Source organism: Bacillus sp. FJAT-47783, assembly GCF_022808615.1.
Lineage (GTDB): Bacteria > Bacillota > Bacilli > Bacillales > Aeribacillaceae > Bacillus_BZ.
This window is the reverse complement of record NZ_JAKZKS010000002.1, coordinates 1-230,686: the sequence shown is the minus strand read 5'-3', so window position 1 is coordinate 230,686 and position 230,686 is coordinate 1. Positions and strand designations below refer to the sequence as shown.

The following is a 230,686-nucleotide window of genomic DNA, read 5'->3' as shown; positions in this document are numbered from 1 at the left end:
GGATTCTATACGTTAACGGGGCTGTTCGAAAAATAGTATTTACGTCCTGAAATCTAAAAAGATAGACCCAAAGAATATTGATTTTACAGCATTCTCTGGGTCTTAATTTTGGACTACTTTATCCTAATATGGACTTTTTAGACAGACTCTTCTTCATTATTTTTTGTAATACACAAGAACCTCATACGGCCTTAACGTAGGGAATTGAACATCTTCATAGTTTTGTAACAACAGTGACGCTTCGCAAGTCGGCATTCCTTCAACAGATACAGTTTCACCTGTAAAATTACAAAGCACTGTTAATGTTTCATTTTCGTACGTTCTCTCATAACAAAAAACATCTTCACGCTCTTCCAATAATAATGTAAAATCACCGTATGTCATAATCGGCATTTCTTTCCGAAGCTTAATTAATCGCTGGTAAAAATAAAAGATGGAATTTTCATCTTGAAGAGCGTTTTCAACGTTAATGATTGGGAAATTTGGATTCACTTTTAACCACGGGGTTCCCGTTGTAAAACCAGCATGATCCGCATTCGACCATTGCATTGGCGTACGCGCATTATCACGTCCCTTTGTAAAAATAGCGTTCATAATACGGTCATGTGGCCAGCCCATTTCCTCTAAATCTTTATAAATATTTAGCGTCTCAATGTCACGGTAATCGTCTAAATTCGAAAAGGCAACATTTGTCATACCGATTTCTTCCCCTTGATAAATATAAGGGGTTCCTTGCATAAAGTGAAGGCACGCACCTAACATTTTCGCTGACTGAACTCGGTAAGTCGAATCATCTCCAAACCTTGATACGATACGCGGCTGATCATGGTTATTCCAATATAAACTATTCCAGCCTTGCTGATGCAAGCCTCGTTGCCATTTGGCAAAGTTCTTTTTTAAGTCGGTGAGTTTTAACGGCTTTAAATTCCACTTCATACCGTCACTGTCTAAATCCATATGTTCAAACGTAAAAATCATATTAAGTTCATTTCGCAATGGACTTGTAAACAGATTGGCATCCTCGACAGTTGCTCCCGGCATCTCTCCTACTGTCATCACATCATAGTGAGCTAGCACTTCACGGTGCATTTCTTGTAAAAATTCATGAATTTTTGGCCCATTCATAAAGTAAGGGGTACCGTCTCCGTATCCGTTTTGTGTCATCGTTCCGTCTGGAAATGCTTGATCCTTTGAAATAAAGTTGATGACGTCCATTCGGAACCCATCGACACCTTTATCAAGCCAAAATCGCATAATTTTATACACTTCTTGGCGAACTTTTTCATTTTCCCAGTTTAAATCCGGCTGTTTTTTTGAAAACAAATGTAAATAATATTCATTCGTTCTTTCGTCATATTCCCAAGCAGAACCACTAAAAAAGGAGCCCCAATTGTTTGGAGGATTTCCATTTTCACCTTTACGCCATATGTAATAATCACGATATCGGTTTGTTATATCCTTTTTGGATTGTACAAACCATTCGTGTTCATCCGATGTATGGTTGACAACGAGATCCATCATTAATTTCAAATCGCGTTTGTGCATTTCTTCAATCATGACATCAAAATCTTCCATCGTTCCGAATTCTTCCATAATTTTCGTATAATCTCGAATATCATACCCGTTGTCATCATTTGGTGAATCGTAAATCGGGCTTAACCAAATCACATCAACGCCGAGTGATTTTAAATAATCAAGCTTTTGTACAATTCCTTGTAAATCCCCGATACCGTCTCCATTATAATCCATAAAGCTCCGAGGATAAATTTGATAAACAACAGCCTTTTGCCACCACATAGCATTGCCTTTGACACATGTAACCATTTCTCATCCTCCTACTCACTTACTTAGACATAGTCGTTGACAAGTTTTACGAATAACAATATTTGTTGGAATACATACGTTTTTGTTTAGTAAGTGAGGAAATTTAATTCGTTCTAATAAACATTTCGCTGCCTCAAACCCTAACTCATACGTGTTCACATCCACTGTTGTAAGCGGTGGGCTTGCTAGTTCTGAAATAAGCGTATTGTTAAAACTTACAACACTCACCTGATTCGGAACAGATATCCCCTTTTCTCTTAATGCACTTAATACACCTAAAGCGACAAGGTCGTCTGCTACTATAATAGCAGTAGGGGGTTTTGCTAAACTCATTAATTCCTCAACAGCTTTCTTTCCTTCTTCACGATTAAAAGCAAAATGCTTTTTATATTCTCCTGGGATTGTCAAGTTCGCTTCTTGTACTGCAGAACAAAACCCTTCTAACCGATCTTTTGTTACTGCATATTTCATAAATCCCCCGATGAAAGCAATTCTCATATGACCTAAGTTGATAACATAGCGAGTGATCTCTTTTGATGCCTTCACATTGTCATTATCAACATAGGTAATGTCGATATGTTCAAAAGAAGGCTTACCAATTAATACGCAAGGAATCTTTTTTTCACACAAATAAGGAACAACACGGTCGTCCTCACGTGAATACGGAACAATAATCCCATCAACACGTCTGCCTTGAACCATTTTCACTACATCTTGAAAGATTTCATCGTCTGACTCTCCTGTCGTCATCGTGATACTATACCCTTCTTGATGACAATAAGAGCTAATCCCTTGAATCACTTCTGGGAAAAATGGATTATTTAAAGACTTCGTAGCTGAACTAGGCATGACAAGCCCGATGGCTTCTGTTGTGTTAACTGCTAAACTTCGGGCATTTAAGTTCGGGTGGTAGCCCATTTCCTTCATCACTTTCCGAACTTTACGTTTCGTTTTCTCACTAATCCTCGGACTATTCGCAATAACACGGGAAACAGTCGAAGGAGCAACTTGCGCCATCTTTGCAACATCTTTAATTGTGACCATTGTTTATATACTCCTTTATAGCCGACTTTGTTTCTTTATAACTAGTTCATCATTTTCAATATTTTTCAAAAGTACTGCATAATCATCACATGAGATTTTCTCCTATTTAACGGCACCATCGGAAATCCCTTTAATAATTTGCTTTTGCGCAAAGAAGTAACCGATAATAACAGGGATAATGGCGATTGTTAATCCTGCTAATGCTAAATGCCATTGTTTCGTATACTCTCCAAAGAAGAAGAACATCTTTAAAGGAATTGTGTGCATGCCCTCTTTATTAATCACGAGGGATGGCAATAAATAGTCATTCCAAATCCAAATCGTATTTAATATCGCCACTGTTACTGTAATCGGTTTAAGCATGGGAAAAATGACGTACCAAAAGACTTGGAACCGGTTTGCTCCATCAATGGTTGCTGCTTCATCTAATGATTTTGGAATTCCGTTTAATGTTCCATGGTAAAGGAAGATGGAAAGGCTACTTCCAAATCCTAAATACATAAAGATGAGGCCAATTCGATTTAACATCTCCATTTTCCCAAAGATCGATACGAGCGGAATCATGACGGATTGAAATGGAATAAGCATAGCTGCAACAAATATAAAGAATAATAGAGAGCTCATTTTTGATTTTCGACGTGATAATGCATACGCAGCCATCGAAGAAAAGATAACGATAATTCCAACACTTACAACCGTAATGACGAGAGAATTAAAAAATGTATGCACGAAATCGAGTCGTTCGAATGCTTCTACGTAGTTTTCAAATGTAAAAACTTCAGGTAAGCGTAACGTATCCGTAAAGATTTCTCTTTTCGTTTTAAATGAGTTCACAATCATTAAATAAAACGGTGCAATCCATACGAGTCCTAATACAATACCGATGATACTGACAATCCACTTCTGACTGTTACGCATTACATCTCCACCTCCCGCTTTTTGTTTATATACACTTGTGTTAAGGAAATGGCTGCAACAATCAGGAAGAATACAACTGCTTTTGCTTGAGCATAAGCCATTTGATTCTCGCCAAAAGCTGTTTTAAAAATATCCATCGCCACCATTTGCGTTGAATTGTACGGCCCTCCACCTGTTAATGATAAGTTTTGGTCATACAATTTAAACGAGTTCGATAACGTCAAAAACATACTAACGGTAAAAGCTGGTGCAACGAGCGGAAATGTAATATGACGGAATCGTTGGAACGTGTTTGCCCCGTCAATTTCTGCTGCTTCTAATAACTCTTGTGGGATGTTTTCCAAGTAAGCAATGTAAATGACCATAATATAACCAGCCATTTGCCAGCTCATTAAAATGACAAGCCCCCAAAAACCTGTCTCCGTTGTCGATAACCAACCTTTTAAGCCTTCAGCTCCAATCATATCTCCAACGCTTCCAAAAACTTTAATAAAAATAAACTGCCAAATAAATCCTAAAATTAATCCACCTATTAAGTTTGGCATAAAAAAGACTGTGCGCAAAATTTTACTCGTTTTCAGCTTTTGTGTCACAATAAGAGCTAACGAAAGCCCAAAAAAGTTAATAAAGAATACAGACGCAATGGAAAAAAGTGTTGTAAATTTAAGAGAATATAAAAACTCTTCATCTTTAAAAAGCTTTATATAATGATCAAAGCCGACAAACTGAGAGCTTTGAATTCCGTTCCAGTTCGTAAAGGAATAAAACAAACCGTAAACGAGCGGAATGATAACGACAACTGTTAATGCAACAAGAACGGGTGCTAGAAACAGCCAATACCAAACATTACGTTTTTGCATATAAAGACGCCTCCAATATTACATACGTACAATCTAATAAACCACGGATAAGGATGCTTATTTTTACTAAAGTTTATTATTTTTGTTTAAATCTAAAACTTGAACTGAAAATGGGAGACAACAAAGCGGCACACTATGCCATGCCACTTTGTTGCCTAGGAACTTATTGATTACGCGCTTCTTCCCAAGACTTACGAGACTCATCAATTAATTCGTCCCAAGTCATTTCATCACTTACGTACTTTTGAATGTTAACGCCTAATTTATCCATTCCCCACCCTGATGGATAACCCATGAATACCCATCCGATTGTTTTACCTTCTTGAGCATATTGATAGATTTCTTTTGATAGTGGGTCAGAGATTTTATCTGCGTCGTATCCATCATATGCAGGGATAAATTTAAAGTCGTTTAATACTGTCTCTTTTCCTTCGTCAGAAGTATATAACCAGTCTAGAAACTTTTTCGCTTCTTCTATTACTTTTTCGTCTTTATTTTTGTTCACAGTCCAGTACATTGGAATACCAACCGGGATCGAATCCTCTTTAAATCCTTCAATTGGAAGAGGTAAAATTCCAATTCCATCTTCAGCTAATTCAGGATCAATGTCAGCAACCGAGTTGTAAACCCAGTTACCTTGTTGAATGATGGCTACACGACCTGTTGAGAATAACTCTTCAACTTGTTGAGAATAGTCTAAACTTACTGTTGGTTGTACGGAGTAAGCATTTTGTAAATCTACTATTTTTTTGAATGCGTCGCCGTACTTAAACTCAACGGTAGAGGCATTAAATGCATCAATCACGTTAGAATTAAATTCTGGTGCAATGAACGCGTTTGATAAATGTAACCCAGTTACCCATGTTTCTTTTGCAGGGAAAGCAAATACTGCATCAAGTCCTAAATCACCTTTTTGCTTGTCCAAACTTTTCACAGCTGCTTCTAAATCTGCAAATGTTTGAATCTCTTCTGGATTAATTCCAGCTTTTTTAAAAATTGATTTATTATAAATGAATCCATACCCTTCTTGGTTATAAGGAACACCTAATACTTGTCCATCTTTTGTAACGCCATCTAACGTTCCTTCAAGCGCTTTTGCTGAAGCTTCTGTATCAGATAAGTCTACTAGCTTATCTTCCCAATCAGCCACGTCTTGAGGCCCGCCAACATTAAATATTGCAGGCTCATCACCCGATGCGAACTTAGACTTTAATGCAACGCCGTAATCTTCACCGCCGCCTACTGTCGTAATATTAATATCGACGCCAGGATTTTTCTCTTCATACACTTTGGCGACATCCTCAAACTGCTCTTTAAATTCCACTTTAAACTGGAAAATATCAAGAGTTACTTGATCTTTAGTGCTTTCTTTCTCTGAATCGACTGAAGAACAACCGAATAGTGCAGTGCTTGCTAACACCAAAGACGACATGGCTGTAACAAGAAATTTTTTCGATTTCATTGAATGATTCCCCCATATGATTTTTTAAGAAACCGTTTGCACAAAAGCGTAAAAAAATAAATATAGGTAGAAAATAGTTCCAAAAAAATTAAAACGTTTACATTTGGAAGAAAAATGACGCCACCCTACCAACTATTTATTTTATCAACAAGTTATGCTTAATTAGTGCAATCGGTTGCATTGGATGTTGTCCTCATGGTAGCATATTTATTCTTGCTGTGCAATACTTAATTTTCGAATTTTCGATCAAGTAAGGACACTCCTTGAACCATCTTTTGATATGACATATTGCAAATATGCAATAAAGTTGTATACAGGTAATAACTGTGTAAAATTCTTGAATTTTTGTTCAAAAAAAATACGCTTTTCAAGCGCATTTTTTTTATTTGTCTTCTTCTTTTTCCACTTCATTCTTGTCTTTTCGTTTCGCCTCATCTTCTGTGATTTCACCACATGCAATTCGTTTTCCTGAGTCTCCAGATGGTTGAGACATGCCGTCATCTTTTCCTTCCGTCACAATAATAGCTGTTCCATCCTTTTGTAACAGAGAATTTTTTTCTCCTTTTTTTAAGGTAAGATTAGGTGCTTTTAATTCATGGTCAACCATCCCATTTTCATCTGCCGTAATATTTTGTAAGTCACCTGCATGAGCACCTTCTGGATGTAATAACCCGTGTTTCTTCTCGTCAGGATTAAAATGGTTGCCAGCCGACGAAAAATCAGGTGGTGTGCATTCACCTTTTTCATGAATGTGAAAACCGTGTTCTCCTGGTGGCAATCCTTCTAATAAAACTGTTAAGCCAAGACCATCTGCTTCTTCCATTATTTCAATCGTTCCTAGAGAGTCACCTTCAGGATTAAACATTTCAACAGATAATTTAGTTAAATCGTCCGCAGTACAACCTGTCAACATCATTACACTAATGAATAAAATCCATTTTTTTATCCGCATAAAAACCTCCGTATAACCAAGTTGTTACATGTCCATTTTTTACTGAACAGAGCGTTTTTATGCGGGCATACATCATTTAATCTTTCTCTTTACGTTCCTTGATTTTTTTCATTAATTCATCAGCTTCCTGCTGCTCCCTTTTCGAAACTCGTTTAAAAAACCATACTGCAACGAATGCTAAGACGATAAACGGAATCATTTGCAAAAATGCCCCAAAATATTCACTTTTGTCTTGTGGAAAATAGACAATAAAAGGCAATATCATCATAACCAACCCTTTCTTTCCATCTCTTTTTTTACTATAACAGATATTAGTAGATATTAGCTAAAATGTCGTGAACACTCCATGAAGAAATATACGTCAACAAGATGATTCATAAGACCATTTATCTGTATGGTAAAATGAAGAAAACTCATTTACTCGAAAGGAATGAAGAAAATGAATTTGCAAAAGGGAGATATTGTTACAGGTATATACAAAACGGGTAAATATATCGGAGAAATAACAGATATTCGTCCACAACATTATTTAGTAAAAGTTCTCGCTGTTATCAAACATCCGGTACAAGGGGACTTGCATCATCCAAAGCAAGTTGACGTACCATTATTCCATGAACGAAAAGCGTTAAGCTTCCAAGAACAAACAAACATCCCTAAACAAATGGTACGAATATATGATGGAGAAATCCCAAATTATGAGAAATCATTACAGCAAGCGTTAATGACTTTAAAACAAGATCTTCATGACGATGGTAGTGAATGGGCAAATAGGTCTCTTCAATGTTTAAAAAAGCTTGAACAAGCATACTATTGAACTTCATTTAGTGGTTTTTTCACCCCCACTGAATGTCCCCCGCCTAACTTCTTTTCTTTACTACAGAATCTTGAGGTGGGGTCTTACTGCCCGTTAAGAGTGGGATCAATAATTTAGGCCAACCTACAAAGAATGTAGTTGGCCTTTAAGTTGCTAATTTTCCTAATAGTTTTGATAAATCGATACGGTCACCAATTGTCGTCGGTTTTGGCTTTGATAAATACTCTTTATCTTTTTCTACTAGTTGAAAAATTTTATACGTTGTTAACGCATCATCTAACGCACGGTGATGCTTCCCGGTCCCTTTTTTCCCATACTCTTCAACAGCTTTCCATAATCCAGTTTGATTACGATCACCGAAAAATTTTTTATACTCCATTGATAAGTCAAGTTCTTTTTGGTGAAATGGAAATACGAGTCGATGTTTTTGGCAATTATGGCGCAAAACTTTCATATCCATATTGCCCCATGTAACAACAGTCGTTTCTTTCGTTTGGACGGATTTCTGCAGATGATGAATAAGTTCAGAAAATGAAATACCATCATCGACTTGTTCCTGCGTAATTTGTAAAAATTTTTTACAACGATTTGTTAATGAAGGAAAGAATGTCGGTTTTACGAAAGATGAATAAGTTTGAGTAACAGTACCTGACGAAACAATTACGAAGCCCGCCTCAATAATTTCCGGAAAAAAACCTTTAGGAGATGACTTACTTTCTGGCATCGTAAACTCAAAATCAATAAAAATTTGCTGGTGTTTAGCCACCAAAAGAATGGCCCCTCCTTCCTGTTTAAATGGATATCAGGTAAATTTAGTTTTTATTACCATTATATCATTTCAAGTGAATAATTATCTTATATTTCCAAAAATTAAACAGTTTTTTTATTAGTGTTTTTCAACCCTTATTAATTGTCCACCAAATATTGATAAGATAAAAATGAGAGAGCAGATTAATTGAAATGAGGGACGAGTGAAGATGAAAGAGCGAAACCCAATTATTTTGTTCGATGGAGATTGTCTTCTTTGTAATCAATCCGTTCAATATATTCTATCTCACGATGTGAACAAACAATTCCATTTTGCTTCATTACAGTCAAATATAGGAAAAGATTTATTGAAGCAATTCCATTTTCCCGAAAATTATATAAACTCCATTGTTCTTATTGAAAATCAAAACGTCTATACAAAGTCCACGGCTGTTCTGCGTATTGCAAAGCATTTAAATGGATTTGTGAAGTTATCAGTCGTCTTTACAATCATCCCGAAACCAATTCGAGATTGTATTTATAGCTTTATAGCAAAAAATCGTAAAAAATGGTTCAAACAACAAGAAATGTGTCTTTTGCTAACACCTCAGCTTCGGAGGCGCTTTTTAGACGAGAATGAGAGTGGATAACTTGTTCTAACTTTTTACGTTGCAACATAAAGATATAGCGGAGGGATTCAAATGAAGCGTTATATCTTTATTGTTGTTACGGTTCTTTTACTCGTGGTACTACCAATGAGTACCACAGCTTCATCTTCGGTGTCGACAAACTTCGTACAAGCGCTAGAAAACCATCTACAACTGAATAATTCTTATTATGATGAAGGATCGTTTACCGTCCTTGATTCCTTAACAATGAATGGAACCATTTCCAAAACATCCGGAGAAGAAGTTACAGAGTATGAGGGGAATTTTACAGTCGCATTTGTGGAATTTCAAGAAAAACGTGACGGTTTTATTTATTTTACGAAGACCGAACTTCATATTTGGGATAATGAAAATGAAGAGTTTCTCTCACTTTCGAATATTTCCAAAAACGAGCATGCGAAAAACTTTTTTGCAAGTTACGCTACCGCACTTCAAAAAGAAATGCAACCAGGTTCATTACTCCTTTTTATGATTATGCTCGCAATCGTAATCTTAACACCTGTTTCTCTTATGTTATTCGTAACACCATCTTGGTCAACGTACACCACATCTTTTTATAGGAGAATATAACGAAAAGAGCCGATTCATTGAATCTGCTCTTTTTCTCTTTCTAAGTTGCTAAAGTGTTATCAACACCGGCTCTCGTTTAAAAAGCAGGGTCGACATTTCTCAACTAAGTAATGAGTATATCGATATAATTGGAGCGTTGTGCATTAATGAGACATAACACGAATATATTCCCGTGGAGAAAAACGTTCAAAGATATCTGTTTCGATTATTTGTTGTGTTAATGTTGGATTTGAGGTTTTTGTATCCGTTTTGATCATATTTGAAATAATCGGCGTATCGACGTTGTCAACATACGTACGTTTCGTATTTTCATGCATATACCAAGCAGAGCCAAACATGATACCAAATATTGAACATGCCGTTATGACTTTTCTTGTCATGTAACCACCTCATTACTATCATGTAGTTCTGACAAAAAAAATATACATTTGAACGAAAATTTGATACGATATTTATGGTCATGTGAACTCGAAATGAAAAGTAAGTAGGATCTTTTCTTCCAAATTAAAAACATAGTCACGAATGTAATCGTAAATACTAAAGTAGCTGCTATGTTATACATGGAGAAAAATATCGGTTATAATGAATTTTGTGGAATTTTGTCGGAAAGGGATGTTAGGAGGTTAAATTCATGACGCTTTTACATTGGGCTATACTAGCGCCTTTTTTATTTGCCACTTTTATACCGCTAGTTTATAAAAAAATCCCCAAAATACATACAGGCTGGTTTGTATTGGTACTACCTGTTGTTCTCTTTCTTTACTTTTTACAGCTTTTATTAAGTCAGAAACATCAAGAAACGATGATAAGTACAGTCGAATGGATTCCTTCACTTGGAATTAATTTTACTGCATATGTCGACGGACTCGGTTTATTATTCGCTTTACTCATTACCGGAATCGGCTCGCTTGTCGTTTTATACTCTATTTATTATTTATCGAAAGAAAAAGAACAGTTACATACGTTTTATGTATATCTCTTGATGTTTATGGGAGCGATGCTAGGTGTTGTCCTCTCAGATAATACAATCGTTCTTTATACGTTTTGGGAATTAACAAGTTTTTCTTCTTTCCTATTAATTGGTTATTGGTACCATCGTGAAAAATCAATATACGGGGCTCAAAAATCGATGCTGATTACCGTATTTGGTGGCTTATCGATGTTAGGAGGTTTTATTCTCCTTTATTTAATGACAGGAACATTTAGCATTCGCGAGACAATTGCAAATGTTGATACCATTTTGTCACATGATCTTTTCTTATTTGCTATGATTTTAATTTTGCTTGGTGCATTTACAAAATCTGCACAGTTTCCTTTCTACATTTGGTTACCTGATGCGATGGAAGCACCAACTCCAGTAAGTGCTTACTTACACTCCGCTACAATGGTTAAGGCAGGTATTTATTTAGTTGCTCGTTTTAGTCCGATCTTCGCTTTTAGTGCTGAATGGTTTTGGACAGTATCTCTTTTTGGAATTTTCACACTATTCTGGGGAAGCTTTAACGCTGTAAAACAAACCGATTTAAAAGCAATTTTAGCGTTCTCCACTGTCAGCCAGTTAGGGATGATTATGTCGTTACTAGGTGTAGGGGCTGCGTCTTTACATTTTGAAAACGTACAATTTTACACCGTTGCAACATTAGCAGCTATCTTCCATTTAATTAACCATGCAACTTTTAAAGGAAGTTTATTTATGGTCGTCGGCATCATCGATCATGAAACCGGTACGCGTGACATTCGAAAACTTGGTGGATTAATGAGTTTAATGCCGATTACGTTTACGATTGCCATCATTGGCGCTTTCTCAATGGCGGGGTTACCCCCATTTAACGGATTTTTAAGTAAAGAAATGTTCTTTACAAGTATGATTCGAGTGTTAGAGATGGATTTATTCAGAGCAGATACGTGGGGAATATTATTACCGATCCTTGCTTGGACCGGCAGTGTGTTTACGTTTTTATATAGCATGGTTCTCGTGTTCAAAACGTTTACTGGAAAGCTTCAAAAGGAAAAGTTACCAAAAGTTCCACACGAAGCACCGATTGGAATGCTTATTCCACCCATTATATTAGCATCACTTGTTGTGATTTTTGGCTTTTTCCCAGATTTATTAGCCTATACGCTTATTGAACCGGCTATGGCATCTGTTCTTCCGAGCTTATTAACAGATAAAGACCACTTCCATGTTCATATTGAAATGTGGCATGGGTTTACTCCTGAGTTATTTATGACAATAGGAGTCATTTTATTAGGGACAGTTCTGTTTTTAACCTTACCTAAATGGAAGAAAATTTACAACTTACAACCAGAAAAACTTACATTAAATAAGATGTATGATAGGTTTTTATCAACTCTTGATGATACATCGAGTCGCTTCACACGTTTTTACATGACAGGGTTTATTCGCGACTATTTAGTGTATATTTTTGCTTTCATGATTGTACTAGTCGGGACAAGCATGGCTATTCAAGAAGCTTTTTCGTTTAATCCCGACCATAGTGCTTCCATTGGTATATATGAGGTTATATTAGCACTTGTCATGATTGCAGGAACTTTAACAACGGTATTTTCAAAATCTCGGTTAACTGCGATTATCGCGTTAGGTTCTGTTGGCTATTCTTTATCGCTCTTTTTCGTATTATTTCGGGCACCTGACTTAGCTTTGACACAATTGATTATTGAAACGGTATCTGTTGCCCTATTTTTATTAGCATTCTACCATTTACCTGAATTAAAACGTAAAGAAAAGAGGCTTCGTTTCCGCATCGTCAATTTCATTATTTCACTTGGCGTCGGTACGATTGTGACGTTAGTCGCAATTTCTTCGCATAGTGAACGTGTGTCAGAAACGATTGCTTCATATTTCATCGAAAACAGCTACGAACTTGGTGGCGGTAAAAACATGGTAAACGTCATCTTAGTTGACTTCCGCGGTTTTGATACGATGTTTGAAATTACCGTACTTGGAATTGCAGCATTAGCCATTTACAGCATGATTAAGCTCCGCCTTTCAAGGAGGGAAGAAGGGTGAAAAAACATAGAAGAAAGACAAATGATATCATTTTACAAACGATTACGAAAATCGTTGTATTCATTATCATGACTTTTTCCTTATATTTATTTTTTGCCGGACATAATGCGCCAGGAGGAGGATTTATCGGAGGGCTTATGACCTCCGCCGCCATCGTCCTTCTTCTAATCGCATACGATGTGAAAACGGTCAAAAACATACTACCTGTCAATTATCTTAAAATGACAGCTGTAGGATTACTAATTGCTGTTATGACAGGTGTTGGCTCCTTTTTATTCGGTGTTCCATTTTTAACACATACATTTGGTCATTTCCATTTACCCGTGTTAGGAGAGACGGAACTCGCAACCGCTGTGTTATTTGACCTTGGTGTTTACTTAGTTGTCATTGGAGTTACGATGACCATTATTCAAACGATTGGAGAGACGGAATAATGGAAATTTTAATGTCAATCGTTGCTGGTATTTTGTTCATGGCTGCAACCTATTTAATGCTTTCGAAAAGCTTATTACGAATCATTATTGGCACAGGTCTTTTAAGCCATGGAGCTCACCTGCTCATTTTAACGATGGGTGGATTAAAGCAAGGAACGGTTCCGCTATTAAGTGAAAAAGCCGCTTCATATGTCGATCCACTGCCTCAGGCACTTATTTTAACAGCCATTGTCATTAGCTTTGGTGTAACATCGTTTTTCTTAGTACTAGCTTATCGCTCTTATCAAGAACTTGGAACAGATGATATGGAACAATTGAGGGGAAATGATCAGCAATGAATAACTTTATCATTTTACCAGTAATTTTGCCGCTAATTACCGGGATTTTGCTCGTTTTTTTCACTAAACAAATAAAAGTACAAAAATGGATAAGCAGTTTAGCATCTTTAGTAACGATCGTGATCGCTATAGCACTTGTCCAGCGTGTTTATGAAAATGGAATTCAAACATTAGAGCTTGGAAGTTGGAAAGCTCCTTTTGGTATCGTATTAGTTGCAGATATGTACTCAAGCCTTCTCGTGTTAACGACAAATATCATCGTTTTTGCTTGTTTACTATTTGCTTTTCGTTCCATTGAGTTAGAACGAGAAAGGTATTTCTTTTATCCAGGGGTCATGTTTTTATTAACAGGTGTCTCTGGTGCATTTTTAACAGGCGATATTTTCAACCTATTTGTTTTCTTTGAAGTAATGCTGATGGCTTCTTATTTCTTAATCGTTCATGGGAATACGAAAATTCAACTGCGTGAATCGATCAAGTACATTTTAGTGAATGTTATTTCATCGGCTCTATTCGTTATTTCTGTAGCGTTCTTATATGCCGTTACAGGTACATTAAATATGGCTGACTTAAGTGCTCGTGTTTCGGAGTTTGGTCAATCAGGGATTTTAAGTGTCATTTCAATATTATTCTTAATCGTATTTGGTTTAAAGGGAGCGATTTTCCCCTTATACTTCTGGTTGCCTGGTTCTTATCAAGCTCCGCCATCTGCGATTACCGCATTGTTCGGAGCTCTATTAACAAAGGTTGGTGTGTATTCCATTACGAGAATATTTACGCTAATCTTTGTTCATGACCCAACATTTACACATGGAATCATTGCATGGCTTTCGGCACTAACCATTATAGCAGGTGTTATCGGGGCCATTGCGTATTCAGATATTCGTAAAATTATTATTTACAACATCATTACAGCTGTTGGCGTCATTTTGTTCGGTGTTGCATCGTTTAATGAAGCAGGGATTGAGGGTTCCGTATATTATTTAATTCATGACATGCTTATTAAAGGAACGTTATTCTTGATTGTCGGGGCCATTATCGTCATCACTGGAACGAGTGACTTACGTAAAATGGGCGGACTCATCAAAAACCATCCTTCTTTAGGTTGGATGCTCTTTATTTCAGCAGCAGCTTTAGCAGGAGTTCCACCGTTAAGTGGGTTTGTAGGAAAATTAAAGATAATTCAAGGTGGGTTCCAAAACGGAGAATACGTCATTGCCATGGTTGTGTTACTTTCTAGTCTTCTCGTTTTATATTCAGTCATGAAAATCTTCATGAACGGCTTCTGGAGAGAGCAAGTATTATCGAAAGAAGAAGAAAAAGGGTCAACAAAAGGATTATTATTTCCCATCGCCTTTTTGCTTTCTCTTTCTATCCTTTACGGATTTGGAATTGAAATGGTCTCTCCTTATGTATCCCAAGCAGCTGAGACGTTGCTTGACCCATCAATTTATATTGAAGCCGTATTAAAGGAGTAGGTCATATGGCATTTCAAATTTTGTTAAACAGTTTTATCGCGTTTATATGGATGTTTTTGCATAATAGTTATTCAACATCAAGCTTTTTAGTTGGATACATGATTGGGCTATTAATCATTTTTGGCTTAAGACGGTTCTTTCCAAGGCGTTTTTACTTATGTAATGTATTGGCCGTGATAAATCTTGTGCTCATCTTTTTTAAAGAGCTTATTTTATCCAATATTTCTGTATTAAAGGTCATTCTATCGCCTAAATTAAATATGCAGCCTGGTATTTTCGCTTTAGAAACATCCCTTAAAAAAGATTGGGAAATTACGTTATTAGCCAATTTGATTACATTAACACCTGGTACACTTGTTGTCGATATTTCGGATGATAATAAAACATTATATATTCACGCAATGGATATTGATGATGTCGAACAAGCGCGGAATGATATTAAAAATAGCTTTGAAAGGGCAATCAAGGAGGTGAGCCGCTAATGTTTGAAACCGTCTTAGTGATTTCACTCGGATTGATTGCGATTTCTTCATTCCTTTTGATAATTCGGCTCATTAAAGGACCCTCGATTCCAGATCGAGCGATTTCGTTAGATGCGATAGGAATTAATTTAATTGGAATTACAGCGATTATATCCGTCGTATTAAAAACGAACGCCTTTTTAGACGTTATTTTACTAATCGGTATTTTAGCTTTTATTGGAACGGTTGCTATTGCCAAATTCCTGGAGAAAGGAGAGATAATCGAAAATGATCGTGATAAGTAAATTGATTATTGGCTTTTTAATTCTCCTTGGATCCATTTTAAGCTTAATTTCATCAATCGGTATTTTACGCTTACCTGATGTGTATACACGTAACCATGCTGCTTCAAAAGCAGCTACTCTCGGTATTATTTCCATTATGCTTGGTGTTTTTCTATACTTCAGCATACACGAAGAACATATAAACACAAGGGTCATACTCGGGATTATCTTTGTTTTGCTGACATCCCCAGTTGCAGGACATTTAATTAATCGTGCAGCCTATTATACGAAAACGCCATTGTGGAAAAATACCGTTGTAGATGATTTAAAAAATAAAGAAGAAGGATGAGACAATGATCTCATCCTTCTTCTTTATGTATGAACAGGCTTTTTTGGCATAATAGCCATTGTGCAGCGGGATAAACAAATTAAATCGTTTTGTTCATCAACAATTTGAATTTCCCACACCATCGTTGAGCGTCCACGATGTACAGGCTTTGCAATCGCTGTTACAACCCCGTCTTTCTTCGCTTTTATATGATTGGCATTAATCTCAAGCCCGACAGCTATTTCCTTCTCAGCATTAATGGAAGTATATGCTCCTATACTAGCAACCGTTTCAGCTAATGCAACAGAAGCACCTCCATGTAAAATTCCAAACGGTTGCCGAGTTCGTTCATCCACTGGCATCGTTGCCACGACACTTTCCTCATCGATTTTTCGAATTTCAATTCCTAACGTTTTGATCAATGTTCCCTCTACATTTACGTTCATTCTATACTAAAACCTCCTCGTCTCACTTGTCACCTTCTTAATACTGCCACAACAAAAATAAAATATATACACATAAATATAATAATAGGCAAGACGTTCAAAATGTCCATTACGTTTCTCCCCTTCCTAGTAAGGCTTACGTTCTTAAAAATCTATTACGTAACATTTTAAAGGAGAAACATAATATTTATATTGAGATAACATTTATTTTTTGTAAATTTTAAATTATACAAAAATGTTGTCTGGAAATCAAGAAAAAACGGGTAATGAAAAGGAAAATTACCCGTACACGAAAGCCTTTTTTATGAGAACTTTCGCTTCATATAAAGCATACTCTAGTACTTCTTCTCTTTTCTGTACTGGTCCGTTATACTCAATGGTGTAGTCTAAAATCTCTTCATGTTTAAATAAACATTCTACTTTTGCGTTACAACCTTCCATTTGCACTGAAAACACAACAACATACTGGTCATCTAACACATAAATTGATTGATTTTTAACCAATGAGTACCTGACCCTCCTATCATTTCATTACCTTTCTTATTTCTATACAAACATGTTTTTTCCTTTTTAATAAAAAAATAAAATCCTTAACCGCTAATCAACTATATAGGAGTTTATAAAAATACATTAACAATTATAAAAATTCAAAAAATACGAAAATATCTATTGCTTAAAAGCGCTAAAGTTGTTACAATATTTTTTAAATTCGAACGTCAATGTTAGGGGTAAAGGGATGAAAAGGATGGAGAAACAATATGAAGTAAACATTAAGTTAGACAACATATTAAAAAAGCGCCGTATGACAAAACGAGAGCTTGCACGAAAAGCCGATATTCGCCATACACTTGTTTGGGAAATGTGCCATAATAAAACAAAGCGTTTACCACTTGATAAACTAGCTAAAATTTGTTCCGTATTAGATATCGAAATTACCGACATTATCGAACTTGTGGAATTAAATGAACATCGTGTAAATCGAACCACAACGGAAGTTCACCGGTAAAGCCTCTCTCACGTGGAGAGGTTTTTTGTTTTTTCTAAAACGAACAACGAATCTGTGAGCATATCCAAAACCATTCTAAAAAACCGTGTTCACCTACTTGGCTTGTTTCTCATATAGTAAGTAAAGCGATATGCTTAAAGAGGTGAATAGAATTGCCCGCCATTTCTGGAAATGAATATATACAACGAATTGATGAATTACAATCGCAAATTTGGGTTGAAGGAGAGAGGATTGTCGGGAGAGTTTCTGAACATCAAGCATATAAAGGAGCCATGAAAACGAAGGCATCCTTGTATGACTTTCAAGTAAACGCTAATCATATTTATAAAATGACCTTTACATCCCCATTAACTGGGAACCGTGTTGGGATGTCTTTTTTAGAACCGAAGTCAAAAAAAGACTTAGAAAAACGTCGGACAATGATTCAATTATGGGCTACTCAAACGGCTGGTATGATGGGAAGAACTCCAGACTATATGAATACTGCCCTAATGGCTTTTACAGCGGCCTCTTCTATCTTAAAGGAACATGACTCATTTTTTATGAGAAACCTCATCCAATTTTTCGAGACGGCCCGTGAACATGATTTGTCCTTTACACACAGCTTTATTAACCCTCAAGTTAATCGCTCATCAACATATCGAGAAAATAAACGTGAGCCAATTGCCGCAAAAGTTATAGAAGAAACGAGTGATGGCTTAATCATTAAAGGTGCACGCCTGGTCGCAACAGAAGGTGGAATGACTGACGAAGTCATTGTCCTACCATCCAAAAATATTCCGACTGGAGAAGATGAATACGCTTTTTCTTTTAGTATTCCTAGTAATACAAAAGGATTAAAGTTTATCGGACGCCCATCCTTTTGCGGTGGTGAATCAACATTTGATCACCCGTTATCGTCTCAATTTGAAGAAATGGATACGATGGTCGTCTTTGATAACGTATTAGTGCCGTGGGAGCGTGTCTTTATATACAACCGTTCTGGCATTGCGCAAAAATTCTTTGTATTGAGCAGTTTTATCCCTCATGCTTTACACCAAGTGATATGTCGACAAATCGTAAAAACAGAATTCATGCTTGGAACTGCGCAGCTATTAACAAACACACTAGATGTTTCAGAATATAAGCATATTCAAGAAAAGATTAGTGATATGATTATGGGCCTTGAAACATTAAAGTCACTGTTGTATCGTGCCGAACAAGAGGCTGCGATTGATCAATGGGGGACAATGACTCCGAACCGTGATCCTCTATATGTTGCGGTTCAATTATTTGCAAAACTTTATCCGAAATGGACGGAAACGCTTCAAAAAATTGGTGCTAGTGGAATGATTATGTTGCCATGTGAGGAAGATTTTAAATGTAGCGACATAAAGCAAGATTTATATCATTATTTACAAACAGATACACTTAATGCGAAAGAACGGACAAAGCTGTTCCGCTTTGCATGGGATTTAACGATGAGCTCCTTTGGATCAAGACAAACCTTGTATGAACAATATTTTTTTGGAGATCCAGAACGACTTTACTCAAACCTTTATTATGGATACAATCGTGTTCATTGTGTAGAACGTGTAAGAAATTTTTTAGATATCCAAGATTTATAATACTAGCAGAGCCTTTTGCTCTGCTAGTTACATTTCTCGAACCCATTGTATGATCTTTTTTTGATAATTGGCTATAAGCTTCTTCAGAAATACGATGTTTTAATGAAACCCCTAATCTTTCTAATAATGACGGAGTATCCTCATCATAAGTAATAACAGTAGACCACTCGATATCAGGAACGGATACAAGTGTATACTCTTCTTTTTTATTTTCATATAGATAGACGTTTGAAATAACTTGTCCCTCATGTTGAATATTTGCTTTACGAATTTTCACGTTATTTCTCCTTTCATCAATCATATTCATCACTATTATAAAACATTGTCCATACAAAACGAATGGAGAAACAACGAAGATGTATCTATTACCGAACATTTATGCATAAAAAAAGCGGGTAAATACCCGATTGGATTGAAAATGTTTTTTTTAAAAGAATCGTTAGTTGTTGAAAGCTTGAGTTTGATCACTAACGTTTGGATTAAATTCGTTTGATACGTTTCGGATGTTTACCGTTCTCATACGATCTCCTGTATTCAATGCTCCTGAACCTAGAGCTGATTTCAAACTAGATTTCGGTGAAATTGAAAACGTATCTCCTACTTTAAACGCACCATCTCCTACACTTTCTAATTCAATAGCACCAACAAAAGCTGGCATCATATCACCTCTCGTCATGTTATCAATTCATTGTATGCCTTTAAATCGTCCAACGTTATTGAATCTTTATTTTTCAGCTTAGCAGGATTCGTCAACAAATATCACGAATTCTTTTTCTATTATTCTAATAATTGTTAAAGGAGTTTTTATATGTTTATTCTTCCAGTTGACGAAAACATTTCTATTCAACTATTACAATTACAACACGCAGACGAATTATTTCATCTTGTAGACGACAATCGGAATCATTTGCGAAAGTGGTTGCCTTGGGTAGATAGCATGCAATCCCCGGTGGATTATCATACGATTATCCCACTATGGCTAGAGCAATTGGCAAAAAATAACGGGTTCAACGGTGGGATTCGATACAAAGGACAATTAGTTGGGATGATTGGTCTCCATTATATCGACTGGTCAAATTTAAAAACGAGCATCGGTTACTATATCGGGAAACATTATGAAGGAAAAGGGATTATAACAAGAAGTGTTCAAGCTGTCTTATATTACATTTTTCAGGAATTACAACTAAATCGGGTTGAAATTCGTTGTGGAGTGAACAATTTGAAAAGTCGTGCCATACCAGAAAGGCTCGGCTTCAAGCAAGAAGGGATCATTCGAGAGGATGAATGGCTCTATGACCATGCTCATGATTTAGTTGTTTACGGTTTATTAAAAAAAGAGTTTGTCCTTCTTACATCATCGAAAAGCTAAAGGTATAACCATGTAAAACTTTATTTATTTCGACCAAACTCCCTATTATATATAAGTAGGACAATAGGAAATCCACCTCATCCTTTTAGGTGGATTTTTAAACGGTCTTTTTTAACGGCTTTTGAAACCGCTCAACCATTTCATCTAGTTCCTTTACTTTCTTTTTTGCTACTTTTATTTCGATAGTTTTATAATGATGTTTTCCGCCCGGCTCTTCATCCATTTCATCTGCCATCTTCACAACCTTTTGAAGAGCATTTTGCTTTAATTGACCTTCTGGCAAGTAGGAATCTGTATGCAGTAATATCGCTAATGCAATTTGCTTAGCCGCTTTTGGATCTTCACCTAGACGAATTAATAATTTATGAGCCCGTTCGGCTCCTTTAATCGCGTGAATATCATTTTTCTTGTATTTTTCATAATCCCATTTTCCGTTTGTATACCATTCATAATGTCCGATATCATGAAGTAATGCCGCTTTTGTCGCTAAATCTAGGTCTACTTTGTATCGAATAGCTAAATGATAAGCATGATAAGCCGTTTCAATTGCATGGGCAATACCAGATCGTGTTAAATATTTTTGGGCAATTGGATGGGTGAAAACATCCATCAACGTCACCTTTCTCACATCCATCCCTCCTAAGTTTTTCTGTTTAGAATATCATATGAAGCAAGAAGTTGCAACGGTCACTTATGTTTCATTATTGTATGAGTATCTCTTCATAAGAGAACCTATTTTACGAAAGATTAACATGAAAAGGTAACAAGATTAATAACTATTGTTACCTTTTTCCCAAATGACCGTAAATTGAACTCCATGCGGAACATTTTCAGCTGTTATCGATGCTTGATGGAGCGATGCAATGCGCTTCATAATGGCTAGTCCCAATCCAAAATGTCCTTTTTTTCCTTTCACGTATGGCTTAAACAAATCTTCGATAATTTCTTCATCAATCGGATCTCCATCATTTAAAAAAGTACCAATCATTTCGGACTCCGTTTCCTTTAAAGTGAGTAAAATGTTCGATTTTGCGTATTTAAAGAAGTTATCAAGTAAATTCTCAAAAAATGTAATCCACTGCTCTTTGTCACCGACAATCGTTACTTCTTCCAATTCCATAGAAACGTGAACATCTTGCCTTTTTCCTTTTAAACGGTGCACGACCTGTTTTACTACAAGATGTAAAGGAACTTCTTCCTTAACAGACCCTTTCACACTTAAATAATCGAGCTTTGTTAAATACAATAAATCCTTTATTTTCTTTTCAAGCTTTACGGCTTCTTGCTCAATAATATCTGCTGTTCCTTCTAATGTCCCTGTTGGATAGACGCCCTCTTTTAAGCAATCGGCATAGCTTCTGATAACCATTACTGGTGTCTTTAAATCGTGCGAAATATGTTGAAGCATATTTTGTTGGGTTTCGTCTTGTGCTTTTAATTGCTTACGCATTGATTCAATGGATGCTGCTAATGTCCCGATTTCATCCTTCCGGTTAATTTGAACTGTACGGTCCCACTTTCTCCGGGATAACTGCCTTACATGTTCATTAATTGTAATAAGTGGTCTTACAAACCAATTGGACAAGAAGAAAGATAAAACGATCCCGACAATTAAAATAATAAATAAGATATAGTATATTTGTTTTAATAATGTATGGACGACTTCTTTTCGGTAAGCATCCCATAAATAAGATACTTGATAAATCGGAACACCATTAAATTCACGCTTTGAAATAACATAAAGCATTTCCTGTCCATTGACGTTTAGCACATACCGCTTTGAAACTTCCTCCTGATTCAGCGCTTGATGATACAAAACACGTAAATCTTTACTCGAAAGCTCAGATCCTTGATAAATTGTCCCATCCCATTGAATAAACAAATGCTGCACAGATCGTAAAGTTTGTCTTTTCGGCTCACTTGAAAGCTCTGAAATCTCGCTTTCAGAAGAAATGAGTCCTTGCGACTCTTCAATAGACTTAAACATCTCACTTGTAAAAAAGGAGTTGAGCGTTGACGGAATGATTAATACAAACGCTATACCAATAAACAAAATAAAACTAATAAAAATAATTAATAGCTGCTTTTTGATTGGACGGTTTTTAAATTGATTCAACCATTCGATAACCATAACCATACACCGTTTCAAGTTTTATCATGGGCATTTTCTTTCGTAACCTGCGAACGAGATCGTCGACAACACGATCAGAACCAAAAAAATCCTCTCCCCAAACGATCGTTAAGATTTCCTCACGCGAAAATGCTCGGCCGATATTTTTAACGAGTAAATAAAACAAGTCAAATTCTTTTGACGTTAAAGTGATCGGTTCGTCTTCTTTAAAAACAAGCCGCTTTTCTTCATCTATTGAGTAAAATCCATATGTGACCTTATTCTGGACATCCGGGTAAACACGTTCCAATAGTTTTCGACATCTGATGACTAATTCTTTTGGTAAAAACGGCTTGGCTAAGTAGTCATCACTACCTAATTCTAACCCTAATATTTTATCTAAATCCGCATCTCGAGCACTAATAAAAATGACAGGTGTTGATGGATCGTACTTCTTAATTTTTTTAATTAATTGATAGCCGTCCACATCCGGTAGCATAATGTCTAAAATCCACAAATGTGGTTTTTCAGGGATTGATTTTATTGCTGAATTCCCATCAAAAAATGAAGAAACTTCCCACCCTTCCTTTTTTAAGTAGCTCGATAACACAGCATTTAAATGGTGTTCGTCTTCAACTAAATGAATGCGAAAGCTCAAGTTTTTTCCCTCACTCTCATCATTTATCTTCCTTTTTTCAATTCATCTCTTCATTTTATTGTAAATAACAATTTCAAAAAAGAAAAAGGATAAGCCCTTGGCCTACCCCTTTTCTACACGATTAGCTCGCTTTCTTCAATTCAGTTTTACGGTAATGATTTTCAAAATAATCATTTGTTTCATTGACGACGACTTTCCATAATAATAGGAGTGCTACTAAGTTTGGAATCATCATGAGCGCATTAGCCATATCCGCAAACGCCCATACGAGAGAAAGATTTGCCACTGCTCCTAAACCACATGCGATAATGTATACAAAGCGGTAGCCTAAAATCCCTTTTGTTCCTACGAGATACTCAAAGCATTTTTCCCCGTAAACATACCAACCGACGATGGTAGAAAAGCCAAAGAAAATAACGGAGAAAGCAACAATATATTCTCCTACTTTTCCTAAGGAAGCTGCGAACGCTGCAGAAGTTAGTGCTCCCCCATCTAAGCTTGGGTCATGAGCAACACCGGAAATAAGTCCGCCTGAAGAATCCCAAAAACCAGTAATAACAAGAACTAAGCCTGTCATCGTACAAACGATAATCGTTACGATAAATGTACCTGTCATCGCCACTAATGCCTGTTTTACAGGGTGCTCTGCTTTAGCATTCCCTGCAATTAATGCTGCTGTACCTAAACCGGCTTCGTTTGAGAAAATACCACGTGATACACCGCTTCGAACAGCCTCCATTACAACGATACCTGCAAATCCACCAGTTGCCGCAACTGGGTTAAATGCATAATGAAAAATTGTACCAAAAGCTGGAATGATTTGATCATAGTTAACAGCTAATATCGTGATCGCTCCACCCATATATAGCACAGCCATAATAGGTACGAAAAATCCGGCTACTGTACTAATACGCTGAATTCCACCGAAAACAATAAGGCCTGTTAATACAGCTAAAACAATTCCCGTTACCCAACCATTAATACCAAAACTATCATTCACAACTTCGGCAATTGTATTTGATTGCACACTATTTCCGATTCCTAGTGCAGCGAAAGCTCCAAACGCCGCAAACGCAATTGCTAAAAATTTGAATTTTTTTCCTAGTCCACGTTCTACATAATACATTGGACCACTTGAAAACTCACCATTATCATTTTTAACACGATATTTCATTGCAAGCAGTGCTTCCGCATATTTCGTTGCCATTCCTAGTAAACCTACAATCCACATCCAAAAGATGGCACCTGGTCCACCTAACGTAATAGCCGTTGCAACCCCTGCAATATTACCATTTCCAATCGTTGCTGCAAGCGCTGTCATCAATGCTTTAAAATTACTAACATCGCCTTCTGCCTCTTTTGATTCATGCTTCTTTGTGAAACCGATTTCGAACGCATATTTTAATCTTCTAAATTGTAACCCTTTTAATACAACGGTTAAAAATAGGCCTGTCCCAAATAATAAGATTAAACTCGGAGTTCCCCATAATAAACTATTGATTTTACCAAGTATATCCATCATAAAAAATAACCCCTCACTTTAATTTGGTACCGCTTTCACACATATAAATATAATAAAATTTTTGACAACTTTTTGAACTGTTAATTTAAACAAAAGGGATTGATACGTTTTGTTAAACTTAACAACATATATTATAATATTATTATAAGGATAAGGATGTCAAAGAAATTTTTCTTCCATATATTTTACAATTGCAAGAAATGAAAATTCTAAGGCAAGACATTTACAACACTTTCATGAGGTTAGACTTAGATTAAACTTGAAAACACCTCGCTAAAGCCTTCAAAAGTCAGAATTCTAAGTATATAGATAGATCTTTCGTGTAAGTAGTTTGCTAAACGTTAATCTAATTATCAACATATGTTGTCCATAGTTTTCCAGATGATCATTTCCTAATTACGCGATGAAAGGGTTGAAGCCATTGAAGGACCCATTTAAATATAGTTTTGATCGCCTAGAGGATATCGCAGAACACATTAGCGAAGTACTCAATTGTCCAATTACAATTGAAGATGTTAACCATCGACTGCTTGCCTATAGCACACATGATGATTGCACTGATCCTGCACGTATTTCAACGATTATCGGCCGGCGTGTTCCGGAGAAAGTCATTAACAATTTGTGGAAAGACGGAATTATTCCAAAACTATTAGAAAAAGATGAGCCTATCCGTGTTAAACAAATTGATGAAGTAGGACTTGGAAACCGTGTTGCTATTTCTATTTGGCGTAATGACGAAGTTTTAGGCTTTATATGGGCGCTTGAAATAAACAAGACATTATCCGAAGAAGAGCTTGAACTATTAAAGATGGCAGCACAAGCGGTGAAAAATAAATTATTAAACCTTCATGCAAGAAAAACAAAAAGAGAAGAACGAAATCAAGAATTTTTCTGGAAGCTCCTTACTGGACATATTTCATCTCATCATGAAATTGAAGAAGGGTTCCATAAAGTACATGTCTCCATTCCATCTGTTTATTCGGTTTTAATTTTCAAGCTACAGTCGGAAATAACCGATTCAATCGAAAAACAGCTTCAATATTTACTGGAAACAACTCAAAAGGTGCAAACATTGTTATGGACAATCGACTTTGATCAAGTCATTATTCTCATTGCACCAAATGAAAAACAGCCATTACAAGATTTAAAGCTCTTTTTGCAATGGGCTGTTACACAACTAAAGGAACGTTTTATGATTCAAAAAGTGAAGACTAGTATCGGTGGGATTTATACAGATTTAACGAATATAGAAAAGAGTTACCGAGAAGCACTTTCTGTTCTTTCTATTAAAGAGAGGTTTCCAAATGAAACGGAGGAATTAGATTCCTATTCTGAGTTAGGGATCTATCAATATTTAGATATTTTTTACGAAAAGCGAAGAAAAGATGGTTTTGTGAATTATTCACTAAACAAATTAAAAGAATACGATATGAAACATCATACCAATTTAGTCGAAACATTAGAAGTATTTTTAGACAATGATAGCAATGTAAATATCGCTGCTCAAAACTTAAATGTTCACATAAATACGCTTAGCTACAGGCTTAAACGCATTAAGCAAATCGCAGAAATCGATTTAGAAAATCCGAATCATAAAATGACGATGTATTTAGATATAAAGATAGACAAAATGCATTTGTGAAAAATCACAAATGCATTTTCTTTAATTCTCTTTTTTTCACGAAGTAAAAATTCGAAAGAATAACTATACTGAAAATATACAAAATGTAATCACTTACAAAACAAGGAGGAAGGTTTCCAAATGATTATTGGTGTACCTCGTGAAATAAAAAATAATGAAAATCGTGTTGCATTAACTCCTGCAGGTGTTATTTCGTTTGTTAATGCAGGACATAAAGTATTAATTGAAAAAGATGCCGGTATTGGAAGCGGTTTCACAAATGAAGATTACGCCCAAGCTGGTGCTGAAATTATTGATGATGTAAAGGCTGTATGGGCAGCAGACATGGTGATGAAAGTAAAAGAGCCATTACAAGAAGAATACATTCATTTCCGTGAAGGTTTAGTATTATTCACATACTTACATTTAGCAGCTGAACCAGAGCTTACAAAAGCGTTAAAAGAAAAAGGTGTAACGGCGATTGCTTATGAAACGGTAACTGCAGACGGCCGTACATTACCACTATTAACGCCAATGAGTGAAGTTGCAGGTCGCATGGCTTCACAAATCGGTTCACAATTTTTACAAAAAACAAACGGCGGAAAAGGTATTTTACTTTCTGGCGTTCCGGGTGTAAATCGCGGCAAAGTAACAATCATCGGCGGTGGTGTTGTAGGTACAAACGCTGCAAAAATTGCGATTGGTTTAGGTGCAGATGTCACTATTATTGACTTAAGTGCAGATCGTTTACGTCAACTTGACGATATCTTCGGAAACAGCATTAAAACATTAATGTCTAACCCATTCAATATTGCTCAAGCAGTAGCTGAAGCTGACCTATTAATCGGTGCTGTATTAATTCCTGGAGCAAAAGCACCAAAACTTGTAACAGAAGAAATGGTGAAAGCAATGAAACCTGGTTCTGTTATCATAGACGTTGCCATCGACCAAGGCGGTATCGTTGAAACTATTGATCATGTAACAACACATGACAACCCAACTTACGAAAAACATGGTGTTGTTCACTACGCAGTTGCGAACATGCCAGGTGCGGTTCCACGTACATCTACAATTGCACTAACGAACGTAACGGTTCCTTATGCGTTACAAATTGCGAATAAAGGTGCATACAAAGCGATTGCAGAAAATGCTGCACTTAAAGCAGGAGTAAACGTAGCAAACGGAGAAATCACATACGAAGCAGTTGCTCGTGATCTTGGCTATGAATTTGTATCGGTTGAAGCAGCTCTTGAAAAAGAATTAGCGAACGCATAATCAAAAAGTGCTCGGTTGCGACCGAGCACTTTTTTTCTATAGATAGACAACTTTTCTTCATCTCAAATGGAAGCATCCTTTCCATCCACTATATGTTCTTGAACAGTTACTACGATATGATGTTTTTCAAATATGCTGACCATTTCGTTTAATTCCTCTTCCTCTGTTACCACGATATATTGAGGTTGAAATAATTTTCTTTTTACTCGCACCGTCAATTTAAATCCATCATTAATAGCATCGTCTAATCCATATAATTCGTGCCATTTCACAATCTTTTCCACACGAACTAATTGAACGGCATCCCATGAATAAAACATGCTGTTTATAACAAGACCATCTGGTAATAAATAAAAGTTCCCACGTTGCAAAACTGAAGAAATATGTAAACTGAGGACAAAGCTTAACATTAATAAACTGATTTCGTCTAGACTTTTAAACTTTATTACCAAAAAAAGAATCGTGGTCATGATGGAAATAAGTCCGATCGTCAACCAATGGGCTAAACGATAACCTTTTGCTCGTTTCTCTAACTGTTCCATCTCTTTCCAATCAACCGGGATACGAATGGACTGAAAATGAGGAATTTTATTTGTGTCAAGCGCATTCCTAATCTTTTCTACACTCACTTTTAGCTGATAACGATAGAATATTATATAGCCGATTCCGAGTAAATAGAGAGTTAAAAACAAATACGTTTCCCATTCCATGCTAGAAACCCCTTTCCCGAACAACCTTCTATTCATTTATACGAAAAAAATTGGAAAAGGTTTCATAAATAAAGGACGCAATTTTCATTCCCTTCTAAAATGCACATAATTATAGATTAGTAAAAATTTGTTTTTGTTCCTTGATGAAAAACCATTCGCCATTTTCCATTTATAGATTTCCAAATTGAACTACGCAATGTATGTTGCTTGTTTACTTCGTTGAAGATTCGATACGTTGTTAACACGATTTCATCAGACAATGGATGTATTTCGAAATCACTTAATGTCATCTTAACTACACCTATTCCTTCTTCACGAATATCCTCATTTTTATACAAAACTCTACCTGAACTTCCAAATTCAAAAAAATTGTCTGCAAGCAATTGTTTTAATTCATTTCGAGAAGCACGAATTTCTGGTTTTAACAATTTCTCTTCAAGTTCAAGTAATTTTTCTTTTAACTCATTTTCACTTTTCATCTTATTTCCCCTCCATGAACACCTTACTATTTCAATTAGATACATTGAATTTCCTTCATTACTCTGTAAAATGACTCGATAACTGAATAAGCAAATCCCCCTTCTTTTACCTAGTATTATTGAATCGTAAAACGGTTTTCTATCATAATGGTCATGAGAACTTTTTTTAGAAGGAGACGTATATGAAAAGGCGATTCCGTGTTGGAGAAGTATCAAAAATGTTTTCGATTCCACAGTCAACGTTAAGGTATTATGATGAGATTGGATTATTTAAGCCAAAATATACCGATCAGGAAAATCATTATCGTTACTATACAGCTGACCAGTTTATACATCTAGATACAATCATTTTTTTACGAAAAATCGGCTTCAAGATTCGTGATATTCAAAAACATATGAAAGAGAGGACTGCAGAGAATACACATAAGTTATTTCAAAAAAAGCTCAGAGATGTCAAGCAAGAAATTCGAATATTGGAATTGGCTGCTCAAAAAATTGAACATAAAATGAACACGTTAGAAAATGGGATGTGGCTAGCTAAACATCAAACCATCACCTTTAAGACATACCCCAAAAGACCGATATCATTTTTATATCATAGCGAGCCCATCGACTTAAAATATCATTTTGAAGACATATATGTTCAGGAACTGAAAAAGGGAAATTCTGAACCGTTAAATGGTGGTGTATTTACAGGCGATATCGGCGCTGTTGTTGATTCAAAAAGCCTTTATCATAACGGACCAATCATGTATAAAAGCATCTTTAAACTATTATGGCATCAACAGGTTACAAGTGAAGAAGCTCACTTACCAGAAGGACTTTACGCGTGTTATCCACATAGAGGGCCATATGAAAATGTTGATAATAGCTATAAACTTTTGTTGAATGAACTAAATACATTAGGTTATGAACGAGTAGGTGAACCGATTGAAATCGGCATTATTGATGAGTCTGTTGTGAAAAATGAACAACACTTTATAACGGTGATTGAAATTCCTGTTAAGAAAAAACACTATTGACCTTCAAGTTACTTGAAGGTATAAACTCTCTCTTGTAAGGAACAACAGGAGGGATTTTGGTGGAGACAACCATTCAAAAAAATTTGATCAATCAATCTGTTATAAACGTCTTTTTCCAATACTTAATTCCATCATTAATTGGCATGATGCTTATGTCTATCAATATTTTAGTTGATGGAATTTTTGTTGGAAATGGTGTTGGATCGATTGCATTAGCAAGTGTGAATATCGCCGTTCCAGTCTTTTCAATCATCATTTCCATTTCACTATGGATTGGGATCGGTGGGGGTGCCCTTTATTCAATGGCACTCGGCGAAAACAATCTTCAAAAGGCAAGAAAAATATTTTCCTTTTCAATTACGGTTGTCACTCTTATCGTATTGACTATAGGTTTTATCGGTTATTTTAACGTTGAGCAACTTGCAGACCTATTAGGTGCTAACCAAGATACAAAATTTTTTGTAATGGAGTACCTTTCTATACTATTGCTTTTTGGTGTGTTCATGGCTCTTGAAAATGCACTAAGCATTTTTATACGCAATGATGGGAACCCTCAATTAGCCATGATTAGCTTAATCGTAGCGGCGATAACAAATATTTTATTGAACTTCTACATGATTTTTATTCTTGAGTTAGGTGTCAAAGGTGCGGCATTAGCCACGGTGCTATCAGGTTTAATAGGTTTTCTCGTATTACTAACCCATTTTTTCAAGAAAGATATTACATTGAGGTTTGTTTCATTTAAATGGACGTTAAATCCGCTGAAACGAATTTTTTCAATTGGTTTCCCAAGCTTTTTAGCGGAGATGGGTACATTAGTATTCGTCATTGGCTATAACCTGATGATGGTAAAGCTTGTTGGGACGAGTGGTGTAGCGGCATTTTCAGTTGTCAACTATTTGCATGCTTTTATGTTTCTCGCCTTTTTCGGAATCGGTTCAGCGATTCAGCCTATGATTAGCTACTACTATGGAGCCAATCGAATGGATCGTATTAAGGAAACAGTGAAAATTGCAGAAAAATCAGTCTTATTATTAGGAGCGCTATTTTTAGTTGTTGGCTTTACGGGGGCTCATGTTCTTGTTTCGTTATTCGGTGTTTCTTCTGATGAAATTAAAACATTAGCTATTCAAGGCATTAAACTTTTTTTCACAGGTTATTTATTCATGGGTATCAATTTCATTTACATGACGTATTTTCAGTCTATCGGACAAATCCGACCAGCGATTTTAATCATTGTCATGCGTGGATTTATCCTTCTGTTTGTAGCATTATGGATTTTACCACAATGGATTGGTGTAGAAGGAGTCTGGCTCGCCTTACCTGTTTCAGAATTACTTGTGGCTGTATTCCTAGTAACTTTCACAAGAAAAAACGTGTTTCAAAGTCATTATAAAGAGAAGGGAAACTTCTTAAGTAGCAATGGATAGTCTAAACCGCTCATGATCACAGGTGGCTGCCGTAACGGCAGCTTTTTATTTTATTTGATATGACCTCTGTAAAGATAGAACTATTAATAAACTTAATTCATCACTAAGAGTAACTTCCCTTAAGAAGTGAATACATTTTGAACAAGCTTTCAAATTAGGTTCTTTATTTTGGGGTGCCGAAAAATACTGATTAACATCAGGCACCTACCGAAAAAATGTAAACGACTTATTATTTTCAATAATTCTTCACATTGTAAACGTTCTCTATTATTGAAAGGTGTGAAGAATGATTGTATTATATACATGTGAAAACATTCACAAACAAAATCAAATCAGTTTATTTTTTTAGAAATGTTTGTGAAGTGTTTCACAAAAGGACTACATTCTATTTTTTTAAAGGAGTCTACTATCATGGAAAAACATATTAGAAAAGTAGCAATCATCGGTACTGGATTAGTTGGATCAAGTGCAGCCTATTCGATCGTAAATCAAGGAATCTGTGATGAATTATTAATGGTCGATATAAACAAAGAACGAGCAATTGGTGAATCATTAGATTTATCACATTGCATCGATTTTACAAGTTCTAGAACAACGGTTCATGCCGCAACATATAAAGACCTAGGAGATGTGGATGTCGTAATCATTACAGCCGGTCCACCTCCAAAACCAGGACAAACTCGTTTAGATACTCTCGGAATTGGCGCGAAAATTATGGAAGATATGATTCCAAAAATTATGGCGAGTGGTTTTAACGGCATTTTCTTAATCGCTTCAAATCCGGTTGATATTATAACATATCATGTTTGGAAGCTATCCGGTTTACCAAGAACGAGAGTGATTGGAACAGGTACTTCATTAGATTCTTCTCGATTAAAAACAATCTTATCTAATATGTTAAATGTTGATCCAAGAAGTATTTACGGTTACACAATGGGGGAACATGGCGATTCACAATTTGCTGTTTGGTCTCACATTACAGTAGGTGGAAAGCCGTTTCTGCAAATCTTAGAAGAACGAAAAGAAGAACTTGGACATATTGACTTAGATCAAATTGTTGAGGATGTAAAAAAGGTTGGATTCGAGATTTTAAAGAGAAAAGGTACAACTTACTACGGCATCGGTAATGCATTAGCCTTTATTTTGAAATCCATCTTCAATGATGACCATAAAATTATTGCCTTATCTTGCGTATTAGATGGCGAGTACGGCGAGAGTGATATTTGTACAGGAGTTCCAGCGATTATTACGCGTGAAGGAATCAAGGATATTGTGGAGCTTCGACTTACTGAAGAAGAACAAGAAAAGTTCAGAAAATCAAATGCTGTATTAAGAGACTATATGGCGAGCATCGGTTACGGGCAAAAGATAGCAACCGTCGTCTAATTCTACTTCGTAATTATACTATTATCATCTTTTAGGAAGAAGGCGCTATAAATGAAAGAGTATGTTATGCCAAGAATCTTTAAGGCTTCTACAGGGATCGCACAAGGAATTTTCGTAACGCTCGGGATCGGCCTGCTCATTAAAAATATTGGAACAAGTTTAGGAATTGATGCTCTCGTACAAATTGGTACAATATCGATCAGTCTTATGGCACCTGCAATCGGTGCAGGTATTGCCCTAATGATGAATGCGAACGCGCTCGTCATATTCTCAGCCATCATCGCAGCGGCAGTCGGGGCCGGGGCTTTAAGTATTACCGAAGCAGGTGTATTAATTAAATCTGGGGAACCTATCGGAGGTTTGATAACTGCTATCTTGGCAACTTATGTAGGTAAGCGGATTAGTGGGAAAACACCTCTTGACATGATGCTTGTTCCATTAGGAACGATTTTAATTTCTGGATTTGTTGGTTTATGGCTATCAAATGTTATTGCTCCTTTTTTAACAACAGTAGGTGGAGTTATTAAAGCATCAACTGCTGGTAATCCATTAATATCTTCAATGATTTTAGCCGTTGTTTGGGGACTGTTTTTAATTTCCCCTGCATCATCTGTGGCATTAGCGATGGCCTTAGATTTAAGTGGAATTGCTGGAGGAGCAGCGTTAGCAGGGTGTGTTGCACACTTTATAGGATTCTCAATCATATCTTGGAAAGAAAATCAGATGGGTGGAATATTAGCTCAAGGTATATGTACTCCGAAAGTACAACTTCCTAATATTACAAAAAACCCTTACATTTTATTGCCAACAGTGATTGCAAGTGCAATCGTTGGACCAATCTCTGCCTTAGTGTTCAAAATCGAAGCAGGTAAAGAAATTGCAGGTATGGGATTAAGCTCATTTGTTGCACCATTACAGTTATTAACTACCTATGATTTTAAATTTATCGTTCCTGCTATGTTAATCACTTATATTCTCGTGCCAGCAGCCATTTCTTACGGTATCTACTTAATGCTTAAAAAGGTTGGCAAGATTAATGAAAACGACCTGAGATTACCAAACTAAATAGATGAAAAACTGAGAAAGGAATAACGTGTATCCTTTGTAAAGGCTAGAAGAAAAAGCACAAGGCGTCCCATTTGCGACTAACTACAGCCCGCACTGCAAAGCAACGTCGCCATCCTAAATCCACGGGCGCCTTGAGCTTGACTTTGAAAACCTCGCCACTTTTTCGATTTGTAATATAGAAAGGGGCTGATTATAACAATTCAGCCCTTTTTTGTTTTTACGCAACTTTAATTGCTTTCCCAAAAGGAACCTTTGGCACAAAATCGTCTGGGATAAGCCAAAAAACTTCATAGTTTACTTTTAATTCATCGTAAAAGTAACCTGTTACATCGGTAATATAAAATAGAGAATCGATTTTTTCTTCTTCTGCCCACTCTAACACCTCTGTATAAGACGATTTTCCATGAGTGAAATACTTTATAGATACTTGATCGGTGATTGGTGTAATCCCTCTTACTTTAAAATCTGCCTGTACTAGTTCCGCATCTGGCTTCATTTCTGAAAAGAATTTAACGATATTATTGATTAGCATCGTTCTCGTTTGATTTGTAGACGTATCAACTACAAGAGCTATTTTTTTATTTTGGCGTTCCTTTAATATATTCATTAACACTCTTTGCCATCTCAATCCATACCATCTCCCCATATTAATTTAAGCAATTTTATTTTGCTCGAACATCGGAAAACAAATAAAAGTATATATTACCAAAGGTTGTTTATGTAACAACTTTAAAGTTGTGTTCATAATAAGAAAGTACTATGAACTTTTAGCTAGAAGTTTAACGAAATAATGAGTTAGGAGGGTGATCCATTGAATATTTCAAAGACTGACTTAATCAAGCAGCTAAAACAAAACAATGGTCACGGAATCATTACATATGAAGGAAAGCCTTGTGAAATTGAACTCCTGACAAACGGTGAGATTTCTTTTACTGGAATGTATTGGGATTGGAAAACTGTCACCGTCACTTCCTCCCATCAAGATTACTCTGTTGAAACAGATCAGTTCTTGCGAAAACGGTTCACAGAAGTTCCAAACTTTCCTGATATGAGTCGGTTTGATTTTTATTTTGACGTAAATGATTATTTGCAGGCTTAATGATTATATTCTAAAAACAAAAAAATGCCAAGCTAAATCTTACTTGGCACCTTTTAAAGTCCATGAAAATAGGGACATATTTTTTTATCTTCTCAAAAAAAAGCTATCGACAGTCAGGTGGTTAATAACTAAACATTCCCTTTCTGATTAAAAATAGCCTTTCCGTGGAAAACTCTTCGGGTTTTTCTTTTCCACTTTCGATTAACAACTAATATACCGGATGAAACGAATAAAAGGGCTATCAATAGCATAAAAGTGACTTGTTCACTCGGTAGAAAGAGAGCCGACAGCATAGCACCCGAAACTGGGACAACAAATTTAAACATCGACACTTCTCCGGCTTTATTATGCTTTAAAAGGGCAAACCATAAGGCGAAGGCCGTTGCTGATAAAAAGGCCGCATACAATAATAAACTTATTGCCAGTGGTGTAAACATCATGGATCCTTCTTTTACATTTGGAGCACCGATAATGAGAAGTACGAGTGAACCAAACAGCATTTGCCATCCTGTTAAAGCGAACGGGTGAATATCCATTGATAACCGTTTTGCTAAAAAGGTTCCAAACGCACTAACAAGACCGGATAACAATAAAAAACCTTCTCCAAAAAAGGAGAATTGCAATGTAAAATCGGCTCCCCAATTTGCTAAAATAATACCGGTAAAACCTAGCACTAATCCGATCCATTTCCGCTCATCTAATTTGTCATTATGATAAATAGCATGAGCAAATAGCACAACAAAAAAAATACCGCTCGAACTTAAGATTGCTGCTTTCATACCAGAAGTATGCGCTAATCCATTATAAAAGAAGAAATATTGTAGACTTGTTGATAAAATGCCTAAGATCATAACATATAAAATATGGCTTCTATTTAACTTTAATGCCTGTCGCTTAAATAAAAGCATTCCGCCTAAAAGCATAACAGCCGAAAGAAAAAAGCGCATCCCGGCAAATGTGATTTTTGCCATTAAATCATCGCTTGTCATCCCCATTTCTTCGTAACTTATTTTCAGCACCGGAAAGGCGCTTCCCCATAAAATAGAACAGAACACGGCGATTATCGCGACAGATATTTTATTTGTCAACATCTGCTCAACCTTACGAAAACTCATGAAGATATCCCCAATCTAATTTTGCATTTACTAACAAGCCATTATACACGAAATAGGATTAAGCGCAAGTTTCTTTACCTCTACTTAAAAGTGTCTTTATGCTCTTGAACATACATGTCTTCTTCTTCTTCGGTAAACACATCTGTTGCCTTCCCAATTGTACCACCTTGTAATTGCCAAATGGCATTATGATCTTGATCAGCTTTAGAAAAATCTCCCTCTGCCCTTCTTGTTAAAATGTCTAAATATAATGGTTTATGCTCATAGTCACCTTTTTCCACAACTTGAAGAAGAAATTGAATGCGCTCTTCTGTAATAAAGTAATGCGTCCATTTTTCTTCTGCTTTTACCTTTTGATGTGACATCCCATGTAAATAGTCTTGAATGTCTGTCTCTGTTAAAGACGTCTTTCCGTCTCCAAAAGGAGAAGCAGTCATCTCAAGCGGCTGAGACACTTCTTCCACTCCTTCTAATGCAGAAATATTTTTATTAGATTTCGTATGACTTTCATTAAGAAACATATCTAAAAAAATGAATGTAAAAACAACACCACATCCAAAAAGAAGAACAAGAATGACTGAGAGCCATTTATTATTTTTCAACCATGTCATTTTAATAACTCCTTCCAACAATAAACTCCATTAATACCCATAGTTTATAACAGAGTTGAAAGAGGATATTGTCAAAATTTGTAGAATAGTAGTAAACTAGTTTAAAGAAGAGACAACGAAGAGAATACTTCTTAAATAAATATAGAGATAAACGGATGAAGGAGGGACTCATATGCTCGCATATAAAAAGTATTTCTTATCGGAACAAGAACGTGAAAAGTATGAAGAACCTTTAATTCAAGCAAATCCTAGACAAGCTGAAAACATTTATCAACTAGATGATGAACAGTTACTCGAAATGTATAAAAAGTATATAGCTGGAGAAAAAGATGTTGCTTTAAAATAAGGCTTGATCAATGGATGCTAATCAATATTAGAATAAAGAGAAAAGGCGTGTTTTGAAATCAAGTTGATCAAAACACGCTTTCTAATACAGATAGATAGTTAAATGAAGTTATCGACCCTTTTCCTCGAAAAAATATTGATTAAGGATGTGCGGTACTCTCCCATTCAGACTTCAGAATTGAATATTGATACTCATCAATCCACTGTCCTTTTGACATATAGTTTTGTAATAAATGTCCTTCCCGCCTCATACCTACACGCTCTAGTACAGCGATAGACTTGTTATTTCGAACATCCGAAAAAGCAATTACTTTGTGTTTTTCTAATGAATTAAATATATAATGCAATAACGCACAAACTGCTTCACTTGCATACCCCTTTCCCTGGTATTTTGGAGAAAGAGTAAATCCGATTTCTACGATACGGGGTTCATCTAAAAGCGTATGAAGTGCACAATCTCCAATTAGTTGGTTCGTTTCAGCTAAAGCAATTGCGAACTGAAACCATGTACCTGGTTGATTAGGGTTGTTTTTCATTTGTTCATTAACAAACGATTTTGCTTCGTGATATTGATAATTCTCCCATGATTGAAATTTAGCAACTTTTGGGTTAGAACGATATAAATGAAAAGATTTAATGTCTTTAACACTAAATCTCCTTAAAACAAGACGATCTGTTTTTGCGAAAACATGATTGTATTTTCCCATTGTATTCACCCCAATCCCTTACATTTGTTGTAAGAAAATTTTTGTTGCTACATAGATTTTTTGGATCAAAATGCACAATAAAAGTTTTCTCTTAAACTTAAAAAAATCACTTCTTATGATAACGATATTTGACGAGGTAATTATTATCAAACTTTTTTTAAAATTATTTAACTTCACATTCATTAACAAACTTTTGATAAAGGGGAATTAAAACACAAGCTTGCGATGAGCATGCACTACCTGTTAATTCAGCGTGGAGTATATCGTTTTTTAGATTGCCAAAACCAAATGATAAAAGCGTTAGTTTTTCTTAAATATTAATAGATAAAACGACCGGGGCATAACCCGGTCGTTTTATAACATAATCGCAGCTAACCATCCAAAAATAATGAATGGAATATTGTAATGTAAAAAAGTTGGTACACATGTGTCCCATATATGATTATGTCGCCCATCAGCATTTAACCCTGATGTTGGTCCTAGCGTACTATCAGAGGCTGGTGAACCTGCATCTCCTAACGCTCCTGCAGTTCCAACGATCGCAATTGTCGCCATCGGACTAAAACCAATTTCTAAACATAATGGAACAAATATCGTCGCGATGATCGGGATCGTTGAGAAAGAAGAACCAATCCCCATCGTAATAAGTAGCCCAACGATTAGCATTAATAATGCGGCAAGTGACTTGTTATCACCGATTAAGTCAGCGGAAACATGGACTAATGATTCGATTTGTCCTGTTTCCTTTAGCACGTTCGCAAAACCTGAAGCCGTAATCATGACAAACCCGATAAACGCCATCATTTTCATCCCATTTGTTAATAACTCGTCTGCTTCCTTCCATTTAAGTACACCACTGACATAAATGACGATAATCCCTACTAATGCACCGACAATCATTCCATTTACTTCTAATACTTGTGATAAGTACAATTGTACAGCTAACGAGATGACAATAGAGATAACGGCAAAAATGACTCCTTTTTGGCTGTAGCTTTGTCTTTGTGATACGTCAACGTTTTCAGAAGCGTACGATCTTGGCTTACGATAACTAAAGAATACGGCAACGAATAAACCGATAACCATTCCCGCTACAGGAATCAACATCGCTTGTGGAATGTCACTAAGCTGAATTTCCAATCCACTCACACGTAAATTATCTTGAATAACTTGATGATAAATCGCTCCAAAACCGACTGGTAATAAAATATACGGGGTTGTTAAACCGAATGTAATGATCGCAGCAACAACACGCCGGTCAATTTGTAGTTCATTAAATACTTTTAACAACGGTGGAATTAATACTGGAATAAATGCAATATGAACCGGTATGACGTTTTGGGAAAAAATCGAAATGATTAATATAACGAATAAGATAAGTACTTTTGAAAGAGCTTTTTTTCGACTATCTCCTTCTCGTCCAACTCGTTTAATCGCCCATTCAACCATCGCATCCGGTAAACCAGTTCTTGATATCGCAACTGCATAAGCTCCTAATGCTGCATAGCTTAAAGCAACAGTCGCATTTCCACCTAATCCATCTGTAAAAGAAGAAATCGTTGTACCAAGCGTTAACCCGCCTGATACACCACCGATTAAGGCACCAATAACGAGAGAAAACACAACATTCACACGCACTAAACTTAAAATAAGCATGATGAATACGGCAATGATGACTGCGTTCATTACTAAAACCTCCAAGTTGACACTTTAGTTTGCTAATATGTTAGAGAATTAAAATGATAAAAATAAAGTATCATATTTGAATTATCGCTGTCAATAAGAAATTTTAATTCGCTATTGAGTTAAAGTGTAGTCAAAATACAAATGCTAGTAGTGAGGATGTTAATTTTTCAGCTCCTTTTCCGCAAAAATCTATATTTTTATGAAGCATGGAGTCAAACAAAACGAAGTATCTATTACTTACTCCTTGTAATTGTACTGCACCACTTTAAGAGTTTTTTGCACAAGTTTTATGAATGAATTGCACGATGAATCCCTTATTTGCATTTGAAAAGTCTCTTTGTCCCTCGAATTGCATATTATCTATCATTGCCAAAATTGGACTGATACATTTGCACCGTATAGGTTTTTTATGAACGTAATGCACCTCTATTCTTTACCACCCAAGTGAAAAAACACCCAACAACCGACTTCGGTTGTTGGGTGAAAAGACGTTAGTTCACAGGTTCATATTGATCAACAAATAATGCTAATGTCCGGGTCATCACACCTGTTGCTCCTTTTGGCCCCAATGCACCGGCACTTGACGTTGTAGCTGTTCCTGCAATGTCTAAGTGTACCCATGGCGTTTGATCAGCAAATGCTTCTAAGAAGGCACCCGCCATAATGGCATGGCCTTCTCGACCTGGTGAGTTATTTAAGTCTGCCATATGACTGTTTCGAACCTTCTTTCGATCTTTATCAATAATTGGCAATCGCCATATTCTCTCTCCACATGCATACGAGGCTTCTATCACTTGTTCAAATAGGTCTTCATGATTTGTCATGGCACCCGACGTATGTGTTCCTAATGCAACAACAACTCCACCTGTTAATGTCGCTACATCAATAATGCATGATGCTTGATGTTGCTTCGCATAAAAAATGGCATCGGCAAGTGCTAACCGTCCTTCTGCATCTGTATTTAAAATTTCAACGGTTTTACCGCTCATCGTTGTAATAACGTGATCCGGTGTCATCGCGCTTCCACTAATCATATTATCGGTAGCCGGAATCACGGCCACGACATTTTGTTTCGGTTTCATTTCTCCGATAATTTCCATCGCTCCTAATACCGCTGCAGCTCCAGCCATATCCGTTTTCATATTCATTAAACTATTTTTCGGTTTAATAGAATAGCCACCCGAATCATATGTAATCCCTTTTCCAACTAGACCAATGACATCTTTCCATTCATCTTTTCCTTTATATTTAAGAACAATCATTTTGGGCGGAAGAGCAGAACCTTGGTTAACCGCTAAAAGTCCTCCCATCCCGAGCTCTTCCATTGTGTCCTTTTCTAAAATTTCAATTTCAAATCCATATGTTGTCGCTAGCTGTTCTGCATAGTGAGCTAATTCAGATGCTGTTAATAAATTACTTGGCATGTTCACTAATGTCCGGGCTGAATTTGTTCCTTTCCCATACACATACCCTTCTTTTACTTGCAACTCAATTTTTTCAACATCCTCACTCGTTACAATTGTTATAGATGAAATATGCTTTTCCGGTTCATTCGATTTATGCTTATAGTCCTTTATTTTGTACGTAGATAATGGGAAGGCTTCACCGAGTAAGTATGCGTTTTCAGCTGAGCCAATGTTTTCATGTGCAAATGTATCTAGCAAAAAGACGACTTCTTCTTTTTTATCGGCTTGAACCGTTTGAAATACTTTCCCAAATACTTCTTTCGCTACTTCTTGATCGTAATCACTTTGTTTACCGAGACCGACAATTATTAATCGCTTCATCGGCAGTTTTCCAAATGTGAAAATAGTCGTCATTTTCAACAATTTTGTAGAAATATCTCCTGATTTTATCAATGCCGACAATTCACCATTTAATTGATCATTCAATTCCTTTATAGTTCCTGATAATCCTTGAGCGTGATGAAAGAGTCCCATAACAACTGTATCCATTTTTGCATGTTGAGGTAACGCTTGTTCAATATGAAACATAAAATAATCCCCCTAAATATCATTGTACTCCTTTATCATAACAAATCATTCGTCTCATCATGTTCTTCTAAATTCAAATAAAGAGTTGGCAGTGCAGGTAAATGATTTAACTGGTCATATGAGACACGGTCTAATTCATTTGGTATAATAAATAAGCAATTTTCTATAAATTGATAAATTTCTTCTACATTTAACGACCAATAATACGGTCGATATGGATGTAAGTAACGCTGAGCCGCTTGCAGCATGAGTTTCGTCCCTCGGATATTCCCATAGCTGTAATGATATAAGGCAACCGACATTTGTAAAAGTCCTTTAATAAACAAATTCTCTTTATCACGTAACCAAATGTCTTCTAATAAATCGTGACACGTGTAATAGTCACATTTATTAAAGGATATAAAAAATTCGTAATATTCCATTGGGATAATGGCTAATGATAAACACTCCTTTATTGATTAATTTGAAGGAATTATACCATGAATCGTCAAATTACTTATACATAGCCCAATGATTAAAAATGAATATTCGACTAGCTCTAAATTGTAATTTACGATACAAACATTGAAAGGATGCTTAACAACAACATGGAACTACTATATAATTTTCCTCTTTTAGCAGCATTAAGTTCAATTTTTTTCGCACAATTTGTAAAAGTCCCGATTCAATTTATCGCTACGAAAAAGCTTGATTGGTCACTCTTAACAAGTACAGGTGGTATGCCAAGTTCACATTCTGCGGCTGTCACAGCGCTGTCGACCGGTGTCGCGATCGAACACGGGTTGGGTTCATCTATATTTGCAGTAGCGACTGTTTTTGCCATCATTACGATGTTTGATGCAACGGGTGTGCGCAGACATGCTGGAGAACAAGCAACCGTTTTAAATCAACTCGTAACAGATTTCAACCGATTTGTTGAAGAAGCAAAAGTTTGGCCAAAAACAGAAAAGCAAGAAAAAGAAAAGAAACTAAAGGAGCTCCTTGGACATCAACCGATTGAAGTCTTTTTCGGGGGATTAACAGGTATTTTATTAACATTGATCTTATATTATCTTTTTATCATGTAGGTGATATCGTGAAAATTATTTCCATTTGCCCAAGCAATACAGAGATTGTTGAATGGTTAGGACTTACAGACAAATTGATTGCTGTAGATGACGATTCAGATTGGCCGTCACAAATAAATACACTTCCAAGACTAGGCCCCGATTTATCGATTGATATCGATTTGCTCGAACAGTTTAAGCCAGACCTTGTTCTTTCTTCATTAAGTGTTCCCGGCATGGAGAAAAATGTTGAAGAGTTGGACCGGCGAGGAATTCCACAGCTTGTACTAAATCCGCAATCTCTTAATGAAATTGCAGAAGATATTTTTAAAGTCGGAAAGGCATTAAAATTAGAGGATGTAGCGAACGAAAAAGCGGATTTGTTTAAACGAAAGATTGAAGAATACGATGTTCTAGCGAAGAAAAATGTAGAACGTCCTTCTATTTATTTTGAATGGTGGCCAAAACCAATCTTTACACCAGGAAAGCAAAATTGGTTAACGGAAATAAGTGAATTAGCTGGCGGCGTAAACTGCTTTCGTGACGTGAATTTAGCAAGTGTGCAAACAGATTGGGACGATGTTTGCAGTCGAAATCCCGACTACATATGCTTAGTGTGGGTCGGTGTAAAGCAAGAAAAAATGAAAATCTCTCATGTTTTAAAACGACCCAATGCAGAGATTTTAACAGCTGTAAAAAATGAACAGATTCATCTTCTTGAGGAAGCTCTCTTTTGTCGCCCTTCCCCAAGACTTCTTGAAGGATTAAAGCAACTTGCCAACATCATCACAGATTAAGAACAAAAGCGAAGGGAGTTCGCTAAAGCGGCGTACAAACTGTACCTTTTCCGTAAGAGATAAAGGAATCACGAAGAATGTAAGTGCGTCAATGTTGACTTATCGTACGGATGAAATGGGAAGTTTGCTAGCCGTTAACGCCCAGAGCTAGACAGAAAACAACTATGATCAAAGCTGTCCACAGGTGGTAAACTTATCATTTCCTTAACAATCGAAAAGCTAAGCATTTGGCTTAGCTTTTCGATTGGATAATTTGTTGTCTAAATACTTGCATCGATTCAGTTTCATTTAATTCTCGTAACTCTTTTTCATTTAATTGACCGTTCCCTTGTTTAACGACATATACTTCTAACTCTTTCTTTCCCCATTGATTATAGACATCCTCAACGGTTTCATAATATAAATCAAGGCGATTGCCTTTAATGGCCGCCCCTTTATCTGCAACAACTCCATAACCATAGTCTGGTATAAACAAAATCGTTCCAATCGGAAAGATGTTTAAATCAGCAGCAATTGTAGAATATAAATCACGTGTGACTTTAACACCTGAATATGTAATACCGTATTCAGGGTGCCCAGGTTGTTTACCAGTGGATTCATATCCTGCTGTATATCCTGTTGCAATAACTTTTTTCTTCGGATATTGGGACCAATCAACCGCTTCTTCTAATGGTTTTGTTCCTAGATTTCCACTATTAGACGAAATAGCTGTTTGAGAAACAGGCTCAACACGTAATGACTTATCGACGAGACTTGTCCATCTTAACCCGTGTTTCGCTCCAACTTGTTCCATGCCCCACTTGACAATTTCCTTTGCTTGCACACCTGAAATCGCTTCATATGTTGTAAGTAACGCACCTAAGAATAAAATGGTCATAAAAACGCGAAGTGACCATATCCTTATACATTTCATTTTTTTCCTTTTCACTCCTCTCATCAGTAATCGTTCCCTATAGTTTCAGTGATTATACACTCCCAAAACAATTACCATATATTACTAGACGGAGTGTGAGAGAGTAAAAAGATTATGATTGTTTATACGATCTATCGGATTAAAAAAAGAGAAAAATAACGCTTTCGACATCACGTCACTTCTCACTAAAAACAAGACAAAAAAAGCGATGTACCATTCATGTGGTACATCGCTTTTTTAAAACATTTGATATCCGCGTTTACGAAGCATTTTAATGACAATTCCCGATAAAATCGCACCAACTAAACCGCTAAATAAAATTAATAGATCCGCTACAGCAAGCGAACTAACTTTTTCTCCTAATGCCTGAAATGAGTTAGAAGGTGAGCGGAAGTATTCGATAAACCTTACTTCATCTATAATAAATATACAGACAATCGGATAAATAATGGCCATAATCCAAGACATACGAAGTAGCATATTTAACAAAAATCCGATTCCAAAAAACAAGACAAGAAATAAAAGCATCGAAATAAGTAGAACAGGTAAACTTAACATGTGTCATCACCTCCAGTACACCATTTTAAGTGTACTGAATGAATGATAGACAGTCAATCAATCACTATTTGAACAAATTATGACTTTTTCCCTGTACCTTTACAGCTTTCACAAGTTTCAGATCCACCTAAAACGAGCTGGAAATATCCTTTTCCATTACAATACGGGCATTGTGTTTTCTCTACTGTTGTTGTTGTCATCTTGATCTCTCCCTTTTTCTTTTCAAATAATATATCAAGTTCTTCTTAATCGATAAAGGGAGATATTTGGACATATTCGACTATGTAAGCGAATACATCCATTCATTTCTTTTAAAATCTCTTATTTTCTTATTTTTTTGAAAATTATAAAAATAGTATATATTGACGGTATCCAAAGTGATTGCCAGGGTTAAAATGATCATATGGAATGAGCTGTTTTGATACATTCCGCTTCGCAAATTCAACAAGAAGTAAAGACGAATCCGGATCTTGCGCTAAGCTTTCCGGTGTCCGAAATTCTGCTTCTTGAATTTCTTTAGGCTCAATCATCAGTTCGGTTGAGTTCGCTTGAAGTAAAAAAATAATCATATTATCACTAATGCCTTTTTGTAAAACCCCAGATCGAATACCAACCACACCTTCCACCTGTGCGCGAATCCCAGTCTCTTCTAATACTTCTCGTACAATCGCTTCTTCAACTGTTTCTCCTTCATCTACAAATCCAGCTGGAAATGACCATTTCCCTTTTAATCCTCCATACGTTTTTTTCACTACTAACCATTCCCCACGCTCATTCACAACAATTCCTGACACACCTAACCAAACATTTTTTCGATCCTTTCTCATCGTTGTTCTCCCTTCATTTTTTATGATAGATTTACAAAACATAAAAAGGAGCAAAAGCGATTCGCTTTTGCTCCTCATTTTACAATAGGATTAGAATAACTTAAACTTACCTTTTTTCATGACTAAAGATGTGCCGCCGACCATGTATAGTGCACGGTTATCAATCATCTTTTTCATGAAGGAAGCTTTCGTTCCGACCATTTTTTTACCGAATGCTACACCTACTGCATCATCTTCACCAAGAGATGCAACCGTACCTTTAATGTCTGGCTTAAATTCAACCAATTCACCTTTGCCACGGATTAATGTAGCTAAGTTTTTCGCACACACTTCACCTTGCTGCATAGCAATTTGAGCAGTTGGCGGGTATGGACGATTGATTTCTTCATTAATTATTAATGAACAGTCACCGATGATAAATACATCCTCATGACCAGGAGCACGTAAGTCTTTCTCAACTTTCACGCGACCACGCATCGCTTCAAATCCAGAATCCTCTACAATGCTGTTTCCTCGTACACCTGCAGCCCATACAACTGTTCCCGCTTTAATTTCCTCTACTTGATCATCCTTCGCTACAACAATTCCATTTTCTGTACACTCTTTAATCGCTGTACCGATTTTGAACTCTACCCCTTTACGTTGTAAATGATCCACCGCATATTCAACTAATTCAGGATCAAATCCTGGTAATGCTGTTGGGGCAGCCTCTACACAAATGATGCGAACTTTTTTATGATCAATGTCGTACTCGCGGCAAAGCTCTGGAACACGGTTTGCCAACTCACCTAAAAACTCGATACCTGTAAATCCAGCTCCTCCAACAACGATTGTTAGACGAGTATCATCTTTTTCTTCTTCTGTATTATAAGTAGCAAATTGATATTCAATATGTTCACGAATTTGTCGTGCAGCGTTAATATTCGAGATAGAGAATGCGTATTCTTTTAATCCTTGAATACCGAATGTCTCAGGATGAGCACCTAATGATACGACAAGATAGTCATACTCAAGCTCTCCATTTTCAAGGACAACCTTCTTTTCTTCTCGGTTAATAACTTTTACGGTGTCTTGTATAAAATTGACACGACTGGAATCAATAACATCTTTAATTTGATAGCGGCAACGGTCATGATGTAATGTACCAGCAGAAGCTTCATGTAACCAAGTCGTTTCATAATGGTAATCGTGCTTATTCACTAACGTAATTTCAGCTTCATTTACACCGACCATTTTTTGAAGACGGGTTACAGTCATTAATCCTCCGTAACCTGCACCTAATACGACAACTTTAGGTTTATTCACAGGACACACCAACCTTTTATCATAGTATTTGTTCATCAATTCCTTCTTATTCAGGAATAAAAGATTGTGAAAACCTTCACTTTAAAAACCAAAAAACAACAAAACATCCACACAATTGTAAAAATATTTTCATAAAATAGTAACAATATAAATACCTATTGCCATGATATCGCTTTATTCGACGATTTTCAAGCTGTATTTTGAGTTCAGAAAAGTCAGCCTTTTCTTTATAATGGAGAGATTTACACGCTTTAACTCTGCTCTCTTTTGGCTCTAAATCATTTTCATGCTTGTTTTCTAAAAAGACACCTAACACTTCTAAAAAATCGATAAAATTTGACAAAATTAGAAAAGAGCTTTGAATAAGTATTTAAAGATATATGGCATGAATTATGCTATTATAAATGATAAGAAACGACTGGGGGGATAGGTGTGAACGAAGATCAAAAAGTTTATGATATTACAATTATTGGGGGTGGCCCCGTTGGACTTTTCACAGCTTTTTATGGCGGAATGAGGCAGGCCTCCGTGAAAATCATTGAAAGTTTACCACAGCTAGGTGGACAATTATCGGCTTTATATCCTGAGAAATACATATATGATGTTGCAGGATTCCCAAAAATTCGAGCTCAAGAGCTTGTAAACAATTTAAAAGAGCAAATGGAAAAATTTGAACAAACCGTTTGTCTTGAACAACAGGTACAAACCGTTGAAAAACAAGCAGATGGAATTTTTAAATTAACAACAAACAAAGAAATTCATTATACGAAAACGATTATTATTACAGCCGGAAACGGTGCGTTCCAACCTCGAAAGCTTCAATTAGAAGACACAGAAAAGTATGAAAAAAAGAACCTACATTATTTCGTAGACGATTTAAAGAAATTTACTGGCAAACGTGTCGCGATTTGCGGAGGGGGAGACTCGGCAGTCGATTGGGCATTAATGTTAGAGCCAATTGCTGAAGCAGTCACGATTATTCACCGTCGTGATAAGTTTCGGGCTCACGAACATAGTGTCGAAAACTTAAAGAATTCGAATGTTAACATTTTAACACCTTTTGTCCCAATTGAATTAATGGGCGAAGAACGTATCGAACAAATTGTATTAGAAGAAGTAAAAGGCGATCGAAAAGAATTGCTAGATGTTGACGATGTCATTGTCAATTTCGGCTTCGTCTCTTCTTTAGGGCCAATTAAAAATTGGGGACTAGAAATTGAAAAAAATTCGATTGTCGTTAATTCAAAAATGGAAACAAATATTCAAGGAATCTATGCCGCAGGCGACATTTGTACGTACGAAGGAAAAGTAAAGCTTATTGCAAGCGGCTTCGGTGAGGCTCCGACAGCCGTCAATAACGCCAAGGCATATATGGATCCGAAAGCACGTGTTCAACCGATGCATAGCACGAGTATGTTTAATTGAACAACGGATCTAAGGTAAACTTATTTAAGAAAGAAAAATTGTTCAATCGTATATGTGCGATTGAACAATTTTTTATTCTCGTACTCTTTCCTACATCATTTGTGCTTTTTGAATATTAAACTATTTGCTCTTTAACACACTAACCGAAAACAAATTCTATTTAGTCTAGCGTACTTTTTACTTTTTGTGCCGATCTGCAAAGACTGCCATCGCATCGCGCATAAATTTAGCTAAGCCTTCACCATATCGGTCGATGTTTTTCGTAAACCGCTCATCATCGACATACATTTGACCTAAGCCTTTAAATGCTTCAAGTGAGTAGTGATGGCCAAAATGCGTATTCAAAAAGTCGTACCATTCTTTAATGGCCGCTTGTGCTTCTTCTGATTCTGCCGAGTCATGACGAAGCGCTGCAAGCTTTCTATAAATCGTATCCCACGCTTTTGATAAAGCTTCTTGTTCATCTTTAGACAAGTTCATCACTTTCTCTTTGACCTTATCAACAGCCTGATCTCCCCACCGTTCGCATGCTTCCTGTTCATACGGATTTGCGCTAAAATCAAATCCCTCAAACCTTTCTTTATTCGTCATTTCAATCTCTCCTTTCTCATGTTGGATTGTTTTATCAATGGTTGCAATCATCTTATCGAGCCGACTGCGCTTCTCAAGCAGCATGTTTCGATGCAGTTTAAGTGCTTCAAGTCGGTCAAAAGAGGGGTTATAGATAATTTCTTTAATTTTCTTTAAAGGGAAACCGAGCTCTTTGAAAAATAAAATTTGCTGCAACGTCTCGAGATTCTCATTGGAATAAATACGATAACCAGATTCTGTTGTCTTCTCCGGATTCAATAATCCAATTTCATCATAATGATGCAGTGTGCGCACACTGACGCCAACTAAATCGGCCACTTCTTTTACTTTCATTGCTCTGTTTCCCTCCCTTTAATGTTCACTATAAAGTATTCCGTTACGTGAGAGTCAACGAAAAAATAAACTTTTTAAAAATAATGAAAGGTTCTATATAAGTAAAAGCAGCTATTTCATGTCTTTACAAAATGAGTGATCATATGAAATACACTTTCCAATTTCAATAAATAACATATACAAAACAAAAAAACCTTCTCATGTAGTTCTTATCTACAGAGAAGGCTATTTCATTACTTTTATACACAAATGTCGTTCATTAACCTAAAGTTTGTTCAAAAACTTTAACACTCCTCCGGCGTACCTTCATTTGTAGCCGTTCTGAATGAAGAACCGCAGCCGCAGTTTGCAATCGCGTTTGGATTATCGATGGTGAAGCCTCCGCCCATTAAGGATTGTTTATAATCTATTTTCGTTCCCTTCATGATAGAAATACTTTCTTGATCCATTAATATTTTTAAACCATGTTGTTCAAATAGCTGATCTTCTTCATTTTTTTCATGGTCGAAACCCATTCCATAGGAAAGGCCACTACATCCGCCGCCCTTTACGCCAATTCGTAAATAAGCGTTCTCTTCACCATGTTCTTTCATCATATCTTTTATTTGATAAGCAGCCGCTTCAGTTAACGTAATAATTTCAGACATATCCATCCCTCCAATCCTTTAATCTTAGTATATCGTGTCATTAGCCTCTACTCAAATAACGTGCCTAATCTTATTCATAATAATACGTTCCTGTGCAAATCGTCTCAGCTGGCCCTTTCATAAACACACGATTATTTTCAGACCAATTGATAAATAAGTCGCCTCCTGCAAGATGAACGACCGTTTCTGTTCCTTTTTTCAAATGGTGATTTAATACAGATGCAACGACAGCAGCACAAGCGCCAGTTCCACAAGCTTGTGTTACCCCAGATCCGCGCTCCCATACCCGAAAATGTAATTCGTGGTCATTTACGATTTCTACAAATTCTACATTCACTCCTTCTGGAAAACGAGGGTCTTTCTCTACAATGGGTCCAAACGTTGTAACAGGTGCGTTATGAATATCGTCTACATAAAAAATAATATGTGGATTTCCCATTGATACTGTCGTCGCCTCAACGATTTGTCCGTTGAAATCCATTTTTTCACTAATTGTATGCTGTTCTCCATCTCCTGCCATTGGTATTTCTTTTTTTAACAGTTTGGGCTCTCCCATGTCCACGGTGACAGATTGTACGACGCGATCGTCATTAACATGCACTTCAGCCTCTACTAACCCAGATAATGTTTCAATCAAAAATTTCTTATCATTTACTAGCTTATGTTCATACGCATATTTTGCAACACACCGCAAACCATTGCCACAATTTTTCCCTTCCGAACCATCATTATTGAAAATGCGCATTTTAACAGGAGCCTTCTCCGAAGGACAAATTAATATTAGACCGTCTGAGCCGATTCCTGTATGGACATTAGAGACTTTAACAGCTATCTCCGAAAGTTTAGACTCTTCAATGTCTTCTTCAAACATGTTGACATAAATGTAATTGTTACCTAGTCCGTGCATTTTAGTAAATTGAAATTTATTCATAAAAGCCTCCAAATCATTTGTTTTTATTAGTATAAAATGTTGGAAAGCTGTTCACAATAAAAATATCCCCCGTTTTCATATAAAAATAAAAGCTCCTTGCAATGAACAAGGAGCTTTTATTTTTTTTGATTAAAGGATAAACATACCTGCAATAGCAGCACTTAAAAGGTTAGCAAGTGTTCCGGCAACAATCGCACGAATACCAAGACGAGCAATATCTTGACGACGTGATGGTGCTAAGCCCCCAAGGCCACCTAATAAAATCGCCATTGAAGAAAGGTTTGCGAAGCCACAAAGAGCAAAGCTGATAACTGCAACCGTTTTCTCAGAAAGATTTGCAATTTCAGGTGCAAAGCTAGAGTATGCGACAAACTCATTCACAATTACTTTTTGACCAATGAAGCTTCCTGCTTGTAATGCTTCTTCCCAAGGAACACCAATGACAAAGGCAAGTGGTGCAAATAAATATCCTAGAAGTAATTCTAACGATACGTTTTTAACACCTAATAATCCGCCGATTCCGCCTAAAATGCCGTTTAGTAATGCGATTAAAGCAATAAACGCTAATAACATCGCACCAACGTTTAAGGCAAGCTGTAAACCTGTTGATGCACCTTTGGCAGCTGCATCAATGACGTTTGCTGCATCTTCATCATTTTCCATTTTGAAACCGTCTAACGTTTCAGGCTTGTCTGTTTCAGGAACTAACATTTTGGCCATAATTAATCCACCAGGGGCAGCCATAAAGCTTGCAGCTAATAAATACTCTAACGGAATACCAAGCGCAGCATAACCAAATAATACAGAACCGGCAACAGAAGCAAGTCCACCTGTCATAACAGCAAAAAGCTCTGACTTTGTCATATTTTTAATATACGGCTTAACAACTAACGGAGCCTCTGTTTGACCAACGAAAATGTTCGCAGCAGCAGACATTGATTCCGCTTTACTTGTTCCTAATATTTTGGACAAGCCGCCTCCAATGATCCGAATAACCCATTGCATAATTCCAAGATAATACAATACCGAAATAAGTGCAGAAAAGAATATAATTAGAGTTAATACTTTAAACGCAAAAATAAATCCAGTTGCTTGATTAGGATCTGCTAAGCTTCCGAAAAGGAAGGCAGTACCAGCATTCGCATAATCCACAACATTTTGAACAGTATTCGTTACACTCTGGAAGGCTTGACGTCCGACTTCCCATTTTAAAACGATAAAACCAAAAAGGACTTGAATCGCTAATCCACCTAATACAGTTCGAATACTAATGCTTTTTTTATTATTCGATAAAATAAAAGCGATTACAAAAAGGGTTACAATACCTAGAATTCCCCATAAAATATTTGTCACTTTATCCACCTCGGAAAATTAATTTTGATACTATAAAAATAACAAGGAAGTCCGACATCTGTCCACTACTTTTTTATTGTTTTTTTTTACCTTTTAGACACATTTATTTCAGTACTTATGTACAAATATTTATTGCTACATGAATTAAATTACCCATGTTCATTAATTTTCATTCCAATTCTCCAAAAAAAAAAAATGGGAGTTTAAAGCTCCCTCAAAACATTGGATTCTCTTCTAAATATTGATATATATTTTCAACGAGCTGATCAGGATCTTCCCCCATCACTACTTCTCCGTTTACAAGTGCATATAAACCTTCAAAACATTTTCCACAATATCCTAAACAACCATATTCAACAATGTCTAAATTCGGATCTTTTTCAAGTTTCTCAAGTGCGGCTTGAGAACCATTCGCTAAGTTACTAACACAAAATTCGATGATCGGTTTCAACATGATTATCCCCCCACTACCGATACTTTACCTTAATACAACATAGCTCGTCAAAATATAAAAACCTATCATAGATCATTCAAATTTTAAATAATTAGGATATACTAATTAACCTCTATCTCACACTAATGTTACACTAAATTTATCAAAACAATAATATTAGCGGTTTTATCATTAAAATATTGTGATTTAGTCATAAATTCGTTATACTTTTAGTGGCATTTTATATTATTTATTCGGATTTTACGATTGTTTTTTGGAAAAAGTGGAAAAAAGGGGAATTCACAATGAAAAAACTCGTACTTCTTGGCGGCGGATATGGTGGAATGCGCATCCTACATCGTCTTCTTCCAAATCAGCTCCCAAGTGATGTTGAAATTACGTTGATTGACAAAAACCCTTATCATTGCTTAAAGACAGAATATTATGCACTGGCTGCGGGAACGATTTCAGATCAGCATGTCCGTGTATCTTTCCCAGAACACTCTCAGCTTAGAACTGTTTATGGAGAAGTTACAGGAATTGACCGTGAAAAGAAGGTCGTTCTATTAAAAGATGGGGAATCCATTCCATACGATGATGTAGTTATCGGACTAGGTTGTGAAGACAAATATCATAACGTTCCAGGAGCAGATGAGTTTACTTACAGTATTCAGACAATTGATAGTTCTCGGAAAACATATCAGAAGTTAAATAATTTAGGCGCTGGCGAAACAGTTTGTATTGTTGGAGCTGGTTTAAGTGGTGTAGAGCTTGCTAGTGAATTAAGAGAAAGCCGCTCTGACTTAAACATCAAATTGTTTGACCGTGGAAAAATCATTCTATCGAGTTTTCCTGAGCGATTGAGTCAATATGTTCAAAATTGGTTTCAAGAGCATGGCGTAGAAGTGATTAACGGAGCAAACATTACGAAAGTAGAACCAAATGTCGTCTATAATCATGATGAACCCATTACATGTGATGTTGTCGTTTGGACAGCCGGAATCCAACCAAACCGAATTGTCCGTGACATGGACGTAGAAAAAGATCCACAAGGGCGCGTTATTTTAACTAAACATCATCATTTACCAAATGATAAACATGTATTTGTCGTCGGTGATTGTGCTAGCTTACCACACGCTCCTAGTGCACAATTAGCAGAAGCACAAGCGGAGCAAATTGTTCAAGTCCTAGAAAAACGCTGGAACAATGAACCGTTACCAGAAGAATTCCCACCTTTCAAATTAAAAGGTGTACTCGGTTCACTCGGTAAAAAAGCTGGATTTGGCGTTCTTGGCGATCGTGCCTTAACAGGGCGTGTACCGCGTCTATTAAAATCAGGCGTTCTTTGGATGTATAAATATCATAATGGGTAAAATCACTTTTCTAATCGCAAGACATCTAGAACATTGATATTTCAACATTTTTGATTTTTCACACATTATGAAATCATATTAAAATTTAATTTAGAACAGGTTTCGGACGGGTTTTTTACCCGTCCATTTTTGTTTACATACTCCAGAAGTCATTATAGCGAACTTCTCTATCCGTCGATTCTTATAACGTGTTAACAAACTTAGATGCATTTTTTATCCTACTCTTAACGGACAGTAAGACCCCACCTCAAGATTCTGTAGTAAAGAACAAAGAAGATAGGTGGGGGACAAATCCCGTAAAGGTCCGAAAATAAAGAACACGTGTGACGGCTTGTTTTAGCTTCACGAATTTTTAAGTTGTTCACGCTCTACCCTTGTAAGAAAACAACAAAAAGTCGTTTCGATTATTTTCTTCAAAACGACTTTTTTGTGTGAAACTTTGTAGTATTATTTAAGTCAACAGTGACAACTGGATTATCTTATATTTGACGTTACTAATAATCCCCAGTTACTTATCTCGTTTATTACCCAACCCTACAGCTAAGGCCAAGAAAATATATGGAAATGCTAGCAATATTAATTCTAGAAAACCATACCCATTAAACACTAAATTTTCTGGTGCATACCTGTCCACAAAAAGTCCAGAATCAACCATATAATATCCAACAAGAAGATATGTCAGTAATGAAAGTCCAAGTGTACTAATGGTAAGAAAATCTAATTTGAGTTTAACAGCAGAGATAACAAAGTAGACTATATATACGATTCCTAAAAGGATTAAAAGCACAAAAATATAATTTGGCTCAAATATAAATAGATTTGCATTGTCTACCATACAAGCTCTCCTTTACAGTAAATTTTGTTATCATTAAGGGTTACATTTCTTCTTATAAGTGTTTATAATTGATACATCAGGACGCCAAGGCTCTAAATTCCAAGAAGACTTATAAATTGTTAATGGATTAATAGCGTGGCACACAAACTGATCAAATATTCTACCTTGTTCCTGATCCTAGAGTCCAGTGAGAAGTAATGTATGCCTTTGTACAACCTCTCGTCACAACCGACAAAGTTCCTTTTCCATTAGCATAACCGCTATTCCATTTTGTAGCTTTATTATCAATTGTATCCGAACAGAATAAAGGATCCGCTATCAATGGATAATTCGTTCCTGAATAGTGAATTGTTTGATAAAGTGAATTTCCTTTCAGTTCATATGTACTTTTAACAAAATTCCCTTCACTATCAACTGCCCATGCTTTACCAATATTGAATATTATTTCACCATATACTACCATTTAATCATATTAATATAAAGATATATTTACATTTTTATATTTTTAAAATTTCTGTTATTTATTGTCATTTAATGTTCGAGAATAAAAAAGGGTATTGTATAAAATTTGATGTTATTTGGACTGACATTTTTTCACTATATTACTATAGCGGTGTAATTATCACTTCCTTTCTTTTCGATCAATTATGTGTGAACGTATCACCCAAATGATCAACAAATGAAAAAGACAGCCTAACCGCTGTCTTTTTCATTAGTGTTGTTCAGGGCTGTATTTATTCGTTAAATCCATTTATAAAAACTGCAAAACACTATACTCCTGATTCCTCTTTAGGCTTATATCCATGTTTCTCCATCTCGCTGTAAATGGTTTTTAATCGCGGACTCCCTTCTCCAACGACGACACCGTTAATCGTTACTAACGGATAAAAATATTCATCATTTAAGATTTTTTCTACGATTTCCATTTTCTCTTCATCTGTTGATGGTGCATGTATATCAATATAGGTAATTTGAAAAGGTTGATCAGGATACTTTCTTTTTAATGCAGCTTCCAACCATTCATACGTTTCCTTAGATGAAGGTAAATTAACACAGCTTGGACATAAAACTTCAGCGCCAAAAACACAAATTTCAACCATTTTAGACATAACTCATTCCCCTTTCCCCTTGGCTAATTATTTATATTGTATTCGATTCAATCGTGTATTTCCATGCATTCTGCTTAACCTTAAATATCCATATTTGAAAATAAACAAAATGTGATAAAATGAAAAAGACACCTAAACATCAATCATTAGATTTTCATCCAACATTTGAATATAATAAATGATAGGGAAAGGAGTCGATTAATATGGCAAACACGGATATGAAAGAACAAGTACAAGAAGTACTTGATAAATTACGTCCATTTTTATTACGTGACGGCGGAGACTGTGAGCTTGTAGATGTAGAAGACGGCATTGTAAAGCTTCGTCTTTTAGGTGCATGTGGAAGCTGTCCTAGTTCAACCATTACGTTAAAGGCTGGAATTGAACGGGCATTATTAGAAGAAGTACCTGGTGTCGTTGAAGTAGAACAAGTTTTTTAATCATTAGTAACAAAAGCCGGCTTTTAAGAAGCCGGCTTTTGTTATGTTAAATTTTCTACATGTTTATAAAAGATTTCAACTCCGCTTTTTTCAACCGTTAAAGGTGTCACTTCACAATGACTAAATGAAACTTGGAGCTTAGAAGCTACAAACTCCCCAAATCCTTTTGGCACAAAGCTTAAGATTGTTGGGCCCGCTCCACTTAAAACGGTCCCGTATGCTCCTAATTGCTTTGCTGTTTGTTGTACTTCACGTAGCTCTGGCACGAGTTGACTTCGATACGGTTGATGAAATAAATCGAGTTCCATCATTTTTCCCGCATCTTCCCAATTATTTTTCATTAAACTCGCGACAACCATATTACTAATGGCGTTCCCTTTTATCGCCTCTTTATACGATAAGTTTTCTGGTAATACATTTCGCGAGTCACTTGTGTATAAATAATAAGGAGGAATGACCGCAACTATATCGACATCTATAGCTTCTATTTTTTCTACATATGTTCGATCTTCACTAATATACCCAATGACAAGGCCTCCAAGTAATGAGGCACTTGCATTATCGGGATGACCTTCTCTTGCACTCGCCCAATGAACCTTTTCTTCCTTTGTCATATTTAACTGAGCTAACTCATTAGCAAGTTCAACACCTGCACTAATTGCAGCAGCACTACTTCCTAAGCCTCTTGCCATTGGGATATCACTTTCGACTTTTACGTGGCAAGGAGAAAGTGTTTTCCCGTATTCATTCGCAACAGTAGCAGCCACATCATAGATTAAATTTTCTTTCCCACGTGGAATATTTTCCACTTCTTTAGAAACGGGTTCAAAATACCATTCTGTAGAAGGGGTAATCGTTAACGTTAAGTAACGATTAAGAGCTAATCCGACGGAATCAAATCCAGGGCCTAAATTTGCCGTACTTCCAGGGACTTTAATTATTAACATGTCGCCTTCTTTCATACTGTCACAACCTCTTGCAAATGCTTTAACACGGCTGATTTTTCATTCGGTAATACAATCGGTTCAATTGAAGATACATCAATAGCTGTATTCGGATCTTTCAATCCATTTCCTGTTAAAATGGCAACGACACGGCTCCCTTTCTTAATCGTTCCGTTTTTCACATCCTTCATAACACCTGCAATGGATGCACATGATGCCGGTTCTGCAAAAACTCCTTCTGTTCTTGCAACAAGTTGATAAGCGTGTAAAATCTCTTCATCTGTAACAAGATCTATTTTTCCCTCAGACTCTTTTGCAGCATTTTCAGCAAATTTCCAGCTTGCTGGGTTCCCAATTCGAATCGCAGTGGCAATCGTTTCTGGATTTTCAATTACTTGGCCTTTTACAATCGCAGCGGCACCTTCCGCTTCAAAACCGTGCATTTTCGGAAGACTTGTTTGATGTTTTTCGTGATACTCTTTAAACCCTTTCCAATACGCTGTAATATTCCCCGCATTTCCAACAGGAATCGCCAATATGTCAGGAGCTTGACCGAGCTGTTCACATACTTCAAATGCGGCCGTTTTTTGCCCTTCAATTCGATACGGATTGACTGAGTTGACTAATGTAATCGGCATTTCTTCACATATTTCACGTACCATTTTCAGTGCATCATCAAAATTCCCATCAATTGCATAAATTTCAGCCCCGTACATCACCGCCTGGGCTAACTTTCCGAAAGCAATTTTCCCATTCGGAATAACAATGATACAGCGCATGTTGGCACGAGCCGCATAGGCTGCTGCTGCTGCAGATGTATTTCCTGTCGAAGCACACATAACCGTTGTGCTCCCTTCCTCCTTTGCTTTCGCCACAGCCATCACCATTCCGCGATCTTTAAAAGAACCGGTTGGATTTGTTCCTTCTGTTTTCACATACAGTTCAATCTCAAGCTGCTTTGATAATTTATCTAAATAAATTAGAGGCGTATTTCCTTCATTCAGTGTTAACCTAGGTGTTTGTTCATTAACTGGTAAATAATCTTTATATTGTTCAATTAGTCCTTTCCATCTCATCGTGAGCCGTTCCCTTCTACGCGATATGTGCTTTTTACTTCTGTTACAACATTTAACTCTTTTAGCTGTTGTAAAATTTCTTGAAAATCCTTTTTCGAACCTTTATGTGTGACAACGACAATTTCCGCTAACCCTTTCTCTTTCAACGGAAGCTGTAAAATTTTCTCAAAGCTAACTCCGTGATCTGAGAATATAGAGGTTATTTGAGAGAAAGCCCCAACTTCATCTTGTACATGAATACGTAAAAAGTATTGAGCAAATATCTCCTCTGGCGTCTTCATTTTCTTCTCAAATTGCGGGGAAACTGCGCTGCTTCCGTTTACACCTAAACGCATATTTTTTAATACGCCAACTAAATCGGAAACGACAGCTGTTGCCGTTGGTAAGCTACCTGCTCCCGGTCCGTAAAACATCGTTTCTCCTACCGCTTTACCGTATACATAGACAGCATTAAATTCATCATTTACCGAAGAGAGTGGATGACTGTCTGGTAATAATGTAGGTTGAACACTAACTTCTACTTTCTCACCACTTCTTTCTGCAATACCAATAAGCTTCATTGTATAGCCAAGTCGTTTACTATAATTGATGTCTTCTTCTGTAACACTTGAAATTCCTTTGACGGAAACATCCTCTAAATCCACTTCCATGGAAAATCCTAAACGAGCTAAAATCGCCATTTTCCGAGCCGCATCAAGCCCCTCTACGTCAGCTGTTGGGTCTGCTTCTGCATACCCTAATTCCTGCGCTTCTTTTAACACTTCTTCATATGGACTTCCGAATTTAGACATTTTCGTTAAAATAAAGTTTGTTGTACCGTTCACAATACCCATCATTTTCGTAATAAGATCAGAAGCTAATCCGTCGACAAGTGATCGTAAAATCGGAATCCCACCAGCAACACTGGCTTCATAAAATAAATCACAGCCATTTTCAGTTGCGGTTTTTAATAAATCCGTCCCGTAAACAGCCATTAAGTCTTTATTCGCTGTTACAACATGCTTTTTCCGTTTCAACGCTTCAAGTAAATAATCTTTCGTTTTTTCAACTCCACCCATCACTTCAATGATGACATCAATTTCATGATCTTCAATGACTTCTAGAGGGTTCGTTGTTAATAAGGACTGATCAATATCCACTTTGCGCTGCTTTTGAATATCTTGCACTAAAATCTTCTTTATTTGAACAGGACAACCGATTAAATGCATTAATTTATCCTGATGATCCTCAACAATTTTCACTACTCCAGTACCTACCGTACCAAGTCCTAGTAAACCAACCGAAATTTTCTCCACTTTACTCCAACTCCCTGTCGTTTTTTCGAGATGAACAAATGTCCTCTTAGAAAATACATCCTTTGTTATTGTCATTATAAAGATGAAACAATTATTTTACAAGAGTAAATTTTCAGTCTATGCATTCTTGTAACCGCTTACTATATTGTTGGAAAAAGAAATCATCTCTCACAAATTTTTCATGACTATTCAATGGCATTGATAACAGCAATGACAAAATGATTTTTCTCAGAGAAAAACTCTACCTTGCTTTTTGAACTTACAAACTCATTCTTCGCTTCTTTCCCCACCTTTTCATTGAATTATAAGAAAGAGCCAGGGGATGCCCCTGACTCTTATTGTTCCATCCATTCCTTATTAACTAACGTAATCGGTTCTTTATTAGATAAAATTTGAATAATATTTTCAACACAAAGTGTCATCATTTTTTCGCGTGTTTCCATACTAGCACTTCCGATGTGTGGCAATGCTACCACATTCTTTAATGTCAATAATGGGTGTTGCTCATTTATTGGCTCTTCTTTAAATACATCTAATCCAGCTGCTTTTATTTTTTTTGTCATTAGAGCATCATATAACGCTTCCTCATCAACAACTGCTCCGCGTGCAGCATTGATAAAGATAGCCGAACCCTTCATCCGCTCGAATGCATCTTTATTAAATAAATGCTTTGTTTCTTTCGTTAACGGGGTTAGACAAACGACAAAATCAGATTTCTCTAGTAATTCATAAAACGAACAAAAGTGTGCTCCTATCTCTTTCTCCGCTTCCACCTTTCTTGTTCGATTATGATATAACACATTCATCGAAAATCCTTTAGCTCGTTTCGCAACCGCTTGCCCGATATTTCCCATGCCAACAATACCGATTGTTTTATGATGGATATCACTTCCTGCAAGTAAAAACGGAGACCATCCCGTCCATTTCCCTTCCTTAACAAATTCAGCCGCTTCAACGATTCTTCTTGCAGTGGCCATTAATAACGCAAAAGTTAAGTCAGCCGTTGTTTCGGTTAAAACATCTGGTGTGTTACAAACGGCGATATGATGTCTTGTTGCCCCTTCAATATCAATATTGTCATATCCGACGGCTAAATTTGAAACGACTTTTAAATTTTTTTGCACCTCTAACAATTCCTCATCCACTTGATCAGACAGCATTGTCAATAATGCATCTGCTTCACTTGATTTTTTCAACAGTAACTCTCGAGGACAAGGTACTTCTTCGTTTTCCCACATTTCAACATGTGCTATTTCTTTTAATGGTGCGATGAGTTCTTCTTTTAGTTTTCTCGTAATAAACACATATGGCTTCATCACTTCATCTCCTCGTACATATAAGCTGCATCAATCATATCTTATCAAATTCTATTTTCTTTTTTTATGAGAGCCAATGAATTTTCGGCAGATGAATTTTCCGTGTTCGTATGGACAACATGGATGAAAAGGAAGTTAATAATTGCTCATAGTTATTTGTATTGTCTAGAATTAATTGCAACTCGTTCTTAAAAGAATTACGACTTTCATCATCTTGAGCTATATAGTAGTTTTCAATGCACTCAAAATAATGAACTGGGAATAGTAATCGACTAAAAATTAATCGCCAAAAAAACGATGATAAAGGTGTTGTTCGTTCATACTCGTCTAAAAACGTACTATTTACAACACGATGATTTTGGACAAACTCATATCGAATAAATTCAGCAATATCTCGTGATGCATGGTCATAAACCCATTCGGTAGGCAGCTTGCATTTTGAGTGATGGAACAAATCAGGTGTAAATCGTTGATAACAAATCGTTGCTGAATCAACAGGGTATGGATCGTCATCTAGCTCTGTATCAACTAAATACTGAATAGCATTCTCACATAGTCCTACATAGTATGGAAAAGATTCAGTAAACAATCGATCAAATGATTCAAGTGGCTTCGTATAAATTTTCCCTCTCCAAAACATTTCGAGCTGATCCAATCGTTTTTCCCAAAGCCCCTTCCACTTACCAATTCGGTTTGTTTTTGTTACTTGAAAAGCAAATGACCGACCTCGTTGATGGAACTTAGCTAAGCCTTTTCCCGTTATGCTTTCTTCTTGATCCAATGAATAAAACGGAATTTGAACAATTGAATAAGTTTCATTTTCATATTGAAAACGAAGAGTACCTTGTTTTGTTTGCAAAAACATCGCAACGTTTCTCTCTTTTTTTTCTAACATATGTTGAGCCATTTGATACATTTCATATAGTTCTTCATCTTCTAAGTTTGAAACAGGTACGATTAAGCATATATTTCTTCTCGTTCTAAATGCTTCGTACTGACCGTGCTTAAAAAATTGTAAAACATTCAATCCGTATTGTTCCTCAATTTCGTTCTTCATTCTCTTTCCCCCTAAATGATTTCTTGTCATTTTGAATAGCTCTATGGATAAATTTTTGTCAAAAAACACTGGTTGTGAAAGAAATTTGCCTTATTTTAAAATAGTGAATCTCACCGATTAATATGATCGTTTTTTATATACAATGACCTTTGATCTACGATTACTTCTAAACAGTTAGGGAAAACTTTTCATAAACCATTCATGTATAGTATAGTATAATTAACTGAAAATTCTTAAAATTAAACACATGTTATTGCTTATTAGCGTATAAAATAATAAAAAGGATTGGGTGACGCCTATGAAAGAAAAAATGAATCAAGTTGAATTAAAAGCTAGGAAATGGCTCGAAGAAAGAGGAGTCAAATTAGAAGATATTGCTGAATTAGTCTATTTCCTTCAAAAAAAATATCATCCAAACTTATCTTTAGATGAATGTATTTTCAATGTTAATCGCGTTATTGCGAAACGCGAAGTACAAAATGCCATTTTAACAGGTATTCAGTTAGATGTTCTGGCAGAGCAAAAAAAACTTGAAGAACCTTTGCAAACTATACTCAATTCGGACGAGGGTCTATACGGAGTCGACGAAATATTAGCTTTTTCTATCGTTAATATTTATGGATCTATCGGGTTTACAAATTATGGATATATTGATAAACAAAAACCTGGGATATTACAATCTCTAAATGATAAAAATTCCGGTCAATGCCATACATTTTTAGATGATATCGTCGGGGCGATTGCTGCGGCAGCTTCAAGTCGCTTAGCACACCGTGCAGCAAATGTTGAATAAAGTGAAACTTCATTCAGTGGTTTTTCTTCCCCCACTGAATGTTAGTTGAACTAATCGGACCTTTACGGGGAGTTGTCCCCCACCTATCTTCTTTGCTTTACTATAGAATCTTGAGGTGGGGGATCTTACCGCCCGTTAAGAGTGGGGTAAAGTGAAACTTCATTCAGTGGTTTTTTTCCTCCCCCACTGAATGGTTGATGGACCATATCGATACTGTCATTGGAAAAAGGAAGCGACTGCTACTACTTCCTTTTTCTCTATTTACATTTTTTGAAACCATTCTGTTAACGTATCAACCGTATACGTGGGTTGAATATCTTTTTCTTGTAAATGTTCTTTCGTTGTGACTCCTGAATGAACTAATAATGTATCAATTCCGGCATGAATCCCCGCTTTAATATCGGTATCATAATTATCTCCTACCATTAACGTCTCTTCTTTTTTTGTCCCAAGCACTTTTAAAGCTTGTTCCATAATAATCGATTCTGGTTTTCCAATAAAAATAGGTTGAACCGTTGTTGACACAGTAATAACAGACGTCAACGACCCATTTCCGGGTAAAAAGCCGCGTTCTGTCGGAATGGCAATATCTCCATTTGTTGAAATAAAGGTTGCACCATTTCGTACAGCTAAACATGCTATTGCAAGCTTTTCATAAGTGATTTTGCGATCAATCCCCATCACAACATAGTCAGGGTTTTCACTCGTAAGGTTGAACCCTTTTTCTAGTAGTGCATGATGTATTCCTTCTTCTCCAATTACGTACACTGTAGCATCTTTTTTTTGTTCAAAAATAAAGTTAGCTGTTGCCATACTTGTCGTAAATACTTGTGATTCTTCAGCTGGTATATCAAAGTTCATAAGCTTTTCAGCCACTTGCTTCGGTGTTTTTGAAGAGTTATTCGTTACAAATAAATATGGAATCCCACGATTCTTTAACCGATGAACGAAATCTCCAGCCTCTTCAATTTTTTCTGTACCACGATACATCGTTCCATCTAAGTCAATTAAATATCCTTTATAGTTACTCATGTTACTATCACCTCAAGAGAAATCGTTCGCTTACATCTTCTTATTACTTCCTAAATGCGGATACCGGTCCGAGCTCATTCTCAATGTACGAACGGATTTGTAATGGAAAACATTTCAACGCTGAAATTTGCTTGTTTATCGTTTGAATCATCTCTTCATGATTTATTGTTAAATAATGTTGTACAAGTTGCTTACGGAAAGGAATTACTTCTTTTAATGCATTGGCATCATTTTCACGAATAACTTTTTCATCTTCAAGAATATCGATGATGTCTTCAAAGCTACCAGGATCACGCATTATAAATCCATCAATCATTGCGTTACCAACATCCAGAATAGACTCAATAATCATATGTACAATTCGTTCAACCGCTTTTTGCTCCACTGAAGTAACCCACTTTTGTGATTCAAAAAGTTGAACGAGGTCTTCTAAATAAATTAATGTTTGCTCAATCTTCTCCCGGTCCACGAAATACAATTTGACTTCCCCCTTAAAATAGTATGCGATTATTACTATAAACTTTATTTTAGCATAATGCCTCTTATCGTTTACAATGATTCCCCATATAATATGTTACAATCCTTTTAGGATGCTTTTAAAGGAGGTAAAACCACAATGAGTGAGCGTTTTTATTTATATGATGATATTGTTGATACAAAAACTCGATTTGTTAGTTTTATGGGTGAAAATCAACGATTTGATTTAGCCATTGTCCAATCCGATCGCTACTACGGAAAACATCTTGTTTTAAATATACAAAGCAATCGATTTGCCATTATTGGGCCTGATGATTTAAAAGAGCCTGGATATTTAGAGCATGCTTTTCAATTAAATGAGGAAGATGCTCAGGAATTACGTGATTTTTTATATGAAGTCGTTTAATGGATTTAATTGTTCTTTCATCTTCCGAATAACAGGAAGGATACGCGGAAAGATATAAGTACGTGGAGAAATCTTTTCGGAAGGTGAGAAAATATGAAAAATGAAAAACAAGAAGAGTATACGGATTTCTCAAATGTTGAAGCAATAAACAATTATTTAGTGCCCGAAGATTTACCCGAAGGCCCCTACGGCTCACCAAGAAATAAGCATGAACGAGTCGAAAACAAAAGCTCACCGTGGCAAGAGGGTCAAAGACATTACAGCGCATTTAACTATGAGTTTAAATCGTTCCACCAAGACTTACAAAGACAAGATCCAGGAAGTCATCCGATTCACGACGACCCTTCCCAAAAGGAACAACCCCCTTTTGAAAATGAATCTTAGTCGGAGCTATTTGGCTCCGACTTATTTTGTAACTAGATGAAAAATGCATTATTTAATCTTCTTTAAAACAAAATACGCACACCCGTAATTACAATACTCATACAAATATTCATCTAGCGTGCTTATTTTCGTATCGTAAGTTGCCTTTTGATTTTGGTCATCAAAAAAACCACGTAATCGCAACTGATTATATCCCCAGTCCCCTACGATGAAATCATATTTATTTAATATCTCACTATATCTTGCTTTAAATGCTTCTTCGTTAAATCCATTTTTAAATTCTTTGACTAATTCGTATTGCTGGTTTTGAATGGTAATCATCGATGTACCTCGCCTTCCAATGAACTCTCTTTCTTTATGATAAACGAATGTAATTTCCCCATCAATTGCCTCACAACATTTTTTATGAGATGGTCACTCTATGTGTAGGAGGTGAAAAATTTGAAGAAACAACTGATTCCTGTTTTCATCGCGGCAGCACTTACGTTAACAGGTTGTCAACTCGGTGCCGAAAATCAAGACTTATATGAAGAAAACGGAAATACGATTAATGTGACAGATCGAAGTGAATTGTATAACGAGGATGGTATTAAAAATGGAACAGATGATATGGACAATCATTTCGGATATGTCCGCCATCAAAAAAGTCCTATAAAAGGATATGAAAAGCTCTCCACACAAACACCTGAGATTGACCGTGAACAAATTGCCAATATTATTAGCTCCCTTTCCGTTCAGTTGCCAAACGTGAACGATGTTGCAACACTTGTTACAGATGATGAAGTATTGGTCGGTTATGTTACCGATTCTAAAAATCGATTGGAAACAGCTGACCAAGTAAAAAAGACGGCTATATCGGTTGTTCCACGATACTTTCACATATATGTAACCGATAATCCAAACTTGATTAAACAAATTGAGTCTTACAGTCAAATGGATACGAATGCTTTAAGAGCTGATCGCAGTTTAGATACAATTATAAAAGAAATGTTAAAATCACCACAAGGCCGCCCATTAAATTCTGGAGAAAACGCAAATGGGGAAGGCTATAAGGAAATGAATGAAAAGATCGATAAAGATATGAAAGATCGTCGTTAATAAGAAAAGCGGAAGACGCCCCAATTGCGACTAACTGCTGGCCACGTCCTGTGGGCGGCGCAATGTCGTCACCTTGACTCCGCTATACGCACAAGACAAGCCGACATAAAGGTACTTTTTACCTTTTGTAACGACCAGCTTGTGACCTCGAGCCGATGGCGTCTTCCGGTGGACATAAAAAACTATGTGCCAAGTTATGATGCGACTTTGTTCAGAGGTCAGAAATGAGAGGTCGGAATTGTCGAAATCGGCGAAATAACCGATTTCGAAGTCCATAAAAAACCGGGCAGCTGCCCGGTTTTCCCATTAAAAGAACATGTTGAACTTATGCTTTTGCTTGACGCTGCTTAGCTGCTTCATTTACTTGTTCGTCTGCATGATAAGAAGAGCGTACAAGCGGTCCAGCTTCAACATGGCTAAATCCTTTCGTTAATGCAATTTCACGTAGTTCTGCAAATTCATCTGGATGATAATATTTTTGTACTTTTAAATGCTTTTTCGTCGGCTGTAAGTATTGGCCGATTGTCATAATATCAACATTGTTTGCACGTAAATCATCCATCGTTTCAATAATTTCTTCTTTCGTCTCGCCTAGTCCAATCATAAGGCTTGACTTTGTTGGGATATCTGGCTGCATTTCTTTTGAACGACGTAAAAACTCTAAAGAACGATCATATTTTGCACGTGCACGAACTCTTGGTGTTAAACGGCGAACCGTTTCAATATTATGATTTAAAATATCCGGACGTGCATCCATTAATGTTTTTAAGTTTTCATACACTCCGCCCATATCAGAAGGTAAAACTTCAATCGTTGTAAATGGATTCTTTTTTCTAACAGCACGAACCGTCTCAGCGAATACGCCAGCTCCGCCATCTTTTAAGTCGTCACGAGCAACAGCTGTAATAACCGCATGCTTTAAGTTCATAATTCTTACAGACTCTGCTACGCGCTCTGGTTCTTGCCAATCTAACTCTGTCGGAAGACCCGTTTTAACAGCACAAAAACGGCACGCACGGGTACAAACACTTCCTAAAATCATAAAAGTAGCAGTTCTTCTTACCGCCCAGCATTCATGAATATTTGGGCATTTCGCTTCTTCACATACAGTATGAAGATTATTGTCGCGCATTAGCTTTTTCAAATCTGTATAGTTTTCATTCGTATTAAGCTTTATTTTAAGCCACTCCGGCTTACGAATATATTCTTCTTTTTTTACCATAGGGGAATCACTCCAGTATGTAATTAGTAAATCGTTTACAAATCGATCGTGCATGAGAACTTAAAATTTCCATTGACTATAGTCAATTTAACATAATGGACAACATTGGACAAGGATAAGGATTTTGCTAAATTACTAACATTTGCTAATAATGATAATCCCTCCTTTCACCAAACTAAAAGTATGAAATAGTCGGAAAGGAGTTAAACAAGTGCTTACAAAATGGTTATTCGTTTTTATCTTACTGTTTACTTTCTTGGCTCAACCTATAAGTGCAGCTAATTCAATAGAAGATGAGAAAAAGAAAAATTATGAACGTCTAAGTTTATATAAAAAAGTCGAGACGATCACGCAAATTCCTTGGTATGTATTTGCTGCGATTGATCAATACGAACGAAATGTTCGAAGAGCGCGAAAAGACATTCCAAGAGAAAAAGGTGTTATTGGTATTTATATTCCACCGGAGAAATGGGCTGGTGCTTCTAACCCAAAAATTCAAGACGATAACCCTGTTAGCATTGAAATTTTTGGTGGTATCGGCAAAGATGGAAATGGGGATGGAAAGGCCAGCCAAGAAGATGATGAAGACATTTTATTTTCATTTGCTCACTACATTCAGTCCTACGGAATCGATATGGAAAATATCAGGATTGCACTATGGAATTATTACCACCGCGATAAATCAGTCGGGATCATTATGGGTCATTTAAAAATATATCGCCATTTTGGCCATTTAAATTTAAATGACCACGCCTTTCCTGTTCCATTACGTGCCAATTATAGTTACCGAAGTACTTGGGGAGATGCAAGGGGATGGGGTGGCAGAAGAATTCATGAAGGAACCGATATTTTCGCTAGTTACGGGGTACCTGTTCGTGCAACAAGCTATGGAATCGTTGAGATGAAAGGATGGAATCGCTACGGAGGTTGGCGGATCGGAATTCGTGACATAAACAATACGTACCATTATTTCGCCCATTTAAATGGTTTTGCAAAAGATCTACATGTTGGACAAATTGTTCAGCCTGGCCAAATGATTGGATCTGTCGGAAGTTCAGGCTACGGTCCACCAGGAACTGCTGGTAAATTCCCACCTCATTTACATTACGGAATGTACAAAGATAACGGTCGAACGGAATGGTCTTTTGATCCATACCCACATTTACGACTATGGGAAAGACAAGAACGGCAAAAATAAGAAAAAGAAAAGCGCCTGATCATCCGTAAACAAAAATGTTCTTACGGCGAAAAGGCGCTTTTTTCCTCTAAGGCGTCATGCATTTGAATCGAAGCGATAGGTAGCTTTCGCTAAGACATCGAAGACTCCATTTACTACAACTCTAGTGTATTACAAAGAAGACCTGTACCCCTTTAACAAGGATATAGGTCTAAATTTTCTGAAAATTAACAAGGCATGCTTTTATTTTGCTTGACGCGCTTTCTTAACAGCATTAGCAACACTAGCTGCCAAGCCTCCCCATATAATGACCATTCCGACTACCATCATCGTTATTGCACCTGCACTCATTATGATACCTCCTTATCATAAGAAATGCTTGTTTGGTTAGAATTTTTCTTCATCGAGAATAAAACTCCGATTAAGATTGCTCCAATGGCAACAGTCCATCCAAAATTAAAGATAAATTCACGTGGATAATCACCGTATTCAGATGTTAAGTTTGTACGTAAGTTATCAAACATCATATATCCTAATACGACTGGTGTGATGATGCTTAAGCAAATTCTCCACCACGCTCCAAGCTTAATGTCAGAAACATCATCCGCATGTTTTTGTAAATTTTTAAGCTCTCTTGCAAACCAAGCAATAGCAATGACTTCAAATAATCCAGCAAGAGCTACTCCAAATTGGTTAATGAAATAATCAACGACATCTAAGAAATATAGGCCACCTTGTGTAGAATATAAAATTGATACTAATGAAGCTAAACCTCCACCAAACAAGACTGATTTTGTACGAGAAATGTTAAATTTTTCTTGAACCCCTGCAACGAACGTTTCTAAAATCGAAAGGAGTGATGATAAACCAGCTAAAACAAGACAGGCAAAGAATAAAAATCCAAATAACCCATTAAATGCAGGAAGCGTATTAATAATTTCAGGGAATACAACGAATGCTAAGCCGACACCAGCAGAGACAACTTCATCAACCGGAACTCCTTGTTGAGCAGCCATAAAGCCTAGTGCACTAAATACCCCGATACCAGCTAATAATTCAAAAGCAGAGTTACTGAACCCTGTAATAAAAGCGTTGTTTGTAATATCTGATTTCTTCGGTAAATAACTAGAATACGTAATCATAATGGCAAAAGCAATCGATAAACTAAAGAAAATTTGTCCGTAAGCCGCTACCCAAACTTGGCCGTTTGCGATTTGGCTCCAATCAGGTTTAAAGAACGTATTTAATCCTTCTACAGCCCCTTCTAATGTAACAGAACGAATGACAATAATTAAAAACATGATAACAAGGGTAGGTATAAAGATTTTGTTCGCAACTTCAATTCCTTTTTTAACACCTGCTATTAACACACCAAGTGTAATAATCCACACAAATATCAGAGGAATGAAAACACTTGGTACAATGCTTCCAAGTTGACCTGGTGCTTCAGCTAGTTTCAAATACTCTCCAAATAAGAATCCTGAAGTATCATCACCCCAACTTAAATTAAAACTAAAGCCTGCAAAAGAAATCGCCCACGCAATAATGACGGAATAATACGTGGCAATGACAAATGGAATCGCTACTTGCCACCATCCGATCCACTCTGTCCCTTTGCCAATCCTGGAAAATGTTGTTGGTGCTGAACCTCGATACTTATGACCCATCGTGAACTCAAGAATTAATATTGGAATACCTGCGGTTAATAAAGCGAATAAGTACGGTAAAAAGAATGCTCCACCACCATTTTCATAAGCAGTAGCTGGGAATCTCCAAATATTCCCTAAACCAACCGCCGATCCAACAGCTGCTAAAATAAATCCGGCTCTAGTACCCCATTGTGGACGGTTTTCCATACATTGACCTCCTCATGATTTTCCAATCACGCCCAAATAGAGGGAACAATCGGAACTTTTATTATTTTCTGATTATTTTATATAATCTATAAATAAGTATATATGGACAATGCGCCTATGTCAAAACTATTTTATAGGAAATAGTATTCTAATATGATAATGTTTCTATTTTTTGATCATATATTTTAGGATTTTTTCATTTTTTTACAGTAATTACTTATTTGCGTTTGAATACGCTCCCTGTTCTCCCTTACCCCGTATTGTTTTATAAAGAAAATGTTTCCCCTTATCCCCAAAGGAACATTCAAGTTATTTTCTAATAATTTTAAAAAAACATGGGGCAATAATCAAAAACAGAAAAAAGGAGCTGATTACTATTGAACCAGCTCCTTTTTCTTTTAAAACGTATTTGTCATTCTCAAATGACAACGCTCCACCCATTTTGAACAAATACTTATGCTTTTGTTTCTTCTACATTTATTTTCAATTGCCCTTGCTTAACGAAAAAGGCTAATAAAACAGCGACTACAACGAGCATCGTAATAAATCCTATTGTAACACTTCCTGTTAAGCCAAGTGCAAGGAAACTTAACGTTGCAACAATTCCTCCCATTATCGCATAAGGTAATTGTGTCACAACATGGTCAATATGATGACTTCCGGCTCCAGTAGACGATAAAATGGTCGTATCCGAAATCGGTGAGCAATGGTCTCCCAATACAGAACCACCTAAAACGGCAGCCATCGCTGGCAATAGCAAGCTAATGTCGGCCGCAGCAGCTAAATCACCAGCTATCGGTAGCATAATGCCAAATGTTCCCCATGACGTACCAGTGGCAAACGCCATAAAAGCAGATAAAACGAATAAAATCGCTGGAAGATAAGCAAGATTTAATTCTGTTTGTTGTACAAGACCCGCTAAATACGTGCCAGTTTCTAGTTGGCCGATTAAGTCAACAATCGCCCAAGCGAATATTAGGATATAAATCGCTGGAAGCATCGATTTCATCCCTTCGCTAAACCCTTTCGGTAAGTAGCTTCCTTTCATTCCTCTTATTCCATATAAAATAAGTGTGACGACTAAACCAAAAATACCACCATAAAACAAGGATTTCGATACATCTGTATTTTCAAAAATAGCAAAGATTGTTGCGTTTCCTTCAACAGCTTGAGCACCTGTCCAAATCATTGCAGAAACGGTTCCAACAATTAGGGCGATGATTGGCCATAATAGGTTTCCAACCGTCCCTTTATCACTAACAGGCAATTCATCTTTCACTTCACCAATTGGCTCTTTATCCGGGTCAACGACTATCCCTGTCGTTTGCGCACGTGTCTCATGCACCTTCATACTACCAATATTAATATTAAAATACGCTACAGCAAAAACGAGAATGAGTGCCGCAAAGACGTAAAAGTTCATCGGAATCATCATGACAAATGCTGATAAAGCAGTATATTCACTCACTTGATGAGCAGCTAATATCGATCCGATAACTGCAATAATATAAGCACCCCAACTCGAGATAGGGGAAATGACGCATACTGGTGCAGAAGTAGAGTCAATAATATAGGCTAATTTCGCTCTCGATACTTTTTGACGATCTGTAATAGGGCGAGCCACTTGACCAACTGCTAATGCATTAAAATAATCATCAATAAAAATCATAATACCTAATATCGCAGCTGTCACTTGGGCACCTACCCGTGTTTTCACTCGTTTCGAGGCCCATTCACCGAATGCACGACTACCGCCTGAAATCGAAATTAAAGCCGTTATAACCCCTAGAATTAGTAAGAATAGTAAAATATAAACATTCCAAGTATTTAATTCTCCGTCTGCCCAAAACACGTCTTTAAATGCATTCCATATCGTGGCAATCGAATTTACTGGGGAAAATTCATTAATAATAAGTGCTGCCGAGATAATACCAACACCTAACGATAATAAAACTCGGCGAGTAAGTAGTACCATCACAATGGCGATGATCGGTGGAATAATAGAAAAAATTGTACCTACCATAGACAAAGACCTCCTCCAATTTTTTGGAGGGCATCTTTCGAGAAAGAAAATAACAGAACGAAAGAGAGGATTAAAGAGTACAAAAAAGCGGATAACGATAGAAAATAACCATCATTACCCGCTAGAATGCGAATTGTATGTTATCCTCCATCACGATCAGTAGCCCTCCATTATAGGTATTTCCTATAATGACAGTGTTACCCTTATTCAAGGTAACCCCAGCAGAAAAAGCTTGACGTCTTTTTGTGCTTCGGCGAAAAATCCTTTCACCAATGGTCATCGTTGTCATCCTCACATTGTTTACTCTTATTTTCCGCACCTCTACCTCATCAGTGTGATAAGGTAAATATTCATTTGTATATAAGTAAATTTTATCAACAGATGATCGTTTTTTCAACTATTAATTTGTAGGTATTTCAATCGATGGACTTGAGTCACCACTTCCATTGTAAAATTCCGGAACATCTCCTTGAACCCCTTTATAAGCAATTGGAATCGTATTTTCTACTGTTGTGATGGAAGTTGCAAACGGGATCACCACTTGTACATCTACTTTAACGTGCACAGAGATCTCTATAAAAACGCTATTAATTCCGTAATCGACAATTGATTTTTCTACATTTGAATCAACACTGCCGATCACGTAAAAACGTACGGGTACTCGTGGTCCCAAGTTTCCTAATAATGCATTATTAGTTGCTTGCCCAAGTGGAATATAATAAATAATTCCTTCTTCTTCCGGCTCTCCTTCAGTCTTTACATCAATTTCTGGTATGTCTAAAATATCAATATTTCCTTTCTCAGCCTCCCTTAAATTTCGTTGAACTTTTTGTGTAATTTGAGCGTTTACTCGGTTGACCATTTGTGCGTTAAAATCATACGTTGAAACTTTCCCATTCTCATCCTTTTCAACAACAACAAGCTTATTGACATCGATTTCATCATTAATATGTTTACTTATTGCATTGTTAATGACAAGTGTGGCAATCCGTTTTGTTTCCGTTTCTGCAACTTGAATTAAAGTCGGTTCAATCCCACTATTAATAACCCAAAGTCCGCCTGCCGTTGAAAATATAAAAAATACAAATGTTAATAAAAACACGTAACGGAATGGAAGGGGACCTTTTTTCGCAAGACGTTTAGAATTTTTAAACATGACAAAATCCCCCTTTCCTTGCTATATGTATGCAAGAAAGGGGGGATGTACGCATAAGAAATTTATTTTTACGGCTGTTTTCTCAAACTATGTTACCTTTTGAACAAACTGGATTTGTTATCACTCATCGAGGTGAGAGGTTAGAGGAAGGATGTGACGCAATCGGCGATTCATCGATTGCCTTTATTTATCATTATTAAAAGAAACCATTACACCATTTTAAGCAAAGCGTCCTTCCCTTTCATTCCTGGATATATTCCTAATTTCTCTGCTTCATATGTTATCGACTCTAATGGAGCTTCTAATAACTGTTCAATGGTGCGAACGCCGACAGCTCGACCGGCAATAATACCACGGTCTTTTAGCTTTTCATTTAGTAAAGCCACATCTAAAGCTCCACACATAATGTACCCTTTTTCACTCATGATAGCCATAAAATTTGTTTTAGGTAACTGTATCGTAACAGCTGTAAATTGATGATGATCTATTTGAATGGGTGTCATTGTCACCATAATTAAGAACACTCCTTTCCTATTTCACTTTATGAAAGGAAAAGGAAAGAGTGATGTTAAAAGCATGCCCAATTTAAAAATGAGTCACGCGAATCGGCGGCAATATCATAACCGGCTCATTTGTTTCAGCTTCCACTCCAATACATCGCGAAGCATTTCAGGCATAAAATATGTTTTCTCACTAATATGACTTATTTCAGGATAAAGCGGACCTAATGTAAACATGTCAATCGTCGCAACACAGTATACTCGGTCTAAATCGATTGGTTGTCCGTTAATACGAATATGTTGAATATGTTCTTCCCCATCTTCAAGCCTTTTCGCATCAATTTCCACTCCATCAAAAACCATTCTTCCCATAATTTTACCACGAAAGCCAAGACCTTTTAATTTGAATTGCTCCATTGTTTTCGTTCGAGCTTGTAAAATAACTTCTTTTAGTTGATCCCCTTTTATTTTCACGAGACAAGGGTTGATTGGATGCGGACAAATTCGATGAATATCTCCTTTTGTCACTCCCCCTTTTGGTAACGACTCAAGCAATACTCCTGCGTTGACCATCGCGATTTCTCCTTGACACCACTCTTTTAATCCAGTAGCAAGAAGCTTGACAAAAGATGAGTCTGCAAACCAATCAACAATAAGAGGCTCATCTAACTGAACAACGACTTCATTTAATACATTTTCAGCTATATTAGTTGCTTTTGTTAACCATTGAACAGTATTTTCGTCTTGATGAAGTTCATTCGTTTCAATGAGTTCTACTTGTACTTGATGAATTTTTTTCGTCTTTTGTTGAATTGAGATTTCAATATGTCCAACCCATTGACCATATTTTCCAGCACATGCTAGTGTACAGTCGTTTATTCTCTTCCCATGAGGAAGAACATGATGCGTATGGCCCCCTAAAATAATATCAATCTCAGGAAAAGTTTCAGCCATCCATTCATCATCGGAAATTCCTAAGTGAGACATTAAAATGATCAAATCTGCTTCATCTCGTATTTCATCTAGAACAGATTTTACACTCTCAAATGGATTCGTAATCTTCCATTCGAGCAATTCATAAAACTTTTCGTAGTAGACTGTAACACCTAAAACCGCAATCTTCAGCCCGCTGTTCGTTTCCAAAATGTGATACGGCTTTACCCACTTCGGTCGATTTCCATCTTTGTCATAAAGATTGGATACAATGACTGGGAATACTGCTTCATCGTACAATCCGTCTAAATCTTCATGTGATAACGTAATTCCTTCATTATTTCCAATTGTAACAGCATCATATTTCAACTGATTAAGAAGTTCTATATTTGCCTTCCCTGAGGTTGATTCTGTTAATGGGTGAAACCGATCGACATGGTCGCCAATATCAAAAAGATAACATTCATCCCCATTTTCTAGATTATCTAACCTTTGTTTTTTTAAATATGTTGCAATTTGTGGCCAATTTTCAAAATGACTATGTAGATCATTTGTATGGTAAATATGGATAGTCTGAAACATAGTCTCCCTCTCCTTAAGGCATTATGCTAAACCTTGAATAATAAGTCGAACACCGACAATAACCAAAATAATCCGTAGCAATTGAATGATTTGCTTACTTTTTAGTCGCTGATTAATTTTTGCCCCCCATTTGCCGCCAAACCAAGCACCTGGAATCAGCAATAGTGCGTATACCCAATTCACATTCCCTAAAGTAATATGAGTAACTGAGCTTACAATGGATGAAAGAAAGATAATAAACATTGATGTTGCAACAGCGATATGCGGCGGGAATAAAAAGAGCATAATCATAGCAGGAACCATTAACGATCCGCCACCAATTCCGAACAAGCCTGACAAAAAGCCAACGCCAAAAGCTATGATCGCCCCAAAAACTGGATGAAATCCGTATGTATACGTTTCTCCTTTATCATTTATGTATGACCGTACATAACCACTCGACCGATCTTTTTGTTTCGGTTTCATACGATCTTTAAAAAACAATAATATCGAACAGCCAATCATAAATAGTCCGAAGTATACAGAAAAAGAATCATGATTTAAACTTTTATTCACCCAAGAGCCTATAAGTGCACCAGGTCCACTCCCAATAAATAGAAGAAATCCACTTTTATAATCTACTTTTTCATATTTCATATAAGCAAGCGTTGATGATAATCCTGTAAAGATGATGACGACTAATGATGTTCCAACCGCAACTTGCGGCGTTAACCCTTGTAAAATTGGTAAATACGGAGTTAGAAAAAGCAAAGCTGGAACTACAATGATTCCCCCACCAAGGCCGAGCAAACTCCCAAAAGTCCCGGCTAATAAACCAACTAACACTAACAAAATCCACTCCATGATGTAGGCTCCTTTTATTAATGGTTCGCAACCGTTTTTCTGTTTGGCTCAAGACTTAATCACCAAAAAGGTCACGACCAGATTCCTCCCTTAGTTAAAAACAATCTTCCTTTGTGAAAATAGAAAGGTACATAACGTTTTCCACTGGACGCAGGGCAGCTGGAGCTTTAAGCTTATTTTAATCGAGCTCAAACAAATCTAACTGCTTCGGTGCTAACCCTTCGTATTGAATTTCCATTAACTCGATAAATTGCTTCGCATTATCAGCCGCATCCCCGCCAGAGTTATTATTGAAAAGCACGTAAATATCTTTTGACTTGTGTTTTAACAAGTTTATATTCGTTTGCCATTCTTTAAGCTCTTGTTTACTGTACCGATACAAATAGCGTACATCCCGCCAATTTCCCTCACTAGGTTTTAACCATCCATGAACATTTCGTCCATGCATGCGGATGAGTGTTTTCGAAGAATCCGTACATTGTAAAACTGTTGGAACCGAACCGCTCCCTGCTTGTGGCTCATCACATATACTATGTATCCACTTTTCCTCTTTCATAAAGGAAAGCGTATGTGCTCGATATTTCACCTCAAACCATGATTGATGACGAAATTCTAATGCACACGGTGTATCACCCATTGCAGCTTTACAATACCGTAAGTACTCGACATTTTCTCGTTTACAGTCAAACCATGGTGGAAATTGAAACAGAACCATTGCGAGTTTTTTCGCTTCGATAAATGGTGCTAGCATTTGTTTAAACGAAGCAAACATTTCTTCTCGAGTGGCATAAGGATTCGTTCCTCGTGTATGCCCCGTCATCCCTTGATATGCTTTTACGACAAATTGAAACGATTCCGGTGTATCTTGAATCCATTTTCGAATATTTCGTTCAGGTTGAATGGCATAAAACGTTGCATCCACTTCGACAACCGGAAAATGTGCAGCATATTCTTTTAATTTATACACTGAAGGCAAATCCGACCGGTAGAGTGAATCATGATCGCCCCATCCTGTCAAACCGATGTAAATCATATTACGACCCCAATTTTTCTTATTTTCTACTTTATGATAATACAATTTGCGAAAACATTCACGAGTTTGATCATCATATTTCTCAATCCGCCGTCACGCAATGACAGGCCAATGAATATAACGTCCAATATACTGTCATTGCTCTCTACTTTTTCCTTTCTTTTTGGGTACATACACATAGAAGCCTTCCCCAATAGTGGGAAAGGCCTTTTGTAAGAGTGACTGTATTCTCTTTTTTTCCTCTATACTCACATTTCTTCGAATATAACCGCTTTCTTTCATGCCTCCCATGTCACAAACATATGTATGTGAGGATTAAAATTGATTCTTGAGCCAAAGCTATAATCCCTAGCGTTACCATTAACTTCTTTAGGGGGCAAGATATACTTACTAGTACTAAGAAAAAACAGATGAAGTGAAAAACTTGATTATCTTCATTTGCTTTATTTTTTTGGGACAAGCCCTTAAATTTAAAAAATCTGAAAATATTAAAGGCAGGATCGATCAGTAGAATTCAGATCAATAACTAATCTACATTCGTAGTCAAGTTCTCTGAGAATTTAAAGTCCAAAATACTCCATCTTCTATTAAATATTCAAAAGTATTATTTCCCTCATAATCAATTACTTGTTTTTTATCAACAATTCTTAGATTTAATAAATCACATTCTTCTAGTTCCTCTTCCAACAGGGGTATGCAAGATAAATATGGTTGCCAGTCTTCATTAAATAACCAATTTGGTCTTCTATTGTCTTCTTTTGAAAATTTTCTTTGTTCAAGGTAAAAGTCAATCCTGTCATCGATGGCTATCAATACTTGTGATTGCATAATATCTTTCTCTGAAATAATTAAACTAAGCAAAAATTTATTATCAAGTTCTTTTTGAGCCTGTCTATCCCAAGAAGTAAACACTTCGTATAAGTTGTTAGCAACTATTTTTTTATACCAATTTGGAACATCACCTTCAGGTAAACTAAATAATTTTATGTAGTCATAACCAATGTCATATAATAATCCTGTATCAAATTTCAAATTATCTTTCGTCCATCTTTCTAGTTGTCTAACTCTTCTTTTCCATCCTCTTACTTTCTTCATAAAGACACCTCATGCTTTCAATATTACCTCTCCCATCACTATTGAGAACTTTAACATTATACAACACTACATTTTGAGTTACACCAAGAAACATATTTTCTTCATCTGAATGAGTGAGAACTATTCCTAACCTATTTAAGGGACTGGATCCCTGAGAGTCATCTCGTACGACTTGTGAGATACCTTTGATCATCTTGATTTATCTGAGATCGAGATCACGAATCAGTATTCAAATCATGGAGAAGAAGTATATCATCCTGCAATGTTACTAAACTGTGGTTTTATGGGTATACCACTGGGACTTTCAGTTCACGTAAAAATTCAAATAGAAACTCAGGAAAACATTCTATATAAAAGGGAGAATTCGCCCAAGAACGGGAAAATGCCGCATAAACAAGGATAAAACCTTAAAAAACGCTTATAAAGCGTACAAATTCAACTCATTAAAAGGAAAATAATGAAATTCAGTGATTGTCAGGATACAATTCCCAAGATGAGGATGTTTATTTTCAATCCGTTGGACAGGCCCCCAGAAACTGGGTGATAATTTGTCACCCCCGACTTTTGGTGATGAATCATATTTTGGAAATCATTTAAAAAATACCCAAAAATTATATTGATTTTTTTAAAGAAATTTTAGACAATTCTTTCTAGAAAGGAGGTGATAAAAAGTAGCTCTTGTATTTAATAGAAAAGAATTACTTACATGGTCAACTATTTTGTTAGCTGTAATTCTAGTTTTTATTGGAAGCCAAGGTTTAGTATTTGAACTATATGGAAAAGTAGCTTGGACTGGTGTTAAATATGCAACCCTCGTCCAATTGGCCAATGTGTTACTTTATGGTGCAAGCATTTCCCAAGCATTAACTATCGTTGGATTAATGGCAGCAGGGGGGCCCTTATTTGCTTTCTTAACAACTTTAGGACGTGGACTAATAGTTAAGCTAATTAGACGATGGGGAGTAAAAAAATTTGCTAAATGGTAATTGGCGATGGTGGGATAAGGAGATAGGGGCTGAGGACCTTGTCCCACCTCGTTTAAAAAGGGAGTATTAACATGCTAACTATTGTTAAAAACAAAAGATTTAGCTGGTTCATGTCAATTTTGTTTTATTTTATAGGTATGGGTTTTAGTATAAGTATTTTTGGTATCCTGCAGTTAGATTTTGGTACATTAATAGATAATGAAAATTTAAAAGATTGGCATGTAATATTTATGCATAACTATAGGATAAACTTACTTATTATCTCAGGAGGAATTTTACTTTGTATTCCAACAGCTTTGATATTGTTAATTAATGGATTTGTTAGTGGTTTTCATATTATACATTCCATTCACGCCAATAGTTTTTTGGCACTTATCGAAAGAGTTGCCCCACATGGGATATTTGAAGTCCCGTCAACCATCATTAGTGGTGCATTGGCTTTTCAACTAACTGTAATGATTTATAGAAAACTGTTTCTAAAAACTCCTATTAACAAAACTGTTTATATCCGCTACTTTTATTTATTCTTACTCATGACGGCACTTACATTAATAGGAGCATTAATAGAAGCATGATTAGTTGAGTATTTTGATAGACGAAGGGTGAGAGTGTTGAATGAAAATTTGGAAATGAATCGTCAGTCGGCCATCAGTTTCGGGAAAAAGCCTTCTTTTATCGGGATGTTATATAATCCAGTTGAACAAATGCATCGATTAAAAACGGAATTTCCTGTTCTAAGACCGCTTATGTTAATTCTCGTTTTATATTCTTTATTTACTGGTCTTACCAATTATTTTTTTGCTGATGAGAAAGTTATACAGGAAGCAAGTGAGGTAGTCGGAGTAGAACCAGATAGAATAAATCTCGTTTTAAGCTTGATAATTGCACTCACTAATGTCCTAAATATATTTTTTATGATAGTGGTTTTATCTATTTTATTTAAAATTTGTTTGATTTTTTTTCAAAAAGATGTTCCGTTTAAAAAAATATTATCATTCACTACATATACAAATATTATTCCTGTATTTTTCGGTTTTCTCAGTTTAAGTTTAAATTTACTAATGGGTAACAGTACTTTTTATTCCTTCACCAATTTTGGTGGTATCTTTTTAGAAGGAAGCCTTCAAAATATAATTTTTTCTACATTAGATTTATCCTTGATTTTGAATTTTATATTATTAGGATTGGGACTATTTTATGTTGCTGAATTAGGCAAAGTACAAACTGTGTTAACAATTTCCTTTTTCTTTATCTGTAATTGTTTAGCAAATATTTTTATGCAATTGATTAAAATTTAGGTGTTGATAGGGAGAAATAATGGTGATTATCTATCCGTTGTTAACATATATTAGGATTCGATTTAAATATTATATTCAGAGAAATACAGAATTTTTTAATAAAATACTAAGTAAATGGTTACAAGAAAAAACGATTAAACAATATATATACATCTTTATCGGTATTTCTCTTTTGATAAAATTTGTACTTTTTTACATTGTGATTAGCTTCTTAGTTAATTATGCAAAACCATTTTTCACAGATTTTCAAATGTTAAACTTTTTTTACTTTATTCTATTATTTTCTCCAATTATTCATGGGGTTTCCATATCAAAAAAAGTGTTTGATCCCTTTGACCGTTCTTTATTATTAATTTCTCCATTGTCAGATCGGGAAATATTTTTGCTTAGTTGGTTTGGAAACTGGACGATCTCTTACTTCTCAAAGTTTCCTTATCTATTGCTTTCCTCCTTTATTTTGTGGAAAGCAATAGATCCATTAAGTGGAACTTATTGGGCAGTTTTCCTTCTGACTTTGCTTTTATTAGGAACAATAAGTATTTCAGCAGTCTTTTTTGCTTCTTTCTTTATTTACCAGCGAATCAAAAAAGGATATCGTGTTCTTTCTTTTATTCAATCGATTTTAATTGGGGGAATTTCTTTTATTTTCGGATGGTTTTTTTCTAAATCCATCGGTTCTTGGATAAGTCGTAATCCCAATTTCTTTTCATTAGAAGCGTGGGTTCAAATTCCAGAGACATTCCTACTTTCTTTACATGATTTATTAGATGCAAAACGAAAAATATTAACGCTTGATAATGTTGCAACAAAAATTTCATTTGGTACCTACGAAAATCAGGATGTTTTCATATTTATTCTGTCGATAGCTATTTTGTTAGGAATCTTTTTCCTATCCTTTAGCAACAGCGGTTTTTGGTATCGAGAAGAGTTAGCAGGTCATTATTTATACAAAGACTGGATTTCTTTTTTAGAAAGGATTTTATTAAAACGAAGAGGAATAGATATTTATAAAAAGGTACAATTACTTAATTTATTTCGAGATCGATTACAAATATCAAATAATGCTAGTTTCTTCTTCTTTCATTACACCAATTATTTTTTTATTGGAGCAGCTTTCGGCTTTCACCCTTTTATACAAAATGGCGAAAACCAAATTTTAAGATTAGTAATTTTATTTTTCTTGTTTCATATTATTTCAAGGGATGCTTTTGATGCTGGGACTACTCTTTTCCCAGGCATTCTAAAATTCGATGGTGATGGAAAAAAGGTACAAATGTACCGTATAAGCGGGGAATCCTTCGTTCATTTATATCATGCAAAAATTGCAGTCCAAAGGTATTTAGGTATTCCCGAACTTTTAATTAATTTCATCGTCATGTCTCTTATTTTGAAGTTGGGATTATTGGAATGTTTTTTTGTTCTGACTATAGTTGGGCTAAATTCGGTACTGATACCACATTTAAAAACACTTCCTAGTTATGCAAGTCCACACTTTGATAAACAGCATTTTACAGAAACGGATGATTTTTATGAACAGGAGATTTGGGAGGATAGCATAGAAAGCAGATTGTTATCTTTTTTAATGATCATTTCTATTTGTCCAATCGCTATCTTATTGTTAAGCAATGTCAGTGTCCCTGTTATTTATCTACTTTCAGGGCTGTTTCATATTTTACTCACAATTTCTGTCTATGTCATCCTGACCATCATAAAGCATAAGGTTACAGAAAAAATGGATGAAAAAATGATTTAAAACGAGGGACTTATGATGCTGGAAATATTTAATGTTGACAAGCGTTTTGGTAATAAGATTATTTTTCAAGATGCAAATATTCGTATTTTGCCAGGAGAGCGGGTAGCATTAATCGGTAAAAATGGTATAGGAAAAACGACTTTGTTCAAAATGATCGTCGGAATTATAAAACCGGATCAAGGGATGATTAAGCTGAATGGAAAAGATCTTTATCAACATCCAAAGGAAAGAAAGAAAATAGGATATGTTCCTGTTGACAGCTTTTTCTATGAAAAATTAACTGTTAAAGAAAATTTAGAACTAATTTGTTCTCTTTATCGAGTGATGAATGCATCAAAGGAGATCAAAAAATATTCAAACTTATTTGGTGCTTTAGATTTTTTAAATGAACCTGTAGGGAACTTGTCTTCTGGAATGAAAAAGAGAGTATCCTTTATCAGTGGAATGATTCATAATCCTGAAATCCTAATATTAGATGAGCCTTTTAATGCGCTAGATTTAAAGACTGTAAATATATTAAAAGATCAACTTAATCAGTTTCATGGAACACTTATTTTTACGAGTCATTTGCCGGAAACAATTTACGGAATTGCCAATCACCTACTGTTTTTGGATGATCATTTTGTCATTAAAAAAATTCCGATTCATAATCAAACTAAGCTAGACTTACTTTCTTTCATTGAGAAACTAACGATTGGACACCCTCTGTAAATTCATAATCTTTTCTTCCATAAGTTTTCAGTATGAGAGATGAATCATTTTTCTGTTTAATCAACAGAGGAAAATGAATGTTTATTTTAAAGCGATTTTAAGAATGTTATCGGTAAGAGACCGTTTTTTAGGGGGGAGTAAATTGACAGGCTTAATTGATCCTAAAGTAAAAAGACAACTTAAAAAACCTGAATTTTGGATGACACATTTATTTATTTATTTTTTCATGGGATTTTCTTTAAAATATACTGACTCAACAGCGTTAATGATTTGGTGGTTGATTAGCTACCCAATTGTTGTACCTGCTTGGTTTTTCTTTTCTTTAAAATGGAAAAAGCAGAAAGAGAAGAAATAATGTTTGTCACTTCTCACAGATGGTAACTACGATAACACTATTATGATGGACAGGTTACTTGAATAATAGGACACTCATTGGGAACGATTAGATCACTCAACCATCAAGACAACAGCTGACACGTGCTTAGAAATTACTGACAAAATAGAAGAAGACGAACTCAAAAAAGTTCGTCTTCTTCACTCGGACGTGCCGATTTTTTTTGAATTACATATCTCTCAAGGGGCTGTCCGAGAAGTAGTATTTACGCCCCGAAATCTAAAAAAGTAAACCCAAAGAATGTTGATTTTACAGCATCCTTTGGGTCTTAATTTTGGATCATTTTCTCCTAATATAGACTAGACAGCCCTTTTATCGATCATCCGATTGAACCTTCCATCTCAAATTTGATGAGACGATTCATTTCAACGGCGTATTCCATTGGAAGTTCTTTTGTGAATGGCTCGATGAAGCCCATTACGATCATTTCTGTTGCTTCTTCTTCAGAAATTCCGCGGCTCATGAGGTAGAATAATTGTTCTTCAGATACTTTTGACACTTTCGCTTCGTGCTCTAAAGAAATGTTGTCATTTAAAATCTCATTGTATGGAATCGTATCAGAAGTTGATTGATTATCCATAATTAATGTGTCACATTCAATGTTTGCACGTGCTCCATCCGCTTTACGTCCGAAATGGACAATTCCGCGGTATGTTACTTTACCACCTTGTTTTGAGATGGATTTTGATACGATTGTTGATGACGTATTTGGCGCTAAGTGAATCATTTTTGCACCAGCGTCTTGATGCTGACCTTTCCCTGCAAGAGCAATGGATAATGTCATACCACGAGCGCCTTCACCTTTTAAAATAACCGCTGGATATTTCATCGTTAGTTTTGAACCGATGTTGCCATCAATCCATTCCATTGTTGCATTTTCTTCACAAACGGCACGCTTTGTTACAAGGTTAAATACATTATTTGCCCAGTTTTGAATCGTTGTATAACGGCAATATGCATCTTTCTTAATAACAATTTCTACGACCGCACTGTGTAAAGAGTTTGTCGTATAAACTGGAGCTGTACAGCCTTCTACATAATGTACATGGGCACCTTCATCTACGATAATTAACGTACGCTCAAATTGTCCCATGTTTTCAGAGTTAATGCGGAAATACGCTTGAAGCGGAGTTTCCACTTTTACTCCTTTAGGCACATAGATGAAAGATCCTCCAGACCATACAGCAGAGTTTAATGCTGCAAATTTATTGTCTGTTGGTGGGATAACAGTTGCCCAATGCTCACGGAAAATATCTTCATTTTCTTTTAAAGCACTATCCGTATCTTTAAATACGATTCCTAACGACTCTAAATCCTCTTTCATGTTGTGGTAAACAACTTCGGATTCGTATTGAGCTGATACACCGGCTAAATATTTTTGCTCAGCTTCTGGGATACCAAGCTTATCAAATGTTTGTTTTATTTCTTCCGGAACTTCATCCCAAGAACGCTCAGAACGCTCAGATGGTTTTACGTAGTACGTGATTTCATCAAAATTTAATGCGTTTAAATCGCCACCCCATTGCGGCATCGGCATGTTATAAAAGTGCTCTAAAGATTTTAGGCGGAATTGTAACATCCACTCTGGCTCTTGTTTCATTTTTGAAATTTCTTCAACGATTTCCTTCGTTAATCCGCGCTTAGAACGGAAAATGGAAACGTCTTTATCGGCAAAACCATACTTATAATCACCGATTTCAGGCATATTTTTCGCCATTTCTTTCACTCCAATCTTTTAAAGTTATGGCCTTCATTATTTAACGCCTTTCTCCATAGCTTTCCAGGCTAATGTCGCACATTTAATACGAGCAGGAAATTTCGACACTCCTTGTAGTGCTTCAATATCACCTAAATCGATATCGTCGTCATATTCTTTTCCTTGCATCATATTTGAAAAAATGTCCGATAGCTTTAATGCTGTTTCAATTGATTGACCTTTTATCGCATCTGTCATCATAGAAGCAGATGACATGGAAATCGAACAACCTTCCCCTTCAAACTTCGCATCTACCACAACACCGTCTTCAATCTTCATCGTTAAGTGAATCCGGTCACCGCATGTCGGATTGTTCATATCAACTGTTACACTATCTTCTAAAACCCCTTTATTTCTAGGGTTTTTATAGTGGTCCATAATGACTTGACGATATAAAGTGTCAAGATTATTAAATGACATTTCCGAAATACTCCTTTGTTTTTTGTAAGGCACGAGCCAATTTATCAATTTCTTCTTCTGTATTATATAAATAGAAGCTTGCTCTTGCTGTTGCAGAAACATTTAACCATTTCATTAACGGTTGTGCACAGTGATGTCCTGCACGAACAGCAATACCTTCTGCATCTAAAACGGTCGCAACATCGTGTGGATGCACATCTTCTAAGTTAAATGTTACAAGCCCTGCTCTTTCTTTCGGACCGTAAATAGAAATGCCCTCAAGCTCAGAAAGTGTTTCGAGTGCATATGTTGCTAGCTTATGCTCATAGTTAGCAATATTGTCTAATCCGATTTCTTCTAAAAAGTCTATCGCTGCTGCTAATCCAATTGCACCTGCAATAATCGGTGTGCCCGCTTCAAACTTCCACGGTAATTCTTTCCATGTCGATTCATAAAGGCCGACAAAATCAATCATTTCCCCGCCCGTTTCAACAGGCTCCATCTTTTCAAGCAACTCTCTCTTACCATATAATACGCCAATTCCTGTCGGCGCACACATTTTATGACCAGAGAAAGCAAAAAAATCACAGTCTAAATCTTGAACGTCTATTTTCATATGCGGAGCACCTTGCGCACCATCAACTACCATGATTGCGCCGTGTTGGTGCGCTATTTTCGCAATATCTTTAATCGGATTAATCGTCCCAAGAACATTTGATACAAGTGTTAATGAAACAATTTTCGTTTGATCTGTAATGATTTCTTCTACGTCTTTTAAAGCAATCGTTCCATCTTCTTGTAACGGTATATACTTTAACGTCGCGCCTGTTTCTTTTGCCACTTGTTGCCACGGGATCACATTTGCGTGATGCTCCATATGAGAAATGACAATTTCATCACCTTCTTGCAAATAAGCACGACCGTAGCTTGCTGTGACGATATTTAAAGCCGTTGTTGTCCCACGTGTAAAGATGACTTCTTGCGTTGACTTTGCGTTAATGAATTGTCGTACTTTTTCACGCGCATTTTCGTAGCCATCTGTCGCTCTCGTTCCAAGCGTATGGACACCACGATGCACGTTGGAGTTATATTCACGATAATAGTTTGTAATAGCATCAATGACAGGCAGCGGCTTTTGAGATGTCGCTGCACTGTCTAAATAAACCAAATCATGACCGTTTACTTGTTGATCCAAAATCGGAAACTGTTTACGAATATCTTGGATATTCATTATCGTACTTTCCTTTCGATAACCTCAATCAATTGGTTTTTCACACCTTCAATTGGCATGTTATTAACAACTGGAGCTAAGAAACCATGAATAATAAGGCGCTCTGCTTCTGCTTTTGGAATTCCGCGACTCATTAAATAGTACAGCTGGATCGGATCTACACGGCCAACTGAAGCTGCGTGACCTGCTGTTACATCATCTTCGTCAATCAGAAGAATTGGGTTTGCATCACCACGAGCTTTTTCACTTAACATTAACACACGTGATTCTTGTTCTGCGTTCGATTTTGATGCACCATGCTCAATTTTTCCGATTCCATTAAAGATTGAGGATGCGCTATCTTTCATAACTCCGTGCTTTAAGATATATCCTTCAGAATGCTTTCCGAAATGAACAACTTTCGTGGTGAAATTTTGCTTTTGGCTTCCACGGCCAACGACAACGGTTTTCGTATCACCGAAAGAGCCATCTCCCATTAAGTTTGTGACATTCTCTGAAATGGTATGACCATCATTCATTAAACCTAATGCCCATTCGATACGAGCATCGCGCCCAGCAACACCACGGCGGTTTACGTACGTCGTAATATTTTCAGCTAAGCTGTCAACTGCCCCGTAGCTAACTTTTGCATTCGTATTTGCAATGACTTCCGTTACTAAATTAAATACCGCTTCTTCAACCGTTGTTGTTGAAATATAGTTTTCTACATATGTGACAGAACTGTTATCTTCGGCGACAACAATGACATGGTTAAAAAGGTTCGCGTCCTTATCGTCGTGTACGAAAACAGCTTGTAGAGGTGTTTTTACTTCAACATTTTTCGGAACATAAACGAATATGCCGCCGTTCATATATGCTGCATGAAGAGCTGTTAAGCGGTGCTCATCAACTTTCACGCCATCTTTCATAAAATACTTTTGCAGCAATTCACTATGTTCACGTGCTGCAGTATGAATATCGGTAAAGATAACACCTTGCTCTGTTAATTCATCAGATAAAGAAACAAATGCAGGTGTATTGTTACGTTGTACATATAAGTTTTGATTATCCGCTTCTAAATCAATTAACGATTTTACTTCTTCCGGGAGCTCATCAAGATTGTTAAGTGGGCTTCCAGCTACAATATGCTTCTCAAATTGAGTAAAGTTCCACTTATCAATTTTCGTTTTGTCCGGTTTAGGCATTGGTAAATCTTCTACTTTTTGAAGAGCAAGTACACGAAGCTCTTTTAGCCAATCCGGTTCACCGAGCTCTTTAGAGTAGTTTAAAATGTATTCTTGATCGAATGGTAATTTCGTATCAACCGTCATTTTCATCCCCCTAACGCTTACGCTTCTTGCCCTACAGTTTCGTCTTCAATACCAAGTTCTTTTTTGATCCAATCGTAACCTTCAGCTTCAAGACGTTGTGCTAATTCTGCACCACCGGATTTTACAACACGGCCTTGCATCATCACATGCACATAGTCTGGTGTGATGTAGTTCAGAAGACGTTGATAGTGTGTAATAATTAAGCAGCCAAATTCAGAACTACGCATTTCGTTAATTCCTTTTGAAACAACTTTTAATGCATCAATATCAAGACCAGAGTCAATTTCGTCTAAAATCGCTACTTTCGGTTCGATCATCATTAATTGAAGAATTTCGTTGCGCTTTTTCTCACCGCCAGAGAACCCTTCGTTTAAGTAGCGTTGTGCCATATCTTGATCCATTTCAAGGAAATCCATTTTTTCATCCATTTTACGAATGAATTTCATTAAAGAAATTTCATTACCTTCTCCGCGGCGAGCATTGATAGCTGAACGTAAGAAATCAGCATTCGTTACACCGCTAATTTCACTCGGGTATTGCATTGCTAAGAAAAGACCAGCACGTGCTCGTTCATCCACTTCCATTTCTAAAACATCTTGACCATCAAGCGTAATACTTCCTTGTGTAACTTCATACTTTGGATGCCCCATAATAGCAGAAGATAAAGTCGATTTACCGGTTCCATTTGGGCCCATAATTGCGTGGATTTCTCCACCTTTAATTTCAAGGTTTACCCCTTTTAAAATTTCTTTACCTTCCACTGAAACGTGTAAGTCTTTAATCGTTAACGTAGAACCTGACATGAATATACCTCCATTTATCTATACTATATTTTTCCTAAATGCAATTCTCAATTTATTCTCATTCTAATTTTATAGGAAATTAAATGTGAATACAACTCTTAACACAACTCAATTGTTTCCAACGAGAATTTTCAGATATATCTAAATAATGAGAATGAGAATATTCTCATTCGATGTAACCAATGCTATCTTACCATACTTCTATGAAGTTTTCTAAAGGGGCACCTTATTCAGTTTGTTTCTACCAAATGTTAGTATGTACGAACAAATAACAATCTACTTAATAAAAATGAAGGAACCAGTCTCATAATGACTGGTTCCCTTCTATGTTAATAGAGTCTTCTCTCGATGATGGAAATGATTTGCTGGCATTGAAAATGATCTTTTTCACGCGTTCTTTCGACTAGCATTCGATTTTTATGCTTTCGACTATATTCTTCATAGCCCATTCCATGAAATTGATGCATCGACTTTTCCATTCCAGACGTTACGTTCAGGTCAAGCATTTCTTGACTCGTGTAAATAAGTATCATCCCTTCAAATTTATTTGTTCACCACGAACAATTAAAAGGTTATCAAACAAACGCTGTCTTATACAACTGGAGTAATCTCCCAAAATAAGGGATGATGCATACGTGGTTGTGATAAGGTGAAACAAGAGCACTGAGCTTTACAATTTCGACCATATCCTCCGATTTCCTTATCGTCCCATACTAAAATGCAATTTTATTTATTGAAGTCGATTGGTATTACGCAAATCATGAATACAGTCTTGAACGAGTGTAACAGCTTGGCTCATCGCTGCACCTCCACCGAATGCAGCAGCAACACCTGCCGCTTCAAAAATTTCTTCCTCTGTACAGTTATGATCGATACAGCCCTTCGTATGGTAAATCATACAATATTCATCTTGTAGTACTATACTAATTCCTAGTGCAATTAACTGCTTTTCTTTTTGAGAAAGTGCCCCTTCTTTAAAACACGCTTCTGTAAACGCGTTATAATGACTAGCTAAGTCTGGCATTTTTTGGACAAATGTTCCGAGTCCTTCTTTATAATCGAGTATCGCTTGTTCTGTATCATTTAAGTTTTGCTGTTGCATAACATCACCTCATTATCAATTGATCATCGTTAGTATGGTTTGGCTTTCAAATAATATACGGTGTGTTATGTCCATTGATCTTAGTACAACGTAAGAAATTGATCAGCCACAGAAAAAATGTTCTTCCGACGAAAAGACACTTTTTGCCTTGGTTCGTGGGGCTAGGTGGCTTTCGCTGATATCCCAAAAAACTTTATCAAAATGATATTAATTCTAATGCTACATAAAAAAGAGCCTGCGTAACACAGGCTTCCTTTCATCCATCATTCAGCTGCAGAAATAACAGATCCTTGATATTTTTCTTCTATAAACTGCTGAATCTCATTTGATTGTAAAGCTTCTACTAACGCTTTAATTTTTTCCGATTCAGCATCTTCACTTCTGACAGCAACTAAGTTCACATACGGATTGTCGGTAGGAGACTCTAAAGCAATCGCATCCTTCGATGGGTCTAAATCGGCATCTAATGCAAAGTTTCCATTAATTAAGATGGCGTCACCTTCGTTATTTTCATATGCCTTTGTTAAAAACGGTGCTTCCACATCTGCTTTAAACTCAAAGTTCTTTGGATTTTCAGCAATATCATCTAGTGTCGCTTCTGTTTTATTCACCCCTTCTTTTAGCTTAATAAGGCCCTTCTCCTCTAACATAGAGAGCATACGGCCGTGATCAGCAACGGAGCTGCTCATAATGATCGTTGCTCCTTCCGGTAATTCGTCTAACGATTTATATTTCTTTGAATAAACACCGATTGGCTCAATATGAATGCCGCCAGCACTTACAAAATCATAGCCATGCTCTGCTTTTTGCGCTTCTAAATACGGCACGTGTTGAAAATAGTTTGCGTCAATATCTTTTTCTTGTAATGCCTTATTAGGCAAAACATAATCTGTAAATTCTTCGATCTTTAGTTCATACCCTTTTTCTTCTAATAGCGGCTTTGCTTCTTCTAAAATTTCTGCATGTGGAACAGGTGATGCCCCAACTTTAATAACCTTATCTTCTCCTTCTCCAGTTTCGCCTCCTCCGCATGCTACAGCAAATAGTGCTGTTGCACTTAATATAGTGGTTAATAATAATTTTTTCATGATGATTCCCCCTATCGTTTATCTAATTTATTTGTTATTTTGTCTCCAATGAATTGGATGATAAAAACAATGACTAAAATGAAAATCGTTGCAACAAATGTGACATCGTTGTTATTACGTTGAAAGCCTTCTAAGTATGCAAGGTTTCCGAGTCCTCCTGCTCCAACAACGCCTGCCATCGCGGTATATCCTACTAATGCAATCGCGGTGACTGTTATCCCAGAAACTAAAGCAGGCATCGATTCAGGTAAGAGCACTTTAAAAATGATGGTACTCGTTTTTGCTCCCATCGATTTTGCCGCCTCGATGACTCCTTTATCAATTTCTCTTAACGCAATTTCGACCATGCGCCCATAAAAAGGAGCTGCGCCAATGATGAGAGCTGGTAAAGCTGCATTGGCCCCTAAAATCGTACCGACGACAGCTTTCGTAAAAGGAATCAATAAAATAATTAAGATGATAAACGGAATCGATCGAAAAATATTGACGATTGCTGCTACGACATTGTTCACTACTTTATTTTCCCAAATGTTCCCTTCCGATGTTAAGAATAATAATAATCCTAATAAAATTCCGATAATAAATGTCGCGAAAACAGATACCGTTGTCATATAAATCGTTTCAATCGTCGCATCCCATAGTTTTTCCCATTTGACATTCGGTAATAACTCATTAAGCATGTGCGATCACCTCAACTTTCACGTGGTGATCATGTAAATATTCAATCGCCTCTTCAACATTTTGACTGTCCCCGTCTACATGTAAAAATAACGTTCCATAAGCCCCGCGTTGTGTTTGTGAGATCTTCCCTTGAAGAATATTAATCGTAATGTCATATTCCTTCATCAATCTCGTTATAACCGGTTGCTCGGCAGCCTCTCCAATAAACATTAGTTTTACTATTTTTCCACTGTCATAGTGTGTTAATAGATGCTCGATTGTCTCTGTTGTTTCTTCTGGTTCTGTCACTTGCTGTACAAATCGACGCGTAATCGGTTGTTTTGGTTCACGGAATACATTTAACACTTCGCCTTCTTCCACAACTTTTCCACTTTCCATGACCGCCACTCGATGGCAAATTTTACGGATGACATGCATCTCATGTGTAATTAATACAATCGTTAATCCTAAACGTTCATTAATATCAACGAGTAAATCTAAAATGGAATCTGTCGTTTGCGGATCTAGTGCGGATGTCGCTTCGTCACATAGAAGAACTTTCGGATTGTTCGCTAAGGCACGAGCAATCCCGACCCGCTGCTTCTGACCACCACTTAATTGGGAAGGATACGCATCTTCTCTCCCTTCTAAACCAACTAGCTTTATTAACTCATCAACTCTCTTCATTCGTTCCTTTTTCGGAACGCGAGCGATCTCTAGAGGGAAAGCGATGTTTTCCCTAACTGTTCTTGACCATAGTAAATTAAAATGCTGAAAGATCATACTAATTTCATGCCTTGCTTTTCGAAGCTTTTCTCCTTTAATTTGATCAATTCGAGTCCCTGCTATTTCAATTGATCCTGATGTTGGCTTTTCAAGACCATTTAATAATCGGATTAAGGTACTTTTTCCCGCACCACTATATCCGATAATTCCGAATATTTCACCTTTTTTAATAGAAAGACTTATTTGATTAACGGCTGTTACATCTCCGTTTGCGGACGGATAAATTTTTGATACGTTGTGTAGCGAAATCAACATTTCACCTTCTCTCTATGAAGTAAGTTCGTTCTTGTGTAAAAAGAAAGCCTTTCTGCATGAGCAGAAAGGCTTAGTATACACGTCTATTATAAACCTTCCTCTCATCTTTCAAAGCGAGTTTCGCTTTGCGTGAATTGGCACCATTTCAACAAGCTGTTGACGGTTGCCGGGTTTCATAGGGCACATCCCTCCACCTCTCTGGATAAGAGAATTAAGAATATTCAAATGTAAATGAATTAATTTTGATTCTAGCACTGCTTTTTTTATCTGTCAATAAATTTTTCTAAAATATCAAATTTTTAAGTGGTAACAGTTGTCGATCGTTGAGATAATTGCCCTGTAGCCTTACTAATCGCTTGCTCTAAATCATCTAATAGGTCATCAATATGTTCAATTCCAACAGAAAGACGAATTAAGTCCTCTGTTACACCTGCCTTTTTCAAATCTTCAGCACTTAGCTGTTGATGGGTTGTACTAGCTGGGTGAATAATTAAGCTTTTTGCGTCACCAACGTTTGCAACATGGGACCAAAGCTCAACGGAATCGATTAGCTTTCTCCCTGCTTCTCTCCCGCCTTTAATTCCAAAAACAACGACAGCACCTGCCCCTTTTGGCAAATATTTTTCACTTAATGTTTTAGCTGGGTGATTTGGAAGTTCTGGGTATAACACCCATTCAATAGCTGGATGATTTTCCAAATACTCCACAACTTTCCGTGTATTTTCGATATGCTCCTTCATACGAACATGCAGTGTTTCAAGGCCTAAATTAAATTGAAAGGCATTTTGTGGACTTAACGCTGGACCTAAGTCACGTAATAATTGGACACGAGCCTTTACAATATAGGCGACCTGCCCTAAAGCCTCCGCATAGACGAGATTGTGGTAACTTGGATCAGCTGTTGTAAAACCTGGGAACTTCGGTGAATTCCAATCAAAATTTCCACCATCAACAATGATTCCTCCTAATGTGGTACCATTTCCAAGCAGCCACTTTGTCGCTGAATGAACAACGATATCTGCACCATGTTCAAGCGGTCTGCACAAATAAGGTGTAGCAAAGGTGTTATCAACAATTAAAGGGATACCTGCCTCATGTGCAATCGTTGCAACTCGTTCAATGTCAAGTACATGAAGAGACGGATTTCCGATCGTTTCAGCAAAAATAGCTTTTGTTTTTGGTGTAATTGCTCGTTTAACATTTTCTGGATTTTCTTGATCTACAAATATCGTTTTAATGCCATACTTCGGCAAAGTTGTCGCGAATAAATTGTACGTGCCACCATATAAAGCGGAGGAGGCAACAATTTCGTCTCCTGCATTGGCAATATTTAAGATTGCTAATGTAATAGCTGCCATTCCACTTGCTACTGCAAGTGCTCCTACCCCACCCTCAAGTGCCGCAACCCTTTCTTCCAATACCGAGACAGTTGGGTTATGAATTCTCGTATAAATATACCCTTCCTCTTTTAACGCGAATAGATTTGCAGCATGATCCGTATTTTCAAAAAGATAGGCATTTGACTGATAAATCGGTACGGCCCTCACACCAGTTTCAGAATCTTTTTTTAATCCCCCGTGAATGTTTAACGTTTCTAACCGATAAGATTTTTCTTCCATCTCTCTTTCTCCTCCAGTCAATGTAAAACATAATATACACCATATTAAACAACTAGTTATCAGAAGTCAATGAATTTTCTGAATTATATAGTGACAGAGCTAAAATGGACTCTAATCTTAAAATATCTCGATATTTTCCTTCTACTTGAATAACCTTTAACTTCATTAATTGTTGCAGGCGAAGCTCCCCTTTCATGAGCTCCATCAATTGGTCTTGTGCTCCACGTATCATTAAGTTCCAACGCTCACTACTATTTTCACATCGGTTTAAACCACTATTCGTTAACACATAGTGATCACGTTTTTCATTGACATAACAAGTAATAAAAATGGGCTCTTTAGGAAGTAATGGTTTGACAAGGTCGCATGTATTTAACTTACTTATCAATTTTTCAAGCATTTCTTCCCCTCCCTACACAAAAAATTCCCTATGTACAATTTCTTGTGATAGAGTCTATGTTCCTTCCATTTCTTCTCGACATCTTCTGATGAGAATGGACACATTTCTCAGGAAATATGTCAGTTTGAACAAAATCGCTTACATGATTTTGTTTGGAGGTCAGAGGTTAGAATAGTCAGAATCGGCGCAATAGCCAATTTCTATTATTCAATGGTATGGAAGTCGATAGTTTCCAATGGTTAATAAAGTGAAAATTCATTCAGTGGGGGTTCTTTTCATCACCCACTGAATGTTAGTCCCTACGGAATGACCTAAAGGCCCTTGTGACCCACAGGATGTGGGTTACACAGACGTTGCCACAGGACGTGGCGCTCTTAGTCTGTGTTCATTTTTTCGGACCTTGTCCCACACCTACCTTCTTTGCATTACTACAGAATCTTGAGGTGGGGGTCTTACAGCCCGTTAATAGTAGGATAAATTCTTGTATTTAAAAGAAAAAACACCGCTTACTAAGCGGCATATGCTTTCAATGTTTCGTATAGATGTTCAATTGAGTGAAACGCATATTTTTTCATTATAATTTCGCCTTTTTGGAAAACGAGTAAACACGGAACACTTTCGATTTCCCATTTTTCTGCGTATGTTGGAATGTAATTTAAATCTTTCATGAAAATATTTAAAGAGGGGATAGCCGTATCGACAACGGTTAACATTTTTTTCGCTAACTGGCATGTTCCACATAAAGGAGTATATAAATACAAAATGAATTGTTCTTCGTTTTCAATGTTTTGTAACTGTTGCTCTGATAATTCAACCATGATGATCTGTTCCTTGCACCTCTTTATAAAAATTTTGATTGGACATCAATATTTGCACTTATTAATACAGAAGCAATGTGCTGCTCTGGGGCAGAGGCTACTTCACGATATGTTCGATCAATATACAGATGAAATGCTTCTGGGAATTCACGTTTAAATTGCTTGCGTAATTTTTCTCCAGCATCATCTGCATCGACTAAAATGTACACATCTTTATAAAATAGGTGATCAACAAGCTCGTCTAACTTTGCTAAGCTTAATGTACCGTTTGTACAAATAATCTCAACAGGTTCATTTACAACTTTTTCGACCTTTCGTTTGTCTGATTTCCCTTCAACAATAATGACCTTTTCTACATCAACGACTGCCATAAGCATCACCTGTCTCACATTATACACTTCTCTATTAATTTATTCGAGTTACACGCTTCATTTCCCTTTTTCTAGCGATTTCTTTTTCATAAGACTATACTTTAACACTTTAGTGAGTTTGAACTATATGAAACAAAAAAACACCTCATAAAGGAGTTTTCAACTTTATGAGATGTTTTTAATTCATTGATTATAATTAATCTTCGTTCGTCATTTCTTCATATTGTTCAGCTGTCATTAAGTTTTCGATTTCACCAATATCATTTGGTTCAACGACAATCATCCATGCTTTTTCATATGGAGACTCGTTTACAAATTCAGGGCTGTCATCTAAATCTTCGTTTACTTCAACAACTTTCCCGCTAATTGGAGCGTATAATTCAGATACTGTTTTTACAGACTCTACGCTACCAAACGGCTCATTCGCTTCGATTTCATCTCCTGCTTCTGGCAGCTCAACGAATACGATATCACCTAACTCAGATTGAGCAAAATCCGTAATCCCAATACGAACTTTGTCGCCTTCAACTTTTACCCACTCATGCTCTTCAGAATAACGTAATTCCTTCGGTGTGTTCATTCTTCTTTCCCTCCACAAATATCATTATTTATAATGAAAAAGATTTCAAAATAAAATCTTTCTCTTCTTACAGCCAAGTTTGTTCAAATTGCTCCTCTTTAAACCCTACCGTCACACGTTCACCATCTGTCACAATAGGTCTTTTTAACAGCATTCCGTCTGATGCTAACCATTCCAGCAATTCATCTTCAGACGCTGTTTTCACTTTATCTTTCAAGCCTAATTCACGATATTTTTGACCACTCGTATTAAAAAATTTCTTTAATTCTAACCCGCTTTTCTCGTAAAAGCGCTTAATTTCCTCTTTATTCGGAGGATTTTCCACAATATGTACGGCTTCAAATTGAACTTGATGGTCTTCTAACCATTTTTTCGCTTTACGGCATGTCCCGCATTTAGGATACCAATAAAACGTTAATGCCATCCTCTCACCACCTGTATTTTCTTCCTACACGTATTGTAGCATATTCTATATGACAAACATAACGTGTAGTTTTTAATTTTTTTAAAATTCCACGAACAACTTTAACATATCCTAAAATCATACCAAATACTCGATGACATTTGAAAAATCCCGATCAACATACGATCGGGATTTTCACTTTCATTTATACTGTATAGCTCTCTTCTTCGAGAATTTGTTTCGCTATTTCACGTTTCTTTTCAATAACATTGATTGGTGTATGTCTCGTTAATTTTCGAAGTGCTGATAACATCATACGAAGTGTATCGCCTTTTTCCACAGATACGAGGGATTCTTTTGCATGTGCTTCGATTTCGTTAAAGGCTTCTTGGCAGTAAACTTGAGTATATAATAACTTTTGCTTGCTCTTTTCTTCACCGTACTTTGCAATCGATTTTTCTGTCCGTAAAATCGCAGATTCCATCGCATATACGTTGTTAATAATATCGGCAATATTCACTAATACTTCTTGTTCCTTCTGAAGCGCTTGACCGTACTTTTGTGCAGCTAAACCTGCAATCATGAGCGCGATCTTTTTCGCATTTTTCACTAAATATTTTTCTTGCTCAAGCGTTCCTTCGCCTACTTCTTCCGGCATCATCATCATTAATTCTTCTTGTAAAGTTTGTGCTTTTTGTAATAACGGAAGCTCACCTTTCATCGCTTTTCGTAAATACGTTCCCGGAACAAGTAATCGGTTGATTTCGTTTGTTCCTTCAAAAATTCGGTTTATACGAGAATCACGGTATGCTCTTTCTACTTCATACTCAGCCATAAATCCGTAGCCACCGTGAATTTGTACCCCTTCATCCGCAATGTAATCTAACGTCTCAGACCCAAACACTTTGTTTAATGAACATTCGATCGCATATTCAGCAATCGATGCCGCAATGGCTTTTCCATCCTTCACTTCTTCTGGCGCTAATTTACTCATGCGATCTTCAAACAGACCTACTGTACGATACACAGAGCTTTCCATCGCATATAATTTCGTCGTCATGTTCGCAAGCTTTTCTTGAATAAGCGGGAACTTTGCAATGGGCTGTTTAAATTGTTGACGTTGATTTGCATATTCAGCAGAAAGCTCAACAACCCGTTTACAAGCACCAATAGCACCGACTGCTAGCTTATAACGACCAATATTCAAAATATTAAAGGCAATGACGTGACCTTTCCCAGCTTCCCCTAACAAATTCTCTTTTGGTACCTCAACATCCTCTAAAATCAATGTCCGAGTAGAAGAGCTTTTAATCCCCATCTTCTTTTCTTCTGGACCTGTTGAAACGCCTGGATAATCTCGTTCAACGATGAACGCTGAGAAATGTTCACCGTCAATTTTGGCATACACAACAAATACGTCGGCAAAAGCTGAATTCGTAATCCATTGTTTTTCCCCATTTAAAATGTAATGTGTTCCTTCTGCATTTAATTTAGCTGTCGTTTTCGCACCGAGCGCATCTGAACCAGATCCAGGCTCTGTTAATGCATAGGCAGCGATTTTCTCACCTGTTGCAAGAGCTGGCAAATATTTTTTCTTTTGCTCCTCCGTTCCGAATAACACAATTGGTAAAGAGCCGATTCCGACATGCGCTCCAAATGTAATCGAAAAACCGCCGGCACGAGAAAATTTTTCTGCAATTAGTGCTGAGCTTACTTTATCTAATCCTAATCCACCATATTCCTCTGGAACATCTGCTCCGAGTAAACCTAAGTCACCTGCTTGACGAAGTAATTTAACCGAAATATCAAACTGATGGTTTTCTAAATCTTCGATATGTGGAACAACATCATTGACGACAAAATCCTCTGTTGTTTTTGCAATCATTTTTTGTTCATCTGTAAAGTCTTCCGGTGTAAAGACACGCTCATAAGAAACATCCTCTAAAATAAAACCTCCGCCTTTAATGTAAGACTCTGTTTGGTTTGCCATATTCATCTTCCTCCCATTCCCTTTTCATCATTGATTCATTTTCAAAGATCGGGCACTACGACATTCGAAATGCCCGAATCCTCACTTTCTTCTATTAACCTTTCATTTCGCGTTAAGAAATTAACTCGAATACACCCGCAGCACCCATGCCTCCGCCAATACACATTGTTACAACACCAAACTGTTCATTGCGACGTTTCATTTCGTGAAGCAACGTTAACGTTAACTTCGCTCCTGTACAACCGAGTGGATGACCGAGTGCGATCGCACCGCCATTTACGTTTACTTTTTCTTCATCGATTCCTAACTCACGAATAACTTGAATCGATTGTGAGGCAAATGCCTCATTTAACTCAAAAAGGCCAATATCAGATAGCTCTAATCCCGCTAATTTCAACGCTTTTGGAATAGCGACAACCGGTCCAATTCCCATTACTTCTGGTGGAACTCCACCTACTGCGAAAGAGCGGAATTTTGCTAACGGTTTTAATCCGAGTGAGTCAGCTTTTTCGCGATCCATGACCATAACAGCTGCTGCTCCGTCACTCGTTTGTGAGGAGTTCCCTGCTGTTACAGAACCGTCTACCGCAAACGCTGGCCTTAGCGTTGAAAGAATTTCCTTATTTGTTCCTTCTCTAACCCCCTCATCTTGTGAAAATTGGATGACCATCTCTTGCAATTTGTGATCTTTTCCAACTGTTCTTACGGGAACATCAACCGGTACAATTTCATCTTGAAACTTTCCTTCTTGAATAGCTTTTGCCGCTTTTTGATGGCTGTAAACAGCAAATTCATCCTGGTCTTCACGACTTATTCCGTACTTTTTCGCTACTTGCTCAGCTGTATGGCCCATACTCATGTAATATTCGGGAGCTTCTTCTGCTAATGTCGCATTAGGGCGTACAACATGCCCCATCATCGGAACGATACTCATCGACTCTGCCCCACCTGCAATAACTGTGTCCGACTGCCCGAGCATAATTCGTTCAGCTCCGTAAGCAATCGCTTGTAAACCTGAAGAACAGTAGCGATTAATCGTTATCGCTGGTACGGTATGTGGTAAACCAGCAAGCGCTCCTATATTTCGAGCTAAATTAAGTCCTTGTTCAGCTTCAGGTGTTGCACAGCCAATAATTAAATCATCAATATTCCCTTCATAATTGCCGGCTCTTTTTAATGTTTCTTTGACAACAATGGCTCCTAAATCGTCTGGGCGAACATTCGCAAGTGACCCTTTTTTCGCCTTTCCAACAGGTGTTCTAGCTCCTGCGACGATGACGGCTTCTCTCATTTTCGTTTTCCTCCCCTTAGTTTCGAAGTGGTTTCCCTTTTAATAACATGTGCTGCATCCGTTGTTGCGACTTTGGTTCACCTATTAAACTTAAAAACGCTTCTCTTTCCAGCTCAAGTAAGTATTCCTCATCTACCTCTGTACCAAATGGAACTTTACCTCCAGCCAGTACATAAGCTAGATTTTTCGCAATTTTCAAATCATGTTCGGAAGCATATCCGGATAAGTACATAGAGTGTGCACCTAACAGTAACGTTGCATAACCTGTTTCACCGACAACAGGTATTTTCTTTTTCACAGGAGGTCTATATCCTCCGTCATATAGTGATAAGACGTTTTGTTTTGCATCAAATAATAGGTGATCAGCGTTCATACTAATTCGGTCTTGTGAATTTAAAAATCCGTAATTTCGAGCTTCTTCTGCAGATGTTGAAACTTTTGCTGTTGCAATCGTTTCAAATACTTTGTTCGCCACTTTCTGTAAGTCGAAATCCACTCCTTTTGGTAAGCTTTCAAGCTGCTTGATATAAAGCTCTTTATTTCCGCCTCCGCCTGGGATTAAACCAACGCCAACTTCAACTAATCCCATGTATGTTTCACTAGCTGCTTGAATGCTGTCAGCTGGTAAACATACTTCTGTTCCACCACCAAGTGTCATATTAAACGGAGCGGCAACGACAGGTTTTGAACTATATTTCATTTTCATCATCGCCTGTTGAAAACGGCGAACAACCATGTCAATGTCAAAGAAATTATCATCTTGAGCTTCCATTAAGATCATCGCTAAGTTTGCGCCAACACAGAAGTTTTTCCCTTGATTGCCGATAATAAGCCCTTTATAGTTACGATCCACCTCTTCTACCGCATAATCAATCATTTGGATAATATCCATGCCGATTGCATTGTTCCGTGAATGAAATTCTAAAAGAGCAACATCATCGCCTAAATCTATTAAACTAGCTCCACTATTTTTCTTCACAACACCGTTCGATTCTTTTAATGTTGAAAGATGAATCACCTTTTTGTTCAGCTCAACTAGCTTATACTCACCATTTCTATAATAGGACGGTTGATTATTTTCTTTTTTATAAAAAGAGTCTTGACCGCTCTCAATCATTTCAACAATCCATTGTGGAATGTCATAACCTTCTTGCTTCATTTTTTCAACTGATTTCTTTACGCCTATTGCATCCCACAGTTCAAACGGACCTAGCTCCCAACCAAACCCCCATTTCATTGCACGGTCAATCGCCACGATATCATCTGCAATTTCTCCGAGTAGATTGGCGGAGTACAGTAACGTTGGTGCAGTTATCTTCCACAATAATGTACCTGCTTTATCATTTGCATACAAAAGGGTTTTCAACTTATTTCGTAAACCTTTTTCTTGTTTCGCCATTTCGGTAGAGGCGGTTTTTAACTTTTGACGCGGTTCATACTCGAGTGTGTTGTAATTTAGTTCGAGAATATCTTTCCCGACCTTTTTATAAAACCCTGCACCTGTCTTACTTCCTAATCGATTGTCTTTTAACAACGCTTTCATAAATGAAGGTGGATCAAACACCGCTTTTTCTTCGCCTTCAACCTTCTCATAAACATTGTTTGCTACATGGAGAAATGTATCTAATCCAACGACGTCTAACGTCCGGAATGTTGCGCTTTTTGGTCGACCAATTAATGGTCCGGTTACAGAGTCCACTTCTCCAACAGAGTAATCGCCTTTTATCATTTCATTTACTGTTACTAATAATCCGTATGTTCCAATCCGGTTTGCGATAAAGTTTGGTGTATCTTTCGCGATAACAACTCCTTTTCCGAGAACATCTTCACTAAACTGTTTCATATACGCTAATACTTGAGCGTCTGTTTTCGTTGTCGGTATGACTTCAAGTAGCTTTAAATAACGTGGAGGATTAAAGAAGTGTGTTCCTAAGAAGTGTTTCTGGAAGTCATCTGAACGGCCTTCTGCCATTGCCTCTATCGATATTCCTGAAGTGTTTGAACTGACAATACTACCTTGTTTGCGATTCAAATCTATTTGTTCAAAAACTTTTTTCTTAATATCTAAACGCTCTACAACGACTTCGATAATCCAATCGACATCTTGTAGTTTAGCTAAATCATCCTCTAAGTTCCCTGCTTGAATAAGCTGAATATTTTCTTTTGATGTTAAGGGTGCAGGCTTTTGCTTGAGAAGTTTTTTTAGCGCCCCATTTGTAAAACGGTTACGGACACTTGTCTCTTGTAATGTTAAACCTTTTTGTTTTTCTTCCTCAGTCAATTCAGTCGGTACAATGTCAAGTAGTAAAACTGGAATGCCGATATTAGCCAAATGTGCGGCAATTCCGGAACCCATAACCCCAGAACCGATAACCGCAGCTTTTTTAATTTGCTGGACCATCATTTATCCCCTTTCGTCACTTTGAATGAATACTCATTCATTTTTACTTAAAAAATATAAGGAACAAATCCTTTTCTATTATAATATAAAATATTTAGAAAATTTGTTCAACAGTTTTCAATAAATTTTGCTTAAAAACTTTTTTATTTGGAAATGTTAAATTTCATAGGGGGTGAAAAATTGGCACGTCTAAAAAAACAACCTTCCAAAACTGGTGTCAGTGCAGCAAGTGTAAAAGGTAACTCCGGTCCTACTAGAGAAATGGACGGAGGTGGAAAAAAAACGAGTCAAAACCAGCAATATAAAAAGCACAATATGGGGGAAGAGGAATAAGCTTCTGTTCCTTTTCAAGGTTAAAATGTTGAAACGCTTGTTAATCAAATGATTGTCCGAAAGTATTTGATGAATATTTTTGGACAATAACAAAGATGACAAGCGTTTCTCAACATTTCAAATTATTTCTTCGTTTTAGCGCGATGCTGGTCATTTAATTGTTTGATTTCTTGGATGAGCTTTTTCATTTCTTCCTTTGCCTCAGGATACTTCTCATTCCAATGTTTAGCTAATGGCGGCATTGATTTCGCAATATATGTGTAAAGCACCCATGCTTTTACTTTTTCTTTTAATTCAGGATTCGTCTCCCCTAATAGAAGCTCCGTATACTTCTCTAGCAAACCATCGAGCTGATCCTTTAATGTTTGATCCATTATCTCACTCCTTTTCACTTACATGTTTCGATTGACAAGGACACGATTGACATCTTATTGTTCCACCATTTGTTAAATAATACAAACAACACGTTTTCCGAATTCTTATTTCTTTCTTGACAGTAGATTCATACACTTTTGGACAATAAAATGGAGTAAGAGGATTCTGTTCAAATGAACCAAACAATTCCCCTTTGGCGCCATTTATCACATAGTCAAAATCTTCTTGCACACGTACACTCATTTCAACTGGAAGACCTTTATTTCGTAACGATTCATACATCCAAAAAATATAAATGGAAACATTTTCCCATAAAACGATTGGTGAAATTTTTGCATACTGTGAAACGGATTTTATGACTGGATCAAAATGATGACGAAACAACACCGTTAACAATTCATCCCGTTTTTTATGTCGCTCATGTTCCATATCGATTACTTGTAATGATTTAAACATAAAGTTAGGGAGCCAAACATCGTTTTTATAGCCGCTTTGAATTGAGACATTTTCTAATTGTACATTGATCATCTTATTCCATATGGACATACTATATAACGCGAGTACCGCTAAAAATCCATAACGTTTCAAAAGCATCGATCCACATACAGCTCGTTTAGACGTTTGAAACTCTTGTCGTAAACGATCCAAATAAATCGTTAATGATTCCCGATTAAGTAAATCTTTGCAGTCAATTGATAGTTCAGAATCGACCGCCTCAATCGTTAAACGGTACTCTTTCAATTGGTCGATTTGCTCTTTTGTTAAGCTAGCCATATAAAGCCCCTGCTTGTTTTCCTTGAATGATGCACCTTCCTTTTCCATAAGGAATACATAACGGTGTTCCGAACAACGGATCTTTTGATACTTCACACTTCATATCAAATACCTCTTTTACAAGCTCACAGCTAATAATGTCCTCAGGTTTCCCTTGTTCGTATACTTGTTGGTTTTTTAATGCAACGATATGATGCGCATATCGACAAGCAAGGTTTAAATCGTGTAATACCATAATAATCGTTCGATTTTCACTTTCATTTAATTCATATAATAAATCAAGCACCTCAATTTGGTGTGTTAAATCTAAGTACGTTGTCGGCTCATCTAACAAAATGATATCCGTATTTTGTGCAAGTGTCATCGCAATCCAAGCTCGCTGCCTTTGTCCTCCAGAAAGGGAGTCGACCATGCGATCCTTTAAATCTGTCATCTTTGTCCGTTCAAGTGCATAATGAACCGCTTCTTCATCTTCCTTTGACCATTGCTTTAACCAATTTTGATACGGATATCTCCCTTGCTTTACTAATTGGAGTACCGTTAAACCTTCAGGTGCTTCTGGTGACTGCGGGAGAATGGCTAATCGTTTCGCCACTTCTTTTGTCGGCAAGTTTGAAATGGCCTCTCCTTCTAATAATACGGCGCCGCTAGTCGGCTTTAACAGCCTGGCTATAGACTTTAATAATGTTGACTTTCCACATCCATTACTCCCGATAAAAATTGTAATTTCACCTTTTGGAATGGTTAAATTTAATTCATTAATAATGATTTGTTTTCCATATGATAAGGTTAAACCTTCCGTTTGAATCACACTCATTACGCTCCACCTCCTAGGAATTTCGATGTTTATATAATAAATAAATAAAATACGGTGCCCCAATTAATGCCGTAAATACACCTGCTGGTACTTCAAGTGGCAAAAATAATGTTTTCCCTAACAAGTCTGACAACATGACGATAATCGCCCCAATAAGCGCAGAGACAGGAAGAACCACTCCAAAGCTAGATCCCACTAACCTTCTTGCTATATGGGGTGCAATTAAACCAACAAAACTAATCCCTCCAGCAAATGACACCGCACTTGCTACAAGCGCTGTACTTAACATTAATAACAAAAATCGGTTTCGCTCAACATGACTTCCAACGCCAGTCGCTATTTCATCTCCAAATTCTTGAATATTTACATTTCTTGTCATAACAACGGATATAATAAGGAGAATAACAGTTAGTGGGAATAATATGTAAACTTGACTCCAATTTGCTGCATAAACGGAACCGGTAATCCAAATATTCGCTTGAGACGCTTGGTAAATTGGTCCTTTTATCATAAATAATGTCGTTAACGATTTCGTTAGTAATGACAAGCCAATACCAATTAATACAAGGCGAAAGGTTGAAACGCCATCCTTCCATGCAAATAAATAAACTGCAACTCCCGTCAAACAAGCACCTATAAATGCTGCAACAGGCATCCAACCGATGCTAACAGTTAAGGAATGATTTGTATCTGAAAAAATCGTTAAAAACAAAACGACTGCAACTGAAGCTCCACCCGTTACCCCGATGATGTCAGGAGAAGCTAAAGGATTTCGAAATAAATTTTGCATGATGGCTCCTGCAACAGCCAAACATACCCCAACAAATAAGGCAATGAATATTCGTGGAAACCGAAATGAAAAGATGACTAATTCATGTAATGAGCTTCCATTCCCTATAAGCGCTTGGATTAAGTCATTAGGTGAATAAAAAATTTCTCCAACACTTGAACTAAGGAGAATAATCATAATGGATAAAAAGGTGAGAATGCTACATACTTTTACTGCACTCTTATCAAGTAAAAATGAAACCGCACCTTTTCCAAATCGAAATGCTGTATATTTTTTCATGACGATTGGAACCCCTTTCGTGCAATATAGATAAAAAATGGTGTTCCGATAATCGCCGTCATCACACCAACTGGAATTTCCTCAGGCATCACAACGTAACGTGCCCCAATATCTGCAATCACTAATAAAATACCACCAAACACCGCACAGTACGGTAAAATCCATCGGTAGTCGTTCCCTGTCACAAATCGCGCAACATGGGGAACAACAATACCAATAAAAACAATCGGCCCAGCTACTGCTACAGCTCCACCTGAGAGAATAATGATCACAATTGCTGCTAATAGCTTTACGGTCCCGGTCTTAACCCCTAACCCTTTTGCTACTTCTTCTCCGAGCATAAGCATATTAATTTTAGGCGCTATAAAAATACATAATATATATGCAACGCTCATGTAAGGAAGAACGGCTAACAGTCCGTCTAATTTGCGGCCTTGCACGGAACCTGAAAGCCAGAAATACACTTGATCAAGTGCCGCTTCATTTAACACTAAAAATCCTTGTGTTAAAGATGAAAATAATGCTGCTACTGCCGCACCAGCTAATGTTAATTTTAAAGGTGTTAAACCTTCTCTACCTAATGAGCTGATAAAATAAACCGTAAATGCTGCTACTGCCGCTCCTAAAAAAGCGATCCATGTAAAAGATTGTAAGTTATTTACAGAAAAAAGTGAAAAGGCAATGACAATAAAAAAACCTGCTCCTGAGTTAATTCCAAAAATGGTCGGTGATGCAAGTGGATTCTTTGTAATCGCCTGCATTATCGCTCCAGCAATGGCTAATGCTCCCCCTACGATCGCTGCAATTAAACTTCTCGGTAACCGCACATTTTGGATAATGATATGTTCATTCGATCCATTAAAATTTGTAAATGCATCCCAAGCCATCTTCCAACTCGTGTCTGTATAGCCATATACAATACTGGCACACATACTAAAGATTAAAAAGAAAAAAGAAAAAAGAAGGATGATCGCTTTTGTCCGATTCGATATCGCCACACTATGTCTCTCCCTACGATTGGATTCCAATAGATTGTTATAAACAATGTAATGTTTTTTCTATTATTCTATTATTGATAGTCATTTTCATTATAACGACTTTGAAAATCATTATCAATTATGTGTTGACATCTTTTTAAAAACCTCCTAGTATAGAGAATGTAAATGAAAACAATTATCATTATCGGAGGTGCAATCATGAAACATCATACATACCGGAAAACATTATTAACATTATTTTCTGCTGTACTCTTACTCGTTTTAGCTGCCTGTAACAGCTCAACTGAAAAAGCGGAAAGTTCCGAATCTACGAAAGAAAGTGAATCCTATACGGTTAAACATGCAATGGGCGAAACGCCTATTGAGAAAAAACCGGAACGTGTTGTCGTCTTAACAAATGAAGGAACGGAAGCTTTATTAGCCCTTGGTGTTAAACCTGTTGGTGCCGTTCAATCATGGTTAGGTGACCCTTGGTATGACCATATCGCTTCTGACATGGAAGGCGTTGAAGTGGTTGGCGTTGAACATGAAGTAAACGTTGAAAAAATTGCTGAGCTACAGCCTGATTTAATTATCGGAAATAAACTTCGTCAAGAAGCAATCTACGAACAGTTAAGCAAAATTGCGCCAACTGTATTTTCTGAAACGTTACGTGGTGAATGGCAAGACAACTTTAAATTATATGCACAAGCGTTAAACCTTGAAGAAAAAGGTGAAGAAGTTCTTGCGAATTATAATGCCCATATTGAAGAAGTGAAGGCAGCGCTTGGAGATAAATTAGACCAAGAAGTATCTGTCGTTCGCTTTATGGCTGGAAAAACACGTATTTATTATACGGATTCATTCTCTGGTGTTATTTTTAATGAATTAGGCTTTAAACGTTCTGAAAAACAAGGTGAACTATTCAAAGAAGATAACAAATTAGGCAAGCTTGCCGTCGAAGTTGGGAAAGAACAAATTCCAGAAATGGATGGAGACATTCTTTTCTACTTCACGTATGCCCCACCAGGAGATAAAGAAGCTGTGAAAACAGAAGAAGAATGGACAAAAGATCCTCTTTGGAAAAACCTAGAAGCTGTGAAAAACGGAAATGTTCACAAAGTAGACGATGCCATTTGGAACACAGCTGGCGGTGTGTTAGCGGCAAACTTAATGCTTGACGATTTAGTAGAAAAATTAGGTGAATAAGGAGTTTAGGAACTCAGCTTTTTGAACGGATTCCCCCTCCCTTATAGATAAACCTGCCTACAAGCTCATTGTAGGCAGGTTTTATGTTTACGGAAAAGGAAACGAAGTGAAGAAAAAGAACAAATCCGCAAATTTGGTTCAAATTCTCGCAAGTTTTGAAAATATCCGCAAGTCTTGAAAATATTACACAAGTTCATAAAAATATTACGCAACCCGATTAAAAAGAAGCTTTTATACATAAAAAAGATCACCTCTAATCACGAGATGATCCTACAATCATTAAGAATGTACTTTCATTTTTTGTAATCTTAATGCATTTAATACGACCGAAACAGAGCTAAATGCCATGGCCGCTCCTGCTACCCATGGGGCTAATAGGCCGAGAGCTGCAATTGGAATACCGAGCGTATTATAGGCAAAAGCCCAAAATAAATTTTGCTTAATATTTCGCATTGTCATCCTGCTCATATAAATGGCGTCAACAATGCTCGTTAAATCGCCTCTCATTAACGTCACATCGGACGCTTCAATGGCAATGTCTGTTCCAGTTCCAATCGCCATGCCAATATGGGCGGTCGCTAATGCAGGTGCATCGTTAATCCCATCCCCGACCATTGCAACGGTTTTTCCTTGTTGTTGTAACTTTTTCACTTCTAAAGCTTTATGCTCTGGGAGCACTTCACTAATGACATGATCAATTCCGACGTCTTTTGCAATGGCGTTAGCGGTCCGTTCATTGTCTCCCGTAATCATATAAACATCTATGTTTAATGCTTTTAATCGCTCGATCGCTTGTTTAGATGTATCTTTCACATTATCACGAACGGCTAGCATGCCAACACACTCATTCTCTACAGCGGCTAGCATTACCGTTTTCCCTTCTTTTTCTAATGCTTCCATTTTTGTAAGCACTTCATTACTGATCTTAATTTGCTCATCTTTCAATAACTTCCTTGTACCGAGTACAATCTTCTGATCATTAACGATTGCTTTAATTCCATGTCCCGGAATTGCTGCAAATTCAGTAGGTTCAACAAGGTTGTCATGTTGTTCAATTCCTTTGACAATCGCTTCTGCAAGCGGATGTTCAGAACGATTTTCAGCTGATGCAATCAATGGTAAGAGCTCTTTTTCTTTCCCATTAAAAATAATGGTATTAGTTAATTGTGGTTCCCCTTTAGTAATTGTTCCCGTTTTATCAAGGAGTACCGTGTCAATGCGGTGAGTGGATTCCAAATATTCTCCACCTTTAAATAAAACCCCTGCTTCGGCTGCACGACCTGAACCTGCCATAATCGATGTAGGTGTCGCTAATCCTAACGCACATGGGCAGGCAATGACTAATACGGCAATCATATGCTCTAGAGCTTGCGAAAAGTTTCCTGGATCGACAACTAAATACCAAATAATAAATGTGACAAGAGCGATCGCCACAACAATCGGAACAAAAATGCTTGAAACTTTATCAGCTAATCGTTGGATTGGCGCCTTAGACCCTTGTGCTTCTTCCACCACTTTAATAATTTGTTGGAGTGCACTATTTTTTCCAACATTCGTTGCTTTAATCGTCAATGTACCATGTTTATTAATGGTCGCCCCAAATACCTGATCACCTATCTCTTTATCTACAGGGACACTTTCGCCAGTCAACATCGATTCATCAATGGCTGATTGTCCCTTTACAATTTCACCGTCTACAGGAATTTTTTCACCCGGCCGAATGAGAATCCGATCACCTTGTATAACGTCTTCAATTGGAATTTCTTGTTCAGTACCATTCCGAATAACCGTGGCCGTTTTTGCTTGTAAGCTCAATAATTTTTTAATCGCATCGGATGAGCGTCCTTTTGCCCTTGCTTCAAACAATTTCCCTAACAAAATAAGCGTTATTAAAACGGAGCTCGTTTCAAAATATAGTTCTGGCATCATTATATCTTGACCGATTGATTGAATCGTTAAATACAAACTATAAAAGTAGGCAGCAGACGTGCCAAGTGCAACGAGCACATCCATATTCGCACTTTTGTTTTTTAAATTTTTATAGGCCCCCATATAAAACTGCCAGCCAATGAAAAATTGTACAGGTGTTGCCAATAAAAACTGAAACCACGGATTCATAAATAACGGTGGTACGTAAATCGCTTGTGTAAACGAAAAATGTCCAACCATTGCCCAAACGAGCGGGAAAGAAAGCATTAGGGAAAAGAAAAACTTCGTTCGTTGCCGATTAATTTCTTTTTCTCGAGCATTTTTACTATCTTCGTTTTCTTTTAATGAAGCTCCATATCCGAGTTTTTTAATTCTCTCAATGATATCTTTCGGTGTTAAAACCCCTTTTTCATATTGTACTTGCGCCTTTTCCAGCGCAAGGTTAACAACAGCTTTTTCAACACCTTCTAATTTATTCAAAACTTTTTCAATCCGATTCGAGCAGGCGGCACACGTCATTCCTGTTATGTTTAGCTCTACTTGTTCAGTTGCGACATCATATCCTAGATTTTGTATTTTATCTTTTAATTCAGCACGGTTTATTTCTTCCGAATCAAACGTAACTTTCGCCTTCTCCAATGCTAAATTTACGGTCGCTTCCTTTACCCCTGCGGTTTTATTCAAACTTCTTTCGATTCTATTCGAACAAGCGGCACACGTCATTCCCGTTATATGGAAGTTTGTTTCCTTCTCATTCACGAACGAACCCTCCTCTCATACCATACCAGGGTATATAAAGTGCCTAAAAGAGAGCGTGCTTCTTTACACGCTTCCTCTCTTTTTAGACAACATCATACCCTTGATCTTCAATGGTGTCTTTAATCTTATCAGCTGATACTTTTGTTTCATCAAATTCAACTTTCACTTTTTCATCTGCAAGTTGTACCTTGACAGACTGAACACCTATAAGTGATCCAACACTTGTTTCCACTGCGTTTACACAATGATTACAAGACATTCCTTTTACTGTTAACGTTTCTATTCTCATCGTAAAATCCTCCTCGATTATTTTTTCATCATTCTTTTAATGGTTGTTAATACTTCGTCAATGACTTCTGTATCTCCTTCTTGAATCCGTTCCATGACACAGCTTTTCATATGTCCTTCTAATAACAATCTGCTAACAGAATTTAGGGCAGACTGAATAGCGGAAATTTGCGTAAGCACATCATCGCAATACGTATCCTTTTCAATAAGGCCTTTTACTCCACGAATTTGTCCTTCAATTCGATTTAGCCTAACAACAAGGTCTTTCTTAAATGTATTTGAATGGTGACTTTTTCTATGTGATAATTCTTGTTGAACAAGGTCGTTGTTATGATTTTTTTCCATCTAACCTCCCCCTCGAACACATATTACCATACCCCCGTTATGTATATCAACAAACACTTTCTCTTATTTTACTATTTCATGAATTCAATACTTTATACAGAAAAAGAGGATAGAACCGAAAATGGCTCTAACCTCTTTTCAAATTGATTCTACTGGACGTTTACTGTTTTCTCCGTATGCTCGTGTAATCCTTCGTCGTTAGAAACATGAATTTTTACGTGATACGTTCCTTTTTCTTTGAACGTATATTTCCCTTCATACGTACCTTCACTTTGTTCTTTCACATCGACCCAATCGTGTTGATGAGAGTCAGAATACCAAATTTCAAAGCGGACATCCGCTTCAGTAATCGGTTGATCATCTTTTGTAACCGTTGTCGTCAACGTTGTTTCCTCATTCATTTTAACAGAATCAGTTGGCGCAAATTCCATATCGACTATTTCATGATGGTTGGAATGACTTTCTTCTACAGCGTGATCATCATGTTCATGCTGTTCAGTAACTTCCTCTTTTTCCGGATCCCCAATGACAATTTGTTTTTTAGGCATATTGTGCTGATCTTTTGCTGTAACATGGGACTGGATGAAATAGACACCATCCTCTTTGAAGCGATAAGTAATTTCATAAATGCCATTTGAAGAATGCTTCGCTTCAATCATTTCACTTGAATCTTTTTTCCCGTCCTTCCAAATTTCAAACATAACTTCATTGGCATCTTCTACTTTTTCATCTCCAAAAGTCACTTCTGCTTGCAGTTTAATTTCTTTATCTACTTCACCATTTGCTGGAACTTGAAGGTCTACTTCTAGCATATGGATTGCTTCTGATTGTTCAGCTGGGGGATTATCTTGATTGCATGCTGTTAATGCTGTTGCTAATAAAAATATAAAGAGATATTTCTTCACGTTAATCACCTTTCATTTTTTATTATCTCCACTTTATCCATTTCAGAGCTTTATTAAACAGATCAATGTCTTTACTAAGATAACTTGAAAATGAATCTTAAACAACAACCTACTACTTCGTTTTTATGACAAGATGATGAACATTTTTTCTCTATAAAGAAAAAGCAGCTCCGAAGAACTGCTTTCTCTTATACAGCTTCTGATATCGCAGAATCAGTGGGTGATCCATATTTTTTCTCTGATTGTGTGATACAAACGGCACAAGCGGCATCCCCAGCAATATTAATCGCTGTTCGTGTCATATCAAGTAGACGATCCACTCCAAGAATGAGCGCAATTCCTTCAACAGGCAATCCAACAGTGTTTAATACCATCGCGAGCATGATAAGGCCAACGCCAGGTACTCCAGCTGTCCCAATACTTGCAAGAACTGCCGTAATGACAACCATTAGCAATTGTTCGAAAGTTAACTGCTCATTGAATACTTGTGCGATAAAAATGGTTGCAACCCCTTGCATAATAGCTGTTCCATCCATATTAATCGTTGCTCCAAGCGGTTGTACAAAGCTGCTAATCGGCTCAGGAACTTTTAACCGTTTCTGGGCTATTTCCATCGATACCGGTAACGTTCCACTACTCGTTGATGTACTGAAGGCCACACTCATAGCCGGGAAAAAGTTTTTAAAGAAGAAAACTGGGCTCATTTTCCCAATAAAATAAACCGCTGAACCGTAAGTTACGGAAGCATGAATGAATAAGGCCAGTACAACGACCAACATGTAAAGCCCCATCGCTTTTACAGCATCCCATCCTTGACTGCCAACAGCTGTTGCAATAAGTCCAAACGCACCATAAGGAGCAAGCTTCATCACAATGGTTACAAGGTACATCATTAATTCATTCCCTTGTTCCACAATTCTTAGTAAGCTTGATGTTTTTTTCCCAAGCATGGAAATTCCAAACCCTACAAAAATAGAGAACGTAATAATTTGTAACATATTTCCTTCCGCCATTGCTTGAATTGGGTTTGTCGGAATAATGTTTAATAACGTTTCGCTAATAGACGGCGCCTCTTTCGCTTCATACTCTGCTGTTGTTGTATCGAACGTTCCAATATTCCCTGGTTGAATAACAGAAGCTAATGAAATGCCAATCGTAATCGCAATCCCTGTCGTAATGAGGAAAAAAACGATCGTTTTAACACCAATTCTCCCAAGCTTCTTTGGATCTCCTAAACCAGCTACACCTAATGTAATTGAAAAAAAGACGATTGGAACAACAAGCATTTTAATTAAATTTAAGAAGATTTGACCGATTGGAGTGAAAATAAATGTATCAAAGACGTTAAATAATTTCGGAGATGTAGCATTTAGCACAAGCCCTACAAGTAAACCAGCTACGAGCCCAATAATAATTTTTGCTGACAGTTTCATATATGACCTCCCTAGATGTATATTTACTAGATTCATTAATTGGGTGTGTAAGAAATTACAAATATGCTTATTTCCATAAAAAAAACCACGAGAGAACTCGTGGTTTTTCACACTCAAACTTCTCTCCAATGCTTACGAGGTTAGCTGTCGGGTTCGGATTGAAGAGTATCCTACAAACGATTCACCCCAAATGCTTCAAAATGCATTCTCTTTGGTTCCCCCGCTCCCCTAAAAGGGATTCAGCGAAAAAATATAGTCTTTACTATTATTTTATCTATAATATACTAATTTTCAAATATTTTTTATTTCAAAGAAGCACATTATAATTTTCTCACTTCTAAAAAGAAAAAGCCTGTTACCATGAACGCAGCAAGTAAGGAAACGATAAGTATATTTGAATAATGATCAGATAGTCCGTTCATATTAAGTTTTTGCGTTTCCTTCTCCATCACTTTGTCTTGTTTTACTGGGTTTAATGTCAATTTTTTGATAAGGCGATCTCCTTCTCCGACAATCCATAATTCACCGTTCGCCTTCACTGTTTCAATTAATTGTTCACCATTTCTTTTCGTAAAATATACGTTATCAGATAATGTATACTGCTGTTTTACATCATCTACATAAGACGTACCACGCTGAATATTGGCTGTTTCGAAATTGGCCAAACTATAATTCATTAATTGAATCGTATCGTTGTATGCTATTTGGCTATTTGATGCTTTTAATGTCACGATAATGACGCTTATGGAATCATTTTCTGCCGTTGTAACTAATGTGTTTCCTGATTCGTCAACATATCCTGTTTTACCACCCGTCACCTCAGGAAAAGAAGAATCAATTAATAATTTATGATGATTCACAATGGTCGTATCCCACGTTTCTCCGTCCCACGGGAGTTCCTTCGTTGCAAATATTTCACGAAACGTTTCATTCTCCATTGCATATTGGGTAATCTTCGCCATGTCATATGCTGTAGTTTGATGCTCTTTGTGGAATAGTCCACTTGGATTTACAAAGTGAGTATGTCGAATGCCGATGTTTTCTTGTAAATAGTCGTTTATTTCTGCAGAAAACTGTTCAACACTTCCACTTAAATGTTCTGCAATCGCTATCGCTGCATCATTTCCAGAATTAATGACCATTCCTTGAACGAGTTTTTTTAATGGTACAACCTCCCCTTCTTCTAAATAGACTCGTGTACCATCCGCCTGACGTGCACGCTCACTTACTGTCACGAGATCGTCCAAGTTGCCATTTTCAATCGCAAAGATGGCCGTTGCTATTTTCGTAATACTGGCGGGATACATATTTTCTTCAGCCTGTTTCTCATAAAGAATATCACCGCTTTTGGCATCAATAACAATGGCAGCCTCGCTTTGGATGTTCAATTCCTCATTGTTTGCCTTGGCCTGTCCTAACGGGAAAAATAATTGAATAATGAATAAAACACAAATACATTTATAGAAAAAATGTTTCATTTACTTTCACCTTTTCGTGTTGTATATAGTTTAAAAAAACGGTTCTTTTTCAAACTTCTGAGCTAGTATATAGATTTGTCCTATATTTTTTATCGGAAAAATACTTCATTATTTAATATCAATAAATGTATTCGCGTTCAACGGTATTTTTCTGATCGGAATGGATATATTTTTTATTAGTTTTAGATAGCCATAACATTTTAGAGAATGTAAATTACCGGACATAAAAATGAAAGAGGAGCCAACTTTAAGCTCCTCTTCTACAATTTATCCCACTCTTAACGGGCCCCACCTCAAGATTCTGTAGGAAAGCAAAGAAGATAGGTGAGGGACAAGGTCCGAAAAAATGAACACAGACTAAGAGCGCCACGTCCTGTGGCAACGTCTGTGTAACCCACATCCTGTGGGTCACAAGGGCCTTTAGGTCATCCCGTAGGGACTAACATTCAGTGGGGGATGAAAAAAACCCCCACTGAATGAAGTTTCACTTTATCGTATTTAACGTCATTTTTTAGAAATTAAATTAAGCCTCCACATGTTGAGTTTCATTGTAAACTTGTTGATCCATTTGTCCTGTCGCCTTACTTGTTAATACCCCTGCGGTCATCGCACCACTTACATTAACAGCTGTGCGCCCCATATCAATGAGCGGCTCAACAGAAATGAGTAACCCTGCTAAACCAACAGGTAAGTTTAAAGCAGATAAGACGAGAATAGCAGCAAAGGTAGCGCCACCACCAACACCGGCTACTCCAAATGAGCTAACAGCAACAACAGCGATAACCGTTGCAATAAACGATGGTGTTAATGGATCGATTCCAACTGTTGGGGCTATCATCACCGCTAGCATTGCTGGATAAATACCCGCGCAGCCATTTTGGCCAATCGACAATCCGAATGAACCAGAAAAATTTGCAATTCCTTCTGATACACCAAGTTCAGCGGTTTGCGTTTTTACATTAAGCGGTAAAGCACCTGCACTTGAGCGAGATGTAAAAGCAAATGTTAACACCGGTAAAACTTTCTTCACATAGGTGATCGGGTTTAACCCTGCCATCGTAAGTAGGAGTAAATGAATGAGAAACATAATCGTAAGAGCCACATAAGAAGCAATGACGAATTTCCCTAATTTAGCAATAGCGTTTAAATCAGTTAATGCAACAGTTTTCGTCATAATGGCTAATACTCCATATGGTGTAAGGCGTAAAATCAATGTGACAACACGCATGATGATGGCATGAAACGCCTCGACAATTTTAGCAAACATATCGGCTTGCTCTGGTTGTTTCCGTTTAACCCCCAAATAAGCAATCCCTAAAATGACGGCAAAAATAACAACGGCAATCGTTGAAGTTGGACGAGCTCCCGTAAAATCTAGAAATGGATTACCAGGTAGTAGCTCGACAATTTTTTGTGGCAATGACATATTCTCTATGCCATCAAGTCGTTCTTCTAACTGCTGCCCTCTAGATAATTCTGCTTCCCCTTGTTCGATCTGAACGGCTTCTAATTGGAAGCCGACTGTTGTAGCAATGCCAACCGCTGCTGCAATGGCTGTTGTACCAACTAAAATGCCAATGATCATTGAACTAATTTTCCCTAAATCGTTTGTAATCGAAAGCTTCGTAAACGCAGACAAAATCGAAATAAAGACAAGTGGCATGACAATCATTTGCAGAAATTTTATATACCCGGAGCCAATAATATTAAACCACTCAACAGATTGTGAAACAGTTTCTGAAGCTGAACCATAAACAAACTGTAAAACAATACCAAATATAATTCCGATTCCTAATGCTGTAAACACACGTTTAGAGAAGGAAACGTGCTTTTTTTGCATATAAAATAATCCTAAAACAATAAGTAACATAATAGCAATATTCACTAAGACCAATATTGTATCCATTTGGAATCCCTCCCTTTTCTTTACTCCATTAATATTGTAGATTACTATAATATAATTATTCCTACCTGTCAACTATGATTATTTTTTATCTTTATCCATTCTTTCAAATAGTATGAATAAACCATTATTATATGAAGAAAAAGAGCCTTACGTGCTTCATTGAACACGTAAGGCTCTAAAATCTTTTCTTTTTTTCAGGTTGTGCTTTATTTCAGTAGATTCCTCTTTTCTTATATCGCTTACGATGGATCCACCTCGTCAAAGGATAATGTTGTCACTTCAGTATAGTCGCCACGAGCAATTTCTTCTTTGGAAGCATTTGTCGCAATTCTTCATTGTCATCTATTCCTAGAGCGATGGTCGGTAAGTCCTTCTTGTTTTCTATTTTCATCCATGTCACCTTCTTTTTTATTTAGCCTATCTTTTTGACACCTATTTTATTTTGGCTCTGTCATTTCTTCCGGGTTTACAATATTATCAAATTCCTCTTCTGATAATATTTGTAACTTTACAGCTGCTTCTTTTAGTGTGATACCTTTAGAAAAAGCTTCCTTAGCAATTTTCGCTGCTTTTTCATAGCCGATATGTGGATTGAGTGCTGTCACAAGCATTAAGGAATTTGTTAAATGTCGCTTTATCACTTCTTCGTTTAACGAAATACCGACTATACAGTTGTCATGAAAAGAACGAATACCATCAGCCAATAACCGGACGGATTGAATAAAATTATAGATGATCACGGGCTTAAATACGTTCAACTGAAAATTCCCTTGACTTGCTGCGATTCCAATCGTTGCGTCATTTCCCATCACTTGTGTGGCAATCATCGTCAGCGCTTCACTTTGTGTCGGGTTTACTTTTCCTGGCATAATGGAGCTCCCCGGTTCGTTAGCGGGAATCGTCATTTCACCGATTCCACAGCGGGGGCCACTTGAAAGCCATCTAACGTCATTCGCAATTTTCATTACGTCTGCTGCAAATGCTTTTAACGCTCCATGAACATGTACAATTTCATCATGGCTTGTTAAGGCATGAAATTTATTTTTGGAAGATGTAAATCGCTTATTTGTCAGGCAGCTAATTTCCTCCGCTACTTTCTCACCGAATTGTGGATGTGTATTTATTCCTGTCCCAACAGCCGTTCCACCGATTGCTAGTGGAAGCATTTGCTCAGTACTTTGCTCAATCATGCTTTTTGATTTTGTTAACATATGTACCCAACCGCTTATTTCTTGGCCAACCGTTAAAGGCGTTGCATCTTGCAAGTGGGTTCTCCCAATTTTGATCACATGTGAAAAGGCCTCTTGTTTCTCCGTTAACGTATTCAACAATCGATCGATTTCTGGAATTAATTGATCCATGACAACTAAAACTCCCGCAATATGCATAGCGGTTGGAAACGTGTCGTTCGAACTTTGTCCCATGTTGACATCATCATTCGGATGAATCGTTTCTTTCGAGTTCTTTTTCTTTAGCTGTTCATTTGCTTGATGTGCAATCACTTCATTGACATTCATATTCGTTTGAGTACCGCTACCTGTTTGCCATACGACTAAAGGAAAATGTTCATCGTATTCACCGTTTATGATTGCATCACAAACATCCATTATCACCTTGGCTTTTTCTTCGTTTAGCTTTCCTAATTCTCCATTCACTTTTGCTGCACTTCTTTTAATCACGGCAAATGCGCGAATAACTTCAATGGGCATTTTTTCAATTCCAATTCGAAAGTTTTGACGACTTCGCTCCGTTTGCGCTCCCCAATACTTATCTATTGGTACTTTTACTTCTCCCATCGTATCGCGCTCGATTCGAAATGACATATTATTCCCCCCTTATCCGTTTGTCTCATCTTATTTTTAGCCGTATCAAAAGGGAATAAACATTATGAACTTACTTTAATGTAGAATGATGAGAATCTTGTACGTCATGCGGCTCGATAATAGGTCCTGTCCATTCCGTAGTGACGAAAAAAAGAAGAAACAACAGGAGAAGCCCTACAGGATGAAAAAAAACAAACCGGACAAATGGTGGAAACACAACATGCAGTTCGTCTTTAAACATAGCCATGATCATTAAAAACACAACGACATGGACGACCAACATCATTTTCACGATGGAATCATGATAAATGGGGTGCAGCATTTCCCCTGTCATCGCCCCCATCATACCGCCCATCACACCCGCTAAAAACCCATCCAAAACAGCTCCCCAGTGATAAACCCGTCCAAAAATAGCCCCTACAAATACTCCGGTAATCATTCCGATAACCGTTGATGTCATTAAATCAAATGCTTCAAATATACTTGTCACTACGCCAGCAAGTAATCCTGAACTCATTGCAAAAGCCATCGCCACCATCATTCCGGTTAGCCGTGGAAACTTTTCAACTTTACATATCAACATGTAAGAAACGACTAGTATTCCAATACTTAAGAAGAGGATCCATGAAAGTGCAATATTAATATTCTCCACCTCCACTAGATTAATTGGATACTTCCAATATATGTGCTCTTGTTGGATTCTATACAATTATCGCTTCAAACATCATACATAAAAAGGATGACCGAAACTGGCCATCCTTCGTGAATTTATTTCGTCTCACGGTGCAAAGTATATCGTCTTAGACGCGGACTATATTTTTTTAGCTCTAATCGCTCTGGATTTGTTCGTTTATTTTTCGTTGTTATATAGTTTTTGTCTCCTGTTTCCGTACAAGCTAGCGTAACCTTTACTCGCATCTTCCATTCCTCCTTATGATATTAAACTTGAACCGTAAATGGTGGTAACGGGTCTTTGAATAACGACCAATCACTTCCCATCTCCTCATCTGTTAATAAACATTTATCTAATGAATGTTCAACTGCACCTTTATCCATGTCAATTCCAATCATGACGATTTCAGTCATTCGATCTCCATACGTTTCATCCCATTTTTCAATTAATACTGGTTCTTCTTCCAAAATCTCGTTTTTTTCTTCTTCTGGGTATACCGCTACCCATTCACCTGCAGCTTCTATACTTATCGATGGACCTGCTTGAGATAAAAGACCTGCCATGTCATTTCTCGTTGCCAACCAGAAAAATCCTTTTGCACGTACAACATCAACAGGCCAATTTTCTAACCATGTCAACCAACGCTCTGGATGAAAAGGACGTTTGCTTCGATACACAAATGAAGATATCCCATACTCTTCTGTTTCGGGTGTATGTTCTTCATTTAATTCCTTCATCCATCCTGCACTTTGGCTAGCTGTTTCAAAATCGAATAAACGTGTATTGATTATTTCATCTAGTTTCACTTGTCCATATGATGATTCAATAATTCTTGCGTCTGGATTTAATTTTTGGATGACAGCTTTTAATTCCAAAACACTCTCTTTGTCTACAAGGTCAATCTTATTTAGTAAAATGACGTTTGCAAACTCTATTTGATCAATTAACAAATCAACGACTTCTCTCGTATCTTGTTCATCAGTTGCCTGCTTCCGGTCAAGTAACGTTTCACCTGAAGAAAAATCATGCCAAAAACGATTCGCATCGACGACCGTTACCATCGTATCTAAGCGACACATAGAAGGTAATTGAATGTTAAGCTGCTCATCGATATATGTAAAGGTTTGTGCAACTGGAATCGGTTCAGATATACCTGTCGATTCAATAACGATGTAATCGATATCACCTGCTTTCACTAACCGCTCCACTTCAATGATTAAATCTTCGCGTAATGTGCAGCAAATACAACCATTTTGTAATTCAACCATTTTTTCCTCTGTCCGAGAAAATGCTCCTTGTTTAATCAATGAAGCGTCTATATTCACTTCACTCATATCATTGACAATCACGGCAATCTTTTTATTTTCACGGTTTAATAAAATATGGTTTAATAATGTCGTTTTACCAGCTCCTAAGTAGCCACTAAGTACGGTAACAGGAATTCTTGTATCCACCACTCAAACACACCTCTCTCCCAAAATCAAAATGATTACGATTTACCTTTTAAAAAAATATCACTTTTCCAACCTCGAACTACAAATCGTAATTGTTACGAATTATATTGTATGAAACCTTTTTAATTTTTGCAAGTATATAATTATTAATAGCACCGCTAATTGCAAACATAATTAAAATTGGAGCAAAGAAGGATTAAAACTTCGTTAGTTCAAACAAATTTCATTATTTCTTTATATAATTAGATGAGAAGAAGTTTTCGTAAAAGGAGTCAATTACATTGAAACCAATAAAAATTATGATTGTTGATGATGAAGATAATATGCGCAACCTTATTCATACGTATCTAAAAAGGGCAGGTTATACATGTATCGAAGCGAAAGATGGGATGGAAGCGCTCGAATTATTAAATCACGAAAAACCGGATATGTTGATTATTGATATCATGATGCCATACATCGATGGCTTCACATTACTTGAGGAAATAAGGAACTATCAACAAATGAATACTCCTGCTATTTTCTTAACAGCGAAAGGAGATGGCGAGGATAAAGTAAAAGGATTAAAACTAGGTGGAGATGACTACATCGTAAAGCCTTTTAATCCAGCCGAGCTATTAGCCCGAATGGAAGCAATTTTTCGGAGAACTCGAAAGGATTTAATGGAATCGAATGTAGAAACGTTCGGACCTCTACAAATGGACCTCCAAGGACGAGTAGCTACTGTCCAAGGACGAAAGCTTGCTTTAACCCAAAAAGAATTCGATTTATTATTATTTTTAGCGAAAAACAAAGGGAAGGTGTTTACACGTAGTCAATTGCTTGATCAAATTTGGGGACCTTCCTATGAAGGAAGTGAGCGAACCGTTGATACACATATTAAGACCATTCGGTTGAAATTAAAGGATCATGGACATTTAGTTGAAACTGTTTGGGGTCTCGGCTATAAATTTGAGGTGGAACATTGAACATAAAAAAACTTTCCATCAGTCATAAAGTACTATTTCTTTTTCTAGTTAGTTTTGTCATTTCCATTGTATTTTCGTTTCTGTTCATTCACTTTCTATACAAAGATTTATATATTCGCAGTGTTAAAGAACAGCTCATATATGAAGGAGAACGAACAGCCGCCCACTTTCATTACGGATCGCTAAGCGGTGAAATTAAAGACAAGATTGCTTGGTATAATGTTGTTTCACCATATGAAGTAATTGTTGTAGATAAATTAGAAAAATTAGGTGATCATTTTCCTTATCAAATTGATTATGAACACCTTATAAGTAAAGAGGATGAACAAAAGCTTTTAAATGGACAATATGTTACGAAAGAAGGATATGTGAAAGAATTTCGCCGTAATATTACCGGTGCTATTTTCCCATTAACCCACGAGCAAAAGCTAATAGGGTTCATCTATATATATGTTCCACTAGCTGAAATACCAGAGGTTTTCAATTATGGAATCCCAATCTTAATTTTTTCTGGCTCTTTCTTTTTCTTGATTTTATTTTTCATCATCAATTATTTTGTCCAATCGATTTTCAAACCGTTACGTACGTTTCGTACTTTTTCTAAAGAAGTTGGCCGTGGAAACTTTTCAAAAAGAGTTCATATCGATACTTCAGATGAGATTGGGGAGCTCGCCGATGCCTTCAATAAAATGGCGGAGTCTCTCGAAGAACAAGACGAGCGTAAGAAAGAATTTCTCTCAAATGTCGCTCACGAATTAAGAACGCCCCTCACCTACATTGGTGGTTACACACAGCTTTTGTTAGATAAAGCGTATTCATCGGAAGAAGAGAAGCGAAATCACCTTCTGCTTATTGAAAAAGAATCGAAACGAATGCAAAAGCTAATCCATGATTTATTACAATTAAACGAGTTGGAAGATAAAAAGATGACGAACGAAAAGGAACCAATAGCCTTTTCCCAATTGATTCTTGATTCTTTAGAACTATTTACACCGTCGCTTACGAAACGAAATATAACGATTCATACGAATTTGGATGATGAAATCATCATAATGGGAGATAGCAGCCGCCTGCAGCAAGTCCTTTACAATGTGATAGACAATGCAGTGAAGTACTCTAATAACAATGGAGAAATCCGAATTACATCTTATCAAGATCGCAATCGAGCTATTGTAAAGATTACCGATGATGGAATAGGAATTCCGAAAAAAGATATTGATCGAATCGGGGAGCGTTTTTACCGAACCGACAAATCTAGATCACGTAAAACAGGCGGGACAGGCTTAGGCCTTTCGATCGTCAAAGAAATTGTCGCTCTTCATGATGGGACGATGGAGATTGAAAGCGAAGAAGGAAAAGGAACGACTGTTATTTTATCGTTTCCTTTAATCGATTAACTGTATATTATATGACTAAATTTTTTCAAAGCGAATACTTATTCCAAGATGTTACTAAAGTTATCTTGTCGTTTAACATCTTTTCAGCTTTTATATACGATGAAAAAGGCCTCTCAAGTAAAGAGACCTTTTTTTTTCAATATTTATGGGAGTTGAAAGACGTCTTCTAACTTTTCAATGATCACTTCTTCCAATGATTTTGCCGTTTTTGTTATGTCTTTTATTTTCTCCTTAATAATGACATTTCCATCTTGGAAGAATAACATTTCATCGGCTAATTCTTCTACTAAATGAAGATGATGGGTTGAAAAAATGATGGTTCTTCCATTTCGTTTTTCTTCTATTAAACAATTTTTAAACCATTTAACCCAATATGGATCTAACCCATTCGTTGGCTCATCTAGTATGAGAACTTCTTCATCTGATAATAACGCTTGGGCAAACGACAGTCTTTGTTTCATCCCTTTTGAGAATGTCTCAATTTTTTGATGTCGCACATCAAACAAACCTACTTTTTTCAATAAAGATGATATCGTATCATCATCAACGTTTTTAATAGCCCCTAACAATGTTAACCCCTCTATGGCTGTTAAGTTAGGCGGGAATTCCAAGTCATCTGGCATATAGCTAAACCGTTGTCCTTCCCACTTTATACGACCGGAGGAAGGACGAATGACATTTGTAAGAAGTTTTATGAACGTACTTTTCCCGGCTCCATTCCCTCCTGTCAACGCAACTATGCTTCCACTTTGAATATTGAATTGAAGGGGAGATAGACCAACTTTTCCGTTCTTATACGTTTTGGAGAGATTGATTATTTCAATTTTCATCTATCTTCCTTCTTTCTTTTCTAAAATTTTCCCACTCACAAAAATCGGTATAGCCACCCATAAGACACAAATAAACAAATACACACAAATGCCAACAGGTGCCAAAAAGAAATTGGCAAAATCGAAATAAACAGGCCCAAGAACCGTTGCATTCCCAGAATAAAGAATATAGCCAATTCGAATCCATTCAGCAGGGTTCGTAAAAGTTAAAATCATGACAAAAATTTTCAACATCGTACCTGATACAACTGTCCCTACTGCCATAATGAGATAATCAAAAATTAATAAAAAGAAAGCCCATGTTCCAAGTGCTAACGAAAGACTATGAATCCGATTTTGCGATACACTCCCAATCAAAATTGACACCGATGAAAAAATAACAATGATAACGAGCGAAAGGAAGAATAGAAGAAAATCAAAATGACTTAGTCCTTTCAAACTAAACAAAATAAGAACGAGCCCATAAACCATCCCGACTATCAACCAAAAACAACAAATCAATGCAACAAATTTTCCCCATGTGTATGAGGCAATTTTAATCGGATACGTCCTTAATAGCGTGAACCATCTTGATTCAATATCTGAAGCAACCGACATAGCCCCCATTCCAAGCGTAAAAAGGGGAAACAAAAACAATAAAACATTTAAAAAAGAAGCAGAATACCGAGTAAAAGATGATGTTGCAGGAAGAGCAAAAATTTGCACACTCGTAATGGAAAGGAGCAATACCATTAGAAGAAGCCCAAAAATAAGTAATGATCGACTTCGTACGATTTTTTTCATTTCTGAAACTATGATCGCACGATTCATTGGTCATGAACTCCCCATTTATGTTTTTTCAGTTCTTCAGGTGTTAAAAGTGTGCCCTTTCCTTCCTTATCGATGAATTCTTCTGCTTTTTGTTTCGTTGAAAAAGCAAGAACTCCATACGACATCGGTGTCCAAAAATCTGGATGGTATACATAAAACGCTTGATTGGAATCAATCCATTCATCTGTCTCATATTCTTTTACATAGCTTGCTCCAATCTCCCCTTTTTGACGTTCAATCGCAAACTGAGCGAGACAACCAACATCATCGAAAATGAGCTTATCCCCATTTGTTAATACTGCCTGTGCTGCGTATTCTTCATGAACAATACTCATATTACAAACGACACATGTGTCAACTTCAGGATTGATTACACGAGGACTGAAATCTTCCTTTCCACATCCAGCTACACTAATGAGAACGGCCATTACAAGCATAAACATGATTAGTACTTGATTCTTCGCCATATAATCCAACTTCCTCCTCCCCACAATACACCGATAATAAATGGAGTAATATGAAAATCAATTTGACCACGTTCTTTTTGTATCCGAACGGAAGGGTTTTCATCCGTTACAAACTCATTTTGATTAACGGAAATTTTCTCTTCCATTTTGCGCAATGCAGAGACGGATGGGGATTCAAAGAAATACTGAAAAGCTTTCTGTCTTACGATGAGTTTTGCAAATGATTCATTTGCTTGATAAGGTGTATCACCAAAACCATCATTATCCAAATCAAACCCTGAATAATCATCCCAATAATTCCCTTTCAATGTAGCTCCTCGATGATCGGACGAAACAGAAACGATGTTTCCGTATATATCATTATTTGTAAATGAATTGGATTGACCATATTGAATGAATTCAATTCCCGTTTGGTTTGAAGCAATCGTATTATGAGCAATTTCCGAATGATCAATATTTTGCACCGAAATACCTACACGATTTAAGAATAGTTCATTCTGTTTAAGTTTAATATTGTTCCCCTCATACAAAACAACTCCAAACCCATTGTAGTCCTGTTGGTTTTCAATCTCATTTTGCAAAATGGTTGTATTGGACGTCATCATATGCATGATCCCAGTTACATTATGATGAAAGTAATTTTGTTTAACGATTACACCTTTTGAATACATGAGGTGAACCCCATATCGTGAATGGGAGATTTCGTTTTGTTTAAATACAGAGTTTTGATCATTTTCAATATATATCCCGTCTTGAACAGATTGAATGTGATTACTGAAAACACGGATATCTTTCGTGTCAAAAAGGATAATTCCATTTCCCTTCTTCGAAAAGTGACCTTCGCTCCCTGAGATTACGTTGTTATGAATGATAATATTTTCAGCATTGTACACTTCCATCCCTTTAAAAAATTCACGAATTGTTAAGTCAGTAAGCTCGATATCCTTACTATTCTTCACTAAAATAGCACTTGATTCTTCTCTTTTATCCCCTTTCAATCGGATGTTTTGTACTTTCACATCCTTTGCATCGATAATTGAAATCGTAGAAAGCTCAACGTGTCCGTTTCCAATAAGTGCTATCGGCTTTGTGATTTCTAGCTTTTCATCATAACTTCCTTCTTCTATATAAACAATGTCACCTGGGTTCGCTTGATCGATTCGAGATTGAATCGTTTCTTTTGCATACATGAAGGAAGGTTGACAAAAAAATAAAAAACTAAAGGCTAACATCAGTTGAAACGCTATTTTTTTGCTCATACGCGCCTCCAATTCTAAAAGGGCTAAATGATTGCCCTTTAGCCCTTTCCTTAATTGTGACTCATATCCATGCTTTCATTGGTGTCAGCATGCCCATCATTCATGTCGTGCTCTTCACCATGATCTTCACTCGATCCGTTTTTCATTTTCTCCATTTTCTTTATATGGCGATGACTTGCCACTTCATCAATATCAGATAGAGTGCTAATTTTTGCTTTATCACTACCATGTTCTTCGATAAACGATTTGGCTTCGTCCTCTTTTGTGAAAAACGCATAGCCATAGTTCATTGGCGTTTTAATTTCAGCCTTTACAATTGTTGCTTCTTCAAGCTTTGTCCACTCACGCGTATTGTAGTCGCGGACATACTTTTCCTTAAACGTTGTATTATCCATTCTTTCTTGATTTAACATACAGCCGATATCATCAAAGAACAAGTTCTCTCCATCTTCTGTAAGTGCTTGAGCAGAAAACATTCCCATATCGCTGTCCTTCGTATAAACCGTCATTTGACAATAAACACATTCCGTTTCTTCATCAGGCTCTTTCAAGGATACTTCTTCTACCTTCTCCTCCTTCGTAGAATTTTCTACTGTTTCTTCACTCTTTTCTTCTGTTGATTCATTATTACCTGCACCTCCACATGCTGCAAGCGCTAACATGAATAATGAAACAATTGCAAATAAAAAACATTTTTTCATTTCATTTCCCCTCCCGATGTTTATTGTAGTAAAAAGTTGTGTGCTAACTTTGAAATTTTTATGGAAATATTTTGGATAATCTATTATTGAGATGGGGTGCTTTTATTTGTAATTGTTAAAATCTCGATTACGAAAAACAGGCGAGACAGGCTTAAGTCTTTCGATCATTAAAGAAATTGTAGCACTCGATGATGGAAGGATGGAGATTCAAAGCAGAAGAGGAAACAACTGTTATTTTATCGTGTTCTCTTGTTAATGAGATCCTCAATATATGTTTAATGAGGAACATTATTCCCCCTAGAGGTATATTCTAATGATTAAGGGGGAATAACGGTGGATGTTCTATTATTTCTGTTCATGAGTGGCATTATAGGTTGGTTTGCAAGCATATTAATCGGACGAGATATGCCTGGAGGCGTAGTCGGAAATGTATTAGCCGGTTTTATCGGTGCATGGCTTGGTACAGCCCTATTTGGTGCTTGGGGACCGAAAATTTTCGGGCTTTCTATCATTCCAGCCATCGTCGGTTCTATGATCATTGTATTTACCGTAGGATGGATTCGAACTTTAGCTCGGAAGCGGTGATTGAACAAAATCATCATCTACCATACTGTAAAGGTTATAATTAGTCTATATCTTTCATCAGGAAATACCGGGCATTCGCCCAGCTCTTTTAGTCCGTATTAGGGTAAAATACTCCAAAATTAAGACCCAAGGAATGCTGTAAAGTCAACATTCTTTGGGTCTACCTTTTTCTATTTTGGGGCGTAAAAACTACTTTTCGGACAGCACCTATTATGATGCGTACCATAAAGGTGCGCTATTTTTTATTTCGGACTTTCGTTTTTCTCGATTTCATTAAAATAAAAAAATCATTCTGCAGGGACTAAATAATATTCGAAAGGACTGTACCAAGAAATTCCCCAAGATTTATTGTTGTCAGAAAACATTTGAAATGATGGTTGAACGTGAAAATACGTATCTACATCGTAATAAGACATACTTTCATCTGCATTATACCAGTCTGTTAATTGACCTGTTGAATTGTAATAAAAGTCAGCTTTTCCTACTTTAAACGCAACTTTATTCGAACCTTTCTTTTCGATCGTCATAAAGCTTCCATCATTGGATAATGAGATCCACCCACGGTCTGAAGCGTCTACAAACTTATTAATTCCAGTCATATACATAACGACATGATCCTTGTCCCGCAGTGTTCTTTCTGTTATTACGTCATGATCTTTTTCGAGCCTAAGCATAACGGGTGTTCCATAATAATTTTTACTCGCCTGAGTCATTACTTTATTTTTATAATAGCTTTTTTCAGCATATGCAATAGGATAAGAGCCTTCATACGTAAGCCCGTGAAGATTTTTATTATCTTCTTCTTTTCCTAATAGTTCTTGATTAGCTGGCACCACAATATATTTACGAACTGAACTTACAGGGGATCCATAGATATCAGTAATTGTACTGGATGCTGCCATTGCTGAAGGAGTCGGTAACCAAACAAGGCTAAGAATCATACTAAATGCAAGGAAAGACTTCATCAAAAATTTTTTCATAGTGATTTCTCCTTATCTCCTCGTAAAAAATATATCAATTTACTCTCACCGGTGAAGTAACTTTAGTCTAATTATCTCATCTATGAAAATAAAGAGTCATATTTACCAATCTTAAGGTCCTAAAGTCTATTATTTTGATATATTAAAATACAAATAAATTATAAATAATATATTGATTGAAGTTTTAATTATATTATTAAGATATAATATCTATTTTACATTTGGTATATATATCAAAATAAACACTACTTTTTCACTTGTAATTGCACTTTAATAACTAGGTCTTTTTTATTCTAAATAAATAATAGGAGTTGCTAAGATGCCAACTCCTTTTTTTGTTAAATCCTTTAGCAATTTCGTATTATCACCAAACTATGTAAGACGGAAACAATAGGTCGTGCTATTCCATGCTCTCATCATGGCACTCACTATATCTCGATTTTGTTTGAAATTAGGTCCTCCAGTGTCTTATGTCAAATCTTTATTTGCACATTATTTATTCTTAACGCAAAAACGGACTTACCATGATTAGTAAGTCCGTGTTATTTCGCATTTACCACCAAACTATGTATGGTGGAGACGGTGGGACGTGCTATTCCATGCTTTCGTCATGGCACTGACTATATCTTGAACCTGTTTAAAATTGAACAGGTCCTCCAGCGTCTTATGCGAAATGTAGATTTACCAAATAGGTAGAATTTCGCATCCTAGTACTTCCATACCTAATGGAAGCCTATAAGTCGATACACGGCTGTTGGATTGCTCCACATACCGCTCGGCATTGCCATATCACGTTTAGACGTGACTTAGGTTTCACCGATAAAGCTGGATTTTCACTTATGTGTTACCACATAAGGCGACTATTTACTAATCGAACCCACGTCCAGAAATATCGCCACTTAAGCATCTACGAGCGTAGTCGGCATATTTACAGTTCGCTGTCCCTTATGCCTACCGACAGGCGGCCGGGCAGCTAGTCTGATTGTTCTCTTCCATCATCCTCAGACGGCGGAATCAGGCGTAGCCCACTTAGAGTGAGTCCCTTACCCTACCACATGGGCGATGGAGGGAGGAACCGCTAGCTGATATTAGGCAGCTAAAGCGAAATTGTTGTTAGATTTGCCAGTTATTATTGGCTTGACGTTTATGACGGAGACGATCCCTCCGGCTCGCAACCTAAGCTCGATCTACCCCTGTCGAATCCGTAACGTCCCCATGATATAAAGGAAAATAATACGGAAAAGTATCAATCGAACTTAAATGCATCTTTTAAAAAACTTTCAACTGGCAATGACACTTATTATTATAACAAATCTATCGGATAATGCAATTGTAATTTACTGTAAAAATTAATACTTTCCTTTTTGACGTTGACTAAAGGCACGTTCAATTTCGCGTTTTGCTTCTTTCTTTTTCAAGTCCTCACGTTTATCATATTTCTTTTTCCCTTTACCGAGACCTATTAGCACTTTCGCAAATCCGTTTTTCAAATAAAGTTTTAATGGCACTAACGAATAACCTTGTTCCTTCGTCGTACCAATTAATTTGCTAATTTCTTTTTTATGAAGCAACAATTTTCTAGTTCTTAGCGGTTCATGATTATAACGATTTCCTTGTTCGTATGGACTAATGTGCATATTGTGTAGGAATACTTCCCCTTTATCAATACGAGCGAAAGAATCTTTTAAGTTTACACGCCCGAGCCTAATTGACTTAATTTCCGTTCCTTGAAGGACGATTCCAGCCTCATAAGTTTCTTCAATAAAATAATCATGATATGCTTTTTTATTTTGGGCAACCGTCTTACCTTCTCCCTTTGGCATGTCCATCCTCCTCTCCGACAAAAAGAACGTATGTTTTAGCGATAAAAACAATTATAACAAAAATCCCCTAGTATCTCAATGTAATGAAAAGAAGAACCGAGAAATGCTTCCCGTGCTCTTCCCTTTATTCATCAACTTATATTATCTTTTTTTCTTTTTACGACCCTTTTTGCTTTTTGGAACGTTTTCGTAAAATTTTTTCTTTTTCTTCTTTTTTTGATTTTTCGGTGGTCTTGTTGACCACTCATCTTTTGAACGAGACTTCTTCTCACTTTTAATGACTTTCGGAGCTTCCTTTTTCACCGCTGGTTTCCGTCTTGACCCTTTCATACCGACAATTTCAAAGTCGATGGAGCGCTCATCTTTATCAACCTTTACAACGCGTACTGTTATTTCATCACCGATTCGATATACGTTCCCAGTTCGCTCACCAATCATCGCATAATGGCGGTCATCATAGCGGTAATAATCATCCGTCATGTAGCTAACGTGAACAAGTCCTTCAATCGTATTAGGTAATTCGACAAATATACCAAAATTTGTAACAGAGCTAATGATACCATCAAACTCTTCACCAATTTTATTTAACATAAACTCCGCTTTCTTCAATTCATCCGTTTCCCGCTCTGCATCAACAGCTCTGCGTTCCATTTTCGACGTATGCTCGGCGATATCATGAAGCTCTGCAGACCATTTTGCCTGAGTCGCCTCATCTAGTTTCCCTTCAATTAAGTACGTACGAATCAGTCTGTGTACGATTAAATCTGGGTAACGACGGATTGGTGAAGTAAAATGCGTATAAAATTCGGTTGATAAACCGAAATGTCCTAAACTGTCTGGATGATATTTCGCCTGTTGCATGGAACGAAGCATAACGGTTGAGATCACCATCTCCTCAGGCTTTCCTTGGACTTCTTCTAAAATATTTTGAAGGGCACGAGGATGAATATCGTTCCCTTTTCCTCTCACGACATATCCAAAGTTTGCAATAAATTCTAAAAAGCGTTGGAGCTTTTCTTCTTTTGGATCCTCGTGAATTCGATAAATAAACGGCACATTCATCCAATGAAAATGCTCTGCGACTGTCTCATTGGCAAGAAGCATAAATTCTTCGATTAGCCGTTCAGCAACAGAACGTTCCCTAAGTGCGACATCGTAAGGTTTTCCTTCTTCATCAACAAGAACTTTTGCTTCTTTAAAATCAAAATCAATGGCTCCGCGATCCATCCGTTTTTGCCTTAAAATATTCGCAAGTTCTGCCATCGTCTCAAACATAGGAACAAGTGGCTCATATTGTTGACGAAGTTCTTCGTCTTGATCAACTAAAATTTTATTTACATCGGAATAGGTCATCCGTTCTGTCGTGCGAATGACACTTTGAAAAATTTCATGATGCACAACTTGTCCGTTTGAGTCGACTTCCATTTCACACGACAATGTTAATCGGTCTACTTTCGGATTTAAGGAACAAATTCCATTTGAAAGTCGGTGTGGAATCATCGGAATGACGCGATCAACTAAGTAAACGCTTGTCCCTCGCTCAAATGCTTCACGATCAATTGGACTATGTTCTTTTACATAGTAGCTAACATCCGCTATATGTACACCGAGCTTATAGTTACCGTTTTCAAGCTTCGTAACGGTGACGGCGTCATCTAAGTCTTTTGCATCTGCACCATCAATCGTCACAATTACATCATTACGTAAATCTCTTCGATTTGGAATCTCTGCTTCATCAATCGTATCGGGTGTTTCATTTGCTTGCTGTAACACGTCTTCTGGGAAGCTTAGCGGTAATCCGTGGCTATGAATAACTGATAAAATATCGACACCAGGGTCATTTTTGTGACCTAAAATGTTCACAACTTCCCCTTCAGCACTTAAACGTCCCTCAGGATAAGTCGTGATCCGAACGATGACTTTATGTCCTTCAACCGCACCGTTCTTCGCATTTTTCGGGATGAAAATATCGTTGACAATCTTCTTATCATCCGGAATAACAAAACCGAAGTTTTTGCTTTCTGTATAGGTTCCGACAATTTCAACGATACCTCGCTCGACGATGCGGACAACGGTTCCTTCTTGTCTTGCACCACTTGATTTTGAGCTTAACCGAACGAGCACCGTATCACCGTGCATCGCATTGTTAAGCTCACCTGGTGGAATAAAAACATCATCAAAGCCCGGTTCACTCGGTTCAACAAATGCAAAGCCACGTGAATGACCAACAACGGTTCCTCTCAGCAAGTTCATTTTCTCCGGTAGTCCGTACCGATTACTCCTCGTCCGTACAATATGCCCCTCTTCTTCCAAGTGGTTCAATGTAATGACAAGCTCTTTAAAGTCAACGGCATCTTTTATTTGTAACGCTTCTTCTAATTCTTGTACCGTTAACGGTTTATATGTTTCTTCTCTCATAAAATCGAGAAGCTCATCTATTTTCTGTTGATTTATTTCTGCCAACAGGCAGCCCTCCTTTCAAGTCTACCAATCGAGACTTTCTAAAAACTCATAGATGTCTTCATGTAATTGCTCACGCTCTTTATCTAATGTAATGACATGTGTTGAATCTTCATACCATTTCAGCTTTTTATGATGAGACTCTACTTCGTTATAAATAATATTGGCACTATTTGTATTAATCATTTCATCGTGACGAGCTTGGACAACGAACGTAGGTGCATAAATTAGATCAACATGTTGACGAACATCAGAGATGAGCTCTTGCAATGCTTTTAATGTATTCATTGGCGTCTTTTTGAACGCTTCCATCTCTTCATTGATTTGCTCTTCTGTTTTTCTTTCAAACTGTTTGTAATTTCTCGCGTATTCTAAGACGCCTTTGTACATCGTTTCTTCACTTTTTATATACATCGGTGCACACATCGGAATAATTCCCTTTACTGGTACAGTGTATCCTAATTTAAGCGAAAAAACACCACCTAAGGATAACCCGGCAACTGCAATTTTTTCATACCCTTGTTCTTTTAAAAAATTATACCCATCCATGACATCTTTCCACCAATCTTCAGGACCTGTATGTACTAATTCTTCTGGTGGAACACCATGTCCTTTATATTGGGGAGCGTGACACGTATAGCCTCTATCTTGTAAAAAGCGTCCGAGCATGCGAACATCTGCTGTATTGCCTGTAAATCCGTGTAATAATAAAACCGCTCTTTCTCCCCCCTCAAACGTAAATGGTTTTGGTGTAACTACTCTCATGATGTAACTTCCTTTCTGCAAATAATGATCATTTATTAAACTAACCATAAAAATCAAATTCGTTCAACTAAAGTTAATGACCCAATAAGATGGTTAAACCATTGACAGTTCAATATCCAGTGAACTGCGTAATACATCGGTATGCTCATCCCTACACAAATAATAACACCTTCCCAAAAAGGTGCAAAGAAAGTAAAATGGAAAAAAAGATGACATTCAGCAGTCCTAGTACATAAAAAAGGCCTGAAACCAATTGTTCAGACCTCCTTAAAAGTATGCTACTAAAATGGTTAACACAAAGAATAATACAGAGAGCACGACGGTAATTCGATGTAAAATTAAATCCATTCCTCGTGCTTTTTGTTTTCCAAATAACTGTTCAGCTCCACCTGAAATGGCACCAGAAAGACCTGCACTTTTCCCTGATTGTAACAATACAACCGCGATCAGTGCGATGGATACGATAATTAATAAAACAATGAATAGCGTGTTCATACGGCACCTCCTAAAACGCACAATTCCGGTATTTTCAATTTACCACAAAACAAGAAGGTTGTCACCTTGATTCAGAAGCGGAGAAATTTTACAATGAATATGAACATCTTAGCAGGACAATGTGTCACAAATACTATTTTAGGAGTGGTTCACATGAAACATGTCACGCCATACTTATCATTTAATGGAACGGCAAAAGAGGCTCTTGAATACTATAAGGAAGTATTTGAAGGAGAGATTCTTGCTCTTCAAACGTTTGGTGAAGCTGATTTCCCAACACCTCCTGAAGCAGCTGATCGCATTATGCACGCACAATTTAAAAAAGACGGTTTATTCTTTATGGTATCTGATTCATTTCCTGGACATACCGTTGAAATCGGTAATAACATCTCACTAGCTATTGAAATGGAAAGTGAAGAAGAAATTGAAAAAATCTATGCTGCTTTAAAAGAAAAGGGATCTGTATTAATGGAGCTACAGGATACATTTTGGGGTGCTAAATTTGCAAAAGTGAAAGACTGCTATGGTGTGATTTGGGATTTAAATTATACAATCAAATAATGCACGACCGGGGGCTACCTCGGTTTTTTTTGATGAATAAATGTTCATTTTTCGTTCCAATATAAAAACCCCCTCTTCGTTGAAGAGGGGGTGGCTTAGTTTACAACCTTATTTTTTAAGATTGTAGAAAGATTTTAGACCTTCGTACTTCGCTGTTGCACTAAGCATGTCTTCGATGCGAAGTAATTGGTTGTATTTTGCTACGCGGTCTGTGCGTGAAGGTGCACCTGTTTTAATTTGACCTGCATTAGTTGCAACGGCAATGTCAGCGATTGTGCTGTCTTCTGTTTCACCAGAACGGTGAGAGATAACCGCAGTGTATCCTGCACGTTTTGCCATTTCGATTGCTTCGAACGTTTCTGTTAATGTACCGATTTGGTTCACTTTGATTAAGATCGAGTTACCAACGCCTTGCTCGATACCTTGAGCAAGCTTCTTCGTGTTTGTTACGAATAAGTCGTCACCAACAAGTTGAACTTTATGTCCGATGCGCTCTGTTAATAATTTATGACCTTCCCAGTCGTTTTCATCTAAACCGTCTTCAATTGAGATGATTGGGTATTTCGAAACAAGCTCTTCGTACCAATCAACCATTTCTTCAGACGTTTTCACAACGCCTTCGCCATCTAAATGATACTTGCCATCTTCTTTGTTAAATAACTCAGAAGATGCTACGTCCATCGCGAGCATAATTTGTTCGCCTGGCTTGTAACCAGCTTTTTCGATTGCTTCGATAATTGTTTGAAGTGCTTCTTCGTTAGAGCTTAAGTTTGGAGCGAAACCGCCTTCGTCACCAACTGCTGTGTTATAGCCTTTTGATTTAAGAACCGATTTTAAGCTATGGAAGATTTCAGCACCCATACGAAGCGCTTCACGGAAGTTTTCAGCACCGACAGGCATAATCATGAATTCTTGAATATCTACGTTGTTATCAGCGTGTGCACCACCGTTAACGATGTTCATCATTGGAACTGGTAATGTTTTTGCATTGAAGCCACCAAGGTATTGGTATAAAGGTAAACCTAAGAAGTCAGCTGCTGCACGAGCTGCTGCCATTGATACACCTAAAATAGCGTTCGCACCAAGTTTTCCTTTATTTTCTGTTCCATCAAGCTCCATTAAAAGCATGTCAATTGCATTTTGCTCTGTTACATCGACACCAATTAATTCAGGAGCAATGACTTCGTTTACGTTTTTAACGGCTTGTAAAACACCTTTTCCTAAGTAACGCTCTTTATCACCATCGCGAAGCTCGACTGCTTCGTATTCACCTGTAGACGCTCCACTTGGTACTAATGCGCGTCCGAATGCACCAGACTCTGTGTAAACTTCTACTTCTACTGTTGGGTTACCGCGAGAATCTAATACTTCACGAGCATATACATCAATAATTTGTGGCATGTTTTTCGACTCCTTACTTCATTAATTTTTTTAAATCATCGAAAGAGGCAACACTTATTTTTGAATAAGTGATTGACCTGTCATTTCTTTTGGTTGCTCTAACCTTAATAATTCAAGCATGGTCGGTGCTAGATCACCTAAAATACCATCTTTTCGTAAAGTTACATCTTTTTTTGTAACAATCACAGGAACTGGGTTTGTCGTATGAGCTGTTTGTGGATTTCCTTCCAATGTCACCACTTCATCCGCATTTCCGTGATCAGCCGTAATAATTGCGACGCCACCCTTTTCGATAATGCGGTCAACGATTTTTCCAAGACACTCATCAACCGTTTCTACCGCTTTAATTGTTGGTTCGAGCATTCCAGAGTGACCAACCATATCTGGGTTTGCATAGTTTAAAATAATCGCATCATGCTTATCTGCGTCAATTTCGTTTAAAAGTGCTTCTGTTACTTCATAAGCACTCATTTCAGGTTTCAAGTCATACGTTGCAACCTTTGGAGAATCAATTAAAACACGTTCTTCTCCAGGGAATTCTTGCTCACGTCCACCACTCATAAAGAACGTGACATGTGGATATTTTTCCGTTTCAGCGATACGAAGTTGCTTTAAGCCACCTTGAGAAATCACTTCTCCGAGCGTATTATCAAGGTTTACTGGTTTAAAGGCAACATATCCGTCAACCGTTTCACTAAAATGAGTTAAGCATACAAAAAATAAGTTTTCAGGATGTTTAGGTCCACGATCAAAGGAACGGAAATCTTTGTTCGTAAACGTATTGGATATTTGAATGGCACGGTCAGGACGGAAATTGTAGAAAATAACCGCATCATCATTTTGAATCGTCGCAACAGGTTTTCCATCTTCTTTTGTCATAACAGATGGAATGACGAACTCATCGTAAATGCCATTCGCATAAGAGTCCTCTACGCACTCAAGCGCATTTTTGTAGGAAGGTCCTTCCCCGTAAACCATGGCCCGATACGCTTTTTCAACGCGATCCCAACGTTTATCTCTGTCCATGGAATAGTAACGACCCGAAATCGTAGCGATTTCGCCTACACCGTATTCCGTCATTTTCTCAGTTAATGCTTCAATATACTTCTTAGCTGTTTGCGGTCCAACGTCACGTCCATCTAAGAAGCCGTGAATATACACGTTTTCTACACCTTGGTCTTTGGCAAGCTTTAATAAAGCATAGAGGTGATGAATGTGACTATGTACGCCACCATCAGAAAGCAACCCGAATAAGTGTAAGTTTGTTCCTTTTTCCTTCACATGATTCATCGCAGAAAGGAATGTGTCATTTTGGAAGAACTCCCCTTCACGAATCGCAACATTTACACGTGTTAAGCTTTGGTAAACGATGCGGCCTGCCCCGATGTTTAAGTGACCTACTTCAGAATTTCCCATTTGGCCTTCAGGAAGACCTACTGCTTCTCCACAAGCTTTTAATGTCGCATGAGGGTATTCGTTCCAAAAACGCTCAAAATTCCGCTTATTCGCTTGTTCAACCGCATTTCCTTTTGTTTCATCACGAAGAGCAAAACCGTCTAGTACGATTAAGGCTACTGGCTTTTTACTCATGTTTTCCTGCCTCCAAAAGCTGTAAGAAAGACTGAGCCTCAAGACTTGCTCCACCAACTAAAGCACCATCAATATCAGGCTCACTCATATATTCTTTTATATTTGCTGGTTTTACGCTACCACCGTATTGAATACGGATAGCGTTTGCTGCTTCGTTTGAAATTAAGTCTGCTACTACTTGGCGAATGTGTGCACAAACTTCATTTGCATCTTCAGCAGAAGAAGACTTTCCTGTTCCAATTGCCCAAATTGGTTCATATGCAATGACAACTTGCTTCACTTGAACTTCATCTAATCCAGCTAGAGCTAATTTTACTTGTTCTCCAACAAGCTCATTCGTTTTACCTGCTTCACGCTCTTCAAGCGTTTCACCAACACAAACAATTGGAGTTAAGCCATGTTTAAAAGCAGCATGTACTTTTTTATTGACTGATTCATCTGTTTCATTAAACATTTCACGTCGCTCAGAGTGTCCAATAATTACATATTGTACCCCAATATCTTTTAAAGCGACTGGGCTAATTTCTCCCGTAAATGCACCGCTTTCTTCAAAGTGCATGTTTTGCGCACCTACTTTTAAGTCCGTCCCTTTTACTTCCTCGACAAGTTGTCCGAGGAATAATGCTGGTGCACAAACAACGGAATCGACTTTGTCCGGAGAAGGGACTAATGTTTTCACTTCTTTCACAAAACTTTTAGCTTCTTCAAGCGTTTTGTGCATTTTCCAGTTTCCTGCAATAATTGGTTTTCTCATGTTTACACCTTCCTTTTCTTAAAGGCTGTGTCATCGATGTTTTCAAAATAGGGTAATGGTAAGGTTTTATTTATCTAGTAATGCTTCTACTCCCGGTAGTGCTTTACCTTCCATAAATTCTAAGGAAGCTCCACCACCAGTCGAGATATGATCCATCTTGTCAGCAAGCCCAAACTTCTCTACAGCTGCCGCAGAGTCACCGCCACCGATAACTGTGTATGTATTCTCTGCAGTTGCTAAACTTTCTGCAACAGCTTTCGTACCGCCAGCAAATGCCTCAAGCTCAAATACACCCATCGGGCCGTTCCATACGACAAGCTTTGAGTTATGGATAACATCTTTATATGTTTCACTTGTTTTAGGTCCGATATCCAACGCTTGCCATTCTGCTGGAATACTGTCAATGGATACAACCTTTGTATTAGCATCGTTTGAGAAATCGTCAGCTACAACAGCATCGACAGGCATGTAGAAATTCACACCTTTTTCTTTCGCACGATCGATAAATGTTTTCGCTAATTCGATCTTATCCTCTTCTAATAAAGACTTTCCAATTTCGTGACCAAGAGCTTTCACGAATGTGTAAGCTAAACCGCCGCCGATAATTAAGTTGTCGACACGATCAAGTAAATTCTCGATAACACCAATTTTATCTTTTACTTTTGCACCACCGATAATCGCTGTAAACGGACGATCTGGACTAACAAGTGCTTTACCTAGTACATTTAATTCTTTTTCCATTAAAAATCCTGCAACAGCTGGGATGTACTCTGCAATACCTGCTGTTGAGGCATGTGCACGGTGTGCCGCTCCAAATGCATCATTTACATACACATCAGCTAATTCAGCAAATGCTTTTGATAAATCTGCATCATTTTTTTCTTCTCCAGGATAGAAGCGCACGTTTTCTAAAACGAGGACGTCTCCTTCACTCATGTTGGAAACTTCAGTTTTAACAGAGTCTCCGTAAGCTTCATCAACTTTTTTTACCGGTTTATTTAATAGCTCTTCTAAGCGTTTAGCTACCGGTGTCAGACGAAGTTCTTCCACTACTTGTCCCTTCGGTCTTCCAAGATGACTAGCAAGCAGTACTTTAGCTCCTTGCTCAACTAAATACTCAATCGTTGGTAGCGCTGCGCGAATGCGAGTGTCGTCTGTTATTTCGCCATCCTTCATCGGTACGTTAAAGTCTACACGGCAAAAAACAACCTTTCCTTTCACATCCACATCTTGAACCGTTTTTTTGTTCATGTTCAAAGGTCCTCCTTTGAGATTGGCTTATTTCGAAACATCGATTCAATGTTTCCATAAAGAAAATGGGGAAGGGGGCGTTGATTAAAATCCCCATTCCCCTATCCGGTATTCATTATAGCTTTTTCAACGGAGTCGTAACAAGTGTAATGTTCAAAGTCTAACTGGTACAGACAAAGTTCGTCACACGTTGAACGAAAACTTTATCGTCTAATGATTAAAGACCTTGTTTTGCAATGTACGCAGCTAAATCTACTACACGATGAGAGTAACCTGTTTCGTTGTCATACCAAGAAACAACTTTCACCATGTTTCCTTCCATAACCATTGTAGATAAACCATCTACTGTAGAAGAGTGTGTGTTGCCGTTGTAGTCTTTAGATACGAGCGGCTCTTCGCTGTATCCTAAAATACCTTTTAAGTCGCCTTCAGCCGCTTCTTTAAGTGCTGCATTTACTTCTTCAACTGTTACTTCTTTATCTAATTCAACCACAAGGTCCACGATGGAAACGTTAGACGTAGGCACGCGCATTGCCATACCGTTTAACTTACCTTTTAAATCAGGTAATACTAACGCAACCGCTTTAGCAGCCCCAGTTGTTGTCGGAATGATTGACTCAGCAGCTGCACGAGCACGACGATAGTCTTTATGCGGTAAGTCTAAAATTTGTTGGTCATTTGTGTACGCATGAACCGTTGTCATCATACCGCGGTTAATTCCGAATTTATCGTTAAGTACTTTTGCAAACGGTGCTAAACAGTTTGTTGTACAAGAAGCGTTTGAAACAACATGATGGTTCGCTGCATCATATTGCTCATGGTTAACGCCCATTACCACAGTAATATCTTCTTCTTTCGCTGGAGCAGAGATAATAACTTTTTTCGCACCTGCTTCAAGGTGTTTCGCTGCATCTGCACGGTTTGTGAAACGACCTGTAGATTCCACAGCGATGTCAACACCAAGATCTCCCCAACCAAGCGCTGCTGGGTCACGCTCAGAAAGAACTTTAATTTCTTTTCCATTTACAACTAAGTTGTTTCCATTAACAGAAACTTCTGCGTCAAGAGTACCATGAACGGAATCATATTTTAAAAGGTGTGCTAGCATGTTTGCGTCTGTTAAGTCGTTTACTGCTACAACCTCCACCTCAGGATTGTTTAAAGCTGCACGAAAAACTACTCGACCAATACGGCCAAAACCATTAATACCAATTTTAACTGCCATTGTTAAAATCCTCCTTGAAATAGATGGAATTTTTTTTAGTTTTCTCAAAGAATACTCATTGTTTTTTTTGCAACAACGTTTGAGAAAACTTTTTTCCTATAAAAAGGGATGAATGATCATTCCCTTATTAACTCTTTTGCTGCGCCTTCATCTGTAATTAAGATGTGGTCAATCCCTTGCTTCATATACGCTTTAATCGCTTTTGCTTTCGATGTGCCACCTGCTACTGCAATGACACATGGAATATGCTTCAAATCCTCTAATTGAATACCAGCTGTTTGAACTTTATGAACGACTTCACCTTCTTGGTTAAAGTAATAGCCAAACGCTTCGCCAACAGCATTCCCTTTTTCGATTTTTTCAAAATCTAAAGGAGATGTTTTGCGCCGTTCAGCCATCGTTTTCGCCTCACCAATTCCGTGAAGAACAATGTGAGAAGAACGAATGACATTCAGTAAGTCTCGAATTGCAGGTTCTTCAACAATGGATTGATAAGCTTCCTTACTAAGCTGGTCTGGAATGTGCAAAAGTCGATAGTTACTATGAGCTCGCTTGGCCATTTTGGCGCAAATCGTATTTGCTTGATTTTCAACGTTTTCCCCGAGCCCACCTCTTGCAGGAACAAAAAGTGTATGTTCATGTTTATTATTCGGAGTCATCATATCGGCGACAGCCGCTAGTGTTGTACCGCCTGCTACCGCAATCGTTTCATTTCCCTTAAGGTGGTTATTGATAGTTGTCACACATGCACGTCCTAACTCTTTTTGAACCCAAGGGGATGTGTCACAATCTCCAGAAACGACAATGACTTCTCTCAATTGTAGTCTTTCCTTTAATTTGTTTTCCAATAAGGTTAGCCCTGATACTTCTTTAATCATTTCCTCTAAAACGGATAGAAGTTCAGAACCTTGCTCGGTTAACGTCATACCTGAGGGGTGAATGTGAATTAAATTCTGTTCTTTTAAAAATTGAACTTCTCCGCGTAACACGCGTTCACTCATGCCGAGGTTATGAGATAAGCTTCTTCTTCCAATCGGCTGCATGACACGTATATGCTGTAAAATATAAAATCTTTTTTGCATAACTTGGAGAAGATCGGGTAATAATTTCTTTTGTACTTCAATTAATGATTTCATTTGCTATAAACCCTTTCAAGTTTCACTTTGAACAGTTTCGGGACTCTTTGTGTCCCTATATGACATATTATGTCCCGGTCGATCATAAAAAAAACACCCCTGCTACATTTATATTGTAACAGGGGGCAAAAAGTTAATCAACATTTGTTTGTTCAAGCAACCGCTTTCTTAAAAAAATTTTATCAATCTTCCCGTATTGCAGTATTTTTCGGTCCATTTCAATAACAGGAATCATCAATTGGTATTTTTCAAGCAAGGAATCGTCTTTATAAATATCAATTTCTTCAATGTGCAACGCAAATGATTCTTGCAGTTCTGTTAAAACTTCCATTGCCTCATCACAAAGCGTACACCCTTCTTTTGTATATAGCTTTATGTTCATCATGATAGTACCTCTTTTCATTCAAATCGTTTTCGTAAACTAGAAGATGGGATATTTAGTTGATCTCGGTATTTTGCAACCGTTCTTCTTGAAACGGTCATATTATAATTCTCTTTTAATAAGTTCGCAATTTTTTGGTCTGATAGTGGACGCTTTTTGTTTTCATTTTCAATAAGCTTTTGAATAATATTTTTCACATTCGCACTAGACGTATCATCGGACTGTGAAGACGCGACACGGTTTGTAAAAAAATATTTTAGTTCTAATAGCCCAAACGGTGTTTGGACATATTTATCTTTCACAGCACGACTAACCGTTGATTCATGAATGTTTAACGAATCTGCAATATCCTTTAGTGTTAACGGTTTCAAAAGTTGATTCTTTAAATAGAAGAAATCCGTTTGATGACGAATAATTTCATGCATCACTTTCAGTAGTGTATCTTTTCTTTGTTCGAGAGATTTCACTAACCAGCGACATTGCTGCATTTTGTTCGTTACATAACTTTTAATTTCATGGTCTGTTCCCGTTTTCATAAGTGGCTCGTAACTTGCATTCATGCGTATTTGTGGAAGTAAATCATCATTATAATACACATTCCACTGACCATTATGTTCTTCCACAATTAAATCTGGGACAATATAGGTTGGTGCTGTATCTTCATATTGAAGTCCAGGTCTTGGATTTAACGTTTGGATAAAGTCATGAATTATTTGTATGTCTGAAAGCGAAAGCCCTGTTTGTTTAGATACTTCTTTCCACGCTTTTTGCGCAAATGGTTGAAAATAATCACGAACAATCCATTCAGCATGTTCAGGCTTATGATCGATACGTTGTATTTGAAGCAATAAACAATCTTGTAAATTTCGAGCGCCTACCCCAACAGGCTCTAGTGTTTGTAATATAGATAACTGCTTTTCCAACAAGTCAACGGGAACATGGAATTTTCTTGACAGATCTGATAAGTCTTCCGTCATATATCCGTTCGAATCGACTGCATCAATTAATATTTCCATTGCATTTCGCTCACGTGGCAAAAAACAAAAATCGTATAGTTGTGCACGCAAAAACTCATTTAGGCTAGAGCCTTTCCGAGAAACATTTTCAATCCAATTATCTTTTTGATCCGTATGTTTTGTACCTTTTTTATGGTAAAATTCATTCGTATTCGATTTATCAATAAAATCAATTAGGGGATTCTCTAACGTTACCTCTTGAAGATATGAAACTAAATCTACGGTTGAAAATTGCAAAAGAGTAATAGCTTGTTGAAGCTCTTTCGTCATCGTGAGCTTTAATGATTGCTCTTGAAATAAACCAAATTTCATATTCATAATACCTTCCCCCTATACATTTACATTGTACAACAAGAAACAAAAAGTTTGAATGAGAGAAATTGGAAGGAGGGTGCCAAGTGACACAGTTATTCTCAGTACAATACTTTGAAGAAAGTATTCGCCAACATATTAAAATGAATGCAGCAACTTCTTCAAAAATCGATGCGATGAATAGTTATTACCGTTCTGTCGTTTCTACGTTAGTCCACGACCAACTAACGAAAAATGCAGAAGTATTAAAGCGCATTCAAAACCTCGATACGGCTTATAACAATGTAAAAGCAGAAGCTTAATAGTTGAAACCCTAGCACACCGTTGTTAGGGTTTTTTATCATCATAAGCTTCTATGTAAATAAAGATTACACGAGACAATCAAGACTCGCCAATTGCTTCACATCTCACCTCGCACTTTTCACCTCTAAAAAACACAATGATTCTCGTTGTTCAAACCCTTTTTCCAAAAGCCACCTCATTTACAAAAATGAACACATTTCTACTTATTTATTTGAATATTATGAAATTTCTTTTTAATTATACCGTATTTCGCAATTTTCATTGCACATTATATGATAAAAAATTCATTTTATAGTAAAAAAGGAGCTAACGATGAAGTTCAAGTAAAAAAACTATGTTCATGTCTAGTCTAAAATGAACAATGATGAAAAGAAAAGAGACCTCTTTTTTAAAGAGATCTCTTTTAACGCGCTCGGAGGGATTCGAACCCCCGACAGACGTGGTACCGGAAACTAGTACGAATATTATATCGTTATAATCCGCGAAACCTCTCGCGGTAATAGTTAGAAACACGTTTGTATTGACGAGAACCTTCTCGTTGTCTGTCTGTTCCTATTTCGAATTATAAACATTCTGACGGCGAAGTCCCCCCGAAATTTTACTACGAGTAGACCTATTATACATAAGAGCGAATCTAATTGCGCGATAATCACAGTCAGCAACACGCAATAAAAAAAGATGCTCCTTAAGTTACTAAAATATATATATTTACAATCTTAAATACGCTAGTAGTTTTCCCGATTCATTTCGTTGTAAAATCTTAAATTCATTTTTTAAATAAAAATCGTTTAATATAGGTTTATCATCATACTCAACACAAACTACACGTAACCCCGATAAATTATAGATTAATTTACAGTTTTCTAACGCTAGCTGTAATATCTCGTATCCAAAAACTTTACCTTTGTAATCTTCTGATCTTCCTAGTTGTGCAATTAAAATAGTATTGAAAATTGTTGCATGCTTATCGTTAGTTAACTTTTGTTTGGTACTTCCCGATACACCGTCAATAAATTCAAATGGTTTAATCATTAAAGTGAAGTAGCCAATGATATCATTATTTTGGAATTCATCAATTACAAGGCTAGTTCTTGTAAACGACCTTTTTTCATTTAGCATTTCCTTTTTATGTAAAAACTTCTCCACGTCAGGATTAACTGAGCAAGAAAAAGAAGAGGAGAGGTATTCAGCTACCTCTTCCTCATTACTTGCTGCTTCAATTAAGCTAGATAAACTAATTACTTGCATTTTCTAGACTTAAGTACATTCGCTGCATGAGCGATTCTTTCTTTATTATTCATTTTAATATCATTAAAAACATTTGATTCTTTTATTACTGTACGTGGAGTGGATAAAATCTTTTGAGCACTCGATTCGTTTATTACAAACCTATCTTGTGAAGTTACAGTAGCCACTTCCTTCTCCCCCTTCCGTCTACGCACTAATATCACCTCCGTAAAGAGACGACAATTAGTACACCCCTTACTATAAAGTATAAAGAATGTACAAATAATATACAATATTTTCTATCGCCTTTTTAAATCCTATGATTTCCACATTGTAACATTTCATACATCAAACAAGAAATCCGCCCGAGCGCTAGGCCTAGGCGGTTACTTTACGTCAGTTTAACATATCGTTTAATTTGTCGAGTTCCCTTTCGACTTTCTCGTGGCTTTCGGTCATTTCGTTCACAACGGATCAACAAGCTTACCCGATAGCTTATAGAAGAGTTCAAGTGCCTTGATCGCTAGCATACCGTTGTTTGAAGTTCCCTTGATTAATTTAATCAACTACGCGCCAGCTAATGCACGATAGTTATCGGGTTTATTATCGCTAATAACGCTCCTATACCGGGTAAAATCGGGGCTTTGACACCAATTATAAAGCGCCCGAATAGCAATACCGACTTCCTCCGCGATTTCTTCATAAGTTTTCTTCTCATCTTTGGGCGCAAACTCATTCGCAAACTTTCGGACAACCATTCACGGAAATATGACATTAGCTTGAAACAATCTTTTTTTCACTTCCCGAACGCCTTCCGTTTTCTTCAACGAAATGAAATATTCAAACACTTGGTCTATCGAATAACCGAACGATTTCACTTCGTCAACCTTTACCTTTGTGCGACGTTTTACAATCGGTTTTCCTTTGCGACTATTTTCGGACAAAACAAAAAACACCCCTTTCGAATTCTCAACGTTTTATAGTTAAGAACACGAAAAAGGTGTTTCGTGGTTTACATATTTTCACGTGGTTAATACGCCGTGGTTTATACGTTTTTCAACGCCAAAACCATGTGCTTTCGAATTAGCAAACGAAAAGACAAACGGCTTACAAACGTTGAAATGACGCTATTTTTATAATGGACGCGCTCGGAGGGATTCGAACCCCCGACAGACGTGGTACCGGAAACCACCGCTCTATCCAACTGAGCTACGAGCGCATATATTTCAAATGTTGCTTTTACATTATAATCGAATATCAACATTATTTCAAGGTTTCGATATTATTTTCTAAATAAAGTCATTGTTTGAAACAGGACAAAATCGGGTAAGATGGTTTTGTAAATAAAAATGGAAAGTCGACTACATAACATCATTGATTCCCTAATTTAAGAACATGCACACATTTTAATGACCGAAGAAAAGAGAAGATCATACTCCTTTTAGAAAATACATCATTTTCAAATATTATCGTTTGACCTTTATTGACCTTCAATGTATGATGGAGATAACGAAAAAATTTAGAACCTAAGACTAGGGAGGAATCGTAATGAATTTAATTCCTACTGTTATTGAACAAACGAACCGCGGAGAACGTGCTTACGATATTTATTCTCGTTTATTAAAAGACCGCATCATTATTCTCGGGACACCGATTGATGACCATGTTGCCAACTCAATTGTAGCTCAATTGCTCTTTTTAGCAGCGGAAGATCCAGAAAAAGATATTTCTTTATATATTAATAGCCCAGGTGGTTCCATTACAGCTGGAATGGCGATTTATGATACGATGCAATTCATTAAACCAGACGTTTCAACAATGTGTATCGGTATGGCGGCTTCAATGGGCGCATTTTTATTAACGGCCGGTGCAAAAGGAAAACGTTTTGCCTTGCCAAACAGTGAAGTAATGATTCACCAACCATTAGGTGGAGCCCAAGGTCAAGCAACAGATATTGACATTGCTGCACGCCGTATTCTATCTTTACGTGACAAATTAAACAAAATTTTAGCAGACCGTACTGGACAGCCATTAGAAGTGATTGAGCGTGATACTGATCGCGATAACTTCATGTCAGCTGAACGTGCATTAGATTACGGAATTATTGATAAAGTCTTAACGCCAGATGGTGTAAAATAAGGAAATAAAAAACGGTGAGATTTAAAAAATCTCACCGTTTCTTTATTTATATCTACTCCCTATTTGAGTTGTAGGAAACTGATTTTATCCAAAAGTGTGTATATTGAAATCGGCCATTTCGCCGATTTCGATTATTCTAACCTCTGAACAAAGTCGCTAACGCGACTTTGTTCTTTTACCCTTCTTGTTGGACATAATTCGCAAGCGCTTTAATTGCTTCTACTTCATCGTTACCATCAGCGATAAGTGTAATGACAGAGCCGGAACTAATGGCTAAGCTCATAAGTCCCATAATACTTTTTGCGTTTACTTTTTTCCCTTCTTTTTCAAGAAAGACATCAGAAGAAAATTTGTTTGCTTCTTGTACAAAGATAGCGGCAGGTCTCGCTTGAAGGCCAGTTTTCAACCGAACTTCCACCTTTTTCTCAATCATCTATATCCCCCTCATTTCTTATATCATTTATATGAAATTCATCATTGTATACGTTTACCCCGAATTAATTATATTCATTTATTAAATTTGAATGGTGAAAATTACTTAAACGAAACCATTTGTCCAGAACGTAATTGCTCCGCAATTTGATCTAATTTTCTTAATCGATGGTTAATGCCGGATTTACTAATTTTCCCACTCGACACCATTTCTCCGAGTTCCTTTAATGTAACATCTTGATAAGTAACACGTAACTCCGCAATTTCACGTAATTTGTCTGGTAATGCTTCTAAACCGATTCGTTCATCGATATATTTAATATTTTCTACTTGTCTTAGGGCAGCGCCAATCGTTTTATTTAAGTTGGCGGTTTCACAATTGACGAGTCGATTCACAGAATTTCGCATATCCCGTACAATACGGACATCTTCAAAACGCAATAATGCTTTATGCGCACCAATCAGCGTTAAAAATTCACCGATTTTTTCTGCTTCTTTCAAGTACGTTATATATCCTTTTTTGCGTTCTAATGTTTTACTATTTAGATCGAACGTATTCATTAACGCCGATAGTGAATCATTATGCTCTTTATATAAAGAAAATATCTCTAAATGGTACGAGGATGTTTCCGGATTATTGACAGATCCACCAGCTAAAAAAGCCCCGCGAATGTATGAGCGTTTACAACATTTCTTCGCTACAAGCTCTGGAGATATTTCGTGATTGAAGGTAAATCCTTCTCCGAGAATTTTTAAGTCTTCTAATATTTTTTTTCCTTGTTCAATGAGTCGCACGATATATACATTATTTTTTTTCAAACGCATTTTTTTCCGAACTAACAGTTCGACTGGAATTTCATATTGTTTTTTTGTTAATGTATAGATTCGACGAGCAATTGCGGCATTTTCCGTTTGAACATCTACGATAAACTTACGATTGGAAAAAGAAATCGAACCGTTCATTCGAATAAGCGCAGATAATTCAGCTTTTAAACAACATGGTTTCACTTCGATGTTTGTTAATTCTTTTTTTGTTTCGGATGCAAAAGACACGGGTTACCACCTCCAATCGAACGCCAAAACCGTCTTAACCTTTTAATAAAGTGAAACTTCATTCAGTGGGGGTTTTCTTCATCCCCCACTGAATGTTAGTCCCTACGGGATGACCTAAAGGCCCTTGTGACCCACAGGATGTGGGTTACACAGACGTGGCCACAGGACGTGGCGCTCATAGTCTGTGTTCTTTATGTTCGGACCTTTACGGGCAGTTGTCCCCCACCTACCTTCTTTGCTTTACTACAGAATCTTGAGGTGGGGGTCTTACTGCCCGTTAAGAGTGGGAGAAAAGCTCATATAAAATCGATGCCATCTTTTTCGTATTATGTCGAATTACTTGATTTTCAAATGATATAATATCGTCTTGAATAATATTGACTCCAAATTGTTTCAATGCTTCCATATCAACCTGTACTGGCTCTGCTTTCTCCTCGGCATATCGTTCCTTAATCGAATCCGGCACTTCAGCATTATTTACGATCACCGTATCAATGAATGTGCATTTCATATGCTGATAAAGCGCTTTTATATGATCGCTCGCTGTAAATTGCAACGTCTCGCCGGCTTGTGTCATCACATTACAAATATAAACCTTTTTTCCCTTTGATCTACACACTTCTTGACCAATATTCGATACGAGTAAATTCGGTAAAATACTCGTATATAAACTTCCTGGACCGAGAATAATCATGTCAGCTTCTCGAATGGCTTCAATGGATTCAGGAAGCGGCTCAACATGTTCCGGAGATAAAAAGACTCGTTTAATCCGCTTCCCAGAGTATGGAATTTTTGATTCACCAGATACAATCGTACCGTCTTCCATTTCCGCATTTAAAATAACGCTTCGATTCGCTGCTGGAAGGACACGCCCACGAACATTCAGCACTTTGCTCATTTCTCGAATCGCATGCATAAAGTCGCCCGTAATATTTGTCATAGCAGCTAAAATCAAGTTACCAAGTGAGTGACCGGTTAAATTATTTCCTTTATTAAAGCGATGTTGAAATAGCTCTTCAACTAAAGGCTCAACATCGGATAAAGCGGCCAATACATTTCGAACATCTCCTGGCGGGGGAATATTTAGCTCATTTCGCAGACGTCCAGAGCTGCCTCCATCATCTGCAACCGTCACAATCGCGGTTATATCAAAAGGATATTGCTTTAAGCCACGGAGGAGAACAGATAAACCTGTACCTCCTCCAATAATAACGAGCTTTCCTTTATGTTTATTCGTCATCTTACTGTTGTTTTCTCCTCTCGATATCTCGATGCGTTACATGCGTTTTATAATCCTTTTTAAAGTGATTCGCTAAATACTCCGCTAACGTTACCGAGCGATGCTGTCCCCCCGTGCATCCAATTGCGATGACAAGCTGACTTTTTCCTTCACGCTTATATTGCGGAAGCATAAACGTAAGTAAATCAACCGTCTTTTCAATAAACTTGGCCGTTTCATTCCATTTCAGGACATAGGAAGATACTTCTTCATCCATCCCGGTTTTTGGTCTCATATGTTCAATATAATGAGGATTTGGTAAAAAACGAACATCGAAAACGAGATCTGCATCAATCGGAATTCCATATTTAAATCCAAAGGACATCACATGAACGGTAAAAGGATGGTCTTCGTTTTCAGCAAACTGCTTTAAAATTTTCTCCCGCAACTGACGTGGTTTTAAAGTAGATGTATCAAAAATAAGCTGAGCTCTTCCTTTTAACTCCTCTAAAAGCTCACGTTCCATTTGGATTCCTTCTAAAGGTAAGCCCGTAGGAGCAAGCGGATGTGATCTTCTCGTTTCTTTATAGCGACTCACTAGCACTTGATCATTGGCATCTAAAAACAAAATTTGTGGCGTAATCCAATCGAGCTCAATCATTTCATCAAGTGCATGAAATAATGAATCGAAAAACTCTCGACCACGTAAATCCATGACAAGTGCCACTTTATTCATTTTCGTTCCAGACTCTTTCATAATTTCTAAAAACTTCGGTAAAAGAGTAGGTGGTAAATTATCGACACAAAAATACCCTAAATCTTCAAAGCTTTGGATCGCAACCGTTTTTCCAGCACCAGACATTCCTGTAATAATGACCATCTTTATTTCAGACACCTTGCTCATCGGTTTATGCCTCCCCCATACAAATCATTCTTCTACATTTGCGGATCTAAACGGTACGAAAGTAATTCAAAATCAGGTGTATACGTAAACGTTCCATAAATTGTACCGGTCCCTTTTACCATATAATCAATAATATGATAATCCCCTGGAGCCATAGGCAGTTGATGAATGTCCTGTATAGGATGCCAAGCAAGCTTCCCTTCTTCTGTTTCAAATACGTTCTCACCACTAAATTCGGTCGTAAAAAACGTGAACATCATCCATTCTTTTACGACTTCATGACCGTCTTTTATAATCATGGTAAAAATCCCTTTGACTTTTGGATTGGATAAATATATTCCGGTTTCTTCACGGAATTCTCTTACGACTGAATCTTTAATGGATTCACCTTGCTCCATTTTCCCACCTGGAGCAGACCACCAATTTCTCCGTGGCTTTTGTAATAACAAAACTTGATCATCTTTTAATAATACACAGTTCGTAACTCTTTGCAACGATATCACCTCAGGTCTTTCACTTCACGACTTACTTATTCCTTTCATTATACTATTAATAAACACGTAATCACAATGAACGTGTATCATTCTTGTTCCGGAAAAATGACAAATCCATGAAAATTAGGGAACTACTAAAAATGCGGGTAAGGGTTCTGTGGAGCTAAGTAAGTAAAAAAAGAAGCACGGGAGAGTGCACCCGTGCTAAAACGTCTATTTATAAAAGGGGGTCAATTACTATTCTAATAGTAACTTATTATTATTTCACGGATGTTACAAGAGAATTAAATGACCGTTACGTTTATAAAAACAATATGCGACAAACCTACCGACTAACCCCTATTTAACTGCTTTTAATTTTTCTTTTAATTCTTCAACATAATGCTGGGCGCTTTGTGCTGCAATACTACCGTCACCAGTAGCCGTCACGATTTGGCGTAACGATTTTTCACGAATATCACCAGCTGCGAAAATACCTGGTACCTTTGTTTCCATTTCCGCATTTGTGACGATATAACCGTTTTCGTTTGTAATGCCAAGGCTTTCAAACGGCTTTGATAAAGGCACCATACCGATGTAAATAAACACACCATCTATCTCTTTTTCCGTCTCTTCACCCGTTTGAGTATTTACAAGCGTTACTTTTCCTACTTTCCCATCAACTTCATGAATTTCTTTAACTGTATGGTTCCAAATAAAGTCCACTTTTTCATTATCAAATGCTCTTTGTTGAAGAATTTTTTGTGCACGCAATTCATCACGGCGGTGAACAATCGTTACTTTATTGGCAAAACGTGTTAAATAAACACCTTCCTCAACAGCCGAATCGCCGCCCCCAACAACAAATAAATCCTTTCCTTTAAAGAAAGCACCATCACATACGGCGCAATAAGATACACCACGTCCACCGAGTTCACTTTCACCTGGAACGCCAAGCTTCTTATACTCTGCTCCAGTCGCAATAATGACAGAATGAGCTTTATATTCTTTGCCACCCGCTTTTACAATTTTATACTCCTCACCATCGACTACTTCTTTAATATCTCCATATGCATACTCTGCTCCAAATTTTTTCGCATGCTCAAACATTTTATTTGATAATTCAGGACCTAAAATATGGTCAAAGCCAGGGTAATTTTCAACTTCTTCTGTATTCGCCATTTGTCCACCCGGAACACCACGCTCAATCATTAACGTAGATAAATTCGCACGCGATGTGTACACAGCGGCTGTTAACCCTGCAGGACCTGCACCAGCAATAATGACATCATAAATTTTCTCTTCAGCCACGATCATTTCACTCCTTCGTTATAAAAGCAATCCTCTTTTCATTTTTACTTCTCTATAACCTATCCTATAAGAAACGAAACATCCATGCCAATTATTTGCTCAAATTTGTAAGTTCCTTACATTTGATCATCCGTTTCGAACTTCTCTACTTGACGAACATATTTAGTAAGCGTTGCGGGTGACAATTGATACATATCGGCCATATTCGTTTTTGTCACTTGAACCTTTTTATGTTTTAAATGTACATAATGAACAGCCGCCGCCCATGCTTTTTCATTTTGCAACTTAATATTATGTTTTACTGCTTGAATGAAAATATGAAACCATTCTATAAGTAAAAAGCTTTCGTCATCTTCTCGCTTTAACATATCCGCCACACGGAAAGCGAATGAAACGACTGTCTTTTCATTTTTTCCATTAGATAAAACATACTCGATCGCTTCTTTCTCTAAAGGAGTATGAAATTGACGATTTAGAAGCTCTTCTTTTCGATCCGAATGTTTACTAATCATATAAATATTATATAATTCAATTTCTAACTCGTAAGATGAGTCCGACTTAGCCCAAGGTTCAGAACCTTCTTTGTCCGGATTGTACTCCAAAACCTTTTCCCAACATTTATAGGATAATTCATGATGGCCCGTATAATAAGCAGAATACGAAAGCCAATAAAAGAATGTGTCGTCCCCATTAAATCCACTTCGATATAAAGAATATAACCATTTAAAGGCCTCATCATAATATCCGACAAGAGCAAATGTCGCGCCTAGTTTATAACGGTGTTCCGTTAACATCGGATGGATGCATGCTAGTTTTTTCACGAGCTGTCTCACATCATCATCTTTTCTCTCATAAAAATAAAAAACAAGCAAATTGCAAAGTGCATGCAAATTACCTGGGTTTCGTTCTAGTACTAATGATAAATAGTTTTTAGCCTCTTTCACCTCACCTAAATAAAAATGAGCTAATGCTAAATTGTTATAGGCTGACCAAAATTCAGGATACTCTTCAATTAAATCGCAAAGCTGTTCAATTGCTTTATGAAACTGACCATTTTCCAAATAAGATTTAGCGATCTCTTGTTTCACAATTAAATCATCTTGGTCCTTGAATAAGTCGTCATCCACTTCAATCGCTAGCATGTCTAGTAGATCATTGATCTCTTCATCAAATTCTCCGTCTTCATTTTGCTCTTCATATAAAAGGGCATATTTATGTGCTTCATGGAACAAGCCAAGATGAGCGTAATTGTTCGCCATAAAATAGTAACATTCTGTCATATGAGGATTTACTTCTTTAATTATACGCTGTAATAATTCATTCGATTTTTCATATTCCTGAAGCTCCGTATAAATCATCGCTAACTGAACGAGCACATTCTCATCCTTTGGAGACAAGTTCATCGCTCGATGGAACATTTTTGCTGCTAAGCTTAAATTATGCTCTCGATAAGCTTTTAGCCCACGACGATAAAAATAACGGCTATCCTGCAATAATAAAACAACTTTTGACTGTTCGTGTCGATTATTCACTTGATTTGTCACTAACATCCTCCATTTCACATCATCTGCCGTAGCATAGTATATCACATATTAATCGTCTAGAGTACGTAAAATGAAGGTATACAACTTTCCTTCCCGGCATCTCAACCAAAATAAGTTCATACTTTTTTATTACATTTTTTGTTCATCGCATATTAAAATATAGTATGAAAGGAGTAGATCCAATGTACTATAACTTAGTTGTGACATGCATATTTTGTAACGCAGATTTTCAATCAACAAAAATTTTAAGTCATAAAGCAAAATTCACGAGAATGGATAGTGATTTTTGTATTCATTATGAATTAGATAATCCGATGTATTATGACATTTTCGTCTGTCCCCACTGTGGATATGCCTTCCATAAATCATATAGAAGATTAGTAGAACCTTACTATTCACTCATAAAAGAGAACTACATACAAAAAATAAAGAAAGTCGCAAATTTGTGTGGAAAACGCACATTTGAAGATGCAATGCGGGCCTTTAAATTAGCACTATTAACTGCGCAAATTTCAAAGGAGCGGAAAGTAGTAACCGGGCATCTTTGTTTAAAGATTGCTTGGTTATATAGAATACAAGGAGACAAAGAAAGGGAGAAGCTTTTTTTACAACATGCAGTCGATGATTTTATGCATTTATTATCGAATGAACGACTAGATATACAAGAAATTGATGAAGATAAATTAATTTATTTAATTGCCGATTTAAATTCTCGCTTAGATAATTATAGTGTAGCTAGAAAATGGTTTAGTTACTTAATAACGAGCGGGAATGTTTCGAAAAAATATCGAAACTATGCATTAAATAGGTGGCATGAATATAAAGATATTCACGCGGTGCAATAGAAAGGCTTCCCCACCGGTCTTTCATCAAATGGTGGGGCCTCTTCCAAATCGAATTCTTAACCTGGTAGAACGTATCACATTATGAGCCATGCCGCTCTTTCAACACTTGTAAAACATCGTCAAGCGGGAGTTTTTGCTCTCTTAATAAAACCATAAGATGGAAAATCAAGTCGGCTACTTCCCACTTTAGTTCGTCTGCATCTCTATTTTTCGCTGCAATAATGACTTCAGCGGCTTCTTCCCCTACTTTTTTTAAGATTTTATCGACACCTTGTTCAAACAAGTACGTACAATATGACTCCTTCGGCCGTTCAACATCACGTTCAGCAATAATCTTCTCTAGCTTATTTATCATTTCAAATCGCTCATTCCCAATATATAACGGAGTATCTTCAACCGTTTGATGGAAACAAGTATATTGTCCAGTATGACAAGCTGGTCCTTTCGGTTCGACTAGTATAACGAGCGCATCTTGATCGCAATCATAGCGAATTTCCTTTACGTATTGTGTATTCCCTGACGTCTCCCCTTTATGCCATAATTGTTTCCGTGATCGGCTATAAAACCACGTCTCATTCGTTTCCAACGTTTTTTGTAATGATTCTTTATTCATGTAAGCAACGGTCAACACCTCTTTGCTCACTGCATCTTGAACGACAGCCACAATTAAACCCTTTTCATCAAATGTTAAAGAGTCTAAATTCATCTTACATTCACTCCCTCTTGCTGCAAATAACGTTTTACTTCTTTTACAGACGTTTCTTTATAATGAAAGATTGAGGCAGCAAGAGCAGCATCAGCCTTCCCCTCATGAAATACTTTAAGAAAATGCTGAGCGTCACCTGCTCCACCAGAGGCAATGACAGGAATCGAAACTGCTTCACTGACCATTTTCGTTAAGGGAATATGAAAACCGTTTTTCCCTCCATCAGCGTCCATACTTGTAAGCAAGATTTCGCCAGCGCCACGCTTGACTACTTCCTTTGCCCACGAAACGACTTCCCAATCTGTCCGCTTCCGTCCACCGTGTGTATAAACATAAAAAGCATCGTCGTTCTCATCGTATTTTGCATCAATCGCAACAACGATACATTGCGATCCAAAAAAGCTGGCCCCCTCTGTAATCAAGTCCGGCTTTAAAACGGCCGCTGTATTAATCGATACTTTATCAGCGCCAGCACGTAAAATCGATTTCATATCCTCTAATGAGTTAATACCTCCGCCAACGGTAAACGGAATGGCTAACGTAGCGGCAACTTGTTCAACCACTTCTCTCATCGTTTTGCGGCCTTCGAGTGAGGCAGAAATATCTAAAAAAACAAGTTCATCCGCACCTTCTTCATCATAAAAACGAGCGAGTTCAACCGGATCGCCCGCATCCCTTAACTCAACAAACTGAACGCCTTTTACAACGCGGCCCTCTTTTACATCTAAGCACGGGATAATACGCTTTGTAATCATGATTGACCCACCTCTTTTATGGCATCACGTAACCGAATACGGTTCGTATAAAGCGCTTTTCCAACAATGGCTCCTGAAACGCCATCTTGTACGTACATATTTAACTGCTTTAAATCCGCTAAAGAAGAAACACCACCTGAGGCGATGACGGCTGCTTTTGTTTTTTTGGCTACATGTAAGACAGCATCAATATTCGGACCAGATAGCATACCGTCTGTTGCAATATCTGTAAAAATAAATACTTTTGCCCCTTTTTCAACTAGTGCTTCCGCTAATTCAACAGCACGAATTTCTGATGTTTGCAGCCAACCTTCAATCGATACATATCCATCTTTCGCATCAATCCCAATCGCGATTTTCTCTCCATATTTGGCAAGCATTTTTTCAACAAAGGGTCGATTCGATATCGCTGCACTTCCTAAAATGACGCGGTCGATCCCATTTTGTAAGTAATCCTCCACGTCTTCCTCTGTTCGAATACCACCGCCAACTTGAACCTTTACCGGTAATTGCTTCGCAATTTGAAAAACATGCTCATGATTGACTCTATGACCCGCTTTTGCTCCGTCTAAATCAACGATATGAATCCATGTTGCGCCCTCTTTCACAAACCGCTTCGCCATCTCAAACGGGGAGTTTCCGTATACCGTTTCCTTTTCGTAGTCGCCTTGCAACAGTCGAACACATTTCCCACCTAAAATATCGATCGCTGGATAAATTGTAAAATCCATTTTTTATTTCTCCCCTTCTACCATCTGGATAAAATTTCTTAAAATGGCGATTCCTAATGCACTGCTCTTTTCTGGATGAAATTGTGTTCCAACTACCGGACCTTTTCCAACAATGGCAGGTACTAAAACACCGTATTCAGCACTTGCTAGAATAATATCCGAATCATTTGATACCGCATAGTACGAATGCACAAAATAGGCATAGTCTTCTTCCAATCCATTTAAAAGTTCATGACTTTTGTGAAAGGTAAGCTTATTCCATCCCATATGAGGAACTTTCAATGATGGAATGATCATTCTTTTTATTCGCCCACTTAAAAAACCAAGCCCTTTCGTTTGTCCATTTTCTTCACTTTCATCAAATAACAGCTGCATTCCTAAACAAATGCCAAAGAGCGGCTTTCCGTTCGTTACTTCTTCTTTTAATAATGTGGCAAGTCCCGTCTCATTCAGTAAAAACATCGCATCTTTAAAGGCGCCGACTCCAGGTAAAATATACCCGGTGGCCTTTTTCAATTCATCTGTGTTACTTGAAATGAAATACGGTGCTTTTAATCGTTCTAACGCTTTACTAACACTGAATAAATTTCCCATCCCGTAATCGACAATTCCGATCATCTTACAACATCCCTTTCGTAGATGGAACCCCTTTGATGCGAGGATCAATCATCGTTGCTTCATCTAACGCTCGACCTAATGCTTTAAAAACCGCTTCAATCATATGGTGTGTATTACGACCGTAGTGAACGATCACGTGTAAATTCATCCGTGCTTCTAACGCTAATTTCCACAAAAATTCATGAACGAGCTCTGTATCAAACGTCCCCACGGTTGCTGCTGGAAAGTCTCCTTTCAATTCAAAATGAGGGCGATTACTTAAATCAACAACGACTTGGGCCAACGCTTCATCCATCGGAACAAAAGCATTCCCGTAACGCTTGATTCCTTTTTTATCGAGAAGAGCTTCTCGTAGTGCCTGGCCAAGACAAATGCCGATATCTTCTGTCGTATGGTGGTCATCAATCTCAATATCTCCATTTGCGACCACATCGAGATTAAACTGTCCATGTTTCGTAAATAAATCAAGCATATGTGAGAGAAACGGGACTCCCGTCTCTAAACTTGATTCTCCATCACCATCTATTGCCAATGTTAATTGAATATTTGTTTCATTCGTTTTTCGAATAACGGTAGACGTACGTTCCAACGTTTCTTCCCCCTTATTTTAACCGTGTTTCGATCGCACGAGCATGAGCTTCTAACCCTTCAAAACGAGCAAGCTTTGCAATTTTCGAAGCTTTCTCCATGAATGCCTCCTGACTGTATTTAATGATGCTTGATTTTTTCACAAAATCGTCCACATTTAACGGACTTGAAAATCGTGCCGTTCCATTTGTCGGCAAGACATGATTCGGACCGGCAAAATAATCACCGACAGGTTCTGAACTATATCTTCCTAAAAATATCGCTCCTGCATGTCGAATGTCGCTTAATTGTTCTTCCGGATTTGTTGTCAAAATTTCTAAATGCTCTGGAGCTAATTCATTGACAACGTTTACCCCTTCAGAAATGGAATCAACGACATAAATTTTCCCGTAATCATAAATGGATGCTGAGGCAATTTCTTTTCTAGGTAAGGTCTCTAGTTGTCTAGCGACTTCTTGTTGAACTTGCTCTGCTAAACGGTCTGAAGTTGTGATGAGTATACTTGTTGCTAACGGGTCATGTTCTGCTTGCGAAAGTAAATCAGCAGCCACTTCTTGTGGATCAGCAGACTCATCCGCTAAAATAACAATCTCACTTGGTCCTGCGATCATATCAATATCGACGAAACCAAACACTTGACGTTTTGCAAGGGCGACAAATATATTTCCAGGCCCTACAATTTTATCAACAGGAATCATCGATTCCGTACCGTAAGCAAGACCTGCAATCGCTTGTGCACCGCCTACTTTATACATTTCCGTTACACCCGCTTCATAGGCAGCGACGAGAACACTCGGCGGTAACGTTCCTGCTTTATTCGGAGGAGATGTTAACACAATTCTCTCAACACCTGCCACTTTTGCTGGTATCACATTCATTAATACAGAGGACGGGTACGCTGCTGTTCCTCCTGGTACATACACACCAACAGAGTCGAGTGGCGTGATTTTTTGCCCAAGCATCGTTCCATTTGCCTCATAATAAAACCATGATTCTCTTTTTTGTTTTTCATGAAAGGAATAAATATTTTGCGCTGCTTCGCGGATGATCTCAATAAATTCTTCATCTATTTGTTTATAAGCCTCTTCGATTTCTTCTTCTGAAACTTTAAATGAAGAAAGTGAAACATGATCGAATGCTTCTGTATATTGTTTAATAGCTTCATCGCCACGTTGTTTTACATCATCTAATATTTTTTTGACGACTTCTTGCTGAGAATCCGTCCCTGATTCAATGGACCGACGCAAACTGATGTTTTTATTTGTACCTTTTACGATTTCCATTTACCTCACTCCTTGCTCGTCCTCTACAACATGTGCTAACCGTTCCACTAACTTATCAATTTCTTGATCTTTCATTCGATAACTAACAGGATTAACGATTAGTCGTGAAGTAATATGAACAATATGCTCAAGCTCTACTAATCCATTTTCCTTTAACGTTCTTCCCGTAGATACGATATCGACGATACGCTCAGCTAATCCGATTAATGGAGCAAGTTCAATGGAACCGTTTAAACGAATAATTTCTACTTGCTCACCTTGTTCTCGAAAATACTTAGATGCAACGTTTGGATATTTTGTCGCCACTTTCGGAGCGACATCACTTATTTTGCCATTAGGTAAACCAGCTACTGCTAGATGACATGGACTAATATTTAAATCTAACACTTCATATACGTCACGCTCTTCCTCGAGTAAAACATCTTTTCCAACAATCCCTACATCTGCTACACCATGCTCAACATATGTTGTTACGTCCATCGGTTTTGCTAATATGTAGCGAATTTGATTGGATGGGACATCTAAAATAAGCTTTCGCGACTCGTTTAATTCTTCTGGCAGCGTATAACCTGCCCGCTTTAGAAGCTTCGCTGCTTCTTCAAAAATTCGCCCCTTCGGCATCGCAATCGTTAACCACTCACTCATTCAGCTCGCTCCTTTCCCGGTTTTCCGAGAAAGTACTGCACTTCCTCAAACGATTGAACAAATTGATCAATATCTTTTACACCGGAAATACTTTGCATCACAACAAGCTTCCCTTCACTTCGAAGCTTCATTGCCTCACGAAACGCTTCCTTTCGCTGTTCTTCACTAAAAATCACCCCATACATAGGACGGGTTTTTGCTGCATCTCCTAAAGCGACGACTAAATGATCAATTTTTATCCCAAATCCAGTTGCAGGTGCTGGTCGGTCAAATTGAGCCAATAGTTGGTCATACCTACCGCCATTTCCAATTGGAAACCCGACATGATTAGCATATAACTCAAAAATGATACCTGTATAATAGCTCATATGGCTTACCGTATTTAATTCGAGCTTAATATATTTTTCCACACCGTATGCTTCAAGCTGCTTCCACAAATTTTGCAACTGAACGAGCGCTTGTTTCCCTTTTTCACATTGAACAATCATCATCGCATCTTCTGCTTTCTCAATCCCGCCTTTCAGGTGAAGAACGTTTAATAGTCGCTCTTTATCAATTTGCGATAATGCTAGATTTTTAACATGTTCGCGATAGCCGACAAAATTTTTCTCATATAAAAATTGTTGTAGCTCTTTGGACCGTTCTTCATTACCAAGAATCTCTTCAAATAAAGCATGGGCAAATCCGACATGCCCGATGGAAATTTTAAACTGTTCTAAACCAGCAGCTTTTAACGTAAATACCATTAAGGCAATCACTTCAGCATCTGCACTAGTCGTACCGTCTCCAATCAATTCCACACCAATTTGTTCAAACTCCGCTGGTCGTCCGCCTTCGTGATGCTGAGCTCGAAAAACATTTGCTACGTATGCTAAGCGGAGCGGACTATTTTCCTTATATAATTTTGAAGCAGCCACACGAGCAATGGGAGTCGTCATATCTGGACGTAACACTAACGTATGTCCTTGTTGATCCAATAGCTTGAATAGTTGATTTTCTACTATAGCTGACTGCACACCGACGGTTTCATAAAATTCTAATGTCGGTGTTTCAAGCATTTCATATCCCCATCGTTCAATTTCATTGACAATTTCATTTCGTACAGATGTCTTGACCGCATATAAATTCGGAAGCGTATCACGCATCCCAAGCGGTTTCTCAAACATAAACACTCGCTGGCACCCCCCAAAAATCCTTTAATTCGCTAATATGCTACCATACTACCAAAATAAAGGTTTTCAATCAATACTCAAATGATACATTTTTAATTATTTTCGGAAAATTTTACATTGATATCTGTTAATTACACAAAATTATTATAATTCCTGCTTACAAATTGTTATGAAGGTCAATAAAGTTAAAGGTTATGGATTTTTTTCTTGATTTGCGTACTATTTTCATAACTTGTGGATTTCTTTCTTGAACTCGTGGACTATTTTTCACTACTTGCGGATTTCTTTCAAAACTTGCGAGAATATGAAACAAACTTGCGGATTCCCTTTAATTTGGTATGAAAAAAAGGTACGAGTCTCTCTTTTACTCATACCTTTTCTTTCCGTTTTTCCATTTCTTCTTTTGTATAAATAAGTTGCATTGGGTTGCCGCCAACGAAACAGCCTTCAGGAACGTCTTTATGGACGACGGTTCCTGCCGCTACAATGGCACGGTTTCCAATTTTAACACCAGGAAGAATGGTACTGTTGGCGCCGACCATTACTTCATCTCCAATTTCAACTTCTCCGAGACGGTATTCATCAACTAAATATTCGTGAGCAAGAATGGTCGTGTTATAACCAATTATACTATTTCGCCCGACTTTTATTTTTTCTGGAAACATGATATCGACCATGACCATAAAGGCGAGTGATGAATACGGACCTATGTTCATTCTTAAAAACGTTCGATACAGCCAATTTTTTACCGACATAAAGGGTAAAAATCGACCGATAAAAATAATGATGACATTTTTAAACACTTTCCAAAATGAAACGGTTTTGTAAACTTGCCATAATGAATTCGGACCGCCTATAGGATATTTTGTCGTTCTTCTCACACTTATTCCACTCCAACGATTGACAGAATATCGCTCATCTTTGATACGATATAATCAGGGTTATGGGAGCGAATATACTCTTCCCCTTTCAAACTCCATGCAACACCCACTGTTTTCGTTCCAGCATTTTTTCCTGCATCAATATCGTGAACATTGTCACCAATCATCATCGCTTCCTCAGGCTTCGCATCTAATTGTGCTAATGCTTTCAAAATCGGTTCTGGATGCGGCTTGGCGTGTTCAACATCATCAAGGGTCACGACGACATCGAAAAATGTATCAAGCTTTGTAAGCTTTAAACCCATATTCACCGTTTCACGAATTTTTGTTGTCACAATCCCTAACTTATACCCTTTTTCATGAAGTGTTTTCACTGTATCATAAACTGTCTCAAACTCTTTTACGAGAATATCGTGCTGTTCATGATTAAATTTTCGGTATGTGGCTACCATTTCTTCCATACGATCTGGATCTAATTTGCCAAACGTATCTATGAGCGGAGGTCCGATAAAGGATAATATATCCTTACGGGTAAACCGTCCGGGAAAATAATGCTCTAACGTATGCATAAAGGACTCAATAATTAAGTCATTTGTATTAATTAATGTTCCGTCTAAATCAAATAATAACGTATTAATTTTCATATGCTGCTCCTTCCCTTGCTGTAACACCCACTTTTTTCTTCCAAACAAATCCAACCATCATCGTTAACATAACCGCTGCCACTAACCGTATAATGAGAAGAGGTAACACAGGAATCCCAAGCGGAACGAATATTAACGTATCTTCTACTACTGCATGGCAAGCGACTAAAAAGATAAAAGCTAACGTTAAATCTCGTTTACTAACACCATCTTCTTTCACCGCTTGAATCATGACACCTGCACCGTAGGCTAAACCAATTGTTAAACCAGCCACTAATGTCATCGACGTGTTTTCTTTCATCCCGAGAGCGCGTGTAACAGGTGCCATCCATTTAGAAAATGTATGGAGCCACCCTAAATCTTTCATAAATTGAATGATCATCATTAACGGAATCACAATGATCGCTAACTGAATGACACCAATCGCTGCTTTTTCCAAGCCATCAACGAAAATAGCAAACCAACCTGATACTGATTCTTCTGATTGCGAAATAAAGCCATACTTCGCTTTTTCTCCCCCGCCTTGCCACAGCAAATTAATGACAATGGCAGAGAAGAAGGCAAGACCTAAACGAACAACTAAAATCACCCACACCTTAATGCCAACTTTACTCGCAACGGTAGATTCGATGATTAAATTATGAGAGAAAGAAAGCATGACGGCAAGAATGAACACTTCTTTTACAGTTAAATCTAACGTTAAAATCGCGCCAATCCCTGCATATAAATTTAAAAAGTTACCGAGCACGAGCGGAATCGCCGCATCCCCTTGCAAGCCAAAAATACCCATTGCTGGCGTAATGAAGTCAATAATCCAATCTAATAACCATGTATGCTGTAAAACCGAGACAAGGAGCGTAATAGGAAAAATGACTTTCCCAAGTGTCCACGTCGTACTCAACCCTACTTTCCAACCTGCTCGAATGCTCGCCTTTACATCCATCCTTCATCCCCCTTATTTTTCTGGATCTAAATATCGTTTATTCGCCATGCCCGTCACTCTACGAATGATAAGGATCAAAACCGCTACGACAATAAGCGAGATAGAAACAACCTGGGCGATTCGAAGGGACTCCGTTAACATTAAGCTATCTGTTCGCATTTCTTCTATAAAGAAGCGGCCGATTGAATACCAAATGACGTACGATAAAAACAATTCTCCCTGACGTAAATTCACTTTCCGAAGTGAAAGAAGAATGACAAATCCTATCAAATTCCATATTGATTCATATAGGAATGTTGGGTGGTAATACTGTCCGTTAATATACATTTGGTTAATAATAAAATCAGGTAGATGTAAGTTTTCAAGAAACTCCCTTGTGACAGGACCACCATGTGCCTCCTGGTTCATAAAGTTTCCCCAACGACCGATTGCTTGCCCAAGAATAATACTAGGTGCGGCAATATCGACAATTTTCCAAAAGGATACGTTCTTAACTCTGGCAAATACGTATCCTGTTAAAATCGCTGCGATTAATCCACCATGAATCGCAAGCCCTCCTTGCCAAATTTTTGGAATGTCAGCAAGGTTTTGAGAATAATAATCCCATTGAAACAGAACGTAATAAGTACGAGCGCCAACAATCGCTAACGGCAATGCGATTAACACTAAATCGACAAACAAATCTTTATGTAACCCGCGTCGTTCACTTTCTCTTACAGCTAACCAAAGCCCCAGTAATGCGCCGAAACCGATAATAAGACCGTACCAATACACTTGGATTGGACCTAATTCAAACGCGACGCGGTCTAATGGTTGAATCGTTGCTTCCACTACTTTCATTCCTCTCCAAACATTTTTTTATTGAAACTCCTCATGGTCCTCTTCAATAACATTGGCTAATTTGTTTGTAAATTGTTTCGCCGCATTGAAACCCATTTTTTTCAAGCGATAATTCATTGCGGCCACTTCGATAATCACGGCCAAGTTACGTCCTGGACGAACGGGAACTGTTAAACGGGTAATTTCTGTATCTAAAATTTTCATCTTCTCTTCTTCAAGCCCTAACCGATCATATTGTTTCGTTTGATCCCAAAGCTCCAAGTTAATGACAAGCGTAATACGCTTGTAGTTTCTTACTGCACCCGCGCCAAATAATGTCATGACATCAATGATTCCGAGACCACGGATTTCTAATAAATGACGAATTAATTCAGGGGCATTTCCAATGAGTGTATCTTGATCTTCTTGGCGAATTTCTACACAATCGTCTGCAACGAGACGATGTCCGCGTTTAACTAATTCTAAAGCGGCTTCACTTTTCCCGACACCACTTTTTCCTGTTATTAAAACACCTACACCGTAAATATCGACTAATACACCATGAATAGCTGTCGTTGGGGCAAGCTTACTCTCTAAAAAATTGGTTAATCGGCTTGCTAACCTTGTCGTTTTTAATGGTGACCGCAATACCGGAACATTCGCCTCTTCAGATGCTTCAATTAATTCCTTAGGGACATCCATATCGCGAGATACAATGATCGCTGGAGTTGCCTCTGTACATAATTGAGCCATGCGGCTAGCCTTTTCCTCATCCGTTAATTTTTGAAAAAATGTAAGTTCTGTCATCCCTAAAAGTTGAACACGTTCTTTCGGATAATATGTAAAAAAACCTGCGATTTCTATACCTGGTCTTGATAAATCACTCGTCGTAATAGGGCGGCTAACCCCTTCTCCTCCACTAATTAACTCCATTTGAAAATTTTCAATAATATCTTTCGTACGAACCTTGAGCACCTCATTTTCCTCCTTCACCATCATGATGTCATCCTTCTCTATGATGAGCGTAACTGTAATCTCATTTCACACTCCTATATTGTAGCATTTTTCCACCTTGACCAAAACTACAAAGGAATCAACATTGTAAATGCTACTCTTTGGCCCGTTTCCGTCTAAAAGGTAAATGAAGACGATAAAAAGGAGGAATTGTACTTGAGTATGAAAATTGCGATTGATGCCGGACATGGCTATGAGACAAAAGGAAAACAGACGGTAGATGGGATGAAAGAGTATGAATTTAACCGATCAGTTGCCCACCATTTAAAAGCAGAGTTAAAGAAGTTTAAACAAGTAAACGTGTTCTTTACTCATTCAGATGACCGCGATGTTCCATTACAAATGAGAACAAAGATTGCCAATGATTTAGATGTTCACTTGTTCCTATCCATTCATGCAAATGCATACGGAGATGGGAAGCATTGGAATGATGTGCACGGAATTGAAACATATATTTATCCATCTCGTCCAAAAGAAGCTGAAAAGCTCGCTAAAAAGATTCAGCGTGAGCTCGTATTAGCAACAGGTCGAAAAGACCGTGGTGTGAAAACAGCCAATTTCCATGTCCTACGTGAGACGAAGATGACCGCAGTCTTATGTGAGTGCGGGTTTATGACGAATCAACAAGAGGCAGCATTATTAAAGTCAGAAAGCTACAGACAAACTTGTGCAAAGGCTTTGGCACGCTCCATCCAACATTTTTATCAACTTGAAAAGAAAACAGCAACTCAGCCAACTAACACGCACCTTTATAAAGTGCAAGTTGGTGCCTTTACAAAATTAGAAAACGCGGAAAGGCTTGCTAACGAACTGAAGCAAAAAGGCTATTCTCCTTTCATTACAAAAGCTTCAAATCAAGATTAACCTCATTCAGTGGGGGGCTTCCCTCTACTGAATGATCATGAACGAATTGGCCATTTTAAAATTTCAACCTGCTATAAATCGATCCAAAATTCATCTTTCCCCGGATGTTTAAAAGGTGAGTAATAGTAATACTTGTCCAAATATGGCGAATACGTTCGAACATATATTTTAGAACGATCTGGATAATAGTGGAGCAATCGTAAAAATCCTTGTCCTCCTTCTGGTGCCCCTTGATAATCCGCTAAAATCTCGTACACTTTGCGGTCAGGGGTACCATCTTGATCATCGTCAATTTCTGTTACAATGTGTTCACTGTCATCATAATGGCCACTTAGCACAACCTTTACATTTTCATTTCGTTTAACCACTTCATGAAAGATTTTTCTTCCTTCAAACGTCCGTCTTTTATTTTTATGTAAATATTTATGAAAGGCAAGAATCGCCATTCGCTCTGGAAAAGCTTTTAGCACTTGATTCATCCAATCGATTTCATCCGAGCCGACTCCCCACCCCATATAAAGAATGATAAACGGCGTATCTCCTAACTTGATTAAGTCATAATGGCCACGGTTATTTTTGTATGAACCACCGTAATACTCTTTGCCACGGAAACGCTTCTCTCCGAAATAAAATGAAAATGGCTCATACGACTTATTTTTAATTAAATCATGGTTACCAGCTAATACACCATATGGCATTTTTTGTTTATCCAACTGCTTTAAAATCGTATGAGCTCGAAGCCACTGAATTTTTTCATCCGCTTTGTTGACGATATCTCCTGTATGAATGACGTATTGAATATTCCAATTCGAACGGTTTGATAACATCCAATCAATTTGATTTTGAAAAATATGAGGATATGATTCTGAATAATATTGTGTATCGGACAGCCAAACAATTGTATCATGATACGCTTGGCTAGAAGCTTTCAGCCAAGCGCTTACTTCTACTACATCCTGTTTGTTTACACTACAGCTCAACATCGTTGATATCGTGATGATAACGGCTAGGAACATAGACCAACGATATTTTAACGTTTTCATTTTCATCACCTAAAAGTAGCTTTTCCTAAAGGTGAAAAACGTATGTTAGGTGACAATAAGAAAAACACAATCAGCTTCACGTTTTTGACTCGAGCGAGGGGCTAGGAGCTTTCGCTGGCCACCGAAAACTTAACCTTTTCAATACAAGAAAATGCAGGGCGCCTTGCACACCCTCAGGGAAAAATGTTCTTCACTTAATAAACCTTTATTGGATGGGAACGGGTAGGTGCTTGCCTTGGACAAAGCTCCATTCATTGTATTTTAACGCTTTCTGAAACAATAAAAAAAGGAAGCCATTTATCGCTTCCTAACTATACTTAACCGCAAGTATAACACTTTTTATTTTCGCTCACTTAACGGTTCAATTATCGCTTTATATATCATTAAATTTAATAAAGATATAAATATCGACGCTAATATAGCCGTTCCAAAGCCATCGATATTAAAGGCATCTCCCATAATTCCTTGTGCAATCATAAGTGTGATCGCATTAATAATAAACAAAAAGAACCCAAACGTTAAAACAGTAACAGGCAACGTCAGTAAAATTAAAAACGGTTTTACAAGTACATTTAATATAGAAAGAAGTAAACTAGCGATAATGGCTGCTCCTATACCACTTAAATAAAATGAATCGAAATAACCAGCGACAACGATTAATATTATGGCATTGACGATGATACTAATAAACCATCTAGAAAGCATCTGTACCTACATCCTCTTCTTCCGGCATGATTACATATGCGACTACATATATCATCGCAAATGGAATAAATGATGTGACAATGAACAAAATGATAAAAATAAGTCGCACTAAAGTTGGATCAATCTGAAAATATTGAGCAATTCCACCAAGAACCCCACCTAATTTTCGACCTTTATTCTTACGATATAAACGTTTCATTTTCCATTCTCCTAACTAGTTATGGTAACGGAACCCGTTTTCGTTTCAGCAAATACGGTAAGCTTCTCATCCGATGTCCCTGCTTTCTTAAATTTTACTTCTTTTTGTAACACTTCATTTTTTTGATCGGTCACTGTTATGTTTTCCTCATCATAGGAAAACGACCCTAAATTCGACTTTAATTCACCTTGTGTTGTCATTTGCTCCGGAATTGTCAATTCAATATTTCCTGTTGTCGTCTTTGCATATAATGTGCGACACTCTGGCTCTGTCAAAGAAATAAGAAGGTTCCCGTTAAAGCTTTGCACATCAAGCTTTTGGACATTTCCCTGAACATCAATCATTCCGTTAACCGTCTCTAATTCTAACTCATCGTATGAGAAAGCGTTCCATTTTATTTGCCCGTTCGCTGTTTCTGCTTCCGCCATTTTTCCTTTGACATGTTTGAATGAAATCATGCCATTTGCTGTTTTTGCTTTTAAGTTTTCTATTTTTAACTGTTCCCCTCTAATCGGGCCATTAAACAATTTAATTTTCAATTGGTGATACACTTTATCTGGAACATAAATCGTTGTATTCACCTTTAACGTCTTTTTATCAACAAATAGAACGAAGCGATTTCCTTCTATTTGACATTGGCTATTTTGTAAAAAAAACTCTCTTGCAGCCGCCATATCTTCTGTTTTATAAGCTTTCACATCACATTCTACACGAATGTCTTGATCCTGCCATGTTTCAATGTTAACACTCCCGTTTACAATATGAACGAAAAGCTCCTCTACATGAACTTGTTGAAGTTGAAATATATGAGAAAATTGAACAGAAGGGCCAAATGGAAAATCAATATCAAGCTCCTTCACTTTTTGTACGGCCGTATCGACAAAATCTAGTAATTTTGCAGTAATCGTTGAAACTTTCGATTCCTTTTTTTTCGCATCTTCTGTTTGCTCTTCTTGTGATAAAACGTCTACAGATAGCTCATGAAGTTTCTTTGTTTGTGTATGCTCGTATTCTTCCTCAAGCTTTTCGATTAACATGATAGCTTCTTCAGCCGATAGCTTCCCTTCTTCAACCAATTTTAATATTCGTTTACGCTCCTCTTTCATCCCTAATTCTCCTTTTTTATTACTATTTTGAAACTGATTTTAACTACTTGGACAAATTATAAAATCAATGATTGCTACGATAAAAATCAGCCCAGTGGCAAACAAACTTAACGATTGTCAATCTCCTATGACTAATAATACGAATGAACGTTGTGAATGTTTCACTCACATCACGATTTTTTCCATCACTTTCGCACCTTTTTCCATCACTTTCTCATGTTTATTTATCGGTTCCTCACGGTTTTTTATCGCTTTTCGATTTTTCCCATCACTTCCTCACGGTTTTCCATCACTTTCGCATCTTTTTTATCGGTTTCACACGTTTTTTTACCGCTTTTCGATTTTTTCCATCACTTTCGCACAGTTTTCCATCACTTTCTCATATTTATTTATCGGTTCCTCACGGTTTTCCATCACTTTCTTTTATAAACACCAAATGTGCAAACTTATGCTCTACTAATAAGCCATAATAAAAAACAGGGGACTAGCAAATCGTTGCTAATCCCCTGTTGTACCGTGTGTACGTCAATGTTTAAGCATAGCTTCTGTTTCGTGTATAAGCTGTTGCATTCGCTCTCGATCACGGACTAAAATAGGCTTTAAGTATTTTCCTGTGTAGGATCCTTCTACTTCCGCTACTTGTTCCGGTGTTCCTTTTGCGACAATGGTACCGCCTCCCGAACCACCTTCTGGACCAAGATCAATAATGTAATCAGCTGTTTTAATGACATCTAGGTTATGCTCAATAACAAGGACTGTATCACCGTTTTCAACAAGTCGTTGTAACACTTTTAATAACCGCGCTATATCATCAACATGTAATCCGGTCGTTGGTTCATCTAAAATATATAAGGATCTTCCTGTTGAGCGACGGTGAAGCTCTGAAGCAAGTTTTACACGCTGCGCCTCTCCGCCTGACAAAGTTGTTGCAGGTTGACCGAGCTTTATATAGCCAAGTCCTACATCATAAATGGTTTGTAGTTTCCGTTTAATTTTTGGGATGTTTTCAAAAAATTTCAATGCATCCTCTACTGTCATTTCCAATACATCGGCAATATTTTTCCCTTTATAATGGACTTCGAGCGTTTCACGATTGTATCGTTTCCCATGACACACTTCACAAGGGACGTACACATCTGGTAAGAAGTGCATTTCAATTTTAATAATGCCGTCTCCTCGACACGCTTCACAACGTCCACCTTTTACATTGAAACTGAAACGTCCTTTTTTGTACCCTCGAACTTTCGCCTCATTTGTTGCAGCAAATACATCCCGAATATCGTCAAACACTCCCGTATACGTTGCCGGGTTTGAACGAGGTGTTCGCCCAATTGGTGATTGATCAATATCGATGACTTTATCTAAATGATCTATTCCTTTAATCTCTTTATGCTCCCCTGGTTTTGTTTTAGCCTTGTGGAGCTTTTGGGCAAGCGCTTTGTGTAAAATTTCGTTCACGAGTGTACTTTTTCCCGAGCCGGATACCCCCGTTACGGAAATAAATGTTCCTAACGGAAATTTAACAGAAACATTTTTTAAATTATTCTCACGAGCATTTTTAATTTCAATATATCGTCCATCAGGCTTCCTGCGCTCAATTGGCAGCGGAATGAACTTTATCCCTGATAAATATTGGCCTGTTAATGAATTGGAATCATTCATTACTTCTTCTGGTGTCCCCGCTGATACAATTTGTCCACCATGTATCCCAGCACCTGGTCCAATATCTAATAAATAGTCAGCGGCAAGCATCGTATCTTCATCATGCTCAACAACAATTAGCGTATTTCCAATATCTCGCATGTTTTGCAATGTGTGAATTAATCGATCATTATCGCGTTGATGAAGGCCGATGGAAGGCTCATCTAAAATGTATAGTACACCGGTTAATCGCGAGCCAATCTGAGTCGCTAAACGGATGCGCTGTGCTTCCCCACCCGATAACGTCCCTGCAGAACGGCTTAAATTCAAATAATCAAGTCCGACATTTACTAAGAAACTCAACCGCTCTTTAATTTCTTTTAAGATTAAATAAGCGATTTTCATTTCCTTTTCTGTAAGAGAAAGTCCTTCAAACATGTCAAGTGCTTCATGAATGGACAATGAAGTGATTTCCCCAATGTGTCTACCATTTATAAGAACAGATAAACTTTCTTTTTTTAAACGATGACCTTTACACGTTGGGCATGCTTGTTGTGCCATATATTTTTCCATCTGCTCGCGAATATAATCAGATGTCGTTTCACGATATCGCCGTTCAATATTACGGACGACCCCTTCAAACTCAATATAATTTTCACGAACTTGCCCTAAATCATTCTCATAACGAAAATAAATTTTCTCGCCATCACTACCATATAGCACTTTTTCTAATAAGTGCTTCGGAATGTCTTTCACTGGAAGGTCCATGTCAATTCCGTAATGATTACAAACAGACTCGAGCAATTGTGGATAATATTGTGAGCTTGTCGGTTCCCAAGGTGCTAAAGCATGGTTTCGTAAAGATAAATCATGATTCGGGATGACGAGGTCTAAGTCTACCTCTAATTTCGTCCCCAATCCGTCACAGTCTGGACATGCTCCAAACGGGCTGTTAAAAGAAAACATTCTCGGTTCTAATTCACCTATTGAAAAGCCGCAAATGGGACAAGCATGGTGTTCACTAAACAAAAGCTCCTCTTCACCAATAACATCGATCATGACGCGCCCTTCCCCAAGCTGTAAGGCTGTTTCTAAAGAATCCGCTAATCGCGTTGCAATTCCTTCCTTGACAACAATCCGGTCGACAACGACTTCAATCGAATGCTTTTTATTTTTTGCAAGCTCGATGTCTTCTGAAAGCTCCATCATTTCCCCATCGACACGAACACGTACATACCCTTGTTTTTTAATTTCCTCAAACGTTTTCACATGTGTTCCTTTTCTCCCTGAAACGACGGGAGCTAAAATTTGTAGCTTTGTTCGCTCTGGGTATTCCAAAATACGATCCACCATTTGCTCAATCGTTTGCGATGTAATTTCGATTCCGTGATTAGGACATGTTGGACGCCCAACACGGGCAAACAATAAACGTAAATAATCATATATTTCCGTCACAGTTCCAACTGTTGAACGAGGATTTCGACTCGTCGTTTTTTGATCAATAGAAATTGCAGGTGACAAACCTTCAATCGCATCAACATCCGGTTTATCCATCTGGCCTAAAAATTGACGTGCATAAGCAGACAACGATTCGACATAACGTCGCTGCCCTTCTGCATAAATGGTGTCAAAGGCTAAGGATGATTTCCCTGAACCTGAAAGCCCTGTTACGACGACGAGCTTATCACGAGGAATGGTCACGTCAATGTTTTTTAAATTGTGAGCTCTAGCTCCTTTAACAATGATTTTATCCATTGCCATCTTCCAATCATCCTTCCGCTTTCAACTCAAGTATAAGGTCACGTAATTCGGCTGCCCGTTCGAAATCAAGCGCTTTAGCCGCTTCCTTCATTTCGGCTTCCATTTTCTCAATTACTTTTTCACGTTCTTTCTTCGACAATTTGCTTACATTTCGTGCAGCATCTTCTTTGTATACTTCTTGTTGTTCTGCTGCGTATGTTGCCCGAATTACATCACGAATTTCCTTTTTAATGGTCATCGGTTTAATGCCATGCTTTTTGTTATATTCCTCTTGAATGGCACGTCGTCGCTTCGTTTCGTTAATGGCTATTTCCATTGAGTTCGTCATCTTATCAGCATACATAATGACATGACCATTCGCATTACGTGCAGCACGGCCAATTGTTTGGATTAGTGAACGCTCCGAGCGCAAAAACCCTTCTTTGTCAGCATCTAAAATGGCCACAAGTGACACTTCAGGTATATCGAGACCTTCTCTTAATAAGTTAATCCCAACTAATACTTCATGCTTTCCTAATCGTAAATCACGAATAATTTCAATACGTTCTAATGTTTTAATTTCGGAATGCAAGTAATTAACTTTTATCCCAATTTCCTTTAAATAATCGGTTAAATCCTCTGACATTTTTTTCGTTAACGTCGTGACTAAAACACGCTCATTCCGTGCAACTCTTTTATGAATTTCACCAATTAAATCATCGATTTGCCCTTGAATAGGCCGAACATCAATGGTTGGGTCTAATAAGCCAGTAGGGCGAATAATTTGCTCAACAACTACCGGTGTTTTCTCCAATTCGTACGGCCCCGGCGTTGCAGATACGTACACAACATTTTTCATATGTTTTTCAAATTCTTCAAATTGAAGCGGACGGTTATCTTTTGCAGACGGAAGACGGAAGCCATGGTCAACGAGCACTTGTTTACGCGCCTGGTCACCATTATACATCCCGCGAATTTGTGGGATGGTCACATGTGATTCATCAATGACAATAAGAAAATCATCCCCAAAATAATCGAGTAACGTATACGGAGTGGACCCCTCTGGTCGCAATGTTAAATGGCGTGAGTAGTTTTCAATTCCCGAGCAAAAGCCCATTTCTCTCATCATTTCTAAATCGTAGCGTGTTCGTTGTTCTAAACGTTGGGCTTCCAGAAGCTTTCCGTTTTCACGCATTTCCGCTAAGCACTCTTCAAGCTCTTTTGCGATACTTTCAATCGCTAGTTTCATTTTTTCTTCACGAGTGACGAAGTGAGATGCCGGAAAAATCGCGACATGTTCTCGATCTCCAATAATTTCCCCAGTTAATGCATCCACTTCCCGAATGCGATCAATTTCATCACCGAAAAACTCGATCCGAATGCAATGCTCATCTCGAGAAGCAGGAAAAATTTCGACTACATCCCCACGGACACGGAATCTCCCACGCTGAAAATCAATGTCATTCCGTACATACTGCACATCAACGAGCTTTCGCAATAATTCATTGCGTTCAATGTCCATTCCTACACGAAGTGAAACAACTAAATCGCGGTACTCCTCCGGGGAACCTAATCCGTAAATACAAGATACACTCGCGATAATAACGACGTCTTTTCTTTCGAATAAAGCTGACGTTGCTGAGTGGCGCAGCTTGTCAATTTCATCATTAATGCTCGCATCTTTTTCGATATATGTATCTGTCTGTGGCACATATGCTTCTGGTTGATAATAATCGTAATAACTGACAAAATACTCAACAGCATTGTTTGGGAAGAATTCTTTAAACTCACTATAGAGCTGACCCGCTAACGTTTTATTATGTGCAATGACTAACGTCGGTTTATTGATTTCTTTAATCACATTCGATATCGTAAACGTCTTACCCGTTCCTGTCGCTCCTAACAATGTTTGATGCTTTTTTCCTTGTTGAATTCCTTCAACTAATTTCTTAATCGCTTTCGGCTGATCTCCTTGTGGCTTATACTTTGAAACTAATTCAAACCGATCTTTCACGCCAAAGCCTCCATTTCCACATATTCATATACATATTGTACCATAATGAACATAGAAATCACCAAAAACACGAACTAAAGTTCGTGTTTTAAAAAATAAAATCATTAAATGAATACTACCTTCTACTTACTTGCAACACTAAGCTATATGGGTCACTATACTTCCCAAATTCCCTCTCAAACTTTTTAGTTCCAATTACAAATTGTTATATTTTTGCATTTTCGCTATATTTCGTTTTTCTTGTAACTTCTCGGAATAGAAAAATAGCATTTCTTACATCTAAAAATATGATCGCACAAAAAGCTACCTCCTTTGAAAGGATGGTAGCTCTGTTTCTTTAGTTCGCGATACCTTTTCTTTCTTTTTTCTCTTGCTTAAAAAAGAACAATTCGTAAACAACAGGAACGATGATGAGCGTTAATATAGTAGATGACGTTAATCCACCAATGACAGTAATCGCCAACCCTTTCGAAATTAAGGTTCCTGACGACGTTGTGAAGGCTAACGGAATTAATGCCGCAATTGTTGCGAATGCCGTCATTAGTATCGGTCGAAGTCGTGTTTTTCCTGCTTCAATTAAGGCTTCGCGAATTGTCATCCCCTTCTCTTCACGATTTTGACCAATACGATCAACGAGAACAATGGCGTTCGTTGTGACAATCCCGATAAGCATCAGAAATCCGATCATAACACTTACGGACATCGGTTCATTGGCAATAAATAATCCGATTAATGAACCAATTGGGACAAAGATAAGCGATGTTAAAATGATAAACGGTATGCGCGCTTTTCCAAACGTAATGAGCATCGTAATGTAAACAAGCCCAATTGCTACTAAAATCGCAAGTCCTAATTGTTGAAACGTTTCAACCGTTTCATCACTACCGCCTCCACCTTCAAGCGAGACACTTTCCGGTAAATCGAGCTTTTCAACTTCAGCAATTACTTCTTGTGTAACTTTTTGAATGTTGTCAGAGTCAATTTGGGCAGACACTTGTGCAAACACTTTTCCATCTAACTTTTGAATTGAAGTAAATGTCTCTGCCTCGCGTACATTTGCCACTTCCTTTAAAGGAACCGGACCCTGTGCAGTAAAGAGCAATGTATTTTCTAAGCTCTCCATTGATTTGAGCTCTTCATCATATGCTAATTGAATGGTACGTTTTTCATCATCTAATGTTAACGTACCTACCTCTACCGGCTTTGTTTGATCCGTTACCGTCCCTAGAATTTGGAACCCAGATAATCGATATTGTGATGACTTTTTCGAATTGATATCGACAACTATTTGCTTTTGTTTTTCCGTAAAGTTGTTAGAAACGTACTTCAATTTCTCTTGATCTAGCATGTATTCTTCCACTTTTTTCGCGGCCACTTGAAGGTCAGTTAAATTGGTTGAGTATAAGTTAATATTGACATTGTTGTTTGAAGGTGGCCCACCTGACTCTAGTTCTTGAACTCCGAGCTGCGAGTTCCGCGCTTCTCCATACACAATTTCTTCCATCTTCTGTTCTAACTCTGTAATAAAACCTTTTACATTCACACCTTCCTTTAAGGTAAGGAAATAGTTTGCTTGGTTTTGTCGCTTTAATCCCGTTCGGAAGTCACGACTTCCGACTCCTGCTGTTACTTCTTCGATTTCTTCTTGTTCGTCAAACATATCTTCAAGCTGTAGTGATACTTCGTTTGTTTTTTCTAATGAAGTTGATGAAGGTAACTCAACACTTGCGACCAATGACTTTTGCTCTTCGTTCGGAATAAAGACAAATCCTAACTTCGGGACGATGGCAAAAGAACCACCAAGTAACACAATCGAAAATAGAATAACAACTATTTTATGAGATAACGACCATTTAATCGCTTTTTCATAAAGCTGTTGAAGGAGTGTTTCTTTTTCTTCTTTTGGTACCTTTTTAAACGAAAATTTTGCTAAGATTGGCACAATCGTGATTGAAACGATTAGTGACATAAATAAAGCAATGACGACCGTTAGAGCAAATGGCAAGAAAAATTCACCAGTAATTCCACCTACAAATCCTAACGGTAAAAAGACAACCATCGTTGTAATCGTTGATGAAGTAATCGCTTTTAATATTTCTTTCGTAGAATCAAGGATGATTCCATTATTGATTTTTTCTTTTGACTTTCTGACACGTCTAAAAATATTTTCTATGACAACAATGCTATCATCGACGACACGTCCTACAGCAACCGCCATTCCACCAAGCGTCATGATATTTAGTGAAATATCTAAACGATATAAGAAAATAGACGCAACTAGTAATGAAAGTGGAATCGAAATAATGGCAATAATAGTTGCCCGAACGTTCCGTAAGAAAACTAAAACAGCTATGGAAGCAAATAATGCTCCTAATAGACCTTCTTTGATTAACGTTTCTACGGACTTTTCAATACCCTCTGCGGAATCAAAGCCGATGGCATATTCCACTTGATCTGAATAAGCATTTAACACGTCAAGAACTTCCTCAGCCACTTGAACCGTATTCGCATCCTGTTTTTTTGTAATAGCCATCGAGAGAGAGTCTTGTAAATTGTATCGGGTTATCTCTGGTTGCTCTGTAACCTTTTTAATCACAGCAATATCTTTTAGCTTGATAGGTGGAGTATTCCCTTGTGCAAAGGATGGAGTAAGCTGTAAATCTTCTACTTCATCCACAGCATCAAGACTTTCTTCTACACGGATCGGAATGTTCAAGTTATCAATTCCTATATTTCCGGCTGGGAAGGATAAATATTTTTGATTAATTTGTTGTTTAATTTGCTCTAAGCTCAGGCCAACAGCTTGAGCTTTTTGCTTATCTACCGTGATTTGTAGAAGTTCTTCCTTTAGCCCTCCTACAGAGACACTATTGATTCCTTCTATTTTATTGAGTTTCGGAACAATCTCTTCTTCTAAAATCTTTTCAAGATCTGCATCACTTTTTGCAAATAAAGAAATATTGTAAATCGGAAACGTTCCAAACGAAAAGCGGTTCACTTTTGTTTGAACATTTTCTGGAATATCCGCATCTCCTATATATTCATTTACTTTTTGTTCTATTTTATCAACTTCGGTATTAAATGGAAATTCTAAGTTAATGATGGCGATACTCTCGAAGGAGGAGCTTTGCATCGATTTAAGCCCTTCAATGGATTTAAATCGGTTTTCTAGTTTCTCCGTTACTTGCTCATGAATGTCTTCTGGAGAAGCTCCTGGAAATACAATTTCAACCGAAAGCTGCGGAAACTCAATGTTTGGCAATAAATCCACTTTCAGCTTATTGAACGAGTAAAGACCTCCTATAATAAAAAGAAATGAAATAATGAAGACAGCGACAGCATTTTTCAAGCTAAACCGAGTCAAAAAATTCATCCTTTAACTCCCCTCAAAAAAATTGACACATGTGTCAGTTTAATTAAAACAACAATCCGACACATGTGTCAACTAAAATGGTATGCACTATCTTTTTATTCCTTCGACAAAAATTTTATACAAATACTCGCTGACATCCTCTACTGACCCACTATGCAAATTCGGCATTTCAATAGCATAGAAAAATAAGTTCACCATCATTTCGTCAGGTATATCCGATCGAATTAATTCAAGCTCTTTCCCACGTTGTATAACCCGAACAATTTTCTCTCGAATTTTTTGAAAATCTTTATACATATCTTGCATACTTTCTGAAAATGCAAATTGTTTACTATGAAAAACATGACGTATTTTGTAATATTTCAAAAAGAGTTGCAGCATTTGCTTTAATTGTTCTAACGGTTCATCTTCTTGGTCAATCTTTTCTAACTCTTTGAAAATGGAAGTCATCACTTGTTTCATATAAACTTTAATTAATTCTTCCTTATTCGAATAATACTCATAAATCGTACTCCGAGAAATGGCCAGCTTTTCGGAAAGAGCCTTAAAGTGAAACTGATCATAGCCACGTTCAAGAAGTAATTCTTCCGTTGCCCTCATGATATCCTCTTCATTAAACTTTTTCTTTCTTGTCATGATAAACCCCGTTCCAATACAATCTTTCTTACGCCTTTTATTATTAAAGTGTCATTATCTATAAGCAAAGAAAATAAATCCTTTTTAATCGTGATAATATTAAGCTTTTTCTTTAAAAGTGTTTCATTATAACCGCTTTAATTTCGCGATACGTAATGTCTTCTGGCAGTTCTTCTTTTAATGGCTTCAATTTTTCTGCACCGATTTCGTTTATTTTGTTTAAAATCATCTCTTCATGGTCCTTTGAAGAAATGAAGTGGCTCCAGTCAAGGTTGAGTCCTTCTTGGGCACATCGAAATAAATGATTTTCGATGGTTACGACAGATAAACCTCTTTCCTTCGCAATTGCTTCAATACTTTGCTCTTCTTGAAATCGATTGTAGGATTGAATATGGCTTGGTATATCATCTTTAACGGTCGATTTTTCAACCCTTTTAATCGGTTGAATTCCCTTCTCCTCTACATACGAACGAATGACATTCAAAAACGACGTTCCATACACTTCTGCTTTTTTCTGCCCGACTCCTTTAACCGATAAAAACTGTTCAATGGTGGTCGGCAGTAGCTCGCACATGTCTCGAAGTGCACTATCGGCAAAAATAACAAATGGCGCCACTTTTTCTTGTGCAGCTAATTCTTTTCGCACCGTTCTTAATCGTTCAAATAACTCGTCATCAACAGCAATCTGCTTCGTTTTAATTGCTTCTCTTTTCCAAACCTTTTGTTCTCCTTTTAAGACACGATATGACTGTTCATTTAAAGTAACAACAGGGTATTGATCTCCATTTAATGTTGCATACCCTTCTGCAATGAGAAAATCAATTAATTGGACGATGTCTTTTTCCGGAAGCTTTTTTAGTAACCCATATGTTGAAAGTTCTTGAAACTTCAATTCCAACACACGCTTACTTTTTGATCCCTTTAACACTTGTGCCACTAACGTCTTTCCAAACTTTTCTCCCATTCGTTTTATACATGAAAGAATCATTTGCGCCTCTGTTGTCATATCGACTTTTGGACGGTCATCGGTACAATTACTGCATCGGCCACACTGGCTCGTCTCCGTACGGTCTCCAAAATAATGCAAAATATACGTTTGTAAACACGACTCAGTATGGCAATAATCGACCATTTGCTTCAGCTTTTCGTATTCCTTCTCTTTTAAGTCTGCTGTTAAATTCGTTTGGCCAAGTAAAAATTTTTGCGTTTGAATATCTTGAGGAGAAAATAATAAAACACATTCACTCGGTTCTCCATCTCTTCCCGCTCGCCCTGCTTCTTGATAATAGGACTCCATGTTTTTCGGCATATTGTTATGCAAAACATAGCGAACATTCGATTTATCAATGCCCATTCCAAAAGCATTTGTCGCTACCATCACTTGCACGTCATCATGTAAAAACCGTTCCTGCTCTCTCTCCCTTTCTTCCTTTCCCATCCCTGCATGATATTTCGCAACATTTACTTTTCGTTTTTGGAGGAAGGAATGGATACGATCTACTTCCTTTTTCGTAGCTGCATAAACAATTCCAGACTGATTTTTATTTTTTGAGACATAATCAAGAAGGAAGTCACGCTTTTTCACTCCTTTTACAACATGAAAAGACAAATTGTCACGCGCAAATCCAGTCACGACAATATTGGATGAATCAATGCGAAAATGAGTTTGAATATCACGCAATACTTCTTTCGTTGCCGTCGCGGTTAGAGCAACAATACGCGGTTTAGGCGAGAGCTCATCAAGCATGGGACGAATCATTCGATAATGTGGACGGAAATCATGCCCCCACTGTGAGACACAATGGGCTTCATCGATGGCAACGAGGGAAATCGGGAGCTTGTGTAAAAAGCGTAGAAATGAAGGAGATTCTAAACGTTCTGGGGCGATGTAAATTAATTGATAGTCCCCCTTTTGCGCATTTATTAAGCGCTGTTCGATTTCCCCACTTGATACAGAGCTGTTCAAAAACGTTGCGGAAATTCCAATATGTGTTAAGGCATCCACTTGATCCTTCATTAAGGAGATAAGCGGTGAAATAACGAGTGTTACCCCTTCCAAACATAGTGCGGGTACTTGATAACAAATCGATTTTCCACCACCAGTAGGTAAAATCCCAATTGTATCATGTCCACGCAACAGTTTTTCGACAATTTCTTTTTGCCCTTTTCGAAAATCCGAATACCCGAAATATGTTTGTAGAGCTTCGATCGCTTTCGTAAACATCCTATCACCTATCTATTATTTTTCTTCTTATATCTTACCAAATAACTGGTAGATGCGGTATGAATATCTTAAACAAAATCGCTAACGCCATTTTGTTCAGAGGTCGAAATAGTGAATGAGCCGATTTCTATAATCTATAGGTTTGGAAAATATACGTTCCCCATAACCAATATAGCGTACAGAAATATAAAATCTTCGCTAAGTATGTATATATTTTCCTTTTCAAATACAGATTAAAGATGGATTCAATTTAAAATGAGGGGATTTGTACAAATGGAGCATGTAACGTTTTTTCATAAACTCTTGTTAGCTATCATTTTCACCTTTTTTCAAACCGCACTTTTTCGAAAAGTAAAAATCCAAAAGGAAGAGATCGTTTCATTTTATATCGGTGTATTTAGTATACAAACGATTCACCTCATCCTTTTCTTTGTCGACTATTCATTTACGATGCAGATGATCTATAACAGTGTCCTGTGGTTTATCACCCCACCATTCCTATTGATGGGATTAAAAGGATATTTGAAAGGCTTGTATTGGCATTATCAGTTACGCCCTGTCATTCTTTTCTGCACAAAACCGGTCGTCGCCAAAAGTATATTTTTTTCCCTTTTCATTCTCTTTTCGCTTATTCATTTTTCAAACCCTTATTTGTACATTTTGTTTCAAATTGTTTTAACAATGTCCGCCTATTTACTTTGGTGGAATATCATCGTCCCTTCTATTTTTACAAATGGTGAACAGAAACGAAAACATATCACAAACATGATTCAAAATATGCTACTGACGACATTCATCACGTATCTTTTGTTTTTGTCAAAACAATCGATCGTGAACGATACAGATTTATATATAGGAATACTCACGTTTTTATCCGCACAAATCATCGTCAGCTTAACAGGGATCGCCATTTTACTTACAAAGGGAAGAACTGCCCCGCACTCATTTAACACTCTGAATTGGGTTGGAAAAGCGAGAAAAAGTGAAAATCCTTTCCTTAATAAATAAACCTAATCTTGCTCACCCTAGGGCAAAAATGTCTTCATCATCCAAGAAAGGTGCTCTTTGAAGGTCAGCAAGACATCGAAGACTTGATGTACCCCTAAAAGAAACTTTTAAAAAAGTCCCTATCACAACTGATAGAGACTTTTTTTACGAAGATGCAACATCGCTTTGCCATTTCCGATTGTCTTCTACAAAAAGAATTCCTAATTCATGATGACTCCCTTCGTATAAAGCTCCTTGGCTAAAGCGGATCTCTCCATTTAAGCCGATAACTTCGAGCTTACAATAGGCTCGATTTTTTTGAAGGGCTTCATAAAACTCAATATCTGATTTTACCGGACTGCCGTTTACTTTTATAATCATCTCGCCAACTTTTAACCCCATCTTTTCTGCTGGTGAGTGTGGCAGTATGCCTAATACGACTAAGCCTTGATCTCTTTTCGAAAAATAAAAAGCAGCAGCATCATCGTTTATCCGTTGTTTGACGGTGATGAATTCACGACCGACTAGTGCGATAAATGCCGTCACAAAGGAGAAAACAGGTAACCATATGGAAGCAATAGCAGGAACGGCACATACGGCGCCAAGCCACATAATTCGCTTCCCTGTCGTTTGAATGCTTTCCTTTGGCAACGACCCTTGAACACGTTGCTGAAATCCCATTATAAAGGGAATGAATACCATTAAATACGTCTCCCCTTGAACTGATAAAACAGGCCACCAAGAAAACGGCGGTTCAATGTGACCACCAGGGACAAAGAAAAGTACTGGTAAAAGCCATGTTCTTTTCGCTTGATGGTTGCCGATCGGAAGACCTCGACTACTTTGAATTAAAAATGGAGACGTTTTTAGATGAGCCGTCCGGTACACGAGCACTCCTTCTGCAACAACAAACAATACAAGTAAGAAAGCGAGCATACGAAAGTTCGTTTCGTCTAAACCAACAAATAGGTTTTGAACCCACTCGCGTTCTCCCCCCCATTTGTTAATGGCAGCAACGAGAAACGTCGTTCCACCGATCGTAAAGACAGGTGAAAGCCACCTCGGCTTGAATGTTAAACTTAACAAAAACGTAACGATTGTCCATAAAACAATCGTACCAAACGGCAAGTGAATTCCAATAATCATCGTGATAATAGATAAGAGAATCCCGATAACAATTCCTTTTGTATATGTAAAACGAGTTTCTTCAAAAAGATCAAAAACACGAATATGGAAGGAGCTTCTCTCACGCTTAATCCGAAAATATCCGATCACAATCGAATAGAGTATAAAGAAATAAACAAATGGATGAAGGAAGAAACGACCAAGACTGTAAAGCCCTTCAACGAGCCATTGTTCAAACAACAAAATCACCACCTTGAGCGAATGATTACTTATCTTTTATTCTACCAAAGTAACCCGCTCTTCAACATCCATTTATTTTAAATTTGACCAAAGGGCTACATTCGATACAGAAAAGTCAAATAAATAATCACACGATGATACTTCCGTTAATTCTTGAATGGCTATAATCGTTTTTTTCATATCAGATAAGTTCATGTTCAATCTTTTTTTGTTTTCAACGAAGTATTTCAAAAATCTTTCAATGATTTCACTGTCAATTTCCTCGATGCAAGTAATGGATGTATAATTCGCTAAGTAAACACAAAAATTTTGAATCCCTTTATATGTACGGACATTGGACAATTGATACATGTTATCTTTTTCTCTAAATGCACTTAATAGTTTTTCATAATTTTCTCTTCGAATTGTGCTAGATCTTTTGCTCAATGGATCAACCAACCTTTATTGTATTTTCTTCTTAAATGAACACTAAAACGCAGAAGCCATTTAGAAGGTGATAACAGCATTATTTTAACATAAAGTAACTCTGTATATAAAATTTGCTATTTTGTTAAACAAGAAAAGTGCAAGACGTTCGCTAACGTAGTCTACAAACTCGACTATTTCAGTAGGAGGTAAAATGGAAAGTTTGCTAGCCACGAACGCCCGGAGCTAGATGCAAAACGACTGTTGGACACTGGTTCCTAAACCATCAAAAAACCGGACTAGTGTCCGGCTTTTTGATTTGCAATCATTTGAATGGCAGTTTGCAATTGTAAATCATTTTTTGGATTTTCTCGTTCTTTTTGTATCTGTTCATTCATCACAGTCGCTGTTTTCTCATTAATGATTCCAGAAGGCTCTAATCCATGAATTTGTTGAAAAGCTTTCACAGCAAGACTTGTTTGTTCATCAAAATATCCATCAGATCGCCCCGTTTCAAAGCCGATTCCGGATAATAAGAGTTGGGCAATTTGAACTTGTTCATTATTCATATCTTCTTTTAACGGTGTGTTTACTTGTAAAGGTGGTGTTTTAAAAAATTTAGGCTGTTCCACAGCAACAGTCGGTTCTACCCCTTTTTGATGAATCCAATTTCCGTTAGGCGTTAGCCACTTGTAAAGCGTTAATTTAATGTTGCTCCCGTCTTCCATCGAAATGGCCTGTTGAACAGTTCCTTTTCCAAAAGAAGTTTCACCTACAATTTCATACCCTCCCGCTTCTTTCATGGCAACCGCTAATATTTCAGAAGCAGAAGCACTCCCTTTGTCAATTACAACCGAGATTGGGTATGGCTTTTTTTCTTTAATCGTTGAGAAGTACGTTTGTCTTTCTCCATCACGATTTTCAATTTGGATATAAGGTTTATCTTTCGGGATAAAATGATGGAGAATCGCTTCAACTGACTGTAAATAGCCACCTGGATTCCCACGCACATCAATGACTAACCCATCCATTCCTTCTTTTTCAAGCTGCTTTAACTTTTTTTCAAAGTCGTTAGCCGTGTTTTCTGAAAAAGAAGTGATTTCTAAAATTCCAATGTCTTTCCCATTTTTCTTTTCCATCGAGCTAAAAACGGTTTCAATTGGGATTTCATCACGTTTGACATGAAATGTGAGCGGCTCTTTATGACCTGCTCGTTGAACGGTAATTTTAACGGTCGTTCCTCTTTTCCCACGAATTTTTAGCACGGCTTCGTGTAAATTAAGTCCATCTACTTCTTGTTCATCAATAGCGACAATTTGATCATTCGGCTTTAATCCTGCTTTTTCAGCTGGGGAATTTTTAAAAGGAGAAACGATAATCATTTTTCCGTTATTCATTCCCACTTCTGCTCCGATTCCTTCAAATGTTGATCCTAAAGAATCGGTAAATTGCTCTGTCGTTTGTTTGTCCATATAGACGGAATATGGATCTTCAAGTGCTGATAACATCCCTTGAATCGCACCTTCTAATAGTTCTTCATCATCTACTTTTTCTACATATTTCTTTGAAATCAGTTCGTACGCCTGCATGACTTTTTCAAAATCCGGATGCTCTGTTAATGGATTCGATTCTGCTGCCATCGCCAAAGTCGGAACCGCTTCTTGCTGTTCATCATGGCGAACAGCTGGTGGTTTTTCCATGTCATGATATATAATATAAATCCCTACAAGCATTGCAACTGTCAACACTAGTGTGATAATTTTTTTGTTCATTTCTTTTGCCTTCCTTTCCTTTTGACAAATTTCAATACAGCTGAATCGTCCGTGTTCATTTCTTTCCTAGTATATGCATAGCTTGTACGCATCATGTATTGGAGTAAGTAAAACCGTTCAGGTATTCAAATGAATACTATCACTTTCGCTTATTTTTTCATCACTTTGAGGCGATTATTTATCACTTTCTTACATTTATTCATCACTTCTAGGCCATTATCTATCGTTTGTATATAAAGAAAGAAGGTACCGGAAACCTTTGCTTCCGATACCTTCTTCTATTAATGTTGAACCACAATGGTTTTTCGTTCTGTAACTGTTCTTTCCGCCATTTTAAACATACTGTAATAGATCAGAGCACTTAAAAATGCGAGGATGGCAATACAATAAAATGTGAATTGAAAGCCCAATACTTTTGTTAGCGGAATCGCTGCAGGTGCTAGCATTCTTCCGATTGTAAAGCGAAGATCCGATGCCGCGAAATACTGACCTCGCATATCTTCAGGTGCAATTTTAGAGACAAATCCTTGTTGAACACCAACCACCATTAACTCTGCAGCCGTAAAAACAAATATTGCGAACACGAGTATGAGTATATTTGTCGTGTGAGCAAAAATAAGCATCGCAAATCCGTACGTAACAGCCGATAACGTAAACACCGTCTTTTCTTTATAACGACTCATCCATCTTGTCATCATGACGGTAAATAAAGCGACGAGCAATCCATTTTCCGAAATTAACACGCCAAATAACTTTTCCCCTGTTAACATGATCGAAAAGAGAGATTGCGTTGGCACTTCTTCTGAAACATAAACCGCCAGCAATAAATCTAGCTGCATAAATGTTTGTGCGACAAGAATGCCTGCTATAATAAAGAGCAAAAAGACACGGTCTTTTACAATGACTTGGTAAGATTGAAGCTGTTCTTTCACATAGGAATGCCACTTTCTCTTTTCATGAGAATAAGTCTCCGTACTCTTTTTCACCGGTACCGTTTCCCGAATATATTTAGAAAGAATAAAGGTAAAGAGAAAACTAACGAGCATCCCTGTCACAAGTAATTCAAATCGGTATTGGAAGAAAAACAAGCTCCCTAAAATCGGTCCAATCACAACCGCAATATTAATGGCCGTATAAAACACGGCAAACACCGCATTCCGATCCTTTTCCGGTACAACATCAGCAACCATCGCATGACTAGCAGGCCAATAAAGCATCCCGAATACACCAAGTAATGAAAAGGCAAAAAACGATAATATCGGCGACTCGTACCACGGTGAGTTTGCAAAGGCAAACAAAATAAAGGCAAACCCTGAACCGAAAATACGATGCAACCATCATTTTCTTCCGGCCGATGTGGTCAGCTAAGTAGCCGCCCATTAAATTCGCCACAACACCAAAAACTTGTGACAAAATTAATAAAACACCAGCCATCCCTTTCCCAAAAGAATCCGCAAAATAAATCGCCATAAACGGAAAATACATCCAAAATAATATATTGATGACACCTTCACCTAGAAGGCGTATTTTTAAATTACGATCCCAATCTTTCCACTTCATACGATCACCACATTTTCTAATGTTTTTTTATTCCCTAACCACCATCGAGATCCCCCTCCAACTTTCCGTAAAATGTCATGATTACAAACATGTTCATCAACCTCCTAAAAAAGTTTTTATATATACACGAAGCAAAAGCTTCGGTATTCCCATATTGCAAAACAGAAAAAAGCGCATCACGAGCTTGCGATGCGCTAAATGAGTTGGGAAATTCACAAATTTCCCATGTCAAATTAAAAAACGCAGCCCACGATCGAGACACGTGACCTGCGTATGATTGATCCAATGTTTAAAAAGGTAGTTGTTTATTACCGATTAATGGTCACGTACTCAAATGTATGAAATTGATTAGCTTGAACAATCTGAATGCTTTTCATGATACGTGACCTCCTTAACATATATTTTTACTACAATAATCTTACCTGACTTTTCCATCAATCGTCAATACCTATTAAAGAAAATTTTTATTATTAGAAATATATTTAAGAAATAAGATGGAATCGATGTAGAGGTTAGTGGTTTAAACATTCATATATATTCAGAAATCAATGAATTATTTTTTCATTTTAACTGAAAGGGGATCTCAAATGACAAAGTATAATGATTACCGTTTCCCTCCTTCTCATTCCCATTACGTAGGGGGCTCTACCTTATTTTCTTTAGGGCATAGCCATACGTTTGAAACGTTTACTTTTCCTGTGAACGGGAGCAGCACGGATGGACATGTACATACGTTTGCAGTAGTCACCTCCATGGCAAATGGCCATCATCATCATGTTGAAGGAACAACAGGTCCAGCCATTCCAATGCCAGATGGATCTCACTATCATGAAGTCCTAGGAGAAACAAAGAATCGACCTTTTATTCATAAAGGAAACATTCATCTACCTGTCCCTTATCCTATTCATTATCATGAATATAAAGGGAAAACCGGAGTTGGGATTGGTTATGAGCCAGGTTGGCGATGGAGGTACCTTTTAAAAAACAAAATTTTTTTGTTATGATCAAAGTTCACCTTTCTGGCGCACATAATCGATCGATTCCTTTAGTCATCTTTAAATCGTTATATAAGTGCAAATCAACTTAAAATATCACGCAAAGGCGCGAGAGCTTCGTTAAAGTGGCGTACAAACTGTACCATTTTAGGAGGAGATAAAGTGACACTTCATTCAGTTGGTTTTTTTTCATCCCACACTGAATGTTAGTCCCTACAGGATGACCTAAAGGCCCTTGTGACCCACAGGATGTGGGTTACACAGACGTTGCCACAGGACGTGGCGCTCTTAGTCTGTGTTCTTTATGTTCGCAGTTGACCTCACCTATCTTCTTTGCTTTTCTACAGAATCTTGAGGTTGTGGTCTTACTGCCCGTTAAGAATGGGATAAAGGAAGCTCGGGCAACGTTTCAGTCGATGTTGACGTATCGTACAGATGAAATGAGAAGTTTTCTAGCCGCTAACGCCCTGAGCTGGAGCTAGACGTAACCAACCAACTATGAACAAAGTTGGGCACAAGTCGAAATTTTTTTAATTTACTACAATAAAAGCCCGAAAGCAACGTCCGCTTTCGGGCTTTAACTGTTTATTTTTATTTACGGTAATACAGACATCGGATTAATGGAATTTGATTTACTTCCATTCCAAGGCCCTGCATGGACTTCGAAGTGTAAGTGCTGTCCGTAAGATTGGCCTGTATTCCCCATGTAACCAATAAACTGGCCTTGGCTTACTTTCTGACCACTGGATACGCCTCTACTGCTTAAGTGAGCGTAAACGGTAGTGTACACTTTTCCTTTGATGTTGTGGGAAATAAAGACAACATTCCCATAACTACTAGAATAATAGGAACGAATAACAGTTCCCTCAGCTGCTGCATGAACAGGTACTGTACCGCGTTTCGCAATATCAATTCCAGCATGCAATTTTCCCCAACGACTTCCATAGCCAGATGTTACAGATCCTGCTGCTGGCCAAATAAATCCTCCTACGTTCACAGATGGGCTAGAAGAGCCGGACGAATTTGACGGACTTGATGAACCAGAGGATCCAGACGAACTAGATGGTGATTTAGAAGAACTAGGTTTTGAGTTTTGTTGTTGCTGAGCTGCCTTCTTTTGTTCTTCTATTTTCCGCTGCTCATATTCACGTTTTTGCTGTTCAATGATACGAGCTTGATCAGCAAGGAATGCCTCTTGATCTTCTAATTCATGAAGCTCTTCCATTGCATGGTTATGTTCAGTCTCTACATTTTTAAGCAACTCATTTTTTTGATCTATTTGGGCATCTAGTTGTTTTTTCAATGTTTCTAGCTCTTTTAACGCTTCGCTTAAATCCGTCAATTCTTGATTTAATTGGGCTTTTGAATCTTCTAATAGTTTCATATCCCTTTTGTGTTCTTCAATGATTTTCTTATCCGCGTCTACTAATGTCGTAACAGCGCTAATACGAGTAACAAAATCACTGAAGCTTTGAGCACCTAAAATTACGTCTAAATAGCTAATAGCGCCGCCGCTTTCTTGTAATGATTTAGCACGTTCTTTTAATAAATTGTTTCGCTCCTCAATTCGTGCTTGAACTTCTGCGATTTGCTTTTTCAGCTCTTCAATTTTCTCTTTTGTTTTTGCAATAGAATCCTCTTTTTGTTTAATGTTCGTTGCTGTTTCTGTCACTTTCATATCTAAATTTTTAATTTCTGCATCTAGTTCCGCTTGCTTTTGTTCTAGTTGTTCAATTTCGTTTTTCTTCGTATCAATAGTGGATTTAACAGATGAACGCTCATTTTCAATTTTTGCTTTCTTTTCATCAAAACTTTCTGCTATTACTTTATTACTGAATGGGATAAGAGCAGCGCTTGTCCCAAGGACAGCTGCAAGACTTAGTGAGATGAGTTTCTTTTTCAAGGTACTGTTCCTCCCTGTTTCGTTTTGTATGTATGAAGAATAGCAAGAGCACCGCTTGCTATTCTAGACGCGTAAAAATTTTCGAACCGACATTAAGCTTCCCCAAATTCCAATACATGCTCCAACGAATAACACAATCGCTGAAACTTGAAGTGTTAATGGATACATCGGAAGAAGTTTGATAAATGTACCATCAATAGAAGGCTTGATAAAGTCAATGAATCGATTATAGGCGATTAATAAAAAGACAATCGGCAAAACGGAGCCAAGCACGCCAAGGAAAAGACCTTCTAAGAAAAATGGCCATCGAATAAATGAATTCGTAGCTCCTACTAATTTCATAATCTCAATTTCTTTTCGTCTAGCGAAAATCGTTATTTTTATTGTATTTGAGATTAAGAACATCGCTGTAAATACAAGTCCAATAATTAAGACAAGTCCAATATTACGTCCTGTATTCACGACTTTAAACAGCTGTTTAACTGTCTCTTCAGCGTAGTGAATCTCTGAAACGAAATCTAGCTTTTCAATTTCCTTTGCTACGGATGACGTATCAGCCGGATTTTTTGCTTTCACAACAAAAACATCTTTTAACGGATTTTCTTGCTTAAATAGTTTAAACGCTTCTCCTTCTTCTCCGAAACTCGTAATTAAACTATTTAACTCTTCTTCTTTTGAAGAAAATTCGACAGATTCTACTTTAGAAATAGAAGATATGTTATTTTTCAGCTGTTCTTGCTGCTCTTTGTTTGCTGTTACATCAACCATCACACGGATTTCAACATCTTCTTCAATATTTGTCGCGATGTTATTTAAATTTAGCATAATGACGAGAAATGTTCCGACAAGTAAAAGGGTTACTGTGACAGCCGAAACCGAAGCAATCGTCATCCAAGCATTTCGGGCTAAGCTTTTTAAACTTTCGCGCAAATGACGTCCAAGAGTATTAATCATAAAGTCCATACTCCCCTCTCGCCTCGTCACGCACAATTTTACCATCTTCAATGGCAATGACGCGCTTTCGAATCCTGTTGACAATTTCTTTGTTGTGCGTTGCCATTAAAATTGTCGTACCTCGATGATTAATTTCTTCTAGTATTCTCATTATCTCCCACGAAGTTTCCGGATCTAAGTTTCCTGTCGGTTCATCCGCAATGACAACGGATGGGTTATTGACAATCGATCGAGCAATCGAAATGCGCTGCTGCTCTCCACCGGATAATTCGTCTGGGAAAAATCTCGCTTTATGCTTCAGTTGAACGAGATCGAGAACATCGAGTACACGTTTTTTTATATTTTTCGGATTTTCACCGATTACTTCGAGAGCAAAAGCAACATTCTCATAAACAGTCAATTTCGGTAACAATTTAAAGTCCTGGAATACAACCCCTATTTTTCTCCGTAAATATGGGACATCTTTTTCTTTTAACGTTTCTAGTGCTACACCGTCTATGACAATGCTGCCTTTTGAAGGCTTTTCTTCGCGGTACATCATTTTAATGAACGTGGATTTCCCTGCTCCACTGGGTCCAACGATATATACGAATTCACCTCGATTTATTTTCACACTGATCCCATTAACGGCTAATACACCGTTCGGATACGTTTTATGAACCTCTTTCATTTCAATCATGTTATCACCTAACGTTGGATTTTCGATGTTTCGACAAAAATCTTCAGTTTTGTTGAAACTATCTATATTTTTATTCGTTATATATGTTGAGGGTTTTATTTACCTGACAAAAACTTTATGCGCTTTTGTCCACAAACACAATTATAACATCAATTTTCGTCAAAAATAGACTTTTCATGTTACATTTTTATTTCAATCGCGTTAAATACAGAATATTCCTCTTATATTGTACTGGATTTGTCGTTATATGGGGTAATGAAGTTTTTTCCATTTGAAAATATGGAATTAAAGGAGTATTTAAGAGGAGTAAAAAATGAAGTAAGCAAGGGATTCAGCGATCCCTTGCATTTTTACATTATTTTTTTGCTGCGAGCCACTCTGCTACAACAGATGCTTCACTCTCATCTAAGAGACCTGCCGGCATTCCACCTTGTCCATTTAAAATAATGTTTTTAATCTCGTCTTCACTATATTTAGAGCCTACCTCTGCTAATTTAGGGGCACTTGCACCTTCAAGGTTTTGCCCGTGACAACTTGCACAGTTTTGTTTAAAAAGATCTTCTGCTGAAGCTGTTGTTTCACCAGCTTGGTTTTCAGTGTCTTTACCTTCTTCTCCACCACCACCACAAGCTGCTAAAACTAGTGATGTTCCTAATAATAATGCCGTTAATTTCAACTTCACTGCGCATTCCTCCCAAAAAATTAGAATTCAAGGATATTATAACCTATTTAGGCAGGATTAAACCCTTCTCCTAACACCTCTGAAGCGTCCATAACGACGACAAATGCAGTCGGGTCAATACTTTGCACCAATTGTTTCAACTTTGTGAACTGTGATTGATGAACAACACACATGAGCATTGGCCGATCATTATTTGTATACCCTCCTTGTGCTTGAATTTTTGTTACTCCCCGATCTATTTGATGAAGAATCGCTTCTTTAACAGTTCGTTCCTTAGATGTAATGACAACGACCATTTTTGATCGAGAAAAACCGACTTGAACGATGTCAATCGTTTTACTCGTTACAAATAATCCAATTAAGGCGTATAACCCTTTTTCGACATTAAAGACAAAGGCGGCCGTTAAAACAATTAATCCATCAATAATGGCGACACTTAATCCGAGTGAAATGCCTGTGAACATATGAATGATTTGGGCAGCTAAATCGGTTCCACCTGTCGAAGCTCTTCCTTTAAAGACGAGTCCGAGACCTAAACCTACTCCAATCCCTCCAAATAATGCACCTAAGAGCGGTTCCTCTGTTGCTGGCTGCATATCACGTGTTAAAAAAACAACAAAGGGTAAAAAAATCGTACCAATTAATGTTTTCATTCCGAACTGTTTTCCTAAAAATATGACACCTGCTATGAATAGCGGAATATTTAATCCCCACTGAACGTAAGCTGGTTCAATATGAACTAACGCATATACAATCGTACTAATCCCACTAACGCCACCTGAGGCAACATCATTAGGAAGAAGAAATAAGTTAAAAGCAACGGCTACAATGGCCGAGCCTGTAAGGATGAGAAGCAACTCCATCAGTTTATCTCGTCTCACACGTTTCCCTCCGAAGATATACTCTTTTTAGTATGAGAAATTTGCGAATAAAATGGACAGGAAAATTTATGTAATGTTGAAGGGGATAGAGCTTTCAGTTGGAGGAGTGTGACACCTTATCAATCAAAGAAAAAAGGAAAAATGATTATATCCGCGATTGAAAGTGGTTTCACGAGCGAGAATTCTAGCATTTTGAAATGATAGAAGTTGTAATCAACGACATTTGCACGAGTTTTGGAGTTAATTGCACCACTATGGCCAACAATTGCACGAACTTGAACCTTAATTGCACGAATTTCAAAATAATTGCACATGATTTTCTTTATTTGCATATTTCCTTCTTTATTTGCACGTCAACCTCGCTAATTACACATATATCTTGAAGTGTATGACGTGCTTCGTTACACGTACTTATACCGTTTTTTCCTAGTATATCTTTAGACATGAAAAATGCCCTTTCTTTACTCAGAAAGGACACCCTCCATGTTAATCTAAAATTTGAACAGAAACTTCTTTCACACCCCATTGAATCGCTTCATTTTCAGATGGGAAAAAGACATCAATTTTATTTCCTTTAATTGCTCCACCAGTATCACCAGCGATTGCGGTACCGTACCCTTCTACATATACTTTAGAGCCGAGTGGGATGACGTTTGGATCAACGGAAATGACTTTTTGATTTGGATTTGCTTTTAAATCAATCCCTGTTGACGTTTTTCCACTACACCCTTCACAATTTGCTGTATAAGCAGTTGCAGTCACCGTCAATTGTTCTTTTGCAGCTGTTTCCGTATCTGATGATGGTGATGGTGCGTCAGAATTTTCAACTTTTTCTTGAACTGGTGTTTCGTTTTGTACTGGCGCTTGTTCTGGTGTTTCGTTTTGTACCGGCGTTTCTTCAATCGCTTCTTTTTGCACCGGGGCCTGCTTTACCGGTTCTTGTTGTACAGGTGCTTGCTCGACTGCTTCCTCTTGTACTGGGTTTTGTTCTACCGGTTGTTTTTGTACGGGTGCTTGTTGTACAGGCGCTTGTTCTTTCACTTCTTGCTTTTCTGATGATGGTTTTTCTACAGTTTGTTTATGTACAGAAACATGTTTCGTTTTATTTCCTTCTTTAACAATTAATGTATCCCCTACATAAATTAAATGTTTATTTTTAAGGTGATTCCATTCCACTAGATCTTGAACTGTTACACCAAATTTCTTCGCAATGGCACTTAATGTATCCCCTTGCTGAATGGTATATTCAAACTCTCCTGATACTTGAAGTTTCTCATTCAGATAAATGATATCAGATGTTAAGTGATTCCAACTTTTCAACTCTTCTACTGTGACATTATGCTCTCTTGAAATGCTCCAGAGCGTCTCACCAAGCTTTACTTGATGTGTTTCGGCTGATGTTTTCCCTGCAAATCCGGAAGAAATCGTTGCGATTGCTGCTAGAGCTACGATTGACTTTTTCACATAAATGCCTCCTTTTCAATTCGCCTCCCATTATAACAAGCAAATATAACATGACCATTACAGAAGAAATACAATTTTTGAAACGGGGCATTTCACCTTGAAATAACAGTGATGGATACATATTCAAGAGGGAAAAACTTGGTTTACTTCGTAAATTTTGGAACAAAAATGTAATAATTCTTATGTTGCCGAAACGTTTTTTCCGTATTTTGGATAAAATTTGGTTTACTACAGAATCTTGAGGTGTGCTGCCCGTTAAGAGTGGGATAAAAAAAGTAAGCGTGGTTCACGCTTACTTAATTAGTTCTAGCTGTTTTTCTGCTTTTTGTGAGGCATTAAACGAATATTTTTCTTCCATAAAAATTTGATGCCAAATCATAAAGACGAGGACTGTCCAGATTTTCCGACTGTGATCACGCTTATTTTGACAATGTTCATCGAGAAGTCCGAGTAGATAAGATTTATTGATTAAATGGTCTGTTTCACTTTCACGAATAATTTCTTTTGCCCAATCGTGCATTTCATTTTTTAACCAATGGCGAATCGGAACAGGGAAGCCGAGTTTTTTACGATCAAGCACATGATGTGGAACGATACCTTTTGCTGCTTTTCGTAAAATCGTTTTCGTTGTTTGATCAGCTACTTTATATGGAGACGGAATTTTTGACGCTACTTCAAATACTCGCTTGTCCAAAAATGGAACACGGAGCTCTAAAGAGTTCGCCATTGTCATCTTATCGGCTTTTAACAAAATATCCCCGCGCAGCCATGTATGAATATCGATATATTGCATCGTTGAAATGTCATCATAATCTCGTGCTTCTTCATAAAATGGCTTTGTTAATTCTTGATACTTTTTCGATTCATCAAACAGACGGAATAGTCGAGCTTTCTCTTCATGCTCAAACATTTTCGCATTTCCGACATAACGTTCTTCTAATGGTGTACAGCCGCGCTCAATAAAGCTTTTTCCTTTCATGCCATCTGGCATCATATGGGCCATCCATTTTAAGGCTTTTTTCATGGAGCTAGGTATAGACTGAAACACACTTAAACTAAGAGGTTCACGATAAATGTTATAGCCACCAAAAAGCTCGTCAGCACCTTCCCCAGATAATACGACCGTTACGTGTTTTCGTGCTTCCCTTGCAACGAAGTAAAGAGGAATCGCCGCTGGGTCTGCTAATGGATCATCTAAATGCCAAATAATTTTGGGAAGTTCCTGCATATATTCTTCCGGAGAGATAATATAGCTAATGTTTTCAACATTTAATACATCGGCTGTTTCCTTCGCAACATCCACTTCACTAAATCCTTCACGTTCAAATCCGACCGAGAATGTCTTAATATTTGGATTGATTTCTCGTGCTAAGGCAGCGATAAACGAAGAATCAATTCCTCCGGATAAGAAGGAGCCAACCGGAACGTCACTGCGCATATGCACGTTCACAGAATCGCGGAGAACATCTTGAATTTCTTGAATGAGAGCTTGTTCCTCTTGTTGAATCGGTTGGAAACGAGCATGGAAGTAACGGTGAAAAGAGATGTCCTCCCCATGCTTTAAGATGAAGTAATGTCCTGGTAGCACTTTATGAATACTTGATGACATCGTTTTCGGCTCTGGGACATATTGAAACGTTAAATAATGTTGTAATGATTCATGATCAATTACTTCTTGATGTCTTGCTAATGAAATACTTTTCTTTTCCGAAGCAAAAAAGTAACGCTCATCCTCTTCATAAAAATAAAGCGGCTTAATCCCAAACGGATCGCGTGCACCGTAGATCGTTTTTTCTTCCTTGTCCCAAATAAGAAACGCAAACATGCCTCTTAACTTACTTGCTGCTTCATATCCATAAGCTTGATAAGCTCCTAAAATCACTTCCGTATCGGAACCGGTCGTAAACGTAAGCCCTTTTTCTTGCAATTCTTCACGGAGCTCTACGAAATTGTAAATTTCTCCGTTAAAAATAATCCAATATCTCTCGTTTTCATAGGATAATGGTTGATGACCATTTTCTAAATCGATAATACTTAGTCGACGAAAACCAAATCGAACAAACTCATCCTCATAATAACCTTCATCATCTGGCCCACGGTGTTCAATAATATTGTTCATCATACTAAAATGTTGACGTTCTTGTTCCGTTTGCCATTGTGGTTCCTTTCTTACTACACCAATAAAACCGCACATATTTATGTTCACCCTTCATTGTAAATTCAATTTTTAAGTCCAATCATTTGACGTAAAAAAGATAACAATAGTTTCAAAACTTGCATCCTTTATTTTAACAGAAAAAAGTTAACAAAGTCGTTACAAATTACACAAAAAACGTTTTAAAGTATACACACGAAAAATTTTCCAATGCACAAAACCTCTCTTTTTGTCGTACATTGAAAAAAGACGTTTCTATATATTGAAACAGAAACGTCTTTTGACCATTAATTTAATTTGGAACGTAAATACGCATCAATGAAGGAATTGATTTCACCATCCATAACGGATTGGACATTTCCGATTTCCACATTTGTTCGATGGTCTTTAACAAGTGAATATGGGTGAAATACATAAGAACGAATTTGGCTTCCCCAACCGATTTCTTTCTGTTCACCACGAATTTCAGCTAACTCTTTTTCTTGCTCTTCAATTTTTTTCTGATACAGTTTTGCTTTTAACATTTTCATCGCACGTTCGCGGTTTTTAATTTGCGAACGCTCCGTTTGACATGTCACGACAACCCCTGTCGGAATGTGTGTAATACGAACTGCAGAATCGGTCGTATTGACGTGCTGTCCACCTGCACCACTAGCCCGGTATGTGTCAACTTTAATATCTTCTGTCCGGATTTCAATATCAACTTCTTCATTAAACTCCGGCATCACTTCACACGATACGAACGATGTATGTCGTCTGCCTGATGAGTCAAAAGGTGAGATCCGGACGAGGCGATGAACGCCTTTTTCGGCTTTTAAATAACCGTACGCATTGTGACCTTTAATTAGGAGCGTAACACTTTTAATGCCCGCCTCATCACCAGGTAAGTAATCTAACGTTTCAACTTTAAAGCCCTTTCTCTCTGCCCATCTCGTGTACATACGAAGAAGCATGGAACCCCAGTCTTGAGATTCCGTTCCACCAGCTCCAGGGTGAAGCTCTAAAATCGCGTTGTTTTTATCATACGGTTCACTCAATAACAATTGAAGTTCAAATTCATTTAGCTCTTTCGTTAATGTTTTTAATTCACTTTCCAACTCTTCTTGTAAATCTTCATCCGGCTCCTCTTTAATTAATTCGTAGGAAACTTGAAGATTTTCATACGTTTCATGCAAATGATGAAACTGATTCACGAGATCTTTTAATGCATTCGCTTCATTAATAACCGTTTGAGCAGCATTTTGATCATCCCAAAAGTTCGGTGCCGCCATTTGCTCTTCTAATTGTTGAATGCGGTCTTGTTTGACATCTAAGTCAAAGAGACCCCCTAAAATCCGCTAATCGCTTAGCCATTTTCTCAAGTTCAGTTCGAATTTCTACTAATTCCATCTGTCTCACACCTCATTGTATTTTCTCTGATTCCTAAACATTCACCACAATGGCCTTTCTATTCAATCGAAAGAGAGAGGCTAAAAATCGCCTCTCTATTTACAACGTTTGGAAAGCGTTAGTAAAGGGAAAATCCCCCTAGTTTCTTTATTTTCCGCAGCATTGCTTATATTTTTTCCCACTCCCACATGGGCATGGGGCGTTGCGTCCCACTTCAACTTTTTTACGAACAGGTTTCTTTTTCGCTGCTTCATCGCCTTCTTTCGGCTTCACAGCTTCTCCCTTCGCTACTTCTTGACGTTCTAGGTTATTTTGAATTTCTGCTTTCATAATGAATTTTGTAACCTCTTCTTGGATGGATGCCACCATATTTTCAAACATCGCGAATCCTTCCATTTGATATTCACGAAGCGGATCTGTTTGCCCATAGGCTCGTAAATGAATGCCTTGACGAAGCTGATCCATTGCATCAATATGATCCATCCATTTCGTATCAACAGCACGGAGGACGATGACACGTTCAAATTCACGCATTTTTTCCTCCGTGAATGCTTCTTCCTTCTCATTATAGCGATTTTGTACTTTCTCCCAAAGGACTTCGACAATTTCGTCTGCTTCTTTACCACGAATATCGTCAACAGTTAAATCCGTATGTTCATCTAGTACGTTCGCTTTCACCCAATCCATTAAGCCATCTAAATTCCAGTCTTCTGGAAGCTCTTCTTGCGTGAAGGATGAAACGACACGTTCAATCGTTTGACGAATCATTTCTTCTACTTGTTGACGGAGGTTCTCTGATTCTAGTACATCATTACGTTGTTTATAAATCACTTCGCGCTGCTGACGAAGAACATCATCATATTGGAGCAACTGCTTACGTGCGTCGAAGTTATTTCCTTCTACTCGTTTTTGAGCAGATTCAACAGCACGGGAAACCATTTTACTTTGGATTGGTTGAGTATCATCCATTCCGAGACGATCCATCATACTCATCATACTATCTGAACCGAAGCGGCGCATTAATTCATCTTCCATGGAAAGATAAAATTGCGTTATACCAGGATCTCCTTGACGTCCAGAACGCCCGCGGAGCTGATTGTCAATACGACGTGATTCATGGCGCTCCGTTCCGACAACCGCAAGTCCGCCAAGCTCTTTAACACCTTCACCAAGCTTAATGTCAGTACCACGACCGGCCATGTTCGTCGCGATCGTCACAGCACCTTTTTGCCCAGCTTGTTCAATAATTTCCGCTTCCCGCTCATGGTTTTTCGCGTTTAACACGTTGTGCGGAATCCCTTTTTTCTTTAACAAGCTTGAAATATACTCAGAAGTTTCAACCGCAACCGTCCCGACTAAAACAGGCTGTCCGAGCATGTGGCGTTGTGAAATATCTTCAACAACGGCTTTAAACTTCCCTTCTATAGAACGATAAATTAAATCAGATCGGTCATCACGAATTATAGGTTTATTCGTCGGAATCGCGACCACATTCATATTATAAATGTTTCGGAATTCCTCTTCTTCGGTTTTAGCAGTTCCTGTCATACCGGCAAGCTTTTCATACATGCGGAAGTAGTTTTGGAACGTAATAGTTGCCAGTGTTTTGCTTTCATTTTGAATTTCAAGACCTTCTTTTGCTTCAATTGCCTGATGGAGGCCATCACTATAGCGACGCCCTTTCATGAGACGACCTGTAAACTGGTCTACAATGACAACTTGGCCATCTTCTACGACATAGTCAAAATCCTTTTGCATGACGATATGTGCTCGTAAAGCATTATTAATGTGATGATTTAACGTTACATGTTTAATATCGAACAAATTATCAATGTTAAACGCACGTTCTGCTTTCGTCATCCCATCTTCTGTTAACTGCACATTTTTAGTTTTTTCATCATACGTAAAATCCTTTTCCTTTTGAAGGGTACGGACGAACGCGTTCGCTTGTAAATACAGTCTTGTCGACTTGGCCGCTTGTCCTGAAATGATGAGCGGTGTTCTCGCTTCATCGATTAAAATCGAGTCAACCTCATCGATGACAGCAAAATGAAGCGGGCGTTGTACTTTTTGATCGGCATATAATACCATGTTATCGCGTAAGTAATCAAAGCCGAGCTCATTATTTGTCGAATACGTAACATCAGCTGCATACGCTTCTCGCTTTTCATCTTTTGTTAAGCTATTTAAGTTTAAGCCAACTGTTAAACCAAGAAATTCGAAAAGCTGTCCCATCTCCGTCGCGTCACGGGATGCTAAATATTCATTGACCGTTACGACATGGACGCCTTTTCGTGTTAAGGCGTTTAAATAAACAGGCATCGTGGACGTTAACGTTTTCCCCTCACCTGTTTTCATTTCCGCAATATTTCCTTCATGTAAAGCAATCGCACCCATCAATTGAACTTTGAACGGATACATTCCGAGTACACGTCGTGCCGCTTCTCTTACAACAGCAAAAGCTTCAATGAGAAGGCTATCTAACGTTTCTCCATTATCTAAACGGTCGGCAAATTCACCTGTTTTCGCTCTTAATTCGAGATCCGACAGCTTTTCCATTTCCGAACTTAGTGCATCAATTTTATCCGCCATTTTCTCATAGCGGTTTAACGTCCGTTTATTCACATCAAACATTTTATTTAAAATACCAAGCATCGTAAAACGCTCCTCTAAATGATGATAAATTCCCTTATTAAATTGTAACACTGCTCGTGTGTTCAAACAACTTATTGAAAAATGACGGTTGAAGATAGATCACAACTACATCTTTTTCACTCATGCTCTTTTCATACGTCTACGTCCATTCATTTGTTTCATATTTTAGACATAAAATTAGGCACAGCTTTATGCTGTGCCTAATGAATGAAGAGTGATTATTCGTTCGGTTCAATAAGACCGTATTTCCCGTCTTTTCTACGATATACAACATTCGTTTTGTTCGTTTCTGCATTCGTATAAACGAAGAAATTATGTCCAAGCATATCCATTTGTAAAATAGCCTCTTCACTGTCCATCGGTTTTAAATCAAACCGTTTTGTTCGAACAACTTGGATATCTTCTTCAACATCATTTTCTGTTTGCCCATTTGCAAACAACTTCGCATCCGCTTGCTGCTCGCGAACTTTGCGATTCACTTTTGTTTTATGCTTGCGGATTTGTCTTTCTAACTTATTCATCACAAGATCAATCGCCGCATACATATCTTGATGATGTTCCTCCGCCCGCAAAACAAGCTGCGGCATTGGAATCGTCACTTCAATTTTAGACTCTTGATCATTGTAATATTTTAAGTTTACATTTGCTTTCGCATCAACACTTTCTTCGAAATAGCGCTCAAGCTTCGCTAATTTTTTTTCCACATACTCTCGAAGTGCTGGAGTTACTTCAATGTTTTCTCCCCTGACGTTATTAATCATCAGAACTCCTCCTTTTGTTAAGGATATGTAATTTAATTCTCCAATTTCTTTGCAAATTCCTGCTTAATCTTTTCTTTTTTCGTGAACTTTTTGTGAATTTGTAAAAACTTGTTGAAAATTGTAGGAAATTCACGCAAAACAAGAAAAGCGCAAGCGCCTTGTTCACCCCTTACCTTTGCGTCGAAAAGTTATTTGACTCGAGGGTGGGCGCTGAAGCGGGGCACAAAAAAATAGTGATCCGATAGCTTCTTAAACTATACGTTAACAGTATACCACGCTTAAAACATCTGAAACAAAGTTAATCATCAAATCGTCTTCAAAATATTAGTGTATGGAAAGCTAAAAAAAGTAGTACAGTATGAGCCGCTTCTGCAGGAACTTCCCGCTCAAATGATCAGCAAAAGACAAACCTTTTCTCATATCAATGGATCAGATTCATGAACCGTCACTATCTTACTAACAATAGAGTACTTAGTGCGCAATATACGCATGCAATCGTTTTTGAACTTGTTGTTTCCATGCCATAAACGTTGGGTATAGCTCGCACTTAATGAAATGTTCAAAATTTACGGGTTGAGACTTAATGAATTCTATCTCTTCAAATTGATGGATAATATCGTCTAATTGATGGAAATCTTCCTTCACTTTTGACTCTTCTGTCAACAAAGGGTTAAGGATTGAACGTGCTGAATCAATTTCATAGATGGCAAGCATAATATCTGCCAAAACTTGATCGCGATCCACACAATGAATATTTTCGAAGCTTAATAATACATAGTCAAAACCTTCTTCAATGGAATCAAGTAAATAATAAAATCGCGTTAAAAATTCAAATTGTCCAGATGAAATCTTCTGCATGTATTTCACCTATTTTCGTTTATCATAAAACATCCCATCCATCGACTGTTGCTCATATGGACTTACATATTTTTGCGTTGATTGTTTTGTCACTTTTAGTTGAATAATATCTTTTTTGATTTCCATCTTAAACGCTTCCAGCTGCTTACGCAATTGTTGATCTAGTTGAACAAGTACACGCCCTTTCTCAATTTCTTCTGGAGAATAAGGAGGTTTTAAATGTTTTATGTTAACATCGCGTTCTGCTAGAAGCTTGTCCATTTGCTCAATTTGATGCTCTCGCTCGTTTTTAATAGAAGTTTTCGTTAATTTGATCAACGATTCTGTTAATTGCAAAAGATGGTTAAGACGATCCATTAAGCTTGACCACCTTGTCCTTGTTGATTCACTTTATTTAAACGAAGCACTTCTTTCCACGTTTCACGAAATTCAGCGATATACCCTTCTACTTCTTCTAAAATAGCCACGTCCTGTTTTATATTTGCTTCAATTAAGCGACGGTTCATATACTCATACAATGCTATCATATTTTTAGAGATTTCGATATCTGTATTCAATGTCACCATCAGCTCTTGAATAATATTTTGCGCTTTTTGCAGATTCATATTTTTCTGTTCAATATTTTGCTCTTCCATCGCTTTTTTTGCTAACTTTATAAATTTTAAACACCCATTGTATAGCATTAATGTCAACTCACCAGGTGATGCGGTTGTAATACTATTCTCCTGATATGCTTGATATGGATTGTTGATGGCCATTAAAGACACTCCTTATTTATTCATTATAACCTGAACGGAAACGTAATGGACAATTAACCTTCAAATAATTGGTTAAAACCCGCCAAATTGCTGCATTAAATACATCGATTGTTGGTTTGTTCGTTGAATCACTTTCTCCATCGCTGTAAATTGACGCCAGTAGCGGTCTTCAATTTCGATAAGACGGTCTTCAAATCGGTCAATTCGTTTATCTAAATCGTTTAAGTTTTTCCCAAGCGTATACGTAGTCGGTGCTGACGTCGTCTTCCCAGCTTTTTCATTAATTTTATCCATCGTATTTGTAATGGAATCATACATTCGTTGCATTATCCCTTTTTCGTTATAGTCATCTCCATTACCACGGAAAAGCTCTTCGATCGATTCTGGATCCTCTTCAATCGCTTCTTTTAATGTCGCTTCATTAATGATTAATTTTCCACCATCTAAATAGTTTGGCGATGTGGTAATGCCGATGCTTGCAAGCTGATTAAATTTCGAGCTAACCGAATCGTTTGTTACCGGTTGATAGAAATCCGTACGCATTTGTGACAATGCTCCAGAAAGAATGGAATCCCGTCTAAGCAAACCACTTTTCGCTTTTTCTTCCCAAAGTTCAATATGTTTTTCACTCATTGCTTCTTTTTGTTCATCTGTTAGCGGTAAATAATCGCGATAACGTTCTTCTGAAAGCTTTTTTTGTATCTTCTCAATTGTTTCATTATATTTTTCTACAAAGTTTTTAATGTTTTCTACCACTTTGTCTGAATCGTTGGAAATCGAAACGGTGACAGTCGCATCTGACGTTGCAAACGTATCTTTTAATGTAAACGTAACACCTGAAACTGAAAACGTATTGGACGTTCGTTCTGTCGCTAACCCGTTCATCGTAAATTTCGCATTCTTTCCACCTATTTCTGATGCACCATTAAAGTTTAATACGTCATTTAAAAAGCTACCAGATAAGACGATTTCTTCGTCTGATTCAGTACCATTAAAGTTCCCGGTTTCTGTTCTTGTTAGTGTCACTTTATCTGAGAACGAATCGTAAAACATAGATACACCGGCACTAGACTCATTCACTTTCTTGATGACCGTATCAAGTGATTCATTTCCTTGAATCGCAAATGATTCGTTTATCGCGTCGCCGTTTTCATCATATGTCGTCATGCCAAACGTAAAATAATTTTGCTGATACGTTGCTTTAATCACCGAGTCCTTTGCCATTTCATTATCCATCGTAATTTTACCCGTTTGTGCATCAATCGTTCCTACTTTGTTCCCCGATGCATCTTGAATTTCATTTCCGACATTTGTGTAGGTTGTCCCATCAATATCAAGGGTTAAGCTGCCATCTGCAATTGAACCTTTTTGAAGTTGAATTTCTTTCGTCGCGGCAGAAAGTGTTTTTTCATCATCGACTCGGACATCCGTCATGTAGTTAACTTTAATCGTACTCCCTTTTTGAATCGTATCACCGAATGTTAATTGACCAGAGCTATCGATGTTTACTTCACCTGCACCGGGTGCACCGCTTGTGACAATGGTATACGCTTTCCCGTCTACTTTTACCACCATATTCGCCGCTTCACTTACCTGTACGTTCGCTCCAGCATTCATCTTTAATGAGAAAGACGTACCGTCCGCATCTACTGCCATTGTTTCACTTTCAACACTTCCCTGCCTCCAATTAAAACTATTGTTGGCAAAGTTCCCTTTGATTTCATATAACCCTTTTGTCGTATCAATTTTTGTCCCGTTCGATACGGATGCCGTACTAACTTTGGAGGCAGCTGATGCAAGCTGATTCACTTCTGAAATCGCATACGACGCCGTTCCTGCAGCAGTTGAAGCCGTTGCCGTGATTTTCGACTCGTTGGAAGAAGTCACCTGACGCGCTCGATATTTTGACGTGTATTTCATGTTCGCCACTTCTGTTCGTAATGAAAACAAGAGAGAATTCATCTCTCGATAATTATCACGCTGCCATTCCAACGTTTGCTTCTTTTGATGCATTTTATCTAAAGGTATTCGTTCTGCCTTCATTAAGTCACTCACTAATGAATCAATATCCATCCCACTTGCTAATCCACCGATTCGCATTGGTCGCACCACCTTTATACTTTTTCATTTATAATGAATCCCATTAATTCGGCCATTGCCGCATACATGTCGAGCATTTTTTTCGGCGGGATTTCTCTTACAACTTCTTCTGTTTCTTTATTAATAACTTTCACATAGTACTCATTTAATTGTTCGTGCAGCTCGAATTGAATGGACGTTTCAACCGGTTTAACGAACTCGTTGAGATTGTCTATAACTGTTTTGAGCTCTTCTTTATTGACAACGTCCTTTGAATTAGAATGGTCTGTATCATTTTTTTCAACAGTTGGAAAAGACGGACTCCGATTTACGTATGAATCATTTGTTCTCAGTGACGAACTCGGAAAAACTCCTTCAACCGACATGACGCATCCCCCTATTTTTCGTTATGCTTCTATTTTTTATATCGGCTCTGGAAACAAATTTTTTAGAGAAGGTGTGAAAAAGTAAAGTCTTGATGTGAAAAGGAAGTAGAAGTTAAGATGACAAAAAATCACAAAGCATAAAGGGAAAGAAAAATGAGTCACGATATCCAAAACTTAACTCTACGTGAACGCTTGCCTGGACTTGCCAGATGCTTACAAAGTAGAATAAAATGATGATGGAAGGAAGAAAGGAGGAGTAAAATGGAGAAGAAGCTCGATTTAATTTTAGACAAAGTTATGTCAATTGATCATGAACTTAAGCTTGTCAATAAGCGGTTAGATCGAATGGAAAAACGGTTAGACCGTGTGGAAGAAGAGCAAAAATCACTAAAACAAGCAGTAATGGAAACAAATGAAGAAGTAAAAAACCTCCAAGAAAGTTTTAAATCGGTTTATGAAATCATCGGAGAACATGACGTTTCGATTCGGACATTACGAAAAAAATTTATGTGATTTAGGAGGTAAACAAATGGCCGACATTACACTCAAAACCATATTGCAAGCCTTAAAAGAACACTCGGAACGGATTGATGAGAGATTTGAAAGGATCGATGAGAAATTCGAACGGATTGATAAAAGATTCGATCGAATGGAAGAACAAATGAACGGAATAGAAGATAGATTGGACCGAATGGAAGAGCGAATGAACGGAATAGAAAATAGAATGGACCAAATGGAAGGACGAATGGACCAAATAGAAAAGCGAATGGATACATTCGAGAACAAAATGGAAGAAATGAACAGAAACATGGAAAAGCAATTTAACCATTTAGGAGACAAAATAAACGGAATCCGCGCTGATTTACGAGATACACACGATACACTAGACTTTGTTGTAACGAAAACACTCAATCACGAAAAGAAATTACGATCGTCTTAACGCAAGCCTCCTATTTTGCCTTCTTACTAAAGAAAAAACGCAACTCACTCGACTCATCATGTTTAAACCACTTATGATACAAACCACTAATCTAGTTTTTAAAGGGGAAGCGTTTACACTCCCCCTTTCCATTACCCTTTTACATCAACAGAATGACCTAAATGCGGCTCTAACGAAACAGGAGCTTGAGTCGTCTGCAACAGTTGTTGCATCGCTTGTCCATTTTGCTCCGCCGTATCCATTGCCATCTTCATGACCGACAAACTCGCTTGCTGGTTGACATTTGTTTGACCGAGCATAACGGAAAGTGCTGCGATGTCCATTTGATCAACTCCATTCTTAATGGGTTCACTTTTTATATCGGGGTGAGAGATAAGATTTTGAGGTTTTGGGGGAGAAAATGATATAATTTGTTCAATTTAGAACTGATACATAATTCGGATGATGACAGGCATCACACAATAAAAAAGAAAACCAATTCAAGCTTAAGAATCAGGTTTTCTTTAAGCAACTTTAATAATTTTCATGTCTAATCCATCAATATTTGAGTAATAATTGTGCACAAAATCACTATCCAAAGTAGCTAAATAGCTATATCCATTCATTCTTGCAATCGCTAAATGAATCGAATCTGTAGGGTCTAACTGAGTGAGTTGCATATGAACTTTCGCTAACTCATTTTCCTCAAATCCTTCTGATAGCAATTCAACCTCAAATTCGAGTTCTTCTTTCAACTTTCGAATGAACTGATTAAAAATGTTCAGTGCGCTATGATAATAAATATCAAGTAAGTAACGCATGTTTTGATCTTCTTTAGCTCGTTTCACTAACTCACCAACATTGGCACTAACTTCTCTTTTGTAAAACCTTAGAATGTCCTCATTTTTGGCAACCCTATATAAGTATTTAGCAGAATCTACGTTCATCAATTTTGTTCTTTCTCGATCACTTAATTTATCGAAACCGTCTCGAGTGTGATGAAGGAGTTGCTTTTTTTCATGGTAGACTTGAATGGAACCTAATATTAACATTTGAAATAAACGACTGGTTACCTCGGTAAAGGTGTGATTACTATACCCTAGTCTCACTTCATTTTCCGCCCAAACATCAAGAGCATCTGCTACATCCAATCTTCTGGAATCCGTTTTATCTAAAAACGCCAAAATAAAACAAGCATCTAAATAAACAGATGCTTTAAACAAATTCTCACTATTCATTTGCTCAGCATCAATAATAAAGTTCATTTAGTCCGTTACCTACCTTGTTTATGTAAATCCAAAAGCGTGCGACCAAATGCACCATAAATGCCGATTTCATCTTGGATTTCACGCGCACTCTTTTTCTTGGTAGAAACAGTTTTTTTGAAAGTTCCGATTTTCTTCTCTTGTTGTTTGACTGTCGTAGGTATCAATCGTACCACCCCATTCCCCTTTTTCTTATATTTATCGTAACCATTACTTCTACAATTGTCCATAAATTTCCTTCCTCTTGAAAAGAATTTTATTACCATTTTTCTCAAAGGTGCTCCGACCTAAACTCCTAAAAATAAAAATTCCAAAAGAGAGGATGCACTGAAGCTAGATATGGACAACTCTGCTCATGCTCATTACACTTTAACGATTTATCGAACTTATAAACTTACTGGAACAATTATAAAGGGACTCTATAATTAACTAGAGTCCCTAAATTGATAAATATTATTGGAGCATTTTATGTCAAAAAAAGAAGATTCGTGGCTATAAGGCTAACCAAAGATTCAGGTAATGATCAGCCTCCTGCTAACAGTTTTCCTTTTTTAAAATATACAGGAGATTTTTTGATAAGAAGTCAATTTCATGAAGATTCTACAAAGAATTCAAAAAACCAACTTGACGATTAATTTAAGTTAGTTTTTAATTACACATTAATTGTATTCAAATGTTCCCAGGCCTTTTCAATATGCTTCTCTTTAAATATTTTCCGCTTTCGTTCATTCCAATTATGAACTTCTTCTACAATCTTTTGAACATCTTCCTTAATTTTTGGGGTTGAATTAACCACCCAATGTACTGTAGAAAGTAACTCAAGGCCATACGGAGTTTCATAACCTTGAATGATATCCCGTACCTTTTCTAAATGTTCAAATGCTTCTTGATCGTCCCTTAAAAACATTTCTGCTTGATTTGCTGCATCTTTGATTAAATAAATTTCTGCATCACGACTTCTATCACCAAATCCTCGGATAAAGTGTCCATCCAAACGTTCTAAGACATGATTAAGATTATCTGCATACGGACCAAATTTCCCCTTTTCAAATCCTAATCTAAGTGGCTCTCCAACCGTTTGAAGAAAGTATGCCAATTTTTGGATTTCCAATAAAGATAATTTGTATCCCGGAATGGAATAATCGTTCATAAGCATTAAAAATAATGCCCTAGCTCTTGTTAATTTTGGACGGTTCGTACCGATTTTTATCTTATCAGGTTTAGGACTTCCTGCGGGTTCATATAAATGCACCTCAACATTCGGTATCTGTTCAAATGCTGATTCGATTTTTGGACGTACATCCGACCATTTCAATCCCCCATTTCCACAGCCAAGCGGAGGAAGAGCAATAGACTTTATTTCCAATTCCTTTACTACTTTAATTAAAGCGGCTAATCCAGACTCAATATCGTCCATACGTGACTTGTTTTTCCAATGACGTTTTGTAGGGAAATTAATAATAAATTTGGGATTGAAAAGTGATTTTGTTTCAAAAACATGCATTTTACCCGGCTGTACTTCTTCCTTACGACAAGCTTTTTGGTATTCAGTAAACATTTCTGGGTATGCTTGTTTAAATTGAAGTGCGATACCTTTTCCCATAACACCTACACAGTTTACTGTATTAACCAAAGCTTCCACCTCATCAGTAAGAAGATTGCCTTGTTTTAAAATAATCATGTTAATCACCTCCCACTTAATAATACCAATGACGAATGGCTACTGGTTTATCAATATTATATTTATTTATGACTTCTTCAACTTTTCTTTTCATATCTTGATTCATAACAGCAAAACCTAAAAGTACATTAATTGGAACAACTTCATGTACTAAAAACTCTGCCTGCCTACGGCGTTTACGGTCTGGATCGTCTTCAGTATCGAACCAAAAGCGAGAGTTCATTACCTCCCAATCAATCTTATCGAGATCCTCCAAGTTCTTAAAAAAGTCCGTGAACTCCATAACAGCATGACCATCTGTGAATACATACTCTAAACCTGCATCATGTATAATATCTGTTCTAGAAATTAAATAGATGATTTGATCCTGCCCTTTATCATATCCCTCGACCTGACCTTTATAAATTGCGTATAACATAGGTGATTTAGGAGCAAAATAAAAAGGTACATAATCATGCAAATTACCATTTGGAGGAAGCGGTACTATTTTCATTAACCTTCTATCTTGAATATTATTATGCGCAATGTTCTCATTTTCAACATCTTTTTCCTTTACTATATTACTAGCCAACAAACAACCGTGTTGAAGAATTGATTCAAGGTTATTAAAATCAGTAATATGATAAAGTAACTTTTCTTCTCCCATTTATGCACATCCAAATTATCTAATTGTCCTTTTCAACGTAATAACGAATAAAAGCTTGCTTCATAATAAATATAGAGCGTCTCTTCTATTTCTCTTAACTAAAGAATACTAAAAACTCACATCTTCCGCAACGCCTCAACCTGTTCCTCCTGCGACGAGTCAATATATATAGCTGTCGTCTGGATGCTTTCATGACGAGCAAACTTTCTAATAGGAGTTGTGGCATTAACAAGGTTCTTACAAAAACGATGCCTAAATCGGTGCGAAGTAACGTTTTCCATATTAGCCAGTTTTGCGTATTTGGTTAGCATCTTTTGAATGCCCCGTTCAGTAAGGTTAGATAGCTTTTCTAAGTGTTCCGCTGGAGTTAGCAAATCATCAACATCAATGTTAAATGTCCTTTTCATTGTTCCTTCAAACCAGTCTAAGTGCACCATCTTTTTTCCTCCTCTGAAAATTGAAAAAGGACTTCCCCCATAGAGTGAAGCCCCATTATAATGAACATCAAGCACATAAATGTTCAGTATTATGATATATGCTTGATTTTGCTATTAGTTCAGCTAGTTACCTTTGTTATTCAGTGTCTTCAATTATTAAAGCACTAGTCTTATCAAAATTAAACACCATTTTTTAGGAGTCCCTAATGCCCTGAAATTTCACATAGAAATTTGTTTGTCCATTATATGTTACATTCTTATCATTTTCATTTTTAGAGATGTATTCGATGAATGTTTCAACTTCTTCTTCAGCAAATGTCTTAGACTCTGGATTATCTCCTATTTATACAAAAGAGACCCTAGCATAACTAGAGTCCCTAAATTGATAAATATTATTAACGAAGAAGTTGTAAAACTCCTTGCGGCTGCTGATTTGCTTGAGCGAGCATTGCTTGCGCTGCTTGTGCAAGAATAGAGTTCTTCGTTTGGTTCATCATTTCTTTCGCCATCGTGCGAACATTTGCTTTCACAAATGACCAGACTATATCTTCACCCTCATGTCTTCTAGTAGGGGTCGGGCACTTCGGATTCACAAAGTTGAACCTTACATTGTGTCACCTATGGATTTCATCATCTTGAGCTTAGCTTTTAGATGGTCTATCCTAGTCGTTGAACCTTCTCCAGAGTTTCCTCACAGGAGCTTGGCTGCTGATTGCCCAATCTTTTCTTTTTTCAGGACCGTCACGCTTGTCGTTTCCAACTACGTTGTGGCAAGAAAAGCTCTAAGGGGTTCCCAGCAATTCACCCGATAATAATCTCTAACCGTTACCAGCTAGGACGACTGTGCCTATTGCTGCTTAGGCAGCTAAAGCATAATCTACGTCACGGATACGAGATTCCGCTGCTGTTAGGTTCTCAGAAGATGTGTTTAAGTTATTGATTGTGTGTTCTAAACGGTTTTGATTTGCACCAAGTTTAGAACGTTCAGCAGAAACTTTATCAATAGCTGCTTGAATTTTTGTTACAGTAGCTGATGCATCCTCATGTGTTAAAACGCTTAGAGCTTGTTCAGAAGTTGCACTACTTGTACCATCAGTTACAGCTAGTTTAGCATCAGCTGTGGCATTTGCAGTTGAAATACCTAAAGCTACTGCTCTCATATCATTAATATCTAAAGTTAAACTTTGGTTTTCATTTGCTCCAATTTGGAATCGAAGTGAACCAGTAGAATTACTTGCATCTGTTGTTGCATCTGTTGTTAACCCTAATGTTGCTGTATCTGCATTAGCTTTAATTTGAATTGCAGAACCTGCACCGCTCTTATCAGATTTTATTACTAAAGCATCCCCATCTTTTTCAACTGTAAACGTTAATCCATTATTTGCAGTACCATCAAACACAGCATCAATATCAGATTGTAAAGCTGTTACCATATCATCAATATCAATTGCGGTACTACTACCATCTAAACCATCAATGTTAGTTAATGCTACAGTTTGACCATTTAATTCAAAAGATGTTGCAGACACATCAGTATTAAATAAGGAAGAAATATCGCTTCCTTTAACTGATGCTTGTGCACTTGATGCTTTATTACCATCTAATAGCTTTTGAGTATTAAACTCAGTTGTATTACCGATACGGTTAATTTCAGAAGTCATTTGATTAATTTCTTTTTGGATTTCTTCACGGTCAGAAGTAGTATTAGTATCGTTAGATGCTTGAACTGCTAATTCACGCATACGTTGAAGGATATCATGTGTTTCATTTAATGCACCTTCAGCTGTTTGAATTAAAGAAATACCATCTTGTGAATTTTTAGATGCCATGTCCAAACCGCGAATTTGCCCACGCATTTTTTCAGAGATTGCAAGCCCTGCTGCATCGTCTCCAGCTTTGTTAATACGTAGACCAGAAGACAATTTCTCCATTGATTTACTTTGAGCTGTTGAAGCACTATTCAACTGACGATACGTGTTAAGTGCTGCGATATTGTGATTAATACGCATAAATAATTCCTCCTTGAATTTTCATTCCACATCCGTGTGGTTAATTTGTAGGAGACAGAGTCGGCCGCCTCCGTTTTCCTACGTTCATTTGTTATATCGGAATTTTAGTTCGATGTTTAATAGATAACAGAAAAAATTTCATAAAAAATAGGACCGAGTTACAGGTCCTTTCCCAATTTTTCCGAAAAATCTTTTAATACATCAAAAGAGGCTTGTGAGGCTGCGTTGTTTTCTTTTTGGATATCTTCATACACTTCTTTACGATGAATGTCGATGTTTCTCGGTGCTTTTATGCCGATTTTCACTTGGTCGCCTTCTATCGCTGTTACGGTGATTTCGATCTCATCGCCAATCATGATCGATTCTTTCGTTTTACGAGTTAAAATGAGCACACCTCACACCCCCTCTTTGACTCGTTGGATTAACGGGTGCTTTGTTTGATAGTTTGTATTCGTTAAAATGACTTGTTTGCCAAGCTTTGCTTTTCGATTAATGATGACAGGTGCTTGTAAATTGGCTGTTGTTTGTTCGAATGGTTCTTTTACCGTTAAAATCGTATAAACGATTACATCGTTTTCATCTTGAATTTTTAATTGCGCTAACGTCTTTTCGTCTAAATCAAATTCATACTGCCGAAAGTAATGAAATGGGATAACCGTAACGAAAGCTAGCTCAGGTGTTTGAACAGATTGTAAAATATAAAAAGGAGACTCGTCTTCTAAACGCAAAACGACAAATTGCTTCTCTTCCAAAAAACCTGGAATACCTGACGGGAACTCAATCACTTCTTCTTGTTGAATCTCAATTTCACCGTGGTACTTTGTTCGTATGTTCATCCTACTCACAACCTTTTATATGTTCATTTCAAAGTTTATCCCTTTATACGTTAAATTCTCAAAATCAATTTTCAAATCGGCATGCTTGGCCAAATCAATCTTTACATCGCCTGGATTATATTCGATGATCGGCTTTCTTGGTTTCGTACGATTGACGGCTGGTTGAGTCTTCCAACGAATATCTACTTTACTCGGCTCGTAATGAATTTTCACGCTATTGTGCGACGGAATCCACCCGATATTAAATTCTTTCATCGGTGATTCACTATTTACTTTTGCTTGAGCGGCAATTGGATTTCCGCCTTGTTCAATCTTCATCAATTCATCGCCTTGTTCAGCTCTTCTCGCTAATCCTTCGAGCCAGTCTTGATACCCTTGCTGTGCAAACTCTTCCGTGCGCCGGAAAATATGCTTTAAGTCCATATCTTCCCATGCTTTCGTTTGATCAATTGTTAATTTTGATGGTGTTCGCTCAATATCCATCTCGATTTTCGGATTTTGAATGTCCAGTTCTGCCTTTGGCTGTTGAATTGATTGTTGCCCTTTCGTTTTTGTGATGCTTATTTTAGCTTGCTCTGATTGCAAGCGGATTTGAGGAAGGTTCATGATTGTCACCACCCTATGTAGTAAGAAAGGATCCACTTAAGGGATCCTTATCGCAGGAAGTCTACTAAAGTTGGTTGAATGATTCTTGATCCAGCTGCAAGTGCAGCACGATGAATACTTTCTTGTGTTTTCAAATCCATAATAACCTTTTCCATATCCGCATCTTCATTATCGGATAAAATGCGACTTGCGATCACTTCTTGGTTTTGCGTCCGATTGTCGACAAACTCAACACGGTTATAACGCGCCCCAAGCTCGGCCCATTCCGCATTGAGTTGCTCCACATGATCGTCTAATTGGCCTATTAAGTCATGTAAGCTATCCGAATCATTCGTTTCAAGGGCCGTTTCAATGCTTTGTAATGTATCAAATAACCCTTGATTAAATACTTTATTAGCATTAATGTTTGCTTGAAGCTTAACTCCTTTTGATACTTCGACCATAAACGGCTCTGTATTCATATGGACAACGGGTGGATTCCCATCCGTAACAGGCGCCTCGTCTGTTTTGGTTCCATTAAAAATGTAGCGACCTGCTACTTGTGTATTCGCAACATTGACAATATCACTTTTAATTTGCTTGATCTCAGAAGCGATCGCTTTTCGTTCACTTTCACTATTCGATCCATTTGCTGCTTGAACTAATAATTCACGCGCTCGCTGCAATGCCTTATTCGTATGTTCAATTCCCGCTTCTGAGTTTTCCATCCATTGGTAGATTTCAGAAATATTTCGTTTATATTGTTCAACTTCTGTCAAATTCGTCCGATAGTACATCCCTTTCATCGCGACAACCGGATCATCGGATGGACGGGTAATTTTTTTTCCGGTTGCGAGCTGATCTTGGTATTTTCCTAATTTTCCATAGCTTGAACTCAAGTTACGAAGAGAGTTTTGCGCAAGCATCGATTGTGTTACACGCATGTTACGTCACCTACCTTCCGACAAGTCCCATATTATTAATAATGCGATCTAAAATTTCATCTTGCATCGTAATCATGCGAGCGGCCGCATTGTATGCATGTTGGAATTGAACCATATTCGTCATTTCTTCATCGAGTGATACCGCACTCACGGATTGTCTCCGTTGATCAACAGCTATCGCTAACTCTTGGGCGTTGTATGCTAAGCGGTTCGCTTCTTGGGCATCCACCGCCATGCCGCCAATCATCCCTTCGTAATAATTTTGAACCGTTGTGTAGTCCCCGTTTATGGAAAACTTCATGTTTTTCACTTCGGCTAAATCGACAGCGTTGGAACCGTCCCCCATGTTACCCGATTTGGAAGCGGCGATATCATCTGGCGTTTGAATATCATCGGATAATTTCATCATAGCCGCTGCTCCAGACTTATCTGCCGCTGCTCCTGATACGTCAAAAAAGTTTTTCGGTGTATGGGCATTGTTTTGAATATCCGAAACACTCCAGCCTTGGCGATGAATTTCATTAAACTTTTGCGCGAAATCGTAGGCGAGTGCATCTAAGCTTTGTAGCATTTCTGGATACATCCCTTCTTTTACAACTGTTCCGCTAGTCGTTGTGTATGTATAGCCGTACGAATGAATATTCCCAAGTAGTTCACCGGAAGACTTGAAGTCTTGAATCGGAATATCCTTCGTTCCGAACGATATTTGCTGAACAAGACCATTCGTGCTATCGTATTTCACAGATAGCTCATGTACGTTTAAGCTTTTACCATCAATCATTGTGCCGAGTGACCGTCCGCTATCATCCATCAATTCAACCGTTACTTTTCCCTCAGCTATATCACTTGCATTTCCACCACTTTTTATAGGTGAAACTTTAATGTTCACGAAGGATGATAACTGATCGAGCAAGCGGTCGCGCTCGTCATATAAATCATTTGGTAAATAGCCGTGTGGTTCAATTTCACCAATTTGTGTATTGATATTATTGATTTGCGTTAATAGTGAGTTGATCTCTTTCACGTTCAAATCAATCTCACTTTTCAAATCGTTCTGAATAGCTGTCAACGAGTTAGACAAATAGTTAAACGTTTCCGCAACAGCGATTCCACGCTCGCGAACAACAGACCGGGCACCAGCGTTCGTCGGGTTTATCGCTAAGTCTTGAAGCGACTGCCAAAAACGATCCATCGTAATGGAAAGTCCTGATTCTGATGGCTCGTTCATAATCTCTTCCATTTTCTCTAATGCGTCTGCACGGGATTGCCAATACCCTGTTTTCGTTGACTCTCCTCGAAATTGAACATCTAAAAATCCATCGCGAACACGCTGAACTTCACGAGAAGATACGCCTGTTCCAAACTGTCCGGGCATTTCAGGGCGGTATTTAGATGGAGCAGGATACGGCGTGCTTTGTTCTAAATTAACACGCTGTCTCGTATAACCTGGTGTATTCGCATTGGCAATATTATGTCCGGTCGTAAAAAGTGCACTTTGTTGTGCTCTTAACGCACTTTTCGCAATTTCTAATCCTAAAAATGTCGAACCCATAAACATTCCCTCCGTTATGCTTTCGAATCAAACATGGAGCGCTGACTTCGATTTTCCTTCGTTTGATTTGGATGGCTATAAGTGACCGTTGTCTCTTGAGGCATCATCATATCGAGTGATAAATTAATATATTGTAACGCGTAGTGTGTGAGTTGTTGATTTAGTTCGTTGACAGCTTTTAACTTTGTCATCATCTCTAAAAACCGAACTTGCAAGTTTTCAAGCATTTCTTTTTCCGAACCCGATGCTCGTTCGATCAATGCTGTTAAGCTTTTATCTTCCGTACCTTTTAGTCGTTCATCCGTTAACTTCATTCGCTCCGCTTCCGTTTGCTGAATCTTCTTTAAGCATAGTTGTTCTTCCTTCAAAAGTTCCTTTAGCTCGGATACGTCCCGATTCTCTTTTAATACATCTGTTTTTTTTGTTGCGATTTCATATAACTCTTCATGTAATGAATATAACTTCTCCATTGTTTGAATAAACGTTGATGTAGCCAATTAGGCGTACCTCCTTATTGCTTACGGAAAAAACGAATCATACTTTTAGCGATTTCATTCGGGTCGATCGTGTACGTTCCGCTTTCTATTTGTTTTTTGATACTTTCAATTTTTTCGTGCCGTTCTTGCTCCGTCCCACTTGCCTTTTGCAACTGTTTCGCTTCTTTAGAAATTTCCACCTTATCTTCTTTTTGAGCCGTCTGCTTTGTCTGTTGTTGTTTCTCTACTTGTTTTTGATATAAATCCAATCCGTTCATGCGATAGTTTTGAATTTTCATGATAGCCCTCCTTACTTACACATCTTCATTGCTACTATCATTATCGGCTTTTCTTTTCCACATTTAAGCGTTTATTTATTTTTAGTCTTATTGGCATAGTAGGTGGACCATTTGTCCTTATTTGTTTTCTCATGCTCATCGTACTTTTGGAGCTTTTCGATTTCTGTTCGTAGCTCTTTTGTGCACGTTACACACAATTTTCCTTCTTGAATCACTTTCCCGCATTTTTCACAAGGATAGCCAAGGTTTGGGAAATTGGCTAGCTGAAGCCTTCTTTGTCGAATAAATTTTAGGAGTAAATCTTCAGATACCCCTGTACTCTCCACAACTTCAAGTAACGTCGCTCTACGATTTTCACGTCTTTTTAAAAAGTTGTAAACCGTTTCATAGTCGTTTTCTTCCTTTTTATAACAAGCCTCACAAACGTCACGGAATTTCGTTTTTAAAAATAGGGCATTACACTTCAAACAATTCGCTAACTCTCCCATCTCCCATTGCTCCTTTATGACGATATTACTACTCATTATATCGGTTTTTATTAGGAAATGTTAACTACGAATGAGCGTTAATGATTGAACCGTTGAAGCTCCTGCTTGATGAAGTAGTTTTGCAGCATGGCGTATCGTTGTCCCTGTCGTATAAATGTCATCAATAATGATGATATGTTGATCTTTCACTAATTCTGGTTTCGTCAATGTAAACATATTTTTTGAATGAATTCGTTCATTTCGGGATTTTTTTGACTGTTTTTTTAAATCGATCTTTTCGAGTGGTTCGATAATCGGAAGGTGTAATTGTTGTGAAAGTAGCAGAGCTTGGTTAAAACCGCGCTCGTAAAGCCGCTGTTGACTTAGTGGAATCGGAAGTGTCACATATGTGGATTCTGGAAAGTACCGTTTTCTCGCTTCATTTAATGGATCATGAAACATGTTCGCTAAAATGGCATCGCCTCTAAACTTAAAGCGACTCAAAACCTCTTTCATAAATTCATTGTATTGATAGATCGAGCGATTTTGTAGAAAAGTCCCTTTAAAACTCGGGCGCGTTTCCCAATGATGACAATCATGACATACTTGTCCTCCTTCTTCTCTTTTTCCACACATCGGACATAGAGGACCCTTAATATAGGAAAACTGCTCGTCACAACCGTCACAAAGAGGCTTCGGTTTTTTCAATAAGAAAACGGTACGCCAACTTGTAGCTGGTTGAATTTCTTTTAAACAATAAAGACAGTTAATTTTTTATCTCCCTTTCTTGTTTATTTTGACAAAATGGATGTTCTGAAACAATTTTGGCACACTCTGCTAGCTTGACAATTAACGACGTTAATTCTTGATTATTCACATACTGTGCTTTTATATAGGCTACTTTACTCGGTTCTGTGACGTAATGAGGTTGCACTTTATTTAATACAAGGGCTAATACATCTTCTTTACAAATGTCACACGTGCATTTCATATGAAGTTGCTCCAAATATTCATCAAGCAACTCTTCCATAATTTCTTCCATTGCATTCATGACCATATAAGCACCCCCTACTATTCTCTATTTTTTATTATTATAGTGGAAAAAATTGCATAGCGACAAGAGAAGATCTTGATATTTTTATGTAAATCTTTCGAATGAATACGATAGTTGCGGAAAATTGTAGCAATAGAAAGAATAGGAGTCAAATAGACTCCTATTATGACGATTTGAAGCTAATGAGGGACGGACGCTTGTCCTTCGTATGTTGTGTATAGATGAGCTCACCGGTTTTACCTTGTAACGAGCGGTATTTACTTGAAGCACCGTAAGAAACTTCGACAACGAGAGGCTTTCCATTAACCATAAACTCTATCGACTTATTATCAACAGCTCCGACCAACGTAGCTTGTTGACTTTTGGTAGCATGTGCCGGGATTTTTAGCTTTTGGTTTATATATACAATATCGTAACGTAAATGATTCAATTTCTTTAACTCGTCTACAGTCGTATTAAAGCGCTTTGCTAAAGAAAATAGGGTATCACCCGGTTCGACCGTATAATCAACTGTAAGCTCGACATTACGAGTCTTTACTTCTTTAGGAATGATAAGCGTTTGGCCAACAATTAATGTTGATTTTTTTAGCTTGTTTGCTTTTTGAATGGAATCCATGGAAACACCGTACTTTTTAGAGAGCCCCCATAACGTGTCACCCTTTTGAATAACATGTATGTTTTTCTCTCCGACATACGGCATTTTTCCATTTTCATCTAAAAACGGAACGTATAATATTTGTCCGACTTTGATGACATGACCTTTTAAGTCATTTTTTTGTTGTAATTGCTCTACCGTTACACCGTATGTTTTAGCAAGTGAATACAACGTGTCACCTTTTTTCACAACGTATTCACTCACACAATCGCACGCTTTCGCATTACCTTCTGCGGATAAGGCAAGCGCTGTGATCGACAAAGCAAGCGCAGAACGAACCACCCGCTTATTTTTCTTTCGCTTTTGTTCTTCCAATCTTTGTTTTCTTGTTTTGTCAATCATCCCCATCTCTATACCCCCTTATTCGTTAAAATCAAACAATTCGTCCAAACCAAAATAATGAATACCAACGGCTGTTATAAAAAATAACACGGTCAAGATGGTCATGCCGCTTATACTTTGAAAAAGATGCCCAATCCAAAAACCGACCATTCCCCATCCAACCGCGAAAACAACTGTTTTCAATACTTTGAACGGATAAACCGTTGCAAAAATCGCACCTGCCAAAAATAAAACAAGAAATGAATGAAAAATAAGTGCAACATCCATTGATAAAATGATCACTTCAACAACAGGTATGATTCGCTTCACCTTGAAAAAAGGCTTTTCAACATTGAGCAATCGTTGCTGTACTTGTTCTTGTTGCAATGAATTCACCTCTTCCATCTTTATTTCAAAATATTCCTCCGCCTTACCCTATATTCAAGGCTTTATCCATTTAGTGCTCTGTATATTGTTTTAAATCTTCTTGCTGTTTAATCACGACATACAATCCTTTCTTCAACAATCGCATTTGTCGTGAAAGAATGACATTGTATGTTAAAAGTATTGTCATGAACAATGATATGATTGAAAAGGACATAATCTGTATCCAATCCATTTTTATTTCCACTCCTTTACATTCGTGTCATTATGTAAAACAGTGATCCTTCATCCAAAATTTTCTTAACACTTGAAGATTTTACATGGAATGACGTTATTCGACAAACTTCTTTGTTTCTGTCTATATTTGCGAAAAACATCGAAAAATTAAGTCTATAGACTTATCTTACATATTAAAACTAGTCGTTTGTTCATACGTTCAAATCGTTAATCCGTAGGAATTTACTATGAAGAATAGCGATTCATAATTGGGAATATTTTTGAAAACAAGGAGTAATTGATCAATTTTTTTCTCATGATCGTGAATGAAAAGGTGATGAACATTCCACCTAATAAAAAAGAACTATATACTTGATAGCACTATGGAGATGTTTATAGGTTATTAGTCGATATAAAAACTTTTTATCAATCAAAAACTAGGAAAAAATCCGGCTTTTTGTACTATTTTTTCACAATTTAATGACTAACCTAAACGTTTGATGCGACTATCCGGTAAGGAAGAGACTCTTGCACCAACTTCTTTAAGACTCATTGATGATGACCGATTCTCTACGTTCGCAGCAGCCCTTCTTTCTTCGCTAAATGATTCATCTGCTGAATATGATGTTTCGCTTCAACCATGGCATTTGTTTTCCCGTAATGAAAAAATGTAATCGTACCGGTTGGGATGTCTTTGCTACGACCTACACGCCCGGAAATTTGCACGAGCGCACTTTCTGTAAAAATATTGTCATCAGCACCGAGTACGGCGACGTTCGCTCCTTTAACGGTAACTCCCCGTTCAAGAATCGTCGTTGTGACGATAATTGGAATTTCCCCTTTTCGGAACCGCTCCACCTTTTCTTTTCGATTAGGATCTTCAGCGTAAACCCCTTCAATTTGTTGATTGATCTTTTTTAACATAACGATGAGAACTTTCAACGTTTCAATATGCGGAACAAATAAAAAAGCTTGTTTATCATTTTGCAAATGGTACTGAACCCATTCAGTTACAACCGCCGGGAGTTGTTTCTTTTTTATCTGTTTCATCCAATTTCCACACCACCGAAACGTTGGTACAGGTAAAGGATAACCGTGATAACGAGCAGGAATTTTAACGATTTGTGAGGATGTAAATGTTTTTTTAATTGTTTGAGAGGGAGTAGCGGTTAAATAGATGAGAGAACTTATTTGTTTTCGTGCTTTTTGAACAGCAAATTGGAGTGTTTCATCAACGGAATATGGAAAGGCGTCAACTTCATCAATGATCATGACATCAAAAGACTCCTTATATCGCAGTAGCTGGTGAGTTGTTGAAATAGTAAGAGGCGATCGTTTTCCGCGATCTTCGCTACCACCGTATAAAACCGATAGCTCGACTTTTGGAAAAACGTGTTTGAGTCGAGGAGCAAGTTCGCGCACAACGTCTGAACGGGGAGTCGCAATGCAAACATATTTTCCAGTTTGAAGTGCTTTTTCGATGCCATGAAATAAAATCTCTGTTTTCCCTGCACCACAAACTGCCCAAATTAATAACTGTCCGTTTTGGTCAACCGTTCGAATCAGTTGCTTCGATGCTTTTTCTTGTCCTTTTGACAATGTACCGTCCCAATTGAGTTTGATTGTTAACGGTTCCTCATTTTTTCGTATTGGTAAGCTGACTAGCTTTGTACATTCACTCACTCGCCCCATCATGATACAGTGCCGACAATATGTACACTCATTTCCGCATCGTGCGCAATGAAAAGAAGCAAAGAAACGAGGGTTATGATTGCCACAGCGAGCGCAATGATACTGGCCTTTCTTTTTCACAACGCCCTTTTCTATTTCAATTTCTTCATTAACCTGATCCTGGAAAAAACACTTTACATCGTCCCAAAATAAATGACGGCCCATTAGATCGTTCATGATTTACTCCTTCCTTCTTTTGTTAGAAATCGCAGCATGGCGCTGCGATTTTATTTTTTTAACCAACCTAATCCAAGCGCACCTTCACCGAGGTGTGTTCCAATGACTGCTCCAAAATAACTCATGTAAAATTCAACATTCGGATACTTTTCCGATAATTGTTCGATTAATTTCTTTGCATCTTCCGGACGATTGGCATGAATGACCGTTGCCCGAAGCGGAATTCCCTTACTCGCCTCTTCATCAAATAATTCGATTAAGCGATTAATCGCTTTTTTACGTGTACGAATTTTTTCTAATGGTATTATTACTTTATTTTCAAATTGTAAGATCGGCTTAATTTGCAACAAGCTTCCGATAAACGCTTGCGCCCCACTTAATCGCCCACCACGTTTTAAATGAGACAAATCATCGACCATAAAATAGGCACGTAATGAGTTTTTCAATTGTTCTAACCGCTCGATTACTTGTTCAGGTGACTTCCCATCTCGAACCATTTCTGCCGCTTCAATCGCATAAAACCCTTGTGGCATGCAACTTATCTCCGAGTCAAACGGGTACACCTTAATCCCTTCTACCATTTGACCGGCAGATGCTGCACCATTAAACGTACCACTAATACTACTTGAAAGATGAATCGAGATAACGGCATCATAGTCTTTTGAAAGCTTTTCAAACAGCTCCACAAACTCGCCGATAGGAGGCTGTGATGTCGTTGGTAGTTCTTCCCGAACCTTAATTTCTTGCCAATATTGATCAGCCGTCATATCCACCTCTTCACGAAACGATTCATTCCCGAAGTTAACACTTAGTGGAATCATATATATTTCATGCTTTTCACGTACTTCCTTTGGAATATACGCTGTACTATCCGTAACAATCGCAGTTTTCATTGTATAATACCTTCCTTATACAAATAGTTTTTTGACTCTTCCTATTGTAAAGGAAACGGTGGGGAATTTCATTAGTATTCAATGGTGATTTCTAAAACTGGAGAGGAGGATGAGTTTTAGTCGGTTACGGTTTTTTCATATATGGGTATATTTAGGTGCTCGATGGATCTTTTCAAATCTTTTTCCCAATCCGGATTTTGAATTGGGGCTAATTTTCATGTATTGGGGTTTTCTTTCATGTATTGGGGTTTATTTTCGTGAATTGGGTTTTACTTTCATATATTGGGCCGTTTTTAAACAGTTTTGGGGCTTCGTATAAATCCTGCATTCAATACCAATCGGGCATGTAATATTTTTTACCACGTGTCACTCCGTTTGATGGAAAATTCATTGATGTCAATATACCATTTGCTACATATCTAGAGTCTAATTTTAAAAAATCTCTGCATTCACTATTGGTTATCGTTGGCTTTATTAAAAGAAAGTAGTCTTTTATCGCTTGTTGATGAGCTGTCCGTGAGAAGCTATTGCACTTCGGACAAAACCATTTTTTTAACTTCCTTTGCATTGGGGTAAAATTACAACTAACACATTGGACACCACGAATGATTTCAGACATATCAATTTGATATTGGCTCAAAACACTAAGCCATTCCCTCTTTTGCTCAGACAATAAAACCGAAACTAAATGCTTTGCCATTTCTTGAGTATAAGTCTCCCGTGTATATTTTTGGTTCAACTTCTCCAAATAGTTGTATAGATAATCTACTCTTATGATTTTCTTACTTAGCTCATCTTCTTCCGCCTTCAAAATTGTCTGGGGATTACTCATGACCACAATGTATTCAAGGGGAGGATAAAGTATATTTTTCTCCTCTAACCATTCTTTAAACTGGACAAATTGCCGCTGCGCTTGCAATACGGGGTTGAAAAATGCTTCTTCATAATTTTCATAACTTCTTATCATCTGTTTGAATGTTTGATCAAATGTAAGTGTACCCGAGAAGTACTTTGTTTCAATAAGAAGAACAAATTTGAGGGAAATGACAAGGGAGTCAATTTGAAAAGGGGATCGAATACCTTGGAGTACAATATCATTTAAAATATATATACCGTCATGGTCATAAAAGGATAAATAGTAATCTAGATTCTTTTCACCTTTATACCCTGCCTTTCGTTTAATTAAATCATTTTCGATCGCTTCTCGCTGACGATGATTGACTGGTATTCTCCTTAAAAGAGATTCAAGTGCCTGTAACTTTAATGGAATTTTCCGTTCTTTTAAAATCAAGTCTCTTTCACCTCTGAATGAAGATTTGCACGTTGAATAGTTCGATATGAGAATATGAATTCCTTTTATTATATGTATTTTTCAAAAAATTTAATGGTTCTATTTTCTGGTTCTCTCTCCGGTTCCAAGTATGTGAGTTGCGGGTTTTTTCATGATTTGTGGATTTCTTTCACAGCTTGCGTGGATCTCGGCTTTACTTACGGATTCGCTTTCCTCCCGGTTCCTAGCTTGAGAGTTGAGACTTTTTTTCTTGACTTGCGGATTTCTTTCATAGCTTGCGGGGGAGCTGGGACTTTCTTGCGGAAATCCTCTCTTTATCACGTTAAGAATAAAAAACTCAAGCTTTCCCAGCTTGAGTTTTCCTCCATGCATTTATCGAACTTCTACCCATCCGTTTTTGATGGCGACGACGACTGCTTGAGTCCGGTCGTTGACGTTCATTTTTTGTAGGATGTTGCTCACATGATTTTTCACTGTTTTTTCGCTAATAAATAGGGATTCACCGATGCTGCGGTTGCTTTTTCCGTCCGCTAGCATTTGTAATACTTCACATTCACGGCGAGTTAAAATATGTAAAGGTCGACGAATTTCTGTTGGTAGTTGATTTATGTTCCTTGGTTGCCCTTGTAATGCTAGGCGGCGAAATTCTTTCACTAAGTTGTGCGTAATTTTCGGATGTAAATAAGAACCGCCATCTGCGACAACTTTCACTGCTTCAATGAGTGTGTCGGCATCCATTTCCTTTAATAAATATCCTTGGGCCCCCGTTTTCAATGCATGTGTGACATAGTTTTCGTCATCATGGATCGATAAAATAATGACTTTCGTCTCGTTATTTGCATCGACTAAATGCTTTGTTGCTTCAACGCCATTTACGTTTGGCATATTGATGTCCATGATGACAACATCCGGATTATATTCTTCCACAATCATTAACGCTTCACTGCCGTCATCCGCCTCTGCAACCACTTCAAATGTGGGTTCGAAGTCTAAAATTCGTTTAACACCTTCACGAAAGAGCTGGTGATCATCTATGAGAACAATTTTAATAGTTTCCGTCATGGTTACGCCTCCCCCTATCATTGTGACTATTGGTATAGAAACGCGTCAATCAGACTTTTTACGCATTTCTCGGGACTTGTATCACAATAATCGTACCTTGGCCCGGCATTGAATTTATGACTATTTTCCCATCCAATAGCTCGACTCGTTCTTTCATCCCCATTAATCCGAACGAATTTTTCTTTTCTGAACGAACTTGGTTTACGATAAATCCTTTGCCATTGTCTTTAATGACTAAATTAATTTTGTCTATTAACACTTCCACCTTCACATCGATTTGCGTTGCCTCTGAATGTTTTAATGCATTCGTTACGGCCTCCTGTACTAATCGAAACAATGCAACTTCAAATCTTGCTGGTAAGCGATTCGTTTCTGCACCATTGTTTGTAAAAACAATTTTCGCCCTGCCATCATATTCTTCGACCGTTGCTAAGTATTTTCTGAGGGTAGGGATGAGACCTAAGTCATCTAACGCCATTGGACGTAAATCATAAATAATACGACGAACTTCATAAAGTGCTTCTCGAACCATCTCACGGAGACTTTTGATTTCTTTAAACCCATCTTCTGAACCACGTTCACGAAAAATACGGTCAATTAAATCCGAGCGCATTAAGACGTTCGCAAGCATTTGGGCAGGACCATCATGAATTTCCCTTGAGAGTCTTTTCCGCTCCTCTTCCTGCGCCTCAATAATACGAAGACCAAACTCTTGTTTTTCCTTCGCGTCTTCTAAAACATCGCCCATTTGTTTTAAGTCTTGATTTAAGTAGTTCAAAACAACAGATATTTGTCCAACTAGATGCTCAGAGCGTTCGATCATATCCTTTAAGCTATAAAGGCGCCGTTCCAATTCATCTCGGCGGTCGCGAAGCTGCTTCTCTTTCTCTTTCAACATCGCAAGCTCTACTTGTAACGAATGCGCTTTTTCATAAGCCATTCGAACATCTTCCTCTGTAAAGTGTTGAAAGTTTTTGTTCACCTCTACTAAACGTTGTCGTGCAAACTTGGACTGTACGGATAGCTTATCATTTTTATCGATAACAAGATTCACATGTTCCTTTACGATTTTTAATTCACGAATAAGGCTTTCATGTTCTTGTCTTGACGTTTCACCAATTTTAAAAATCTCATCTTTACTATTTTGAACAGCTTTTAACATGTTCTCTAAAATATGATCTAAAACTTTTGAATCAAAAGTTTTGGTATCCATCGAATAAAACCTCCAATTTTATAAACTTGTAACCAAAACTTCATACTATTCCTAATTGAAGTAAAAAAATTGTCGTTTTATAATAGAAGAATGCAGTTGCTCAGGTTATTCTTCCATATGTCAACAAAAAAGAAAAGAGTACAATGTCATAAAATAGGATTATTCATAAGAAAAGCGCAAGGCACCCAAATTGCGACCAACTGCTGCCACGTCCTGTGAGTAATGTCGCAATGTCTCCTTCATGGCTCCGTGACAAGCACAAGACAAGCCGGCTAAAGGCGCTTTTATCTTTTAAAGGGACCCGCTTGTGACAGTCTGAGCCGATCGCGCCTAGAGCTAACACAAAAACAATGTGCAAAATTTATAATTTCTGGTTATTATTAAAACGTTGGAAAAGCCCTTGCCAATTCCGCTAAAGGAGGTGGACAAGAATGCTTTCAAAATATTATACCGTAAAACAATATGGAGAGCATGAAATTGTCATTCAAAAATCTCGATTTATTTGTTATATAAATCGAGCCAAAACGGAAGAAGAAGCACAACAATTTATTCATGAAATAAAAAAGAAACATTGGGATGCAACACATAATTGCTCCGCCTACTTAATCGGAGAACAAGACAACATCCAAAAAGCAAATGACGACGGAGAACCAAGCGGAACAGCTGGCGTTCCAATGTTAGAAGTATTAAAAAAACGTCAATTAAAAGATACGGTCGCCGTTGTCACACGTTATTTCGGAGGCATCAAGCTCGGTGCAGGTGGGCTTATCCGGGCATATGGGAAGGCTGTTTCAGAAGGGATCAATCATACAGGCGTAGTAGAACGAAAATTAATGCGCATCATAAAAACTACTATTGACTACACTTGGCTAGGAAGAGTAGAAAATGAACTTCGCAACAACTCCGAATACAAACTAAAAGAAATCCACTACCTTAACGACGTCATCATTGAAACATATGTGGAAGAAGAACAAAAAGAGGTCTTTAAAGAATGGATGATTGAACTAACAAACGGTAAGAGTGAGATTATTGAAGGTGATGTTGAGTATTTGGAGGAAGAGATTTAAAAATGTATAAGGGAGCTTTAGAATGAATCGATCGAATATGAAAAAAAAGAAAAAACGCAAAAGGGTAAAATCTATAGGGTGTATCTTTTTATTACTCCTTCTAGTTGTAGGAGGATATGGTGCTTATTTAACTTATAAAGTGGCTAATGCTTCATTTAAGTCTCAAGAAGACTTAGAACGCGGGATCAAATCAGATCTTAGAACAACAGCCATAGACCCGAAAAAAGATCATTTCTCAGTCTTATTTATTGGAGTAGACGCTCGACCAGGAGAAAAAAACAGTAGATCTGACGCTTTGATTTTAGCTACATTTAATAAAGATGATAGTTCCATTAAGATGGTGAGCATACCACGTGATTCCCGTGTAAATATTCCAGATCGCGGTTTTGATAAAATAAACCATGCTCATTTTTTTGGAGGAAAAGACTTAACGGTTGAAACTATCGAAAACCTTTTTGAAATTCCTGTAGATTACTACGTAGAGTTAAATTTCGATGCTTTTATCGAAATTGTTGATGCAATCGATGGAGTTGAAGTTAATAGTAAAATTGCTTTTACTGAACAAGATAGTCGTGGTGTACAAAATGCAATAAAAATTGATGAAGGTATTCAAACATTAAATGGGGAAGAAGCTCTAGCTTATGTACGAATGCGGAAAAAAGATCCATTAGGAGACATCGGCCGTGGACAACGTCAACAGGAAGTAATAAAGGCAATAATTGAAAAAAGTAGTTCTTTGTCAGCAATTACAAAGTACGATGAAATAATTGATTCTATCGGAAACAACTTAACAACAAACTTTAGTATTGGAAATATTTTAGCCCTACAAAAATATGCAGGTTCCATAAGCAATATTGAATCATTATTTTTAACCGGAAATAACAATACCATTAATAATACTTATTATTATGAGCTTGATGAAGATTCTATAGAAGAAATTTCTGAAGAGTTAAGTAATCATCTTGAAATTTAATTTAAAAAGGTACTAGGGATTAAATTCCAGTACCTTTTTTTGCTTTTTTCTAAAGATTTATCCCATATTCGGCACCTCAGAATTATGAATGTCCAATTTTCTAAGGTGCCATTTTTAAAATCCATCTATTCACCTCTCTCTCGACGTTTTTCTAGATTTTCCTTTCTTGTTCGACAATCATAATCGAGTTCACCCCAATTTTAGCTTACTTTGGTTGATTTTCTGCTTTCTTCGACAC

The 230,686-nt window shown here is 37.4% G+C and carries 241 protein-coding genes, 1 tRNA gene, 1 other RNA gene, 4 pseudogenes and 3 riboswitches (1 of these 250 cut by a window edge); of the genes and pseudogenes, 54 read left to right on the top strand and 193 right to left on the bottom strand.

Annotated elements, in window-relative coordinates:
• Nucleotides 1-16, top strand: the 3' end of a protein-coding gene (locus tag MLD65_RS03570; RefSeq protein WP_243290491.1) for a MalY/PatB family protein. Its footprint begins 1,160 nt before the window's first position; only the last 16 of its 1,176 coding nucleotides appear in the window; its start codon lies off the left edge, out of view; it ends in the stop codon at nucleotides 14-16.
• 140 nt (nucleotides 17-156) lie between these two features.
• Here MLD65_RS03570 and MLD65_RS03565 read toward each other — a convergent pair whose 3' ends face one another.
• The 7 genes from MLD65_RS03565 to MLD65_RS03535 all read right to left on the bottom strand — a co-directional run bounded on the left by MLD65_RS03565 (nucleotide 157) and on the right by MLD65_RS03535 (nucleotide 7,328).
• Nucleotides 157-1,824, bottom strand: coding sequence for a glycoside hydrolase family 13 protein (locus MLD65_RS03565; RefSeq protein WP_243290490.1), 1,668 nt, complete (start codon nucleotides 1,822-1,824; stop codon nucleotides 157-159).
• A 15-nt stretch (nucleotides 1,825-1,839) separates the two neighbouring features.
• Nucleotides 1,840-2,868 (bottom strand): LacI family DNA-binding transcriptional regulator, encoded by a 1,029-nt coding sequence (locus MLD65_RS03560; RefSeq protein WP_243290489.1) that lies wholly within the window; start codon nucleotides 2,866-2,868, stop codon nucleotides 1,840-1,842.
• Between the two features lie 102 nt (nucleotides 2,869-2,970).
• Complete coding sequence (locus MLD65_RS03555; RefSeq protein ID WP_243290488.1) at nucleotides 2,971-3,786, bottom strand: carbohydrate ABC transporter permease; 816 nt, start codon at nucleotides 3,784-3,786, stop codon at nucleotides 2,971-2,973.
• Nucleotides 3,786-4,646, bottom strand: coding sequence for a carbohydrate ABC transporter permease (locus tag MLD65_RS03550; RefSeq protein ID WP_243290487.1), 861 nt, complete (start codon nucleotides 4,644-4,646; stop codon nucleotides 3,786-3,788). The genes MLD65_RS03555 and MLD65_RS03550 overlap by 1 nt, the downstream gene beginning before the upstream one ends.
• Nucleotides 4,647-4,809: 163 nt before the next feature.
• On the bottom strand, nucleotides 4,810-6,108 hold the full coding sequence (locus MLD65_RS03545) for an ABC transporter substrate-binding protein (protein ID WP_243290486.1): 1,299 nt from the start codon (nucleotides 6,106-6,108) through the stop codon (nucleotides 4,810-4,812).
• A 382-nt stretch (nucleotides 6,109-6,490) separates the two neighbouring features.
• On the bottom strand, nucleotides 6,491-7,060 hold the full coding sequence (locus MLD65_RS03540; RefSeq protein ID WP_243290485.1) for a superoxide dismutase family protein: 570 nt from the start codon (nucleotides 7,058-7,060) through the stop codon (nucleotides 6,491-6,493).
• Nucleotides 7,061-7,136: 76 nt separating this feature from the next.
• Nucleotides 7,137-7,328, bottom strand: a complete 192-nt coding sequence (locus MLD65_RS03535; RefSeq protein ID WP_243290484.1) for a hypothetical protein — start codon at nucleotides 7,326-7,328, stop codon at nucleotides 7,137-7,139.
• A gap of 171 nt (nucleotides 7,329-7,499) precedes the next feature.
• On the opposite strand from MLD65_RS03535, the gene kapB reads away from it, so the two are divergent.
• Nucleotides 7,500-7,874, top strand: a complete 375-nt coding sequence (kapB, locus tag MLD65_RS03530; RefSeq protein ID WP_243290483.1) for a kinase-associated lipoprotein KapB — start codon at nucleotides 7,500-7,502, stop codon at nucleotides 7,872-7,874.
• A gap of 145 nt (nucleotides 7,875-8,019) precedes the next feature.
• On the opposite strand, the gene kapD is transcribed toward kapB, so the two are convergent.
• Nucleotides 8,020-8,643 (bottom strand): 3'-5' exonuclease KapD, encoded by a 624-nt coding sequence (kapD, locus tag MLD65_RS03525; protein WP_243290482.1) that lies wholly within the window; start codon nucleotides 8,641-8,643, stop codon nucleotides 8,020-8,022.
• Between the two features lie 208 nt (nucleotides 8,644-8,851).
• Here kapD and MLD65_RS03520 point away from each other — a divergent pair, with 208 nt between their 5' ends.
• Together MLD65_RS03520 and MLD65_RS03515 are read left to right on the top strand one after the other, a co-directional pair.
• Nucleotides 8,852-9,271 (top strand): thiol-disulfide oxidoreductase DCC family protein, encoded by a 420-nt coding sequence (locus tag MLD65_RS03520; protein WP_243290481.1) that lies wholly within the window; start codon nucleotides 8,852-8,854, stop codon nucleotides 9,269-9,271.
• Between the two features lie 51 nt (nucleotides 9,272-9,322).
• Entirely contained in the window at nucleotides 9,323-9,859 is a 537-nt protein-coding gene (locus MLD65_RS03515) for a hypothetical protein (protein ID WP_243290480.1), read from the top strand.
• 143 nt (nucleotides 9,860-10,002) lie between these two features.
• On the opposite strand, the gene MLD65_RS03510 is transcribed toward MLD65_RS03515, so the two are convergent.
• Nucleotides 10,003-10,239, bottom strand: a complete 237-nt coding sequence (locus MLD65_RS03510; RefSeq protein WP_243290479.1) for a hypothetical protein — start codon at nucleotides 10,237-10,239, stop codon at nucleotides 10,003-10,005.
• 251 nt (nucleotides 10,240-10,490) lie between these two features.
• Between MLD65_RS03510 and MLD65_RS03505 the strand changes: the two genes are divergently transcribed.
• The 7 genes from MLD65_RS03505 (at nucleotide 10,491) to mnhG (ending at nucleotide 16,234) form a co-directional block, all read left to right on the top strand.
• Entirely contained in the window at nucleotides 10,491-12,890 is a 2,400-nt protein-coding gene (locus MLD65_RS03505; RefSeq protein ID WP_243290478.1) for a Na+/H+ antiporter subunit A, read from the top strand.
• Nucleotides 12,891-12,958: 68 nt separating this feature from the next.
• Nucleotides 12,959-13,324: a Na(+)/H(+) antiporter subunit B gene (locus tag MLD65_RS03500; RefSeq protein WP_243290528.1), complete on the top strand. Its 366-nt coding sequence runs from the start codon at nucleotides 12,959-12,961 to the stop codon at nucleotides 13,322-13,324.
• On the top strand, nucleotides 13,324-13,662 hold the full coding sequence (locus MLD65_RS03495; protein WP_243290477.1) for a Na(+)/H(+) antiporter subunit C: 339 nt from the start codon (nucleotides 13,324-13,326) through the stop codon (nucleotides 13,660-13,662). Before MLD65_RS03500 ends, MLD65_RS03495 begins: the two co-directional genes overlap by 1 nt.
• Nucleotides 13,659-15,140 (top strand): Na+/H+ antiporter subunit D, encoded by a 1,482-nt coding sequence (locus MLD65_RS03490; RefSeq protein WP_243290476.1) that lies wholly within the window; start codon nucleotides 13,659-13,661, stop codon nucleotides 15,138-15,140. Before MLD65_RS03495 ends, MLD65_RS03490 begins: the two co-directional genes overlap by 4 nt.
• A gap of 5 nt (nucleotides 15,141-15,145) precedes the next feature.
• On the top strand, nucleotides 15,146-15,622 hold the full coding sequence (locus tag MLD65_RS03485) for a Na+/H+ antiporter subunit E (protein ID WP_243290475.1): 477 nt from the start codon (nucleotides 15,146-15,148) through the stop codon (nucleotides 15,620-15,622).
• Complete coding sequence (locus tag MLD65_RS03480) at nucleotides 15,622-15,906, top strand: Na(+)/H(+) antiporter subunit F1 (protein WP_243290474.1); 285 nt, start codon at nucleotides 15,622-15,624, stop codon at nucleotides 15,904-15,906. The genes MLD65_RS03485 and MLD65_RS03480 overlap by 1 nt, the downstream gene beginning before the upstream one ends.
• On the top strand, nucleotides 15,890-16,234 hold the full coding sequence (gene mnhG, locus MLD65_RS03475; protein ID WP_243290473.1) for a monovalent cation/H(+) antiporter subunit G: 345 nt from the start codon (nucleotides 15,890-15,892) through the stop codon (nucleotides 16,232-16,234). The genes MLD65_RS03480 and mnhG overlap by 17 nt, the downstream gene beginning before the upstream one ends.
• 23 nt (nucleotides 16,235-16,257) lie before the next feature.
• On the opposite strand, the gene MLD65_RS03470 is transcribed toward mnhG, so the two are convergent.
• Both MLD65_RS03470 and MLD65_RS03465 read right to left on the bottom strand, forming a co-directional pair.
• Complete coding sequence (locus MLD65_RS03470; protein WP_243290472.1) at nucleotides 16,258-16,659, bottom strand: hotdog fold thioesterase; 402 nt, start codon at nucleotides 16,657-16,659, stop codon at nucleotides 16,258-16,260.
• Between the two features lie 279 nt (nucleotides 16,660-16,938).
• Complete coding sequence (locus MLD65_RS03465) at nucleotides 16,939-17,163, bottom strand: hypothetical protein (RefSeq protein WP_243290471.1); 225 nt, start codon at nucleotides 17,161-17,163, stop codon at nucleotides 16,939-16,941.
• A 241-nt stretch (nucleotides 17,164-17,404) separates the two neighbouring features.
• On the opposite strand from MLD65_RS03465, the gene MLD65_RS03460 reads away from it, so the two are divergent.
• Nucleotides 17,405-17,665, top strand: coding sequence for a helix-turn-helix domain-containing protein (locus MLD65_RS03460; protein WP_243290470.1), 261 nt, complete (start codon nucleotides 17,405-17,407; stop codon nucleotides 17,663-17,665).
• 152 nt (nucleotides 17,666-17,817) lie between these two features.
• Complete coding sequence (gene hpaB / locus MLD65_RS03455; protein ID WP_243290469.1) at nucleotides 17,818-19,272, top strand: 4-hydroxyphenylacetate 3-monooxygenase, oxygenase component; 1,455 nt, start codon at nucleotides 17,818-17,820, stop codon at nucleotides 19,270-19,272.
• A 27-nt stretch (nucleotides 19,273-19,299) separates the two neighbouring features.
• On the opposite strand, the pseudogene MLD65_RS03450 reads toward hpaB, so the two are convergent.
• Nucleotides 19,300-19,549, bottom strand: a pseudogene (locus tag MLD65_RS03450) (YueH family protein).
• 162 nt (nucleotides 19,550-19,711) lie between these two features.
• Entirely contained in the window at nucleotides 19,712-19,930 is a 219-nt protein-coding gene (locus tag MLD65_RS03445) for a spore germination protein (RefSeq protein WP_243290527.1), read from the bottom strand.
• A gap of 150 nt (nucleotides 19,931-20,080) precedes the next feature.
• Here MLD65_RS03445 and MLD65_RS03440 point away from each other — a divergent pair, with 150 nt between their 5' ends.
• Entirely contained in the window at nucleotides 20,081-20,641 is a 561-nt protein-coding gene (locus MLD65_RS03440; RefSeq protein ID WP_243290468.1) for a GNAT family N-acetyltransferase, read from the top strand.
• Nucleotides 20,642-20,738: 97 nt separating this feature from the next.
• Here MLD65_RS03440 and MLD65_RS03435 read toward each other — a convergent pair whose 3' ends face one another.
• From MLD65_RS03435 to MLD65_RS03420, 4 genes are all read right to left on the bottom strand, one after another.
• Complete coding sequence (locus MLD65_RS03435) at nucleotides 20,739-21,269, bottom strand: HD domain-containing protein (protein ID WP_243290467.1); 531 nt, start codon at nucleotides 21,267-21,269, stop codon at nucleotides 20,739-20,741.
• Between the two features lie 141 nt (nucleotides 21,270-21,410).
• The gene (locus MLD65_RS03430; protein WP_243290466.1) at nucleotides 21,411-22,772 is read right to left on the bottom strand and encodes a sensor histidine kinase; all 1,362 of its coding nucleotides are present in this window, start codon (nucleotides 22,770-22,772) and stop codon (nucleotides 21,411-21,413) included.
• Entirely contained in the window at nucleotides 22,744-23,409 is a 666-nt protein-coding gene (locus MLD65_RS03425) for a response regulator transcription factor (protein ID WP_243290465.1), read from the bottom strand. Before MLD65_RS03425 ends, MLD65_RS03430 begins: the two co-directional genes overlap by 29 nt.
• 121 nt (nucleotides 23,410-23,530) lie before the next feature.
• A complete protein-coding gene (locus MLD65_RS03420; protein ID WP_481748485.1) occupies nucleotides 23,531-24,931 on the bottom strand; it encodes an alanine/glycine:cation symporter family protein in 1,401 nt (466 codons plus the stop codon).
• A 403-nt stretch (nucleotides 24,932-25,334) separates the two neighbouring features.
• On the opposite strand from MLD65_RS03420, the gene MLD65_RS03415 reads away from it, so the two are divergent.
• Nucleotides 25,335-26,573 (top strand): PucR family transcriptional regulator, encoded by a 1,239-nt coding sequence (locus MLD65_RS03415; protein ID WP_243290464.1) that lies wholly within the window; start codon nucleotides 25,335-25,337, stop codon nucleotides 26,571-26,573.
• 120 nt (nucleotides 26,574-26,693) lie between these two features.
• Complete coding sequence (gene ald / locus MLD65_RS03410; RefSeq protein ID WP_243290463.1) at nucleotides 26,694-27,827, top strand: alanine dehydrogenase; 1,134 nt, start codon at nucleotides 26,694-26,696, stop codon at nucleotides 27,825-27,827.
• Nucleotides 27,828-27,889: 62 nt separating this feature from the next.
• Here the strand turns inward: ald and MLD65_RS03405 are convergent, their stop codons facing one another.
• Nucleotides 27,890-28,537: a hypothetical protein gene (locus MLD65_RS03405; protein WP_243290462.1), complete on the bottom strand. Its 648-nt coding sequence runs from the start codon at nucleotides 28,535-28,537 to the stop codon at nucleotides 27,890-27,892.
• Between the two features lie 116 nt (nucleotides 28,538-28,653).
• The gene (locus MLD65_RS03400; protein ID WP_243290461.1) at nucleotides 28,654-29,016 is read right to left on the bottom strand and encodes a nuclear transport factor 2 family protein; all 363 of its coding nucleotides are present in this window, start codon (nucleotides 29,014-29,016) and stop codon (nucleotides 28,654-28,656) included.
• Nucleotides 29,017-29,198: 182 nt separating this feature from the next.
• On the opposite strand from MLD65_RS03400, the gene MLD65_RS03395 reads away from it, so the two are divergent.
• The 4 genes from MLD65_RS03395 to MLD65_RS03380 all read left to right on the top strand — a co-directional run bounded on the left by MLD65_RS03395 (nucleotide 29,199) and on the right by MLD65_RS03380 (nucleotide 33,919).
• Nucleotides 29,199-30,038 (top strand): MerR family transcriptional regulator, encoded by an 840-nt coding sequence (locus MLD65_RS03395; protein ID WP_243290460.1) that lies wholly within the window; start codon nucleotides 29,199-29,201, stop codon nucleotides 30,036-30,038.
• A gap of 71 nt (nucleotides 30,039-30,109) precedes the next feature.
• Complete coding sequence (locus MLD65_RS03390) at nucleotides 30,110-31,468, top strand: MATE family efflux transporter (protein WP_481748487.1); 1,359 nt, start codon at nucleotides 30,110-30,112, stop codon at nucleotides 31,466-31,468.
• Between the two features lie 411 nt (nucleotides 31,469-31,879).
• Nucleotides 31,880-32,854, top strand: coding sequence for an L-lactate dehydrogenase (locus MLD65_RS03385; RefSeq protein WP_243290458.1), 975 nt, complete (start codon nucleotides 31,880-31,882; stop codon nucleotides 32,852-32,854).
• 51 nt (nucleotides 32,855-32,905) lie between these two features.
• Nucleotides 32,906-33,919: a PTS sugar transporter subunit IIC gene (locus tag MLD65_RS03380; protein ID WP_243290457.1), complete on the top strand. Its 1,014-nt coding sequence runs from the start codon at nucleotides 32,906-32,908 to the stop codon at nucleotides 33,917-33,919.
• Nucleotides 33,920-34,139: 220 nt separating this feature from the next.
• Here MLD65_RS03380 and MLD65_RS03375 read toward each other — a convergent pair whose 3' ends face one another.
• Entirely contained in the window at nucleotides 34,140-34,550 is a 411-nt protein-coding gene (locus MLD65_RS03375) for a VWA-like domain-containing protein (protein WP_243290456.1), read from the bottom strand.
• A gap of 183 nt (nucleotides 34,551-34,733) precedes the next feature.
• Here MLD65_RS03375 and MLD65_RS03370 point away from each other — a divergent pair, with 183 nt between their 5' ends.
• Nucleotides 34,734-35,021 (top strand): hypothetical protein, encoded by a 288-nt coding sequence (locus tag MLD65_RS03370; protein WP_243290455.1) that lies wholly within the window; start codon nucleotides 34,734-34,736, stop codon nucleotides 35,019-35,021.
• Nucleotides 35,022-35,149: 128 nt separating this feature from the next.
• Here the strand turns inward: MLD65_RS03370 and MLD65_RS03365 are convergent, their stop codons facing one another.
• Together MLD65_RS03365 and MLD65_RS03360 are read right to left on the bottom strand one after the other, a co-directional pair.
• Nucleotides 35,150-36,136 (bottom strand): DMT family transporter, encoded by a 987-nt coding sequence (locus MLD65_RS03365; protein ID WP_243290454.1) that lies wholly within the window; start codon nucleotides 36,134-36,136, stop codon nucleotides 35,150-35,152.
• A gap of 80 nt (nucleotides 36,137-36,216) precedes the next feature.
• A complete protein-coding gene (locus MLD65_RS03360; RefSeq protein WP_243290453.1) occupies nucleotides 36,217-36,747 on the bottom strand; it encodes a DUF6241 domain-containing protein in 531 nt (176 codons plus the stop codon).
• A gap of 172 nt (nucleotides 36,748-36,919) precedes the next feature.
• On the opposite strand from MLD65_RS03360, the gene MLD65_RS03355 reads away from it, so the two are divergent.
• Entirely contained in the window at nucleotides 36,920-37,093 is a 174-nt protein-coding gene (locus tag MLD65_RS03355) for a hypothetical protein (protein ID WP_243290452.1), read from the top strand.
• Nucleotides 37,094-37,232: 139 nt separating this feature from the next.
• Here MLD65_RS03355 and MLD65_RS03350 read toward each other — a convergent pair whose 3' ends face one another.
• From MLD65_RS03350 to MLD65_RS03335, 4 genes are all read right to left on the bottom strand, one after another.
• Nucleotides 37,233-37,799, bottom strand: a complete 567-nt coding sequence (locus MLD65_RS03350; RefSeq protein WP_243290451.1) for a GNAT family N-acetyltransferase — start codon at nucleotides 37,797-37,799, stop codon at nucleotides 37,233-37,235.
• Nucleotides 37,800-38,153: 354 nt separating this feature from the next.
• Nucleotides 38,154-39,485 (bottom strand): Na+/H+ antiporter family protein, encoded by a 1,332-nt coding sequence (locus tag MLD65_RS03345; protein ID WP_243290450.1) that lies wholly within the window; start codon nucleotides 39,483-39,485, stop codon nucleotides 38,154-38,156.
• Nucleotides 39,486-39,976: 491 nt separating this feature from the next.
• Entirely contained in the window at nucleotides 39,977-41,479 is a 1,503-nt protein-coding gene (locus MLD65_RS03340) for a leucyl aminopeptidase (protein ID WP_243290449.1), read from the bottom strand.
• A 35-nt stretch (nucleotides 41,480-41,514) separates the two neighbouring features.
• Entirely contained in the window at nucleotides 41,515-41,901 is a 387-nt protein-coding gene (locus MLD65_RS03335) for a DUF309 domain-containing protein (RefSeq protein WP_243290448.1), read from the bottom strand.
• Between the two features lie 165 nt (nucleotides 41,902-42,066).
• On the opposite strand from MLD65_RS03335, the gene MLD65_RS03330 reads away from it, so the two are divergent.
• Both MLD65_RS03330 and MLD65_RS03325 read left to right on the top strand, forming a co-directional pair.
• Nucleotides 42,067-42,546, top strand: coding sequence for a divergent PAP2 family protein (locus MLD65_RS03330; protein WP_243290447.1), 480 nt, complete (start codon nucleotides 42,067-42,069; stop codon nucleotides 42,544-42,546).
• 8 nt (nucleotides 42,547-42,554) lie between these two features.
• Complete coding sequence (locus tag MLD65_RS03325; RefSeq protein WP_243290446.1) at nucleotides 42,555-43,322, top strand: cobalamin-binding protein; 768 nt, start codon at nucleotides 42,555-42,557, stop codon at nucleotides 43,320-43,322.
• Nucleotides 43,323-43,554: 232 nt separating this feature from the next.
• Here MLD65_RS03325 and MLD65_RS03320 read toward each other — a convergent pair whose 3' ends face one another.
• The 5 genes from MLD65_RS03320 to MLD65_RS03300 form a co-directional block, all read right to left on the bottom strand.
• Nucleotides 43,555-44,235 (bottom strand): 3D domain-containing protein, encoded by a 681-nt coding sequence (locus tag MLD65_RS03320; protein WP_243290445.1) that lies wholly within the window; start codon nucleotides 44,233-44,235, stop codon nucleotides 43,555-43,557.
• A 237-nt stretch (nucleotides 44,236-44,472) separates the two neighbouring features.
• Nucleotides 44,473-44,793, bottom strand: a complete 321-nt coding sequence (locus MLD65_RS03315) for a YuiB family protein (RefSeq protein WP_243290444.1) — start codon at nucleotides 44,791-44,793, stop codon at nucleotides 44,473-44,475.
• A 77-nt stretch (nucleotides 44,794-44,870) separates the two neighbouring features.
• Nucleotides 44,871-44,993, bottom strand: a complete 123-nt coding sequence (locus MLD65_RS03310) for a YuiA family protein (protein WP_243290443.1) — start codon at nucleotides 44,991-44,993, stop codon at nucleotides 44,871-44,873.
• A 144-nt stretch (nucleotides 44,994-45,137) separates the two neighbouring features.
• Entirely contained in the window at nucleotides 45,138-45,620 is a 483-nt protein-coding gene (locus MLD65_RS03305) for an NUDIX hydrolase (protein ID WP_243290442.1), read from the bottom strand.
• Between the two features lie 90 nt (nucleotides 45,621-45,710).
• Complete coding sequence (locus MLD65_RS03300; RefSeq protein ID WP_279325944.1) at nucleotides 45,711-46,961, bottom strand: FAD-dependent oxidoreductase; 1,251 nt, start codon at nucleotides 46,959-46,961, stop codon at nucleotides 45,711-45,713.
• Nucleotides 46,962-47,357: 396 nt separating this feature from the next.
• Here MLD65_RS03300 and yumC point away from each other — a divergent pair, with 396 nt between their 5' ends.
• Complete coding sequence (gene yumC / locus MLD65_RS03295; protein ID WP_243290441.1) at nucleotides 47,358-48,350, top strand: ferredoxin--NADP reductase 2; 993 nt, start codon at nucleotides 47,358-47,360, stop codon at nucleotides 48,348-48,350.
• 177 nt (nucleotides 48,351-48,527) lie between these two features.
• Here yumC and MLD65_RS03290 read toward each other — a convergent pair whose 3' ends face one another.
• The 5 genes from MLD65_RS03290 to MLD65_RS03270 form a co-directional block, all read right to left on the bottom strand.
• Nucleotides 48,528-49,274, bottom strand: a complete 747-nt coding sequence (locus MLD65_RS03290; protein WP_243290440.1) for a MerR family transcriptional regulator — start codon at nucleotides 49,272-49,274, stop codon at nucleotides 48,528-48,530.
• A 284-nt stretch (nucleotides 49,275-49,558) separates the two neighbouring features.
• A complete protein-coding gene (locus tag MLD65_RS03285; protein WP_243290439.1) occupies nucleotides 49,559-49,921 on the bottom strand; it encodes a HesB/IscA family protein in 363 nt (120 codons plus the stop codon).
• 70 nt (nucleotides 49,922-49,991) lie between these two features.
• The gene (gene dapF / locus MLD65_RS03280) at nucleotides 49,992-50,852 is read right to left on the bottom strand and encodes a diaminopimelate epimerase (protein WP_243290438.1); all 861 of its coding nucleotides are present in this window, start codon (nucleotides 50,850-50,852) and stop codon (nucleotides 49,992-49,994) included.
• A 129-nt stretch (nucleotides 50,853-50,981) separates the two neighbouring features.
• The gene (locus MLD65_RS03275) at nucleotides 50,982-52,205 is read right to left on the bottom strand and encodes a NupC/NupG family nucleoside CNT transporter (protein ID WP_243290437.1); all 1,224 of its coding nucleotides are present in this window, start codon (nucleotides 52,203-52,205) and stop codon (nucleotides 50,982-50,984) included.
• Nucleotides 52,206-52,419: 214 nt separating this feature from the next.
• Nucleotides 52,420-52,659, bottom strand: a complete 240-nt coding sequence (locus tag MLD65_RS03270) for a YuzB family protein (protein WP_243290436.1) — start codon at nucleotides 52,657-52,659, stop codon at nucleotides 52,420-52,422.
• 284 nt (nucleotides 52,660-52,943) lie between these two features.
• Between MLD65_RS03270 and MLD65_RS03265 the strand changes: the two genes are divergently transcribed.
• Nucleotides 52,944-54,011, top strand: a complete 1,068-nt coding sequence (locus MLD65_RS03265; RefSeq protein ID WP_243290435.1) for an NAD(P)/FAD-dependent oxidoreductase — start codon at nucleotides 52,944-52,946, stop codon at nucleotides 54,009-54,011.
• Nucleotides 54,012-54,519: 508 nt separating this feature from the next.
• Here MLD65_RS03265 and MLD65_RS03260 read toward each other — a convergent pair.
• The 3 genes from MLD65_RS03260 to MLD65_RS03255 form a co-directional block, all read right to left on the bottom strand.
• The gene (locus MLD65_RS03260; RefSeq protein ID WP_243290434.1) at nucleotides 54,520-54,846 is read right to left on the bottom strand and encodes a hypothetical protein; all 327 of its coding nucleotides are present in this window, start codon (nucleotides 54,844-54,846) and stop codon (nucleotides 54,520-54,522) included.
• Nucleotides 54,847-54,879: 33 nt separating this feature from the next.
• Nucleotides 54,880-55,005 (bottom strand): DUF2599 domain-containing protein, encoded by a 126-nt coding sequence (locus MLD65_RS18340; RefSeq protein ID WP_481748486.1) that lies wholly within the window; start codon nucleotides 55,003-55,005, stop codon nucleotides 54,880-54,882.
• A gap of 611 nt (nucleotides 55,006-55,616) precedes the next feature.
• A complete protein-coding gene (locus MLD65_RS03255; RefSeq protein WP_243290433.1) occupies nucleotides 55,617-55,955 on the bottom strand; it encodes a YuzD family protein in 339 nt (112 codons plus the stop codon).
• Between the two features lie 203 nt (nucleotides 55,956-56,158).
• Here MLD65_RS03255 and MLD65_RS03250 point away from each other — a divergent pair, with 203 nt between their 5' ends.
• On the top strand, nucleotides 56,159-56,395 hold the full coding sequence (locus MLD65_RS03250; RefSeq protein WP_243290432.1) for a NifU family protein: 237 nt from the start codon (nucleotides 56,159-56,161) through the stop codon (nucleotides 56,393-56,395).
• A 41-nt stretch (nucleotides 56,396-56,436) separates the two neighbouring features.
• On the opposite strand, the gene thrB is transcribed toward MLD65_RS03250, so the two are convergent.
• The 5 genes from thrB to yutH all read right to left on the bottom strand — a co-directional run bounded on the left by thrB (nucleotide 56,437) and on the right by yutH (nucleotide 62,083).
• The gene (gene thrB, locus MLD65_RS03245) at nucleotides 56,437-57,357 is read right to left on the bottom strand and encodes a homoserine kinase (protein ID WP_243290431.1); all 921 of its coding nucleotides are present in this window, start codon (nucleotides 57,355-57,357) and stop codon (nucleotides 56,437-56,439) included.
• Nucleotides 57,354-58,415 carry a threonine synthase gene (thrC, locus tag MLD65_RS03240; protein ID WP_243290430.1) on the bottom strand — a complete coding sequence of 354 codons (1,062 nt, stop codon included), beginning with the start codon at nucleotides 58,413-58,415 and terminating at the stop codon, nucleotides 57,354-57,356. The genes thrB and thrC overlap by 4 nt, the downstream gene beginning before the upstream one ends.
• Nucleotides 58,412-59,710: a homoserine dehydrogenase gene (locus MLD65_RS03235; protein WP_243290429.1), complete on the bottom strand. Its 1,299-nt coding sequence runs from the start codon at nucleotides 59,708-59,710 to the stop codon at nucleotides 58,412-58,414. The genes thrC and MLD65_RS03235 overlap by 4 nt, the downstream gene beginning before the upstream one ends.
• A 335-nt stretch (nucleotides 59,711-60,045) precedes the next feature.
• Complete coding sequence (locus MLD65_RS03230; RefSeq protein ID WP_243290428.1) at nucleotides 60,046-61,029, bottom strand: 2-hydroxyacid dehydrogenase; 984 nt, start codon at nucleotides 61,027-61,029, stop codon at nucleotides 60,046-60,048.
• Nucleotides 61,030-61,090: 61 nt separating this feature from the next.
• Nucleotides 61,091-62,083 carry a spore coat putative kinase YutH gene (yutH, locus tag MLD65_RS03225; protein WP_243290427.1) on the bottom strand — a complete coding sequence of 331 codons (993 nt, stop codon included), beginning with the start codon at nucleotides 62,081-62,083 and terminating at the stop codon, nucleotides 61,091-61,093.
• Nucleotides 62,084-62,381: 298 nt separating this feature from the next.
• Between yutH and MLD65_RS03220 the strand changes: the two genes are divergently transcribed.
• Nucleotides 62,382-62,876, top strand: a complete 495-nt coding sequence (locus MLD65_RS03220; RefSeq protein ID WP_243290426.1) for a phosphatidylglycerophosphatase A family protein — start codon at nucleotides 62,382-62,384, stop codon at nucleotides 62,874-62,876.
• Nucleotides 62,877-63,137: 261 nt separating this feature from the next.
• Here MLD65_RS03220 and MLD65_RS03215 read toward each other — a convergent pair whose 3' ends face one another.
• Nucleotides 63,138-63,908, bottom strand: a complete 771-nt coding sequence (locus MLD65_RS03215; protein WP_243290425.1) for a TIGR01457 family HAD-type hydrolase — start codon at nucleotides 63,906-63,908, stop codon at nucleotides 63,138-63,140.
• A gap of 43 nt (nucleotides 63,909-63,951) precedes the next feature.
• Nucleotides 63,952-64,386, bottom strand: a complete 435-nt coding sequence (locus MLD65_RS03210) for a DUF86 domain-containing protein (protein ID WP_243290424.1) — start codon at nucleotides 64,384-64,386, stop codon at nucleotides 63,952-63,954.
• A 138-nt stretch (nucleotides 64,387-64,524) separates the two neighbouring features.
• Between MLD65_RS03210 and MLD65_RS03205 the strand changes: the two genes are divergently transcribed.
• Complete coding sequence (locus MLD65_RS03205) at nucleotides 64,525-64,791, top strand: DUF3055 domain-containing protein (protein ID WP_243290423.1); 267 nt, start codon at nucleotides 64,525-64,527, stop codon at nucleotides 64,789-64,791.
• Nucleotides 64,792-64,884: 93 nt separating this feature from the next.
• Complete coding sequence (locus tag MLD65_RS03200; RefSeq protein ID WP_243290422.1) at nucleotides 64,885-65,175, top strand: cytosolic protein; 291 nt, start codon at nucleotides 64,885-64,887, stop codon at nucleotides 65,173-65,175.
• Between the two features lie 48 nt (nucleotides 65,176-65,223).
• Here the strand turns inward: MLD65_RS03200 and MLD65_RS03195 are convergent, their stop codons facing one another.
• A complete protein-coding gene (locus tag MLD65_RS03195; RefSeq protein WP_243290421.1) occupies nucleotides 65,224-65,496 on the bottom strand; it encodes a YutD family protein in 273 nt (90 codons plus the stop codon).
• Between the two features lie 120 nt (nucleotides 65,497-65,616).
• Here MLD65_RS03195 and MLD65_RS03190 point away from each other — a divergent pair, with 120 nt between their 5' ends.
• Nucleotides 65,617-66,273, top strand: a complete 657-nt coding sequence (locus MLD65_RS03190) for a YhcN/YlaJ family sporulation lipoprotein (RefSeq protein ID WP_243290420.1) — start codon at nucleotides 65,617-65,619, stop codon at nucleotides 66,271-66,273.
• A 325-nt stretch (nucleotides 66,274-66,598) separates the two neighbouring features.
• Here the strand turns inward: MLD65_RS03190 and lipA are convergent, their stop codons facing one another.
• Nucleotides 66,599-67,495 (bottom strand): lipoyl synthase, encoded by an 897-nt coding sequence (gene lipA / locus MLD65_RS03185; RefSeq protein ID WP_243290419.1) that lies wholly within the window; start codon nucleotides 67,493-67,495, stop codon nucleotides 66,599-66,601.
• Nucleotides 67,496-67,751: 256 nt separating this feature from the next.
• Between lipA and MLD65_RS03180 the strand changes: the two genes are divergently transcribed.
• On the top strand, nucleotides 67,752-68,693 hold the full coding sequence (locus tag MLD65_RS03180; protein WP_243290524.1) for a M23 family metallopeptidase: 942 nt from the start codon (nucleotides 67,752-67,754) through the stop codon (nucleotides 68,691-68,693).
• Between the two features lie 222 nt (nucleotides 68,694-68,915).
• Here the strand turns inward: MLD65_RS03180 and MLD65_RS03175 are convergent, their stop codons facing one another.
• From MLD65_RS03175 to MLD65_RS03135, 10 genes and pseudogenes are all read right to left on the bottom strand, one after another.
• Entirely contained in the window at nucleotides 68,916-69,023 is a 108-nt protein-coding gene (locus tag MLD65_RS03175) for a methionine/alanine import family NSS transporter small subunit (protein WP_243290418.1), read from the bottom strand.
• Entirely contained in the window at nucleotides 69,023-70,528 is a 1,506-nt protein-coding gene (locus MLD65_RS03170; RefSeq protein WP_243290417.1) for a sodium-dependent transporter, read from the bottom strand. The genes MLD65_RS03175 and MLD65_RS03170 overlap by 1 nt, the downstream gene beginning before the upstream one ends.
• Nucleotides 70,529-70,982: 454 nt before the next feature.
• The gene (locus tag MLD65_RS03165; protein ID WP_243290416.1) at nucleotides 70,983-72,551 is read right to left on the bottom strand and encodes a Na+/H+ antiporter NhaC family protein; all 1,569 of its coding nucleotides are present in this window, start codon (nucleotides 72,549-72,551) and stop codon (nucleotides 70,983-70,985) included.
• A gap of 152 nt (nucleotides 72,552-72,703) precedes the next feature.
• Nucleotides 72,704-72,883: riboswitch (Lysine riboswitch) on the bottom strand.
• 68 nt (nucleotides 72,884-72,951) lie between these two features.
• Complete coding sequence (yunB, locus tag MLD65_RS03160) at nucleotides 72,952-73,707, bottom strand: sporulation protein YunB (protein WP_243290415.1); 756 nt, start codon at nucleotides 73,705-73,707, stop codon at nucleotides 72,952-72,954.
• 209 nt (nucleotides 73,708-73,916) lie between these two features.
• Entirely contained in the window at nucleotides 73,917-74,219 is a 303-nt protein-coding gene (locus MLD65_RS03155; protein WP_243290414.1) for a YunC family protein, read from the bottom strand.
• 105 nt (nucleotides 74,220-74,324) lie between these two features.
• Complete coding sequence (locus tag MLD65_RS03150) at nucleotides 74,325-75,722, bottom strand: bifunctional metallophosphatase/5'-nucleotidase (protein ID WP_243290413.1); 1,398 nt, start codon at nucleotides 75,720-75,722, stop codon at nucleotides 74,325-74,327.
• A gap of 21 nt (nucleotides 75,723-75,743) precedes the next feature.
• Entirely contained in the window at nucleotides 75,744-76,565 is an 822-nt protein-coding gene (locus tag MLD65_RS03145) for a sulfite exporter TauE/SafE family protein (RefSeq protein WP_243290412.1), read from the bottom strand.
• Nucleotides 76,566-76,743: 178 nt separating this feature from the next.
• Nucleotides 76,744-77,598, bottom strand: coding sequence for a DUF72 domain-containing protein (locus MLD65_RS03140; protein WP_243290411.1), 855 nt, complete (start codon nucleotides 77,596-77,598; stop codon nucleotides 76,744-76,746).
• Between the two features lie 96 nt (nucleotides 77,599-77,694).
• A pseudogene (locus MLD65_RS18335) lies at nucleotides 77,695-77,942 on the bottom strand (IS91 family transposase); the annotation flags it as partial.
• Between the two features lie 199 nt (nucleotides 77,943-78,141).
• Nucleotides 78,142-78,693, bottom strand: a complete 552-nt coding sequence (locus tag MLD65_RS03135) for a hypothetical protein (protein WP_243290410.1) — start codon at nucleotides 78,691-78,693, stop codon at nucleotides 78,142-78,144.
• A gap of 695 nt (nucleotides 78,694-79,388) precedes the next feature.
• Here MLD65_RS03135 and MLD65_RS03130 point away from each other — a divergent pair.
• The 6 genes and pseudogenes from MLD65_RS03130 to MLD65_RS03105 all read left to right on the top strand — a co-directional run.
• Nucleotides 79,389-79,679: pseudogene (locus MLD65_RS03130) on the top strand (putative cyclic bacteriocin); the annotation flags it as partial.
• Between the two features lie 71 nt (nucleotides 79,680-79,750).
• On the top strand, nucleotides 79,751-80,254 hold the full coding sequence (locus MLD65_RS03125) for a stage II sporulation protein M (protein ID WP_243290408.1): 504 nt from the start codon (nucleotides 79,751-79,753) through the stop codon (nucleotides 80,252-80,254).
• Between the two features lie 36 nt (nucleotides 80,255-80,290).
• Complete coding sequence (gene yknW / locus MLD65_RS03120) at nucleotides 80,291-80,977, top strand: YknW family membrane protein (RefSeq protein ID WP_243290407.1); 687 nt, start codon at nucleotides 80,291-80,293, stop codon at nucleotides 80,975-80,977.
• A 37-nt stretch (nucleotides 80,978-81,014) separates the two neighbouring features.
• Nucleotides 81,015-82,730 carry a hypothetical protein gene (locus MLD65_RS03115; RefSeq protein ID WP_243290406.1) on the top strand — a complete coding sequence of 572 codons (1,716 nt, stop codon included), beginning with the start codon at nucleotides 81,015-81,017 and terminating at the stop codon, nucleotides 82,728-82,730.
• Nucleotides 82,731-82,742: 12 nt separating this feature from the next.
• Nucleotides 82,743-83,441 (top strand): ABC transporter ATP-binding protein, encoded by a 699-nt coding sequence (locus MLD65_RS03110; RefSeq protein ID WP_243290405.1) that lies wholly within the window; start codon nucleotides 82,743-82,745, stop codon nucleotides 83,439-83,441.
• 142 nt (nucleotides 83,442-83,583) lie between these two features.
• On the top strand, nucleotides 83,584-83,796 hold the full coding sequence (locus MLD65_RS03105; RefSeq protein ID WP_243290404.1) for a hypothetical protein: 213 nt from the start codon (nucleotides 83,584-83,586) through the stop codon (nucleotides 83,794-83,796).
• A 358-nt stretch (nucleotides 83,797-84,154) separates the two neighbouring features.
• Here MLD65_RS03105 and sufB read toward each other — a convergent pair whose 3' ends face one another.
• From sufB to MLD65_RS03010, 19 genes are all read right to left on the bottom strand, one after another.
• Nucleotides 84,155-85,552 carry a Fe-S cluster assembly protein SufB gene (gene sufB / locus MLD65_RS03100; protein WP_243290403.1) on the bottom strand — a complete coding sequence of 466 codons (1,398 nt, stop codon included), beginning with the start codon at nucleotides 85,550-85,552 and terminating at the stop codon, nucleotides 84,155-84,157.
• Nucleotides 85,553-85,588: 36 nt separating this feature from the next.
• Nucleotides 85,589-86,011 (bottom strand): Fe-S cluster assembly sulfur transfer protein SufU, encoded by a 423-nt coding sequence (gene sufU, locus MLD65_RS03095; protein WP_243290402.1) that lies wholly within the window; start codon nucleotides 86,009-86,011, stop codon nucleotides 85,589-85,591.
• A complete protein-coding gene (locus tag MLD65_RS03090) occupies nucleotides 86,001-87,221 on the bottom strand; it encodes a cysteine desulfurase (protein WP_243290401.1) in 1,221 nt (406 codons plus the stop codon). The genes sufU and MLD65_RS03090 overlap by 11 nt, the downstream gene beginning before the upstream one ends.
• Complete coding sequence (gene sufD, locus MLD65_RS03085; protein ID WP_243290400.1) at nucleotides 87,221-88,531, bottom strand: Fe-S cluster assembly protein SufD; 1,311 nt, start codon at nucleotides 88,529-88,531, stop codon at nucleotides 87,221-87,223. Before sufD ends, MLD65_RS03090 begins: the two co-directional genes overlap by 1 nt.
• Before the next feature lie 17 nt (nucleotides 88,532-88,548).
• Complete coding sequence (gene sufC / locus MLD65_RS03080; RefSeq protein WP_243290399.1) at nucleotides 88,549-89,334, bottom strand: Fe-S cluster assembly ATPase SufC; 786 nt, start codon at nucleotides 89,332-89,334, stop codon at nucleotides 88,549-88,551.
• A gap of 329 nt (nucleotides 89,335-89,663) precedes the next feature.
• A complete protein-coding gene (locus tag MLD65_RS03075; protein ID WP_243290398.1) occupies nucleotides 89,664-89,840 on the bottom strand; it encodes a YuzK family famiily protein in 177 nt (58 codons plus the stop codon).
• A 224-nt stretch (nucleotides 89,841-90,064) separates the two neighbouring features.
• Nucleotides 90,065-90,436 carry a carboxymuconolactone decarboxylase family protein gene (locus tag MLD65_RS03070; RefSeq protein ID WP_243290397.1) on the bottom strand — a complete coding sequence of 124 codons (372 nt, stop codon included), beginning with the start codon at nucleotides 90,434-90,436 and terminating at the stop codon, nucleotides 90,065-90,067.
• 263 nt (nucleotides 90,437-90,699) lie between these two features.
• Complete coding sequence (locus MLD65_RS03065) at nucleotides 90,700-91,524, bottom strand: MetQ/NlpA family ABC transporter substrate-binding protein (protein WP_243290396.1); 825 nt, start codon at nucleotides 91,522-91,524, stop codon at nucleotides 90,700-90,702.
• Nucleotides 91,525-91,535: 11 nt separating this feature from the next.
• A complete protein-coding gene (locus tag MLD65_RS03060) occupies nucleotides 91,536-92,204 on the bottom strand; it encodes a methionine ABC transporter permease (protein ID WP_243290395.1) in 669 nt (222 codons plus the stop codon).
• A complete protein-coding gene (locus MLD65_RS03055; protein ID WP_243290523.1) occupies nucleotides 92,197-93,222 on the bottom strand; it encodes a methionine ABC transporter ATP-binding protein in 1,026 nt (341 codons plus the stop codon). The genes MLD65_RS03060 and MLD65_RS03055 overlap by 8 nt, the downstream gene beginning before the upstream one ends.
• 101 nt (nucleotides 93,223-93,323) lie before the next feature.
• Nucleotides 93,324-93,434, bottom strand: a riboswitch (SAM riboswitch).
• A gap of 90 nt (nucleotides 93,435-93,524) precedes the next feature.
• On the bottom strand, nucleotides 93,525-94,844 hold the full coding sequence (locus MLD65_RS03050) for an O-acetylhomoserine aminocarboxypropyltransferase/cysteine synthase family protein (protein WP_243290394.1): 1,320 nt from the start codon (nucleotides 94,842-94,844) through the stop codon (nucleotides 93,525-93,527).
• 52 nt (nucleotides 94,845-94,896) lie between these two features.
• Nucleotides 94,897-95,244 (bottom strand): hypothetical protein, encoded by a 348-nt coding sequence (locus tag MLD65_RS03045; protein ID WP_243290393.1) that lies wholly within the window; start codon nucleotides 95,242-95,244, stop codon nucleotides 94,897-94,899.
• A gap of 509 nt (nucleotides 95,245-95,753) precedes the next feature.
• Complete coding sequence (locus tag MLD65_RS03040; protein ID WP_243290392.1) at nucleotides 95,754-96,062, bottom strand: thioredoxin family protein; 309 nt, start codon at nucleotides 96,060-96,062, stop codon at nucleotides 95,754-95,756.
• 23 nt (nucleotides 96,063-96,085) lie between these two features.
• A complete protein-coding gene (locus MLD65_RS03035) occupies nucleotides 96,086-96,433 on the bottom strand; it encodes a toprim domain-containing protein (protein WP_243290391.1) in 348 nt (115 codons plus the stop codon).
• 196 nt (nucleotides 96,434-96,629) lie between these two features.
• Nucleotides 96,630-97,013 carry a glycine cleavage system protein GcvH gene (gcvH, locus tag MLD65_RS03030; RefSeq protein WP_243290390.1) on the bottom strand — a complete coding sequence of 128 codons (384 nt, stop codon included), beginning with the start codon at nucleotides 97,011-97,013 and terminating at the stop codon, nucleotides 96,630-96,632.
• Nucleotides 97,014-97,080: 67 nt separating this feature from the next.
• Complete coding sequence (locus MLD65_RS03025) at nucleotides 97,081-97,437, bottom strand: arsenate reductase family protein (RefSeq protein ID WP_243290389.1); 357 nt, start codon at nucleotides 97,435-97,437, stop codon at nucleotides 97,081-97,083.
• Nucleotides 97,438-97,621: 184 nt separating this feature from the next.
• Entirely contained in the window at nucleotides 97,622-99,406 is a 1,785-nt protein-coding gene (locus MLD65_RS03020) for an acyl-CoA dehydrogenase family protein (RefSeq protein ID WP_243290388.1), read from the bottom strand.
• Between the two features lie 112 nt (nucleotides 99,407-99,518).
• The gene (locus MLD65_RS03015) at nucleotides 99,519-100,697 is read right to left on the bottom strand and encodes an acetyl-CoA C-acetyltransferase (RefSeq protein WP_243290387.1); all 1,179 of its coding nucleotides are present in this window, start codon (nucleotides 100,695-100,697) and stop codon (nucleotides 99,519-99,521) included.
• Between the two features lie 16 nt (nucleotides 100,698-100,713).
• Nucleotides 100,714-103,098, bottom strand: a complete 2,385-nt coding sequence (locus tag MLD65_RS03010) for a 3-hydroxyacyl-CoA dehydrogenase/enoyl-CoA hydratase family protein (RefSeq protein WP_243290522.1) — start codon at nucleotides 103,096-103,098, stop codon at nucleotides 100,714-100,716.
• A 180-nt stretch (nucleotides 103,099-103,278) separates the two neighbouring features.
• Here MLD65_RS03010 and MLD65_RS03005 point away from each other — a divergent pair, with 180 nt between their 5' ends.
• Complete coding sequence (locus MLD65_RS03005; RefSeq protein ID WP_243290386.1) at nucleotides 103,279-103,431, top strand: YuzL family protein; 153 nt, start codon at nucleotides 103,279-103,281, stop codon at nucleotides 103,429-103,431.
• Nucleotides 103,432-103,553: 122 nt separating this feature from the next.
• On the opposite strand, the gene MLD65_RS03000 is transcribed toward MLD65_RS03005, so the two are convergent.
• The 5 genes from MLD65_RS03000 to MLD65_RS02980 are packed head-to-tail and all read right to left on the bottom strand — an operon-like array spanning nucleotide 103,554 to nucleotide 107,437.
• A complete protein-coding gene (locus MLD65_RS03000; protein WP_243290385.1) occupies nucleotides 103,554-103,805 on the bottom strand; it encodes a YusU family protein in 252 nt (83 codons plus the stop codon).
• Between the two features lie 4 nt (nucleotides 103,806-103,809).
• A complete protein-coding gene (locus MLD65_RS02995; RefSeq protein WP_243290384.1) occupies nucleotides 103,810-104,580 on the bottom strand; it encodes an IucA/IucC family C-terminal-domain containing protein in 771 nt (256 codons plus the stop codon).
• Nucleotides 104,573-105,397 carry an ABC transporter ATP-binding protein gene (locus tag MLD65_RS02990; protein ID WP_243290383.1) on the bottom strand — a complete coding sequence of 275 codons (825 nt, stop codon included), beginning with the start codon at nucleotides 105,395-105,397 and terminating at the stop codon, nucleotides 104,573-104,575. Before MLD65_RS02990 ends, MLD65_RS02995 begins: the two co-directional genes overlap by 8 nt.
• Before the next feature lie 13 nt (nucleotides 105,398-105,410).
• Nucleotides 105,411-106,466 carry a FecCD family ABC transporter permease gene (locus MLD65_RS02985; protein ID WP_243290382.1) on the bottom strand — a complete coding sequence of 352 codons (1,056 nt, stop codon included), beginning with the start codon at nucleotides 106,464-106,466 and terminating at the stop codon, nucleotides 105,411-105,413.
• Nucleotides 106,463-107,437 carry a FecCD family ABC transporter permease gene (locus MLD65_RS02980; protein ID WP_243290521.1) on the bottom strand — a complete coding sequence of 325 codons (975 nt, stop codon included), beginning with the start codon at nucleotides 107,435-107,437 and terminating at the stop codon, nucleotides 106,463-106,465. Before MLD65_RS02980 ends, MLD65_RS02985 begins: the two co-directional genes overlap by 4 nt.
• A 225-nt stretch (nucleotides 107,438-107,662) precedes the next feature.
• Here MLD65_RS02980 and MLD65_RS02975 point away from each other — a divergent pair, with 225 nt between their 5' ends.
• Nucleotides 107,663-108,652 (top strand): ABC transporter substrate-binding protein, encoded by a 990-nt coding sequence (locus MLD65_RS02975; protein WP_243290381.1) that lies wholly within the window; start codon nucleotides 107,663-107,665, stop codon nucleotides 108,650-108,652.
• 279 nt (nucleotides 108,653-108,931) lie between these two features.
• Here MLD65_RS02975 and MLD65_RS02970 read toward each other — a convergent pair whose 3' ends face one another.
• The 12 genes from MLD65_RS02970 to MLD65_RS02920 form a co-directional block, all read right to left on the bottom strand.
• Nucleotides 108,932-111,340, bottom strand: coding sequence for a heavy metal translocating P-type ATPase (locus MLD65_RS02970; RefSeq protein WP_347709259.1), 2,409 nt, complete (start codon nucleotides 111,338-111,340; stop codon nucleotides 108,932-108,934).
• 82 nt (nucleotides 111,341-111,422) lie between these two features.
• The gene (gene copZ, locus MLD65_RS02965; protein ID WP_243290380.1) at nucleotides 111,423-111,629 is read right to left on the bottom strand and encodes a copper chaperone CopZ; all 207 of its coding nucleotides are present in this window, start codon (nucleotides 111,627-111,629) and stop codon (nucleotides 111,423-111,425) included.
• Nucleotides 111,630-111,646: 17 nt separating this feature from the next.
• On the bottom strand, nucleotides 111,647-111,973 hold the full coding sequence (locus MLD65_RS02960; RefSeq protein ID WP_243290379.1) for a metal-sensitive transcriptional regulator: 327 nt from the start codon (nucleotides 111,971-111,973) through the stop codon (nucleotides 111,647-111,649).
• A gap of 149 nt (nucleotides 111,974-112,122) precedes the next feature.
• The gene (locus MLD65_RS02955; RefSeq protein ID WP_243290378.1) at nucleotides 112,123-112,878 is read right to left on the bottom strand and encodes a FixH family protein; all 756 of its coding nucleotides are present in this window, start codon (nucleotides 112,876-112,878) and stop codon (nucleotides 112,123-112,125) included.
• A 188-nt stretch (nucleotides 112,879-113,066) separates the two neighbouring features.
• Nucleotides 113,067-114,311 carry a dicarboxylate/amino acid:cation symporter gene (locus MLD65_RS02950; RefSeq protein WP_243290377.1) on the bottom strand — a complete coding sequence of 415 codons (1,245 nt, stop codon included), beginning with the start codon at nucleotides 114,309-114,311 and terminating at the stop codon, nucleotides 113,067-113,069.
• Nucleotides 114,312-114,425: 114 nt separating this feature from the next.
• Nucleotides 114,426-114,566: riboswitch (cyclic di-AMP (ydaO/yuaA leader) on the bottom strand.
• 65 nt (nucleotides 114,567-114,631) lie between these two features.
• Complete coding sequence (locus MLD65_RS02945; RefSeq protein WP_243290376.1) at nucleotides 114,632-115,789, bottom strand: D-alanyl-D-alanine carboxypeptidase family protein; 1,158 nt, start codon at nucleotides 115,787-115,789, stop codon at nucleotides 114,632-114,634.
• 523 nt (nucleotides 115,790-116,312) lie between these two features.
• On the bottom strand, nucleotides 116,313-117,695 hold the full coding sequence (locus tag MLD65_RS02940) for an L-cystine transporter (protein ID WP_243290375.1): 1,383 nt from the start codon (nucleotides 117,693-117,695) through the stop codon (nucleotides 116,313-116,315).
• A 274-nt stretch (nucleotides 117,696-117,969) separates the two neighbouring features.
• On the bottom strand, nucleotides 117,970-118,086 hold the full coding sequence (locus tag MLD65_RS18330) for an immunoglobulin domain-containing family protein (protein ID WP_481748488.1): 117 nt from the start codon (nucleotides 118,084-118,086) through the stop codon (nucleotides 117,970-117,972).
• A gap of 46 nt (nucleotides 118,087-118,132) precedes the next feature.
• On the bottom strand, nucleotides 118,133-119,518 hold the full coding sequence (gene fumC / locus MLD65_RS02935) for a class II fumarate hydratase (RefSeq protein ID WP_243290374.1): 1,386 nt from the start codon (nucleotides 119,516-119,518) through the stop codon (nucleotides 118,133-118,135).
• 70 nt (nucleotides 119,519-119,588) lie between these two features.
• Nucleotides 119,589-120,047, bottom strand: coding sequence for a hypothetical protein (locus MLD65_RS02930; RefSeq protein ID WP_243290373.1), 459 nt, complete (start codon nucleotides 120,045-120,047; stop codon nucleotides 119,589-119,591).
• Nucleotides 120,048-120,286: 239 nt separating this feature from the next.
• Nucleotides 120,287-120,436: a 50S ribosomal protein L33 gene (gene rpmG, locus MLD65_RS02925; RefSeq protein ID WP_243290372.1), complete on the bottom strand. Its 150-nt coding sequence runs from the start codon at nucleotides 120,434-120,436 to the stop codon at nucleotides 120,287-120,289.
• 21 nt (nucleotides 120,437-120,457) lie between these two features.
• The gene (locus tag MLD65_RS02920; protein ID WP_243290371.1) at nucleotides 120,458-121,645 is read right to left on the bottom strand and encodes a GTP-binding protein; all 1,188 of its coding nucleotides are present in this window, start codon (nucleotides 121,643-121,645) and stop codon (nucleotides 120,458-120,460) included.
• Between the two features lie 299 nt (nucleotides 121,646-121,944).
• Here MLD65_RS02920 and MLD65_RS02915 point away from each other — a divergent pair, with 299 nt between their 5' ends.
• The gene (locus MLD65_RS02915; protein WP_243290519.1) at nucleotides 121,945-122,613 is read left to right on the top strand and encodes a response regulator transcription factor; all 669 of its coding nucleotides are present in this window, start codon (nucleotides 121,945-121,947) and stop codon (nucleotides 122,611-122,613) included.
• Entirely contained in the window at nucleotides 122,610-124,010 is a 1,401-nt protein-coding gene (locus tag MLD65_RS02910) for a sensor histidine kinase (protein ID WP_243290370.1), read from the top strand. The genes MLD65_RS02915 and MLD65_RS02910 overlap by 4 nt, the downstream gene beginning before the upstream one ends.
• A 143-nt stretch (nucleotides 124,011-124,153) precedes the next feature.
• Here the strand turns inward: MLD65_RS02910 and MLD65_RS02905 are convergent, their stop codons facing one another.
• Genes MLD65_RS02905 through MLD65_RS02885 form a run of 5 tightly spaced genes read right to left on the bottom strand, consistent with a single transcriptional unit; the run spans nucleotide 124,154 to nucleotide 128,077 of the window.
• On the bottom strand, nucleotides 124,154-124,840 hold the full coding sequence (locus tag MLD65_RS02905) for an ABC transporter ATP-binding protein (protein WP_243290369.1): 687 nt from the start codon (nucleotides 124,838-124,840) through the stop codon (nucleotides 124,154-124,156).
• Nucleotides 124,841-125,650 carry an ABC transporter permease subunit gene (locus MLD65_RS02900; RefSeq protein WP_243290368.1) on the bottom strand — a complete coding sequence of 270 codons (810 nt, stop codon included), beginning with the start codon at nucleotides 125,648-125,650 and terminating at the stop codon, nucleotides 124,841-124,843.
• Nucleotides 125,647-126,117, bottom strand: coding sequence for a nitrous oxide reductase accessory protein NosL (locus MLD65_RS02895; protein ID WP_243290367.1), 471 nt, complete (start codon nucleotides 126,115-126,117; stop codon nucleotides 125,647-125,649). Before MLD65_RS02895 ends, MLD65_RS02900 begins: the two co-directional genes overlap by 4 nt.
• A complete protein-coding gene (locus MLD65_RS02890; protein WP_243290366.1) occupies nucleotides 126,096-127,376 on the bottom strand; it encodes a right-handed parallel beta-helix repeat-containing protein in 1,281 nt (426 codons plus the stop codon). Before MLD65_RS02890 ends, MLD65_RS02895 begins: the two co-directional genes overlap by 22 nt.
• 50 nt (nucleotides 127,377-127,426) lie before the next feature.
• The gene (locus tag MLD65_RS02885; RefSeq protein ID WP_243290365.1) at nucleotides 127,427-128,077 is read right to left on the bottom strand and encodes a nitrous oxide reductase accessory protein NosL; all 651 of its coding nucleotides are present in this window, start codon (nucleotides 128,075-128,077) and stop codon (nucleotides 127,427-127,429) included.
• A gap of 333 nt (nucleotides 128,078-128,410) precedes the next feature.
• Here MLD65_RS02885 and MLD65_RS02880 point away from each other — a divergent pair, with 333 nt between their 5' ends.
• A complete protein-coding gene (locus MLD65_RS02880; RefSeq protein ID WP_243290364.1) occupies nucleotides 128,411-128,662 on the top strand; it encodes a GlsB/YeaQ/YmgE family stress response membrane protein in 252 nt (83 codons plus the stop codon).
• Between the two features lie 287 nt (nucleotides 128,663-128,949).
• On the opposite strand, the gene MLD65_RS02875 is transcribed toward MLD65_RS02880, so the two are convergent.
• From MLD65_RS02875 to secG, 6 genes are all read right to left on the bottom strand, one after another.
• Nucleotides 128,950-129,642, bottom strand: coding sequence for a hypothetical protein (locus MLD65_RS02875; protein ID WP_243290363.1), 693 nt, complete (start codon nucleotides 129,640-129,642; stop codon nucleotides 128,950-128,952).
• A gap of 868 nt (nucleotides 129,643-130,510) precedes the next feature.
• Nucleotides 130,511-130,849: a transfer-messenger RNA gene (gene ssrA, locus MLD65_RS02870) on the bottom strand.
• Nucleotides 130,850-130,991: 142 nt separating this feature from the next.
• Nucleotides 130,992-131,465 (bottom strand): SsrA-binding protein SmpB, encoded by a 474-nt coding sequence (smpB, locus tag MLD65_RS02865; RefSeq protein WP_243290362.1) that lies wholly within the window; start codon nucleotides 131,463-131,465, stop codon nucleotides 130,992-130,994.
• A gap of 141 nt (nucleotides 131,466-131,606) precedes the next feature.
• A complete protein-coding gene (gene rnr / locus MLD65_RS02860) occupies nucleotides 131,607-133,883 on the bottom strand; it encodes a ribonuclease R (protein WP_243290518.1) in 2,277 nt (758 codons plus the stop codon).
• A gap of 66 nt (nucleotides 133,884-133,949) precedes the next feature.
• Complete coding sequence (locus tag MLD65_RS02855) at nucleotides 133,950-134,690, bottom strand: alpha/beta hydrolase (protein ID WP_243290361.1); 741 nt, start codon at nucleotides 134,688-134,690, stop codon at nucleotides 133,950-133,952.
• Nucleotides 134,691-134,957: 267 nt separating this feature from the next.
• A complete protein-coding gene (secG, locus tag MLD65_RS02850) occupies nucleotides 134,958-135,185 on the bottom strand; it encodes a preprotein translocase subunit SecG (RefSeq protein ID WP_243290360.1) in 228 nt (75 codons plus the stop codon).
• Between the two features lie 153 nt (nucleotides 135,186-135,338).
• Between secG and MLD65_RS02845 the strand changes: the two genes are divergently transcribed.
• Complete coding sequence (locus MLD65_RS02845) at nucleotides 135,339-135,746, top strand: VOC family protein (protein WP_243290517.1); 408 nt, start codon at nucleotides 135,339-135,341, stop codon at nucleotides 135,744-135,746.
• Between the two features lie 108 nt (nucleotides 135,747-135,854).
• Here the strand turns inward: MLD65_RS02845 and eno are convergent, their stop codons facing one another.
• The 8 genes from eno to rpoN all read right to left on the bottom strand — a co-directional run bounded on the left by eno (nucleotide 135,855) and on the right by rpoN (nucleotide 144,819).
• Entirely contained in the window at nucleotides 135,855-137,147 is a 1,293-nt protein-coding gene (eno, locus tag MLD65_RS02840) for a phosphopyruvate hydratase (RefSeq protein WP_243290359.1), read from the bottom strand.
• A 54-nt stretch (nucleotides 137,148-137,201) separates the two neighbouring features.
• Entirely contained in the window at nucleotides 137,202-138,737 is a 1,536-nt protein-coding gene (gpmI, locus tag MLD65_RS02835) for a 2,3-bisphosphoglycerate-independent phosphoglycerate mutase (RefSeq protein WP_243290358.1), read from the bottom strand.
• Nucleotides 138,730-139,491 (bottom strand): triose-phosphate isomerase, encoded by a 762-nt coding sequence (tpiA, locus tag MLD65_RS02830; RefSeq protein ID WP_243290357.1) that lies wholly within the window; start codon nucleotides 139,489-139,491, stop codon nucleotides 138,730-138,732. The genes gpmI and tpiA overlap by 8 nt, the downstream gene beginning before the upstream one ends.
• Before the next feature lie 66 nt (nucleotides 139,492-139,557).
• Complete coding sequence (locus tag MLD65_RS02825; protein WP_243290356.1) at nucleotides 139,558-140,742, bottom strand: phosphoglycerate kinase; 1,185 nt, start codon at nucleotides 140,740-140,742, stop codon at nucleotides 139,558-139,560.
• Nucleotides 140,743-140,959: 217 nt separating this feature from the next.
• Nucleotides 140,960-141,967 carry a type I glyceraldehyde-3-phosphate dehydrogenase gene (gene gap, locus MLD65_RS02820; protein WP_243290355.1) on the bottom strand — a complete coding sequence of 336 codons (1,008 nt, stop codon included), beginning with the start codon at nucleotides 141,965-141,967 and terminating at the stop codon, nucleotides 140,960-140,962.
• 116 nt (nucleotides 141,968-142,083) lie between these two features.
• Nucleotides 142,084-143,103 (bottom strand): sugar-binding transcriptional regulator, encoded by a 1,020-nt coding sequence (locus MLD65_RS02815; RefSeq protein ID WP_243290354.1) that lies wholly within the window; start codon nucleotides 143,101-143,103, stop codon nucleotides 142,084-142,086.
• Between the two features lie 133 nt (nucleotides 143,104-143,236).
• The gene (locus tag MLD65_RS02810; protein WP_243290516.1) at nucleotides 143,237-143,485 is read right to left on the bottom strand and encodes a glutaredoxin family protein; all 249 of its coding nucleotides are present in this window, start codon (nucleotides 143,483-143,485) and stop codon (nucleotides 143,237-143,239) included.
• Nucleotides 143,486-143,502: 17 nt separating this feature from the next.
• Complete coding sequence (gene rpoN, locus MLD65_RS02805) at nucleotides 143,503-144,819, bottom strand: RNA polymerase factor sigma-54 (protein ID WP_243290353.1); 1,317 nt, start codon at nucleotides 144,817-144,819, stop codon at nucleotides 143,503-143,505.
• An 80-nt stretch (nucleotides 144,820-144,899) separates the two neighbouring features.
• On the opposite strand from rpoN, the gene yvfG reads away from it, so the two are divergent.
• Entirely contained in the window at nucleotides 144,900-145,115 is a 216-nt protein-coding gene (gene yvfG / locus MLD65_RS02800) for a protein YvfG (RefSeq protein WP_243290352.1), read from the top strand.
• Between the two features lie 709 nt (nucleotides 145,116-145,824).
• On the opposite strand, the gene MLD65_RS02795 is transcribed toward yvfG, so the two are convergent.
• The 5 genes from MLD65_RS02795 to MLD65_RS02775 all read right to left on the bottom strand — a co-directional run bounded on the left by MLD65_RS02795 (nucleotide 145,825) and on the right by MLD65_RS02775 (nucleotide 147,562).
• Nucleotides 145,825-146,364 (bottom strand): hypothetical protein, encoded by a 540-nt coding sequence (locus MLD65_RS02795; RefSeq protein ID WP_243290351.1) that lies wholly within the window; start codon nucleotides 146,362-146,364, stop codon nucleotides 145,825-145,827.
• Nucleotides 146,355-146,531: a hypothetical protein gene (locus tag MLD65_RS02790; RefSeq protein ID WP_243290350.1), complete on the bottom strand. Its 177-nt coding sequence runs from the start codon at nucleotides 146,529-146,531 to the stop codon at nucleotides 146,355-146,357. Before MLD65_RS02790 ends, MLD65_RS02795 begins: the two co-directional genes overlap by 10 nt.
• A gap of 378 nt (nucleotides 146,532-146,909) precedes the next feature.
• Complete coding sequence (locus MLD65_RS02785; RefSeq protein WP_243290349.1) at nucleotides 146,910-147,101, bottom strand: phBC6A51 family helix-turn-helix protein; 192 nt, start codon at nucleotides 147,099-147,101, stop codon at nucleotides 146,910-146,912.
• Nucleotides 147,102-147,287, bottom strand: coding sequence for a hypothetical protein (locus tag MLD65_RS02780; RefSeq protein ID WP_243290348.1), 186 nt, complete (start codon nucleotides 147,285-147,287; stop codon nucleotides 147,102-147,104).
• A 199-nt stretch (nucleotides 147,288-147,486) separates the two neighbouring features.
• Nucleotides 147,487-147,562: transfer RNA gene (locus tag MLD65_RS02775), tRNA-Arg, on the bottom strand.
• 329 nt (nucleotides 147,563-147,891) lie between these two features.
• On the opposite strand from MLD65_RS02775, the gene clpP reads away from it, so the two are divergent.
• A complete protein-coding gene (gene clpP, locus MLD65_RS02770) occupies nucleotides 147,892-148,482 on the top strand; it encodes an ATP-dependent Clp endopeptidase proteolytic subunit ClpP (RefSeq protein ID WP_243290347.1) in 591 nt (196 codons plus the stop codon).
• Between the two features lie 175 nt (nucleotides 148,483-148,657).
• Here clpP and MLD65_RS02765 read toward each other — a convergent pair whose 3' ends face one another.
• From MLD65_RS02765 to MLD65_RS02735, 7 genes are all read right to left on the bottom strand, one after another.
• Nucleotides 148,658-148,915: an HPr family phosphocarrier protein gene (locus MLD65_RS02765; RefSeq protein ID WP_243290346.1), complete on the bottom strand. Its 258-nt coding sequence runs from the start codon at nucleotides 148,913-148,915 to the stop codon at nucleotides 148,658-148,660.
• A 101-nt stretch (nucleotides 148,916-149,016) separates the two neighbouring features.
• A complete protein-coding gene (gene whiA, locus MLD65_RS02760) occupies nucleotides 149,017-149,967 on the bottom strand; it encodes a DNA-binding protein WhiA (protein WP_243290345.1) in 951 nt (316 codons plus the stop codon).
• A 277-nt stretch (nucleotides 149,968-150,244) separates the two neighbouring features.
• Nucleotides 150,245-151,207 carry a gluconeogenesis factor YvcK family protein gene (locus tag MLD65_RS02755; RefSeq protein ID WP_243290344.1) on the bottom strand — a complete coding sequence of 321 codons (963 nt, stop codon included), beginning with the start codon at nucleotides 151,205-151,207 and terminating at the stop codon, nucleotides 150,245-150,247.
• A 1-nt stretch (nucleotide 151,208) separates the two neighbouring features.
• Nucleotides 151,209-152,090 carry an RNase adapter RapZ gene (gene rapZ / locus MLD65_RS02750; protein WP_243290343.1) on the bottom strand — a complete coding sequence of 294 codons (882 nt, stop codon included), beginning with the start codon at nucleotides 152,088-152,090 and terminating at the stop codon, nucleotides 151,209-151,211.
• 32 nt (nucleotides 152,091-152,122) lie between these two features.
• Nucleotides 152,123-152,584 (bottom strand): 8-oxo-dGTP diphosphatase, encoded by a 462-nt coding sequence (locus MLD65_RS02745; RefSeq protein WP_243290342.1) that lies wholly within the window; start codon nucleotides 152,582-152,584, stop codon nucleotides 152,123-152,125.
• Between the two features lie 339 nt (nucleotides 152,585-152,923).
• Nucleotides 152,924-153,874, bottom strand: a complete 951-nt coding sequence (gene trxB, locus MLD65_RS02740) for a thioredoxin-disulfide reductase (protein ID WP_243290341.1) — start codon at nucleotides 153,872-153,874, stop codon at nucleotides 152,924-152,926.
• 116 nt (nucleotides 153,875-153,990) lie between these two features.
• A complete protein-coding gene (locus MLD65_RS02735; RefSeq protein ID WP_243290340.1) occupies nucleotides 153,991-155,418 on the bottom strand; it encodes a tetratricopeptide repeat protein in 1,428 nt (475 codons plus the stop codon).
• A gap of 182 nt (nucleotides 155,419-155,600) precedes the next feature.
• Here MLD65_RS02735 and MLD65_RS02730 point away from each other — a divergent pair, with 182 nt between their 5' ends.
• Nucleotides 155,601-156,263 carry a DUF2225 domain-containing protein gene (locus tag MLD65_RS02730; RefSeq protein WP_243290339.1) on the top strand — a complete coding sequence of 221 codons (663 nt, stop codon included), beginning with the start codon at nucleotides 155,601-155,603 and terminating at the stop codon, nucleotides 156,261-156,263.
• A 79-nt stretch (nucleotides 156,264-156,342) separates the two neighbouring features.
• On the opposite strand, the gene hisIE is transcribed toward MLD65_RS02730, so the two are convergent.
• The 13 genes from hisIE to hprK all read right to left on the bottom strand — a co-directional run bounded on the left by hisIE (nucleotide 156,343) and on the right by hprK (nucleotide 167,023).
• Nucleotides 156,343-156,969: a bifunctional phosphoribosyl-AMP cyclohydrolase/phosphoribosyl-ATP diphosphatase HisIE gene (gene hisIE, locus MLD65_RS02725; protein ID WP_243290338.1), complete on the bottom strand. Its 627-nt coding sequence runs from the start codon at nucleotides 156,967-156,969 to the stop codon at nucleotides 156,343-156,345.
• Nucleotides 156,966-157,724: an imidazole glycerol phosphate synthase subunit HisF gene (gene hisF, locus MLD65_RS02720; RefSeq protein ID WP_243290337.1), complete on the bottom strand. Its 759-nt coding sequence runs from the start codon at nucleotides 157,722-157,724 to the stop codon at nucleotides 156,966-156,968. The genes hisIE and hisF overlap by 4 nt, the downstream gene beginning before the upstream one ends.
• A complete protein-coding gene (gene hisA / locus MLD65_RS02715; protein ID WP_243290336.1) occupies nucleotides 157,721-158,455 on the bottom strand; it encodes a 1-(5-phosphoribosyl)-5-[(5-phosphoribosylamino)methylideneamino]imidazole-4-carboxamide isomerase in 735 nt (244 codons plus the stop codon). The genes hisF and hisA overlap by 4 nt, the downstream gene beginning before the upstream one ends.
• A 3-nt stretch (nucleotides 158,456-158,458) precedes the next feature.
• Complete coding sequence (hisH, locus tag MLD65_RS02710; RefSeq protein WP_243290335.1) at nucleotides 158,459-159,073, bottom strand: imidazole glycerol phosphate synthase subunit HisH; 615 nt, start codon at nucleotides 159,071-159,073, stop codon at nucleotides 158,459-158,461.
• Nucleotide 159,074: 1 nt separating this feature from the next.
• Nucleotides 159,075-159,662 carry an imidazoleglycerol-phosphate dehydratase HisB gene (gene hisB / locus MLD65_RS02705; protein WP_243290334.1) on the bottom strand — a complete coding sequence of 196 codons (588 nt, stop codon included), beginning with the start codon at nucleotides 159,660-159,662 and terminating at the stop codon, nucleotides 159,075-159,077.
• Between the two features lie 13 nt (nucleotides 159,663-159,675).
• Complete coding sequence (gene hisD / locus MLD65_RS02700) at nucleotides 159,676-160,944, bottom strand: histidinol dehydrogenase (RefSeq protein WP_243290333.1); 1,269 nt, start codon at nucleotides 160,942-160,944, stop codon at nucleotides 159,676-159,678.
• Entirely contained in the window at nucleotides 160,945-161,589 is a 645-nt protein-coding gene (hisG, locus tag MLD65_RS02695; RefSeq protein WP_243290332.1) for an ATP phosphoribosyltransferase, read from the bottom strand.
• Nucleotides 161,586-162,761: an ATP phosphoribosyltransferase regulatory subunit gene (locus MLD65_RS02690; RefSeq protein WP_243290331.1), complete on the bottom strand. Its 1,176-nt coding sequence runs from the start codon at nucleotides 162,759-162,761 to the stop codon at nucleotides 161,586-161,588. The genes hisG and MLD65_RS02690 overlap by 4 nt, the downstream gene beginning before the upstream one ends.
• Nucleotides 162,762-163,129: 368 nt before the next feature.
• Complete coding sequence (locus MLD65_RS02685; RefSeq protein ID WP_243290330.1) at nucleotides 163,130-163,642, bottom strand: acyltransferase; 513 nt, start codon at nucleotides 163,640-163,642, stop codon at nucleotides 163,130-163,132.
• A 2-nt stretch (nucleotides 163,643-163,644) separates the two neighbouring features.
• A complete protein-coding gene (gene ppaX / locus MLD65_RS02680) occupies nucleotides 163,645-164,286 on the bottom strand; it encodes a pyrophosphatase PpaX (RefSeq protein ID WP_243290329.1) in 642 nt (213 codons plus the stop codon).
• Complete coding sequence (locus tag MLD65_RS02675; protein WP_243290328.1) at nucleotides 164,276-165,229, bottom strand: nucleoside recognition domain-containing protein; 954 nt, start codon at nucleotides 165,227-165,229, stop codon at nucleotides 164,276-164,278. Before MLD65_RS02675 ends, ppaX begins: the two co-directional genes overlap by 11 nt.
• A gap of 12 nt (nucleotides 165,230-165,241) precedes the next feature.
• On the bottom strand, nucleotides 165,242-166,069 hold the full coding sequence (gene lgt, locus MLD65_RS02670) for a prolipoprotein diacylglyceryl transferase (RefSeq protein WP_279325938.1): 828 nt from the start codon (nucleotides 166,067-166,069) through the stop codon (nucleotides 165,242-165,244).
• Nucleotides 166,070-166,087: 18 nt separating this feature from the next.
• Nucleotides 166,088-167,023 (bottom strand): HPr(Ser) kinase/phosphatase, encoded by a 936-nt coding sequence (hprK, locus tag MLD65_RS02665; protein WP_243290514.1) that lies wholly within the window; start codon nucleotides 167,021-167,023, stop codon nucleotides 166,088-166,090.
• Between the two features lie 201 nt (nucleotides 167,024-167,224).
• On the opposite strand from hprK, the gene MLD65_RS02660 reads away from it, so the two are divergent.
• Nucleotides 167,225-167,926: an N-acetylmuramoyl-L-alanine amidase gene (locus MLD65_RS02660; protein WP_243290513.1), complete on the top strand. Its 702-nt coding sequence runs from the start codon at nucleotides 167,225-167,227 to the stop codon at nucleotides 167,924-167,926.
• Between the two features lie 71 nt (nucleotides 167,927-167,997).
• Here MLD65_RS02660 and MLD65_RS02655 read toward each other — a convergent pair whose 3' ends face one another.
• The 9 genes from MLD65_RS02655 to recQ all read right to left on the bottom strand — a co-directional run bounded on the left by MLD65_RS02655 (nucleotide 167,998) and on the right by recQ (nucleotide 182,607).
• Nucleotides 167,998-168,969, bottom strand: coding sequence for a metallophosphoesterase (locus tag MLD65_RS02655; protein ID WP_243290327.1), 972 nt, complete (start codon nucleotides 168,967-168,969; stop codon nucleotides 167,998-168,000).
• A gap of 339 nt (nucleotides 168,970-169,308) precedes the next feature.
• Nucleotides 169,309-169,674: a phage holin family protein gene (locus MLD65_RS02650; RefSeq protein ID WP_243290326.1), complete on the bottom strand. Its 366-nt coding sequence runs from the start codon at nucleotides 169,672-169,674 to the stop codon at nucleotides 169,309-169,311.
• Nucleotides 169,664-169,873 carry a PspC domain-containing protein gene (locus MLD65_RS02645; protein WP_243290325.1) on the bottom strand — a complete coding sequence of 70 codons (210 nt, stop codon included), beginning with the start codon at nucleotides 169,871-169,873 and terminating at the stop codon, nucleotides 169,664-169,666. Before MLD65_RS02645 ends, MLD65_RS02650 begins: the two co-directional genes overlap by 11 nt.
• Before the next feature lie 11 nt (nucleotides 169,874-169,884).
• The gene (locus MLD65_RS02640; protein WP_243290324.1) at nucleotides 169,885-170,979 is read right to left on the bottom strand and encodes a DUF4097 family beta strand repeat-containing protein; all 1,095 of its coding nucleotides are present in this window, start codon (nucleotides 170,977-170,979) and stop codon (nucleotides 169,885-169,887) included.
• Nucleotides 170,980-171,504: 525 nt separating this feature from the next.
• Entirely contained in the window at nucleotides 171,505-174,381 is a 2,877-nt protein-coding gene (gene uvrA / locus MLD65_RS02635) for an excinuclease ABC subunit UvrA (RefSeq protein WP_243290323.1), read from the bottom strand.
• A gap of 7 nt (nucleotides 174,382-174,388) precedes the next feature.
• Nucleotides 174,389-176,374 (bottom strand): excinuclease ABC subunit UvrB, encoded by a 1,986-nt coding sequence (gene uvrB / locus MLD65_RS02630; RefSeq protein WP_243290322.1) that lies wholly within the window; start codon nucleotides 176,372-176,374, stop codon nucleotides 174,389-174,391.
• Between the two features lie 337 nt (nucleotides 176,375-176,711).
• Entirely contained in the window at nucleotides 176,712-179,747 is a 3,036-nt protein-coding gene (locus tag MLD65_RS02625) for an efflux RND transporter permease subunit (protein WP_243290321.1), read from the bottom strand.
• 87 nt (nucleotides 179,748-179,834) lie between these two features.
• Complete coding sequence (locus MLD65_RS02620) at nucleotides 179,835-180,383, bottom strand: TetR/AcrR family transcriptional regulator (RefSeq protein WP_243290320.1); 549 nt, start codon at nucleotides 180,381-180,383, stop codon at nucleotides 179,835-179,837.
• A gap of 112 nt (nucleotides 180,384-180,495) precedes the next feature.
• A complete protein-coding gene (gene recQ / locus MLD65_RS02615) occupies nucleotides 180,496-182,607 on the bottom strand; it encodes a DNA helicase RecQ (protein WP_243290319.1) in 2,112 nt (703 codons plus the stop codon).
• Nucleotides 182,608-182,880: 273 nt separating this feature from the next.
• Between recQ and MLD65_RS02610 the strand changes: the two genes are divergently transcribed.
• Nucleotides 182,881-183,615 carry a cytochrome c oxidase assembly protein gene (locus MLD65_RS02610; protein ID WP_243290318.1) on the top strand — a complete coding sequence of 245 codons (735 nt, stop codon included), beginning with the start codon at nucleotides 182,881-182,883 and terminating at the stop codon, nucleotides 183,613-183,615.
• A 144-nt stretch (nucleotides 183,616-183,759) separates the two neighbouring features.
• On the opposite strand, the gene MLD65_RS02605 is transcribed toward MLD65_RS02610, so the two are convergent.
• From MLD65_RS02605 to MLD65_RS02590, 4 genes and pseudogenes are all read right to left on the bottom strand, one after another.
• Nucleotides 183,760-184,959, bottom strand: a complete 1,200-nt coding sequence (locus tag MLD65_RS02605; protein ID WP_243290317.1) for a PDZ domain-containing protein — start codon at nucleotides 184,957-184,959, stop codon at nucleotides 183,760-183,762.
• A gap of 72 nt (nucleotides 184,960-185,031) precedes the next feature.
• Complete coding sequence (locus MLD65_RS02600; RefSeq protein WP_243290316.1) at nucleotides 185,032-185,385, bottom strand: swarming motility protein SwrAA; 354 nt, start codon at nucleotides 185,383-185,385, stop codon at nucleotides 185,032-185,034.
• A 278-nt stretch (nucleotides 185,386-185,663) separates the two neighbouring features.
• Nucleotides 185,664-187,136, bottom strand: coding sequence for a S41 family peptidase (locus tag MLD65_RS02595; protein WP_243290315.1), 1,473 nt, complete (start codon nucleotides 187,134-187,136; stop codon nucleotides 185,664-185,666).
• A 281-nt stretch (nucleotides 187,137-187,417) separates the two neighbouring features.
• Nucleotides 187,418-188,696, bottom strand: a pseudogene (locus tag MLD65_RS02590) (MDR family MFS transporter).
• A gap of 587 nt (nucleotides 188,697-189,283) precedes the next feature.
• On the opposite strand from MLD65_RS02590, the gene MLD65_RS02585 reads away from it, so the two are divergent.
• Entirely contained in the window at nucleotides 189,284-189,700 is a 417-nt protein-coding gene (locus tag MLD65_RS02585) for a YmaF family protein (protein ID WP_243290314.1), read from the top strand.
• A gap of 586 nt (nucleotides 189,701-190,286) precedes the next feature.
• Here MLD65_RS02585 and MLD65_RS02580 read toward each other — a convergent pair.
• The 15 genes from MLD65_RS02580 to flaG all read right to left on the bottom strand — a co-directional run bounded on the left by MLD65_RS02580 (nucleotide 190,287) and on the right by flaG (nucleotide 207,295).
• Nucleotides 190,287-191,594 (bottom strand): murein hydrolase activator EnvC family protein, encoded by a 1,308-nt coding sequence (locus MLD65_RS02580; RefSeq protein WP_243290313.1) that lies wholly within the window; start codon nucleotides 191,592-191,594, stop codon nucleotides 190,287-190,289.
• Between the two features lie 63 nt (nucleotides 191,595-191,657).
• Nucleotides 191,658-192,548 (bottom strand): permease-like cell division protein FtsX, encoded by an 891-nt coding sequence (gene ftsX, locus MLD65_RS02575; RefSeq protein ID WP_243290312.1) that lies wholly within the window; start codon nucleotides 192,546-192,548, stop codon nucleotides 191,658-191,660.
• Nucleotides 192,541-193,227 carry a cell division ATP-binding protein FtsE gene (gene ftsE / locus MLD65_RS02570; RefSeq protein WP_243290311.1) on the bottom strand — a complete coding sequence of 229 codons (687 nt, stop codon included), beginning with the start codon at nucleotides 193,225-193,227 and terminating at the stop codon, nucleotides 192,541-192,543. The genes ftsX and ftsE overlap by 8 nt, the downstream gene beginning before the upstream one ends.
• 355 nt (nucleotides 193,228-193,582) lie before the next feature.
• A complete protein-coding gene (cccB, locus tag MLD65_RS02565) occupies nucleotides 193,583-193,909 on the bottom strand; it encodes a cytochrome c551 (RefSeq protein ID WP_243290310.1) in 327 nt (108 codons plus the stop codon).
• Between the two features lie 47 nt (nucleotides 193,910-193,956).
• Nucleotides 193,957-194,772: a YitT family protein gene (locus tag MLD65_RS02560; RefSeq protein ID WP_243290512.1), complete on the bottom strand. Its 816-nt coding sequence runs from the start codon at nucleotides 194,770-194,772 to the stop codon at nucleotides 193,957-193,959.
• Nucleotides 194,773-195,276: 504 nt separating this feature from the next.
• Nucleotides 195,277-196,254: a LysM peptidoglycan-binding domain-containing protein gene (locus tag MLD65_RS02555; protein ID WP_243290309.1), complete on the bottom strand. Its 978-nt coding sequence runs from the start codon at nucleotides 196,252-196,254 to the stop codon at nucleotides 195,277-195,279.
• Between the two features lie 292 nt (nucleotides 196,255-196,546).
• Nucleotides 196,547-198,448, bottom strand: coding sequence for an asparagine synthase (glutamine-hydrolyzing) (gene asnB, locus MLD65_RS02550; RefSeq protein WP_243290308.1), 1,902 nt, complete (start codon nucleotides 198,446-198,448; stop codon nucleotides 196,547-196,549).
• Between the two features lie 248 nt (nucleotides 198,449-198,696).
• Nucleotides 198,697-199,798 (bottom strand): peptide chain release factor 2 gene (prfB, locus tag MLD65_RS02545; protein ID WP_243290307.1). Its coding sequence is split into 2 segments (ribosomal slippage): nucleotides 198,697-199,725 and nucleotides 199,727-199,798, totalling 1,101 coding nucleotides; the frame shifts between segments, so codons are not numbered across the junction.
• 147 nt (nucleotides 199,799-199,945) lie between these two features.
• Nucleotides 199,946-202,453, bottom strand: a complete 2,508-nt coding sequence (gene secA / locus MLD65_RS02540) for a preprotein translocase subunit SecA (RefSeq protein ID WP_243290306.1) — start codon at nucleotides 202,451-202,453, stop codon at nucleotides 199,946-199,948.
• Nucleotides 202,454-202,671: 218 nt separating this feature from the next.
• Nucleotides 202,672-203,214: a ribosome hibernation-promoting factor, HPF/YfiA family gene (hpf, locus tag MLD65_RS02535; protein ID WP_243290305.1), complete on the bottom strand. Its 543-nt coding sequence runs from the start codon at nucleotides 203,212-203,214 to the stop codon at nucleotides 202,672-202,674.
• Between the two features lie 471 nt (nucleotides 203,215-203,685).
• Entirely contained in the window at nucleotides 203,686-204,072 is a 387-nt protein-coding gene (locus tag MLD65_RS02530; RefSeq protein ID WP_243290304.1) for a DUF8042 domain-containing protein, read from the bottom strand.
• 9 nt (nucleotides 204,073-204,081) lie between these two features.
• Nucleotides 204,082-204,429 carry a flagellar protein FliT gene (gene fliT / locus MLD65_RS02525; protein WP_243290303.1) on the bottom strand — a complete coding sequence of 116 codons (348 nt, stop codon included), beginning with the start codon at nucleotides 204,427-204,429 and terminating at the stop codon, nucleotides 204,082-204,084.
• The gene (gene fliS, locus MLD65_RS02520; protein WP_243290302.1) at nucleotides 204,429-204,830 is read right to left on the bottom strand and encodes a flagellar export chaperone FliS; all 402 of its coding nucleotides are present in this window, start codon (nucleotides 204,828-204,830) and stop codon (nucleotides 204,429-204,431) included. The genes fliT and fliS overlap by 1 nt, the downstream gene beginning before the upstream one ends.
• Before the next feature lie 72 nt (nucleotides 204,831-204,902).
• Complete coding sequence (fliD, locus tag MLD65_RS02515) at nucleotides 204,903-206,930, bottom strand: flagellar filament capping protein FliD (protein ID WP_243290301.1); 2,028 nt, start codon at nucleotides 206,928-206,930, stop codon at nucleotides 204,903-204,905.
• Between the two features lie 14 nt (nucleotides 206,931-206,944).
• Nucleotides 206,945-207,295, bottom strand: a complete 351-nt coding sequence (gene flaG, locus MLD65_RS02510) for a flagellar protein FlaG (protein WP_243290300.1) — start codon at nucleotides 207,293-207,295, stop codon at nucleotides 206,945-206,947.
• A gap of 261 nt (nucleotides 207,296-207,556) precedes the next feature.
• Here flaG and MLD65_RS02505 point away from each other — a divergent pair, with 261 nt between their 5' ends.
• Nucleotides 207,557-207,808, top strand: a complete 252-nt coding sequence (locus tag MLD65_RS02505; RefSeq protein WP_243290299.1) for a hypothetical protein — start codon at nucleotides 207,557-207,559, stop codon at nucleotides 207,806-207,808.
• A 16-nt stretch (nucleotides 207,809-207,824) separates the two neighbouring features.
• The gene (locus MLD65_RS02500) at nucleotides 207,825-208,235 is read left to right on the top strand and encodes a hypothetical protein (RefSeq protein ID WP_243290298.1); all 411 of its coding nucleotides are present in this window, start codon (nucleotides 207,825-207,827) and stop codon (nucleotides 208,233-208,235) included.
• Nucleotides 208,236-208,366: 131 nt separating this feature from the next.
• On the opposite strand, the gene MLD65_RS02495 is transcribed toward MLD65_RS02500, so the two are convergent.
• From MLD65_RS02495 to MLD65_RS02365, 27 genes are all read right to left on the bottom strand, one after another.
• Nucleotides 208,367-208,558 carry a YjfB family protein gene (locus tag MLD65_RS02495; protein WP_243290297.1) on the bottom strand — a complete coding sequence of 64 codons (192 nt, stop codon included), beginning with the start codon at nucleotides 208,556-208,558 and terminating at the stop codon, nucleotides 208,367-208,369.
• 180 nt (nucleotides 208,559-208,738) lie between these two features.
• Nucleotides 208,739-209,479: a hypothetical protein gene (locus MLD65_RS02490; protein WP_243290296.1), complete on the bottom strand. Its 741-nt coding sequence runs from the start codon at nucleotides 209,477-209,479 to the stop codon at nucleotides 208,739-208,741.
• Between the two features lie 8 nt (nucleotides 209,480-209,487).
• Entirely contained in the window at nucleotides 209,488-209,709 is a 222-nt protein-coding gene (locus tag MLD65_RS02485) for a hypothetical protein (protein ID WP_243290295.1), read from the bottom strand.
• Between the two features lie 422 nt (nucleotides 209,710-210,131).
• Nucleotides 210,132-211,160: a type II toxin-antitoxin system antitoxin DNA ADP-ribosyl glycohydrolase DarG gene (gene darG, locus MLD65_RS02480; protein ID WP_243290294.1), complete on the bottom strand. Its 1,029-nt coding sequence runs from the start codon at nucleotides 211,158-211,160 to the stop codon at nucleotides 210,132-210,134.
• A 16-nt stretch (nucleotides 211,161-211,176) separates the two neighbouring features.
• On the bottom strand, nucleotides 211,177-211,806 hold the full coding sequence (gene darT / locus MLD65_RS02475; protein WP_243290293.1) for a type II toxin-antitoxin system toxin DNA ADP-ribosyl transferase DarT: 630 nt from the start codon (nucleotides 211,804-211,806) through the stop codon (nucleotides 211,177-211,179).
• 116 nt (nucleotides 211,807-211,922) lie between these two features.
• Nucleotides 211,923-212,243 (bottom strand): tyrosine-type recombinase/integrase, encoded by a 321-nt coding sequence (locus tag MLD65_RS02470; protein ID WP_243290292.1) that lies wholly within the window; start codon nucleotides 212,241-212,243, stop codon nucleotides 211,923-211,925.
• A gap of 395 nt (nucleotides 212,244-212,638) precedes the next feature.
• Nucleotides 212,639-212,836, bottom strand: coding sequence for a flagellin (locus tag MLD65_RS18220; RefSeq protein ID WP_347709258.1), 198 nt, complete (start codon nucleotides 212,834-212,836; stop codon nucleotides 212,639-212,641).
• 264 nt (nucleotides 212,837-213,100) lie between these two features.
• Complete coding sequence (locus MLD65_RS02460) at nucleotides 213,101-214,252, bottom strand: flagellin N-terminal helical domain-containing protein (protein WP_243290291.1); 1,152 nt, start codon at nucleotides 214,250-214,252, stop codon at nucleotides 213,101-213,103.
• Nucleotides 214,253-214,410: 158 nt separating this feature from the next.
• Nucleotides 214,411-214,644, bottom strand: a complete 234-nt coding sequence (gene csrA, locus MLD65_RS02455; protein WP_243290290.1) for a carbon storage regulator CsrA — start codon at nucleotides 214,642-214,644, stop codon at nucleotides 214,411-214,413.
• Nucleotides 214,645-214,647: 3 nt separating this feature from the next.
• Complete coding sequence (gene fliW / locus MLD65_RS02450) at nucleotides 214,648-215,088, bottom strand: flagellar assembly protein FliW (protein ID WP_243290289.1); 441 nt, start codon at nucleotides 215,086-215,088, stop codon at nucleotides 214,648-214,650.
• Between the two features lie 15 nt (nucleotides 215,089-215,103).
• Complete coding sequence (locus tag MLD65_RS02445) at nucleotides 215,104-215,694, bottom strand: DUF6470 family protein (RefSeq protein ID WP_243290288.1); 591 nt, start codon at nucleotides 215,692-215,694, stop codon at nucleotides 215,104-215,106.
• Nucleotides 215,695-215,741: 47 nt separating this feature from the next.
• A complete protein-coding gene (gene flgL, locus MLD65_RS02440) occupies nucleotides 215,742-216,617 on the bottom strand; it encodes a flagellar hook-associated protein FlgL (RefSeq protein WP_243290287.1) in 876 nt (291 codons plus the stop codon).
• 10 nt (nucleotides 216,618-216,627) lie between these two features.
• Nucleotides 216,628-218,169, bottom strand: coding sequence for a flagellar hook-associated protein FlgK (flgK, locus tag MLD65_RS02435; RefSeq protein WP_243290286.1), 1,542 nt, complete (start codon nucleotides 218,167-218,169; stop codon nucleotides 216,628-216,630).
• A gap of 14 nt (nucleotides 218,170-218,183) precedes the next feature.
• Nucleotides 218,184-218,666, bottom strand: coding sequence for a flagellar protein FlgN (locus tag MLD65_RS02430; RefSeq protein WP_243290285.1), 483 nt, complete (start codon nucleotides 218,664-218,666; stop codon nucleotides 218,184-218,186).
• Nucleotides 218,667-218,680: 14 nt separating this feature from the next.
• Nucleotides 218,681-218,944, bottom strand: coding sequence for a flagellar biosynthesis anti-sigma factor FlgM (gene flgM, locus MLD65_RS02425; RefSeq protein WP_243290284.1), 264 nt, complete (start codon nucleotides 218,942-218,944; stop codon nucleotides 218,681-218,683).
• Between the two features lie 71 nt (nucleotides 218,945-219,015).
• Nucleotides 219,016-219,432, bottom strand: a complete 417-nt coding sequence (locus tag MLD65_RS02420) for a TIGR03826 family flagellar region protein (protein WP_243290283.1) — start codon at nucleotides 219,430-219,432, stop codon at nucleotides 219,016-219,018.
• Between the two features lie 60 nt (nucleotides 219,433-219,492).
• Nucleotides 219,493-220,047: a ComF family protein gene (locus MLD65_RS02415; RefSeq protein WP_243290282.1), complete on the bottom strand. Its 555-nt coding sequence runs from the start codon at nucleotides 220,045-220,047 to the stop codon at nucleotides 219,493-219,495.
• A gap of 130 nt (nucleotides 220,048-220,177) precedes the next feature.
• Nucleotides 220,178-220,468, bottom strand: coding sequence for a late competence protein ComFB (gene comFB, locus MLD65_RS02410; RefSeq protein WP_243290281.1), 291 nt, complete (start codon nucleotides 220,466-220,468; stop codon nucleotides 220,178-220,180).
• Between the two features lie 160 nt (nucleotides 220,469-220,628).
• On the bottom strand, nucleotides 220,629-221,468 hold the full coding sequence (locus tag MLD65_RS02405; protein ID WP_243290280.1) for a LysM peptidoglycan-binding domain-containing protein: 840 nt from the start codon (nucleotides 221,466-221,468) through the stop codon (nucleotides 220,629-220,631).
• 12 nt (nucleotides 221,469-221,480) lie between these two features.
• On the bottom strand, nucleotides 221,481-221,828 hold the full coding sequence (locus tag MLD65_RS02400; RefSeq protein WP_243290279.1) for a hypothetical protein: 348 nt from the start codon (nucleotides 221,826-221,828) through the stop codon (nucleotides 221,481-221,483).
• 70 nt (nucleotides 221,829-221,898) lie between these two features.
• Entirely contained in the window at nucleotides 221,899-222,060 is a 162-nt protein-coding gene (locus MLD65_RS02395; RefSeq protein WP_243290278.1) for a hypothetical protein, read from the bottom strand.
• 551 nt (nucleotides 222,061-222,611) lie between these two features.
• Nucleotides 222,612-223,949 carry an ATP-dependent helicase ComFA gene (locus MLD65_RS02390; RefSeq protein ID WP_243290277.1) on the bottom strand — a complete coding sequence of 446 codons (1,338 nt, stop codon included), beginning with the start codon at nucleotides 223,947-223,949 and terminating at the stop codon, nucleotides 222,612-222,614.
• A 50-nt stretch (nucleotides 223,950-223,999) separates the two neighbouring features.
• Nucleotides 224,000-224,842, bottom strand: coding sequence for a DegV family protein (locus MLD65_RS02385; protein WP_243290276.1), 843 nt, complete (start codon nucleotides 224,840-224,842; stop codon nucleotides 224,000-224,002).
• Nucleotides 224,843-225,170: 328 nt separating this feature from the next.
• Entirely contained in the window at nucleotides 225,171-226,133 is a 963-nt protein-coding gene (locus MLD65_RS02380; protein WP_243290275.1) for a nuclease-related domain-containing protein, read from the bottom strand.
• A gap of 99 nt (nucleotides 226,134-226,232) precedes the next feature.
• The gene (locus tag MLD65_RS02375; RefSeq protein WP_243290274.1) at nucleotides 226,233-226,505 is read right to left on the bottom strand and encodes a hypothetical protein; all 273 of its coding nucleotides are present in this window, start codon (nucleotides 226,503-226,505) and stop codon (nucleotides 226,233-226,235) included.
• Nucleotides 226,506-227,195: a response regulator gene (locus MLD65_RS02370; protein WP_243290273.1), complete on the bottom strand. Its 690-nt coding sequence runs from the start codon at nucleotides 227,193-227,195 to the stop codon at nucleotides 226,506-226,508.
• Nucleotides 227,196-227,253: 58 nt separating this feature from the next.
• Entirely contained in the window at nucleotides 227,254-228,408 is a 1,155-nt protein-coding gene (locus MLD65_RS02365) for a sensor histidine kinase (RefSeq protein ID WP_243290272.1), read from the bottom strand.
• Nucleotides 228,409-228,839: 431 nt separating this feature from the next.
• Here MLD65_RS02365 and MLD65_RS02360 point away from each other — a divergent pair, with 431 nt between their 5' ends.
• Both MLD65_RS02360 and MLD65_RS02355 read left to right on the top strand, forming a co-directional pair.
• Entirely contained in the window at nucleotides 228,840-229,475 is a 636-nt protein-coding gene (locus tag MLD65_RS02360; RefSeq protein WP_243290271.1) for a YigZ family protein, read from the top strand.
• A gap of 22 nt (nucleotides 229,476-229,497) precedes the next feature.
• Nucleotides 229,498-230,448 (top strand): LCP family protein, encoded by a 951-nt coding sequence (locus MLD65_RS02355; RefSeq protein WP_243290270.1) that lies wholly within the window; start codon nucleotides 229,498-229,500, stop codon nucleotides 230,446-230,448.
• Nucleotides 230,449-230,686 lie beyond the last annotated feature (238 nt).

Excerpts from the sequence above, each read along its gene's own strand:
- MLD65_RS03415 (WP_243290464.1), top strand. The coding sequence starts at position 25,335 with ATGAAAGGGTTGAAGCCATTGAAGGACCCATTTAAATATAGTTTTGAT.
- MLD65_RS03110 (WP_243290405.1), top strand. The coding sequence starts at position 82,743 with ATGATGCTGGAAATATTTAATGTTGACAAGCGTTTTGGTAATAAGATT.
- MLD65_RS03195 (WP_243290421.1), bottom strand. The coding sequence starts at position 65,496 with ATGATTACCATTCAAAACCAGCAATACGAATTAGTCAAAGAATTTAAA.
- MLD65_RS03290 (WP_243290440.1), bottom strand. The coding sequence starts at position 49,274 with ATGAAAGTAAAAGAAGTGGCCGATTTAGTTGGCGTCAGTGTGCGCACA.
- MLD65_RS03025 (WP_243290389.1), bottom strand. The coding sequence starts at position 97,437 with ATGGCATTAACGTTTTATTGGTATCCTAAATGCGGGACATGCCGTAAA.
- dapF (WP_243290438.1), bottom strand. The coding sequence starts at position 50,852 with ATGAATAAATTTCAATTTACTAAAATGCACGGACTAGGTAACAATTAC.
- MLD65_RS03520 (WP_243290481.1), top strand. The coding sequence starts at position 8,852 with ATGAAAGAGCGAAACCCAATTATTTTGTTCGATGGAGATTGTCTTCTT.
- MLD65_RS03265 (WP_243290435.1), top strand. The coding sequence starts at position 52,944 with ATGAAAAAACTCGTACTTCTTGGCGGCGGATATGGTGGAATGCGCATC.
- MLD65_RS03460 (WP_243290470.1), top strand. The coding sequence starts at position 17,405 with ATGGAGAAACAATATGAAGTAAACATTAAGTTAGACAACATATTAAAA.
- fliS (WP_243290302.1), bottom strand. The coding sequence starts at position 204,830 with ATGGCCATCAACAATCCATATCAAGCATATCAGGAGAATAGTATTACA.
- MLD65_RS03385 (WP_243290458.1), top strand. The coding sequence starts at position 31,880 with ATGGAAAAACATATTAGAAAAGTAGCAATCATCGGTACTGGATTAGTT.
- hisG (WP_243290332.1), bottom strand. The coding sequence starts at position 161,589 with ATGAGTGAGTGGTTAACGATTGCGATGCCGAAGGGGCGAATTTTTGAA.
- MLD65_RS03175 (WP_243290418.1), bottom strand. The coding sequence starts at position 69,023 with ATGAGTGCAGGTGCAATAACGATGATGGTAGTCGGAATGGTCATTATA.
- MLD65_RS02460 (WP_243290291.1), bottom strand. The coding sequence starts at position 214,252 with ATGCGTATTAATCACAATATCGCAGCACTTAACACGTATCGTCAGTTG.
- hpf (WP_243290305.1), bottom strand. The coding sequence starts at position 203,214 with ATGATTAATAACGTCAGGGGAGAAAACATTGAAGTAACTCCAGCACTT.
- MLD65_RS02505 (WP_243290299.1), top strand. The coding sequence starts at position 207,557 with ATGGAGAAGAAGCTCGATTTAATTTTAGACAAAGTTATGTCAATTGAT.
- MLD65_RS02485 (WP_243290295.1), bottom strand. The coding sequence starts at position 209,709 with ATGGACAATTGTAGAAGTAATGGTTACGATAAATATAAGAAAAAGGGG.
- MLD65_RS03305 (WP_243290442.1), bottom strand. The coding sequence starts at position 45,620 with ATGAGAAAGGATCGAAAAAATGTTTGGTTAGGTGTGTCAGGAATTGTT.
- MLD65_RS02765 (WP_243290346.1), bottom strand. The coding sequence starts at position 148,915 with ATGATTGAGAAAAAGGTGGAAGTTCGGTTGAAAACTGGCCTTCAAGCG.
- MLD65_RS03445 (WP_243290527.1), bottom strand. The coding sequence starts at position 19,930 with ATGCCAGCTTTTGTTGGTGCTATTGAATTAGAAAGTGTAGGAGATGGT.
- rapZ (WP_243290343.1), bottom strand. The coding sequence starts at position 152,090 with ATGAGCAAGGTGTCTGAAATAAAGATGGTCATTATTACAGGAATGTCT.
- MLD65_RS02620 (WP_243290320.1), bottom strand. The coding sequence starts at position 180,383 with ATGACAAGAAAGAAAAAGTTTAATGAAGAGGATATCATGAGGGCAACG.
- MLD65_RS02415 (WP_243290282.1), bottom strand. The coding sequence starts at position 220,047 with ATGTGTGGAAAAAGAGAAGAAGGAGGACAAGTATGTCATGATTGTCAT.
- MLD65_RS03125 (WP_243290408.1), top strand. The coding sequence starts at position 79,751 with ATGCTAACTATTGTTAAAAACAAAAGATTTAGCTGGTTCATGTCAATT.
- MLD65_RS03075 (WP_243290398.1), bottom strand. The coding sequence starts at position 89,840 with ATGCTTGACCTGAACGTAACGTCTGGAATGGAAAAGTCGATGCATCAA.
- MLD65_RS02530 (WP_243290304.1), bottom strand. The coding sequence starts at position 204,072 with ATGCAGAAGATTTCATCTGGACAATTTGAATTTTTAACGCGATTTTAT.
- rnr (WP_243290518.1), bottom strand. The coding sequence starts at position 133,883 with ATGAGAGAAGAAACATATAAACCGTTAACGGTACAAGAATTAGAAGAA.
- MLD65_RS03440 (WP_243290468.1), top strand. The coding sequence starts at position 20,081 with ATGTTTATTCTTCCAGTTGACGAAAACATTTCTATTCAACTATTACAA.
- MLD65_RS02940 (WP_243290375.1), bottom strand. The coding sequence starts at position 117,695 with ATGGATACAATATTGGTCTTAGTGAATATTGCTATTATGTTACTTATT.
- MLD65_RS03150 (WP_243290413.1), bottom strand. The coding sequence starts at position 75,722 with ATGTTTCAGACTATCCATATTTACCATACAAATGATCTACATAGTCAT.
- secA (WP_243290306.1), bottom strand. The coding sequence starts at position 202,453 with ATGCTTGGTATTTTAAATAAAATGTTTGATGTGAATAAACGGACGTTA.
- darT (WP_243290293.1), bottom strand. The coding sequence starts at position 211,806 with ATGGGAGAAGAAAAGTTACTTTATCATATTACTGATTTTAATAACCTT.
- MLD65_RS03545 (WP_243290486.1), bottom strand. The coding sequence starts at position 6,108 with ATGAAATCGAAAAAATTTCTTGTTACAGCCATGTCGTCTTTGGTGTTA.
- hisD (WP_243290333.1), bottom strand. The coding sequence starts at position 160,944 with ATGGAAATCGTAAAAGGTACAAATAAAAACATCAGTTTGCGTCGGTCC.
- MLD65_RS03040 (WP_243290392.1), bottom strand. The coding sequence starts at position 96,062 with ATGGTTGAATTATCAGAGCAACAGTTACAAAACATTGAAAACGAAGAA.
- MLD65_RS02930 (WP_243290373.1), bottom strand. The coding sequence starts at position 120,047 with ATGGCTTTTGCAATGAGTTCAGGATTACTTGCTGGCGTAGTGACAAGT.
- MLD65_RS02360 (WP_243290271.1), top strand. The coding sequence starts at position 228,840 with ATGCTTTCAAAATATTATACCGTAAAACAATATGGAGAGCATGAAATT.
- MLD65_RS03220 (WP_243290426.1), top strand. The coding sequence starts at position 62,382 with ATGAAAGAAAAAATGAATCAAGTTGAATTAAAAGCTAGGAAATGGCTC.
- MLD65_RS03065 (WP_243290396.1), bottom strand. The coding sequence starts at position 91,524 with ATGAAAAAATTATTATTAACCACTATATTAAGTGCAACAGCACTATTT.
- MLD65_RS03320 (WP_243290445.1), bottom strand. The coding sequence starts at position 44,235 with ATGAAATGTATAAGGATATGGTCACTTCGCGTTTTTATGACCATTTTA.
- MLD65_RS02815 (WP_243290354.1), bottom strand. The coding sequence starts at position 143,103 with ATGAAATCATTAATTGAAGTACAAAAGAAATTATTACCCGATCTTCTC.
- MLD65_RS02895 (WP_243290367.1), bottom strand. The coding sequence starts at position 126,117 with ATGGCGAAGAATCAAGTACTAATCATGTTTATGCTTGTAATGGCCGTT.
- sufC (WP_243290399.1), bottom strand. The coding sequence starts at position 89,334 with ATGTCAGGTTCTACGTTAACGATTAAAGACTTACACGTTTCAGTGGAA.
- MLD65_RS03310 (WP_243290443.1), bottom strand. The coding sequence starts at position 44,993 with ATGACAACAACAACAGTAGAGAAAACACAATGCCCGTATTGTAATGGA.
- MLD65_RS02990 (WP_243290383.1), bottom strand. The coding sequence starts at position 105,397 with ATGAGTGTGATTCAAACGGAAGGTTTAACCTTATCATATGGAAAACAA.
- MLD65_RS02985 (WP_243290382.1), bottom strand. The coding sequence starts at position 106,466 with ATGAAAAAATATACAGCATTTCGATTTGGAAAAGGTGCGGTTTCATTT.
- MLD65_RS02385 (WP_243290276.1), bottom strand. The coding sequence starts at position 224,842 with ATGAAAACTGCGATTGTTACGGATAGTACAGCGTATATTCCAAAGGAA.
- MLD65_RS03345 (WP_243290450.1), bottom strand. The coding sequence starts at position 39,485 with ATGAACGCAGTCATCATTGCCGTATTCATCATGCTTATTTTAAGTTTA.
- MLD65_RS02730 (WP_243290339.1), top strand. The coding sequence starts at position 155,601 with ATGTACTATAACTTAGTTGTGACATGCATATTTTGTAACGCAGATTTT.
- mnhG (WP_243290473.1), top strand. The coding sequence starts at position 15,890 with ATGATCGTGATAAGTAAATTGATTATTGGCTTTTTAATTCTCCTTGGA.
- MLD65_RS03205 (WP_243290423.1), top strand. The coding sequence starts at position 64,525 with ATGAGTGAGCGTTTTTATTTATATGATGATATTGTTGATACAAAAACT.
- uvrA (WP_243290323.1), bottom strand. The coding sequence starts at position 174,381 with ATGGCAATGGATAAAATCATTGTTAAAGGAGCTAGAGCTCACAATTTA.
- MLD65_RS03350 (WP_243290451.1), bottom strand. The coding sequence starts at position 37,799 with ATGGGAAAATACAATCATGTTTTCGCAAAAACAGATCGTCTTGTTTTA.
- MLD65_RS03255 (WP_243290433.1), bottom strand. The coding sequence starts at position 55,955 with ATGTCTAAAATGGTTGAAATTTGTGTTTTTGGCGCTGAAGTTTTATGT.
- MLD65_RS02675 (WP_243290328.1), bottom strand. The coding sequence starts at position 165,229 with ATGGATGTAAAGGCGAGCATTCGAGCAGGTTGGAAAGTAGGGTTGAGT.
- MLD65_RS02645 (WP_243290325.1), bottom strand. The coding sequence starts at position 169,873 with ATGAAACGTTTATATCGTAAGAATAAAGGTCGAAAATTAGGTGGGGTT.
- sufB (WP_243290403.1), bottom strand. The coding sequence starts at position 85,552 with ATGGCGAAAAATATGCCTGAAATCGGTGATTATAAGTATGGTTTTGCC.
- MLD65_RS02845 (WP_243290517.1), top strand. The coding sequence starts at position 135,339 with ATGAAACATGTCACGCCATACTTATCATTTAATGGAACGGCAAAAGAG.
- MLD65_RS03045 (WP_243290393.1), bottom strand. The coding sequence starts at position 95,244 with ATGCTTGAAAAATTGATAAGTAAGTTAAATACATGCGACCTTGTCAAA.
- MLD65_RS03340 (WP_243290449.1), bottom strand. The coding sequence starts at position 41,479 with ATGTTTCATATTGAACAAGCGTTACCTCAACATGCAAAAATGGATACA.
- MLD65_RS03495 (WP_243290477.1), top strand. The coding sequence starts at position 13,324 with ATGGAAATTTTAATGTCAATCGTTGCTGGTATTTTGTTCATGGCTGCA.
- yunB (WP_243290415.1), bottom strand. The coding sequence starts at position 73,707 with ATGTTTAAAAATTCTAAACGTCTTGCGAAAAAAGGTCCCCTTCCATTC.
- MLD65_RS03000 (WP_243290385.1), bottom strand. The coding sequence starts at position 103,805 with ATGGATCAAACATTAAAGGATCAGCTCGATGGTTTGCTAGAGAAGTAT.
- MLD65_RS03480 (WP_243290474.1), top strand. The coding sequence starts at position 15,622 with ATGTTTGAAACCGTCTTAGTGATTTCACTCGGATTGATTGCGATTTCT.
- MLD65_RS03335 (WP_243290448.1), bottom strand. The coding sequence starts at position 41,901 with ATGGAATATTACGAATTTTTTATATCCTTTAATAAATGTGACTATTAC.
- MLD65_RS02640 (WP_243290324.1), bottom strand. The coding sequence starts at position 170,979 with ATGAAAGAGGAGCGTAAACGAATATTAAAATTGGTTGAAGAAGGGAAG.
- MLD65_RS02650 (WP_243290326.1), bottom strand. The coding sequence starts at position 169,674 with ATGCTTTCTAGATGGTTTATTAGTATCATCGTCAATGCCATAATATTA.
- MLD65_RS03515 (WP_243290480.1), top strand. The coding sequence starts at position 9,323 with ATGAAGCGTTATATCTTTATTGTTGTTACGGTTCTTTTACTCGTGGTA.
- MLD65_RS02560 (WP_243290512.1), bottom strand. The coding sequence starts at position 194,772 with ATGGAGTTGCTTCTCATCCTTACAGGCTCGGCCATTGTAGCCGTTGCT.
- MLD65_RS03395 (WP_243290460.1), top strand. The coding sequence starts at position 29,199 with ATGAAAAGGCGATTCCGTGTTGGAGAAGTATCAAAAATGTTTTCGATT.
- MLD65_RS02755 (WP_243290344.1), bottom strand. The coding sequence starts at position 151,207 with ATGACGAATAAACATAAAGGAAAGCTCGTTATTATTGGAGGAGGTACA.
- MLD65_RS03550 (WP_243290487.1), bottom strand. The coding sequence starts at position 4,646 with ATGCAAAAACGTAATGTTTGGTATTGGCTGTTTCTAGCACCCGTTCTT.
- MLD65_RS02810 (WP_243290516.1), bottom strand. The coding sequence starts at position 143,485 with ATGAACATAAAGCTATATACAAAAGAAGGGTGTACGCTTTGTGATGAG.
- MLD65_RS03505 (WP_243290478.1), top strand. The coding sequence starts at position 10,491 with ATGACGCTTTTACATTGGGCTATACTAGCGCCTTTTTTATTTGCCACT.
- MLD65_RS03300 (WP_279325944.1), bottom strand. The coding sequence starts at position 46,961 with ATGAACAAATACTATGATAAAAGGTTGGTGTGTCCTGTGAATAAACCT.
- MLD65_RS03260 (WP_243290434.1), bottom strand. The coding sequence starts at position 54,846 with ATGGTAGACAATGCAAATCTATTTATATTTGAGCCAAATTATATTTTT.
- MLD65_RS03250 (WP_243290432.1), top strand. The coding sequence starts at position 56,159 with ATGGCAAACACGGATATGAAAGAACAAGTACAAGAAGTACTTGATAAA.
- MLD65_RS03270 (WP_243290436.1), bottom strand. The coding sequence starts at position 52,659 with ATGTTGAAACCGATCATCGAATTTTGTGTTAGTAACTTAGCGAATGGT.
- MLD65_RS03020 (WP_243290388.1), bottom strand. The coding sequence starts at position 99,406 with ATGGCAAACCAAACAGAGTCTTACATTAAAGGCGGAGGTTTTATTTTA.
- copZ (WP_243290380.1), bottom strand. The coding sequence starts at position 111,629 with ATGAGAATAGAAACGTTAACAGTAAAAGGAATGTCTTGTAATCATTGT.
- flgL (WP_243290287.1), bottom strand. The coding sequence starts at position 216,617 with ATGCGTGTAACACAATCGATGCTTGCGCAAAACTCTCTTCGTAACTTG.
- MLD65_RS03330 (WP_243290447.1), top strand. The coding sequence starts at position 42,067 with ATGGAACTACTATATAATTTTCCTCTTTTAGCAGCATTAAGTTCAATT.
- MLD65_RS03200 (WP_243290422.1), top strand. The coding sequence starts at position 64,885 with ATGAAAAATGAAAAACAAGAAGAGTATACGGATTTCTCAAATGTTGAA.
- sufD (WP_243290400.1), bottom strand. The coding sequence starts at position 88,531 with ATGACGGTTGATACGAAATTACCATTCGATCAAGAATACATTTTAAAC.
- clpP (WP_243290347.1), top strand. The coding sequence starts at position 147,892 with ATGAATTTAATTCCTACTGTTATTGAACAAACGAACCGCGGAGAACGT.
- fumC (WP_243290374.1), bottom strand. The coding sequence starts at position 119,518 with ATGTCATTTCGAATCGAGCGCGATACGATGGGAGAAGTAAAAGTACCA.
- MLD65_RS03555 (WP_243290488.1), bottom strand. The coding sequence starts at position 3,786 with ATGCGTAACAGTCAGAAGTGGATTGTCAGTATCATCGGTATTGTATTA.
- rpoN (WP_243290353.1), bottom strand. The coding sequence starts at position 144,819 with ATGAATATGAAATTTGGTTTATTTCAAGAGCAATCATTAAAGCTCACG.
- MLD65_RS02495 (WP_243290297.1), bottom strand. The coding sequence starts at position 208,558 with ATGGACATCGCAGCACTTTCCGTTATGCTCGGTCAAACAAATGTCAAC.
- MLD65_RS03500 (WP_243290528.1), top strand. The coding sequence starts at position 12,959 with ATGACTTTTTCCTTATATTTATTTTTTGCCGGACATAATGCGCCAGGA.
- lgt (WP_279325938.1), bottom strand. The coding sequence starts at position 166,069 with ATGAAAGTAGTGGAAGCAACGATTCAACCATTAGACCGCGTCGCGTTT.
- fliD (WP_243290301.1), bottom strand. The coding sequence starts at position 206,930 with ATGCGAATCGGTGGATTAGCAAGTGGGATGGATATTGATTCATTAGTG.
- MLD65_RS18330 (WP_481748488.1), bottom strand. The coding sequence starts at position 118,086 with ATGAAAATAGAAAACAAGAAGGACTTACCGACCATCGCTCTAGGAATA.
- MLD65_RS03560 (WP_243290489.1), bottom strand. The coding sequence starts at position 2,868 with ATGGTCACAATTAAAGATGTTGCAAAGATGGCGCAAGTTGCTCCTTCG.
- MLD65_RS03140 (WP_243290411.1), bottom strand. The coding sequence starts at position 77,598 with ATGATTTACATCGGTTTGACAGGATGGGGCGATCATGATTCACTCTAC.
- MLD65_RS03010 (WP_243290522.1), bottom strand. The coding sequence starts at position 103,098 with ATGGTCCAGCAAATTAAAAAAGCTGCGGTTATCGGTTCTGGGGTTATG.
- MLD65_RS03070 (WP_243290397.1), bottom strand. The coding sequence starts at position 90,436 with ATGCAACAGCAAAACTTAAATGATACAGAACAAGCGATACTCGATTAT.
- MLD65_RS02405 (WP_243290280.1), bottom strand. The coding sequence starts at position 221,468 with ATGGGGATGATTGACAAAACAAGAAAACAAAGATTGGAAGAACAAAAG.
- fliT (WP_243290303.1), bottom strand. The coding sequence starts at position 204,429 with ATGGATCGTCTTAACCATCTTTTGCAATTAACAGAATCGTTGATCAAA.
- MLD65_RS03365 (WP_243290454.1), bottom strand. The coding sequence starts at position 36,136 with ATGAGTTTTCGTAAGGTTGAGCAGATGTTGACAAATAAAATATCTGTC.
- MLD65_RS03035 (WP_243290391.1), bottom strand. The coding sequence starts at position 96,433 with ATGGCAGTCGTTGATGTAGAAAAGGTCATTATTGTTGAAGGGAAATCA.
- MLD65_RS03510 (WP_243290479.1), bottom strand. The coding sequence starts at position 10,239 with ATGACAAGAAAAGTCATAACGGCATGTTCAATATTTGGTATCATGTTT.
- ppaX (WP_243290329.1), bottom strand. The coding sequence starts at position 164,286 with ATGAAAATTAATACGTTATTATTTGATTTAGACGGAACATTAATTAAT.
- MLD65_RS03050 (WP_243290394.1), bottom strand. The coding sequence starts at position 94,844 with ATGGAAGAAAAATCTTATCGGTTAGAAACGTTAAACATTCACGGGGGA.
- eno (WP_243290359.1), bottom strand. The coding sequence starts at position 137,147 with ATGCCACAAATTATTGATGTATATGCTCGTGAAGTATTAGATTCTCGC.
- MLD65_RS02660 (WP_243290513.1), top strand. The coding sequence starts at position 167,225 with ATGAAAATTGCGATTGATGCCGGACATGGCTATGAGACAAAAGGAAAA.
- MLD65_RS03540 (WP_243290485.1), bottom strand. The coding sequence starts at position 7,060 with ATGCGGATAAAAAAATGGATTTTATTCATTAGTGTAATGATGTTGACA.
- MLD65_RS02945 (WP_243290376.1), bottom strand. The coding sequence starts at position 115,789 with ATGAAACATTTTTTCTATAAATGTATTTGTGTTTTATTCATTATTCAA.
- MLD65_RS03165 (WP_243290416.1), bottom strand. The coding sequence starts at position 72,551 with ATGGTAGGTACAATTTTTTCTATTATTCCACCGATCATCGCCATTGTG.
- smpB (WP_243290362.1), bottom strand. The coding sequence starts at position 131,465 with ATGCCAAAGGGAGAAGGTAAGACGGTTGCCCAAAATAAAAAAGCATAT.
- MLD65_RS03015 (WP_243290387.1), bottom strand. The coding sequence starts at position 100,697 with ATGAGAGAAGCCGTCATCGTCGCAGGAGCTAGAACACCTGTTGGAAAG.
- comFB (WP_243290281.1), bottom strand. The coding sequence starts at position 220,468 with ATGGTCATGAATGCAATGGAAGAAATTATGGAAGAGTTGCTTGATGAA.
- MLD65_RS03470 (WP_243290472.1), bottom strand. The coding sequence starts at position 16,659 with ATGAACGTAAATGTAGAGGGAACATTGATCAAAACGTTAGGAATTGAA.
- MLD65_RS03430 (WP_243290466.1), bottom strand. The coding sequence starts at position 22,772 with ATGGTTATCGAATGGTTGAATCAATTTAAAAACCGTCCAATCAAAAAG.
- MLD65_RS03170 (WP_243290417.1), bottom strand. The coding sequence starts at position 70,528 with ATGGAAAACCGTCCACAATGGGGTACTAGAGCCGGATTTATTTTAGCA.
- MLD65_RS03485 (WP_243290475.1), top strand. The coding sequence starts at position 15,146 with ATGGCATTTCAAATTTTGTTAAACAGTTTTATCGCGTTTATATGGATG.
- rpmG (WP_243290372.1), bottom strand. The coding sequence starts at position 120,436 with ATGCGAGTAAAGGTTACGCTAGCTTGTACGGAAACAGGAGACAAAAAC.
- MLD65_RS03535 (WP_243290484.1), bottom strand. The coding sequence starts at position 7,328 with ATGATGATATTGCCTTTTATTGTCTATTTTCCACAAGACAAAAGTGAA.
- secG (WP_243290360.1), bottom strand. The coding sequence starts at position 135,185 with ATGAACACGCTATTCATTGTTTTATTAATTATCGTATCCATCGCACTG.
- MLD65_RS02890 (WP_243290366.1), bottom strand. The coding sequence starts at position 127,376 with ATGAGCAAAAAAATAGCGTTTCAACTGATGTTAGCCTTTAGTTTTTTA.
- flgM (WP_243290284.1), bottom strand. The coding sequence starts at position 218,944 with ATGAAAATTCAAAACTATCGCATGAACGGATTGGATTTATATCAAAAA.
- MLD65_RS02470 (WP_243290292.1), bottom strand. The coding sequence starts at position 212,243 with ATGGTGCACTTAGACTGGTTTGAAGGAACAATGAAAAGGACATTTAAC.
- MLD65_RS02370 (WP_243290273.1), bottom strand. The coding sequence starts at position 227,195 with ATGACGGAAACTATTAAAATTGTTCTCATAGATGATCACCAGCTCTTT.
- MLD65_RS02960 (WP_243290379.1), bottom strand. The coding sequence starts at position 111,973 with ATGGAAAAAAATCATAACAACGACCTTGTTCAACAAGAATTATCACAT.
- MLD65_RS03380 (WP_243290457.1), top strand. The coding sequence starts at position 32,906 with ATGAAAGAGTATGTTATGCCAAGAATCTTTAAGGCTTCTACAGGGATC.
- MLD65_RS02395 (WP_243290278.1), bottom strand. The coding sequence starts at position 222,060 with ATGGATTGGATACAGATTATGTCCTTTTCAATCATATCATTGTTCATG.
- MLD65_RS02375 (WP_243290274.1), bottom strand. The coding sequence starts at position 226,505 with ATGCATGGAGGAAAACTCAAGCTGGGAAAGCTTGAGTTTTTTATTCTT.
- MLD65_RS03135 (WP_243290410.1), bottom strand. The coding sequence starts at position 78,693 with ATGAAGAAAGTAAGAGGATGGAAAAGAAGAGTTAGACAACTAGAAAGA.
- MLD65_RS03315 (WP_243290444.1), bottom strand. The coding sequence starts at position 44,793 with ATGTTAAGTTTACCTGTTCTACTTATTTCGATGCTTTTATTTCTTGTC.
- MLD65_RS02445 (WP_243290288.1), bottom strand. The coding sequence starts at position 215,694 with ATGAACCTTCCTCAAATCCGCTTGCAATCAGAGCAAGCTAAAATAAGC.
- yutH (WP_243290427.1), bottom strand. The coding sequence starts at position 62,083 with ATGAAGAACGAAATTGAGGAACAATACGGATTGAATGTTTTACAATTT.
- MLD65_RS02610 (WP_243290318.1), top strand. The coding sequence starts at position 182,881 with ATGGAGCATGTAACGTTTTTTCATAAACTCTTGTTAGCTATCATTTTC.
- MLD65_RS03360 (WP_243290453.1), bottom strand. The coding sequence starts at position 36,747 with ATGACATGGTTGAAAAATAATAAATGGCTCTCAGTCATTCTTGTTCTT.
- flgK (WP_243290286.1), bottom strand. The coding sequence starts at position 218,169 with ATGGGTTCGACATTTTTAGGATTAGAAATTGCGAAAAGTGCGTTAAGA.
- MLD65_RS02625 (WP_243290321.1), bottom strand. The coding sequence starts at position 179,747 with ATGAATTTTTTGACTCGGTTTAGCTTGAAAAATGCTGTCGCTGTCTTC.
- hisF (WP_243290337.1), bottom strand. The coding sequence starts at position 157,724 with ATGATTACAAAGCGTATTATCCCGTGCTTAGATGTAAAAGAGGGCCGC.
- MLD65_RS02365 (WP_243290272.1), bottom strand. The coding sequence starts at position 228,408 with ATGGATACCAAAACTTTTGATTCAAAAGTTTTAGATCATATTTTAGAG.
- gpmI (WP_243290358.1), bottom strand. The coding sequence starts at position 138,737 with ATGAGTAAAAAGCCAGTAGCCTTAATCGTACTAGACGGTTTTGCTCTT.
- MLD65_RS03565 (WP_243290490.1), bottom strand. The coding sequence starts at position 1,824 with ATGGTTACATGTGTCAAAGGCAATGCTATGTGGTGGCAAAAGGCTGTT.
- MLD65_RS02785 (WP_243290349.1), bottom strand. The coding sequence starts at position 147,101 with ATGGTTGTCCGAAAGTTTGCGAATGAGTTTGCGCCCAAAGATGAGAAG.
- MLD65_RS02950 (WP_243290377.1), bottom strand. The coding sequence starts at position 114,311 with ATGAAACTGTCAGCAAAAATTATTATTGGGCTCGTAGCTGGTTTACTT.
- tpiA (WP_243290357.1), bottom strand. The coding sequence starts at position 139,491 with ATGAGAAAACCAATTATTGCAGGAAACTGGAAAATGCACAAAACGCTT.
- ftsE (WP_243290311.1), bottom strand. The coding sequence starts at position 193,227 with ATGATTGAAATGAAAGAGGTTCATAAAACGTATCCGAACGGTGTATTA.
- MLD65_RS03355 (WP_243290452.1), top strand. The coding sequence starts at position 36,920 with ATGCTCGCATATAAAAAGTATTTCTTATCGGAACAAGAACGTGAAAAG.
- MLD65_RS03490 (WP_243290476.1), top strand. The coding sequence starts at position 13,659 with ATGAATAACTTTATCATTTTACCAGTAATTTTGCCGCTAATTACCGGG.
- MLD65_RS03215 (WP_243290425.1), bottom strand. The coding sequence starts at position 63,908 with ATGAGTAACTATAAAGGATATTTAATTGACTTAGATGGAACGATGTAT.
- lipA (WP_243290419.1), bottom strand. The coding sequence starts at position 67,495 with ATGGTAAAAAAAGAAGAATATATTCGTAAGCCGGAGTGGCTTAAAATA.
- MLD65_RS02825 (WP_243290356.1), bottom strand. The coding sequence starts at position 140,742 with ATGAACAAAAAAACGGTTCAAGATGTGGATGTGAAAGGAAAGGTTGTT.
- darG (WP_243290294.1), bottom strand. The coding sequence starts at position 211,160 with ATGATTATTTTAAAACAAGGCAATCTTCTTACTGATGAGGTGGAAGCT.
- hisIE (WP_243290338.1), bottom strand. The coding sequence starts at position 156,969 with ATGAATTTAGACTCTTTAACATTTGATGAAAAGGGTTTAATTGTGGCT.
- MLD65_RS02355 (WP_243290270.1), top strand. The coding sequence starts at position 229,498 with ATGAATCGATCGAATATGAAAAAAAAGAAAAAACGCAAAAGGGTAAAA.
- MLD65_RS03145 (WP_243290412.1), bottom strand. The coding sequence starts at position 76,565 with ATGGAGTGGATTTTGTTAGTGTTAGTTGGTTTATTAGCCGGGACTTTT.
- MLD65_RS03090 (WP_243290401.1), bottom strand. The coding sequence starts at position 87,221 with ATGAATATCCAAGATATTCGTAAACAGTTTCCGATTTTGGATCAACAA.
- MLD65_RS03420 (WP_481748485.1), bottom strand. The coding sequence starts at position 24,931 with ATGATGGATATACTTGGTAAAATCAATAGTTTATTATGGGGAACTCCG.
- hisA (WP_243290336.1), bottom strand. The coding sequence starts at position 158,455 with ATGGATTTTACAATTTATCCAGCGATCGATATTTTAGGTGGGAAATGT.
- gcvH (WP_243290390.1), bottom strand. The coding sequence starts at position 97,013 with ATGAACACACCGAAGGAATTACGTTATTCTGAAGAGCATGAGTGGGTA.
- MLD65_RS03405 (WP_243290462.1), bottom strand. The coding sequence starts at position 28,537 with ATGGAATGGGAAACGTATTTGTTTTTAACTCTCTATTTACTCGGAATC.
- MLD65_RS02490 (WP_243290296.1), bottom strand. The coding sequence starts at position 209,479 with ATGAACTTTATTATTGATGCTGAGCAAATGAATAGTGAGAATTTGTTT.
- gap (WP_243290355.1), bottom strand. The coding sequence starts at position 141,967 with ATGGCAGTTAAAATTGGTATTAATGGTTTTGGCCGTATTGGTCGAGTA.
- MLD65_RS03400 (WP_243290461.1), bottom strand. The coding sequence starts at position 29,016 with ATGAAAAGTGAAAATGAGTTAAAAGAAAAATTACTTGAACTTGAAGAG.
- MLD65_RS02655 (WP_243290327.1), bottom strand. The coding sequence starts at position 168,969 with ATGAAAACGTTAAAATATCGTTGGTCTATGTTCCTAGCCGTTATCATC.
- ftsX (WP_243290312.1), bottom strand. The coding sequence starts at position 192,548 with ATGATTAATACTCTTGGACGTCATTTGCGCGAAAGTTTAAAAAGCTTA.
- MLD65_RS02885 (WP_243290365.1), bottom strand. The coding sequence starts at position 128,077 with ATGAAAAAATGTTTTTTATTTGCAATTGTTTCATTATTCATGTTAGCG.
- MLD65_RS02855 (WP_243290361.1), bottom strand. The coding sequence starts at position 134,690 with ATGAGAGTAGTTACACCAAAACCATTTACGTTTGAGGGGGGAGAAAGA.
- asnB (WP_243290308.1), bottom strand. The coding sequence starts at position 198,448 with ATGTGCGGTTTTATTGGTGTAGTAAGAAAGGAACCACAATGGCAAACG.
- sufU (WP_243290402.1), bottom strand. The coding sequence starts at position 86,011 with ATGTCATTTAATAATCTTGACACTTTATATCGTCAAGTCATTATGGAC.
- MLD65_RS02585 (WP_243290314.1), top strand. The coding sequence starts at position 189,284 with ATGACAAAGTATAATGATTACCGTTTCCCTCCTTCTCATTCCCATTAC.
- MLD65_RS03060 (WP_243290395.1), bottom strand. The coding sequence starts at position 92,204 with ATGCTTAATGAGTTATTACCGAATGTCAAATGGGAAAAACTATGGGAT.
- MLD65_RS02900 (WP_243290368.1), bottom strand. The coding sequence starts at position 125,650 with ATGAATCGTGCGATCATAGTTTCAGAAATGAAAAAAATCGTACGAAGT.
- recQ (WP_243290319.1), bottom strand. The coding sequence starts at position 182,607 with ATGTTTACGAAAGCGATCGAAGCTCTACAAACATATTTCGGGTATTCG.
- kapB (WP_243290483.1), top strand. The coding sequence starts at position 7,500 with ATGAATTTGCAAAAGGGAGATATTGTTACAGGTATATACAAAACGGGT.
- MLD65_RS02500 (WP_243290298.1), top strand. The coding sequence starts at position 207,825 with ATGGCCGACATTACACTCAAAACCATATTGCAAGCCTTAAAAGAACAC.
- MLD65_RS02420 (WP_243290283.1), bottom strand. The coding sequence starts at position 219,432 with ATGGGAGAGTTAGCGAATTGTTTGAAGTGTAATGCCCTATTTTTAAAA.
- MLD65_RS02905 (WP_243290369.1), bottom strand. The coding sequence starts at position 124,840 with ATGAAAATTGAAATAATCAATCTCTCCAAAACGTATAAGAACGGAAAA.
- MLD65_RS02390 (WP_243290277.1), bottom strand. The coding sequence starts at position 223,949 with ATGAACGATCTAATGGGCCGTCATTTATTTTGGGACGATGTAAAGTGT.
- MLD65_RS02995 (WP_243290384.1), bottom strand. The coding sequence starts at position 104,580 with ATGGCTAGCTTAACAAAAGAGCAAATCGACCAATTGAAAGAGTACCGT.
- thrB (WP_243290431.1), bottom strand. The coding sequence starts at position 57,357 with ATGAAAGAAGGCGACATGTTAATAATTAAAGTCCCTGGAAGTACGGCA.
- flaG (WP_243290300.1), bottom strand. The coding sequence starts at position 207,295 with ATGTCGGTTGAAGGAGTTTTTCCGAGTTCGTCACTGAGAACAAATGAT.
- MLD65_RS02795 (WP_243290351.1), bottom strand. The coding sequence starts at position 146,364 with ATGCAAGTAATTAGTTTATCTAGCTTAATTGAAGCAGCAAGTAATGAG.
- hisH (WP_243290335.1), bottom strand. The coding sequence starts at position 159,073 with ATGATCGGAATTGTCGATTACGGGATGGGAAATTTATTCAGTGTTAGT.
- MLD65_RS02915 (WP_243290519.1), top strand. The coding sequence starts at position 121,945 with ATGATTGTTGATGATGAAGATAATATGCGCAACCTTATTCATACGTAT.
- MLD65_RS03285 (WP_243290439.1), bottom strand. The coding sequence starts at position 49,921 with ATGTCTGAAATTATTACGTTAACTGAAGCGGCTGCTTATCAAATAAAA.
- ald (WP_243290463.1), top strand. The coding sequence starts at position 26,694 with ATGATTATTGGTGTACCTCGTGAAATAAAAAATAATGAAAATCGTGTT.
- MLD65_RS03155 (WP_243290414.1), bottom strand. The coding sequence starts at position 74,219 with ATGGTGACAATGACACCCATTCAAATAGATCATCATCAATTTACAGCT.
- fliW (WP_243290289.1), bottom strand. The coding sequence starts at position 215,088 with ATGAACATACGAACAAAGTACCACGGTGAAATTGAGATTCAACAAGAA.
- thrC (WP_243290430.1), bottom strand. The coding sequence starts at position 58,415 with ATGAGATGGAAAGGACTAATTGAACAATATAAAGATTATTTACCAGTT.
- MLD65_RS02975 (WP_243290381.1), top strand. The coding sequence starts at position 107,663 with ATGAAACATCATACATACCGGAAAACATTATTAACATTATTTTCTGCT.
- MLD65_RS02875 (WP_243290363.1), bottom strand. The coding sequence starts at position 129,642 with ATGAAAAAATTTTTGATGAAGTCTTTCCTTGCATTTAGTATGATTCTT.
- MLD65_RS02595 (WP_243290315.1), bottom strand. The coding sequence starts at position 187,136 with ATGAACAAAAAAATTATCACACTAGTGTTGACAGTTGCAATGCTTGTA.